Here is a 230,686-nt window from a genome sequence, read left to right as displayed (position 1 = left end):
GAGCGATCTCACCTCCGATCACCTCGGCTATCAAGGCTTTTGTCCCATGTCCGGCTCCCCGGAACTTAACGACATATTTAAACTCATCGTCCGCCTCCGCTAAAGCAGGCAATGATCCGCCTTCCCGCAGAGGCATGATATATCGGGTAACATTCGCAGTACGTAATTCCATAACCCTCACTTTAATTGAAGATAAAGATACGATTATATTTTAGAAATAAAAAGCCCCGCTATTCTTTCGAACAGCGAGGCCTTTTGGAAGCGAGCGGAAGACGGGACTCGAACCCGCGACCCTAACCTTGGCAAGGTTATGCTCTACCAACTGAGCTACTTCCGCAATTAAATTAGATCGTACTCGAAGCGGGACTTGAACCCGCACAGCCGCAATGGCCAAAGGATTTTAAGTCCTTCGTGTCTACCGATTCCACCATTCGAGCATCCACCTCTTCTCTAAGAGTTGAGCGGAAGACGGGACTCGAACCCGCGACCCTAACCTTGGCAAGGTTATGCTCTACCAACTGAGCTACTTCCGCATTGTTTGTTTCTCTTTTGCGAGTGCAAAGGTAGTACAAATATTTATACTACCAAACATTTTCGGTGAAAAATTTAATTATGGATGTAAATTTTATTACCGTTTGTATCGACGACATATTGTTTGAGGGCTTGTTTCTCCTCAGCGCAAGGTCCTTCCACCGGATTGCCGATACCGTTTAAAAGTTCAAATTTACTACCGCATTTCGGACAAATGGCGTATACGGCAGATTCGTCCACATCTACGATGACATTAGCGGATGCCTCATGAGGACAAGCGGCATCGAACGCAAAGAATGCCCCGGTTCCGTTACTGGACAATCCATGATAAACCAATACGCCTCCAAACCCTGTTTGCTCGCCAGCTTGGTCTACATCTTTAGAGGTGTAGATCTTATAAGCCTGTATTGCATTCAACGCTTTATCTTGATAAGTCAGATCTAGTTCCAGATAGACCGCACGATAGGGAATGCGAGTCTCTATCGTATCTGCGCAAGATAATAGCGTAAACAAGATCAAAAGTGGAAATATCCGTCTTATCTTATCCATGGATCAATTTCTTTTCAGCCTCGTTCATCCGTTCGAAAGAGAAAGAACCTATCACGCTACGCATCATGGTGGCGATTGGTTCGTTACATAGATTACCGATACTGCCTTCGTGTGTATGGTTAACGCTCTTCGAAGGAACGAATTTACCGGCCTCGATATCCAAACCTACTTGCTTATAAGCGTCACGGAAAGGCATTCCGGCCAAGACACGGCGGTTCACTTCTTCCACGCTAAACAATAGAGAATATTTATCATCGTCCAATATATGCTCGTTTACTTTCACCTCGCGCATCATATGAGTTACCATGCGTAAGCAATCCTTCAGCTCGTCGAAAGCCGGTAGGAAGACTTCCTTGATGATCTGGAGATCCCGGAAGTAACCGGAAGGAAGATTATTGCTGATCAAGATGATTTGCTGAGGCAAGCCTTGAAGCTTATTGCATTTGGCACGTGTCAACTCAAATACATCCGGATTCTTCTTATGCGGCATGATACTGGAGCCGGTCGTGAACTGATCCGGCAGTTTGATGAAGCCAAAGTTCTGGCTATTGAACATACAAGCGTCGAACGCTAACTTGGAGAGCGTAGCGGCGATACCCGCCATAGCGAAAGCTACGGTGCGTTCCATCTTGCCACGTCCCATCTGGGCGTATACCACATTGTAGTCCAGCGAGTCGAAACCTAATAAATCCGTAGTCATCTGGCGGTTTAGCGGGAAGGATGAACCATATCCGGCGGCGGAACCCAGCGGGTTACGGTTGCAAATACGGTATGCGGCTTGCATAAGTTGCAAATCATCTACCAAGCTCTCCGCATAAGCGCCGAACCAAAGTCCGAACGAAGAGGGCATAGCTACCTGTAGATGCGTATATCCGGGAAGCAGTACATCCTTGTACCGGTTACTCTGGGAGATCAAAACGTCGAACAAGCCGGAAACCAACTCAACCAATTCTTGTATTTGCGAACGGGTGAAAAGTTTCAGATCCAATAGAACCTGATCATTGCGGGAACGCCCGCTATGGATCTTCTTGCCCATATCGCCCAAACGGCGTGTAAGCATGAGTTCCACCTGCGAGTGCACATCCTCGATGCCTTCCTCGATGATGAATTCTCCACGATCCGCTACGGCGTATATATTCCGTAATTCTGCTAATAAGACGTTTAGTTCCTCTTTGGTCAACAAACCGATACTTTCCAGCATCGTGATATGCGCCATAGAGCCTAATACGTCATATTTAGCGAGGTAAAGATCCAGCTCACGGTCCTTACCTACCGTGAAGATATCTACTTCATGATCTACCTGTACATTTTTTTCCCAAAGTTTCTGAGCCATAATGAAAAAGGAATTAATAAGGCAAGGAGGCGATAACGGTCGAGATTTTATCGACAGCCTCTTGCAAAGGTTTCGATACCATTGGTTTCAAGAACGGATTCAGATCGGCACGAACCGTGATTTTTAACCGTGTGTCGTCCTCGGCCACCTGTTTCAATTGTATCCACAAGAAAAGGGGAACAGGAGAGTTGGTCGTCGTGAACTTGATTAATTTATTCGGCTCTCTTTCTACGATCTGGAAGGTAATCTTACCAACGGGATCGACAGCGAAACTACAGGTATCGCTGTCGAACTCAAAATTTTTTATTTTATCTTGCGGGATGCGATCCTTGATACGTTCCAAGTTGGAAAGATCGGACAACATCGTGAAGATACGTTCATCATTGTGTGGGATCTGTTTGACCTCACTCACAAATTCTTCAGTCATTGAGTGTTTTTTTGTTTATTACTTATTTCGGGTCCCAGTTAGCCGGATCTTTACGCCATTCCTGAAGAACCGCGATCTCAGACTCATCGATGTAATGCGTACGGACAGCTTCTTCCAAGACTGCGTCGTAGTTACTCAATGTAGTCAATGTCACTTTAGCGTCCTTGAAAGCGGCTTCCGCTACAGGGAATCCATAGGTAAAGATAGCTACCATACCTGCGACATCGCAACCAAAGTTACGTACGGCTTGTACGGCTTTCAAGCTACTACCTCCGGTAGATACCAAATCCTCGATGATCACTACTTTAGAACCCGGTTTCAATTCTCCCTCGATAAGGTTTTCCAATCCATGATCCTTTGGCGTAGAGCGGATGTATACGAATGGCAATCCTAATAAATCGGCTACTAAAGCACCTTGAGCGATCGCGCCTGTAGCAACACCGGCAATGGCATCTACGTTCTCGAATTTTTCACTAATCACACGAGCCAACTCCAATTTAATGAAGCTACGAACGACCGGATAAGAAAGAGTCTTTCGGTTGTCATTGTAGATCGGAGATTTCCAGCCGGATGCCCAAGTAAACGGATTGGCCGGTTGCAACTTTACGGCTTTAATCTTTAATAATTTTTCTGCTACTAAACTTTCCAGTGTTTTCATACAATCCTATATTTATATCAGTTTGCAAAAATAGATAAACTGAATGACATTACCTTGAATATCGTACGTTAATTTTTTATTAATATTTATGCGACAGATAGGGCTAAAATGCTGATGCGTATGCCCGGAATCCCTGATAAAGCCTTTGCGCAAGCGGAAATCGTGGCTCCGGTTGTGATCACGTCGTCTATGAGCAGGATATGTTTGTTTTTTAAGCTTTCCGGATGAATGACATTAAAAATAGAACATACATTTAACCAACGGTCGTAAATGGCCTTACGAGTTTGGGTGCTTGTGTGGGTGGTGCGGGCCAGACTTTGCGTATCGATGGGGATATCCCATATGGAACGGATGCCGGAGGCGATCCATTCGGACTGGTTGTAACCTCTTTGCCGTTTTTTGCGGGGATGCAGGGGAACGGGGATAAGGAGGTCTACGGTACATATCGGGCTGTGATCCGCTTGGAGCTCTCTCGCTATCTGCCGTCCGAGTAGATAGCCCAGCTCTTTATTATCATGGTATTTGAGCGAGTGGATCAGGCATTGTACTTTTCCACCTTTCTCGTATCGTAGATAAGCGGTGGCGTATTCGATCCGGTCCTTTCCGATAAAAAGTTGCTCGACGGGGTTGTTCACCTGTTGATGATATCCCGTGTGCGGCAGATCACATAGGCATTTCAGGCAAATTTGTTCTTCTCCCTCGACGAGTGGTCGTTTACATATTTTACATAAGTTTGGGAAAAACAGGTTGAGCAGATTATTCCATGTCGTCGGCATAATCCTCGCAGTCTATTTCTTTGAATAATTGACTTAGGCAATCCAACGTGATCCGGCTTTCGAAACCTCGTCCGGCGGCGAAACGGAGTAACTTGTTGAATAGGTCCCGCTCGTCTTTTCCTTTGGTCGATTTCTTTTTGCTTTTTAGTAAATCGAGTAAGATGGAGCGGTATTCTCCCTCGTCGATGGCGGCGAGCGATTCTTCCCGGATCGGGGAGGGGATGTTTTTCTTATAAAGCTCGTAGCCTATTTTTACCCGTCCCCATTTATTGAATCGTAGCTTATCGTTCACGAAGAAACGGGTGTAACGGGATTCGTCGATAAACCGCTCTTTCAGCAAGCGGGCGATGATACGCTCGGAGGCGTCGGGGGGAAGTCCGGCGGCATCGATCTTTTTCTGTACGTCTTGTATGCAGCGTTCGGCGGCGGAGCAATAGGCGGCTGCCCGGTGCAACATCTCGGGTTCGGTTATCTCTTTCATATTTTCGCTTTTACGATACGGTCTTTCCCGTATAGATCTTGTATTAATTCGACTTCGGTGTAATTCTCTTGACGTAGCATCGCTACGGTCTCTTTTCCGCAAAGGGCATTGATCTCGAAGTAAAGATGCCCGCCTTCCACCAAATGCCTTTGTCCGAAGCGGGCGATGGCCCGGTAGAAGAGAAGCGGATCGTCGTCGGGAACGAACAAGGCTAGATGAGGCTCGTTCTCCAGAACGTTCGCTTCCATGGTCGCTTTCTCTCTATACATTATATAAGGGGGATTACTGACGATGCAGTTTAAGTTTCCTATAAGAGACGCTTCGGTTTCCTCCGTATGGGATTTTAGTTTCACGTACGTGAAAATTTTGTTTCTCGTACATGAAAATCTAGTTTCACGTACGTGAAAATTTTGTTTCTCTTGCATGAAACTGGAATAACCTTCGGAAAGGATATCCAATTCATGGAAGGATACGGAAACTTGATTCATACGGGCGTTCTCCTCGGCCATGGCGAGCGCTTCGGGTGATATATCCACCGCCGCTACCTCTGCCTTCGGAAGATGTTTCGCCAAGGAAATAGCGATACAGCCGCTTCCCGTACCAATATCTAATATACGAGGGGCTTGGCCTTGGTAGTCCGTGATGATCCGCTCGACCAACTCGGCGGTTTCCGGGCGGGGAATCAATACGTCCGGCGTCACCTTAAACTCCATCCCGTAAAAATCCGCTATGCCTAATAAGTATTGTATGGGCTTGTATAAACGCAGTCCTTCTACAATCTCCTTGATTTTAAATTTCTCCGTATCAGATAATTCTTTACCTTTGCCTAACAGGAGTTGATGGGTAGAAAGACCGCAAACACGTTCCATGATGAGCCGGACGAGCGCTTGGGCTTCGCCGGGAGGATAAATATCTTTGAGGGAATTTCGGATGTAGGCGATGGTCTCAGTCATATCTTACTCTTGTTTTATCGCGAAAGTAGTGTAAAAACCGTTTATATGCAAAGATTATGGTAGAGGTTGAAGAGAAATACATGGCTCGTTGCATCGAGTTGGCCAAAGGAGGGAGGGGAAATGTCAGTCCGAATCCGATGGTTGGTGCGGTGGTTGTGCATAAGGGCCGTATTATCGGTGAGGGATTTCACAGGAAATGTGGGGAGGCGCATGCCGAGGTGAATGCTATCGCTTCCGTGAAAGACGAGTCTTTGTTGAAAGACAGTACGATTTATGTGAGTCTGGAGCCTTGCTCTCATTATGGGAAGACGCCTCCTTGCGCCGAGTTGATTATCCGGAAAGGGATTCCACGGGTGGTGGTCGGTTGCTTGGATCCTTTTCCCGAGGTGTCGGGGCGAGGCGTGCGGATGTTGCGTGAGGCTGGTGTCGAGGTCGTCACAGGCGTGATGGAGGAAGAAGCCCGTGCGTTGAACAAGGCGTTTATGACGCTACAAACGAAAGGCCGTCCTTATATTATCTTGAAATGGGCGCAGAGCGAGGATGGGTTTATCGATCGTTTGCGTACGGACGTGTCGGAGCCGGTCACGGTTTTGTCTTCTCCGGAGACTTCACGCTTGGTGCATAAACTTCGCTCGGAGGTGGCGGCTATCATGGTCGGTACACGGACCGCTTTATTGGATAATCCTTCATTGAACGTGCGCCATTGGTCCGGTAATTCTCCGGTTAGGGTCGTATTGGATCGCCGGCTCGTTATTCCCGATTCTTATCGGTTGCTGAATGGTTTCTCACGTACATTAATATTTACGGAGAAGGAAGTGGAAAACCGAGAGAACATGGAGTATATCCGGATAGATTTCGAGGGCCCGGTGATCCGGCAAGTGCTAGATCATCTTGCTGCCCGGAAGTTGGATTCCTTATTGGTGGAAGGTGGGGCCCAGTTGATTAATTCTTTCGTGGAAGCGGATGTGTGGGACGAGGCGAGGGTGGAAACAGCTCCGGTTCGCCTGTATCAAGGGGTGCATGCGCCGATGCTTGGAAAGGAGGCTGTTAGCGGCATCTCTAGACGTTCTGTTATGAGCATTAAAAATCATAACTATGAAATTTTAAATCATAACGATGAGTTCGAAAAATCATAACTATGAATTTTAAGGCTCATATAATCAACTAAAATATTATAAATATTAGCAGGTATTAGGGTGAAAGCAAAAAATGTTTCTACTTTTGTGCCTTTATATGCGACAAACTTATGTTTTTGATGAAAAATAAATTAGTACTATTTATAACAGGTTGTTTTGCGTTAGTGCTGTCTTCTTGTTTGAAGTCAGATGAAATCGTTGGTGTAGAAGCTATTAAGAATTGCCAGATACATACTTTTTCATTAAGTCATGATTCTGTGTCGGGGTTGGATACTGTGAAGTTTACGATAGACCAGCTAACGGGACGGATTTTTAATATAGACTCTTTACCTTTTGGTACGAAGATCGAGAAAGTGGTTTGTAAGATTGGGTTCGCTAATTCTTCAGTGATAGGTGGCGTGGAGGCTAGTCCCGAGGCTTATCCCGATTCCACTTATTATTTAAGTAGTTTGTCGGATTCCATCGATTTCTCCGCTCCGGTAAAGTTCGTGGTTCATGCGTATGACCAAGTCACGACAAAAGTCTATATGGCGCAGGTGAATATCCATCAAGTGGTTCCGGACTCTATGGTTTGGAGTATGTACGCGAATCCTATGATTGGCATTACCGTGAAGGATCAGAAGGTGGTAACCTACGATTATAATGGATCGGAGAATTACTTTATGTATGTGAAACCCGCCGAGTCCGGTAAACCTTACCAATTATATTACGCTTCGGTAAGTGCGCCTAAGGGCTGGCAGTCATTATCCTTGGCCGGTCTGCCTTCCGATGGGCTTTTGATCTCCCAGATTACTGAGTATAACAATGCTTTATATGTGCCGGCTACAAATGGCACATTATATAGATCCGAGGATGGCTTGACTTGGAGCGCTGTAGAGAACGCCCCTTCCGTGAAATACGTTTTGGGTAGCGTGAAGCAGGGCACGAAACAGCCTTCCGCCTTAGCTACGATCGTGGATCAGGAAGGAAAGCTAGCGTTCTATGCGATGAACGAATCCATGGAGTGGATCGCCGGAGATGCGGTGGCTAGCGGATTCCCTGTTACCGGATTTAGCAATCTCCAATATGCCGCAATGTATCATGAGTACTTGATGACCGCCGGCGGACGTACCGCGGACAACCAAGTGGTTAATACGACTTGGGCGACCATGGATGGTATCTCTTGGGCGTTGATGGCTTCCGGTGACGCAAACTTCACGAAGCGTGAGGGAGCGATGATCACGAATTATGACGATAAGTTTTTCTTGATCGGAGGTATCGACGCTTCGAACAAGGCATTGAAAGATATGTATCAATCGATAGATTATGGTATTTCTTGGTCGTTGATCGACTCGATGGTGGTGTTACCGACCGACTATGCGGCGAGAGGCTTTTCCTCAATTATTGTGGATAAAGAGAATTTCGTGAACATTTTCGGAGGAAAGACCAGCACTGGTTCCAATGACTTGAACCAACTTTGGAGAGGCCGTATCAATCGTTTGATCCCGAAGGAATAGAAAAGTTCGATAGGAGATGTATAATTTTATGAGGCTTTTAGCGTTAGAAAAAGAAGTGTGGTATATATAACAGCAAGGCTTATGACTTCAACTTTTTTTCAGCGGCTTCTCATAATCATCCTATTAGCGGGTACGGTCCCTACGCTTTGGGCGCAGGAATATAAGTACGAGATCGGTGGTATGGCTGGTGGCGCCTTTTATATGGGCGACGCCAACAAGAATACGATATTTAAAGGAATGAATCCGGCGGTGGGAGCCGTGTTCCGGTATAACATCAACTTTCGTTGGGCCTTGAAAGCCAACTTGATGTGGGGACAGGTTTCCGGTAAGACCGAAGGTATGGAGAACGTTTTTCCGAATAATGCCCAAACCTCTTTCAACCGTAGTATCATGGAGTTGGGGGGACAGGCAGAGTTCAATTTTTTCCCGTATAGCGATAAGTTCGACTATGCGGGGGCGAAGCGTTTCTCTCCTTATGTCTTGGTGGGCATAGGGCTGACGGTGGCTCCGGGTGGCGGGAAGACTTTCGCCAGCCCGAATATTCCTTTAGGCGTGGGCATGAAATATAAGATCAAGAACCGCCTTAATTTAGGGTGCGAGTTCTCGTTTCGTAAGTTATTTGGCGATGGCCTAGAGGGAAAGGACATGTTGGACGATCCGTATGGTGTTAAGGGTAGCGCTCTTAAGAATAAAGATTGGTACTCTTTCTTGTTGTTGTCTGTTACATGGGATTTCGGCCCGAGGTGTCGTACTTGTAACAATGCGAAAAATATAAGTGAATATTAGTAAGATAAAAAATGTCGTTGATTGAGAAAATAGACAAGAATCGCTTGCCACGGCACGTGGCAATTATTATGGACGGGAACGGACGTTGGGCCAAGGCGAAGGGGAAAGACCGTAGCTTCGGGCATCAGGAAGGCGTTGTTTCGGTCCGTAAGATTATGGATGCGGTCACTCAACTCGGATTGAAATATCTGACGTTGTACACTTTCTCTACCGAGAACTGGAATCGTCCGGAAGAAGAGGTCCAAGCGCTGATGAGCTTGCTGGTCTCTGCCATTCACCGGGAGACTCCGGACATGATGAAGAAAAACGTTCGCCTTACCGCCATAGGCGATCTTTCCCGTTTGCGTGAGGATGCTTATAATACATTGCAAGAATGTATCGATACGACTTCGGCGAATACGGGAACCACACTTGTTTTGGCGCTTAGTTATTCTTCCCGGTGGGAGATCACCAGAGCGGCTAGGCAACTCGCCCAAGAGGTCTTGGAACAGAAAATAAACCCCAATGATATAACCGAGGCTATGGTCTCGGACCACTTGACGACCAAAAATATCCCCGATCCCGATCTTTTGATACGGACCGGAGGAGAGAAACGCATCAGTAACTTCTTGCTATGGCAGTTGTCATATGCTGAATTCTTCTTTACGGATGTGTTTTGGCCGGATTTCAGAGAAGAAGAGTTGTATGAGGCTATATTGTATTACCAGCAACGTGAGCGTCGTTTCGGTAAGACAAGTGAGCAATTAATCTTATAAACAATAGCTGTTATATGTACAAAAGAATAGTGCTGTTTTTTATTTGCTTGGGTTTCGCTTGCGGTGCGTTTGCCCAAGAAATAGACACTACCCAAGTTGAGGCGCCGGCAGAAGTGCCGGTCATTTCGTACTCGTTAGCTCCGAAGAAATACAAGATTGCGGATATAAAGATTACGGGTATCAAGAATTATGATGATTTTGTGTTGATCGGCTTCTCGGGCTTGTCGGTAGGCGATGAGATTACCGTGCCGGGGGAAGAGATCACTACAGCAGTGAAACGTTTTTGGAAACATGGCTTGTTTTCGGATGTGAAGATCTTGGCGACGAAGATCGAGGGCGACCAGATTTGGCTGGAGATCCAGCTGAAGCAGCGTCCGCGTATCTCGCAAGTCAATTACCACGGTATCAAGAAAGGCGAGCGTGAGGACTTGGAGGCGAAGCTGGGCTTGAAGAAAGGTTTTCAGGTGACACCGAACGTCATGGACCGTGCCAAGATCGTGATCCAGAAGTTCTTCGATGGCAAAGGCTTTAAGAACGTGGATGTCGAGATCGAGCAAAAGGACGATCCCGCGAATGAAGGCGAGGTGATCGTGGATATCAATATCGATAAGAATGAAAAGACCAAGATCCATCGTATCTATTTTGAGGGTAACGAAAAACTGACCGCCCGGGAGTTGAAGAAGGCGATGAAGAAGACGAACGAGAAGTTCAGCTTGCCGAACGACTGGAAAACCAGTATCATGGAGATGTTCAGCACGAAGAAGTTCACGACTGAGGAATATGAGAACGATAAGAAAAATATAATCGCTAAATATAACGAGCATGGTTATCGCGACGCCGTATTGTTGTCCGATAGCGTAGCGAACTTTAACGAGAAGAAGGTAGATATCTTCTTGAAAGTGGATGAAGGTGAGAAATACTATTTGAAAGATATTCGCTTCGTGGGTAATACGCAATATTCTACGGACTATTTGATGGCCGTGCTGGGTATGAAACCGGGCGAGGTGTATAATCAAAAGAAATTGAACGAACGTTTGAGTACGGATGAGGATGCCGTTTCGAATGTCTATTTTAATAACGGTTATTTGTTCTTCAACGCCGATCCGGTAGAGGTGGATGTAGCGAATGACTCTATCTCGTTAGAGATCCGTATCCAAGAGGGTCCGCAAGCGACGATCAACCGTATTATCATTAATGGTAATGACCGTCTGTATGAGGATATCGTTCGCCGTGAGTTGCGTACGAAGCCGGGTATGTTGTTCAGCCGCGAGGATTTGATGCGTTCCGTTCGTGAGTTGGCCCAGATGGGACACTTCGACCCGGAAAACATGAATCCGGTGCCGCTGCCTGATCCTGAGAATGGAACCGTGGATATCGAGTATAACTTGGTTTCCAAGGCGAATGACCAGATCGAGTTCTCCGCAGGTTGGGGACAGACGGGTGTGATCGGTAAGTTAAGTTTGAAGTTTACGAACTTCTCTATGAAGAACTTCTTAAACCCGAAAACCTATAAGGGCATCATCCCGCAAGGTGAGGGACAGACATTGACCTTGAGCGGCCAGACGAATGGGCGTTACTATCAGGCTTACAGCATCTCCTTCATGGATCCTTGGTTCGGCGGTAAACGACCGAATACATTGTCTGTCAGCGCTTATTTCTCAAAGCAAACCGATATCAGTAGCAATTACTTGACCAATTCCGGTTATGGTTATGGCTATCCGGGCTATGGCTATGGTTATCCCGGTTATTATGGGGGCGGTTATGGCTATGGTAGCAACTATTACGGCAACTATGGTTACAATAATAGTTATGAGTATGCTTACGACCCGGATAAGTCTATCATGATGTTCGGTTTAGCGGCCGGTTATGGTAAACGTTTGAATTGGCCGGACGACTACTTCCAGTTCATGGCGACGTTGAACTATCAGTTGTATATGATGCATGATTGGGACTATTTCTTGGTTAATAACGGAAATTGCCATAATATCAACTTGGAGTTGATGTTGCAACGTAACTCGATCGATAACCCGTTGTATACTCGTAAGGGTTCACAATTCATGTTGTCTGTAGCTGCTACGCCTCCTTACTCTTTATTCGATGGTAAGGATTATGCGTCGATGTCAAGCTCAGACCCGGATAAGTATAAATTCATCGAGTATCATAAATGGAAGTTCAAAGCGAAGATCTTCTCTCCGTTGGCTCCGTTGACCGTGAAACGTACGCCGGTATTGATGACCCGTGTTGAGTATGGTTTCTTGGGTACTTATAATAAAAATAAGAAGTCTCCGTTCGAGACCTTCTATATGGGTGGTGACGGTATGAGTGGTTACTCCAGTACCTATGCTCAGGAAACGATCGGTTTGAGAGGTTATGAGAATGGTAGTATCGCCGGTAATGGTGGTTACAACTCTTATGGATACGCTTATTCTCGTTTGGCTATGGAGTTGAGATATCCGTTCTTGCTGGAGCCTTCCTCTACGATCTACGGATTGGTATTTGTGGAGGCTGGTAACGCTTGGACTGATTTGAAGAATTTTAATCCGTTTAACTTGAAACGCTCCGCCGGTGTCGGTGTCCGTATATTCTTGCCGATGATCGGTTTGATGGGACTCGACTGGGCTTATGGTTTCGACGAGCCGAATTATGGATCTAATGGTAAACGTAGCGGTAGTAACCTGCACTTTATCATCGGACAGGAATTCTAAAATATAGATCGGGTATAGCTTCGTATGTAGAGACGGGGCGTGTTCCGTATGTAGAGACGGGGCACGCCCCGTCTCTACATTTAAATAAATACTTTTAACGAATATTGGTAGGCTGTAAGTAAACCCTCTGTTATATTTGCAGTCATAAAGTAGAACTATAAATAAAGAGAGTATGAAAAAGATTATCACATTGAGCTGTCTGATGTTGCTTTGTTCTTTTGCCGGCATGGCACAGAAGTTCGCTTTAATCGACATGGAATATATATTGAAGAATATTCCGGCTTACGAAATGACCAATGAGCAGTTGAGCCAAGTTTCCAAGAAATGGCAAAATGAGGTGGAAGCGATTCAGCAAGAAGCTCAGAATATGTATAAGAATTATCAGAGCGATCTGGTATTCCTCTCTGCCGAGATGAAAACGAAACGTGAGGAAGAGATCGTGAAGAAAGAGCAAGAGGCGCAAGATCTGAAGCGTAAATATTTCGGTCCTGAGGGTGAGTTATATAAGAAACGCGAGAGTTTGATGAAACCGATTCAAGACGAGGTGTATAATGCGGTGAAAGAAATCTCGGAAGACAAGGGATATCAAATTGTTTGGGATCGAGCTTCAGCTATGAGCATTATTTTCGCTTCTCCGAAGATCGATATCAGTAATGAAGTGCTGATTAAGTTAGGATATTCAAAATAAATGCTTACATTTGTGCGCTTTATGCATGAAAAGTGTGAAAGCTTGATTAATAACAAAGTAATTATATAGTAAAAATGAAGAAACTTATTGTTTTATTGTTGATGATTCTCCCGTTGGGAGCTATCGCTCAGGAAGTTAAAATTGCGTTTGTAAAAACTCAAGAGGTGTTTATGGCTATGCCGGAGGTATCTGGTATGGAAAAACAAATGGCAGACTTGAATGAGAAATATAGAGTTGAATTGAAGCAAATGCAAGATGAATACCAAAAGAAATATTCAGACTTCGTAGCGCAGCAAGATTCATTGACAGAAAATATCAAGTTGAGAAGAATGCAAGAGATTCAAGATATCCAAGAACGTATGGATAACTTCGTTCAGGTAGCTCAGCAAGACGTACAAAAGAAACAACAGGAATTGTTGCAACCGATCCAACAGAAGTTGCACGAGGCTATCCAGAAGGTAGGCGAGGAGAAGGGATATACGTATATCATCGATCCGGCAGCTTTGCTTTATACGGGTACTAACGCAGTAGACGCAACTCCGTTTGTTCGTACGAAACTCGGTTTGTAATTAGCGAGAAAATTTATTCTATAGAATAAAAGAGGGGGTGTTTTCCGAAAGGATTGCACCCTTTGTACTTTATAAAAGAAGGTTTCTGATATGTTTCCACAAACTCCCGGTCCGATCGGTCTTTTTGATTCAGGTTATGGCGGACTTACGATTTTCGATAAGATTCATCAGTTGATGCCCGGTTATGATTACGTTTATCTGGGCGATAACGCACGTTCTCCTTATGGAACCCGTTCGTTCGAGGTCGTTTATCAATTTACCCGTCAGGCGGTATCGCGTCTGTTTGAGTCGGGTTGCCAATTGGTGATCTTGGCTTGTAATACGGCATCCGCGAAAGCGCTTCGTACGATCCAACAAAAAGACTTGCCTACATGGGACCCCAATCGTCGTGTATTGGGAGTCATCCGTCCTACAGTTGAGTTAGTGGATACGATCAGCCGTACCAAACATATCGGTATCGTAGGTACGAGCGGTACGATTACGTCCAATTCTTATACGATAGAGATCGGCAGGATGTACCCACATATCCAAGTGACAGGCGAGGCTTGCCCCATGTGGGTTCCTTTGGTAGAGAATAATGAGTTTAATTCCCCGGGAGCGGATTATTTCGTGAAAAAGCATATCGACCATATATTATCCGTAGATCCGCAAATCGATACGCTTATCTTGGGATGTACTCACTATCCCCTTTTGATGGATAAGATCCGTGCTTTTCTTCCTTCCGGCATCACTCTATTCTCGCAAGGCGAGCATGTAGCGGAGAGTTTGCGAGATTATTTAGGGCGTCACCCGGAAATGGATCGTAAACTCACGAAGGGAGGAAGTTGCCGTTTTCTTACCACGGAGTCGGCAGAGAAGTTTTCTGAGGCGGCCTCTATCTTCATGAATACTCCGGTTTCGGTTTCCCAGATCGAGCTATAACGCCCCTAGGCCCTATGAGGGAGATGTATATGAACGCTATTTATACTTCCCTCCTTCTTTATGAATACTTGAAAGATATCGGATGAATTCATTTGAATATCTAGTATAATTCTACAGATCACGCCGTGGTCTGTAGAGTTCACGGCGTGATTTGTATAGTTCACGTTGTGGTCTATACAGACCATGACGTGAATTAGAAAATAAAATAAGGAGCGAGAACGTATAAGTATAGAAAGAAATAGGTATAATACCCTATCCTATCTTAAATTCTTGCCAGATGTCTGTCTTCTACAGAAAAGTCAGACGTTCCCTTATTGGATGCTCTTTCCAAAAGGAGCCAAGGCTAAAGCTGCCATCTTAAAATGTTGCATGCCGAAAGGGATGCCGATGATCGTGATACATAGCAAAAGGCCGAATCCCAGATGCGTAAGGCAAATCCAAAAGCCTCCGACGAATATCCAGATAATGTTCATGATAAGTGACAAGCATCCTCCGGAATTGCCCTCGTCTACGACACGGCTGCCAAAAGGCCATAAAGCCAGTATCGCTAATTTTAAGGTCTGGAGGCCAAAAGGTATACCAATGATCGTTATCATTAGTATTAGGCTGGATATCAGATATTCTACACTTGTTATAATCCCTCCGAAGAGTAACCATATTATATTCCCCAAGAATTTCATACGCTAGTTATTTAAATGGTTGATACTATCTTTCTCATATATAACAGATGCTTTACTAACTGTGGCTACATGAAAGCTATCTATTTCCGCCAAGATTTGCTGCTTGACCAAAGCGAAGCTATCCCTGTAGGCCGGTTTCACCGGTTCAGAAGGGGGAGCTTCCATTTTTAGCGGATCGATAGGCTGCCCGTTTTTGTGGACACGGAAGTCTAGGTGCGGCCCGGTAGAGAGTCCGGTGGAGCCTACATAAGCGATTTCTTGGCCTTGTTGCACATGGCTGCCTACTTGGATTCCTTTGGCGAAGCGGCTTAAGTGCATATAAGTCGTGGTGTATACGGAGTTATGTTTCACTTTCAGGAAATTGCCCCCGCCGTTTTGATATCCCTTGGCGATAACCGTACCAGCTCCGATGCTGCGTACCGGTGTACCGGTCGGTGCTGCGTAATCAACCCCATGATGCGCCCGGTATCGTTTGAGGATCGGGTGGAAACGGGCGTTCGTAAAACGGGATGTGATCCGGAAAAAGTCTAATGGGGCTTTCAAGAACGCTTTGCGAAGGCTGTTCCCTTCCTCATCAAAGTATTCGAAGATACTGTCTTGGGTGAAAGGAATCGCTACAAACTCTTTGCCTTGATGCGTAAAGATCGCCCCCTCGATAGAGGCGATGCTCAAGGCGGTGGTATCGTCGATGTAAGCCTCATTGTATAGAACCTTGAATGAGTCTCCATCTTTGATATCGAAGAAATCGATTTGCCAAGCGTACACGTCCGATATCTTGATCGCCAGATACGGATCACCTCCGTTGGCCTTGATCACGTTCCATAGGGAAGAGTTTAATACTCCTTCCGTATATTTTTTCTTGAGGGTGATCGGCTTATTAAATTCATAGGCGTTGATCGTATCGCCGGTCAAGTCGATTACGGCATAATCGGTCAGCGACTTGGCGAAGGCGATATATCGGATCGTCTCCAAGGAATCTACCGTGGAAAATGTGTAATAATGCATGCCGGCTCGCAGTTTCGTCGGATCGAGGACATGGGTGGATGCCCTGCTGATACTGTCTGCTTTCAAGGCCGTGAAGCCCAGCCCGGAGAAGATGGAGGCGGGATTATCCCCGTTTTTCATCAAATACTCTTTTACGTCCAAGGAATCGATACAGATGCCGTATTGATACAGATGCTGTGAGCTATCCACCCACTGCGTATCCATGTCTGCGTCTTCCGTGGGCTGTTGGGGCTGTTTGCAGGAGAAACAACTCATCAACATGACTAATACGATACATATAGGTAGTTTCTTGTCCATTTGTCTTCGTTTGTTCATCAAAAATTATTCAACCGGATACAAACTTACGGAAAATAATAGAAATAGCGAAACCTATTTAGCGTAAAGCTTTGTACCTTCGCGGACTCGTAAAAAAGGTGTTTAGGTAGAAAGCAGATCAATGGACATGTATAGACTATTCCGTGCCCCGAGAGGGCTGAGAGGCAAATTATTTAAATTAACAGGGCCTATCTTTCTGGAAACCTTGCTGATGTTGACTTTAGGCGTGGTGGATACGCTTATGCTGAGCCATCATTCCGATAATGCGGTGGCAGCGGTAGGTGTGGTTAATCAATTGCTGAACATGGTATTTCTGCTGTTCAATATTACCACGACCGGAACGTCTGTCATGTGCGCCCTCTATTTTGGGGCGAAAGATAATAAGAGTTTTATTCAGGTGTTAGGAACCTCCTTGTTGTTTAACGCCGGCGTAGGTTGCTTGATCAGCTTGATGCTTTTCTTGTTCGGTAGGGAGATGTTGGTCCTGATGGATATCCGTCCGGATCTGATGCCGGACGCTGAGACTTATATGCACATTGTCGGAGGGTTCGGCTTCTTCCAAGCGGTTAGTTTTACGATATCGGCGGTGCTCCGTGCGGCGAACAAGCCGAATTACGCGATGCAGGTGACCTTGCTGATCAATGTATTGAATGTGTTTGGAAATTATGCATTGATATTTGGCCATTTCGGTTTTCCTGCCCTCGGTGTACAAGGAGCGGCTATCTCTACCTCTGTTTGCCGGGGAGTGGCGATGACACTTTTGTTTATCATGCTGTTCAAGCGGTTGGTGCCTCGTATCCCTTTGGCTTATTTCCGTCCGTTCCCGTTTCAGAAGTTGAGAGACGTGTTGAAGATCGGTTTGCCTTCGGCAGCGGAACAAATCTCGTATGATGCCTCGCAGGTGACGATTGTCTACTTTATCAATATGCTGGGTAATGAGTACTTGACAGCTCGTGTTTATGTGATGAATATCGTAATAATCGGCTATATCTTTTCTTTGTCGATCGCACAAGCTACTTCTATTTGTACCGGCAATTTGGTGGGCGCGAGGAAGAAGCAAGCCGCTTATTTATTGAGTTGGTATGCTTGGAGGAGGTCGTTGCTGATTACGTTAGTCGCTAGTACCGGGGTTTATCTGCTGGGACGTCCTTTATTGGGGATATTTACTGAGAATCAAGCAATCATAACGATCGCGATGGGAGCCTTGCTGGTAGATGTACTCTTGGAGCAAGGGCGGGCCACGGTACTGCTGTTCTTATTCTGCTTGCGTTCGGTAGGCGACGTCGTGGTCCCGGTAATTATCGAGTTATTCTGTATGTGGTTCTTTGCCGTGTTCTGCGGGTATATGTTCGGTATCGTGTTCGGATTAGGCTTAGCGGGGATGTGGTTCGCTTTTGCTTTGGACGAGTGTTCCAGGGGAGCGGTACTCTGTTTGCGGTGGCGAACGCAGAAGTGGAAAAAGAGGATGTTAATCAAGAATCCTGTTAATATAAGCTAAAACAGGGTGCTCTTGGGAACATTTTGCCTTCTATTTGCGTCTTACTAATTACAATAGATATTTTATAAAAGATTATGATGAAGATGAAAAAGGTATTGTTTTATGCGTTTTTGCTTCCCGCTTTCGTTGGGATGATGTTTTCTTGTTCAGACGTCAAGACAGATGTGAAGAAGTTGGAAGGTAAATGGAATGTGGTAGAAGTGAAAGGTGAGAAAGTCTTGGAAGAAGGCCTGCCACAGATGGACTTCAATATGGCTGAGAAGAAATTACATGGAAATACAGGCTGTAATTTATTCAATACGACGATCACGTTAGATCCGGAAGATGTATCTTCTATTACGATCGCTCCGGGCGCTACGACTATGATGGCTTGTCCGAATATGGATTTGGAGACGAGCGTGCTTCAATCGATGGATCAGGTTCGTTCCGTGAAGGCCGGAAAAGATGAGAATGAGATGTTGTTGGTAGACCAAGATGGTAATGTATTATTAGTATTGGAGAGAAATTAATGAGAAAAGGTCTTTTTTATATTTGCCTGCTTTTGGTAGGCGTCGGTTTGTTCGCCGGCTGTAAATCCAAGAAAGCGGTGGTAGCTTCTTTCTCGGATCTGGATGGTGAATGGGGTGTCGTGGAGATGAACGGTAAGACGTTGAATCCCGAGGAGACTCATCAGGTTTTGGTGTTCGACGTGGCTCGTCAAGGGCTTTCGGGAAATGCCGGTTGCAATCGGTTGATGGGGAAGATCGAATATAATGATGCTTATAAAAATATCATTAAGTTCCCACAGGTAGCGACTACCCGAATGGCTTGCCCGGATATGAGCGGCGAACGTGAGTTGCTGGAAGCGCTTAATAAGGTGGTGCGCTTTGAGGCACAGGGTGAGGCGGCTCCTGTTACGGAAATCGCTTTGTTCGGGACCAATAATGATAAGTTGTTGGTGATCAAAAAGCAAAAATAAAATCACCCAGTTGTAGAGACGGGGCACGCCCCGTCTCTACAACTGGGTATTAATATTTGAAACTATAACGGAATCCTGCCTTAAACCAAATACCCGGTTGGGGGATATTTCCCAGATCATAATAAGTGGAATTGAGCAGATTATTTAATTCCGCATATAGATTTAACCGCTGATATTCCCAATTTACTTTCATATCTACTAAGCAATAAGGAGAGTAAGGTTCCTCATAAGCCGGCTTAAGATTCTCGTATTTAGTATAACTACCTGCCCGGTCTTGCCAACGGACATACCAAGTGGCCGAAAAACCTTTCCAGATAGAATGGCTTAATTGAGCCGTGAACTTGTGCTTCAGATAATCTAACGCATAATTCGATATATACCCCTCACTATCCTTGTCTTGATGGATAAACGCATATCCCAGTTCTATTTTCCGGATAAAGAACCGTTCGTTGCCCAGTTCCCTCGGTAATAAACTCAGGTTAGTCTCGAAACCAAGGTTATCGACTTTTGTCAGATTTTGGCTTTCCCAGATATCTTCCGGTTTCTCTTTCACCCAATCGATCATGTTCTTGCCTTTTCGATAAAAGCCGGCTATATGAGCCCGGAGGAAGTAAGTGTTGTATTTCAGTCCGACCTCGAATGCTTCGCTTTCCTCCGGTTTTAGGTCCGGATTTCCTTTATTCGTCTTACCCTCATAATAAAGATCGGTGAAAGTCGGCATACGCAATGCCCGGTTCCAGCTCCCATACAGACGGAAATTGTCCCCGATACGGTAACTGGCATCTATTCCCGGATAGAAATGAATCCCTTCGTTTAAGGCCGAATTATAGTTTGCCAAGACCCCGACTGACAACGTGAAGCGGCGTAATAATACGTTATGCTCAAGAAAGTAGCTGATATTATTTCGGTTATCGCTTTTTAGATATTGCCCCTCTTTCTCGAAAGGAACATCCTGCGGTTCCTTCATCGGCTTGCCTAATACGTTACTCCTTACTCCCTCGTTCCGGAATTCCACGCCCATACTGGTTCTTCCTAGTTTCCACTGTGTCGTGGCGTTGAGGTTGGCTCCAAATACTTCCGTCTCATGGTAATTATGCCCGGTATACCAATCGGCGGGATCGCTACGGAACAACTCGTACCGGTCGAAATGTCGGGTCCAGTATACCTTGGGGGTGAACTTGATTTTGCCATGTGTTTCTCCTCCGGCGGAGAGGAAGAAGCGGCGAGTCTTGTCGTATTGATTGGGATAGGAAACGGAGTAGAAGCTATTCGCTCCATAACCTTTGTCGTTGTATCCGGCTTGGAATTGGAAATCGGCCTCCTCGCTTTTAAGTTCCGATTGCCAAAAAAGATTTAATTGTTTGAAGTCCGTATTGTCTATATACCCTCCGGACGAGGCATACCCTGCGGAAAGGCGCTGTCCGAAATGAGTGGTTGCGTGATTGATGGCAGCTTCCAGTTTCCATAGCTTATGCATTCCGGCGTAATTGTCGGTCGATATCCTGTTCTCTTTTCCTGTTTTCGTGATGATATTGATCGCTCCGGCGAAAGCGCTGGCCCCGAATATACGGGAAGAAGGGCCGGATACCACTTCGATGCGCTCTATGTCCGAGAGATTCACCGGGAGGTCAAAACTATAATGGCCGGTTTGTGGGTTGGAGAGGTTGACCCCGTTTAAGAGAACCGCTATTTGGTCGAACGTCCCTCCCCGGATGGAGATATCGGCTTGGGTGCCTCCTTCTCCTCGTTGCCGGACGTCTATTCCCGCGGCATATTCTAAAAGATCTTGGATACTGGTGACAGGTGCCGCCGTGATCTCACGGGCGGGAATGACTGTCACGATCTTGGTCGCTTGATTCCGTGCGATAGGCGCACGGGAGGCGGTAACTTCTACCTCTTCCAGCTCTACGGAAGCTTCCTCGCCGGTCCGGTTAGGCTCGATTGTCTTTTGAGCTTGCGCCGTGTCGGGCAGGGCGAATAGTAGCGTACTTGCTGTTACGACTCCAATGTTAATGACTTTGTGCATACTCCGGAATGCGGCGTAACGTTTCCGGTCGAATCGGCGGAAACGTACGGCGACTTGGGTATGCGATTCCCAATAATTCATTCGTTCTTATTTTTTATTTTGAGTAGGATAGTCCGGATAAAGTAAATACTTTTTACGCATGGCCTTGTATTGATCTAGCTCGGGTTTCCAACTTTCCCGGATCTCTTTCTCGGATAAGCCCCTTACGATCTGGTAGCGGAGCTGCTTCGTGCCTGCCAATAAATCGAACCAGTTCGGACGGGAGAAGAAAAAGGCTTGATCCTTTCCCGCTTTATTGTAGAAGTCGAGGAAGAATCGCAAGGTTAATCCTCCTTCGAACGGATATTCCCGCAGATCGATGCCGTAACATACTTTATCCTTTTGCAAGGGATTGGTATCGAATCCGGGCAAGGAGGTCGGGGTAAAAGTGAAATCCCCGTATTTAGGGTCCGGGAAACCTAGTACTTGAAACGGATAATAGGTTCCTCTTCCCACGCTAACGTTCGTAGCCTCAAAAAAGCAAAGCGACGGATACAGGCGGATAGACTGGTCATTCGGGAGGTTCGGAGAGGGCTTGACCGGCAACCAATAGGGATCTCCGTGTTTCCAATTCTCCATCTTTACGATCTTTAACCGGCAGGTATCGGGCGTACTTTTCAGCCAGCCTTCCTTATTGATCATCCATGCCAATTCCCCTACGGTCAAGCCGTGCAAGATCGGGAGCGGATCGACACCGACGAAAGACTCGAATCCTTTCTGGCGGATCGGTCCGTCTACGAAGTCATTCGGGTTCGGGCGGTCCAACACGATAAACTCTTTGTTGTTTTCGGCGCAGGCTTCCATCACGTAATGCATCGTACTGATATAGGTATAGAAACGGGCACCTACATCTTGTATATCGAAAACAATCACGTCGAGGTCGCCCAGTTGCCCGGCGGACGGTTTCTTGTTTTTCCCATAAATAGAGATGATGGGGATGCCTGTTTTCAAGTCCCGGCTATCTTTTATCTCCTCTCCGGCATCACCGGTTCCCCGGAATCCATGTTCCGGAGCGAACACCTTCTTAACGTCTATGCCTTCCGCTACTAGCGCATCTAATAAATGAATCTGCCGCTTTTCCAAAATGGAAGTCTGGTTGACCACTAATCCTACCCGCTTACCCTTCAGTAAACGAGTGACGACATCCATCCGCTCGGCACCTAGCTTTAACGGGGCGTTTTGTGAATAGACCGTTGGCGTCAGGCTAAAAAGTATGACTAGAAATATAAAGATCTGTTTCATTACATATATAATAACTGTATACTAACCGCAAAAGTACGAAATGTTTTTCACAGAAAGTTTATACTTTTGAGGCGAATAACAGACAATACTAGAATATGAATGTAAAAACACTTTTTTATGCGGTAGCCTTCTTGAGTTTATCATGGGTGCCTTTTACCTATGCGCAAGATGTCCTACCGGAATATACGCAAGCACGCCGTTTCGCCCCGTCGAATGCGGAACAGCTACTTTTCTCTTATACCCTTACCCCCAATTATTTTAATAATAGTGACAAGTTCTGGTATGAGTATAAGACGAGTGAGGGGACAAACTGGTATCTGGTGGACCCCAATTCGAGAAATAAACGATTATTATTCGATCGGGATGAGTTGGCGGCACAGATAAGCGAGATCGTGAGAGAGCCTTTTACCGGACAACAACTTCCTATCGAAGATTTACGCTTAAAGGAAGATGATCGCACGTTTACTTTCTCGATAAAGGGTACGAACGGGAACTATTTTTTCTCGTATGATTATCCGTCCTCCCGGTTGACTCGGATTACGAAAGACGAGATTCCTGCTAAAATCCGTTGGGCGAATATATCGCCGGATAAAAAGCGGGTCGTCTTCGCGAAAGATTTGAACCTGTATGTCATGAGTTATGAGGATTATGAGAAGGCCGTGAAGGACCCGGAGGATAAGACGATATCCGAGATCGCCTTGACTACGGATGGCGAAAAAGATTTTGGCTTTGGTATGCCCCGGACCTTCTTGAATACCGATACTTTATGTGACCATAAGCGGAAATATGTAATGGGGAACTGGTCTCCCGATGGTCGTTATTTCGCTGCGACTTTGTCGGATCAACGTGCGGTGCAAGATTTATGGGTGATTAACTCGATCGCCAAACCTCGTCCTACACTTGAGACCTATAAATATCAGATGCCGGGAGAGGCGGGTTCTCCAATCGTTCATTTATATCTCTTTGATTTGGAAAATACCGGGAAGCGGAAAGAAATCCGGGTGGATTGTTTTAAAGATCAAACAATCAATCTAGCCTCCAAGCCGGATAAGGAGCGTACGGGACTCACTCGGAACTCGATCTGGTTGGGAGATAACCAGACCTTCTATTTGACCCGTGTCAGCCGGGATATGAAACGGGTGGATATCTGTTCGTACACGATCGGGGAGGATTCGGTAAAAGCGATCATTGAGGAACGTCTAAATACTTCAATGGAAACCCGCCCGCTAGCGATGACCGATAATGGTAAGGAATTGATCCATTGGAGCGAACGGGATGGTTGGGCGCATCTGTATCTATATGATGCGCAAGGAAATTTGAAAAACCGTATCACCAAAGGGCCTTGGCATGTGGACGCCATCGTAGACGTGGACAGTAAGAATCGTGTCGTTTACTTCAAGGCGAATGCCCGGGAAAAGGGAGATACGACTCCTTATTACGAGCATTTGTATCGGGTGAATCTGGATGGTTCGGGCTTAAAGCTGATTACTCCGGGCGATTATTTCCACCTGGTCTCTATGGATAAATCCATGCGATATATCGTGGATAACTATTCTCGTGTCAATACGATCCCGGCTACGGCATTGTATGATAACCAAGGTAACCGATTGATGACCTTGGAGGAGAGTGACTTCTCCCAATTATTCATGGCAGGTTATAAATTCCCTGAGCCTTTTTCGGTAAAGGCGGCCGATGGGGTGACCGATTTGTATGGTGTCATGTATAAGCCTTTTGATTTTGATTCCACGAAAGTATATCCGGTCATTAACTATGTATACCCCGGACCGCAACAGGAGGGAACTTTCTTTCGCTACATTCCGTTGAATCCTCGTACGGATCGTTTGGCGCAAGCCGGATTTGTCGTGGTTTGCATGGGACACAGGGGAGGGCATCCCAGTCGCTCCAAGTGGTATCATAATTATGGATATGGAAATTTGCGTGATTATCCGATGGCGGATCATAAAGTGGCTATCGAGCAGTTGTGCGCTCGTTATAAATTCATGGATATCAACCGGGTCGGCATACACGGACACTCCGGTGGCGGTTTCATGTCTACAGCGGCTATGCTCCTTTATCCGGATTTCTTTAAGGTGGCGGTATCTTGTGCCGGTAATCATGACAATAACATTTATAACCGGTGGTGGGGAGAGAAACATCATGGGGTAAAGGAGATCACGGATGATATGGGAAATATCTCGTTCGATATTCGCATCCCGACCAATCAGGAATTGGCGAGGAATTTGAAAGGCCATCTGTTATTGATCCATGGCGATATCGATAATAATGTGCATCCGGCGAATACCATTGTTGTCGTGGACGAGTTGATCAAGGCAGGCAAACGCTTTGATATGTTGATCGTACCGGGAAAACGTCATCATTTTGATGACTATAATGAGTATTATTATTGGCGGATGGTCGATTACTTCTCTGAGTATTTGAGAGGCGAACGGGAAACAGGTGCGGATATAAAAGATTTGAAACTGGGCAATTGGTTTCAGGGGTATCAGTGATGAGAAGTAGTATATGTGAGAGAGATTGTTTATTTTTGTCTCGCAAAAAAAATAAATAGGATGAAACCTCTTGATATAATAAAGAAATATTATCCGGAAAGTTCGGATGCCTACCGGATTTTGGTGACTCATAGCCGCAGCGTGGCGGATAAGGCATTGGCATTGGCCCGTTTGCATCCGGAGATGAATCTGGATCTGACTTTTATTGAGGAAGCGGCGATGTTGCATGACATAGGGATCTTTTTGTGTAACGCACCGGATATCGATTGCCATGGGGAGGCCGATTATATCTGCCATGGCTATCTGGGAGCCGATTTAATGCGGAAAGAGGGGTATCCTCGCCACGCCTTAGTTTGCGAGAGGCATACGGGAACGGGGCTTTCGCTTGCCATGATCGAGGAACGGAACCTGCCTGTTCCACATCGGGATATGCGTCCCGTGTCATTGGAAGAACAATTGATCTGTTTCGCTGATAAATTCTTTAGCAAGACTAAATTGACGAAAGAGAAACCGGCTGATAAGATAAAACAGAGCTTATCCAAGTATGGAAATGAGACAGTTGAGCAGTTTGAACACTGGTGTAAACTCTTTTTAGGGGAATAAAAGCATAAGGGCTCGTTTATTTATTATACATTTGCACGCTGTAACACACTGCAAAGAACGAAGTAATGTTTTTGATATATAGAGTCCTAATCATTCTATTCGTTTTCCTCTTGGGAGGCTTGGGCGTGCAAGCGCAGGAGATTGTCGCTCCTGTCGATAGCTTGGCGCAGACTGATTCTCTCTTGGTGGCTCCTACGGATAGTACAACGTTAGCGGGAGATTCGATTCCAGAAAAGCAGACCGGGCTAGATGCTCCGGTCAGTTATCAAGCGACCGATTCTATCGTGATGACGGCTGGCAACTGGGCATATCTTTATGGGGAAGGCGATGTCAAATACCAGAATATCGAGCTGCAATCCGAATTGATCGAGATGAATATGGATAGTAGCATCGTGTTCGCTAAGTTTGGACTTGACTCTATCGGGCAGGAGTTTGGCTATCCGTTGTTTAAGGAGGGCGATCAGCAGTATGAGTCGAAGACGATGCGGTATAATTTTGGTACCAAGAAAGGATATATCACGGACGTGATTACCCAGCAGGGCGAAGGGTATGTTACCGCCGGGCGAACGAAAAAGATGGAAGGGGATATCTTGAACATGGTGGGTGGTAAGTATACGACCTGCGACGAGCATGAGCATCCTCACTTTTACATCCAGATGACGAAAGCGAAGGTGCGCCCGAAAAAGAATATCGTAACGGGTCCGGTCTATCTGGTCTTGGAGGACGTGCCGTTGTATCCGATCGGACTACCTTTCTGTTTCTTCCCGTTCTCGAGTACATATTCATCCGGTATTATTATGCCGACTTTCGGAGACGAGTCTACCAGAGGTTTCTTCTTGCGTGACGGTGGATATTATTTCGCCTTGAGCGATTATATGGACTTGGCTTTGTTGGGAGAGATTTATACCAAGGGATCTTGGGGATTGTCGGCCAAGTCGGCTTACCGCAAACGTTATAAATTCTCGGGCAGTTTTAATGCTTCTTATTTGGTGACGAAATTGGGAGATAAGGGATTACCCGACTATAATTTGTCTAAGGACTTCAAGGTAAACTGGACGCATACGCAAGACCCTAAGGCGAATCCTTATCTGTCTTTCTCGGCGAGCGTAAACTTCTCGACCTCTTCGTATGACCGCAATAATCAGAACAGTTTATACCCGAATGCGAATGGGTATGCCGATGTGAACCAGAATACGAAGAGTTCATCCATCAACGTAACGAAACGTTTCCCGAATAACCCGTTCACGATCTCTGGTACGATGAGTATAAACCAGACGACCCGGGATTCTTCTATCGCCGTGACCTTGCCTAGCATGACGGTTACGATGAGTCGTATCTTCCCTTTCAAGCGGAAACATCCGGTCGGGAAGGAGCGTTGGTACGAGAAGATCTCCATGAGTTATTCCGGTACGTTTAGTAATAGTATAACGACAAAAGAAAACTTATTATTCAAATCGAATTTGATCAAAGATTGGCAGAATGCTATGCAGCACTCGATTCCGGTAAGCGCTACATTCTCCGTGCTCAAGTACTTGAATATTTCTCCCTCTTTCAATTATAAGGAACGTTGGTACACCAGCAAGATCGAACAGGAATATGATACGCAGAAACAGGCTTTGGTAGCCCGCGACACTACGTATGGTTTTTATCGTATTTACGATTTTAACGCTTCTATCTCTGCGTCTACTACCTTGTATGGTTTTTATAAACCGTTGCCATTCTTGGGTAATAAGGTTGAGATGATCCGTCACCGTTTCGAGCCGTCTATTACGGTAAGCGCCCAGCCGGACTTCGCTTCTTCTCGTTTTGGTTTTTATGAGACTTATGTATATCAAGACGCAAATGGTGAGGATCGTGAATATACGTATTCTCCGTTCGCTCATAATATGTATGGCGTTCCGGGAACGGGAAAACAAGGAAATATCAGTTTTGACGTAAATAACAATATCGAGATGAAGGTGCGTTCGGATAAGGACTCTACTGGATTCAAGAAAATTAGTCTGATCGATAAGCTGTCGTTAGGCATGAGTTATAATATGGCGGCGGATTCATTTAAGTGGAGTGACTTGAGTGTCGGTTTACGTTTGAAATTATCCAAGAGTTATACGTTGAACTTGAATGGTCAGTTCGATACCTATACGTACGATGAGAATGGGCATCGTGTCGATATTCCCCGTTGGAAAGCAGGCAAGGGTATTGGCCGTTTGAGAGGGACTAGCACCAGTTTTTCTTATACATTTAATAATGATACGTTTAAGAAGTTGTTTGGAGGAGGTGATAGTTCATCGGATAAATCCGGGAATCAATCGGCTTCCACGGATCCGAATGCAGATCCGGATGGCTTGAACCCGGATGGAGAAGGAGAGGGCGAGAATAAGGAAAGTGGTGGCCGTCTGTTGGGCAAAAAGAAAGAGACCGGTGAGACAGATGCCGATGGCTATTTAATTTCCAAGATTCCTTGGAGCCTCTCGTTTAGTTATGGTTTGAGTTTGCGGTATGGTGATTTTAATCGTTCTAAACTGGAGTATGATTACGCCTTGACTCACTCTTTGAGCTTTAACGGAAATATCCAGCCGACAAAGAACTGGCGTTTTAACTTTAACGCTACTTATGATTTTGACGCTAAGAAGATCTCTTATATGACTTGTAACGTAACTCGTAACTTGCACTGCTGGCAAATGACGGCTAGTTTCGTTCCGGTTGGTCCTTATAAATCCTATACATTCAGTATCGCTGTAAGCTCTGCTTTATTGAAAGATTTGAAGTATGATAAGAGAAGTAATTATAGGGATGGACAGCAGTGGTATTAAGAACCGAAAATTGAGAATTGAAAATTATTGGATTGTATAGCTAATTTTCAATTCTCAATGATCTTACCATTCGATGGGAGTTTGCCCAGTTGCGATTAAATAATCATTGGCTTTGCTGAAATGCTTGTTTCCGAAGAATCCCCGGTAAGCGGAAAGTGGGGACGGATGGGCTGATTTAAGAACCAGGTTACGGGATGAATCGATGAAAGCACCTTTCTTTTGTGCGTAGGAACCCCATAATATGTAAACGATATGGCTTCTTTCAGCCGCCAGACGATGAATAACAGCATCGGTAAAGGTCTCCCAACCTCTATTTTGATGGGAACCGGCTTGATGCGCTCGTACTGTGAGCGTGGCGTTTAGCAGTAATACGCCTTGATCTGCCCAACGAATCAAGTTGCCGGTTGTTGGAACCGGATGCCCTAAATCATCTTGTATTTCTTTGAATATATTGATGAGGGAAGGGGGGAAAGGTACCCCATCCTGCACGGAGAAACAAAGTCCGTGCGCCTGTCCCGGCTCGTGATAAGGATCTTGGCCGAGGATAACGACCTTCACTTTATCGAACGGGCAGTGCTCAAAAGCATTGAACATATAAGGACCGGGAGGATAAACAGTACCTTGGCGGTATTCTTGTTTAACGAAATCGGTCAATTGCTTGAAATAATCTTTTTCAAACTCGTCGGCTAACCGTTTTTTCCAGCTTTCTTCAATCTTTACGTCCATAATATAATAGTTGGCTGTTAACTAAATAAGCATCATTCCAGCCGCACGTGCTTCCTTGCGCATCTCCTCCGGCCAGATACTTGCCTGTATCTCTCCGATATGGGCCTTACGAAGATAGAACATACACAACCGGCTTTGTCCGATACCACCGCCGATACTTTGCGGAAGTTCACCGCTCAAGAGGCGTTTGTGGAAATAGAGTTCTTTTTTCTCCCCGGCTTTGCAAATATCCAACTGGCGTAGCAAGGCTTCCTTATTGACGCGGATACCCATAGAGGATAGTTCCATAGAACGGTTTAGTACATCATCCCAAACCAATAAATCCCCGTTCAATCCGGTTTGTCCGTTCTCGGCGATCGTAGACCAATCATCGTAGTCCGGAGCACGTCCGTCATGCTTCTCTCCATTGCTTAGCGAGCATCCGATACCGATAATGAATACGGCCCTGTATTCCTTGGTAATAGCGTCTTCCCGCTCTTTCGGTGTAAAGGTAGGATATTTTTGTAACAAATCCTCTGAATGGATGAAATGAATCTGTTGGGGGAGCGTCGGGCGGATTTGAGGAAACATCTCGTAAACTAAATATTCGGTACGGACCATAGCGGCATATATGCGACGGACGATTTCCTTGAGGAAATCGATCTTACGTTCGCTTTCGCTCATTACACGTTCCCAGTCCCATTGATCCACGTATAAAGAGTGTAAATTACCTAGCTCCTCGTCTGAGCGGATGGCGTTCATGTCGGTGTAAATACCGTAACCTTCTTCAATGTGGTAATCGGCGAGTGTCAGTCGTTTCCATTTGGCGAGTGAATGTACGATTTCTGCTTTAGAGTCGTTTAAATCCTTGATAGGAAAAGTGACGGCTCGCTCGGTCCCGTTAAGATCATCATTGATACCCATGCCCTTAAGTACGAATAAAGGTGCGGTTACGCGTCTTAGGCGCAGCTCGGATGAGAGGTTTTGCTGGAAAAAGTCCTTGATCTTCTTGATTCCCATTTCAGTCTGGGATAAGTTAAGTAAGGCTTTATACCCTGCGGGTTTAATAAGATAGCTCATATACTTGTTGTACTTTGTGTTTGTGAAATATGTGCGGCAAAGATAATGATTAATGGCAAAATAACAAGAATGTGATCGCTTTTATTTGCAAAATGGCAGAATAAGCAGAATACTTATATGCAAAATATCAAAAATAAAATATTTCTCTCCTGTATTTGCTAAACTAAGATATTATATGTACTTTTGCGCAGTCTTTGGCTCGGTAGCTTAGTTGAATAGAGCGTCAGATTCCGGTTCTGAAGGTCGTGGGTTTGAGTCCCACCCGGGTCACAAGAAATCCTTGGTAATCATTAGATTTCCAAGGATTTTTTGTTTATGTGATTTTAAGGAAAACTATAACCGCATGTGTAAAATAGGATATTCTTTACCTTCTCCGTCCAAATCAGACCTTTTGTATGTGTTAAAGCCTATATGTTTATAAAAACCGACAGCTTGATTATTTTGCTCATTCACATCGACTTTTGTTACTTGCAAATTATCTATGGCATAAGTGATTAATTTTTTTCCTATTCCTATACCTCGATAATTATTGTCAATGAATAACATTTCAAGATTTCCTTTTGCGATTCCCATAAATCCTACTAAGATTCCCTCTTGTTCAAATCCGAATAGAGTGACATGTTGAAAATATACTGGAAGTTGTTCCTTATAGTATAGAAAATCTTCCTCTTTAAGAAAATCATGTGTATTTAATACTGAACTTTCCCAGATTTCCATCAAACGTGGATGATCTGTAACTTTAATTTTTTTAATCATAATTGTAATTACTATTTAAAGCTACAAAGTTCGGAACTTTTACATTTAAAGCACTGAATCTAAGTTAAAAAATACGTTTACGGATTCTGCTTAGTGCTTGTGGTGTGATACCCAAATAAGAAGCTATATCTTTTAGCGGTATATAGTTTAGTGTAATGCCATATTCTTCAATCATCTGTAGATAATACTGTTCAGGGGAATATTTAATCAAGTCGATATTTCTTTTCAAGAGTTTATTCAGCAATATAGCATTCAAATCTTCAAATACAGTTTTTACCTTAGGTATAGCGGTGTATAGTTCATTTTCTTGTTTCTTGTCTATTCGGTAAATAACGCTATCTACAATTGTTTGCACATTAAACGCAGACTTTGTTTGTAATGTAAAAGATATGTTCGACATTGAGAACGTACCCTCTTTACAAAACCAAAAGATTTGTTCTTCTCCTTTATGATTTAATAGCCAACAACGTAATATTCCATCAAAAACGAAATAACTATACCTCTCTATTTCTCCTTCCTTGACCAAAAATGTACCTTTACTAATCAATATTCGTTCAAAATATTGGTCAAATAACTTAGATTCCTTCAAATTGAAAGTACTGGTGCTATAATTAAATCCTTTAAGTAGTTTTTCTAAAAGCATAGTCTAAATGTAATAATTCGTAATATACTTACTCATTTGATATATTCACTGTTACTCCTGTTCTCCTTAATTTAATTTCTCATATTCAGTGAAATATATTTTCGACTACAAACTTACGAAAAAACCGAAAGTTTTTATGTACGTTTATGATGGAGTTATTTAAGTAATGAAAGAACACGGAAAACAAAGGTAATTAGCATGTTGTTAAATTGTTATTCTTTTGAAGATGTATTATTTCAAGTCGTTGTATTATAATAAGGTAAATAGTGTTATGATAGTAGTGGCAAACGTTTTGCAAGGCGAAAGATAAGCCGCTTGTCAATTCCCGGAGCTTTTGCTGAACTAACCTTACTTCGTTTTTGTTTTATTACCAGAAAGATGAATTGATAAGATAAAAAATAGGGGAATTATGTCAGCATTTTACAAATTTCTTTTTCCAATGAAGCCGGATGGTACAGCTATATCGTTACTGTTGTTGGCGCTTCGTTTGTTATTTGGAGGTCTATTGCTTTCGCATGGGATACAGAAGTGGACGAATTTTGAGAGCATGTCCGCCGCATTTCCGGACCCACTGGGAGTTGGACATTCGGTTTCTCTAGGCTTGGCCATTTTTGGGGAGCTTTTTTGTTCGATTGGCTTTATTCTCGGTGCGCTCTATCGGTTGGCAATGATCCCGATGATTTTTACCATGGGAGTGGCTTTCTTCGTGATTCACGGGAATGATCCGTTTTCTTTGAAAGAGTTGGCGTTCGTTTACTTGGTCATTTTTATCTTGATGTATATAGCAGGACCTGGTAAGTTCTCGTTAGATCGTCTGATCGCTGTCCTCTTGTCGCAGAAGAGATAGGGAATTGTAGGAAAGTTAACTTGCTTTGGAAAAGTTTCTGGAACCTCGGGTAAACTCTCTGGTTCCTAAATAAAAAAAGACTGTCTGGAAACCAAACAATCTTTTCTATTGTGGGCGTTGACGGATTCGAACCGCCGACCCTCTGCTTGTAAGGCAGATGCTCTGAACCAGCTGAGCTAAACGCCCGAAATTCTTTCGGTGAAAATAATAAATTTAAAAGTGGGCGTTGACGGATTCGAACCGCCGACCCTCTGCTTGTAAGGCAGATGCTCTGAACCAGCTGAGCTAAACGCCCGAAAATCTTTCGGTGAAATAATAAATTTAAAGGTGGGCGTTGACGGATTCGAACCGCCGACCCTCTGCTTGTAAGGCAGATGCTCTGAACCAGCTGAGCTAAACGCCCTTTAAACTTATTTTTTCGTTCGCTTTATCTCTCTAAAGCGCTGCAAAGATACGGCTTTTTTTATTACCACCAAACTTTTTGACGAAAAAATGTGGATGAATATGAATTTTGTTTGGATGTGGCTACGTAAGTGTCTGATGGTCCTAAAAACGGGGCATTTAGTTAAAAATAACGATTGCTTACCTTATTATTCAATGGAAAAGACTTAACTTTGCGACTCTATATTAATAATGTATATGGTATTATCGACACTGACTGCTATTTCGCCCGTGGATGGGCGATACAGGAATAAGGCTGAGAATCTGGCGGCTTATTTTTCAGAATACGCACTTATCAAGTATAGGGTGCGAGTTGAGATCGAGTATTTTATTACTCTATCTGAGTTTCTTCCGCAATTAAGCGAGTTAAATGCGGCGGAAGTAAAAAAGGGGCTCCGGAAAATTTATCAGGAGTTTACGGAGGAGGACGCTTTACGAGTGAAGGAGATCGAGAGCGTGACAAACCACGATGTGAAAGCGGTGGAGTACTTTATTAAGGAAAAAACAAATCATTTCCTTGCGGAGAAATACCACGAGTTTATTCATTTTGGATTGACTTCTCAGGATATTAATAACACATCTGTGCCTTTATCGATCAAGGACGCTTTGCAAGAGGTGTATTATCCGGGTTTGGAAGAGGTGATCGGCGCCTTGAAAAAATACGCCGAGGAATGGATGGATATTCCGATGTTGGCTAAGACACATGGGCAACCGGCATCTCCGACTCGTTTGGGTAAGGAGGTGATGGTCTTTGTTTACCGTTTGGAGCAACAGTTGGCATTGTTAAAGGCCGTTCCTATCTCCGCTAAATTCGGTGGGGCTACAGGAAACTTCAATGCGCATCATGTAGCGTATCCGGAATATGATTGGAGGGCATTCGGTAACAAGTTCGTTAGTGAGGTGTTAGGCTTGAAGCGTGAGGAGTGGACTACCCAGATCTCTAATTATGATAATCTGGCAGCGATCTTCGATGGCTTGAAGCGTATCAATACGATCTTGATCGACTTGAATCGTGACTTCTGGCAATATATCTCCATGGAGTATTTCAAGCAAAAGATCAAGGCGGGTGAGATCGGTTCGTCTGCTATGCCACATAAGGTGAACCCGATTGATTTCGAGAACGCTGAGGGTAATCTAGGGATCGCTAACGCTATTTTAGAGCATTTGGCTACGAAATTGCCGGTATCTCGTTTACAAAGAGACTTGACGGATTCTACCGTGTTGAGAAACGTAGGCGTGCCTTTGGCACATATAGAAATTGCCTTCAAGAGCTTAACAAAAGGCTTGGGTAAATTGTTATTGAACGAGAACGCCCTAAGTAGGGATTTGAATAATTGCTGGGCTGTGGTAGCCGAGGGTATCCAGACGGTCTTACGCCGTGAGGGTTATCCGAAGCCTTACGAGGCATTAAAAGCTTTGACACGTACGAACCAGACTGTTACGGAGCAATCTATCAAGGAGTTTATCGAAACCTTGAATGTTAGCGACCGGATTAAAGATGAATTAAGGGCTATAACGCCTCATAATTATACAGGAATTTAGTGATAATACAGGTAGCCGTGAGGCTACCAAGTTTTTAACCATTGTTTAATTTATAACAAATGAGTACAGAAGAAAGAGATGAATCTCAACCGCGTCCAAAAAAAGTGATACCAAGTATCAGACGGGAAAACACAGACCAAGAAGGTGAAAGAAGACCTTACAATCAGGGTTATAATAAACCTGAGGGTAGCTATGAACGTAGACCGTATCGGTCTTATGGAGAAAATAACCGTCCTTCATACGGGGATCGTCCGAGCCGTCCGCGTTCTTACGATAATAACCGTGAAGGCGGGTATGGCAACAACCGTGAGGGGGGCTATGGTAATAGTCGTCCATCTTATGGCAACAATCGCGATGGTGGGTATGGAAATAATCGCCCGTCTTATGGCAACAACCGTGAAGGTGGCTACAACAGCGGCCGCTCGTCTTATGGAAATAACCGCCCGTCATATGGGAATGGAGGAGGGCAATACAATCGTCCGTCTCGTCCTAATTATGATGGACCGGCAAAGGCTTATTCCGCTAGTCCTTCCGGAGAGGGAATGTCTGCGGATGGTATGAAGAAAAGAAGACCTAGAGTAGGTGATACCCGGGTTGATTACAATGATTCACGTTCAAGCGGCGGGGACGGTTACGCACCCAGACGTTCGTATGGTAACGATAACTCTTATGGCGGTAATCGTCAAGGGGGTGGTGGATATGGAAATAATCGCCGTCCTTCTTACAATAATAATCGCCGTTCCGGTGGAGGAGGTGGTTTCCAAAGACAGCAGGGTTACAACATGCGTCCGAAACAGATCAAGTATAAGGAAGTCTTGGCGGATCCGAACGAACCGATTCGTTTGAACAAATTCTTATCTAACGCTGGTGTTTGCTCTCGTCGTGAGGCGGATGAGTTTATCCAGAAAGGGGCTGTTAAGGTTAATGATGTCGTGGTAACGGAATTGGGTACTAAGATTACTCGTCAAGATGTTGTTACATTTAACGAGAAGCCGGTTCAGATCGAGAGCAAGGTGTATATCGTATTGAACAAGCCGAAGAATTGCGTAACGACTTCTGATGATCCTCAAGAACGCTTGACAGTAATGGATTTGGTGAAGAACGCTTGCCAAGAACGTATTTATCCGGTAGGCCGCTTGGACCGCAATACGACAGGTGTCTTGTTATTGACGAACGATGGTGATTTAGCTTCTAAATTGACTCACCCATCTTTCAAGAAGAAGAAGATCTACCATGTGTGGTTGGATAAGAACGTGGCTATCGAGGATATGGAGAAAATCGCCAACGGCCTTGAGCTTGAGGATGGGGAGATCCATGCGGACGCTATCAGCTATGCTAGCGAGGACGATAAGAGCCAAGTGGGTATCGAGATCCATTCCGGCCGTAACCGTATCGTGCGCCGTATTTTCGAATCGTTGGGATATCATGTGACGAAATTGGATCGTGTTTATTTCGCCGGTTTGACTAAGAAGAACTTAGGCCGCGGTAAATGGCGTTACTTAAATGAAAGGGAAGTGAACGCTCTTAGGATGGGAGCTTTCGAATAAAAAAAAAAGATACAGATGGAAACAATTAAACGAACAAAAATTGTAGACGTGCTGAAAAGCGAAGCTTTCGGTACTACCGTGAACGTGAAAGGATGGGTTCGCACCCGCCGTGGTAGCAAACAGGTGAATTTTATCGCCTTGAATGACGGTTCTACAATTAATAATGTTCAGATCGTTGTGGATGTAGATAAATTGGGTGATGAGTTCTTGAAACCGATTACCACGGGAGCTAGTATCAGCGTAAACGGTATCTTGACACAATCCCAAGGCAAGGGGCAAAGCGTGGAGATACAGGCTACCGAGATTGAGATCTTCGGTACGGCTGATCCAGCTACTTATCCGTTGCAGAAAAAGGGACACTCCATGGAGTTTTTACGTGAGATCGCTCACTTGCGTCCTCGTACGAATACATTTGGCGCGGTATTCCGTATTCGTCACAATATGGCTTACGCTATCCATAAGTTTTTCCATGATAGAGGCTTTTTCTATTTCCATACGCCGATCATCACGGCTTCCGACTGTGAGGGTGCCGGACAGATGTTCCAAGTTACTACCAAAAATTTGTACGACTTGAAAAAGGATGAGAATGGCTCTATCATTTATGAGGACGATTTCTTCGGCAAGCAGGCTAGCTTGACGGTTTCCGGACAGTTGGAGGGTGAGTTGGCAGCTACAGCCTTGGGACAGATTTATACGTTTGGCCCTACGTTCCGCGCTGAGAACTCAAATACGCCTCGTCATTTGGCGGAATTCTGGATGATTGAGCCGGAAGTCGCTTTTAATGATATCGCGGACAATATGGAGTTGGCCGAGGAGTTCATTAAATATTGCGTACAATGGGCGTTGGATAACTGTATGGAGGATATCAAGTTCTTGAACGATATGTTCGATAAGGAATTGATCGCTCGTCTGGAAGGGGTCTTGAAAGACTCATTCGTTCGCTTGCCGTACACTGAAGGAATCAAGATATTGGAAGAGGCTGTCGCTAAAGGACATAAATTTGAGTTCCCTGTTTATTGGGGTGTAGATTTGGCTTCCGAGCACGAACGTTTCTTAGTGGAGGATCACTTCAAACGTCCTGTAATTTTAACGGATTACCCGAAAGAGATCAAGGCTTTTTATATGAAGCAAAACGAGGATGGAAAGACGGTACGTGCGATGGACGTATTATTCCCGAAGATCGGAGAGATCATCGGCGGTTCCGAGCGTGAGGCTGACTATGATAAGCTAATGAGTCGTATTGACGAATTGGGCATCCCGATGAAGGATATGTGGTGGTACTTAGATACTCGCCGTTTTGGTACGGTGCCTCACTCTGGTTTCGGTTTGGGCTTTGAGCGTCTTTTGCTGTTCGTTACAGGCATGGCAAATATACGTGACGTGATACCTTTCCCGCGTACACCGAATAATGCTGAGTTCTAATAGCGCTTAGTGATCATGATAAAAAGGGCCCGTAACCGGTTTCAACCGAATTACGGACCCTTTTCTTATATTAGCTTCCTTTATTAATCGTCGTCCAGATCAATAGGAATTTGTCTTTTGAATGCCTCCTTAAAGGATATGAGCGATTCGGTGCGAGCCAAGCCCAATGGTTGAAGCTTGTTGTGGATGATGCTTAGCAAATGCTGGTTGTTCTTTGCGTATATTTTTATAAACAGGTCGTATTGCCCCGTTGTATAATGGCATTCCACGACTTCCGGTATCTGCAACAGCGCTTCTGTAACGCTTGGAAATTGTCCGGGAGACTTTAGGAATAACCCCATATATGCGCAAGTTTCATACCCAACTTTTGTGTTATCCACGATGAATTCTGAGCCTTTGATAACCCCTAAATTAGTCAGCTTTTGTATGCGTTGATGAATAGCCGCTCCGGATACGTTACATTCCCTCGCTACTTCCAAAAATGGCATACGCGCATTGCCGATGATTAGTTTAAGTATCTTCTCGTCCAGTTCATCTAGTTGATGATGTGCCATATATTCAGTATATTTGTATTACTGTTAGATTATATCTTTCATATTTAATACAAATATAATGATAATCTTATAATCACCTAAAGATTATGTTAGATTATTTTGATTTTGTAAGCATTCTTTATTCAATTATTAAGTATTTTTTTTATGAGCGAAGATCATGTAATAATTAGTAAGCCTGTCCGGGAGATAGCCGATCCTTTATTGGATCTAGTAGAGAAAACATATACTAGTTCTTTCCCCGAGGAAGAGCGTCGTGATTTCTCTTTGGTACGTAAGCTTTTGGAGGAAGATAGCCGTTTCGAGATGTATGCCTTGCTACGGGATGGTATTTATGTGGGTTTCATTACGGGATGGCAATTTGAGGGCTTTGTTTATGCGGAGCATTTCGCGATCGACGAGTCCGCTCGTAACGGAGGAATCGGAGCGAAAGCAATGACAAGTTTTTTAGCTCTCCACGAAGATCCGGTTGTCTTAGAGGTAGAGATGCCGACAGAGGAGATGAGTAAACGTAGAATCGGTTTTTATGAACGTCTGGGGTTTGTCTTGGATCACCATGTATATTTCCAACCTCCATATCGTAGAGGAGAGGCGTTATTAGAAATGCGTTTGATGACTCATGGGGAACTTGATCTGGAGCGATCTTTTAAGCGAGTTAAGACCATTATTCACCAAAATGTCTATGGAGTGAAATAAAAAAGGCGGGATTCTATTTCCCGCCTTTTTTAGATATTCTATTTGTAGATCATTATTCGTCGACACGTTGAGCGGCAGAATAACTAATCTTTAATGCGTATGCTTCACGAAGAGCCTGCTTGATGTCTGTAATCGTTCCCATCTTGGTCTCTTTATCAGCCTTGATAGAAACCGTCATAAACGGCTGGTCCTCTTCCTTCATACTGGACTTTTCCTGTGCGATATAATCCTGAATTTCCGAAGTTTCCGCAAAAGCGTCATTTAATTGGATACGAGTTTCAGAACCCATCTTCGCTCTCAAATCTCTAGTCGGCTTACCGACATAGATAAATGTTACCAAAGATTTCTTCTCCAATTTTTGAAGCTCTGTAGCTTGTGGAGCATGGAACTCTACTTTCAATGTTACCTCACGCATAGATGTTACCATCATGATGAAGAACAAGAAAGCGAACACCAAGTCAGGTAATGATGATGTATTCAATTCGGGCATTTCACGACCGCCCGCTTTACTAAACTTTCCCATTACTTTTTACCTCCATAATTTTTAGGTTCAGCTTCTGATATCTTTTGCGGATAAATCTGCTGTACAGCTTTTTGTTGTTCTTCGTCCAAATCAGCGAAATTCTTACCGAATTTTTCCTTAGAAACCTTATTTCTCAATTCGTTATAAGCAGCCGCAATTTCATTCTGCACATCGATATAAGCTTGGTATTCGGTACCACGGTCATTCTGTAAAGAAATTACGTGGTTCTTCGTTACCATCATCTTTCCGAAGAATGGAACATCAGCCTCTACACGCTCAGGCTTATGTTCGTCATTATAAGGATTATCAATGAACTCTTTGATTCTTTCTTTCAATTGCTTGATATCGACAAATTGATCACCGCAGAGAATCTGGTTATTACTGTTGATCAATACAACCAACAAGTTTCTCTTTTTGATGTCAACATCGGTATCGTTCTTCTGATCTTTAGGTACAGGGGGCGGCAAACGTCTTGCCAAACCTTTATCTGTATCCATTGATGTAGTAATAAGGAAGAAGATAAGCAACATGAAAGCGATATCGGCCGAAGAAGAACCATTGATACCCGGTGTCTTTCTTTTCTTACCCATTTCTTTCTTGTTTTATCAGTTCGTTATTACTATTATTTACCCATGATTCTCTTTACAGAACCCCAAACTACACATGCTACGATCAGAACCAAAAGTACGATTGTAGACATGATCCACATATCTGTGATCTTTAACCAACCCGGAGTGTTGTAAACTTGAGAGTCTGCGTTCAAACCTGTTAAAGGAGTTGCGTCACCCATCGTGTAAGTGATGAACAAAACGGCAACGAAGCAAACTAATACAACCAAAGACATAATCGCTGATTTAGCGTTTGTCTTCAACAACGTCAAAAATTGCCAAACGGCAAACAACATTGTACTGATGATTGTCACGAAGAACAATACAGAAGTCCAGTTAATCAATAACCCGGTATAGATGGGCTCTTTCATTTCAGCGGCAGGGTCAACGACTCCACCCGCATAAAACATACCCAGAACAATAATACTGATAATAGAACTTATCAGTAAAGTCCAACTGGATATTTTTCTTATTTTAGTAACTGCCATAATTCGTTATTATTTTTTGAATTTGACGTTGTATTTGATAACCAAGTCAAGCAAAGAGATAGAAGCATCTTCCATTTGATTCAAGATAGCCTCCAATTTGCTTAACAAATAGTTATAGAATACCTGAAGGATCAAAGCAACGATCAAACCACCTACAGTAGTAATCAAGGCCACTTTCATACCACCTGCTACAACCGTCGGGCTGATATCACCAACTTGCTCGATTTTATCGAACGCCATGATCATACCTACTACAGTACCCAAGAATCCTAAAGACGGAGCCATTGCGATAAACAATGTGATCCAAGACATATTCTTTTCCAAAAGACCTCCTTGAACACCACCATAAGAAACGATAGATTTTTCTACAACGTCGATACCTTGGTCAATTCTCATCAATCCTTGGTAAGCGATAGAAGCGATAGGGCCTCTTGTGTCACGAGCGATAGCTTTAGCGCCTTCAACATCACCTTTGTCTAAAGCATCTTCGATACCCTTCAACAATTTGCTGGAATTCGTTTCAGCTAAGTTCAAGTAGATAATTCTCTCTAAGCAGAAAGCCAAACCGAAAATCAAAGCGATAGCAACCAAACTCATGAAGTCGGCACCACCTTCGATAAACTTTGTTTTTAATGCTTGATACATACCTCCTTCAACAGCTGTAGCTGCGTCTGCAGCGTCCTGCGCGAATGCTACGGTAGAAGTTCCAAGGGCACATAAACCCAAGAATGCTTTTGCAAATAACTTTTTCATTGTGTGTTTAATTTTTAAGATTAATAATTCTCTTATTTGTTTTTATTTTATTGTTAATTAATTCATGGTATTCTCCACCGCGGAGAGAGCGGGATTCGAACCTGCGAAACCCTTTAGGGGTTTACACGCTTTCCAGGCGTGCCTCTTCAACCACTCGAGCATCTCTCCAATTATTCACCTAGCTTCTTCTAAAACGACCGCAAAATACGAAAAAATTCCCATATGCAATCTTTTCAGTGCACAAATCTATAGTTTTTGCTTGACATATACACAATATCCACGAAATAAATTTTGACTTCATTCGAAAAAAAGTGTCTATATGGGTTTATTTACGCTTTTAAACAATTCTAATGTGTTTTTTCGAGTAGCGTTTACGGTTTCCTCTAGCGTGAGGCCGAATGTTTCCGCCACTTTCTCGGCCGTCTTCCATATGTAAGTAGGCTCATTCCGTCTACCTCTGTAGGGGACTGGTGAAAGATAGGGTGCATCTGTTTCCAAGAGTATCTTTTTAAGATCCGTTTGCCGAATGACTTCGGACAGTTTTGAATTTTTAAAGGTAACAACTCCGTTTATCCCGATCTTGAAGGTGGGCAGTTTCTTTATTTCTTCTAGCTCTTCCGTTGTGCCGGTAAAACTATGAAATACGCCCTTAAGTCTTTCCGCTCCGACTTTATGTATGCATTCCAGAACTTCCGGATATGCGTCGCGGGTATGGATGGCTACGGGCAGGTTCAGATCGATGCTCCAACGCAATTGTTCCTCGAAAACGATTTGTTGCTCCTTTAAATAAGTCTTATCCCAATATAGATCGATCCCGATTTCACCGATACCGCAATAAGTACGTTTAGATAGATAGGATTCCGTTTGTTTTAGGATATCGATATAATTGCTATCCACACTGGTCGGATGCAATCCCATCATGGGGAAAGCGAACTCTGGGTATCGATCGCATAAATCGTGCATTCTGTCAATCGTCGTCAGGTCTACGTTTGGCAGAAGCAGGGTGTCGATACCTGAGTCTTTTGCTTTTTGAGCCAGTTCGTCTTGCTCCGGATCGAAATCCTCCAGATATAAATGGCAATGTGTGTCTATTAACCTCATGGATTAGGATTGTCTATGCATTAAATGATCACAAACCTCTTTTAGGATCGTTAATTTTTCGGGGGCGACTTGTAAAGCTTTTAAGTTCTCTACGGATGCGTCGTAATAGGCTTGGATTTTATTTTCTGTTAATTGTTTTAGCTGCAATTCGTTGTAGATAGAGGTGAATGCCTGTATCTTTTGAGCCGGGTCGAATTCTTTTTTATCCATCCAGCTACGGAGAGCTTCCGCTTGTTCTTTATTGGCCAGTCTGAGAGCGTTGATCAATAAGAATGTTTTCTTGTTGCAAAGGATATCGCCGCCAATGTTTTTCCCGAAAGTGGCGGTGTCACCATATACATCTAGTAAATCATCTTGCAGTTGAAACGCTAGACCTATATTGATACCAAACGCATATAAGTTGCCTGCGTCTTCCTGTGAGGCACCTCCGAGTAGGGCACCCGTCTTAAGGGAGCAGGCCAGTAGTACGGCTGTCTTTAGCCGGATCATCTCGATGTATTCTTCCTCGTTCACATCCATGCGAGACTCGAATTCCATGTCGAATTGTTGGCCGCCACATATTTCCGCCGCGGTTTGCGTAAATAAATCCAACACTTGTTTGAGGTGGCCGTGTTCCGTTGATCCGATTAATTGATAAGCCGCTATTAGCATTGCGTCTCCGGAAAGAATCGCCGTATTGGCATTCCATACCTTGTGTACGGTAGGTTTGTTCCTTCTTTTATCAGCTTCATCCATCAGGTCGTCGTGCAGCAAGGTGAAGTTATGGAAAACTTCCAGACCTAAAGCGGGCTTGATCGCATTCTCTATACTATTATTATATATATTACATGCCATCAACGTTAACGCCGGACGTATTCTTTTTCCTCCGAGGGACAAGATGTACTCTATCGGCTCGTATAAGCTCTTGGGAGGATTGGTGAATTGTAGTTGAGAGATCTCGCTTTCTATTCTTTGAAGTATATTCTCGAATGCTAACATAGCTGTATCAATTAATGGAGTTATGAAATAAAAAAAGGCTGCGAAAATAAAGCAGCCTTTTTGATATGTTTAATGTTATACTATTGCAATCTGAACGTGATAGGCACAGTATACTTAACACGTACTGGTTTACCTCTCTGCTTACCCGGAGTCCATTTAGGCATGGTACCGATCACACGAAGAGCCTCTTTATCCAATGAGGGGTCTACACCACGTAATACCTCAGCGTCTACTACTGATCCGTCTCGGTTAACCACGAATGCGCAGATTACACGACCTTGGATACCGTTTTCCTGTGCGATTACCGGATACTTGATTGATTTAGCGATAAACTTCAGCAACTCTGCGTCTCCACCCGGGAACTTCGGCATTTCCTCTACAACCGTAAAGATCTGCTGAGCGGATTCTTCTTCTTCCTCTACTACTGCAGGCGGTGTATAAACGGCTGTTTGAGCCTCTTGCTGATTATCCTCTGATGATAAGATATCTTGCTGTTCCAATTCAACGTCGTCTTCAACAACGTTCAAAACCTCGGTTACAACTGGTGCTGGAGGTGGTGGAGGTGGAGGAGGCGTATTCTCCGGTCTCGTGATTTCCACTTCTTCCTCGGCGATGATGTCTGCTACACCCTCGCTAGCCTGAACGACCATTACATCGCGGGTGCTCCATTCGAAGCCCACGAACAAGACAGCTAAGCCCACTACGAATCCCATCAGGATACTTAGAGACTTACCTCTCTCAAGGTCCGCTTTCGGTGATTTTTTAATTTCCATACGTTTATAATAATTTATAAGTGTTTTTCACTTCTGCAAAAATACAAATTATTTCATATATCAAACAAAAATGAGAGCGATAATATACCTTTTTGGCATTTTTCCCGTTTCTGTTAATGTGAAATCCGTATTTCTGAGATTTGCGGGTGTAAAGTAAAAACATTTTTCCGAATTAATGTATCTTTGAACGATTTTTTGCATGAAAATATGAGAAATAAACTATTTATACTGATTTTATTCGTTGTTACACTGTCTGTCTCAGCGCAAAACGGGAGTGAGGCGTATACTTTCTTACGTTTTCCGACCTCGACCCGGGCTAACGCCTTGGGTGGGCATACCGTGGCGTTGGTAGAAAGAGACCCTTCGCTTATCTTCCATAATCCGGCCTTGCTAGGTGCGGAGATGGATGGGATGATCAACTTGAATTATATGAATTACATCTCGGATATCAACGTAGGAAGTGCCTTGTTCACGAAAGCGCATGGCGAGAAAGGGGCTTGGGGCGTAGGCGCTACGTTTATAAGCTATGGCGATATCAAGGAGGTGTTACCGGATAACGTCGTGACCGGAGCGAGCCTGTCGGCGAAAGATATCAGCGTGAACGGTTTTTACTCCCGTGACTTGAATGAGCGTTGGCGGGGTGGATTATCGTTGAAGTTCTTGTATTCGGGGCTGGCTGATTATACCTCTATCGGTTTATGCGTGGATGCGGGATTGAGTTATTATAATTCGGATAAGGGCTTTTCCTTTGGTTTCGCCTTGAAGAATATCGGCGCGCAACTGAAAGCTTACGAGGATGAGCGACAAAAGATGCCTTGGGATATCCAGATGGGTATCACGCAGAAAATGGCGCATGCCCCGATTCGTTTTTCTTTGACGGCCCAATACTTGAACCGTTGGAAGTTCGATTATATCGATAATACGGATAAAGAGTATGACGGGGATTCTTTCGTTAAGACGTTGGCGAAGCATTTTATCATCGGCGTGGATTTTATCCCGTCCGAGAACTTTTGGGTGGGCGTAGGATTCAATCCGAAGGTCAATATGGATATGAAGTTGAAAGGCGGGGGAAGTTTCTCCGGCTTCTCGGCGGGCGCAGGTGTAAGGATCAAGATGTTTGACGTGGGCTTCTCGCTGGCGAAATATCATCCGTCCGCCATGTCGATGATGATTAGCGTATCTACGACCTTGGCCGATTTTAAGAAGGTGACAGAATAAACCTATACATTAATATATATATATATATATATGAAGAAAATAGTTATCGCTATAGACGGCCACTCTTCCAGTGGCAAAAGCACCATGGCTAAAGATCTTGCCAAGGAGATTGGATATACGTATATCGATACGGGTGCCATGTATCGGGCCGTGACTTTGTATTGCATCCAGCATGGATTTTTTGAGGGAGAGAAGATTAAGGAGGAAGAGCTGAAGGCTTCTATCCATGATATCGATATTTCATTTCGTTTGAACGCGGAGACCGGCCGGCCGGATACCTATTTGAACGGTGTGAATGTAGAGAAAGAGATCCGTGGTATGGAAGTGGCGGATAAAGTGAGTCCGGTAGCCACTCTAGGCTTTGTGCGCCGTGCGTTGGTCGCTAAGCAACAAGAGATGGGAAAGGCGAAAGGCATCGTGATGGATGGCCGTGATATCGGTACGGTCGTATTCCCGGATGCGGAGTTGAAGCTTTTCGTGACGGCCTCGCCGGAGGTACGTGCCAAGCGCCGGGTCGATGAGCTGGAGGCGAAAGGGATCCCCGCTTCTTACGAGGAAGTGCTGGAGAATGTGAAGAAGCGGGATTATATAGATTCAACCCGGGAGGAAAGTCCTTTGAGACAAGCTGATGATGCCTTGGTATTGGATAATTCCCATATGACCTTGGAAGAGCAAAAGGCTTGGTTGCTGGAACAATATCATAAAGCGATCGGTTCATAAACGAGTGCTTGGAGTTTCCTATAAAGAAAACTTTTGTCTCTTCGAATGAAAACTATAGTTTCGTTACTAGGAAACAAAAGTTTCTCTTAGGGAAAACTCTAGTTTTGTTATGAAGAAACTATAGTTTCTTGTGATTGAAAATTAAGAAAACTGTAAGTGCTTGTTTGTTAATGATATTATAGATATGATAGAAGTCGAGATAGATAAAGATTCCGGATTCTGTTTTGGGGTTGTCACCGCCATAGAGAGCGCTGAGCGGGAGCTGGGAAATACGGATACGCTGTATTGCCTAGGCGATATCGTTCATAACAGTTTGGAGGTGGAGCGGTTGGAGCATATGGGGCTGCATACGATCGACCATGAGGGACTTTCAAGGTTGAGAGACCGGAAGGTGTTGCTCCGGGCGCATGGCGAGCCACCTTCTACCTATGCTTTAGCGAAGCGAAACAATATCACGATTATAGACGCTACTTGCCCGGTTGTCTTGCGTTTGCAGCGCAAGATCCATAAATGTTATCAAGAGACCCGGGCGAATAACACCCAGTTGGTTATCTATGGGAAGAAAGGCCATGCGGAGGTGAATGGCTTGGTGGGGCAGACGGAGGGCACGGCGATTGTCATCGAGAAAATAGAAGACCTCGATCGTCTGGACTTTACCCGTGCGATCAGTCTGTTTTCCCAAACCACGAAGTCCTTGGATGGATTCAAGGCGGTAGTGGCGGAGATCAAGCAGCGGATGGCGGAAGGGGTGGAGTTTAATTATTACGATACGATTTGTCGTCAGGTGGCGAATCGTCTTCCGAATATAAAAGCGTTCGCCTCCAGCCACGATTGGGTCTATTTTGTGGCCGGTCGTAAGAGTTCCAACGGAAAGATGCTGTTCGAGGAGTGCCGGAAAGCGAACCCGAATACGCTCTTTATTTCCGAGGTATCAGAGATTACCGAGCCTTTGCCCGAGGGCGTGCGCCGGGTCGGGGTTTGCGGTGCTACATCCACTCCCAAGTGGTTGATGGAGGAAGTAGCGGTCCGGATCAAGGAATTGAACGCTTCGGAATGATATTTTGATTAAGATTACGTGAACTTTCCGGGAGAAAGACAGAAGGATAACTAAATATTTACTACTTTTGCCGGAGAACATTAAAATCAATGACGCTATGTCTACAGTAAAGTGTGTTGGTATTTTAACGTCCGGAGGTGATGCCCCGGGAATGAATGCCGCTATTCGTGCGGTAACACGTTCCGCTATTTATAACGGAATGAGAGTGAAAGGTATTTACCGTGGTTACAAAGGGTTGATCTTAGATGAGATTGAAGAGTTTAAGACACAAAATGTCAGTAATATAATTCAACGTGGTGGAACAATCCTTAAGACCGCCCGTTGCGTGGAGTTCAAGACTCCCGAGGGACGAAAACAGGCTTATGATAAGTTGCAAGAGCATGGGATCGATGCCTTGATCGCTATCGGTGGTGACGGAACGTTGACGGGAGCGCGTATTTTCGCTCAGGAGTTTAATTTCCCGATCGTAGGATTGCCGGGTACGATTGATAATGACTTGTATGGCACGGATACGACGATCGGTTATGATACAGCCTTGAACACGATCATGGAATGCGTGGATAAGATCCGTGATACGGCTACTTCGCATGATCGTCTATTTTTTGTGGAGGTTATGGGACGCGACGCCGGTTTCTTGGCGTTGAACGGAGCGATCGCTTCTGGCGCCGAAGCCGCTATTATCCCGGAAATCTCCTTGGAGAAAGACCAATTGGCCGAGATGATCGAGAATGGATTCCGTAAGTCCAAGAACAGTAGTATCGTATTGGTTGCCGAAAGTGAGGTAACCGGTGGCGCTATGGGTGTCGCTGAGCGTGTGAAGAAGGAATATCCGCAGTTCGACGTGCGTGTCTCTATTTTAGGTCACTTGCAGCGTGGTGGTTCTCCTACGGCACAAGACCGGATATTGGCGACTCGTATGGGTGTGGCCGCGATCGATGCCTTGTTGGATGACCAGCGTAACGTGATGATGGGTATCCAGAACGACCAGATCGTCTATGTACCGTTCTCTAAAGCGATCAAGAATGATAAGCCTATTAACCGGGATTTGTTGAACACGCTCCGTGTTTCTTCAATCTAAATAAGGCATATGTTTATACGAATAGGAACCCGGATGTAGCGATTGCGTACATCCGGGTTTTTATTTGAAGAACCTGATATCATGAAGAAGTATAGCGGCGTGGCCTTGCATGTAATCGTATTTGTCTTTCTGTTTATCTTCTTGAGGATATTCAGTGAGTACCATTTTTACTGTGTCGAGCAGAACCAGTTATTCCAGTTGACTCCCATTTTTATTATCGATAAGTTAATGCAACCGGGAGGTTTAGCGATGGTTCTCTCCGGTTGTTTGGTGCAGTTCTTCATTCTCCCGAATGTGGGAGCTATGATAACGGCGGCCCTGCTGACAAGCCTAGGGGCCTTGTTCTGGGCGATCTTGAAGCGGATCGATCCGCGAAGCCATGGTATTTTATGGGCTTGGCTTCCCGTCCTATCTTTGTTGTTTGTGCAATGGGATTTTAATTACAGGTTTCAAGGAACGGTCGCCTTCGGTATGATGCTGCTTGCTTTATATCTCGTTTTAGGGATAAGGAATTTCATACCTCGTTTGATAGCAAGTCTGTTTGCCTCCCTGTTACTCTTTGGGTTGGCCGGGCCGGTCTCTTTGTTGTTTGCCTTATCCATGGTCGGATATGAGGCCATGAGCCGGACGCCCCGTTGGTATTATTCTGCGATTTTACCGATGATCGTGTTGATCTTGGGTGGATTATGTGTGCGTTACTCGGTGATCGGAGAATACCGCTTTGTCTTTTTACCGGATAGTTATTATTATTTCCGTTTGGTGCCGGATAAGGTAATTTATTTCTCATGGATCGCTTTCTATGCGGCGTTGGTTGTAACCTGCCTCTGTAAAAACAAGGAATCATGGGCTGGTAAAAAGCGTCTAGCGCTGGGAATCTCCCAATTCATTATCTTAGGGCTTATCTTCTGGAAAGGCTTCGATCTATATGGCGAACAGAAATCATACCGTTTGAAGATGATGGACTATTTTACTCGGACAGAGCAATGGGACCGGATCTTGGTATCATGCAAGGAGCCGACCACTAATCAACTCTATTTATGTTACCAAAATATGGCTTTGGCCCGGAAAGGTATTCTGGCGGATGAGGCGTTTAAGTACACGCAGCACGGGCCTCGTGGATTAATGGTGGCATGGAATAAATCGACCACCATATCCGCCTTGTTGAGTGATGTTTATTTTACGATGGGAAATGTCGCCGCGGCTCAAGAGATGGCATTCGAGAGTAATATCGGCGCTTTATGTGATGGAAATCCCCGCATGACGCAACGTTTGGTGCAAACGAACTTGATTTATGGAGCCTATCCGGTCGCGGAGAAATATATCGCTGTCTTAGAGAATACTTTCTATTATAAGGATTGGGCCAAAGCGCAGCGGAAATTCCTGTATAATGATGAGGCGGTCGAGACAGATCCTCTATTGGGGAATATGCGCAGGAACCTGCTAGCTGAGAATCATCTGATCCAGATGGATGGATTCGACACGGACTTGATTCGCTTGGCGGAGCAGAATCCTTCCAATAAAGCCGCTTTCCACTATGCCGGCGTGTTCTATCTTTTAGCAAAAGATGTGATGCGCTTTAAGACGTTGGTGGAAACCTATTACGGAACGGATTTACTCCCTTCTTTACCGGTCTCTTTTCAAGAGGCGGTCATCATCCTATCGGAGAAAGATCCGGATTACTGGAAACGTTTCGGTGTCTCGGAATCTATCGTAGGGCGATTCACCGATTATAAGAGGCAAGTGCTCGCTGGGCGGAATAATAGTAATGCGCTGCCCGGTTTGATGTATCGCTCTTATGGCGATACCTATTGGTATTATTATATGTTTAAATAGGAGATGAGAAAAATGTATATAATAAGATGTATATGTCTGTGGATGATTCTGGGCTTGATGGCTTGTTCCGGTCCGGTACGTATACAGAAGAATCTGGAAGTCAAGCCGGAGATCTTTCCGGATTATGTGGATGTGACAATCCCGCCGAATATAGCTCCCTTGAATTTTAAGCTGAAAGATGCTTGCGTTGAGGCCCGTGCCATTCTCGAATGTGGCCCGGAGAAATTAGAGATCAAGACCGGGAAAGACGCTTGTTTCGTGATCCCGGCCTCCGGTTGGAAAAGGCTGTTGCGTGCCGCTTCCGGGAATCATCTGAATGTAACCGTACAAGCCTTCGTGAATGATGAATGGATCGCGTATGCCCCCTTCATCATCAAGGTGGCGAAGGAGCCGGTCGATGGTTGGTTGGCTTATCGTTTAATCGAACCGGGCTATGAGTTGTGGAACCGTATGGGTATCTATCAACGTAACTTGGAAAATTATACGGAGAACGCGATCATCGAAAATAAGATGAGCGGCAATAACTGTATGAACTGCCATTCTTTCTGTATGCAGAATCCGGAGAAAATGCTTTTCCATATGCGTGAGACCTATTCTTGTACCTTATTGATCGATGGAGATAAAGTGGAGAAGCTGAATACGAAGACCGATCAGACCCTTTCTCCACTGGTCTATCCTTCTTGGCATCCTTCCGGAAAATATGTCGCTTTCTCTGTGAATAAAACCAAGCAAGCGTTTCATATGAACGATAGGAATCGGGTGGAGGTATTCGACTCGGCCTCGGATGTGGTCGTCTATGATACGCAAAAGCATGAGATCGTGACTTCTCCGCTGCTGTCTTCAGAGGGAGCGTTCGAGACTTTCCCTACATTTTCCCCGGATGGAAATACGCTCTATTTCTGTTCGGCTAAAGCCCGTACGATGCCCAAGGAATACGATCAAGTGAGATACGATCTATGCTCAGTCTCGTTCGATCCCGCTACACGCCGTTTCGGGACGGTAGTCGATACTTTATATAAGGCATCGGAGATCGATAAAAGCGTTTCTTTTCCCCGGGTTTCCCCGGATGGAAAGTATTTGCTCTATACCTTGTCCGGTTATGGGAATTTCTCTATTTGGCATAAGGATGCCGATTTGTACATGATTGATTTATCGACTCTGCGAAGTTATCCATTGGAGGCGGCGAATAGCGACGATGTGGAAAGCTATCATTCATGGAGTAGCGATAGTCGTTGGATCGTGTTTAGCAGCCGTCGGATGGATGGTTTGTATACAAGGCTGTTCATCGCTTATATCGATGAGAAAGGACAGGCTTGCAAACCTTTCCTGTTACCCCAGAAGGATACGGATTTTTATTTTCGCTTTATGAAATCCTACAATATACCTGAATTCATCACAGGAGAGGTAAAGAGACAAGGGCGTGCGTTGGCCGTGAAAGCGAAAGAAGACAAAGGAGTCGATGTAAGGTTCAAGTAAAAAAGAGTGTAGCATGATCAGATCGTGCGACACTCTTATGCTTTTATACCTATTTCGTAGCGATATTATCCAAGAACAGATCGATCATCCGTTTGGCTGCCACGAAAGAGCTGATCTCGTTGTTCAAGACTTGCTTCTCCGTTTGTTCCAGCATGCCTTCTACCGCCGGGTTATGATAGAACTTATCCCGCAACGTGTCGTTGATGCTTTCGTACATCCAGTATTTAGCTTGCTCGTTACGTTTGTAATCGAAGTAGCCGTTCTTTTTGGTGAACTCCATGTACTCTCCGATCATATCCCATATTTCTTTGATACCTAGGTTGTAATAGCCGGAATAAGTCAATACTTTCGGGAACCAGCCCGATTCCGAAGGTGGGAAAAGATGTAAGGCGTTCCGGAATTGAGCGGCGGCGAGATTCGCCTTTTCGATATTGTCTCCATCCGCCTTATTGATAATAATACCGTCCGCCATTTCCATGATACCTCGTTTGATACCCTGCAACTCATCTCCGGTACCGGCCAATTGAATCAACAGGAAGAAGTCCACCATCGAATGTACGGCCGTCTCGCTTTGTCCGACACCCACGGTCTCTACGAATACGGTATCGAAACCGGCGGCCTCGCATAATACGATCGTCTCACGGGTCTTACGGGCGACCCCCCCTAAGGAGCCTGCGGATGGTGAAGGACGGATAAAGGCGTTTTTCTCTCTCGACAAGGCCTCCATACGAGTCTTATCTCCTAGGATACTACCTTTCGAGCGTTCGCTACTCGGGTCGATCGCTAGTACGGCAAGCTTACGCCCTTGGTTGATCAAGTGCATACCGAAAGAGTCGATAGAGGTACTCTTTCCCGCTCCGGGAACACCCGTAATACCGATACGAACCGATTTCCCGGCGAAAGGCAAACATTTCTCGATAATCTCCTGCGCCACCTGTTGGTGCTCATGCTTGGAGCTTTCCACCAAGGTAACTGCTTGACTGAGTATCGTGATATTCCCTTTTAAGATACCTTCCACGAATTCGGAAGGCGTATATACCTTGCGTTGGACACGCTTTTTTATATAAGGATTTACGGTAGGGACATCCGCAATGCCCTTATTCACTTTCAATCCCTTGTACTGATCATCGTTTTCTGGATGTTCCATATCAATCTATTATTTGTATGCCGTCACCTTGATCAAGCGGATAGGCCCGTTCGGGTCGTTGCATACGACATTAATAAGTGCTTCAAGTTTTGTCTTTATCTCTTTCGGTCGCAAGGTTACTTTGAAAGTAGCGGTCGCTCCCGGTTTAAGTTCTTTCTTGCCGCCGGACAAATCGACACGCTCATCATCACAAGTGACGCTGTAGATCGTGAGCGGAGTCTTTCCGGCATTCGTAATCTCAAACGTACCCGATACCTTACCACCGATCAACGGAACGATACTTTTCTTGTTCGGTAGCTTGCCGAATTCCAGTAAAGTGCCGGATAATTCCGCTATCGGGGCTTGGGCTTTATCCGCAGCGGATAGTTTGCTGAAATTATCGGTCACGTTGGCGGAGATCTGGATCTCTCCGGATACTTCCTTCTTTCCGGCGCTCTGTATCATGATCGGCAAAAGCGTAGAGACTCGTCCTTTCCGCTTCAGGACCTTGGCATCCATAAGGATCGTAATGGCACCGACCTCGTCCGGTTGAAGGGTAGCCGGGTTCACCTGTACGTTAAGGTAGTGAGGTACTTTACCCAGATGAATCGTAGCCGAGGTCTTTCCCTCGTTCTTAATGTTGATCTTCTCGCCCAACGTTTCCTCCGGACGGATACTGCTGAATAGAACAGTCTTCGTATGCAGCTTCAGATCACCGATAGAATAAGGATACGTAAAGACCGGCTGCGAAGGTTTCGGGGTGACATTTCCCTTAATGGCTAGGCTGTAACTCCCTTTCTTCCCATTGCTGAATATCGATACGGTTTTATAAAACGGGCCGGGGCGTCCTTTCGGATTATACGTTATCTTAACTTCACCGGTCTTACCGGGAGCGATCGGCGACTTAGTCCATTCCGGCCGTGTACAACCGCATGACGCGGTAACACGGGTGATGACCAAAGGGGCGTCTCCCGTATTCTTTATCGTGAAAGTATGACTGGCGAATCCATCGGCCTCGGCTATTGTCCCGAAATTATAAGTCAACTCGTCCGACAAGATTTGGGCGCCTTGTTGTGCCCAAGCTGTCGTTATAGATATAATTGCTGTAAGAGCAAGGATCAACCTTTTTATATTCAGCATTCCAATTGGGGGTTTTTTACGTATTTCTTATTCAACCTCTCCCCGGATGTTCATGATGAAGCTTCCGGTTTTTCCGTTACTGTATACGGAAATGGTCTTCGTGAAAGGACCCGGACGTCCTGCCGGATCGAAAGTAACCTTGATCTGGGCTTTCTTACCCGGAGCTACCGGTTCTTTCGGCCATTCCGGGGTCGTACATCCGCAAGACGCGATTACACGTGTAATGACCAGAGGCATATCGCCCGTATTGGATACTTCAAACGTATGGGATACTTTTCCGTCTGCTTCCTTGATGGTACCGAAGTCGAAACTGGTTGTTTCCGCGGAAATAACTGCTTTCTTCTGAGCCGAAGCCATTCCTGTCGCTAACAGGATCGCCATGAAAATAAAAACTATTTGTTTCATCTTATCGTTTAGTTTTAATTCGAATTACAAAGATAGTCATTTCAATTGAAAGTTGAGAATTGAAAACTGAAAATTAGAGGAAGATAACGCTTCTTGCGATGCCTATTCTTACCTTCTTACGGTGCCCATTCTAACCTCCTTATACTGGGCATTGTAAGGAGGTTAGAACGGGCATTGTAAGAAAAGGCTTGTTTAGGGCATGATCCGCAAGCTTTCTCCGGCGGTGTGCGACACGAATTCCGGGGCGTACATACATTGAATCGTACTGATACCTCCGGCGTATTCGCCGCTACGGGATACGTAGACCGGATATTCCAAGACGAACGTACCTTCCGGCAGACGATTGATGAAGAAATTCTCGGATACGTCTTTCGGGGATCTGTAATACCAGATACCGTCTCTTGATTCCGGGCCGGAAAGTTGATCGGCCGGTTCGAAGCAGCCCGCACGTAGATCTTTCAAGAATACGTAATTCATTTCACGGTCTGTCCGGATCGTTAGCCGAACGATTACCTTGTCTCCGATGCGGAGCGGTTGCTCCGGTGTTACGGGACGGATTTGGCGGTTGGTACCGTTATTGGTCTCGACGAATAATTTCTTCTCGACACTCAACACCCCTTTTTGTCCTTTTACCTTGTCGATCTCTTGGAAGTATTGCTCGAAAACAGCTCCCCATGCCGGCGTGTTTCCTTCCTTGCGGATCGAGAGCACGGGGTTGGCGGAATTATTTGCCGGCTCGTTCGGAAGTATCGTTTTGAGGTAACCGGTGGCGATTTCCCCTTCCGCGGTACTATAGATCTTGCCGTCCCATGTCGCTACACAAGTGTTTTGCGTGTTCAGCCAATCGCTACCCGTGAGTAGCAAGGCGTAAATGGCGTTTACCGTGGCGGGTACGGATTCCCAGTTTTGTGTACGTTTCTGGTTTAGCAACCATTGTTTCATCCGGTTTGTATTCTGGGTATCCGGCGCGATCTCGTTAAAGACGGACATTAATAAGCAATGCGTGTCGATCGGTGAGGTGAAATAATCACTCCCCCTGCGGTTGTTTGCCCAATACATACCTTTCTCCTCGGAGATCGTAGCGGTCTTCTTTAGTCCTGTCAGGATCGCTGTCGCCACCTCCTTTTTACCGTTTCGATGCATTAACAAGGCGATTTCGCCCTTACTGATTAAGGAATATTGATTCCAGTGCTTCTCCGCTTGGTTCGTATAGAAACGGATCGCTTCCCGGGCGTCTCCCAGTTCCGGGATATCCCGGTAGGAACTGCGGACGAATAAGAACTCTACCTGCTCCGGCGAGGGCCATGCGTTTTGCCATTTCTTATCGTATTTCAGCAAGTTCTCATAATCCGTTTGCATACTTTTGTCCAAGAACTTGAGGGCCTTCATTTGCATCTCTTTCTCCGCTTGCCCATATTGGATCGCGTTTAGCTGTACAAGCTGTGACATACCTTTCAGGATAGAAAGAGTGATCGCACGGCTTGCGGGGAAACCTTTGAACCAGCTCCATCCACCCTCTTCGTTCTGTTGTTGGATCAGTTGTTGCAAGGCCGCTTCCCGTAATCCGTCCGCACGGTTTAGGTCGAACAATAAAGACAAGCGTTGTTTTTGCTCTGTCTCGTTATCGGCGGCTAGTACCCAGGGCGTCTCCTCCAAGAGTATGTTCTTCAGCTCTTGGTTCTTTTCCAAGTTTGAATAGAGAGTAGAGGCATTCCCTCCTTGAGCGGTCCATTGGTTGATCACTTTCTGGATGCGGGGATGGGCTTGGGCGATATAGGAAGCCAACGTATTGCTGTAATAAGCGGCAAACCAAGATAAGATATTATCATTGTTCGGCTGTGTGATCGTCGGTAATGCCTGTACCGCGTACCAAATCGGATTCCCGGTCATCTCCAGCGTGAGACGGAATGGTGTCGCTCCCTCCGAGTTCCCGGAGATACGGATTTGTTTCTCTCCTTCCTTGAGCAAATAGAACGGGGTACTTTCCGTGATGAGCAATTGATTGGAAAGAACAGGTACGATCTGCTGCTCCCCGTCGCTTCCCTTTTCAGAGTCGGCTAGGATACGTACGCCCAGTAGGTTGATCTGTTTGGGGACCGGGATCATCCAGCTTACAGTAGCGATGCTATCCGGTTGCAACTCAAACGGACGTTGTGACTTGCTCAAGCAGATAATCGGTTGGTCTGTAGCGGGATCGAATAGTTCGATGCGTACACGGCCGGATACCGCTTCCTCGGAATTGTTGATGACTTGCGTGCTGATGCTGACCTCATCCCCTTGGCGGACGAAACGAGGCAGATTCGGTAGAACCATCAAGGGTTTGCTGCTAATGACCTCTTTCGTAAGCAGACCGTATTTTAGGTCTTGGGTGTTGGCCAATAGCTGTAGTTTCCAAGTCGTATTACTTTCCGGCAGGGTGAAATTTACGAATACGTCTCCTTCCTCGTTCGTTTGTAAGGTCGGGTAGAAGAAGGCGGTTTCCGCGAAGTTCTGCCGGATTTGCTCCGGACTTACCGGCTGGCTGCTCTCTTTGGCGAAAGGATCGGATAGGTTGAACACGGGTTCCCCTTCCGTAGATTCCACGCTAGACTCTTCTAACACGGCGCTGTCTTCCATGATGTTCATGGATTCCGTCACTACTGGGGCTGCCGCGGATTTCAGCATGATACCACCCGTGGCGAAAGCCCGGTTGCTGGAGCCGTATCCTCGTATGACAATCTCATTGAATAGACCGAACCAATTTAAACGGTCATACTGATATTGAGGTACTTTTATATACTTGGCCTCTGTCTGGTCATATTGATAACTACGCTGGAATCCGGCTCCGGTTGAGAAACGGGGAGCTTGTAGCAGGATCGTTCGCTGCGGGGAGAAATACCAATTGAATGGTATGATTTTATCTAGCGAGGCATCATACATGCTGGTCAGTACCTCGGCGGATACGATCGTGGAGTCCGCGTCGGTGATACGGAATTTCCAGCTCTCTTTACTTCCCGGAAGTAAACGATCCCGGAAGGTTATCGGCTTGATGGTCAACTGCCGGTTGGGTAGCTGAAGCTCTACGGGTACTTGGGTAATATATAGTTCACCTTCTTTTACGAACGTAAAGGATACGATGATTCCCTCTCCATATTCCGGCTTGAACGGGATCTTAAACCGATGGTTCGCGTCACTTAGCTTAATCAACTCATGATGGATGCGGTTATTTCCGGCAAACCATTCATAGAGTACGTAGGCGTCCTTGTCGGAGGTGCCGAATACGATTTCCGCTTCCTCCCCGGGTAAACAAGTTGTCTTCTCTTTCAGCAGCCAAGTATGGGTAAATACGGGAGGACGCTTGTCGTTCTTTCCGTATAGGATGAAATCGGACTGGTTCTTACTCTGCCGTCCTTGGCTATCTTTGGCTTCTACTAAAATACGGTAACGCCCGGAGGGCAATGGGTTGAAAATAGCCGGACTGATTTCTTTGCCACTGGTAAAGCTACCGGAAGCTACTTGCTTGCCTTCTTGATAGCTCTCTCCGCTATTCTTATCGGATCGGTTTGCGATCAGTTCTACGATCTTGAAAGTACCGGAGGTGGAAACCATCTCCCCATTGATTGTCCGGGCTTCGACTACGGCTTTTACCGAGTCTTTCTCGATTTGTGGCGGTAGGTTGGTGAATAAGACGATACTGGATTCTCCTACCGAGAAGGTGTAATTCGCCTCTTGGGTCTCTCCCTTGCTATCGGTTACGGTAGCCGATACCTCGTAGGTCTGGTATGCGGAAGCGTATGGATTCGGATCTTCCTCTTTTTGGGGACGGAAAGATACGTGGAATGTCCCATCGCCGGAAAGAGTGGCGCTACCTTCCGCTACCTGTGTCGGAGCGCTCGGACGGAAATACTTCCACAACAGGAAGGGCCTGCGTGTAATACGCCAAGTGACATCGCCGCTGGGCAGTGACACGCCGGAAAATGTAGCCGCCTTGCCTTGTATGGTAACGGAATCGCCGAAAGCGATATCGCCCTTGATCGGGAGGAAGTACGCTTGGAAAGTCGGGCGTTTGTATTCCTCTACATGAATATATACGCTCATCTGTCCGGTACTTAACCGGAAGACGCCGCTTAGGGTCTGTTTGGGGATGGAGAACTCGCCGTTAAAAGAACCGAAGTCATTAGTCGTGAATTTCTTCTGGGCTAGCTCTTTCCCGTTAGCGTCATACAAAGTCACCGTAAAAGTCTGTCCGGCCACGGCATGCGGGTCGTTCGAGTCTTTTACGTAGGCGAGACCTTTGAAGAAAATGGTTTGTCCCGGACGGTAAAGTCCACGGTCCGTAAAGATCGAGACTTCTACCGGGTTCTTTTCCGGTCTGCGGCCGGAACCCATCGGGTAGATATTTGTCAGCATAGCGTTGGTATCTCCCGGTCTGCTGGCTTGGAACGCCAATACTTGACTGTTCGCCGGAAGCGTGGCCAAGCCTTCCCGGTCTGTCTTGACGGTACCCAGTTCTTGCAAGCTACGACGCTGACCTCCGTAATAGGTAACGATAGCCCCATCAACAGGCTTCCCGCTAAGATAGTCGGTAACCATGACCTCTTGTTTATTACCGGAAAGATTACGATAGATCGCGGCCAATCGGGTTACGCTAACCGTATTGATCGTCTTTAGCTGTTGTCCGGGTACGGTTACGACACATTCATACAATCCCGGTTGATCCATAGATATATGTAAGGTCGTATCTTGCTGCGAATAGGTGTCGGGCAGCCGCAAGGAGAATGTCTTCTCATTTACGAGTTGTCCCAAGGTGCTGCTACTTGATTTTTTTGCGGATGTATGGGCTGCCGCTTGTAAAGGTGTTTTCGAGCTTCGATAGATTTGTACGATGACTTTCTGTACATTCTTATATTCCAGCTTGATCCCCAGTTGCTGTCCCGGATAAACCGTATTGTTTGTAGATACGGATAAAGTAGGTTGTTCCAATTGTGCCAAGCGATTCTTTAAGATAGCCGTGCGAGGGTAACCGGAATACCGCTTGATACCCTCCTCGCATAGTTTCACCTCTTCCGCTTTGATAGAATCCCATTGGGTAGAGACGTAACGAAACATACTGCCGCTAACCAAATCCAATTTGGCGATTAAGATCTCGGCTGCATAGTTTTGAGAAGCTAAGTTCCTGTAAAGCTCATCCAATGCGTTCATGTAAGCCACGAAAGACTCTTTATCCCTTTTATCCCCGTAAAGGAATCGTAGGTAATCCAATTCCGTAAGGAGGACCGATTTCATATTCGGCTCCTTATTTTGAAAGGCGATCAAGTCTTTATAGATCTGTACGGTCGGTTGGATGTCCAGTGCCCGGAAGGCAAGGAACTCATAGAGGGTCGGACGCAGGGTTTGCGAGTCCTTTCCGATCTCCAGAATATCCTTGAACTTGCTGACAGGCGTATTTTGCAATAAAGCCGTAGGTCGCAATGATAAATCGATCTCTTCCTTGATCTTATCCGTGAATAAGTTGGAAGTCCATACCCGGATATCCTCCGGGATATAACCGCTTAATTGGGTTCTTTGGTTGATGGTCCACTGGTTCCGTTGGAAGTAGTTCTGATACATCTCCGCCAGCATGGAATGTAATACCGCCACGGAAGCCGAGTCGGCGCAACTGTTGGTGTAATTCTCCACCTCCTTGATCAGTTCCGGGAACTGATCATCGTTTACCTCCATCTGTTCTTTCATTTTAAGGATAAGATTCTTGATCACCATAGGGGTATTCTTATCGTTTATAGCTTGCGTGATAACAGAACTTTTTTGTTGAGGCTGGGCGGCCCGGCTATACATAATAACCGCCGAGATGCCGCAAAGTATCAGGGCAGATAAAATAATTGCTCTTATCTTCATATCTTTTGGGTTTTATAAGTTTAACAATAAACCTTTCCTATATAGATACAAAGAAAGAGCAAAAAGTTGTAAAACGTACGTTAATGTTTATTTTTTGCGCACGTAGGTGATGTAGGTGTAGGGGTAAGGGTTCTTCTCGTCTGCGGGATACTCCTCACGTTCAGTCTCTTCCCAAAGGTCCCAGTTTACGACGGGAAAGAACGAGGTAGCGTCGGGAAACTCATGATGGATGCGGGTAATATACATTTTGTCGGCTATTCTCAAGGCCTGTCTGTAGACCAACGCACCGCCAATGATGAATATCTCGTCCTCTTTCTCACATAAATCCAGAGCGGCCCCCATAGACTCGCAAGCGAAACAATTCACGAAACCAGCCTCGGGCATAGTCGTCAATACGACATTCTTCCGATTGGGCAGTGGCGCTACAGGGAGAGACTCGAATGTCTTACGTCCCATGATTACCGCATGTCCCGTGGTTAATTCCTTGAAACGCTTCATGTCTGAAGGCATGTGACATAATAATTGCTGATTCTTTCCGATCGCGCTTTTATCTGCGATTGCTGCGATGATAGAAATTGTACTCATAGACTTATTGATTTATGATTTGTAATTTATGATTTATGAATTAACTGTCAACCGTCCATCGTCAACTGCCAATTCTCAGACGGCCACTTCTCCCTTGATGTGGGGATGTGGGTCGTATCCGGTCAAATTGAAATCCTCGAACTTAAAATCGAAGATGCTCTTTACGTCCGGGTTGATCTCCATACGGGGCAACGCACGTGGCTCACGTGTCAATTGTAACTTAACTTGCTCCAAATGGTTGCTGTAGATATGGGCGTCTCCCAACGTATGAACAAAATCTCCCGCTTTAAGGCCGGTAGCTTGTGCCATCATTTGTAATAACAAGGCATAGGAGGCAATGTTGAACGGAACGCCAAGGAAAATATCCGCGCTACGTTGATACAATTGTAGGCTCAACCGTCCGTTCGCCACGTAAAACTGGAAGAAAGCGTGGCAAGGAGGCAGGTTCATGTTGTCTAAGTCCGCCACGTTCCATGCGCTTACAATGATTCGTCGTGAATCCGGGTTATGCTTGATCGTCTCCACGGCCTCGGTGATCTGGTCGATAGATCCTCCTTTATAATCCGGCCATGACCGCCATTGGTAACCGTATATATGCCCAAGGCTACCATCCGCATCGGCCCACTCATTCCAGATGCGTACGCCATGATCTTGCAGATATTTTACGTTGGTATCTCCATTCAGGAACCATAACAATTCGTAGATGATAGACTTCAGATGCAGCTTCTTGGTAGTGAGTAGCGGGAATCCCTCTTCCAGATTGAACCGCATCTGATGACCGAATACGCTGATCGTTCCCGTACCCGTCCGGTCTTCTTTTCTAACTCCCTCGGTAAGCACTCTATTGAGCAGCTCTAAATATTGTTTCATTACTCACTTATTACAATAGTGTGCAAATGTACAAAAGTGAATCGTATTATACTAGAATAACGGGTCAAAATATGAAATCGGTTGAGGATTCAAACGGTTTCTTCATGTATCCTTGGCTGTTTCTTCGGGAGGTATTAGGGGATTTGTATGAAGGTCTAGCTTATTTATCAGCTGTTGGATGATCATCTAACAGCTGTTGCATGATCTTCCAACGGCTGTTGCATGATCATCTACCAATTGGTGGATGATTAAGATGTCAAGAGGAATGGTGTAGTACTTCGAGTAGAAATCGGTAAGGATTCCCGAGAAAATGCGTAAGGATATTGGACCTCATGTGGATAGAATGCGTATCTTTGCCCGAAGAATAACATTTATTAATTTTAAAGGTAAGAGATGAAAAAACTTTGTTTTGCGGTCATGGCAATGTGTATGTTATTGTCATGCGGAGGTAAGAATGAGAAGGGGGCGGCTACGGAAGAGGCCACTCTCTCTGGTTTGATGAAGTCGGATTTTGTATCTGAGGTAGATGGTAAGCCGACTGCTTTGTATGTGTTGAAGAATAAGAAAGGGGCTGAGGCTTGCGTAACGAATTGGGGCGGACGCTTGGTTTCCGTGATGGTGCCTGATAAGAACGGTAAGATGACGGATGTTGTGCTTGGGTATGATAATATCGCTCAGTATGTAGCTTTTCCGGATAATAACTATGGTGGTTTGATCGGACGTTATGGCAACCGTATTGCGAATGGTAAGTTTACGTTGGACGGAACGGAGTATCAACTTCCACAGAATAATAACGGGCATTGCTTGCATGGAGGTCCGAAAGGATATCACGCGGTAGTTTGGGACGCGAAACAGATCGATGACCAAACCTTGGAGTTGACTTATCTATCGAAAGACGGTGAGGCAGGTTTCCCCGGTAATCTGGATATCAAGGTGATCTATAAGTTGACGGATGATAACGCCGTTGATATTAAATACGAGGCGACGACGGATAAACCTACTGTCGTGAATTTGACGAACCATAGTTATTTTAATCTTTCCGGTGTTCCCGGCTCGCAAATCATGGATCATACGATCATGATCGACGCGGATACATATAACCCGGTGGACGAGACTTTGATCCCGACCGGTATCGAACCCGTGGAAGGCACGCCGATGGATCTTCGCAAACCGGTAGTGGTAGGCGCTGATATCGACAATCCGTTTACGCAATTGGTTTACGGTGGTGGTTACGATCATAACTGGATATTGAACGCCGCCGGCGATATCAATAAGGTAGCCGCTAAAGTTGTATCTCCGACAAGCGGTATCGTTATGGAAGTTTACACCAATGAGCCGGGTCTTCAATTCTATGCCGGCAACTCAATGACGAAAGCGGGTGATAAAGGCAAGTTAGGTGTGGTTTACCCACATCGTGGCGCCCTATGTCTGGAGACTCAACATTACCCGGATAGCCCGAACCAACCGGCATTCCCGAGTGTAGTGCTTCGTCCGGGCGAGAAATATGCGAGTGAGTGTATTTATAAGTTCTCGGTAGAGTAAATAAGGAAGAAAGTTCCGGATTTGGAAATATCCAAATAATGGTGGAGGCGCATATACATTGAATAGTATGTATATGCGCTTCTCTTTTTTACTCACGGAAGCATCTTGTTTATAGTGGAAGAATTTATCGCTAGAGAGTATACGCTATCTTTTCCCAATAGATTTTAAAAGAGAAAAATAAATCCATATGATGTATGAGAAAAAGCGTTATATTTGTATCGATAAAGTAAACTCTTGTGGAAATTCAAGGGTTTATGAATCAAAGTGTGATTACGATAAGCGTTTAAGATATTATCTTTGGAACTGAAAATCGCCAAGTTTCAAGTCGGACAGAGATAATAGGCAACTAAACGCTCACGCTTGTTATATATACTGCCTAATAGTATACGTAATAAGGCGTGGGCTGTTGTTTATTATTTGTCCGATGGGTGTTTGGCGATGCCTCAGTTTCGAATAGTAGATTAACAGTTCCCACGCTTCTTTTTTGTAGCATATAGAAATACCGAACAAGGTGAACGGTCCGGTTTGAGGGAAACGTATATGGAGGTAATTAAAAAGCAACGTTTGGCTGTCTGTCGTATATTATTGGATGTAGTGGAAGGTGCGTGTGAGGTCCGTGATCCGGATCTGATCATGCGGACTCGTCATTATCCGGCACTTCAAAGGGAGATGTGTTTTGCGGATCGGGATTGGGAAGAAGCGAGAGATTTGAGTGTACTTGCCTGCTTGGTACTATCCAAGGAATTGCATTATAAGGTTAAGATGATGATCGGTTTGGTAGCTCATGACTTGTATTCAAGGGAGTCCTCGGTCTCTTATCAGCAACGCCTGTCCTTCGATGTGCTGATGAGTGCGATCGATTGGCCAGTCTCTTTTAAGGAGATCACGCTCTTTGCTCCCTCAAAATAAGTTATAGTTTGTACGTAAGACCTTGAATTCCGTTCTGCGGTTGATCTGGTCGGCGATCTCTTGCTGTTCCGGCGGCAGGGCAAGGATGAATTCCTCGGTAAGCACATCGCCTTCTTTCAAGAAATCGAATTGTTTAGCCATCTTCTTGTTGATCGTCTTGGGAACGCTTTCTCCATATCCTTTCGCTTCCAGACGAGCCGCCTCGATACCTCCCGCTATTAGGTAATCCACGACCGATTGCGCACGGCGTTGAGCCAAACGCTCGTTATACTGGTCCGTACCTTTCCGGTCCGTGTGGGCACCCAGTTCGATCGTTACGTTCGGGTTATCGTTCAGCATCTTGATCATCTCGTCCAAAGCTTTCTTGGATTCCGGACGAAGGGTCGCTTTATCGAAATCGTAGAAAATGTTATCGATAACAACCGGCTTGCTGATCGGAGAGAGGAAGAAATCCACGATATATGTCTCGTTTTTCTCCTCGGGGCCGGTATGCAATTCATAATTCTGGTTGAGGTAACCACGGGCGCTGGCCATCATGACATAACGGATGTCCCGTTCCAACTCGACACGATAGGTACCGTCTTTCTTGACCGGGACTTTCACGTTCAGTCCGTCTTTTCCGACGATGCGTACGGTAGCGTCCTCGATCGGATATTCATCGACATCGTTTACGATTCCTTCGATGAAGATGGTGATCGTAGGCCGTTCAAAGGAATATATATGGTCATAGCCCCGTGCGTCGTTGCGGTTGGAGCAGAAGAAGCCCCGTTCCTCTTTTCCGGCGAAGGTGATACCGAAATCGTCTGCCATAGAGTTGATGGGAGCGCCTAGGTTCTCGACCTTCCACTTCCCTGTACTGTCTTGCGTGGCCTTGAACAGATCGAGACCACCCATTCCCGGATGTCCGTTGGACGCGAAATAAAGGGTGACGGAATCCCGGACATACGGGAACATCTCGTCTCCCGGGGTGTTGATCTCTTCTCCTAGGTTCTCCATCGGGCCGAAATCGTTTCCCGCTACCCGGGCACGGAAAATATCCTTGCCACCGAAACCGCCCACGGCGTCGGATACGAAATACAAGTATTTGCCGTCCGGCGAGATGGAAGGATGGCCGAGGGCGGTAACCGAGTCTTTTACGATCGTCGCACGGGTTCCTTTTCCCCATTTGGCGCTGCTTCGGGTAGATATGTAAATCTCGGCGGTACGAGGGCCTTCCGGATCTTGGGCGCAATAGGTATAATACATCGTGTTTCCATCGGGGGAGAAAGAGGGGGTTCCTTCGTCGTATTCCGTATTCACCTCGTCTTCAAGCTCTACGGGAGCTAGCCAAGCCCCTTTCTCGTCTTGCTTGACAAGGAAGAGGTTATTGTTATTTTGCCCGGTGATGGCGCTAACTTTTGCGTCTTTGTCTTTCGAGCGGGAAGAAGCGAAGTATAGTTGGTCGTATTTATCTCCGGCCAGCATCGGACTGAATTCTCCCCGGCGGGAATTGAATTTATCCATGCGTCTTACCTCGTAGCGGGTAGGGTTCTTTTTCCATCCGGGAGCTAACTCGCATCCTTGTATGCCGTTGATGGCTAATAAATTGCTAGGATCGTTCTCCATATAGATATCGTAGTTCTTGATCGCTTCCGGATAACGTCCGGTCTTCTGTAACATCTGTCCCATGCGTAGGTAGACGGTGCTATCGGGGTAATCATAGCGGATGGCGTTCATATAGGCGCTAGTCGCTTTCCCCGTATTATTGATCAACCGGTTACATTCGGCCATACGGTAAGCGATATAGCCGCGCAAATCCCTTTTCTTCGGGGATGTTTTCGTGTAAACCTTACGATAAATGGCGGCTGCCTCATAGTATTCTCCGATACGCTGCTTCTCCTCGGCATCGCTCAACTTCGCCGATTTGCAGGAATACAAGGAAGATACGATAAGCAAAAATAAAACATATATAGTAAAATGTGCTTTCATTCAATCTAGAATATATTCATGCAAATATAACGAATTGTATGGGATCTTATTGTATGTTGAAAGAAAACAGTTACCTTTGTAGAAAACGAAACCTATTCAGATGAATCTATTAAGTAAGTCAAAAGTTGCTATGGCTATGGAAGGATTACCGGAGCATTTTTCTATGGACCAGCTTGTCGATAAGATGTCTTTTGTCGATAAGGTCTGTATTGGAATAAAAGAATCAGAAGAAGGAAAAGTGTTAACCAAATTGGAATGCCGGAATAAATTAGCGAAATGGTTGAAGTAAAATGGACTGATTTTGCGATCCAAAACCTTAATGAAATTGGAGATTATATTGAGAAGAAGAGTTATACCTCGTATGCCTCCCGAGTTGTAAGTGGATTGTTTGCGGCGGTAGATGTTTTAGAACGTTTTCCTTTGGCCGGGCGTATGGTTCCGGAGTTTCAAGATACGACTATAAGAGAGCTTATCCGGATGAATCATTACCGGATTGTTTACAGAGTGGTTAATGAGAGCCGAATAGATATTTTAACTGTTCACCATTCGGCTCGTATTTTACATGCATCTATATTAACAAGGAACTATCCCCATAACTTAGAAACCTGAAATCGTGCTCTAAGGCATACTCATAGATGGATTTCCAGTTTCCTTTTACGAAAGCGGAGATCAGCAAGAGCAAGGTGCTTTTGGGCTGGTGGAAGTTGGTGACGATTCCTTTTACGATCTTGAACTCATAGCCCGGGGCGATGATGATTTGTGTAGCCGTTACCAGCGTATCCGCATCATGCTTATCCAGATAATCGAGGATGTTTTGAAGGGAACGCTCCGCTGTCAGCCGGTTGTTATTCATGTCGTAAGGCATCCATTGTTTTACGACGAGATCTTCGGAAGTCGCTTCGGGGTTATTATCTAGGATCACGCCCATGTAATAGAGACTTTCCAAGGTCCGTACGGAAGTCGTTCCTACGGCGATGATATTTCCAAGGTTGCTTTTGATACGTTCGATGGAACTGCGGCGGACGGAGATAAATTCCGTGTGCATCTCGTGCCCTTCGATCGTGTCGCTTTTTACCGGTTTAAAGGTACCCGCTCCGACATGCAAGGTGACTTCTTCCCGCCCGATGCCCCGAGCATCTATATCGGCAAGTACTTCCGAAGTGAAATGAAGTCCGGCGGTCGGTGCGGCGACGGAGCCTTTTATCTTAGAATAAACCGTTTGATAGGTCTGTAGGTCGCTCTTCTCTGTTTCTCTGTGTAAATAAGGAGGAATCGGCAAGACCCCGGCGGCATCCAAGATATCGGCGAATGTATAAGTCTCGTTATCCCATGTGAATTCGATCAAATGTGTGTCACCATGAGACTTTTTCTTATCCGCTGTCAGCACGACCGGTTGATCCTTAATGAAGATCGTTTTGGATAAAGTGCCTTCTTTCCATTTCTTAAGGTTGCCAACCAAGCAAGTCCAGCTACAGCGTCGGGTCTCTTGAAAAATCAAGGCGTAATCATGAGGCTCGATGGGCTCTAAGCAGAAAATCTCGATGCGTGCGCCGGTCTCTTTCTGGAAAAGTAGGCGGGCTTGTATGACCCGGGTATTATTGAATACCATCAAGCTGTTTTGGGGAAGATAATCCGTGATATGCTTAAAGATACTTTCGCTTATTTCCCCGTTACGGTAGAGTAAAAGTTTGGACTCATCCCTTTTAGGCAATGGAAACTTCGCGATTCGTTCGTCCGGTAACGAATAGTTATAATCTTCGATACGTATTTCTTGTGTCTTCATTACTTCTTCTGTCCTGTTAAAAAAAACATCCGTTTGTACGGATTCCGAGTGCAAAAGTAGTAAATAGGTTTCGGATTCGCGGATTATTCCCTAATTTTGTGCGCATAATATAATAAGGTATAGAATATGAGTATTCAAATAGGTGATAAAGTTCGCTTCCTGAATAGTGTGGGAGGTGGAGTCGTACGTGGATTCCGTGGAAAGGACCAAGTGTTGGTTGAGGATGAGGATGGGTTTGAGGTTCCTGCCTTGATCAAGGAATGTGTCGTGGTTGGGGGCAATGATATGCAAGTGCATAGCTCGAATCGCCCGAAAGTACAGGCTCCGGTAGAGACTCCTTCCCCAAAGAAGCCTGAACCCAAAGAGGAAAAGGTCGAGGAGACACCGGAGGGAGAGCGTCTGAATGTGTATCTGGCTTATCTCCCGGTCGATCCGAAGGCGTTTCAGCAATGTGGCTATGAGACGTATTTCGTGAATGATAGCAATTACTATTTGTTCTTCAATTATATGAACCGAACGAATAATAGCTGGACAAGTCGTTATAACGGGATTATTGAGCCGAATACGAAAATATTCCTAGAGGAGTTCGGTAAGCCGGAGTTGAATGATCTGGAAAGGATCTGCGTGCAACTGATCGCTTTCAAGAAGGATAAACCCTATTCGTTGAAAAACGCCGTATCTGTAGAGTTGCGCTTGGATACGGTTAAGTTCTACAAGCTTCACTGCTTTATGGAGAATGATTTCTTTGAGGAGGATGCCTTGATTTATCCGATTATCCGCAATGACTTGCCCGAGAGAGAACTATTGGTCTCTGCGGCGGAGTTGAAGGAAGCTATGCAGCAAAAGGTTCGTGAGGAACGTAGGGTTCCCCGGCAAATCGTGAAAAAGAAGCCGACGAATAGCGCTATCCTTGAGATCGATTTGCATATAACCGAATTGTTGGATAATACGAATGGATTGAGCAATGCGGATATGCTGACGTACCAGTTGGGAAAATTCCGTGAGGTGATGGATCAGTACGCTCTTAATAACGGACAGAAGATTGTCTTTATCCATGGAAAAGGCGATGGTGTACTGCGTAAGGCGATCGAGAAGGATTTGAAGACCCATTATAAGCAACATTATTTTCAAGACGCTTCTTTCCGCGAATATGGCTTTGGTGCGACGATGGTAACGATTAAGGCTGATACCTCGAAACATGGCCATTGAGATAGAACGGAAATTCTTGGTCTCCGGTGATTTCTTACCGGAGGCTGTTAGCTCCACCCGTATCGTGCAGGGATATATTTGCTCACAGCCCGGACGTACGGTTCGTATTCGTATCCGGGGAGAGGAGGGATTCCTAACGATCAAAGGCGCTTCGGATGAGAAAGGCTTGAGCCGTTATGAGTTCGAACAAAAGATTCCTCTGGTGGATGCCGAGCGGTTGTTGGAACTTTGCGAGCCGGGTGCGATCGACAAGGTTCGTTATCTGGTTCCCAGAGGCAGCCATACGTGGGAAGTCGATGTTTTCCACGGAGCGAATGAAGGGTTGATCCTTGCGGAGATCGAGTTATCGTCTGAGGACGAGCCTTTTGAGAAACCGGCTTGGCTTGGTAAGGAGGTAAGTGGAGATCGCCGTTATTATAATTCAATGTTGACAAAACATCCTTTTAATAGTTCAAATACATGAAGAAACTCTTTTTATCTGTAGCGGCCGCTATATTGGCGTTTCCGGTCTTGGCCGATGAGGGCATGTGGCTGCTCCCTTTATTGAAGCAACAAAAGTTTGCGGAGATGCAGGCCCTTGGTCTGCGATTAAGCGATCAGGAAGTGTATAGCGCCGAGGCTCCTTCCTTGAAAGACGCCGTGGTTCGTTTTGGCGGTGGTTGTACGGGCGAGATGATCTCTCCGGACGGGTTGGTGCTGACGAATCATCATTGTGGTTATAGTAGCATCCAACGGCATAGTACCTTGGAACATGATTATCTGACGGACGGCTTTTGGGCGATGTCTCGTGATAAGGAGCTTCCGAATCCGGGATTGACGGTTACTTTTATCGATAAGATCGACGACGTGACGGATTATGTGAGGACGGAACTGAAAAAGATCACGGATCCGAACAGCATGGAATTCTTGTCCGCTAAGTACTTGAATGGCCTCGCTAAAGCGAAAGTAGGTGAGAAGTTCTTACAGGATAACCCCGGTACGGAAGTCGAGATCAAGGCTTTTTATGGAGGTAATAAGTACTATATGTTTACCAAGAAGATCTATTCGGATGTCCGTTTAGTCGGTGCTCCCCCTTCCTCTATCGGTAAGTTCGGGGCGGATACGGATAACTGGATGTGGCCTCGCCATACCGGAGACTTCTCTCTTTTCCGTGTGTATGCCGACGCGAACGGAAATCCGGCACCTTATTCGGAAACCAATGTCCCGCTTCGTCCGAAACGTTGGCTAAAGCTTTCTTTAAAAGGTGTGGAGGAGAACGATTATGCCATGATCATGGGGTTCCCCGGCCGTACCAATAAATACTATACCTCATGGGAGGTAGCTGAACGTCGGGATATAGATAATGCGGTACGTATTAATATCCGTAATCTCCGTCAAGAGGCGATGCTGGAAGAAATGTTGAAAGATCCGCAAGTTCGGATTCAATACGCTAGTAAGTATGCAGGTTCTACGAACGCTTATAAGAATGCGATCGGTAGTAACTGGGCGATCAACAAACGTAATTTTGAGCAGGTGAAAAACGATGAGCAGGATCGTTTGATCGCTTGGTCGAAGAAGATGTGTGAGCCTGCTTATCCGGAAGCGCTTCTGACATTGGAGCAGATCGTTAATGATCGTAAGGATTTGCGTTTCCGTAGTTGGATGTTGGATGAGGCATTGAGCCGTGGCATCGAGTTCTCCAAAGTTCCGACCGATATCGAGACTGTTTGTGAGGCTTTGGAGGGGAAAGATCGTTCCGAGCAGCAAAAACAGGTCACTCAATTGGAGAGGGCTTTCCACCGTTTTGCTGATAAGGATTATGCGCCGATGGTTGATAAGAAGATAGCGAAAGTCATGTTAAAGGAATATAGGCGTTTGGTCGCTCCGAAGTCGCAGCCGGCTTATTTTTCCGTAATCGATAGCAAGTTTAAGGGGGATGTGGATAAATTCGTAGATTATCTGTTTGATAAATCGATCTATGGTAGCGAGAAGAACTTTAATGCGTTCAAGGAGCACCCGTCTGTCAAAACTTTGAGAGAAGATCCGATGATTCTGTTCGCGCAATCCGTAAAGGATGAGAAAAAGGCGTTAGATAAGGCTTTGGCTGATTTTGATGCCGGATATGCGATCGCCCATCGTGCGTATGTGAAAGGACTTTTAGCGATGTATGGAGACTTGGCTAGTTTTCCGGACGCGAACTCTACGCTTCGTCTGACTTATGGGCAGGTGAAAGGTTACAGTCCTCGTGATTGCGATTATTATGGTCATCAAACCACTTTAGACGGCGTCATGGAGAAGGAGGATTCTACGAATTGGGAATTTGTGGTTTCTGCTCGTTTGAAGGAATTATATCAAGCAGGAGACTTTGGCCCTTATAAGATGCCTAACGGTAAAATGCCGGTTGCCTTCTGTGCTACGACCCATACAACGGGAGGGAACTCCGGTAGTCCGGTATTGAATGGACAAGGAGAGTTAATCGGTATCAATTTCGACCGTAACTGGGAAGGAGTAGGAGGGGATATCCAATATCTGCCCGATTATCAACGCAGTATTATCGTAGATATCCGTTATGTCCTATTCGTAATCGATAAATATGCCGGAGCCGGTTATTTATTGAACGAGATGGAATTCTCAAGATAGAGAAGTAAGTTAACTTCGTGGGCGAAGTATGTTAACTGAAATGCCGAAGTATGTTAACATACTTCGCCCATGAACCTAAGTTCCTTTTTCTATAAAGCCAAAAAGAGGAGACATATCCCTGAAAGATACGTCTCCTCTTTTTGTATATGTATATCTATAACTTAATAAATCTTGTCAAGATCAACAGCTTTGACTCTGAAGATATGACCGTTACGAGAGAATACCAACTCTCCGTCTTCCTTCTTCTTCTGATTCACCAAACGCTGAAAAGCTATATTTGCACCTTTTACTATATTCTCTTCGAATTCTCTAACTTCTTGCTCATTCATGATGTTCAAGTTTTGTAAAAATATCTAGATTATACACTTCCCTTTTATCATTCTTGAATCCCTTGGCGATCACTTCCATGGGAGACATCGAATTATCAGTTATCATCCAATAGTCACTAATAGGAAGGTATAGCTCAAATAAATTGTGGATACCGGCCTCATACCGACGCCGTATCGTTGCTTCCGGAATATTGTGACCTCCGGCGGCTACCCTCATTTTTACACGTTCCACGGCTAGATCCGGCGTATTCAGCCAGAAGTAAAGCAATGTAACATAATAACCTTCCCTTTGTGCTTCCCGTATCAGGTTTGCGACTGAACGGGTGGCCAGCGTAGTTTCCATTGCGAAAGTCTCACCAGCACCGATGAGTTCCTTTATCCGCTTATACATAATACGACTAGCTTCAACGGCGACGGCTATACTGTCTGCATTAAAAGGGGAAAGTCCCTTGGCTATCTCGTCTGAGTTAACAAACTCCCTACATTTTAGCATTTCTGGTAAAATCGTGAAGGAAGCTGTTGTTTTTCCTGCTCCGTTGCAACCTGATATTATATACAAATATGGCACTGTTTGCTGTTTTTGATGCTGCAAATATATGTAATAGTTTTTTAATATGCGTCGTTTTATTTCTCAAAAATCGTGAAAATGTGCAGGAAATGTACTTTTAACTAACAGGTTTGTTGGCGAAAGTGGTGGTTTTGTTAATTTTTATACCCAAAGTAGATCACTCATGATTCCGTCGGAAACGAAGATTCCTGACTTGGATAAAATCAATTTGTCATCGGTTTGTAATAAGAGACCTTGGTTGATATGGGGTTGAGCTTGCTTTTGACAATAAGAAAGGAGCTTCCTGCCAAATTTTGTCTGGATATCAGCGAAAGAGACTCCCCACATGGTTCGAAGGCCGGTGATGATGAAGTCGTTGTACCGGGTGCATAGGTCTAAATCCTCGGATTCTATTGTCGGATGCCCATTTTCTATACCGTCTATATATATAGGTAGAGAAGATGGATTCCATTCCCGGTCTATTCCGTTATAAGAATGGGCGGAAGGACCGAGCCCCAGATATTTCTTTCCGGTCCAGTAGGAGCTATTGTGCTTGGAGAAGAACCCGGGACGGGTGAAATTAGATATCTCGTAATGCAAATAGCCTGCTTCTGCCAACCGATCTATTAATGTGGAAAAGAACGAGACGCTTAACTCCTCGTTTATGGGGGTCACTTTTCCCGCTTCCAGCAATTTGTAAAGTGCGGTACCTTCCTCGTAAATGAGGTGGTAGGCGGAAAGATGGGGAACATCCAACCGGATCGCTTGTCGCAAATTCTCTTCCCATGCTTGCTGCGTTTGGTTGGGGAGTCCGTAGATCAAATCGATACTGATATTTGTAATCCCATATTCCTTGCATAGTTCTACTGCTTTAATCGCTTGTTGCCGGTCATGGCGACGATTCAGAAAACGCAAATCTTCCGGATGAAAACTCTGTACACCCATACTGACCCGGTTAAAAGGATAATTACGGAGAAGCGATACATATTCTCGTTTCATGTCATCCGGATTCGCCTCTAAGGTAATCTCCATTTGCTCGGCTACATCAAAATGACGATAGATAGCCTCGAATATCTTGCCAAAATCCTTCTCGTCTAATTGAGAGGGGGTGCCTCCCCCGAAGTAAATGGTTTCTAATGCTTCGTTTCCTATATATCCCTTCCGCAATTCCATCTCTTTTATAAGTGCGTTTATATACGGCTCTTTATACTTCATCTCCGTATTGGAAAAAAAGTCACAGTATAAACACCGCTTGGCGCAAAAAGGAACGTGGATGTATAAACCTGCCATCTGTATGGACACAATTATATCTTTACACAAAGATATAATTTAAATTTCAAAAAACCTTGCTGCTGCACAACATAGTTCTCAAACACCGGGCGATAATTGCTTTTTTCCTTTACAATCTCTAATTTGCGCCCTCGTGAAAGTGATTCACGCCAAATAAACGTATTGTTAAACTCAAATAAATCCTGATATCATGAAAGTATACCAAACAAATGAAATTAAGAACATCTCTATCTTGGGAAGTTCGGGCTCTGGGAAAACCACTCTCGCTGAAGCTATGCTTTACGAGGGTGGAGTTATAAAACGCCGCGGCTCCGTTGAGGCAGGAAATACGGTGTCCGATTATTTCCCGGTTGAGAAAGAGTATGGATACTCAGTTTTCTCAACCGTTTTCAGTGTTGAGTGGCAGGATCGGAAGCTGAATTTCATCGATTGTCCGGGTTCTGATGATTTCGTTGGAGGAGCTGTTTCCGCTCTGAATGTCACGGATACGGCACTGATGGTATTGAATGCCCAGTACGGTGTTGAGGTTGGAACCATTAACCAGTTCCGGTATACTGAACAATTTCATAAACCGGTGATTTTTGTTGTCAATCAGCTTGATAATGATAAAGCCGACTATGAGGGAACCATCGCCCAGTTGAAAGACCGTTGGGGCAGTAAGATCGTTCCGATCCAATATCCGATTAGCTGCGGCTCTTCTTTCAATGCCGTGGTGGATGTATTAAAAATGAAGATGTATCGTTGGAAACCGGAAGGTGGAGTTCCTGATGTATTGGAAATCCCCGCCGAGGAAATGGATAAGGCGATGGAGTTGCATCAAGCCTTGGTGGAAGCCGCCGCTGAGAACGATGATACTTTGATGGAGAAATTCTTTGAGGAAGGTGCCTTGAGCGAGGATGATATGCGTGCCGGTATCCGTGCGGGCTTGGTTACTCGCGGTATGTTCCCGGTATTCTGCGTATGTGCCGGTCGTGATATGTGTGTTCGTCGTACGTTGGAGTTCTTGGGTAACGTGGTTCCTTGTACCGACAAGATGCCTCGTCTGATTACTACGGAAGGCGTAGAGGTGACTCCGGACTCGAATGGTCCTACTAGCTTGTTCTTCTTCAAGACTACCGTGGAACCTCATATTGGTCAGGTTTCCTATTTTAAAGTGATATCAGGAAAAGTAAAAGAAGGTGACGATTTGATGAATGCCGATCGTGGTTCCAAGGAGCGTATCGCACAGTTATTTGCGGTAGCCGGACAAACTCGTACCCCGGTTACGGAAATGGTGGCGGGTGATATTGGAGCGACCGTTAAGTTAAAGGATGTTCGCCGTGGTAATACATTGAACGGAAAGGGTTGTGATTATCGTTTCGACTTCATTAAATATCCGGATCCGAAATATCGTCGTGCTATCAAGCCGGTGAATGAGGCTGACGCCGAGAAGATGATGGAAATCTTGATACGTATGCGCGAGGAAGACCCGACATGGGTAATCGAGCAGTCCAAGGAATTGAAGCAGACAATCGTTTCCGGTCAAGGTGAGTTCCATCTTCGTACATTGAAATGGAGAATCGAGAATAATGATAAATTGCCGATCGAATATCTGGAGCCGAAGATCCCGTATCGTGAGACGATTACGAAAGCGGCCCGTGCGGATTACCGCCATAAGAAACAATCTGGTGGCGCAGGCCAGTTCGGTGAAGTTCACTTGATTATCGAGCCTTATTATGAAGGTATGCCTGCTCCGGATACCTACCGTTTCGGCGGACAGGAGTATAAGATGAATGTTCGTGATACTCAAATAATCGATTTGGATTGGGGTGGTAAAGTCGTGTTCGTAAACTGTATCGTTGGTGGTGCTATCGACGCTCGTTTCTTGCCGGCTATCCTAAAAGGTATCATGGCTCGTATGGAGCAAGGGCCGTTGACGGGTTCGTATGCTCGCGACGTGCGTATTTGCGTATACGATGGTAAGATGCACCCGGTAGACAGTAATGAGATCTCTTTCATGCTTGCCGGACGTAATGCTTTCAGTACTTCCTTCAAGGAGGCTGGCCCTAAGATCTTGGAGCCTGTTTACGATGTCGAGGTTTCCGTTCCTGCCGATTATCTGGGAGATGTGATGAGTGACTTGCAAGGACGCCGTGCCTTGATTATGGGTATGAATAGCGAGAAGGGATTTGAGAAACTATTGGCGAAAGTTCCTTTGAAAGAGATGTCTAACTATTCTACTTCACTAAGCTCCATTACGGGCGGACGTGCTTCGTTTACGATGAAGTTCGCTAGTTACGAGTTAGTTCCTGCCGATGTACAAGAGAAGTTGTTAAAGGCTTACGAGGCTACTCAATCAGAAGAATAGGTAAAGTAAAATGTCATCATAATTTTTTAATATTTAAAGTTAAACGAGAAAAGGCCGGCTTTGTGAAGAGCTGGCCTTTTTGTTATGTCTTTTTCATTAGGTTGTCGTGAACTTGTAATACCGAAAGTGTTCTTTTGTATCATCTTAAATAAGGAAAAGATGATATTAAGAAAGTACTATCCGACTATTGTCCTCTCTGACATCCATTTGGGATCGGAACATTCCCGGACGGAGGAGGTCACCCGTTTTCTCAAGCACGTAGATTGCGATCGATTGATTTTGAATGGTGATATCATCGATGGCTGGCAATTGAAGAAATCCGGTAAACGCTGGAAACACAAGCATACCGATTTCTTTAAGGTATTGATGAAGATGATGGAGAAAAGGGGTACGGAGATTATCTATGTAGTGGGGAACCATGATGATTTTCTCGATAGCTTGGCTCCTTTTAAGTTCTCCAATATATCGATCGTAAAGGATTATTTACTGAAGACGAGACAAGGAAAACGCTATTTCGTGACACATGGCGATATTTTCGATACGGTTACGACCCATATGCGTTGGCTTGCCATGCTCGGGGATGTGGGATATACTTTTTTATTGTGGTTGAATAAGGTTTACAATCATCGTAGAGAGCGGCAAGGAAAACCTTATTTCTCTTTATCCCAAGAGGTGAAACACCGGGTGAAAAGTGCGGTCTCTTATATCTCGGAGTTTGAGAAAGAGCTGGTACGCTTAGCGGAGGCCAAGCATTTGGATGGGATTATTTGCGGTCATATTCATCAAGCGGCGAACGTATGGTATGGTAATGTGCATTATCTAAATTCCGGCGATTGGGTGGAAAGCATGACCGCTCTCGTGGAGGATGAACAAGGAGAGTGGGATATTGTTACATATAATAATAATGTACAACTATATGCGGATGCCGTATGAAAATTCTGTTTATCATACAAGGTGAGGGACGTGGGCACTTGACCCAAGCGTTATCCTTACGCCAGAAATTGATGGCCGAAGGACATGAGATCGTTGGTGTGTTGGTAGGAAAAAGCCCGGCCCGCCGTTTGCCGGATTTCTTCTTGAATAAGATACAATCGCCGGTATATCCGTTTGAGAGTCCGAATTTTTTACCGACGGCTAAGAATAAACAAGTGAGTTTGATGCGTAGCGTATTATATAATGTATTGCGTCTGCATAAATACATGGGAAGTATCCGTTATATCGACCGGATGATTCGGCAGACGGATGCGGATGTTGTCGTGAATTTCTACGAGCTATTGACGGGGCTGACTTACTTGATTCTCCGTCCGAAAGCGACGATGGTATGTATCGCCCATCAATATCTATTCTTGCATCCGGACTTCGTTTTCCCGAAGCAGAGCACATTGTCGTTGGCATCGCTACGATTTTTTACGAGATTAACGGCGATAGGCTCCGTCAAAAAATTAGCCTTGTCTTTCCGGAAGATGCGCGAGGCGCCGTTGGGAGGAATAGTCGTGGTTCCTCCTTTATTAAGGCAAGAAGTCTTGGATGCGGTTCCCTCGAACGGCAGTTATTTGCATGGTTATTTGTTGAATAGCGGGTTTAGTGAGGAGATCCGTTCTTGGCATTCCCGTCATCCTTCGGTTCCGATGCATTTCTTTTGGGATAAGAAAGATCAGCGAGCCGAGGTGAAAATAGACGATTGCCTTTCTTTCCATCAGCTGGATGATACGTTGTTTCTACGTTATATGTCGGGGGCGAAGGCTTATGCTACGACCGCCGGATTCGAATCCGTATGTGAGGCGATGTATCTGAATAAACCTGTATTGATGGTTCCTACACATATTGAGCAAGCTTGCAATGCTTACGATGCCTCTTTGTCTGGCGCAGGCGTTGTCGCTGATTGTTTTGATCTGGACGTGTTATTATCCATTTCGGAAAGTCATGTGGAGAATCCGCTCTTCCGGCATTGGGTGAAACAGGCGGATTGGCTTATTCTTCGTGAGTTCCGTGAGGATTTGTTGCGTGAGGAACATCCGGTAACGAGCCTAGGGAGGATTACGACAAATTGGGTGGTGCGTCTGGGGAGATTCCTGCCTATCTAGGAACTTATAGCAGTACCGTGCTGTAGATGCAGGTGTGCCATGCTGATGGCACAAGCGTTTCATCAGCATGGCACAGATGTCTTATTTATTGAGCGCTTGCTCAATATCGGCGATGATATCATCGGCGTTCTCGATACCTACAGAGAAGCGGATCAAGTCCGGAGCCACGCCAGCCTCTATCAATTGCTCGTCGCTCAACTGGCGGTGCGTATGACTGGCCGGGTGAAGCACGCAAGTACGGGCATCCGCTACGTGAGTTACGATAGCGGCGAGTTTCAAGCTATCCATAAACTTGATCGCCACCTCACGTCCACCTTTCAATCCGAAGGATAATACACCGCAAGAGCCATTCGGTAGATACTTCTTGGCGAGCTCATGGTACGGATTGCCTTCCAATTCCGGATAATGAACCCAAGCTACCTTATCACATTTCTGTAGCCACTGCGCTACCGCCAAGGCGTTTTTGCAATGCTGCGGTACACGAAGATGCAAGGTCTCCAATCCCAGATTCAATAGGAATGCGTTTTGCGGGGATTGGATCGCTCCGAGGTCACGCATCAGTTGGCTAGTCGCTTTCGTGATGAACGCTAATTTCCCGAATGCCTTGGTATAGGTCAATCCGTGGTAAGAAGGGTCCGGTTGGCAAAGTCCCGGGAACTTCTCGGCATGCGCTTCCCAATCGAAATTGCCGCTGTCCACGATACAACCACCCACGCTCGTGGCATGGCCATCCATATATTTAGTCGTGGAGTGCGTAACGATATCCGCTCCCCATTCGAACGGACGGCAATTGATCGGCGTGGCGAACGTATTATCGACGATCAAGGGTACGCCATGATTATGGGCGATGCGGGCAAACTTCTCCACATCCAATACCATAACGCCCGGATTGGAGATCATCTCGCCGAACATCGCCTTCGTATTCGGGCGGAAAGCCTTGGAGATCTCTTCCTCGCTCGCGTCTTGATCTACGAACGTGCATTCGATTCCCAGCTTCTTCAAGGTAACGGCCAGTAGATTATAAGTACCTCCATAAATGCTGGTAGCGCTTACGATATGATCGCCAGCCTCGCAAATATTGAAGAAAGCGAAAAAGCTAGCGGCCTGCCCGGATGAGGTCAGCATAGCGGCCACGCCACCTTCCAACGCCGCGATCTTGGCGGCTACAGCCTCGTTTGTCGGGTTTTGAAGGCGGGTATAGAAATAGCCGCTTTCCTCCAAATCGAACAATTTAGCCATCTGCTCGCTCGTCTCATACTTGAATGTCGTGCTTTGATAGATCGGGAGGACACGGGGTTCTCCTTTCTTGGGTTGCCAACCGGCCTGTACGCACAGGGTTTCCGGTTTGAATTTGTTATCCATATAGGTTGTTTTTTTAATTGAATGTCATTTTAATCGCGAATGTACGGAAAATCGGTAAGAATTGTTCCGCTTACAAGATCTTCTTCTGTAAGATACTGAACCAAATGAAAGCGACGACACCTTTTAGCATGCTGGAAAGGCTGATCGCCCACCAAACACCCGTAATACCCAGTCCCGCTGCCGCTAGCCCGATGGCCAAAGGTATGCGTAAGGTGTTACACGAGATGCTGATGATCGCCGGCGGAACCGTTCGGCCGGTACCGTAGAACATGCCTTGCGTGGTAATCTCCAGCATCATGAAGATCATCGAATATCCGTCGATCCGGAGAAATATACCACCGGCCTCATAAGCGGCTTGCTCCGGCACGATCAGCGAGAAGACCTCGCTACCGTAAAAGACGAATAACAACGTGCAGAGTACACCGATGATCGAAGTCATTTTAAGCGTCGTATGATAAGCGGTCAAGATACGTTCTTTCTTGCGTGCGGCGTAGTTCTGTGCGGTGAAAGCGGAGAGGGCCGTACTGAAGCCTTGTGAGGTGTTCCATGCGATCGCCTCCATTTGTCCGCCTGCCGTAAGCGTCATCAAACCGATATGCCCTCCGTAGGTGGAAGCTGTACGAGCCATAAAAAGATTGATGATCGCGAAGAATGTATTTAATAACGCTACCGGCAGGCCCAATTGGAAGATCCGCTTGGTGTAACGTTCTTTTAAACGGACAAAGAAAGGGAATCCCCCGAACAATTTATTGCGGCATTTTAGCTGATAGACGAATAGTCCGCAAACCACCGCTTGGGAGATCCACGTAGCCCAAGCTGCGCCCGCCGTGCCCAAATGGAAGCCGAGTATAAATAAAGGATCTAGCACCATATTCAGTAAAAGACCTGTTCCGCTGATATAAAATGGAATCTTACTCAATCCCGCCGCATTATGAATCCCGGTAAACGCCGCTGAGAGGAAGATAAATGGGAATGCGGAAGCGACGATTCTCAAATATTCCACGGCGTTCAACGCGATCGGTTCCTCCAGTTTGTAGAAGCCGATAATCGGATGAGCGAGGACGAATAGCAAGAATCCCCAACAAAGCGAGAGGATCAAGGCGATCGTTAGGTTATGGGAAGCGAATCCTCGGGCATCTTCCACGTTTTGCGCCCCGATACTTTGCCCGACACTCACCTCCGAGCCTACTTTATTCAAGTAAGAGATCGAGTTCGTCATCCAAGTAAGGATACCAACGGCGCCGATAGCGGCTACGGCCTCGCTTCCCAATCGGCCTACCCAAGCCATGTCGGTGATGCTATAGGCCATTTGGATAAATGAGGTACCCATGATCGGCATCGCCAGATTGAATAGTTGCCGGGAGATGACCCCTTCGGTCAGATTTTTTGTTCCTTGCATGATCGTTTGTTTAAATGTGCGCGAAAGTAGAAATAATTTTGCTACCTTTAGCGACGTTAATCTTAAAGAATAGTATGATGATAACGAGACGGAATTTTTTGAAAGCGGGTGCCGCTGTGGCTGCGCTGAGTGTAGTACCGAATGGCTTTGCCTCTATCTTGGCTAAGAAAGAGAAAGCGATAGGTGTACAGTTGTATAGTGTCCGGGACGACTTGAAGACGGATTTTGACGGTACGATGAAGGCTTTGGTGGATATCGGTTATAAACGGATGGAAGCCGCCGGTTACCGGGATGGCAAATTCTACGGGAAATCCCCGGCCGAGATGAAGAAATATCTGGCGGATCTGGGTGCCCGTATGGTAGGTTCCCATACCGGAAGCGGTTTGCTGGCGGAGGGTGATACCAAGGGATGGGACTTCTGGAAAAAGAATGCCGCCGATACGGCAGAGGTAGGCTGTAAATGGATTGTTCAGGCGGGTTATCCCTCCAAAGATATCAAGAGTCTTTCGGACGTGAAGCGTTTAGCGGATCAATTTAATAAATGTGGTGAGATCGCGAAGGCGAACGGGTTGCGTTTCGCTTTCCATAACCATGTGGATGAATTCCATGAGTTGGAAGGAAAGATCCCGTTCGACGTGATGATCGAGAATACGGACAAAGGGCTGGTTACTTTCCAGATCGATACGGCTCAATTAGTGTATGGCGGTTTTAAATGTCATGATTACGTGAACCGTTATCCCGGTCGTTTCGCCAACTGGCACTTGAAAGACGCGAATGCGGATGGAAAGGGCAGCACGGAGATGGGCGCCGGAATCGTAGACTTCAAATCCTTATTCGCTGTGGCGGAGAAAGCCGGATTAGAGGATTACTTCATTGAGCAAGAGCGTTATAATATGACACCGCTGCAAGCGATGAAACATGATTATGACTTCTTGATGAATGCCTCTTATGTGAAGTGGTAAACGGGAGTATAGGCGTAGCCTTATGCCAGTATCGGTGTAAGGCTGCGCCTATATCAGCGTGAGGCTATGCCGATACTGGCGCAAGGCAACGCCAGTACTGGTGTTTTTTATCGGATAAACAGGAGTTCCCTATACTTCGGCAACGGCCACATCTGGTTGTCCACCATCAGCTCCAGATCATCGATATGGTCACGGATCTCATCCAAATAAGGGGCCACCGAGTCGTGGTAAGCGATCGCCTTTTCCCGCATATCGGTCAAGCGGTTCGCTTTCTTGCGGGCCTCTACCATCTCATCCACTTTCTTGGTCACGGCACAGATATGTCCGGCTATCTTACGAACCAAGCGACGGGGCTCTTCCGACATATCGCAGAATTCCGGGTCGTCGCCGAATGTCTCTTTCAACTTCGCTATATTATCCAGCAATACGCTCTGGTAACGAACGGCTACCGGGATGATATGATTCAAGGATAAATCCCCTAATACCCGGGCCTCGATCTGTACCTTTTTGATATAGACTTCCCATTTTACTTCATTACGCGCTTCCAATTCTTTCTGGGTAAGTACGCCGGTAGACGTGAACATCTCGATCGACTCCGGTTTAAGATAAGCGTCATATTGCAAGGGAACACTATTTTGGCAATCCAGACCTCGCTTGGCGGCTTCCTCTTTCCATTCGTCCGAATAACCGTTCCCATCGAAGCGGATCGGCTTAGATTCCTTGATATAGGCTTTCAGCACCTTGAAGATCGCTACTTCCTTGCTTTTTCCTTCCGCTTGCAAAGCCTCTACGTCCTTCTTGAATTGTTGCAATTGATAGGCTACGGCGGAGTTCAACGCTAACATGGCCGATCCGCAGTTCACGGAAGAGCCCGGGGCGCGGAACTCAAAACGGTTGCCGGTGAAGGCGAAAGGAGAGGTACGGTTACGATCCGTATTGTCCAACAGCAGTTCGGGGATCTGCCCGAAGCCAAGATGCAAGCCCTTTTTATCGTCTACCTCGATAGCGTCCTCGATAGAGCTATTCTCAAACTTATCCAAGATCTCGCTGATTTGCGTTCCGAGGAAAGTGGAGATGATAGCGGGAGGTGCCTCGTTCGCACCTAGGCGGTGTGCGTTCGTGGCGGAAGCGATACTCGCTTTTAATAAAGCGTTGTATTTATAAACGGCCATGATAGTGTTCACCACGAAGGTGATGAAGCGTAGGTTGTCCTCACGGTCTTTACCCGGAGAGAATAAGTTTACCCCCTTGTCTGTTCCCATAGACCAGTTACAGTGTTTACCGGAACCGTTTACCCCGTTAAATGGCTTCTCGTGCAATAATACACGGAAATTATGACGGCGGGAGACACGTTTCATGACCGACATCAATAATTGGTTATGGTCGTTGGCCAGGTTACATTCCTCGTAAATAGGAGCTAGCTCGAACTGGTTGGGGGCTACCTCGTTATGGCGGGTCTTTACCGGGATACCTAGTTTATAGCATTCGGTTTCCAAGTCTTTCATGAATTCTTGTACACGAGAGGGGATAGCGCCAAAATAATGGTCGTCTAATTGTTGGTTCTTCGCGCTCTCATGTCCGAGCAAGGTACGCTCGGTGAGTGAGAGGTCCGGACGGGCGGAATACAAGTCCTCGTCAACAAGGAAATATTCCTGTTCCCAACCTAGGTAAGTAATTATCTTATTGACATCCTCATCGAAATATCTATATACGTCCTTGGCGGCTTCTCCCAATACTTCGATAGAGCGGATCAGTGGGGTCTTATAATCCAGTGCTTCGCCGGTATAAGCGATAAATACGGTTGGGATACAAAGTGTGTCATCTACGATAAAAGCGGGAGAGGAGGGGTCCCAAGCGGAGTAGCCGCGGGCCTCGAAGGTATTACGAAGTCCACCGTTCGGGAAACTGGAAGCGTCCGGTTCTTGCTGGACAAGCAATTTGCCGCTGAACTCCTCGATCATGCCACCGTTACCATCGTGTTCCACGAAAGCGTCGTGCTTCTCGGCGGTGCCATCGGTAAGCGGTTGAAACCAGTGGGTATAATGAGTGACTCCTTTTTCCAGTGCCCACATACGCATGCCGGCTGCCACATGATTGGCGATTTCCCGGTCGATAGGTGTGCCATTGTCAATGGCGTGGGTCAAGGCTTTGTACGTTTCCTTGGAGAGATATTTTTGCATCGCCTTCCGGTTGAAGACATTCTCGCCATAGTACTCAGATACTTTGTGTTCGGGAGTAACGGCTTCCACGGCCTTTCGGTTGGATGCCTTCTCCACAGCATTAAAGCGTGAGATTGACATTGTTGAATTGTTTTATGTTTTTACGACGCAAAAATACAAAACAGTTGACAATTGACAGTCAATGATTGACAATTATTTAGTTTTCTCTATTAAATTGTCGATTTACTTCTCTAACTGTCAATTGCCAACTACTAACGGTCAACTATTAAAACAAACTCCAAGCCACCGTCAATCCCGCCATCACGATCGCTACCATGCTCATCAACTTGATAAGGATATTCAAACTCGGGCCGGAAGTGTCTTTGAACGGATCGCCAACCGTATCGCCGACAACGGTTGCCTTATGCGCCTCGCTACCCTTGCCGCCGTGGTTTCCTTCCTCGATGAATTTCTTTGCGTTATCCCATGCTCCTCCGGCGTTCGCCATGAATACGGCTAATACGAAGCCCGTGCTTAATCCACCGATCAATAGTCCGACAACGCCTGTCACACCAAATATGAGTCCCGTTAAGATGGGGGCGATAATAGCTAAAACGGAGGGAAGTACCATTTCGTGTTGCGCTCCCTTCGTCGAGATCTCAACGCAACGGGCATAATCCGGTTGTGCCTCTCCAGTCAGAATACCCTTGATTTCCTTGAACTGACGGCGAACTTCCTCCACCATGTGCCCGGCCGCACGTCCTACAGCGTTCATCGTAAGGCCACAGAACATGAATGCCATCATGGAACCTAGGAACATTCCGGCTAAAACCTTAGGATTCATTAAGGTAACATCATAATATACCATAAAGTCCGAGAATGAGGCTTTAGATATTTCGATACTCCTGCCATCGGTAAAGTTCAGGACGGTCTCTCCTAAACGGAGCAAACCGATCTTGATCTCTTCTACATAAGAGGCCAACAGAGCCAAGCCGGTTAACGCAGCGGAACCGATAGCGAAACCTTTACCTGTAGCGGCAGTCGTATTTCCTAATGAATCCAATGCGTCTGTACGCTTGCGGACTTCTTTCCCTAGGTTACACATCTCGGCGTTGCCTCCGGCATTATCCGCTATGGGACCGTAAGCGTCTGTAGCCAACGTAATACCTAAGGTCGATAGCATACCTACGGCAGCTATACCGATTCCGTATAATCCCATGCCCACGTTCGTGAAGTCGAATCCGGAGGCGAACAAGAAGGAACAAATAATACCGACCACGACGGCAAGTACCGGGATGGCCGTAGAGAGCATCCCTAGTCCGAGACCGGAGATAATAACCGTTGCCGGGCCTGTCAGCCCCGATTCGGAAACCAGCCGGGTCGGCTTATAGGACTGGGAGGTATAATACTCCGTCGCTTGCCCGATCACGATTCCGACTAGCAGACCTACGATCACGGAACAACCGATCCAGAACCAATTCTCCATGCCTAATACATAAAGAATCCCGAACGTGGAGATAGCGATCAATACGGAACTCAAGTTCGTTCCTATGGCTAAGGCTTTCAGTAGTTGCTTGATCGTCGCGTTCTCATTCGTACGGACGGCGAAAATACCAATAATAGATAAAATGATACCGACAGCGGCGATAAGCATTGGGGCGACAACCGCCTTATATTGTAATTCTACGCTTCCGGAAGAAACGAATGCGGCGGCTCCCAATGCGGCGGTCGCTAGGATGGAACCGCAATAAGATTCATATAGGTCGGCTCCCATACCGGCGACGTCACCTACATTGTCGCCTACGTTATCGGCGATTGTCGCCGGGTTACGAGGATCGTCCTCCGGGATCCCAGCCTCAACTTTACCTACTAAATCCGCTCCGACATCGGCGGCTTTCGTATAGATTCCTCCTCCCACACGTGCGAACAAGGCTTGCGTGGAGGCACCCATTCCGAATGTAAGCATGGTTGTCGTGATAATGGTGAGTTTATGGGTCGGGTCCAAAGCCTCGTCTGGGATGAAAGCATTTAACAGGATATACCAGAATGAGATATCCAGCAATCCAAGCCCAACGACTACTAAGCCCATGACCGCCCCGCTTCGGAAAGCCACTTGTAAACCTTTATTCAAGGAAGTGCGGGCTGCGTTCGCTGTACGGGCCGAGGCATAAGTCGCTGTTTTCATGCCTAAGAAACCCGCTAATCCTGAAAAGAAACCTCCTGTCAGGAAGGCGATCGGAACCCATTCGTTTTGAACATGGAAGCCATAGGCCATAATAGAGAATAAGATTACTAGGACAACGAAAACCGAGGCGACTACTTTGTATTGCTGTTTCAGATACGACATCGCCCCTTCACGTACAAAGGAGGCGATCTTTTTCATCAACTCAGTTCCTTCACTCTCTTTCATCATTTGCCTGAAGAAGAACCAGGCGAATGCTAGCGCTAGGACAGACGCTAACGGGATAATCCAGAAGATACTCGTAATCATAACATGGTAGATTTAATGTTATACTTAAGAAAACAATGTGACAACACCTTTGCTTTCCGTGTAAATGTAGCAAAAATAAAAGAGGATGGAAACTTTTTCCCTAATAATAATGTTTCTAATTAAAAAAAACAGCATATTTGTTACCAGATTAAGAGACAAGAAATAAATGGCAGAAGAGACAAACCATAAACCCTATAGGTTGGGCTTGGCGCTTAGCGGAGGCGGAGCGAAAGGTTTTGCGCATATCGGCGTATTTCGAATGATGGAAGAATGTGCGCTAAGACCGGATATTATAGTCGGTACCAGCGCGGGAGCTTTAATGGGCGCTTTGTTTGCCGATGGTTATTCGGCGGCGGAGATCCAAGAGCTTTTTACCGGACGTGAGTTCTCGGAATTCGCCCAGTTGCAGATTCCTAAGGCGGGTTTGTTCGATAGTAAGCGCTTTCGTTATTTCTTGAGGCGACACTTGCGGACCAAGAACATCGAGGACTTGCAAATTCCTCTGGTGGTTGTCGCGACTGATTTGGATAATGGCGAAAGCCATGAATTTAGGAGTGGTCCTATTGTTGAGGCGGTGACAGCTTCTTGTAGTATCCCGATTATTTTCAGTCCTGTAGTCATCAATGGCGTTCATTATGTGGATGGAGGATTATTTCACAACTTTCCGGTCTCCATCATCCGTGAGGAATGTGAGCGTATTATTGGGGTGAACGTAAGCCCGTTGATCCCGCAAAAATATAAGCAGACCATATTCCATATCGCCGAGCGCTCTTATCATTATATGTTCCGGGCAAATACGCTGGAGGATCGAGAGATGTGTGATGTCTTAATAGAAGCGGAGGAGTTTGGCTTATATAAGACATTCGATCTTGAGAATGTAGACGTGATTTGTAATATTGGCTATTCCGCCGCTGCCCGTTGCTTTGAGAAAGTGTTGTATGAGAATAAATATGAAACCTTGGTGAAAGCGATCGCGGCAAGAAAGAAAGGCCTGATGCCGTGACAAATCGTCTGTCTGGACAAAGCGCTTTCCCACAAAAACTTTATATATAGATGAACGCAATGGAACAAAAAAACAAGATGGTAATTTATCAGGTATTCCCGCGTTGGTTTGGGAATCTGCGACCATCTCCTGTAATGAATGGTAGTTTAGCCGAGAATGGAGTGGGTAAGTTTTCGGCTTTTACTCCTTTGGCTTTATCCAAAATCAAAGAACTAGGTGTTACTCATGTATGGTATACAGGGGTGATAGAGCACGCTACAAAAACCGATTACACCATGTTTGGCATCCGGAAAGACCATTCTGCCGTAGTAAAAGGTAAGGCCGGATCTCCATATGCTATAAAAGATTACTATGATATAGATCCGGATTTGGCGGATAATATCCAGAACCGTATGAGTGAGTTCGAGGATTTGGTGAAACGTACGCATGAGGCTGGGATGAAGGTTATTATCGATTTTGTACCCAACCATGTAGCACGTCAATATTTCTCGGACGCACGGGAACCTTTCGTGGAGGACTTAGGTCAAACGGATAATGTGTCCAAGGCTTTTGATGTGAATAATAACTTTTATTATCTTCCGGGGCAAACCTTGACGCTTCGTTTTGATCCGCAGCGTGAGGAGGATTTTGCCTATAGTGAGTTTCCGGCGAAGGTGACCGGTAACAATCATTTCGATGCCTATCCAAGCCAGAACGATTGGTATGAGACGGTGAAGCTGAACTACGGCGTGGATTATATGCACGGTGGTGCTTGCCATTTCAATACCATTCCCAATACGTGGGAGAAAATGTTGGAGATCTTGTTGTTCTGGGCTGATAAGGGGGTGGATGGTTTTCGTTGTGATATGGCTGAGATGGTCCCGGTAGAGTTTTGGAACTGGGTGATTCCTCAGGTGAAGAAGGTGCGTGATGTGATCTTTATAGCGGAGGTGTATAATCCGGATGAGTATAGGAATTATATTTATACGGGACACTTTGATTATTTGTATGACAAGGTTGGTCTTTATGATACGGTTCGTGCGGTGATGTGCGGACAGGCTCCGGCTAGTAATATATCGCATTGTTGGCAATCGTTGGAGGGAATCCAGAAAAATATGTTAAATTTCTTGGAGAATCACGATGAACAGCGTGTCGCTTCTGATTTCTTTGCGGGGGATGCTCGTCCGGGTATTCCGGGCATGATTGTCTCCGCTGCCATGAATACAAATCCGGTTATGATCTATAGTGGTCAGGAACTTGGCGAAAGAGGAATGGATGCGGAAGGTTTCAGTGGACGTGATGGCCGTACGACCATCTTCGATTATTGGAGCGTCGAGAGTTTGCGAAACTGGAATAATAATGGACTCTTTGATGGGGCTAAATTAACGCCGGCAGAACGCTCGTTGCGTGAGATGTACGCTAAGTTATTGAATGTGGTACGATCCGAGCCGGTTATTGTCGAGGGAGCGTTTTATGATTTGATGTACGCGAACTCCGGTAATCCTTATTTCAATCCGAACCGTCAGTATGCGTTCTTGCGCAAATGGAAGAACGAGGTACTTCTGGTTGTCGTGAATTTCGACCGTGCCGACCAATGTGTATGGGTAAATATCCCGGTCGAGGCATTCAAGGCTCTTGATTTTGAGGATAACAAACCGGCTGAATTGACCGACTTGTTAACCGGGGAAACGACTATCAGTACGCTAACAGACGCTTATCCTTATCAAGTGAAACTCCCTGCTTATTCCGGTAAGATGCTAAAGTTCTCTTTTCTCCATAAATAAGAGCTTTCTTGAAAAGTTTAGGTGTGCTGTATAGATAATTCGTTGGTGGAGTTAGGTGGTTGATACGGGACATCTAGCTTCATCGGGCAAGTAACTTAAGTGAAATGGCAAAGTAACTTAACATACTTGCCCGATGAAGCTAGATGACTTTTTTCTTTGATTTAAATGAAAAGAAGGGAAGCCATATAATAAATGCCAGCTGCTAAAAGCCCACTTACCGGGATCGTAAGAACCCATGCGGTCATCAAGCTTTGAGTTACTCCCCAACGAACGGCTGAAAGACGTTTGGTCGCACCAACTCCGATAATAGCCCCTGTAATTGTATGCGTGGTACTGACTGGGATCTTCAGAAACTCCGTAAGGTACAAAGTGAAGGCACCGGCTGTCTCAGCGATAACCCCTTCCAAGGGGGTTACCTTCGTGATTTTAGTACCCATTGTCTTTACTATTTTCCAGCCACCGGACATGGTTCCAAGTGAGATAGCGGTGAAACAAGAGAACGCTACCCAGTCGGGTAAATCGGAAATACTATTTATCCCCATTCCCAATCCCTCGGAGTGGGCTGCGATTAGGGCCGCGGCGATAATACCCATCACTTTTTGGGAATCATTCAATCCATGCCCGATACTGAATAAGGCGGAAGATACGAGTTGGAGTTTCTTGAACCATACCTCTGCCGTATGAGGGTGCACTCTTTTGCACATATGAAGCACTAATAAGGTAAACCCGAAAGCGACAATCATGCCTATGAAGGGAGCAAGGAAAATGAAAGCCGCTATTTTTAGGATAATGTTCAATTGGATCGCTTCAAAGCCGTGTGCCATGATAGCCGCTCCGGCGAATCCTCCGATAAGGGTGTGGGAAGAAGAGGAAGGAATACCTTTCCACCAAGTGAACAGGTTCCATGCGATAGCGGCGATTACCCCGGACAGGATAATCGGTAATGTGATATACTGCTCTACTACGGTTTTTGATACGGTATTGGCGATACCGAATCCCCCGATTATATACTTAGCGATGAAAAATGCGACGAAATTAAAGAATGCTGCCCATATTACAGCCTGAAAAGGGGTAAGGACCTTGGTCGATACAATGGTCGCTATCGAATTTGCCGCATCATGAAAGCCATTGATATAATCGAATATCAGAGACAGAATGATGATAATCACTAATAATTCCATAATATAGCCCTGTTTTATGCGTACTTTACGATCAAGTTCCTTAATATTTTACCGACATGTTCGGCGGCATCCGTTGTCTTTTCCAACTCATGCATGATTTCTTTGATTTTGATAAGCTCTATACTATCTTTTTCTTCCTCGAAAAGCTTCGTGATAAAAAGCTCATATACGTCGTCCGCTTGGTTTTCTATGTCATGTAGCTTGGTACAGTAATCACGTAACGTAGTCGGTTTCTTGCGAAAAGTCTCGAGTTCATCCATCGCTTTGCTGATATAGTGCGCCTCTTGTTGAATGAGTAAACTCAATTCTTTTCCGCTATCAGAGATGGGGCGTGGGTTATAGATGGTAATACGTTTGGCGGAACTGTTTATTCCATCAATAACATCATCTATGGATGAGGCTAAGTCGTGAATGTCTTCCCGATCGAAGGGGGTTATAAATGTCGTTCCTAGTTCATCAAAGATCAGATGGGTCAGTTTGTCCCCCTCCCGTTCCTTATCCTTGATTAGCTTATAATAATTAGCTCTTTCCGTAGGAGAATCATGTCGTAAGCTTTCTACCAGAATGCTGGAAGAGGCGGATAATATTTCAGACAATTGCTTTAAGAGTGGAAAGAACTTGGGTTCTTTGGGGGTGAATCGACTAAAAAAAGAATTTTTCATACATGTATATATTAAATCGTTTTTAAATACTTGGTTGTTGAATGAAAGTTTGTTATCTCTGTTTCCGTGCTTTTAGTTTTGCCCGTACTACCTCTATTACGGCAGGAAGTATGGATATGAATATAATTGCTATGATCAATAGCTTGAGGTTCTGCTGTACGAAAGGAAGATCTCCGAAAAAGTATCCTGCATAGCAGAAAAGCAGTACCCAGAAAGCGCCGCCTATCAGGTTGTAGATCATGAAATAGTAATAGTGCATTTTACCCATTCCGGCTACAAAGGGAGCGAAAGTACGGACAATCGGTACGAATCGGGCGATGATTATGGTTTTGCCTCCATATTTTTTGTAGAACTCATGCGTTTTGTCCAAATGGCTTTTCTTGAATATCTTGGAGTTGGGATTGTTAAATAGTTTACGACCAAAAAAATGACCTATCATATAATTACAGGAGTCTCCCAATACTGCCGCCGCGAATAATATCAAGGCTAAAAGATTTATCTCTAAAGGCATACCGGGTAACGCTGTTATCGCTCCGGCGACGAACAAGAGGGAATCCCCGGGCAAGAATGGGGTGGCTACCAATCCCGTTTCACAAAAAATGATTAGGAATAATATCGCGTAGGCCCAAGTATGATATTCTTGTACGATCTCGATCATATGCTGATCGATATGTAAGATGAAGTCTAATAAAAATTCCATTTTAGATTGATTATTAATTGATAAGAACTATCCTATATGACCCAATAAGAAAACAAAATAGATGTTTATTCTATTCCCTTTGAGAAATCTAGAAAATAAGAATAGTGAGAATGCAGACATTAAAGTGCTATCTTCTACTTTTTTGATGGAAATAAGGGGGAAAGAGAGTTTAAATGAGAATACGTCTTAGAGTATAGATATAGTACCCATAGGAGAACTTAAGGGGATTTATACAAAATGAAATGAATGTTTGTCTTTCTTTAGGATATTGAGTTTTTATAAACCGTACGATCCTTTCCGCGGATGAGGATAGGTTTGTCCTTGAGTTTTTTGATGTGGAGATGTTGCGGAATAGTGAAGCCCTGATATAGCCATCTTCCATCTTATAGCTTTGTTTTCCGTTGTATAGCTCTTTTTCGTATCGTTCGATATCTGCTTGGGGGATATTGTATTCCGTCTTGTCTTCATTCGGAGAGTACATGGTGTAAATATCGTTGTATTTCTGTTGGTTCTCGGGAGTTGATGAAGAACCCGAAGTCAGAAATACACTTACCAATACGAAGAAATAGAGTAAATACTTCATCATTGCGGTTGCAAATATAGAAAGTTTTCCAAATATAAAGAGGTTATTGTAAATAAGTTTTGTACTTTTGCGGCACAATTTAAATCTATTCACTTTAAGATAAATATTCGGAATAATGAGTGCACAAACTCCTTTCTTGGTGTTTTCGGGAACGAACTCCCGGTATCTTGCAGAGAAAATTTGCAACAGTTTAGGTTGTCCTCTGGGACAGATGAATATCCAGCACTTTGCCGATGGTGAGTTCTCTGTTTCTTATGAAGAGTCTATCCGCGGTAGAGATGTATTCTTAGTACAATCTACATTCCCTAATTCAGACAATCTGATGGAGTTGCTTCTGATGATTGACGCGGCTAAACGTGCTTCCGCACATTCAATCATCGCTGTAGTCCCTTACTTCGGTTGGGCTCGTCAGGATAGAAAGGATAAGCCTCGTGTTTCTATTGGCGCTAAGTTGATCGCTGATATGTTGAGTACGGCAGGTATCAATCGTTTGATTACGATGGACCTTCATGCGGATCAGATCCAAGGATTCTTTAATGTTCCGGTGGATCACTTATATGCTTCTTCCGTATTCTTGGATTATATCAAGACGTCTTTGCCTTTGGATAACTTGTGTATCGCGACTCCAGATGTTGGTGGTACGAAACGTGCCAGCAGCTATTCTAAGTATTTAGGCTTGCCGATGGTCATTTGCCACAAATCTCGTTTGCGTGCCAATGAGGTGGCCGAGATGCGTATTATCGGTGATGTGACGGGCTTGGATGTCCTTTTGGTTGATGACATGGTGGATACGGCCGGAACAATTACGAAAGCCGCGAACTTGATGTTGGAGAATGGCGCTAAGTCTGTTCGTGCTATCGCCAGCCACGCTGTGATGTCTGATCCGGCTTCTACTCGTGTAGATCAGTCCGCTTTAGCGGAAATGATCTTTACGGATTCTATTCCTTACGCTAAGAAATGCGAGAAAGTAAAGGTATTATCTGTCGCTGACATGTTCGCTGAGGCGATCCGTCGTGTATGTAGTGGAGAGTCTATCAGCTCTTTGTATGCTATTTAATAGAATAAGATAGAAAAATAAAAACGGTCGCTTCCTTTTGAGGCGACCGTTTTTTATTTAGAATAAATCTGAATATGCGTTACTTGGTCTCATCAATAATCATGCCGCTGCCCAGACATAAGTGATGGTCTTTGTCGTAGATTACACTGTATTGGCCGGGAGCGATACCTTGAATCTTTTCGTCGGATTCTACACGATATAGATCTCCGATACGACGGATGTAGCCATGCGTAAATTCCGGGGTATGACGGATCTTGAAAGTGATTTCTTTCTCACCCTCAAATTCTCCCCATGGATCTTCCGTGATGAAATCGAAACCTTGCATATTAATCACCTTGCCATATTGCGTTTCCGGGTCGTAGCCGTTGGAGACATAAATGATATTTCGCTTAATGTCTTTTTGGATAACGAACCAAGGGCCGCCACTTAATCCCAATCCCTTACGTTGGCCGATCGTATGGAACCAATATCCATTGTGTTTACCCAAGACCTTACCCGTCTCTAGTTCCACGATTTTTCCCGGGCGTTTCCCTAAATAACGCTCTATAAAGTCGTTGTAGTTAATCTTGCCTAAGAAGCAAATGCCTTGGCTATCTTTACGCTTGGCGCTCGGCAATTTCTGGGCCTCGGCGATGGCACGTACCTCACTTTTCATTAAATGCCCGATCGGAAACATGAGTTTCTGTATCTGTAGGCGGGTGATTTGCCCTAAGAAATCAGTCTGATCTTTTACCGGGTCCTTGGCGGTAGAAAGCCATATCTTGCCGTCTATCTCCGTGGTCGTGGCATAATGACCGGTAGCGATCTTATCGAAATCCTTGCCCCATTTTTCCTCGAAACAACCGAACTTGATATATTTATTACACATCATATCCGGGTTAGGGGTAAGACCGCGTTTGACAGATTCGATCGTATAGCTTACCACCCGATCCCAATACTCGTCGTGTAGGGAGACGATCTCGAACCGGCATCCATACTTGCGGGCGATATATGAGGTGATCTCGATATCCTCTTCCGCCGGGCAATCGATATAGCCATCCTTGTCTTCCATACCGATACGGATATAGAAGATGGTCGGATCGTATCCTGCCTCTTTGAGTTGATGCACTACGACAGAGCTGTCTACTCCTCCTGAAACTAATGCCGCTATTTCCATTCTCTTTTTTGTCTTTGCTTTTGAACTTACAAAAGTAGAGAAAAAATCTCAAACCTTTGATATTGACTGTATATTCTCTATCTTTGCGGTTGGCCCTTATTGGAATGCGGGCCTTCAAACTATGTACTTTAGATGTAATATATTATAGGAAAAGCAAATCGTAGTAAGTATGAAAAAAATAATGTTATCGCTTATGACAGCTATGGTTATGACGGCTTGTACAGGCCAACAGTCGGATACGGCATCTCAAAATTCCGATAAGGAGTTCAATTATGTAGTGGATCAGTTCGCTGATCTGGAGATTCTTCGCTATAAAGTTCCGGGTTTTGAGTCCCTGTCCTTGCAACAAAAGCAACTATTATATCATCTTTCCGAAGCGGCCTTGATGGGACGTGATATATTCTTCGATCAGAATGGACGCTATAATCTGGCGATCCGCAGGACACTGGAGGCTATTTATACGAATTATAAGGGAGATCGGGAGGACCCTCAATTCAAGGCTTTGGAAACCTATTTGAAACGGGTGTGGTTCTCCAGTGGTATCCATCATCATTATGCGTTGGACAAGTTTGCCCCGGGGTTTTCTCCTGAGTTCTTGATGGATTGTATTCACCAAATCGACGCTAAGAAGTTACCTCTTCGTGAGAATCAAAACGTGGATCAGTTCATGATCGAGATCGCTCCGGTAATCTTTGATCCGGGCGTTATGCCAAAGCGTAGCGTACAAAGCGGTGACGGTGATCTGATCAAAGCTTCTTCTAATAATTATTACGGGGGAGGCATCAGTCAAAAAGAGGTAGAGGACTTCTATGCGCAAATGAAAATGGGAAAGGATACCATTTCCCCGATTTCTTACGGGTTGAATAGCCGTTTGGTAAAAGAGAACGGTACGGTCGTTGAAAAGGTTTGGAAAGTAGGAGGGCTTTATTCCGCCGCGATAGAAAAAATCGTAGATCAATTGCGACAAGCCTTGCCTTTCGCCGAGAATGATATGCAGAAAGCGATCATCGGGAAATTGATCGAATATTATCAAACGGGCGATTTGAAGACTTTCGATGCTTATTCGATCCTTTGGGTAGAGGATACAGCTTCGGAGGTGGATTTTGTGAATGGCTTTATCGAGACTTATGGGGATCCGTTAGGAATGAAAGCAAGCTGGGAGTCTACCGTGAATTTTACGAATAAGGAGGCGACTAAGCGTACAAAAATCATCAGTGATAATGCGCAATGGTTTGAGGATCATTCTCCGGTAGATAAGCGTTTCAAGAAAGAGAAGGTGAAAGGAGTTAGCGCTAAGGTAATCACGGTATCTATGTTGGGAGGTGATTGCTATCCGGCTACCCCGATCGGTATCAATTTGCCAAATGCGGATTGGATTCGTAGGGATCATGGCTCGAAGTCTGTTACGATAGAGAATATCACGGAGGCTTATGATAAGGCGTCTCAAGGAAATGGCTTTAGCGAAGAGTTTGTTTGGAGTGACGTGGAGCGGAACGGTATGAGGCAGTACGGTTTCTTAACGGATAATCTACATACGGATTTACATGAGTGTCTGGGACATGGTTCCGGTAAATTGCTGGAAAATACGGACCCGGATGCGCTGAAAGCCTATAGCTCTACACTGGAGGAAACCCGTGCGGATTTGTTTGGCCTGTATTATTTGGCAGATCCAAAGCTGGTGGAACTGGGATTGCTTCCGGACGGCGAGGCTTATAAATCGGAATACTATAAATATATAATGAATGGCTTGATGACCCAGTTGGTTCGCATCGAGCTAGGCAAGAATGTAGAAGAGGCGCATATGCGTAACCGTCAGTTGATCGCTAAGTGGGCTTACGAGAAAGGGAAGGAAGCGAATGTGATCGAACTGAAAAAACGGGATGGCAAGACCTATGTGGTTGTGAATGACTATCCGAGGTTACGTGAGTTGTTTGGGACATTGCTTGCTGAGATTCAACGTATCAAGAGTGAGGGTGACTATGCGGCCGGAAAGAATCTTGTTGAAGGATACGGCGTGAAAGTAGATCCGGAGCTGCATGCGGAGGTCTTGGAGCGCTATGCTAAGTTAAACTTGGCTCCCTATAAAGGTTTTGTCAATCCTGTGATGAAAGAGGTAAAGAACTCTAACGGTGAGGTTACTGATATTGTCTTGGACTACACGGAAGGTTATACAGATCAGATGCTTCGTTATGGCCGTGATTATTCTTTCTTGCCGACTTATAATAATTAATAGATGGAAAGTTTACAAGACGAGATAAGGGAGATCCGTAAGGAACTTCGTTTGGCGATGAACGGGGTGATTTCTACGAGTATGCGTGAGAAAGGTATCGTATATAAGTTAAATTTCGGGGTTCCGTACCCCGAAATAAAGGGAATCGCCCGTAAGCATAAACCGAATGGAGAGCTAGCGGCGGCTTTATGGAAAGAAGACATCCGTGAGTTTAAGATATTGGCGACCTTTCTCCAACCCGCCGAGACGTTGCCTTTGGATGAGGCGAAACGTTGGGTCAAGGAGATTCCTTATTTAGAGATCGCGGAGCATTGTTGCCGGAACTTGTTCGTTCATCTGCCTTATATGGAGGACTTCACGTCTGATCTGGTTGCTGATAAGAAAAATGAGTTCGCTCGCACGGTCGCCTTTCTTACTTGGGCCGAGAATTTCAAGCGAGGTGGCAGCTTATCTTCTGTGGTTTTAGGATCTTTCTTGGCAGAAACCTTAAGTAGTCTAGCGGAGACTAAGGATTTTAAATCTACGCTGAAAGAGAAACAAGCGTCTATTCAAGCCATGAAGTTTTATGGGCGTCAATCCGAGGGGAATGCGGAAAGGATCCTAGACGGTTTCAAGGAATTTCAGGAGGCTGCGGGAAACACGCCGGAATTACAAGAAATCTATAATGAATTAAAATTCGAGTTTGAATATTATCGGTAAGGCTTTGCGTTTAAAATAAATGCGCTAACTTTGTCGTTTGTGCGGTCTTTAGGAGATGGAAGCGAAAGTTTATACGGAAATACGTGCGTTGTTTACCGAATATCTAACGGAGAAGAAACTGCGGAAAACCGAGGAGAGATATGCTATATTCAAGGAGATATGTGCTTTTCCCGGTCATTTTGATGTGTGTATGCTTTCGGATCGGTTGGAGCAAGACAACTTCCATGTCAGTAAGGCAACACTCTATAATACGTTGGATGTACTGGTTGATGCCGGTTTGGTGGTGCGTCATCAAATAACCGTCCAGTCGGTGCAATATGAGTTGAGGATTTATGCTGATACGCATTTGCATTTGGTTTGTACGAGATGCGGGACCATGCGGGAGCTGCGAAATAGTGCGTTGAAAGCGGATATGAGAAACTTGAAAGTCTCTCGTTTTACGCCGGAGTATTATTGTTTGTACATTTATGGCCTGTGCAGTAAATGCAAGTTTAAGCAGCAAAGGTCAGTTAAATAAGAATATTAATAGCCTATAATAAATATAGAAAAGATGAAAGTAGACGTTTTGTTAGGATTGCAATGGGGCGACGAGGGCAAAGGCAAGGTTGTCGATGTGCTGACTCCGAATTACGATGTGGTAACTCGTTTTCAAGGAGGCCCTAATGCCGGACATACATTGGAGTTTAACGGGGAAAAGTATGTGTTACGTTCGATTCCTTCCGGTATTTTCCAAGGTGGAAAAATAAACGTAATCGGTAACGGTGTCGTTCTGGACCCGTTATTGTTCAAGCAGGAAGCGGAATCATTGGCAGCGAGTGGTCACGATATCACCAAGCAGCTTTATATCTCTAAGAAAGCTCACCTAATTTTACCTACTCACCGGATCTTGGATGCCGCTTACGAGGCCGCAAAAGGTTCCGGAAAGATCGGTACGACTGGAAAGGGTATCGGCCCGACTTATACGGATAAGATTAGCCGTAACGGTGTTCGTGTGGGCGATTTATTGCATAACTTCGAAGAGAAATATGCGGCCGCTAAAGCAAAACATGAAGCGATCTTGCGTTCATTGAACTATGAATATGATATAACCGAGATGGAGGCTCAATGGATGGAGGCCTTGAACTATCTCAAACAATTCAAATTGATTGATAGCGAGCATGTCATCAATAACTATTTGAAGGAAGGTAAGTCGGTCTTGGCGGAAGGCGCTCAAGGTACGATGCTGGATATAGACTTCGGTTCTTATCCATTCGTGACTTCCTCTAACACGATCTGTGCCGGATGTTGTACGGGACTGGGTGTTTCTCCCCGGAATATCGGTGAGGTATATGGAATCTTCAAGGCTTATTGTACACGTGTAGGTAGCGGTCCGTTCCCGACCGAGTTGTTTGATGAGGTGGGAGATAAGATCGGTCAATTAGGCCATGAGTTCGGTGCGGTTACGGGACGTAAACGCCGTTGTGGCTGGATTGATTTGGTTGCCTTGAAATATGCCGTGATGATCAACGGTGTAAGCCAATTGATCATGATGAAGAGTGATGTGTTGGATACCTTCGATACGATCAAGGCTTGCGTGGCTTATAAGATGAATGGTGTCGAGACTAATGAGTTCCCGTATGAGATCGATGATACGATCGAACCTGTATACGTGGAGTTACCGGGTTGGAAGATGGACATGACGAAGATGCAGAGCGAGGACGAGTTCCCGGAGGAGTTCAACGCTTACCTTTCTTTCTTGGAGGAAGAACTGGGTGTGCCTGTGAAGATCGTTTCCGTAGGACCGGATCGTGAGCAGACGATTGTCAGATATACAGAAGAATAAACTCGTTATAAATCGTACAAAATGGCAGAAGACCACATTCCTCAAGGGGTGTCTCCTGCCATTTTTGTCTTTGGCAAACTTTTTGTCGTTGTTTTATAAAACTAAATAAGATAGAAATTTATGAGTATGTATTGGATTATATTTATTGGATTTGCGCTATTGAGTTGGCTGGTGTCATCCCGCCTTCAGGGCAAGTTTGAGAAGTATTCGAAAATCCCTATGCCGAATGGCATGACAGGAAAAGATGTCGCTGAGAAGATGTTGCATGACAATGGTATCTATGATGTAAAGGTGATTTCTACACCCGGACATCTGACGGACCATTACAATCCCGCTAACCAGACGGTGAACTTGAGTGAGTCGGTTTATTATAGCAATAGTATCGCCGCCGCTGCGGTTGCCGCCCATGAGTGCGGTCACGCTGTGCAGCATGCTACCGCTTACGCTCCGTTGAGAATGCGTTCGGCTTTGGTTCCGGTTGTTAGTTTCGCCTCTAATATCATGACATGGGTGTTGCTGGGTGGTATGTTATTATTGCATACGTTTCCTCAGCTATTGTTATTCGGTATAATCTTGTTCGCTACGACTACGCTATTTAGCTTTATCACGCTTCCGGTCGAGATCAATGCCAGCCAACGTGCTTTAGCGTGGTTGAGCAATGCCGGTATAACAAATGCTTATACGCATGATAAGGCAGAGGACGCTTTACGTTCCGCCGCTTATACGTACGTGGTCGCCGCGTTAGGTTCGCTTGCTACATTATTATATTATATAATGATATTCTTGGGGGGAAGAAGCCGGGATTGATAAGCCTCGGAAGAGGCTTTCCATGGATGCCCATTGTAAGGATGTTAGAATGCCCATTGTAAGATGCTTATGACTGCGATTGTAAGCTCCTTACAGTGGGCATTGTTATTTTCTTATTTATTTCGAGCAAAAACATTACCTTTGCGGCCAGAATAATCATTTAAAACATAAGATCATGCAAAAACCTTCCATACCCAAAGGTACCCGAGACTTTTCGCCGGAGGAAATGGCGAAACGTAATTATATATTCAACACGATCCGTGAAGTATTTCACTTGTATGGCTTCCAGCAAATAGAGACTCCTGCCATGGAAAACCTTTCTACATTGATGGGTAAATATGGCGAGGAAGGGGATAAGCTCCTTTTCAAGATATTGAATTCCGGAGATTGTTTCGCTGGTATCTCGGATGAGGAGTTAATGGAAAAGAACCCGTTAAGATTTGCTGCTAAGGCTTGTGAGAAAGGCTTGCGTTATGATTTGACCGTTCCGTTCGCCCGTTACGTGGTACAACATCGTAATGAGATCAGTTTTCCGTTCAAACGTTACCAGATCCAACCGGTTTGGCGTGCAGATCGTCCGCAAAAGGGACGTTACCGGGAGTTCTACCAATGTGATGGCGACGTTGTGGGGTCTGATTCCTTGATCAATGAGGTGGAGCTGATCCAGATTATGGACGAGGTGTTCCATCGCTTTGGCATTCGTGTGTGTATCAAGATGAACAATCGTAAGATCCTTTCCGGTATTGCCGAAATCATAGGCGAGGCGGATAAGATCGTAGACATTACGGTCGCTATCGACAAGCTGGATAAGATTGGCTTGGACAACGTGAATGAAGAGCTTCGTTCCAAGGGTTTACCCGAGGAGGCGATCGAGCGTTTGCAGCCGATCATTATGCTGCAGGGTTCAAATCAAGAAAAGATCGCTACCTTGAAAGAGGTATTATCTGCGTCTGAGACTGGTTTGAAAGGTGTAGCTGAATTGGATTTTATCTTGGAGCGCATCTCTCATACGCCAATCCGTGCGGAATTAGAGCTTGATCTGACATTGGCTCGTGGCTTAAACTATTATACAGGTGCGATTTTCGAGGTGAAAGCCTTGGACGTACAGATCGGTAGTATCACGGGTGGTGGTCGCTATGACAACCTGACAGGGGTATTTGGCATGGAAGGCGTATCTGGTGTCGGTTTCTCTTTCGGCGCTGATCGTATCTTTGATGTATTGAACCAATTGGATTTATATCCGGAAGGCTCTTTGAAGACTACACAGCTTCTATTCGTGAACTTCGGACAGAAAGAGGAGATTTATTTATTGCCACTGATCGCTAAGGTTCGTAAGGCGGGGATTCGTACAGAGCTATATCCTGAGTCTACTAAGATGAAAAAGCAAATGGGATATGCGGACGCTAAGAAAATCCCGTTCGTCGCGATAGTCGGAGAGAATGAGATGGCCGAGAATAAAATCAACTTAAAGAATATGCTCACGGGTGAGCAAACCCTTGTGACTATCGAGGAGCTGATAGAACGCTTTTAGAGAATAGTGGATTATGGAACACGGACTACACGGATGACACGGTATTAGTATTTATCCGTGTGTTCCGTGTCATCCGTGTAGTCCGTGTTTAAATGGTTCTAAACTTATAAATTAATGAAACGACCATGAAAATACCTGTTTTTATACTCTCAATATCTTTATACCTTTCTTCCTGCTCTTTCACCCCCCGGGCCGAGTGGGTAACGACAACCGAGAATACCCCTTGGGCTGAGCAACCCGATCTGATCTCCGCCCTTGCGGATACGATACCTAATATTGATATAACAATTCTAACAGAAAAGCATCAACAACAAATTGATGGTTTCGGAGCCTGTTTTAATGAATTAGGTTGGCTTTCCTTGAGTAAGCTGGAGCCAAGTGTACGTGAGGAAATCATGGAAGAGCTTTTTTTCCCCGGAGTCGGAGCCAACTTCACGATTTGCCGGATGCCTGTAGGAGCAAATGATTTCTCCCGTGATTGGTATTCGTATGACGAGGTAGACGGTGATTTCACAATGGAACATTTTACCATCGCCAATGACCAACAAACGTTGATTCCTTTTATCAAGAACGCTCGGAAGTATCAGCCAGACTTACGCTTGTGGGCTTCCCCGTGGTGCCCTCCCGCTTGGATGAAATATAACAAACACTATGCCTCTGCCTATACGGGTGAGAATTATGACGAGAAGTATCGAAATGGTTTGTCGGCCGATAAGGTCGGCCATGAAGGTACGGATATGTTTATCCAAGACTCTCTTTACCTGAAAGCCTATGCCCTCTATTTCTCTAAATTTATCGAGGCCTATAAGAAACACGGAATTCCAATCTTTGCCATAATGCCCCAGAACGAGTTCAACTCTGCGCAAATATTCCCGAGTTGTTGTTGGACATCGGCTTCTTTGGCTAATTTTATCGGTAATTATCTCGGGCCGGCCATGCAGGTTCAAGGAGTGGATATTATGTTCGGCACGATGGAACGTGCGAATGAGTCGCTTGTTGATACGGTATTGACAGATCCCGCTAGTGGTAAATATGTAAAAGGTGTCGGTTTCCAATGGGCGGGTAAGGGAGCTATCGCCGGAATCCACAAACGTTATCCCGGGTTGAAGCTTTACCAAACCGAGCAAGAATGTGGAGATGGCAAGAACGATTGGAAGGGTGCCATGTATTCTTGGGGGTTGATGCGACATTTTCTGGATAATGGCGTTTCTGCCTATATGTATTGGAATATATCTTTGGAAAATGGAGGGATCAGTCGTTGGGGATGGGCGCAAAACTCATTGGTTGTCGTAGATCCGCAAACCAAGAGCTATCGATATACTCCGGAATACTACGTGATGAAACATGTCAGCCATTATGTCCAGCCCGGTGCATATAAATTAGAAACGGAAGGAGCCTATACGAATCTGCTGGCATTCCGTAACCCGGATAACAGTATCGCCTTGATTATCGCCAATGAGACCAGTGATGATCGTTCCCTTTCCATCCGCATAGGCGATCGAGTCTATACTCCGATCGTAAAAGCATATTCCATGAATACGCTGCTGGTCGATTGATAATCCTTTTGAGAGATGCAAAAAGACAAGTTGTCAGTTATCTCTTCGGATATTTGTCTATTTCGTCCGAAATATTGTCAGTCGAACTCGGGTGAATACGTTTGGCACACTATTCGCATAGACTTAGGCGTGAACACAAAGTTCATAAACTAAAAACGTAATATTATTAACATTTAAAATACCAAGAAAATGAACATTAGACCATTAGCAGACCGCGTGCTGATTAAGCCGGCCGCTGCGGAAGAGAAAACATTAGGTGGAATTATTATTCCTGACTCAGCAAAGGAAAAGCCTTTAAAGGGTGAGATTGTAGCCGTAGGTAACGGAACGAAAGACGAGGAGATGGTTGTAAAGGTTGGTGATAACGTATTGTATGGTAAGTATGCAGGTACGGAAATCGAACTAGACGGTGAGAAATACTTGATCATGCGCCAAGCAGACGTTTTAGCTATTATCTAATTCATTTTTATAAACAACAATATTAAAAAGAGATACAATCATGGCAAAAGAGATTAAATACGATATGGATGCCCGCGACCTTTTGAAGAAAGGTGTGGATGAGTTGGCTAATGCTGTTAAGGTAACATTAGGCCCGAAAGGTCGTAACGTAATTATCGAGAAGAAATTCGGAGCTCCTCACATCACGAAAGATGGTGTAACGGTTGCTAAAGAAGTTGAGTTGACTTGCCCGTTCGAGAACATGGGTGCTCAATTAGTTAAGGAAGTGGCTTCCAAGACAAACGATAACGCCGGTGACGGTACGACTACAGCTACGGTTTTGGCTCAGTCTATCATTGGTGTCGGTTTAAAGAACGTTACTGCCGGAGCGAACCCGATGGATTTGAAACGTGGTATCGACAAGGCTGTCGCTAAGGTTGTAGAGAGCATCGCTAACCAAGCTGAGGCTGTAGGTGATAAGTTCGAGAAGATCGAGCATGTAGCGAAGATCTCCGCAAATGGTGACGAGGCTATCGGTAAGTTGATCGCGGAGGCTATGCAACGTGTGAAGACTGAAGGTGTTATCACGGTTGAGGAAGCTAAAGGTACTGAAACTACAGTTGACGTAGTTGAGGGTATGCAGTTCGACCGCGGTTATATCTCTCCGTACTTCGTAACGGATACAGAGAAGATGGAGTGCCAGATGGAGAATCCGTATATCTTGATCTATGACAAGAAGATCTCCGTATTAAAAGACCTTCTTCCTATCCTTGAGCCGACCGTACAGAGCGGACGTCCTCTTTTGATCATCGCTGAGGATATCGACAGCGAGGCTTTGGCTACATTGGTAGTGAATCGTCTGCGTGGTTCCTTGAAGATCTGCGCTGTTAAGGCTCCGGGCTTCGGCGACCGTCGTAAGGCTATGTTGGAAGATATCGCTGTATTGACAGGCGGTACGGTTATCTCTGAGGAGAAAGGTTTGAAATTGGAAGGTGCTACAATGGATATGCTAGGTACCGCTGAGAAGATCACGGTAGACAAAGATACCACTACCATTGTAAATGGTGCTGGTGACAAGGAGGCTATCCAAGCTCGTATCGGCCAGATCAAGATCCAGATGGAGAATACGACATCTGATTATGATAAAGAGAAATTGCAAGAGCGTTTGGCTAAGATGGCCGGCGGTGTAGCTGTTCTTTACGTAGGTGCTCCTTCTGAGGTTGAGATGAAAGAGAAGAAAGACCGTGTGGATGACGCATTACACGCAACTCGTGCCGCTATCGAAGAAGGTACGGTGCCCGGTGGTGGTGTTGCCTATATCCGTGCTATCGATGCATTGGAAGGTATGAAGGGCGACAACGAGGACGAGACTACAGGTATCGAGATCGTTAAGCGCGCTATCGAGGAGCCGCTTCGCCAGATCGTAGCTAACGCTGGTAAGGAAGGTGCCGTTATCGTTCAGAAAGTGAAGGAAGGCAAGGGCGACTTCGGTTACAACGCTCGTAAGGACTGTTTCGAGAATTTGTGCGAGGCTGGTGTAATCGACCCAGCTAAGGTAACTCGCGTAGCATTGGAGAACGCTGCTTCTATCGCAGGTATGTTCTTGACTACTGAGTGCGTGATCGCTGAGAAAAAAGAAGAGACTCCGGCTATGCCTCCGATGAACCCGGGTATGGGTGGCGGAATGGGCGGTATGATGTAATCGACTCCCGTGATTAATGATATGGGCGGCCGTTCCGGAAGGGACGGTCGCTTTTTTTATTTTCATTTGCTTGCTAATTGGAAAAAACGATTACCTTTGTATGCGCAATACCGATAGGTTGCGCTTCAGAATGATTAAAAAAAGCCCAGGTGGCGGAATTGGTAGACGCGCTCGTTTCAGGTGCGAGTGGTTTTGCGATCGTGCAGGTTCGAGTCCTGTTCTGGGCACTTCCCAAAATAGAAAAAATGCAATCCTATACAGAAGACGAAATTGTAGTACAGCTTCGGGACCCGGCCCGACAACGTGAGGCCTTCGCCAAGGTCGTAAGCTTGTATGGCGAGAAGTTGTATTGGCATATACGAAAGATGGTACTGGATCATGAGGATGCGAACGACTTACTCCAAAATACATTTTTGAAAGCTTGGACGAACATCGAGCTTTTTCGCGGTGAGGCCAAATTATCTACATGGCTTTATAAGATCGCAATCAACGAATGCATTACTTTCCTAAATAAACAGCGAAATATGAATAACGTATCTATCGACGATGCGGATACCTTTTTGCTGGAACGTTTGAAAGGGGATGAATACTTCGATGGTGACGAGATACAGGTAAGATTGCAAAACGCTATTCTTACCTTGCCGGAGAAACAACGCTTGGTTTTCAATATGAAGTATAACGAGGAGATGAAGTACGAGGAGATGTCCGAGATACTAGGTACCTCTGTCGGGGCTTTGAAGGCCTCGTATCATCATGCGGTGAAAAAAATCGAGGAGTTTTTAACAAAAGAGGTTTAAACCTTTTGCCCGAATCGCTGTCAAAGCAATATAAAAAGAGAAAAAGTATGAAAAAAGAAGAAAACAACCTAGATCGCTTGAAAGGAACTAATCCTTTCACTGTACCGGAAGGGTATATGGAAGGGCTTACGGAGCGGATCATGAGTCAGCTCCCCGAGAAGCCGGAGGAGAGGGCGAAACGGATTTCCTTGATGGATCGTGTTCGTCCGTGGTTGTACATGGCTGCGGTATTCGCTGGTCTTGGTTTGTTTTTCAAGGCTATCGTGGGAATAAACGGTTCCGATGGTAGTACTGCGTCTGATTCTTTACTGGTCCGGACGGAAGTCCCGACAACGGCTTTAGACGCTATTGAAGCGGAAGAAGATGAGGAGTATTTGGAGTATTTGGAAGCTCAGTACGCCAATTATCTCTTAGATGAGGAACTTTCCTATTCTGAATAAAGTTTAAAATAGTAATTTTATCGAAGATTTTTGTAATAATACTTGTATGAATAAAATATTTTTTATTACATTTGTGGCGATTTCGGTTCTGCTCTCTTTCAATGCTACGGCACAAGAGAAGAAAGAGCAAAGACATTTTGATAGAGAAGCATTCGAAGCAAGGCGGAATGCTTTTATTACGGCTGAAGTTGGCCTTACACCTGAGGAAGCTGCACAATTTATTCCTTTATGCAATGAGTTGCGACAGAAAAAATTTGAGGTAGGTCGTGAATATCGTAAGTTATCAAAAGAAATTCGACATAAGGAGAATCCGACAGATGCTGATTACAACAAGGTGATAGACGAATGTCTGGATGTTGAGATAAAAGAGGCACAGTTGGAAAAAGAGTATTTTGAGAGATTCAAGAAGATACTTTCTCCCGAAAAGGTCTATAAGTACCGAAATGCGGAATATAAGTTTGTCCGGAATTTCATGAAGAGTGGTCGGGACAATAAAAAGGAAGAAAAACAGAAAAAGTAAAATATTATCATTATTTGTGTTTTTTGTTTAGATTTAGTTTTGGCGTTTAAGTTAAGGGAGGGGTGGCGACGTGATGTCGGTTCCCCTTTTGTTTTGCCCTTATCCTTGCTTTATAAGCCTTTGGCCTTGGCCTCATTCCATAGTTGGTCCATTTCCTCCAATGTCATTTCTTTCAAGGAACGACCTTCTTGGATCGTATGTTCCTCCAGATAATTAAAGCGGCGGATAAACTTCTGGTTCGTGCGTTCCAATGCGTTGTTCGGGTTTATTTTGTATAGGCGGGCAGCGTTGATCAAGCTAAAGAAGAGATCTCCGAACTCAGCTTCCATCTTGTCTGCGTCCATCCTGTCTATCTCGGTTTTCAACTCATTAAATTCCTCCTGTACCTTATCCCATACTTGATCACGTTGTTCCCAGTCGAAACCTACGTTACGGGCCTTATCTTGGATGCGATGCGCTTTTACTACGGAAGGTAGGGAAGCGGGAACACCTTCCAGCACGGTTTTGTTACCCCCCTTTTCTTTCAACTTAAGCTGCTCCCAGCTTTGCTCTACCTTTTGAACGGTATCGGCGGAGGTATCTCCGAATACGTGTGGATGGCGGTAAATCAGTTTCTGGCAAAGGCTGTCGCAGACATCCTTGATATCAAAAGCTTCTTTTTCCTCGCCGATCTTGGAGTAAAAGACGATGTGCAATAATAGGTCTCCTAATTCTTTTTTTATGTTTGTGTTATCCTCACGCATCAAGGCCTCGCATAGTTCATAGGTTTCCTCGATCGTATTCGTGCGGAGGCTCTCGTTTGTCTGTTTACGATCCCAAGGGCATTTTACCCGTAATTCATCCAGAATGTCGAGTAATTGCCCGAAGGCTTCCATCTTCTCTTCTCTAGTTGCCATATTATTTACTTATTCTATAATGATTGTAAAAGAAAGAGGGCAGGGTAGAACCCGGCCCTCTGTTTGTTTTATTGTTGTTCTTTCTTGAATTCTTTCAATCCGTTTTGAAGGAACTGGATGTATTTGGAAACATCCTCATTGAATGCGTATGAAGGTCCGAGCGGCTGTCCCTCGTCATTCAATAAGATGTAGAATGGCTGGGCATTAGAACCGAACTTGCTTCGTTGCAAATAACTCCATTTATCACCGATCGTCTTCAGCTTACGAGTCTTTCCGTTCTCTTGGATCTCGATGGGTTGCGGGAGTTTCGTCTTATCGTCTACCATGAGAGTGATTAGCACGTAATCATTTTCTAGCATTTGCTTCACCTTAGGATCCGTCCAAACGGAAGCCTCCATCTTACGGCAGTTTACGCAACCGAAACCGGAGAAGTCGATCATGACGGGTTTATTTACCTTCTTGGCATAAGCCATACCGGATTCATAATCGTCGAACGCGGCGTGTACCTCGTTTTTGTATAGATTGAAATCTTGTGTATACAACGGAGGAGCGAACGCGCTGATCGCCTTTAACGGAGCGCCCCAAAGTCCCGGAACCATGTAAATGGCGAAAGCGAAAGAGATAATCGCCATGAACAGACGAGGAACAGATACATATTTTACTTCGCTATCATGGCTAAACTTGATCTTTCCTAATAAATAAACACCCAATAAGCTGAAGATCACGATCCAAAGCACGATAAAAGCCTCACGGTCTAGTAAACGCCAACCATACGCTAAATCCGCTACGGAAAGGAACTTCAAAGCCAATGCCAACTCCAAGAAGCCCAATACGACCTTCACGGAATTCAACCATCCGCCGGATTTCGGCATACTTTGCAGCATATTCGGGAAGATGGCGAAGACACTGAACGGGATGGATAACGCCAAGGCGAAACCAAACATACCGATAGCCGGTCCTACCGCCGTACCCATAGAAGCAGCCTGTACCAACAAGGTTCCGATAATCGGGCCCGTACAAGAGAAAGATACCAATACCAACGTAAACGACATAAAGAAAATACTCAATACGCCGGTCGTCGAATCGGCCTTGCTATCCAATTTGCTAGTCCATGACGCAGGTAATACCAGCTCGAAGGCTCCGAAGAAGGAGACTGCGAATACTACCAACAGCAAGAAGAACAGGATATTAAAGATCGCGTTCGTTGATAAATCATTCAATGCGCTCGCTCCGAAGATACCGGTGATCAACAAGCCCATCACCAAATAGATTACGATAATAGATAACCCATAGGTGATAGCGTCGCGAATCGCTTTCTTACGATCTTTCGTACGTTTCAGGAAGAAGCTAACCGTCATAGGGATCATCGGCCAAACGCAAGGAGTCAATAAGGCGATCAAACCACCTAAGAAACCTGCGAAGAAGATGAATAACCAAGAGGTATCTGCCGCAGATACCGTAGAGTCGCCGAACGATTTCAATTGGTCGATCACCGGAGACCAAAGATTCGGGCTGTCGGTTAAGCTGTCGGACGCTTTAGGAGATGTCGTAGCCGGTGTCTCTTTAGCGGCAGGGTCCGGAGTGTTCAACTCGCTGGCCTCTTCCGCTACGACTTGCGTATCCGGCTGTATGGCCGTGGCGTCCTCTTTATCCACCTCTGTAGTCGAGCTGTTAGCTGCCAGAGCTGGATCTACATGGATACTTTTCTTATCGAAAGAGAAAGGTATTTGATCCGGGGGAAGACAAGTCTCGTCATTACAAGCCATAAATTCCACCTCGCCCTCCGCCTTGAATTTAGCGGGATCGGTAACCTTTAGTTTTTGGGTGAACGATACCGTACCCGGATACCAACGAAGATTCATGGCAAATTGCTCGTCGTAAACCGTGGTCGGCTTTACCGAAGGAACCGGTTGACCGATCAGTTCAGCTCCATTCAATGTCTCGAATGTGAAAGATGTAGAAACAGGACCTCCTTCCGGCAGGTTCATGTCATACAGGTGCCAACCTTTGTCCGCCGTGGCGGTAAAGACGATCTCTTTCTCGGGTGCGCCGCCCTTGTCGTCTAGTTTAATTTTCCACTTGACAGGCGTAAGTATTTGCGCCTGCGCTACCAGCGCTATTAGCGCCAGCATGATCGAACTGATGAGTTTCTTCATTTTTTGTCCTTTATTGATAGATTACTTTGCTGTCGATGTGAATTTCTCCGGGATCCGTGTCTCGAAGCGCATCTCCTCGCCTGTTACCGGATGGATGAAACAGAGCCTGCGGGCATGGAGCATCAAGCGTCCGGCAGGATTTGTCTCCGCCCCGTATTTAGAGTCTCCGGCTATCGGATGGCCGATGGATTGCATCTGCGCACGGATTTGGTTCTTGCGTCCCGTCTCCAGATCGAGTTCCACGAGCGAATAGCGATTGTTCGTTTGCAGGAGTCGGTAGCGTGTGATCGCTTCCTTCCCGTCACCATCTTGTGTCACGTACACTTGCATATGCTTGTTCTCCACGAGGTTGGATACGATCAAATCCGTGTCTTTCTCCGGTCGTCCCTCTATCACGGCCACGTAGGTCCGTTGCGTGATAGCCTCGCTCCAGTTGGACTGTAGTTGCTCTTTTACCTTCTGGTTCTTGGCGAACATCATGATACCCGATGTGTCTCGGTCCAGACGGTGCAAGACGAATATCTTGTTGCGAGGGTCGCATTCTTTCAAGTAATCGCTCAGTATACGGTAGGCCGTACGCTCTTTGATACGATCGGTAGATACGGATAGCAAACCTTCCCGCTTGTTGATCACGATGAGGTCATCATCTTCCCAAACAATTCTAAGTAACGGATTGTTGAATTCCACCTTCCCTCTTCCATAGTTGATCCCGACCGTATCGTTAGGGTTCAGCGGGGCATCGAACTGCCGGGTGACTTTCCCGTTTACCGAGATCTGTCCCCTGCTCAATAATCCTTTCACGGATGAACGGCTTTGTTCTTTTAATAACTCGAACAGGAAAGGTAGCAAAGTGTTACTTTCACCCACCGTTACCTGTCGTTCTTTAGAGGGTTTACGTCGATTATCCCCTCCTTTATACTCAGATCGCTTTCTCATATCTATTTTTTATAGTACGCGAAGATACAGGCATTTACGCGAAACTGCAATAGTGCGGAATAGAAAAACCGTTATAAATAGTTTGCTTGTTATAGGAATAAACCTTCAAATCCCCGGATGTAAAAGTAATTGCCATTCACTCTATTTTCAAAATAGCGGCGTGGTCCTTATAAATCACGTCGTGATCTATATAATCTACGACTTGGTCTTTACAAACCATGCCGTGGTTTATAGAATAGTGGTTTGTCCGAGAGAGAATGCCTATTGTCTCGGCCGACTATATTTCCCGATACTCAGCGTTTTTTGTCTATATTTTTTGTACTTTCGCGGATCGAGAAATGTGTAAAGACTAATTAGTTATAAAAATATGGAAATCGCTAGTAAGTACAATCCCGCTGAAGTAGAGGGGAAGTGGTATCAGTATTGGTTGGATAACGGCTTCTTTAAGTCAAAGCCAGACGGCCGTGAGCCGTATACGATTGTAATCCCGCCCCCTAACGTCACCGGCGTATTGCACATGGGACATATGCTTAACAATACGATCCAAGATATCTTGGTTCGCCGTGCCCGTATGATGGGTAAGAACGCTTGTTGGGTACCGGGTACGGACCATGCCTCGATCGCTACGGAGGCGAAGGTAGTGAATCGTTTGGCCGGGCAAGGAATCAAGAAAACCGATCTGACTCGCGACGAGTTCTTGCGGCACGCTTGGGAATGGAAAGAAGAGCATGGCGGTATCATCTTGAAGCAGCTTCGTAAATTGGGGGCTTCCTGCGATTGGGATCGTACGGCGTTCACGATGGACGAGAAACGTTCGGAAAGTGTCATCAAGGTTTTTGTCGATCTATATAAGAAGGGCTTGATCTACCGGGGCGTGCGTATGGTGAATTGGGACCCTAAGGCGCTGACGGCCCTGTCCGATGAGGAGGTTATCTATAAGGAAGAGCATAGCAAGCTGTACTATCTTCGCTATAAGATCGTAGGCGAGGAGGGATACGCTGTTGTCGCTACTACCCGTCCGGAGACGATTATGGGAGATACGGCGATGTGTATCAACCCGAACGACCCGAAGAACCAACATCTGAGAGGAAAGAAAGTGATCGTTCCGCTGGTAGGCCGTGAGATTCCGGTGATCGAGGATGATTACGTGGATATAGAGTTTGGTACGGGCTGTTTGAAAGTGACCCCGGCACACGATGTAAACGACTATATGCTGGGCGAGAAATATAATTTGCCTTCTATCGATATATTTAACGATAACGGTACGTTGAGCGAGGCTGCCGGCCTGTATGTGGGCATGGATCGTTTCGATGTCCGCAAGCAGATCGAGGAAGACTTGCGTAACGCCGGTCTTTTGGAGAAGGTAGAGGCTTACGAGAACAAGGTGGGTTTCTCGGAGCGTACGAACGTGCCTATCGAACCGAAATTGTCTATGCAATGGTTCTTGAAGATGGAACATCTAGCCCAGATCGCCTTGGAGCCGGTCATGAAGGACGATATCAAGTTCTATCCGCCGAAGTTCAAGAACACCTACCGCCATTGGATGGAGAATATCAAGGACTGGTGTATCAGCCGTCAGCTTTGGTGGGGACACCGTATCCCGGCTTACTTCTTGCCGGAAGGTGGTTACGTGGTAGCCGAGACGGAAGAGAAAGCTTTGGAACTGGCGAAAGAGAAATGTGGTAACCCGAATCTGACCATGTCTGATTTGCGTCAGGACGAGGACGTATTGGATACTTGGTTCTCCTCTTGGTTGTGGCCGATCTCCCTGTTCGACGGTATCAATAACCCGGATAACGAGGAAATCAATTATTACTATCCGACCAGTGATTTGGTAACCGGACCGGATATCATCTTCTTCTGGGTAGCCCGTATGATTATGGCCGGCTATGAGTACAGAGGGAAAATGCCGTTCAAGAGCGTCTACTTTACGGGTATCGTTCGCGATAAGCTGGGACGTAAGATGTCCAAATCTTTAGGAAACTCTCCCGATCCGTTGCAATTGATCGAGCAATACGGTGCGGACGGCGTGCGTATGGGCTTGATGCTTGCGGCTCCTGCCGGAAATGATATTCCTTTCGATGATGCTTTGTGTGAGCAAGGACGTAACTTCAATAATAAGATATGGAATGCTTTCCGCTTGGTGAAGGGCTGGACGGTAGACGATACGATCGCTCAGCCGGAGGCTTCCGCTATCGCCGTGAAATGGTTCAAGATGCAGCTGGATAAGACGATTGCCGAGGTAGACGACTCTTTCAGTAAATATCGTCTGAGCGAAGCGATGATGGCTGTCTATAAATTGTTCTGGGATGAGTTCTCCTCATGGTATCTGGAGATGGTAAAACCGGGGTATCAGCAGCCGATCGACAAGGCTACTTATGAGGCTACGTTAGGTTTCTTCGATGCCTTGCTTCGTTTGCTTCATCCTTTCATGCCGTTTATTACCGAGGAATTATGGCAAGCCCTTGAGCCTCGCAAGGAAGGTGAGAGCTTGATGGTTGCCCAAATGCCGGAAATAGCGGTTATAGATAGCGCTTATTTGGATGCTTTCGAGATCGTGAAAGAGATCGTTGGCGGTGTCCGTACCATTCGTTTGCAAAAGAATATACCGAATAAGGACGCGTTGGAATTACAGATCGTGGGTGAGCACAATGAGGCGTTCAACGCCGTAATCGCTAAGATGTGCAATCTCTCTTCCATCTCCAAGGTAGAGGAGAAAGCGGCCGGTGCTGTATCGTTCTTGGTCCGTACGACTGAATATGCCGTACCTTTAGGCAATCTGATCAATGTGGAGGAAGAGTTGGCTAAGCTTCAAGAAGAATTGAAATACCAAAAAGGTTTCTTGGCTTCTGTCATGAAGAAATTAGGCAATGAGAACTTCGTGAGCAAAGCCCCGGCGAAAGTAATCGAGATGGAGAAGAAAAAGCAAGCCGATGCCGAATCGAAGATTAAGTCTATCGAGGAAAGTATCGCTGCCTTGACAAAATAAATAGAACGGCCGTTTCTTTGAAATAAGAGCCTATATCAATCTTTTTTTGGTTGATATAGGCTTTTTGTTGTATAAGTTGAAAATGTGATATTAAACTTGTTTATGTTGATGTCTTGGCATTTAAATTTTTATTAACTTGCCGGGCATTGAATAATGGATAGTCGTGCTAACTTTTCAAGGTATATATGAAGAGATTGTTTTTTATTGGTTGTTGGACGTTGATTCTAACTTTGCTTATTCCGGATAGGGCGAAAGGTGACACGTTTGTCGATAGCTTACGAAGAGAAATCAAGGTTTTGCCGGATAGTAGTAAACTAATACGCTTGAACGAATTACTTTATGCCAATACGCATAACAAAGTATATAAAGTATATGCGGATTTGCTATTAGAAGAGGCACAGAGGCAACGTAACGATTATTACAAAGGAAATGCCTTACTATTCTTGATGCGTTATTACTATATGCAAGATCCGGATAGCTTGCGAATATATTTGAAAATAGCGGAACCCCTTTTCATCGCGACAAACCGGATCGAGGAATTATGTAGGGCGAAAGGATGGAATATCTATTCTTTAGCGAATGAGGGGATGCAGGGATTGGTAATCCGGGAGGTGGATAGCTTGAGGAATCTTGCGACCTATTTTAATTATCCGGATGGGGTGGATATGGCAAACCAAGCTTTAGCGAATTTCTATTTTAATATAGGATTGGATGAGGAGGGTATTCAATTAAGCCGGGAGATCTTATCTCGCATGGAAGAACGTAATGCCTCTAGGATGCGTTGGTATTACGTGTTACGGCTGTTGCTTACGAAGGATTTGCGATTGGAGTATTTGAATAAATTGGATTCTTGCATACAAGAGTGCGAGAAAGAGGACATTACTCAATTGGATGCGGAACATACTGTCGCTTTTTTAAAAGATCGCTATCATTATTACTCGGCCCAGTATTACGTGGCGGAAAAAGAGCCTTCCTTGGTTTATCAGCACTTGAGGATGATGGAGGATATCGAAAAGAAGAATAATATGAATGCCGAGCAAATCCTGCCTCAATTCCTTTGGATGAATTATTACGCTTTAGCGGGGAAATATGAGAAGGCCATTGATTTGGCGAACAAATTGGAACTAATGCTCTTGGATAAGAAACGCTTTAGTGATTGGGTCTCAGTGGAGGATTTTAAGGCGGATCTCTATTATAAGCTTGGAAGAGGGATGGAAGCGGCTAGGGCTTACAGAGATTCTAAAGAAGTGCACGACTCGATTATGCGGGTAAAATATTACGAGGATTTAGCGAAGTTGAAAACCCAACGAGAGGTGGAAAAACTAGAGATACAAAGTAAGAAACTGGAGCTAGAGGCGGAAAAGTCGCGTGTCCGTATCTTGATGCTTCGAGGAGGATTTGTCTTGGTGTTGTTACTATGTGCGGGCTTGGGTATAGTCGCCTATGCCCGTCATCGTGCGGGGATACGATTAAAGATCGCAAAAGAGAAAGCGGAGGAGGCGGATCACCTGAAATCTGCGTTCTTGGCAAACATGAATCATGAGATCAGGACGCCATTGAACGCCATCGTCGGATTCTCGCAGGTGATCGCCGATGAGGAAGATGCGGAAACTCGTCATGAACTCTCCAATATTATACAAAGTAATAATGAATTGTTGCAACGCTTGATAGAAGACGTATTGGATATATCGAAAATCGAGTCGAATACGTTGACTTTCGTTTTGGCGAATCATGAAATGAAGGCTTTAATGAAAGATATCTATAGTATCATTTTATTACGTATGCCCGAAAATGTAGAACTTCGATTGGATGATTGCCAACCTTTTACGCTTTATACCGATCGGAGTAGATTAACGCAAGTCCTCACTAATTTATTGACGAATGCTATCAAGCACACGAAAAAAGGTTATATTTGCTTCGGGTATGACGTGACGGAGCAGGAAATCCGCTTTTATGTGACGGATACAGGCGAGGGAATCCCGGACGACCAATTGGAACGGGTTTTCGATCGTTTTGTCAAGTTGACGCAATGGACCAATGGAGTCGGCTTGGGATTGGCTATCTCCAAGGCTTTGGTCACAAAGCTCGGCGGTCGTATAGAAGTGACTTCCCAGCAAGGGGTAGGCTCTACCTTTAGCGTTATTTTCCCAAGATAAACAGTATACATTATATATAATATTGTAATAGACCATGAAACACTCAAGACGTACATTTTTTAAACAAGGATTGGCGGGTGCCCTTTTATTAGGTACCTCCACGATCGCCCGGGCCGCTTTGCCGGACCCTGTAAAGCCAAAAGCCCCGAAGGCCGTAAACCCGTTCCATCTGGGAATGGCGGGATATACTTTCGTTAATTTTGATTTAGATACGACGTTGAAGACGTTGGAACGATTAGATATCCATTATCTTTGCATCAAGGATTTCCATTTGCCGTTGAATAGTACGGATGAGCAGATTAGGGCTTTTCATGATAAATGCGCTGCCCATAAAGTGACGGGATATGCCGTAGGTCCTATTTATATGAAGAGTGAGGAAGAGATAGATCGTGCGTTTGATTATGCGAAGCGGGTAGGAGTGAAGTTAATCGTCGGTGTCCCGAATTACGAGCTTTTACCCTATGTGGATAAAAAAGTGAAGGAGTATGATTTTCATTACGCTATCCACTTGCACGGTCCTGATATTAAGACGTATCCCGATGCTACGGACGTTTGGGAGCATACGAAGGATTTAGACCCCCGTATCGGTATGTGTCTGGATGTCGGGCATGACTTGCGAAACGGCTGTGATCCTGTCGCCGACTTGAAGAAATACCATACCCGGGTATTCGATATGCACATCAAGGACGTGACGGATTCTTCGAAGGCGGGAGTCGGGATCGAGATCGGTCGTGGAAAGATCGACTTTCCTGCGCTGATCCGTATGATGCGGGAAGTTAATTACACGGGAATGTGTAGCTTGGAATACGAGAAAGACATGAAAGACCCCTTCTTGGGGATCGCGGAGTCTATCGGCTATTTCAAGGCTGTGAGTGATTTGACATAATGTGGGGGCGTAAATCGCCCCCTTTTAAATAGATGAAGATGAGAAGCATTCTTTTTATAGGCATAGCGGGTTTGTTGTCCGCTTGTAGCACGATTAATTATGTAGGTATCGAGACGTATAATCCTGCGGAGGTGACGTTTCCTGAGAATGTCGCCAAGGTACTTATCGTAAACAATGCCGTCCCCCAACCGGAGGATGCGGGTTACGAATACACCTTGCAGGGAGAGAGGCAAGATACTTGCAAAGCGAAAGCGGATAGTGCGCTGTTTGACGCTTGCCGTACTTTAGGGGAGGCTATCGTGGAGGCTTCTTATTTTAACGACGTATTGCTTTACCATGATGCGGTTCGAAAAGATAATCAGGCGTTTCTGGATACGAAACTTACCCAAGGGCAAGTAGCGTCGCTATGCGATGAGACCGGTGCCGATGCGGTTATCTCCATCGACCGCTTGCTGTTCGATATGAAGAAAAGCGTAGGTACCTTGGGCGAAGGGTATGTAATGGGAATGATCGACGTGCAGATGGCTGGCGTGATACGCAGTTACGTTCCCGATCGTGAGGCTCCACTGGCGACGGTACATATGAAAGATAGTATTTATTGGGCGGAAAGTGCGGATTATATGCCGATCTTGGATAAGGTATTGCCCTCTCCGGAGAATGCTTTGCGTGGGGCCGGTAAATATTTCGGGGCGAAGGTCTACGCTAATTTTGTTCCTCATTGGGAGAAGGAGACTCGTTGGTACTTTACCGGAATGGGTTCACGTTGGAAAGAGGCTTCCGCTTATGCGGCTAATGAGAAATGGGATATGGCGGAAGATCGTTGGTCCGGGCTTTACCGGGGTACGGAAAACTGGAAAAGCCGGGCGAAGGCGGCCTCTAATCTGGCCCTATGCCATGAGATGAGAGGAGCTTTAAAAGAAGCCTATGAGTGGGCTCATAAATCATACGATTTATTCAAGCGTAATAATGGTGATAATGATAAGAGTACCAAATTATTGGAACTCTATGTACAGGCGTTGGCCGAACGAATTCGTTCCGATAAGAAACTAAATGTGCAATTTGGTGAGGATTAACGGCGTTATTCGGTGAATTATTATTACTTTTGACGCATATTCGAATAAAGGAGAATTAATATATGAACGCAAATATGGCAAAGGTTCAATCCCTCATCGAGAACGCTTTTACGTCGGCTGTTGAAAAGCTGGCCAAGGATGAGTCCGGTAATTTTATAAGCGACTTATATGTGCAGGCTGATGCGGAAAGCGGGGAACTGCAAATTTATGATGATGAGGAGCATTTGATCGAAAAGATCGTTATCTTCGATTGGGTGAACTCGAACGAGGAGGAGAACGCATTCAATAAGCGGGTTGCCGCTTCGGTGAAGGCGGTTCTTACGATCTTGTCTACCAAGAATATTTTTGACGTCCCCCGATTCATGAAGCCTCTTTCTGTTAGCTTGACCGATGAGGATTTTGTTGTAATAGAGGAACTTCTCTTCATCGATGATGATATGCTTCGTCTGGACGATCCTCTATTAAAAGATTTAGATGCAGATTTAGATGATTTTTTAGCGAATCTTCTTGCAGATGTCAAATAAACCCTGTATCTTTGCGCCCGAAATAAAGAAACAAATGTTGCCGAAATAGCTCAGCTGGTAGAGCAACGCATTCGTAATGCGTAGGTCGCCGGTTCAAGTCCGGCTTTCGGCTCACAAAATTAGGCAGTTATCTTTTTAGGTAACTGCCTAATTTTGTTTGATAAGGCTGCGGTTCTAGCGAGGTTTGGGAGGTAAGGTTAAACTGGGTGTTAAACCGGAAATGCAATGAACGCAACAGCGTTATTATTTGCGTCAAATTTGCGTCACCAAATGCAACAAAACGCCAAAACAAAACGATTTTTATCAATAAAAAAAGCGGCTACTTGTTTTGTAACCGCTTAATTTATTATTGGTGGAGCATATCGGACTCGAACCGATCACCTACAGACTGCCAGTCTGTCGCTCTAGCCAGATGAGCTAATGCCCCGTCTTGTTAATTCATGTGCAAATATAAGGCTTTTCTTGATATATGCGCTATCTTTGTATAAGAAATTTCAAGAGAAAGGAAAGAAGATGATAATTTATAATACGACTTTTCATATCCATAAGGATATCGTGGATGAGTGTCTGGAATATTTGAAGAATAGTTATATACCGAAAGCCTCCGAGAGCGGTATCCTTTATAGTCCTTATTTGAGACGGATCTTGGATTCGCGGAATGAGGAAGGTGAAAGTTTTTCCGTACAGTTTCATACGAGGGATATCGATTCGTTGAATGAGTGGGTGCGTAAGGAAGGCGGAGCCTTGCAGCAAGATTTGATAGGACGTTATAAAGAGAAAATCGCAGGATTCTCTACCCTGTTGGAAGATATAGAGCTACCTAAATGATCAAGGACCGTATTATATTAGGCATAGACCCCGGTACGATCGTGATGGGATACGGAATCTTGAAGATCGAGGGGAATAAACCGAAGCTGGAAGCTATGGGAATCCTGCAATTGAATAAATATGAGGATCATTATCTCCGTCTGCGTAAGATATTCGAACGGGTCTTGGCCTTGATCGATCAATACCATCCGGATGAGTTGGCTATCGAGGCGCCTTTCTTCGGGAAGAACGTACAGAGTATGTTGAAACTCGGAAGGGCGCAAGGGGTAGCGATGGCTGCGGCCTTGGAGCGGGATATCCCGATCTTCGAGTACGCCCCTCTAAAAATCAAGCTCTCGATCACGGGGAATGGAAATGCGGCGAAAGAACAAGTGGCCGGCATGCTACAACGCTATCTGAAGATACCGGATGAGTCCATGCTTCCGCAATTGGACGCTACGGATGGGTTGGCGGCGGCTGTTTGTCATTATTTCCAAACCAATAATCCGATCTCGGAAAAGAAGTATACGGGATGGAAGGATTTTATCGCTAAGAACCCCGGGAAAGTCCGCTGATATGAGCTTAAAAAACATAGTTATGAAATTCTCAAACCATAACTAAGGTTCAAAGAATTCATAACTATGTTTTTATTTAGCCTAAACTGACCTTATTCTTATACGATACCTTGTGCCATCATAGCTTTCGCTACTTTCATGAAGCCTGCGATATTCGCACCTTTTACATAATTGATATATTCGCCATCTTTACCGTGAGCTACGCATTGTTCGTGGATTGCGCTCATGATCTGATGTAATTTAGCGTCTACCTCGGCGGCAGTCCATGAGATATGCATAGCGTTCTGAGTCATCTCTAATCCGGAAGTAGCTACACCACCGGCGTTGACAGCCTTACCCGGAGCGAATAATTGCTTATGCTCGATGAACAAGTCTACAGCCTCAGCCGTACAACCCATGTTAGAAACCTCAGCTACGCACAAAGTCTTGTTCTCGATCAACTTACGAGCGTCAGCCTCGTTCAACTCATTCTGGGTAGCGCATGGCAAGGCTATATCTACTTTTTGTTCCCAAGGTTTCTTGCCGGGATAGAAGGTAGAGCCCGGGAATTCGTCTGCGTAAGGAGCTACGATATCATTTCCGGAATTACGCAATTCCAACATATAGTCGATCTTCTCGCCGGAGATACCCGCCGGATCATAGATATATCCGTCAGGACCGGAGATAGTAACCACTTTAGCGCCCAACTCGGTTGCCTTTGTAGCGGCACCCCAAGCCACGTTGCCGAAACCGGAGATGGCGACCGTCTTACCCTTGATATCGATTCCGTGAGTCTCCAACATTTGATGTACGAAGTAAAGAGCGCCGAAGCCGGTAGCTTCCGGACGAAGGATAGAGCCTCCGAACTCCATGCCCTTACCCGTGAACGTACCCGTATTCTCGCGAGCCAATTTCTTGTACATACCGTACATATAACCGACCTCACGGCCACCTACGCCTATATCGCCAGCCGGAACATCCCTGTCCGGACCAAGATTACGCCATAATTCAAGAATAAACGCTTGGCAGAAACGCATGATCTCGGCGTCGCTCTTTCCTCTCGGAGCGAAATCGGAACCACCTTTGCCACCACCCATCGGAAGGGTTGTCAAAGCGTTTTTAAATGTTTGCTCGAATCCTAAGAATTTCAAGATAGACAAGTTAACGGACGGGTGGAAACGGATGCCTCCCTTGTACGGGCCGATTGCGTTGTTGAACTGAACACGGTATCCCAAGTTAACTTGTATCTCACCTTTATCATCTACCCAAGGCACACGGAAAGTGAAAATACGTTCCGGCTCAACTAGGCGTTCAATGATTTTCGCTTTCTCAAATTCCGGATGTTGGTTGTACACTTCCTCAATTGATAAAAGCACTTCTTTTACTGCTTGCAAATACTCCTTTTCTCCCGGATGTTTTGCCTCTAGCGCTGATAAAATAACTTCAGTCTTCATAGCATTTATATTCTTTAAAAGGATAACATTCTGTTGGCAAATGTAGGTAATTCTTTGGAATGACCAAGAGTTTCGCTTACTTTTTATCAGTGAAAACCTAAAAATCTTCAGTTAGAGTCAGAATGCGTACTTTCATGTTTCAATAGTTATTATTTTTCCTTACATTTGACTCGAATAATTCTATCAGAATCTATTATGAGCGGTATACCGAACTTAAAAGACTTGGTGTTCAGAGACACCCCGTTTGCCAATCTAATGAATAAGCGTATATATAATGTATTGCTTATCGCTACGAAATATGATTCCTTCATGCTGGAAGATGACGGGCGTGTAGATGAGCAGATATTTAACGAATATACTTCCTTAAGCCTCCGTTACCCACCCCGGTTTACGCAGGTGACTACCGAGGAAGAGGCTTTGAATGAGTTGAAGAACCGGAACTTCGAATTGATCATTTGCATGCCGAATATGGATAACCGGGATATATTCGCTGCGGCGAGCGAGATAAAGGTGCATTATCCGAATATTCCGATCGTTGTATTGACTCCTTTCTCGAAAGAGGTGTCTAAGCGGATCGCCAACGAGGATCTGAGTGCTATCGATTATGTGTTCAGCTGGTTGGGTAACTCGGAGTTGTTACTGGCGATTATCAAGTTGATCGAGGATAAGATGAACGCTCCGGACGATACGGCCAGCGTGGGGGTACAGATCATCTTGTTGGTGGAGGATTCCATTCGTTTCTATTCGTCCGCTTTGCCTCATTTATATAAGTTTGTGCTGGAGCAGAGCCAGATGTTCGCGAAGGAGGCGTTGAACGATCACCAGCGTACGTTGCGTATGCGGGGCCGTCCGAAGATCAAATTGGCCCGGAATTACGAGGAGGCGGTACGTATCTTTGATCAGTATCGGGATAATATGTTGGGTATTATCTCGGACATGAGTTTTATGCACAATGGCGTGAAAGATCCGTATGCCGGTTATAAGTTCGGACAGTATGTACGGAAAACGGGTTTGATCATTCCTTTCGTGTTGGAGTCTTCGGAGGCCAGCAACCATATATATGCGAAGGAACTGAACGCCTCGTTTATCGATAAGAATTCCAAGAGTTATCCGCAGGATTTGAAAAAGAAGATCATGCAGCGTTTCGGTTTCGGCGATTTCGTGATCTTGAATCCGCATACGAAAGAGGAGATTATGCGCATCAAGGATTTGAAAGACCTTCAAAAGAAAGTCTTCCAGATTCCCGACGATTCGTTGGTTTACCATCTCTCCCGGAATCATTTCTCCCGTTTCTTTTATTCCCGTGCCATGTTTCCGCCCGCCGAGGTTTTGAAGCATGTGGACGTGAGTGACTATAAGGATATGGATGAGGCCCGGAAATTGATTTTCGACTTGATCGTGCAATATCGCCGGATGAAGAACACGGGTGTCGTGGCGGTTTATCAGAAGGATCGTTTTGATGAGTATAGTAATTTTGCCCGTATCGGCGACGGTTCGCTGGGAGGTAAGGGTAGAGGTCTTGCCTTTATCGGTGCGATGGTGAAGCGATACCCTAAGCTGGAGAGTGATAATTTTGCCGTGAATATCCCGAAGACGGTCGTGATCTGTACCGACATCTTCGACGAGTTCATGGAGACGAACGAGTTGTATCCGGTAGCGCTGGGCGATGCGGACGACGAGACGATCCTCCGGTATTTCTTGCGGGCCAGCTTGCCCTCCCGTTTAATCGAGGACTTGATGGCTTTCTTCGATGTGGTGAAAAGCCCGATCGCCGTGCGTTCCTCCAGCCTGCTGGAAGATTCGCATTATCAACCTTTCGCCGGGATCTATTCTACGTATATGGTACCTAAGATCGAGGAGAAATACGATATGCTCCGTACGGTGAGCGACGCTATCAAGGCGGTGTATGCCTCTGTCTTTTATAAGGACAGTAAGGCGTATATGACGGCTACCTCGAACTTGATCGATCAGGAGAAGATGGCTATCGTCTTGCAAGAAGTGGTGGGCTCCCGTTATAATGATCATTTCTATCCGACGATGTCGGGCGTGGCCCGTTCCTTGAATTTCTATCCGATCGGTAACGAGAAGGCGGAAGATGGGATCGCGAATATCGCCTTGGGATTGGGTAAGTATATCGTCGATGGCGGGCAAACCTTGCGTTTCTCTCCCCGACATCCCCATAGCATCTTGCAGATGAGTACGATGGATTTCGCTCTTAGGGAGACTCAGACTCGTTTCTATGCCTTGGATTTGAAGAATATGGCGGAAGCCTTCTCGGTAGATGATGCCTTTAACTTGGTGAAGCTGGGCTTGAAGGACGCTGACGCTGAAGGCTCCTTGAAATATATTGTCTCTACATACGATCCGTACGATCAGATTATCCGTGACGGTTATTACCCGGGCGGTCGTAAGATCCTTTCTTTCGTGAATATCCTACAGCATGACGTATTCCCGCTGGCGGATACGTTGGATCAGATCTTACGGATCGGGCAGCAGGAAATGGGTCGTCCGGTAGAGATTGAGTTCGCTGTCAACATGGACCCTTCGGATCATACAAGGGCGACTTTCTATCTGTTGCAAATCCGTCCGATCGTAGATAATAAAGAGATTATGGACGAGGATCTGAGCTTGGTGAAGAACGAGGAAACCATCCTTTCTTCTACCAGTGTTTTGGGGCATGGTATCGTTGGCGACGTACAGGATATTATCTATGTGAAGACGGGCGCTTTTAATTCATCCAATAATCAGTTGATCGCTTATGAGATCGAGAAGATGAACCGTTCGTTCACCGATCAGGAGAAAGGATACGTATTAGTCGGCCCCGGCCGATGGGGGAGCAGCGACTCTTGGTTGGGTATTCCGGTGAAATGGCCGCATATCAGTAACGCACGGGTGATCGTGGAGTGCGGATTGGAGAATTATCGGGTAGACCCGAGTCAAGGTACCCATTTCTTCCAGAACCTGACTTCGTTCGGAGTGGGCTATTTTACGGTTAATCCATTTAAGGGAGATGGTTGGTTCGATGAGGCGTTCTTGAATGCGCAACCTGCCGTAGAGGAGACGGAATATCTTCGTCATGTACGTTTTGATGCTCCGATTACGATTAAGATGGATGGGAAGAAAAGTCTTGGCGTGGTATTGAAACCATAAAAAGATAGCGTTTCAAGAGAAGATAGTTGTTTGTGGATTTGCGAGACGAGCCGGTAAGACGGGTCTCGCGAATCCATTTTTTATTTCAAGTGGAAAGTGGCAAGAACCGCTTTGTGGTCGGTAGGCCAGATTCCAAGGGGAGTCATGATCGGGTCGGAGGTCTCTTCCGTCTCTCTTTGCCCACGGAGGATGTCACCTTTCGGACCGATGATACATACATCTGTAAGCGTTAATCCCTCGAATGGAGCGTAATGGATGAAATCGATGCGATCTCTATCGTCCGCTTTCGGCGACCAAACCAATTTCTCTAAAGCGATATCCTTACAGTCCGCCGGGCAGGTAAGTCCCGGATGAGTTACAGGGTTCGGGAAGATCTCACGGTACGTATCTTTGAAGCCGTCTTTCTCCAGCATGACGGATACGTGCCAAGGAACAACCAATCCTTGGTGGTCTCTCATATCTTTGGTCGCCTCGGTCCAGTCCAGATGGGAAGGCTCGTTAAAGTCTCCTCCGAGGATAACGATCCGTCCGGCTTCCCGATCCTTTTTCGCCTCTTTTAGGAAGCAAGCGATAGCGTCGTCACGGACAGATTGCTCGTTCAACCATAGGAGTGTGTCCAGATTGGTGACAGGAGGTTCCTCGTCCCATGTATTTCCGTCGTATCCACGGGCATCGTAATAAGCGCAATTGCGATAATCCAGATGGGCGGTGTAAAGAGCTACCTCGGCATCGCCGATGTGGGTAATGGCCTTGTACATACTACCCCTGTCATCGTTCAAGGGATAGACGGTCGTGCTATCCGTGATCGGGTAGCGGCTTAACAGACCGGAATCCTCGGTGTAGAAAGAATAGTACGTTTGTCCTCTTTGCCGCAACGCTTCCACGATCCGGTCGCAAAAACGGGTCTGATGATAATTACGTACCTCGCTTAACGTAACGAAATCGGCGTTACTTCTTACGATCTCGTCAGCGATAGCGTCAAAGCCTCCTTTTACGACAGCGCCTTCCTGCCAGATGTTGAATTGAAGAACCTTGAAAGTCTTCTCTTGCTGGCAAGAGCTGAGGCCCAATGCGATCAACAAGAGTAAGTAGATAAAACTAGTTTTTTTCATGTGTGAAATATTTTGTTAGATGTTTTGTCGTAGCCATTCCTCGGCGGCGGCCAAGGTTTCCGGCTTGCCGATATCCAATAGTTTTAGGTTATCCGCCATATAAGCCCTGATATCGGTTTTGGCGCAAATAGCCAGATAGAAGTTAATGATAGAGAACTTTCCGGTCCATTCTTCCATCAGCTCCAATATCTTGGGCGAGAGTACGTGGATTCCGCTAAAGGCGTACTCGTTGTGTTGATCCGGGTCAAAATAGGGATAGTAAGATTTTACCTCGCCGGTCTCATGATTACGCCAACCACACAGTCTATTCTCCTTATTAAATAATAGATAACGTGAGGTATTGCGCTGGCTGACGAGTAAGGTAGCCAACGGGTTCGTTTGTACATGGGTATCGTATAGTTTCTTGAGATCCACGTTCGATAAGATATCGACATTATGTATCAAGAAAGGCTCGTTCCCGCATAAAAGAGAAGTGGCCTTCTTGATTCCTCCTCCCGTGTCCAGCAGATAATCGCTCTCGTCCGAGATTTCGATCCGGACACCGAAGTTGTTGTTCGCCTCCAGAAAATCCACGATCTGGTTGCCTAAATGGTGGATATTGATCACGATCTGGTCGAAACCGGAGGATTTCAGTTTCAGTATGACGTGTTCTAGCATCGGTTTGCCCCCGATAGGTATAAGCGCTTTTGGCGTGTGATCGGTTAACGGCTTCAGTCTGGAACCAGTACCGGCCGCGAAAATCATAGCTTTCATAATGTAGGGTTAAAGAGTTGTTCTATATTTTGTTCTCTATGTACTAAATGTACTTTTACTCCGAACTTGGTGTTAAGATGTTTCGCCAGATGTTGTGCGGAATAGACCGAACGGTGCTGTCCTCCCGTACATCCGAAACAAATCATCAAATTGGTGAATCCACGATCCATATATCGTTTTACCGAGGCGTCTACGATATGGTAGACATGCTCGAGGAAATTCGTGATCTCCCCGTCATCCTCCAAGAACTGGATCACTGGCTCATCCAAACCGGTGAAATGGTTGTAACGCTCGTATTTACCGGGGTTATTTATCGCACGGCAATCGAATACGAATCCACCTCCGTTCCCGCTAGGGTCGTTCGGGATTCCTTTTTTATAGGCGAAGCTCATGACCTTTACTTCCAGCATATGTTTCTGGATATCATCCGTGAATTGTTTCAACCCGGTAAGCTCACGAAGGACGGAGCATAAATAGGGATATTCCGGATAGTCATTCTTCAATAACTGCCGCAGGTTCTCGATCGCGAACGGGACGCTTTGGATGAAATGAGGCTTTTTCTCGAAATACCCCCGGAAACCATAAGCCCCCAATACCTGCAAGGTCCTAAACAGGACGAAATGGCGCAGCTGGCTATGGAAGTAAGCCTCGTCTACCGGGATATATTTACGTAGGGCCGTGATATAATCCGATAGTAATTCATTCCTCAGATCCTCCGGATATTTCGCTTTCGCCTGCCAAAGGAAGGAAGCCACGTCGTAATAAACCGGGCCTTTTCGTCCACCTTGAAAATCAATGAACCAAGGCTCTCCGTCCTTTACCATAACATTGCGTGACTGGAAATCACGGTATAGGAACGTGGCGGAGGAACTGCGTAACAATACGTCGCTCATCTTCAAGAAATCATCCTCCAGACGATTTTCCTGAAACTCCATCCCGGTAGCCTTTAGGAAACAGTACTTGAAATAATTCAAGTCCCAAAGGATAGACCGTTGGTTGAACTCGGCTTGCGGATGGCAATACGAGAAATCGAAACCGTCGGACCCCAAGAACTGGATGTCGGGGAGTTTGGTGATCGTCTTGTGTAATAAACGGCGTTCCTCCTCGTCGAATACACTGCTTTTACGGCCTTTCTCGATGGCGTTGAAAAGAAGCGTATCTCCTAAATCTTCTTGGATATAAAATGAATGGTCGTCCGAGCTGGCATATACTTGCGGTACGGGTAAGCCCTTCCCCCGGAAATGTTTTGCCATATAGATAAAAGCCTCGTTCTCCTCAATAGAAGTGCCACTAACTCCAATCAACGTCTCAGGACCTTTTATCCTGAAATACCGGCGGTTAGAGCCGGATGACGGTAACTCCGTTATTTCCTCTGCCGGTGATCCGGTATATGATTGGTATAGCTTCCTAAGTTCTTCTGTTATCATACTTATCGATTTACGGCACTAAGATACCGCTTTTTAATTGAAAATTAAGAATTGAAAATTGAAAATTGGGACTTCGTCGGAAATAAGAAAGGGGAATAGCCTCTCAAAGCCTATCCCCCTCGCTTATATGATCATCAATCTCTCCTCTCTAACTAATTTTCAATTCTCAATTTTCAATTACCTAGAGTATTCCTTGTGCCATCATAGCCTTAGCTACCTTCATGAAGCCGGCTACGTTGGCGCCTTTCACGTAGTTTACGTAACCATCCTCTTGCTTTCCGTATTTTACGCATTGCTCGTGGATGTTTTCCATGATGCTCTGAAGTTTCTGGTCTACTTCCTCGCTGCTCCAGCTTAACTTCTGTGCGTTCTGAGTCATCTCAAGACCGGAAACGGATACACCACCTGCGTTAGCGGCCTTACCCGGAGCGTAAAGGATCTTGGCCTCAAGGAATGCGTCGATAGCTTCTGGCGTAGAAGGCATGTTAGCGCCTTCGGATACGGCGAAGCAACCGTTGGCCAATAAAGTCTTGGCATCGTCGCCGTTCAACTCATTCTGGGTTGCGCTCGGCATAGCGATGTCGCATTTCTCTCCCCAAGGACGAGCGCCTTGTACATATTTGCATCCGTATTGCTCCGCGTATTCACGGATACGGCCACGATACAAGTTCTTCAACTCCATGATATAATCCAGTTTCTCACGGTCGATACCATCCGGATCATAGATATAACCGTCGGAATCAGACATCGTGACAACTTTCGCTCCAAGACTGATTAATTTCTCTACCGTATATTGAGCCACGTTTCCGGAACCTGATACACAAACTACCTTGTCCTTGATATCAATGTTGCGGGTTTTCAGCATCTGCAACAAGAAATATACGTTTCCGTAACCTGTAGCTTCCGGACGGATCAAGGAACCTCCGAACTCGATACCCTTACCCGTGAATGTACCCGTATTCTCACGAGCCAATTTCTTGTACATTCCATACATATAAGCCACCTCACGTCCGCCTACACCGATATCGCCGGCGGGAACATCCGTGTCCGGACCGATATGGCGCCATAACTCAAGGATGAAGGCTTGGCAGAAACGCATGATCTCAGCGTTTGACTTTCCTCTCGGGCTAAAGTCGGAACCTCCTTTACCACCACCCATCGGCAATGTAGTCAGTGAATTTTTAAACGTTTGCTCAAAAGCCAAGAACTTAAGGATCGATTGGTTTACGGAAGCGTGGAAACGGATACCGCCTTTGTACGGGCCGATAGCGTTGTTGTGCTGGATACGGTAACCCATGTTCGTCTGGATTTGTCCCTTATCGTCCATCCAAGTTACACGGAAAGAGAAAATGCGATCGGGGATACAAAGGCGCTCGATCAAGTTGCTTTTCTCAAATTCCGGATGCTCGTTGTAAGCTTCCTCGATAGTCCCTAAAACCTCTGATACTGCTTGATGATATTCCGGTTCGTTCGGAAATCTTCTTTTCAAGTTGTCTAAAACTTCACTTGCCTTCATGACTGAATTTTATATTTAGAATGTTATACCATTTTGTTATCCGTACGCCGTTTGTTTAACGACGTGGCAAAGGTAAGCTAATTTTTGACACTAGCAAATAATTGAAAGAGAAAATGCGTAAAAAATATCATTTAGATATATTAAGTTTGAAAAAACGACGAAATGTTATTCATTTCTATGCTTGAAATTCTTATAGATCGGAACGAACACAATGATAGCGGAGGCTACAAGGGCAAATATGACGTCGAAATTGATTGTTTCGCTGTATACAAGCAGCATGTAGCATAAGACACCCCATAGTAAGGTGATACATACGGCTTGACTATTTGTTATCTTTCTGCGTGCCATTGATTACATTTGTTTAGTTTGAGGAAATAAGCGATCCGAAGTAAATCACCAAAGCCAAAAAGACAGCTATGATGACGAATAGGATCATGATTTGTTTCTCTAAGGGATATTTTCGTAGAAAAGGGATATGACGTGCGAATCCGGCGACTTGTTCTACCGGTTCCGCTTGCTCGTCTTCCCGGGGCAGGTCGTAACCGCCTTCCTCCATGATCTTCATGGCTCGGGGAACGTCGCTTTCCAGAATCTCCACCCGTGCGCCGCCTACGTCTACGTAACCGGCCATGATCTGGCTGCTTAACTCATTGCGGAGATAACATTCTATCCCTTCCGACCTCAACAGGGCCATCAGCGGTTGGGCATCCGCCGGATAGGTGAACCGGGCTATTTCTACGATCTTGTCCATGGTATTTGTTTTTCTGCAAATGTAAGTAGACAATCACGAATTAACCGTGTTTTTTATTGTAATTTACTTTTTTTATACGTGAAAATATGAAACAGTATGATTTAGCGGAGGGTATGCGGATGTATATAGCCCGATTGAGAGAGCAAGGACGTTATTCGTCCGCCAAGAGTTATCAAGATGCCTTGAATTCATTCCTGCGTTTTTGTGGGCAGGAGGTGATTCCTTATACCCGTATCGACCGGGAAATGCTTTTGAGGTATCAAGACTATTTGCGGGACCGGGAATGCTCGTGGAATACGGTGTCTACTTATATGCGTAGGATTCGCCGTGTGTATGGGTTGGCGATGGAGAATGGGGAGGCTCCTTTTTCCCGTTATTTGTTCAAGGGAATTTTCATGGGAGTGAAAAGCAAACAGAAGAAGGCGTTGCCTATGGAATCCTTGCGTTTGTTGATGACCGCTCCGTTGGATGATTCGGGGCTGCGGAAAACACAGCGGGCATTGTGTTTGATGTTCTTGTTTTGCGGTATGGCGTTTGTCGATTTCGCTCATTTGAAAAAGAGTGATATCCGGAATGGTGTCTTGAGGTATAACCGCCAGAAGACGGGTACACCGATGTTGGTCGAGATACAGCCTGTGGCCAAGGAGTTGTTGGCTGCGTTAATGACCGACACGCTTAGGGATTCTCCTTATCTATTCACTTTCTTGAGTGGGACGAAAACGGGTGAAGAGGCCTTCCGGGAATATACCTCTGCCTTGGCTGATTTCAACAGTTCCTTGAAGGAACTGGCAAATGCCTGTGGTGTGACGGAAATGGTTACCTCGTACTCAATCCGTCACTCTTTCGCCACGACCTTGAAGGAACAGGGTGTACCGATCGAGATGATCAGCGAATTGCTGGGACACCAATCGATCAAGACGACGCAAATCTATTTGAAGAGCTTCTCTTTGGATAAGATGTCTGCGGTGAACAAGGCTTGCTTCGAGAGCATATATAATAATGTATCAAAGGTGGGGTAGGCGATCGGCTACTTGGGAAGTAGCGTAATCTTCCACGCCGCAAATGTAGTAAAAAATAACTAAACACAAACAGTTATTGGCCTATTGTTAGCCTTATCGGTATGATTCTCCTAAGATTTTCGTTTCTGTCCCAGATGTATGGACGTGACAATAGAGACGAACTGACCCCGTATTCCCGAAATCTTCCCATCACACCTTGATAAATCGTATAAAAGAAAATTTTTACTCGCAGATGACGCGGATGACGCAGATCGCACCGCTGGTGCATATTCAACGAATTCCTGTCCGGAGGACATCTGCGTCATCTTGCGTCATCTGCGGGCAAAAAATAATTGTTATAAACATTTACGCTACTTCCCAAGTAGCCGATCTTCCACGTCCCGATAGAAGAGATATTGACATGGTTTCTATTGCTTTAAAATTTTCGGGAATAGAAAAGAATGTTTGATTTAAGTATTAGATTATCAGTGTATTAATAGAATGCGCTGATATGGCATTGAAGTATCTATGGGTCATGATCTTCCCCCTTTACCATTGCGTGATGTCCACACCGTAAGATGGTATGTGTTATCTCTTCCCGCTTGTCACAAAGGTCCAGCCAAGGGTTTGGAGAAGGAGTTAGATCGCAGGGTGCGTTTGGGCGAGCCTACGTTCGATTTTTTCGCCCCCTCTTTCGTGGAGATGCATCGCCGTGAGGGGCGTTTGGTGGAGACTCACCGTCCGTTGCTCTACAATTATGTGTTTATCCGCTCTTCTGTGTATGAGATCTTCCGTTTGAAACGAGATTTTCCCTTGTATAATTTCCTGCCTAGCGTGGATGGCCGTGGCTCGTATCCTTTTGTCTCCGATCGTGAGATGGAAAACTTGCGTTGGGTGGCTCGTTCTTATTCGGATGAGCTTCCGGTGTATGTGCCGGAAGCGGGTTATTTGCGTAAAGGTGACCGGATACGCATCACGGATGGTCGTTTCAAAGGTGTTGAGGCAAGTGTAGTAATACAGCCCGGTGTTGGCGAGCGGGAGGTAATGGTATGCGTGGACAACTGGATGTGGGTTCCTTTATTGCGTGTTCAGCCGGGCGAGTATGAGGTGATCAGCTTGGCCGAGGAAGGCAAGCATGTATATACCCGTTTGGACAATTCCCGGATACAAAATGGTCTTCATGAGGCGTTGGGCCGTCATTGGGGGGATGGTGGCGTTACGGCTATAGACCGTGAGCTGGCGACGGAGACCTTGCGTGCCTATGGGGAGTTGCAGCTGGATTCTGCCGTGATGCGGTGCAAGCTCTATTCTCTCTTGTTGCCCGCCTATACGATACTAGGGGACGAGGAGCGGCAAAAGTCGTTGATCGGAACGATCGTCTCGTTCTTACCCTTGATCCGTGCGGAGCAGTCGTTGGCATTATTACTACTTACGCTTTATGGTTGTACGGATAGCAGTATCTATTATTATCGTGCGCACGAGTTGATTGATCCGTGGAGTCGGGAATCCTCCCCGAAGAAGAGTAAATTATCCTTGATCCGTCGGTTAGCCGACTACGACCGCTGGCTAAAACACGTGGGTATTGAAAATTAAAAATTCAAAACATGCCTTCTCTTCCTTCTGGCATACGCTTGGTTACGTTACTAAACGAGCATCTGAGCGAGATCATGGATCGTGAGCGCACGAACCGTACCTCGATCCATTTATATTGTACGGGTCCTTATTGGGTGGCTTTCGAGCGTTCTGCCTATCAGTTGTGTCTCACCTTCCCGGATAGCGAGATCACGCCGCTGCGCCTGTTCGCCTACCCGTTCCCGATCGTGATGGTGTCCGTGACGGATCGCTCGTTGCGTTCGTACGCCCGTAAACATATTTTGAGGCGGGACGAGACGGATTACGTGGTGCTGACCGTCCCCGAATCCTCCTTGACTGACTACCGAAGATGGCATGCTGGTGAGGTGGAGGGCTTGCCCCAGCTGACATGAACCCAAAATTTTATTCATGATGAACCTTTTTTCTAAACTCTCAACGTGGTATTTCTCAAGGAAAGCGTTGCCGTATTGGAGCATTATCCTGTTGGATTGCTTGGTGATCCTGTTTTCAGGCTTGCTGGTATATGCCTTGAATAACGGGATCTTCGCCACGATGGGCATCTTTTGGCACCTGTCGCTCACGTGGGGTGTTTGCCTAGTGCCTTATCTGGTGGGCTTTAGGCTGTTCCGTACGTATTCGGGCATCATTCGTTACTCTTCCTTCGTGGATTTGCAACGGGTGGGCTTCGCCGTGCTGTTCGGTGTGGTTTGCGTGGTGACCTTCCAAGAGTTTACGGATTTTTCGCCTTACTTGGTGTATATCCGTAAACGAGACCTTGTGCTATCCTCCCTGCTGGCGATGAGCTTGATGTGGGCAATGCGTGTGTTCGTGAAGTATTTCTACGTGACGACCTTTCGCCAATCGAAGGCTGAACGTGCCTTTATCTTCGGCGTGAAGCAGGGCGGTATCAGTCTGGCGAAGAGCATCCAGAACCAAGATCCCGCACAGTACGTGTTGGCAGGCTTCGTCTCGGAGGCCGGGAACATGCAGAATCGTATATTGATGGGAGTGCGTGTGTATCCTTTCGATGAGGAGCTGATTGATGCCATGCGCCGGGAGCGGGCGACGATCCTTTTCGTCTCCCCCTTGAAGAGCGACTCCATCCGGGAACAGCCGGATATGGTGGCCCGTTTGGCGGAGGCGGGGATCAAGATCTACGTGACCCCGGCGGCGCAAGAATGGGATGGAAGGAGCGATTTGACGCATACACAACTCCGGAAGGTTGAGATCGAGGATCTGCTTCCCCGGGAAAAGATAGAGATAGACATGGAGGCGGTGGGCCGCTTGCTTCGTGGTCAACGCATCCTGATAACGGGAGCCGCCGGTAGCATCGGTGGCGAGATGGTGCGCCAGATCGCCTCGTTCGCTCCGGATCGCTTGATCTTGGTAGATCAGGCGGAAACTCCCTTGCACGACATCCGCTTGATGATGGCGAGGGATTGGCGGGATATCAACGCCTATACCTTGGTGGCGGACATCGCTAACAAGTCTCGCATGGAGGAGATCTTCTCGGAGCATCGCCCCGCCTATGTATTCCATGCGGCGGCTTATAAGCACGTTCCGATGATGGAGGATAATCCTTGTGAGAGTGTGGGTAACAACGTGGACGGTACCCGTGTGATCGCCGACTTGGCCGTGAAGTATGGCACGAGGAAGTTCGTGATGATCTCCACGGACAAGGCGGTGAATCCTACGAATGTGATGGGTTGCTCGAAGCGCATCTGCGAGATTTACGTACAGAGCCTAGACAAAGCGATCAAGGAGGGCCATGTGGAAGGCGTGACGCAGTTCGTTACGACCCGCTTCGGCAACGTGCTGGGTTCTAACGGTTCCGTGATCCCATTGTTCCGTGAACAGATTGCCAAGGGCGGTCCCGTGACAGTGACGCATCCGGATATCATCCGTTTCTTCATGCTGATCCCGGAGGCCTGCCGGTTGGTATTGGAGGCGGGTACGATGGGTAACGGTGGGGAGATCTTCGTCTTCGACATGGGCAAGCCCGTGCGTATCATCGACTTGGCGAAACGTATGATTCAGCTTTCGGGCGCCAAGAACGTAGAGATCCGTTTCACGGGTCTTCGTGCCGGTGAGAAACTGTACGAGGAGGTACTGAACGACGAGGAGATCACGCTGCCTACCTTCCATCCGAAGATCAAGATCGCCAAGGTACGGGAGTACGATTATGATACGGTTTGCCAAGATATAGATGAACTCGTCGGCCTAGGCCGCTCGAGGGACGATATGGCTATCGTAGGCAAGATGAAGGCGATCGTCCCCGAGTTCAAAAGCCGGCACTCCAAGTACGAGGTGTTGGATAAATAGGGAACCGGATATTGATGTGTGGGATAGAAAATAACTAAGTTATCAAAAATACTGACTTTTAAAAGGAGATATACTGACTAGCTCTGAGAAGATATACTGACTTGCCTTGAGGAGATATACTGATTAGGACAAGTCAGTATATCTTCTTCGAAAAGCGAAAAGCGAACTTTTGTGCTTTGAGTATTATGGTACGATAAGCCAAAATAGAGGGCTGAAAATTGATCATTTAGGGAAATAGCGTTATATTTGTCTTGACGAACCAATAAACAGAGACGAAGATGGAAGGGCGGCGATTATACCCGATAGGGATACAGACATTCTCCAAATTGAGAGAGGGGAACTATGTGTATGTAGATAAGACTGAATTGGTCTATCGAATGACACACGGTGCGTCTGGTTATATATTCTTGAGCCGTCCCCGCCGTTTCGGGAAGTCGTTGCTTACTTCTACGCTCCATAGTTATTTCGAGGGGCGAGAGGATTTGTTTGAGGGTTTGGCTATCGAGTGTCTGGAGAAGGAGTGGACATGCTATCCGGTGCTTCATTTCGACATGAGCACGGCGAAGCATATGGACAAGGATCGGCTTCTGAGTGAGCTGGAGAGGAAATTGTATGGTTACGAGCAGATATACGGACGTGATGAGAGCGCTATTTATACGAACCAACGTCTGGAAAGTCTCATCAAACGTGCCTACGCCCAGACCGGTCAAAAGGTGGTTGTCTTGATCGACGAGTACGACGCTCCCTTGCTGGACGTGGTGCATGAGGAGAAGGAGCTGCCGAGGCTTCGCGACGTGATGCGTAACTTCTATAGTCCGCTGAAAGCCTGCGATCCTTATTTGCGTTTCGTATTCTTGACAGGTATCACGAAGTTCTCTCAATTGAGCATCTTCAGCGAGTTGAACAATATCAAGAATATCAGCATGCTCCCGGAGTACGCCGCCCTCTGTGGCATCACGGAGGAGGAGATGCGTGAGCATATGGGTGAGGGTATCGGTCGTTTGGCCGACAACCTCGGCGTTTCTCCGGAGGGTGCCTTGGGTGCCTTGAAATCGAATTATGACGGTTACCATTTCACGTGGCCGTCGCCCGATATATACAACCCGTTCAGCCTGTTGAACGCCTTGGCCGACAGTAAACTAAATTCCTATTGGTTCGGTAGCGGTACGCCCACTTATTTGATCGAGATGCTGAACAAGTATCACGTGAAACCCCAGCAAATAGGCGCACGCAAGGTTTTGGCAGAGTCGTTTGACGCCCCCACGGAACGGATGGTCGATATTACGCCATTGCTCTATCAGAGTGGTTACATCACGATAAAGGATTATTCCTCGCTCACGAATTTGTACACGCTCGACATCCCAAACAAGGAGGTACGTATGGGATTGATGAAGAGTTTATTGCCCAATTATTTGCATCAATACACAGCGGATGGACTTACTACGGTAGCCCTTCTTTTCGAGGCGATCGCTGGAGAGCGGATGGACGATGCCCTGCGTTTATTGCAGACCTTCCTGTCCACCATCCCCCAATGTGACAATACGGATTACGAGGGCCATTATCAGTCCTTGCTTTACACGATCTTCAGCCTGCTAGGAATGTATGTGGACGTGGAAGTCCGTACCCCGAAAGGCCGTGTGGATATGGTGATGCGCACACCGACAACACTCTATGTCGTGGAATTGAAGTTAAACAAGACCGCGGATATAGCCCTCGAGCAAATCAATTTGCGCAATTACCCGGAGCGCTTCGCTCTTTGTGGGTTGCCGATCGTAAAGGTTGGGATTAATTTTGATAGTGGGCGGCATACGCTGGGGGATTGGGTTATCGATAGTAATTTGTCTAAGTAATTATAAAAAACAAACGTTTTAGGTTCGTAACGGGTTTGAGGTGATTACTTCTTTTACCGGAAAAAGCTTGTGTTATAAGAAAAAATAAGTTATGCTCGTGATCGAATCGTAAGAGGAAAGATATGAATTCAGTTGTAGCATTCGGAAATATCTCTATGATATCCAATAATCCGTTTTATCCATTGAGGAATATTTTGGGGAGGAAAGGGATTTTATTGCTTACGAGTAAAATAAGTTGTTGCGTTGGGTAGTAGAACGTGAACTGGAGATTATAGGGGAAGCCACCAATCATTTTTTGGATATAGATCCGGATATATAAATTGATAATGGGAGGAGGGTCGTTGGTCTGAGGGACTTTGTTATACATGGTTATGATAAGGAAGATAATGTGATTATCTGAGGTGTTATCAGTAAGGACTTACCAAAACTTAAACAGCAAGTAGACTATCTTCATACGTTCATTTGAACCTGCAAGTCTTATGACCTACAACTAAAGAGTTGGATGAGTAGTGTCATCCGTGAAATGATATATGGCAATAATTATTATGAAGGTCTCCTAAATGGAGTTTATTGCAAGTAATACAAACAGAAATCACTTAATATAAAAAAACTATTATTCTATCTTGCTGGTAAATAGTAAGATGGGATAATTGAGTGCTAACATTGAAGGTGAAGAGAAATTCTAATTGTAGATAAACATGAACATTTTAGCAATTATTCCTGCAAGAGCAGGATCTAAAGGAGTTCCCAATAAAAATATCCGATTGCTTGGGCAGCATCCTTTAGTATATTACTCAATTAAAAATGCATTGCAGTCAAAGTATATTACCGATGTGATTATTTCGACTGATTCTAACCCTGTACGTATCATTGCGCAGCAAATGGGAGCGAAGGTGCATTGGCGTGATGCGGAGCTTGCTGGCGATGAGGTAACTCTCGATGCGGTTATCTATGACGCTATTCCGACGGATAAGCAGTGGGATTATGTCATCACTATGCAGCCCACTTCGCCAACTCTCACTGTTGGTACATTAGATAGTGCCATTGAATACGCAATAAAAAGCAAACTCGACACTCTTATCTCTGCAATCAATGCACCTCACCTCTCTTGGGGAGAAAAGGATGGAAAGAAGATACCGAACTATGAAAAGCGTCTTAACCGTCAGTATCTTCCACCATGTTACATGGAGACGGGTGCTTTTGTTATCTCAAAGGCAGATATCGTAACAGAGAGTACTCGTATTGGTGTAAATGTTGATGTTTACGAGATTCCAGAGCGAGAGTCGCAGGATATTGATACCTTCGCTGATCTCTGTAGTGCAGCTGCTTTACTTGAGGCTCAGAAGATAGCTATCTATGTGAATGGTAATAACAAGCGTGGTATTGGACACATCTATCGTGCTCTTGAAATCGCTGATGAATTCTATGTTAAGCCAGATGTCTACTACGATGTAAACCAGACAGATGTTAAGGTTTTTGGTAACACTACTCATAATCTTATCCCTGTCAATGGCATTGCGGAACTCTACGAGATCTGTAAACGTGAGCAGTACAGCTTATTTGTCAACGATATCCTCACTACGTCCATTGACTATATGATTGGTTTGCGTTCAGTTTTGCCAAACGCTAAACTTATCAACTTTGAGGATGATGGTGAAGGAATTCTTAAAGCTGACCTTGTTTTCAATGCACTTTATAGTGAGCATGCATTGCCTAATGTTTATGGCGGGGAGAAATACTATATCTGTGGTAAGATCTTTATGTTCTACGAACCAATCAAGATAAAGGAAGATGTTAATCGTGTATTCATTGCTTTTGGTGGTGCTGACCCGCAGAACTACACAGACCGTTTGCTTGACATCATCTCTAAAGATGAGTATAAGAAATATGAGTTTGTTGTAGTTGTTGGGCGTGCTAAGTACAATGTTGATGCTTTACTTGAGTATAATAAGTATGAACATATTCAGGTTCTTTATGATGTTAGCAATATGCCTGAACTCATGTCTTCCTGTGATATTGCTATTACTTCTCGTGGACGCACAGGTTACGAGCTTGCACTCCTTGGCATTCCTTCAATCGCAATGGCACAAAATCAGCGTGAGGAGAAGCATGGCTTTGTTTGCAATGAGAATGGTTTCTCGTACATTGGTCTTAACCCAAGCGATGAAATTATCGAAGGTATTCTCAAAATGTATATGAATCTTTCCAAGGAAGCACGAGAGAAGTTACATGGAAAACTTCTCTCGCACAACCTTCGTGATGGCCGTAAGCGTGTGATGTCGCTTATTCGTGGATTATAAACAACATACTCATTTGTATTATGAAACCTTATGTAATAGCAGAAATGGGTGTCAATTTCTATGATACCGCTAAGAAACTCAACATCAATCCGCTCGAAGCAGCAAAGATGTATATCGATGCTGCAGCTGAAGCTGGTATTGATTGTGCTAAATTTCAATCATATAAAGCTGGCACTATCGTATCTAAGAATTCGCCAGCTTATTGGGACTTGACAAAGGAGCCGACAAAGACCCAATATGAGTTGTTTTTAAAGCATGACTCTTTTGGTGAATGTGAGTACCGTGAGCTTTGTAAATACACTCATGACAAGGGAATGGATTTTACATCTACTCCTTTCGACTATGCTTCAGCTGACTATCTTTATGACATGGTAGATTTCTATAAAATCTCATCATCCGATCTTTCTAATTTGCCATTTATTCATCATATAGGAGCAAAAGGTAAGCCTGTTTTTGTGTCTGTAGGAGCAGCTTATCTTTCGGAATGTGATGAAGCTATTCGTGCGTTACAAGAGTCAGGATGTAAAGATATCGTTGTTTTTCACTGTGTGTTATCATATCCTACTAATCCTAAAGATGCAAATCTTCGTGTAATTGATACATTGAAGAAGACATTTCCATCCGTTCGTGTTGGATTTAGTGATCATGTGGCCCCTGATGACAATATGATGACTCTTGCTGCAGCTTATTTATTGGGAGCAGAGGTTATCGAGAAGCACTTCACTCTCGACAAGACTCTTCCTGGCAACGACCACTATCATGCGGGTGATCCAGAGGATTTCAAAAAGGCTATTGCCAACTTCCAATGGATTGACAAAATTCTAGGTAATCCAGAGAAGGTTGTTCTCGATTGTGAGCAGGTTCCTCGTCGCGAGGCTCGTCGCTCATTGGTGCTTACTCGTTGCATGAAAGCAGGCGAGATTATCAAAAAGGAAGACCTTATGCCAAAGCGTCCGGGCACTGGTATCGCTCCACGTTTTGAAGATATTGTTATAGGTCGTAAAGTACTTGCAGATCTAACAGAAGATACCATCCTTACATGGGATATGATTTAATATTTTGCAACAGAAGGTTCTATTCTTTTTGTTTCAACTGATAAATCTAGATTATATAAATCTATAAGATTGTTTTAGGAAGGAGATAGTTTCCTCAAAATAGCCTTCATGATAGTAACGAACGTGGAATGAAAATGCCTACTTTATTCTACATATTAATTGAATCAGGTAAGGGGTATAATATACACTAGAATAGCATAGTGGAAACAATTGAGTGCTTACATTAGAAATAATATTAATTGATATGGGAAAATTATTATTTACCAATAATCAGGATTGGGAAAATATTCTTAGAGGTATTTATTCCAAAAATGAATTAAATAAAAATTATAGTTCAAATGGACTAACTTGTTATGCGAAGCGATATGTAGACAGTGAAAATTGTTACTTTGATAATGACGGGGTAGTTGCGATTATAGGTACTTGGGCGTATTTAAATGATGATAATCCCTTTAATTTGAATGTAATCTATCAAGATCTCAAGTCAGAAGATAAAGGTGTTGATTATGTAAGAAAACATTTGATAGGTTCTTATGCTTTAGCTTATATTCAAGATAATAAACTTAGAATATTTGTGGATGAGTGCCATACATACGCTCTTTATTATTATATAGGTAGAGAAGGTGTGGTTGTTACTAATACATATTATCACGTAGAAAAAGTTTCAAAACAAGAATTCGACGAAACTGTTTTTGCTACAATGCTTGCGAGTGTTGGACTGTGTAGCAATAGAACTCCTTTCAAAAATATATATAGGTTACTAGAAAATGAATATATCGAATACGATTTTGCTATCCATCAGGCAATTATAAAAAAGTGTGACGTTCATACTACATCCTATTCCTTTGGCTCAATGGAGGAGGCCTTGAAGGTGTTAAAGGATGAAATAGAATTGCAGACTACAGTCCTTAATAAAAGAGTGCATAAAAAATTTCTCTTTGCTACGGGAGGATTGGATTCTAGAGTAAAACTAGCTTTAGATCTATTCCATAGTAAGGAAGTTATGATTGGATATTGGAAGGGTGAAGATTCAATTACAAATGGAACTTTACAAGATGCGAAAATTAATGAACTTTTAGCTTCTGAGTTTTCTTTAAAAACTAAAATATTCGATGTAAGTCAGCATTTTAGAGAGTGTTTGAGAACTATAGATGAAGATGAATTGGATCGATATGGTGAATACATTAGCATTTATGCGCATAATCAAAAATGGTTGACTTTGTTTGATGATTTACACAAAGAGAATATCGATGAAGTAGAATTTGGAATGGATACAGATCTTTTAAGAGAAATAGGAAGTCTGGATGATTCATTTGATGAAGATTATGATAATTCGAAATTTGCAATTAAAGGCTGCTTGAGAGGAGGCTTATTTAATTATGTTTTTGATTTACCTAATGTGTGCAAATTGATCTGTGATGAAATTAAATTGGTAAACTTAGATTTACAGAATGATCTAAAAACTAAATATGCTAATATTTTTAATTATTTTAGACATGATATGGGATGCTATTTTTCAAATATGTTGAATGAAAGTTTCTTCTCATATCCTCTTTTGCACAGTAAAAGAATATGGGATATAATCTATAATATTCCATATGATTATCGAGAAGATAGTAAACTTTCATTGCGTCTAATAAATAGTTGGTGCCCTATGCTGTTGAATATACCAGTGTTTACTCATCATCATTATGGTATATATAATCGTCAGAAGGGGGTGTTGAAGAAGAATTGGAGATATTCATTGCTATTGAGAATTAAGCCCTATGTCTTAAGATCAAAGCTTTATGATATTTTATATGTAAAACTTATAGAACCGGTTTATCGTCCGCAGAATAAAAATAATGAGATCTTGTTTCAAACGAGTGTTGCATCGCTTCAGAGTTCTGAATCCTTTATAAAGAGTGGAGTTCGTTTTAGAAAAAATTTAATTGGTAAAGGATTTGATATGGCTGCTTTATGTACCATAGTGGCGAAGTGCAAGTTTGTTGATCAAGTTCTTAATGTGGTGAGAAAGTAAAGTTCTGCAATGGGTACTAGATATAATATATTAGGTCTGTTACGTTCTCCTTCATCCGTATATGTAATCTTTCGATATGGGACGTATATAGTTCAATTCTTGAATTCCATATTATTGGCAAAAGCTCTAGGTGATATCAAATATGGAATATATAGCTTTGTCTTTTTGATTATGCAATATATGTCGTATTCAAATCTGGGAATTAATGAGTCCTTGAATACGGAATATGCGGTAAGTAAAGATGGTGATAGATGTAAAATATGGAATACGTCATGGGCATTGAATTTATTGATAAATACTTTTCTGTTCATGGTGTTTGCTTTTTTAATTTCAATAGTTTCGCTATTTAGTCGCTATGAGTTCGATTCATATGGTATGTTATTGCTAATGACATGTATCGTAATTAATCTGTCTCGAATTTATATAACATATTATAAACTACATGGAAAGCTGATTAAATTGAATATCCAACAGTTCCTTCCTCATTTTGTACTACTTGTATTGGTGTTAATTATGTGGAATAAACTTACTGTTAGACAGATTGTTGTTTCTTATTTTGTGAGTAATGTGATAGCATTGATCATTTTTAGGGTGGATTTGCCCAATCCTCCTTCCTTTCAAATTGATCGATCGATCGCATCTGTTTTGTTACGTAGGGGTATTACTCTATTACTCTATAATTTGAGTTTTTATCTTCTTACGTTAGTGGCATCATCTTTAGTAAGTTCTTATTTTTCTTTAGAAGAGTTTGGGTGTTACTCATTTGTTAATACCTTGATTCATGGTATAATTATGGCTTGTGGAGCATTTTTGTTCATATTCTATCCTAAAATATTGAACAGACTCTATAGTTGTGATGAAGATAAGGCTTATGAGTTGATAAGCAGGATAAGAGGTGTTTATATTCTATTTATAGATTTGGTGTCTTTATTGTCTATATTTGTTGCGGTTGTTTTGTCCTATTTGTTACCTCAATATAGAAATGATATCACTATTATATTCCCTATTCTTATTTTGGGGCAAATAATTATGAGTTCTACTACTGGGCATTCAGCTTATCTGCTGTCAAAAAAGAAAGAATTCAGATTAGTTGTTTTTGGTTTCGAATCTGTTGTGTTGACGCTGGTTTTGGGAATCTTATGTGGTGAATATTTCAATTCATTATATGCTTTGTCGTTGGTTGTTCCTATTAGTTCTTTGTTTTATACATTCATGACGACTCGAGAATCTTTAGCAACCATGAATAAGAATCATGCGATAGCTGATGTGTTGAAGGAGATATTTGCGCTGAAAAAATGGTTTCCTTGTGTACTTGTCTTGATTTATGCTTTTGTTATTAACCAGTGGCATGTTATTTTGATTGGAGTAGGTATATATCTTTTTATTAATTATAAAAATCTAAGGATTTCAATCAAGGAAGGTGTAAGGATAATTTCTGATAGAAATTCTCTTCTGGTTTAGGAACTAACAATTTCTTTGTGAAATATAAGTATGTTGATAAATAAAAGTAAATTTCAGGGTGATATTTTGGTGTATGCTTACATGATCTTGTTAATTATGACAAGAATACTTCCGAATATTTCATCAATTAATGCTATAGTGTATGCCTTGTTTTGTTGTTTGTACTTTTTTTTACTGAAACATTCATTCTCTTTCTGTTTGAAAATATTGCCTATTTTGTTGATAATTTCTATTTTTTCTTATGCTAATGGGAGTGGTATGTTGTATATTCTTATTGATGTTTCAATTGCTTATTTCATTCTTGCATCTATTCTGGTATATGATAGCACAACTCTTGTTTGTCAGAATTTGAAATTGCTTAATAAATTGTCTTTTATCGTATTCATATTGAGTTTATTTGCAATGCTGTTTCCTGCTAACTATATTGACATAGGTGGAGATATTCGTTTTATTGGTTTTTTTAAATATGGTAATCTTTCTGCAAGTATAGTCTCTATATTGTGTGTGTTATATTGGGAAACCTTTAATTTGCTGTATAAAAATGCAAAAAGAAAGACAGTCGTTCTATTCTTTTTAATATGCTTTTTTGTTTCTTACATATTTGTATGTAAAACCCGATCGTTACTATTCTTTTTGCCTTATTGGATTTATCAAATATATCTCTTTTGTGGAAAAAGGATTTTCTTTGCTATGTCAGTTTTTTGTGTTGCGCTTGTTTCTTTTTCAATGTTCGATGAGTTGAAAGTTGTTTTGCGCATAAATGAAGATGCCTCTTTTTTAACAAGAGAATCTTTGTCTATATTTTTATTGGATGGAATACGAGAAAATTATTTCATTTTTCCTCATGGAGCTCGTAAGTCTACTGATTTCTTTCAAACTTTTTTTAATGATGAATCATTAACCCCTCATAATGATTTCCTGCGTTATTATTATGATTGGGGATTTGCTTTTTTATTATTGATTCTATTTATGTTCAATGATTTAAAAAAGAGAAAATGTTTTGATTTTGGATTTATTTTTATATCATTAGGATACTGCTCTTTTGCTTTGCATAATATGCTGTTTTTGCCTTATTTGCTTCTTCCTTATTTGTTTATATTGATTATAAAAAAACAACCAATAATTAGATTATGAATAATTCGTCAGATAAAATACTGGTAGTGGCACGAAAATATAATGATATTTTTTATGCCATTTCTACTAGTGAATGGAGTCAATGTTCAAAGCATTACCTATTAATGATTACAGATCGCTTAGATCAGAATGAGTATCCTATGCAACATTTGTTTGATAAGGTCTGGTCTGTTCATGCAGAGTTGTCGCATGTAGCAATTCTTAAGCAGGTTTTTATATTGAGTAGGATTTTAAATCAGCTAGACTATAATCTCGTTACTATTTCAAATATAGTTACTGTTGCCAATTTGTATATTTTGAATCATACTAAAACAGCAAAGATCATCATGCTTGAAGATGGGTTTATGAATTATTACAATTTTGTCCCTTCAAATAATCGTATAAAGCGATTGCTTATGAAGCTGTTATTTATTAATGTTGATCGAGTCTATAAGAAAATAGGAAGTTGTTATTTGTTAGAACCTAATCGTGCAAAATATTATTTTGGATTAAAAAAGCAGTTACGTATAGATGCAGATCACATTCTCAAATCAGTTCCCTTAAGTATGAATTTAGAAGGGAAGTCTATATTTGTGGGACAGCCATTGTATTTAATGAATAATATGAGTGTGGATGAATATTCTACTATAGTCAATAATTGTATATCACAATATGCAATTGATTATTACTTGTCTCATACCATGTCTTCGAAGAAAGAGAATGTTGTTTGTGAGCATATTGATATGTCCAGTTTACAATTAACACTTGAGGTTTTATCTTCTATATATAATATGAAAATATACTCATTCTCTTCTTCTGTTTTATTTACAACAAAACTGATTAATCACAAAACGGAAACATTTGCAGTTACTCATCCAAAAGTTGATACTATAAAATCAGACAATATGATTTATGATTATGTTAACGGATTTGTTTCTGTGAATTAACTGATTATTTATAAGCGTATGTTAGATGTTACTGTAGTTATACTTACGAAAAACGAAGAGGTGAATTTACCTGACTGTTTGGAATCTGTTAAAGATTTTGCCACCAGATGTGTTGTAATAGATAGTGGTAGCATTGATAAAACTAAAGAAATAGCAGCGAAATTCTCTGCGGATTTTTACGAGCATCCGTTTGAGAACTATGCTCGCCAGTTTAATTGGGCATTAGATAATACAAATATAACAACAAAATGGACTTTTAGGCTAGACGCAGATGAAAGACTTACTTCTGAACTAAAGATTGAACTGTCCGGACTTGTACAAAAATATGAATCAGATGATGAAGTTAATGGTTTTACTATGGAAGCTTGGTTATATTTTCTTGGTCATAAAATTAAACACGGTTGCCATACCAAGCGAAAATTGATGATGTTTAAGACAGGAATAGGTCGCATTGAAGATAGAAAAATGGATGAACACACAATTTTATCACATGGTAGATCTGTTTTTTGCAAACATCGATTTATTCATTATGATTTTAAAGATATGACCCATTGGGTAAATAAAATGAATTGGTATGCAACCCGTGAGATGCAAGATTATTTTGAATATATTCAGTCTAGAAACACAAATAAAAATCAAATCTCAAAAGATCAAACAATAGGAAATACACGAAGATTGAAATTTGGACTTTATTACAAATTACCTATTTTTCTTCGAAGTTGGATTCTTTTTTTCTATTATTATATCATTAAGCTAGGTTTTCTTGATGGTAAGGAAGGGTATGTTATGCATTACATGTATCATCTTTGGTATAGATCTTTGGTTGATTCTAAAATATTAGAACAGATGATTTATAATAAACCTTTTGAAGAAACTGGTGCTTTAAATAATTAATATTATTTTTATGCGTACAGTAACATTAAAGACAACTGATTTAACAGATTGTGAAATCGGTAAGTTTCTTGGTGCTTTCAGAGAGGTATATAATCAAGAGAGGTCTATCACTTATTTTAAAAACGAATATACTTCTACTTGTTTAGAGCATTCTTTTCATACGCTATTATATAATGAATTTGATGAAATATGTGGTAGTTACTCATTAATTCCATTTATCTATTCTGTTAAAGGAGAAGAAGTTCTTGTAGGGTTGGGATCTGATTTATTTATCAAAGATAGTTATCGGGATAATGTAAGTAATTTGTTGAGTGTCTTGAATGCTGCTATTAAAAATGCAGAAGAAGTAGGAATGGTTGCCTGTTTTGGTTTTCCTAATGATAATTCTGAAATGGTTAGCCGTGCATTTTTGAAAGAAAAGAGAATAGGTTTGCTTGATACCTATATCTTGCCGTATAAGATTGGTGATTATAAAGCATCGATGAAGCTTTTGAATCCATTCTCGATACTTTTCTCAAACTGTTTATTAGGATTGTCGCATTTGTCATCATCTAACAATATTGCCGACACAATCATCAGGAAAGTTAGGCCTCAGTTTGAGCAGACCCGTTTCAAATGGTTCAACCCTACTGATTATCATCTGTATCAAAATAATGAAATGCAGTGCGTGTGGAAAATTTCTGCATTTGAGGGAGTCAAGGCTTGCTTTCTGATGGATGTATATCCGCTTACTGCAAGGAATTTCGATAAAGCTGTTAGAAAAATGGTGAGCGATGTTAAGAAAGAGTGTGGATTGTTTCTTTATGTTGGTCATCTCCATTTCACTCCGCTATCAATGGTTAAGATCCCAAGAAGATTTGAACCTAAAGCCTTCCGCTTTGATTGCAGAATTTTGGATAAAGAAAAATTATCAAAGGTAGATGTTTTCAATATTGACAATTGGGAGGTTGATCTGTCTTCGTATGATTTATTATAAATGTATAACTTGTTAAAAGTAAAGTAGTATGGAAAAGAAAGTTTTTGATATAATTAATGAGATTAGAGCTGCTAAAGATATGAATACAGTAGCTGAACTTACGGCAGAAACAAGACTTCGCGAAGATCTTGCTTTTACTTCATTTGATCTTGCAGAATTAACTGTTAAGATTGAGGATGAGTTTGACATTGACATCTTCGAGGATGGACTAGTTAATACGATTGGTGAAATCTATGCGAAACTCTCTTAATTGCAGATGAAAAGATTCCTTTTGAATAATGGCTCTGAGTACAGCTATGAGCAGTTGCTTGCTTCGCTCAACGAGAGCGACAAGTACTACCTTCTGTACAAACAGCTAGATTTGTATCTCTTCTTCGTTAATCTTATCAAGGCATTGGCTAACAATGCTCCGTTAGTGTTACTTGACGCTGACCTAAACGAGACAGAAATCGATGGTGTAAACGTAGCTGAAATAAATGTGCCAACAAAAATTGTTTCCACTACGTTTGTTAACATGGAGGCTGTTGTAGAGGCGGTTAAGAACTCTACATCTGAAATCACGATCTTTACTTCTGGAACGACCGGTCAACCTAAGAAAGTGGTACATTGCGTGCAGACTCTTATGCGGGCGGTACGTTTTGGCGAAAAATATATAAATCAGGTTTGGGCGTATGCATATAATCCAACTCATATGGCAGGCTTGCAGGTGTTCTTCCAGGCGTTTATGAATCTGAACTTCTTGGTGAATGTGTTTAATAAGAGCCGTACTGAGGTTTATTCGCTAATTGAGACAAATCGCGTTACTCATATGTCTGCTACGCCCACTTTCTATCGCTTGCTATTGCCTTTCGAAAAAGTTTATCAGACCGTACAGCGTGTAACACTTGGGGGAGAGAAATCTGATAAGAAGCTTTATGAGTCAATAGGGATGATTTTTCCTAACGCTAAAATAAATAATGTGTATGCTTCCACGGAAGCTGGAACTTTATTTGCCGCTAAAGGCGATAGCTTCCAGATTCCAGCTGCTATTCGGGACAAATTCTTGATTCAAGAGGAGGAGTTGCTTATTCACAAGTCGCTGCTTGGTCAGTCGGATAGCTTTAAGTTCGATGGTGATTACTATCATTCAGGTGACTTGATTGAATGGGTGAACGAAGCCAATGGTTTATTCCGCTTCAGGAGTCGCAAAAATGAACTCATCAATGTGGGCGGCTATAAGGTTAACCCTGGCGAAACTGAAAAAGTAATCCTTGAAATCGAAGGAGTACAGCAGGCTTTGGTTTATGGTAAGGCTAACTCTATTTTGGGTAATGTGCTTTGTGCGGAAGTGCAATTAGTTGAAGGCTCAACCCTTACGGAATTGGAGATTCGTAACTATTTGAAAGAACAGTTGCAGGACTTTAAGATTCCTCGTCGAATTAAGTTTGTGGATTCTTTCTCATTAACAAGAACTGGTAAAATTAAACGATCATGAACGTATTGGTAACAGGTTGCTCACGTGGTGTGGGCTTGGAAATTTGTAGAGTGTTGCTGGAGCAGGGTAATACTGTGTATGGTGTCGCTCGTAGTTATACGGATGAGTTTAAAGCATTGGAAGCTGAATATGCGGGCAAACTCTTCTTCAAGAGTATTGATCTTAGCGATAGCGAGAGTATAAGAAAGTCGGTTTTTAAAGAATTTGTGGGAAATAAAGTCGTACTTGACGTTTACGTGAACAATGCTGCGATGGCTTATGATGATATAGTGACAAATCTAAACTTGGATCGACTGAAGGCGATGTATGCGGTCAATGTATTTACTCCGATGATGATGACAAAATACGCAATACGTAATATGCTTCTTCACCATACCCGTGGTTCTATAGTGCATATTTCAAGTATTAGTGCGCATACGGGTTACAAAGGGCTTGCTATGTATGCTTCTTCAAAGGGTGCACTCGAAGCATTTTCAAAGGATACGGCTCGTGAATGGGGGGGGATGGGCATTCGCTCCAATGTGGTAGTGCCTGGATTTATGGAGACAGCCATGAGCTCAACTCTTACAGACGACCAAAAAGATAGGATATACAAACGTACTTCTATGAAGGCGGCTACCAGTGTTCGTTCTGTAGCGGAAACTGTTTCCTTTCTTGTTAGTGAGAAAGCATGTAGTATCACTGGACAGAATATACATGTAGATAATGGAACAATCTAGTATGAACTATTTAGTCGTAGTAGCTCATCCTGACGATGAGGTGTTGGGTGCTGGTGCAACAATTAAAAAACTTACAAGGGATGGCCATTCAGTAGACATCTGCATTATGTGTTCAGAGGCTAAAGCACGTGCTTTTCGCCCTGACGACAATGAACTGAACGATGATTTAGATGCTAGCTCAAAGATGCTTGGCATACGTAATAAGTATGCGGGGAACTTCCCTAATATAGAGATGAATAATGCTACGCATCTTAGTTTGGTACAGTTTATAGAGAAGGCGATCATCGCATCGAATTGTGACGTGGTTATCACGCATCACCCTTCTGACACAAATAATGATCATATGCATACCTCTATGGCTTGTCAAGCTGCTATCCGTCTGTTTCAACGCCGTGCGGAGGTGAAACCTTTAAAGGAGTTCCTGTTTATGGAGGTACTCTCTTCTACTGAATGGTCAGTTAATACATCCATGAACCGATTTCAGCCAAATACATTCGTGGAGGTTGGTGAGAACTGCTTAGAGGTTAAAATAAATGCTTTAGCTACCTATCGGGGTGTAATGCGGCCTTTTCCTCATCCTCGCTCTGCGGAAGCGATCAAGGGGTTAGCGGCTTATCGGGGCGCTCAAAGTGGAACGAATTATGCGGAGGCATTTGAGTGTACTTTAAGAAGACTTTGATTGTATGTATCAGTTTGTAAAAAGAGCTTTTTGTGTGATAGCTTGTGGTGGTGCGTTGATCGTTTTATTGCCTGTGTTCTTGATAGCTATTATTGGTATTCTTATCTCTGATTGGGGACCTGTTTTTTATTGTGCGAATCGTATTGGAAAAGATAACAAGTCTTTTAGGATGTATAAGTTCCGAAGCATGACGATCGCCAAAGATGCGGATGAGAAGAGTTTCAAGGCGGATACGAACCGTATCTTCAAGTGGGGTGCCATTATGCGCGCTACAAAGATTGATGAATTGCCTCAGTTGCTGAATTGTGTATTGGGGGATATGGCGATAGTGGGACCTCGTCCAGCCGCACAAGATCAAGTGGTGATTATGCGTGAGGGTAAATATGGTATAGCTGCCCGAGTGCGTCCGGGGTTGACAGGTCCAGCCGCATTATATGATTATTTATACGGTGACACTGTAGAAGATCCTGCAGAGTATATGGAAAAAGTGTTGCCTACCCGTAGGGAATTAGAGGCGTTTTATGTTCATCACGTGAATGTCGGTTTTGACTTAAAAATGATCGTTTGGACGTTTTTGTGCATTTTAGGTAGGGTGGCTGGTAAACCGCAGAATTGGATACTTGAAAAATTAAAAGGATATGTCGAATAAAACAATACTGGTAACAGGCTCAGCTGGGATGATTGGCTGCTATCTGGTGAAAGATCTGATAGCTAAAGGTTGCACTGTAGTGGGTGTTGACCGCAGGGTATCAGATTGGACGCATGAGCATTTGAAACAAGTGGTTCTTGACCTTGCTGACAAAAATGCGTTGGAGGCGTTATTGGATGCGGAGAAGGTGGATAGATGCATTCATTTGGCCGCATTGGCACATGCTGGAGGTGGTGAAACTGACTTTAGTTTTGAGAGGTTCAAGTTTCTGAATGTGACTTGTGCTGAGAATGTGTTTGAAGCTTGTGTTAGCCATAATGTGTCTGTGTTGTTTATCAGTACTGTGGATGCCATTGGCATGGTGAAGGGGTTAATAAATTCAGGCACAGAGCTGAATCCTATCTCGAACTATGGAAAGAGCAAGGCAATGGCTGAAGGCAGGCTTAAAGAGATTTGCCCAAAGTGGAATATATATAGATTCTCCCCTGTCTATACCGCTACGCAGAAGCGTGATATTGAGAAGCGCTATTATCTGAAATATCCTAACTGGGCATATAAGATAGGTAATGGTGGTAAATTTGAGGTGCTAGAGATGAGTGGTGCTGTTAAAGCCATGGTAGATTGGGTTGATAAAGAGGTTGATAATACAATTCATATCATCAAGAATCCCGAGCTGCTGGACATCAATAACCTCATTAAGGTTGAAAAGGCGGAAGGCAGAGCCAAGCATGTGTTATATTTCCCTGAGTGGATGGTAATAGCTGGATTTTATTGCATCAATTTGATGTTTGGTAAGAGCAATACAACTTATTTGGTATTCAAGGCTCTCTGGCCTTTTAGAACGGTATAGCTTATGTTGATTAATCAAGAATTATTGGATGATTTGTTGGCTAAAACGGCAGATAGCCCTCGTTTGCGTGTGAACTTGGATTTGCGGAATAGTTCCGAGGATACTTCCCAGCGGATGCTGAACGCCTTGCAGTCGGGATCGTTAGTGGATATCCATCGTCATTCGAATACGTCTGAGACGGTCGCTATCTTGCGGGGGGCGGTCACGGAGATCTTCTATGATGAGAAGGGGGTGGAGTGCGGCCGTTATGAGTTGTCGCCTGCCATTGGGAATATGGTTCTACAGATTCCTGCCGGGCAGTGGCATATGCTGATCCCTCGGGAACCTTCAGTTATCTTAGAGGCAAAGGATGGGGGGATGAGCCTATTCTGGGAACTGACATTTGGACGAGGGAATAGGTGTAGATTGTATTAATGTAGATATGTCTTGCGGAAGATGCTTCCTTACAGGAGGCAAAAGAAGCGCAAGAGAAAGCAATGGTAGAAGGTATGGAGAATGGCCGTTTATCAGAGAAATATGCTATCGCTCGAAACCTGAAAGAGGCGGGAGTGTCTAAATCTTTGATTGTTCAATGCATCGGTTTATCGGAAGAGAAGATCGAGCGGTTATAGTTTTTTTCCTGAAAACTGTCGAAGGCAGAGATGTCAGAATAATATTATCGGGAGAGTCGGTGTAAGAACCGGCTCTCCCGATTTCGTTATATTGTGGCTCCATTGGTTTATGTTGAAAAGAATTGAACGCTTGCGCTTTATTCTTTGATAAAAATTCCGTATGTTTGCGGTGTAGAATAAACAATAGGTTTAACTAAAAATAATTAGCTATGGGAAAGTTCGTGAATCCGTTTACGGATATTGGTTTTAAGATTATTTTCGGTCAGCCGGCTAGCAAGCCGTTCTTGATCACGTTATTGAACGAGTTGTTGGCGGGTGAGCATCGGATTGAGGATCTGGTGTTTCTCGACAAGGAGGATCATGCGGAGCATGTACGTGACAAGGGGATTATTTACGACCTCTATTGCCGTACCTCCACGGGAGAATATATCATCGTGGAGATGCAGAACCGCAAGCATCTGGATTTCGTGGACCGAACATTATATTATATGTGTCGTGCGGTGAGCCGTCAGATTGAGGCCCCGCTAGCGGTGGAAGTACACTCACCGGATGACGGGGAGGAAGGGCTGGAGGTGCGGGAACCTTCGATGTCGTATGGCGCAATCTATAAGCTACATACGGTGTATGGTGTTTTTTTCATGAATTTCAAGGAGCCGGATTTACCGGATCGTTTCCGTGTGGATTCTGGAATTCTGGATCTAGAAAGTCATGAGACGCTGAACCCTCATTTCCGGCAGATCTATTTGCAGTTCCCTTATTTTACGAAGGAACTGGATGAGTGCGAAACTTTATTAGAAAGACTTTTTTATGCGTTAAAGAATATGGAACATTGGATTCGAATGCCGGATGCCTTGAAAGAACAGGTGTTCGCTCATCTATCTCGTTTGGCCGCCGTGGCGAATCTCTCTCCGGAGAATCGTCTCGCCTATGACCGTGCCGTGGATCGCTACAATGTCAACCGTCTTGCGGAAGAGACTTTCTTGCAGGAAGTAGAGGAAGCAAAAGAGAAAGCGATAGCGGAAGCAAAGGCGAATGGGATGAAGGAAGGCCTGGAGGAAGGCTTGAGGGAGGGTCTGGAGAAAGGTCGCCTATCAGAGAAATATGCTATCGCCAAGAATTTAAAAGAGTCGGGGGTATCTAAATCTTTGATTGCCCAGAGCACCGGTTTACCGGAAGAGGAGATCGAAGGATTATAGTTTTTGAAGTAAGTTACCGAATATAGGAAAGTCGGAATAAAGTAATCGGGAGAGTTGGTATAAGAACCGGCTCTCCCGTTTTTTATTTCTATTGAATGCTTGCGCTTAAAAGGCGATCGCCACCTCCGCACCAATCTGGAAGGGCTTACCCAGTTGGATAAACGGATTCCCGAATGACTCGAAATAAAATGCAGAGTAATGGGTGTTCGTTATATTACGGCTCCATAGGTTTACGTTGACGATACCTTTGCGTACGCCTACCTTTGCGTTCACCGTTCCGTAGAATTTCTGGTAGATGTCGTTTCGCTCGGTCCAGAAGATCTTTCCGACACCGCTGAATTGGGCGGAGGCGGAGAATTGGTCTATCCATGCGTTACGGAACAGGCGGGTGTATTGCAGTCCGACGTTGAGGGTATGACGTGGGGTATATGGGATGAAGTTGTTCTTGAAATCCTCTTTCCCGTTGTTGTAATCCCGGAACGTAGCATGGGTGAAACCGTAATTAACGTCGGCGGTTAGCCCATCGATGATGCGGGCACGCAAGGAGGCCTCTATACCGTAGCTTTTTGCTTTCCCGGCGTTGGTGAGGATACGGCCGTTTCCGCTATTTACGAATTTGGTCAGCTGCACGTCTTTAATGTCCATATAGAAACCTGTCAATTCTGCGCTTAGGCGTTGGAATAGCAACTCGCTACGGATACCGATCTCGTAGTTCCAGCTTTTCTCCGGTTTGTAGGCGGCTACTTCCTCGATGGGGGTAGGTTCTTTGACCTCGATCGGCATCATGTCCTTGAAAGCGCTCATCATATCGTATTGCATCTGGCTTTGCATCACGTCTGCCGACATTTGTACGTTGTAGCCCCCGGTCTTATAACCTTTCGCTACCGATACGTAAGTGAACGTGTTTGGTGAGCATTCGTACTTTAAAGATATTTTCGGAAGTACTTGCCAGAAGTCTTGGGAGACACTGGCGTCCATCACGGTGGTTGGGATCGGGAAAAGTTTCTCTATGTCGATAACCGGTCCGTTTTCTACGAAGCCGAACCCCATTCTCATCTTAGCCTCAGAATTGTAATCCATCTTTTGCTTCTCGTAATCCAAGCGGATACCGGCGGTAATTGACAGGCCTTCCGTGAACAGATTGTTATAAGTGGATTGGTGATACAAAGCAAGGCCATAAGAAGGGGTGTCGAAAGAACCCGGAATATAAAGATGATCGTCCAGTATTTTTAGATAGGGCATCTTAGGGTGATCTTTCTTCAATTGATCGAATACGGGCTGGAGGACGGTCTTAATTCCGTCTTCCTTGAAATCGACCGGGCCGTCTGTATGTAGATCATCGTAGAAACCGTAGAGTCCGAAGGACCATTGGTAATTATTTCTCGTGTTGCTCTTGATCGCCAATTCCTCGCTGAAAGCGTTTTGCTTTTGCTTTTGGTTGAGGGTGAAGATCGAGAGAGGGGAGAAGTCTTGATCCATCTTCATGTCATCCTTGAAATATTGATGACCGGTGATGCTGCTCAGTATCACGTGCTCATTCCGGTATTCGAGGGACAGGTTATTGGCGATGACCGTCCGTTTATAAGAGCTGGGATCGTTGATATTGATAGGATTTACATACTTGTGATCGGTATTTCCGGTTCCGATGAACATGCCATATGGAAACGCTCCTTGATCCGTATAATCTACGGAAAGGGAGTAGGAGGCACGGAAGTTCGGATTGAAGCGACCTTCCAACTTGAAGCGACCGCCAACGTTGTCTTCCTTATCGATCTTTTTCCCATCGTAGGCATTGGTGTAGAAGCCGTCGCTATGGTCATAGTAAGCGGCGGCGGTAAATCCGATGGTCTCGCTCAACTTAGCATAATGGGAGGCCTTGACTTTATATTGCCCGTAGCTTCCGGCCGATAGGGAGAGTTTCTTTCCTTGGTAATCGAACGGGGAGATGGTATAGATATTTACGATGCCCCCCATGGCGTTACGACCATACAAGGTTCCTTGCGGCCCTCGTAATACCTCGATGCGCTGGATATCGGTCAGCTCGAAATCGAAGGTGCTTTTATCCAGATAAGGCACGTTGTCTACATATAAGCCTACGGATTGTCCGCTACTTCTGGCTCCGATACCGCGGATATAGATGGCCGAGGTTAGTTTTGCCCCATAATCCGGCATGTATAGGTTCGGGACGAAAGAACTTATATCCTTTAATGCGTCGATCTGCCTGCCGGAGATCATTTGTGGGGAAAGGATCGATACGGAACCGGGTAACGTACGGAGGTTATTCGTCTCCTTCGTGGATGAGGTCACGATTACCTCACCCATGTTATAGGTTTTTATCGTGTCGTTCTCGTTAGCCTTGATGTCCTCGGCGTATACATTTTGCAGCCCCAACGCACCTAGGGCGATGATACCTAAGTAGTGTCTCTTCATCGAATTTCTTTTGTTAGTATATTTTTTCAATCGCGAAGAAACGGTAAAGAAACAGGATGGTCAATCACTAGATGTAGTGATTTTGAAAGCTGGTTTGTTGGTTTCGCTATAGTTCGATATCGTCGCCGGAGATGATCCCGTTCATGATGGCGTAGAAGGTGAGGCCGGATACGGTCTTGATGCCCAGCTTGGCGGTGATGTTCTTACGATGGGTGAGGACGGTGTTCAAGCTGATGTTCAGCTTATCGGCGATCTCTTTATTCGTGATGCCTTTTACGATCAGTTGAAGTACGTCTACCTCACGGCTGGATAGGTCCTTGTTGTTTTCGGTAGTGGTGTTGCCGGAGCTGTCGCTCGTAAATAATTGTTGCAATTGCTCGATAATGGTCTCTTGGGAGGAACGTAACGTGATACGGTTCGTAGACGAGAGTGCCCCGTGTTCTTCGGTGCTGTCGATGAGGAGGGCGGTCTTGTTTCTTCTCGGGAGGAAGAAATCCGCATTGAGCACAAGGGTATCTGAATCGGTGAAATAGTAATCGTAGGTGTCGCTTCCTGTGGAGGAAAGCATCTCGAAATTTGGAAAATAGCAAACCTCTACCGGGGGGAAGTAGTCGGTCAGCAAGCTTTGCAGCCCAATACTTCTTAGGGTATCAGACAGTATGATCGCTATTTGTTTGTTTCGATGCATTTCAGATCGTTAGATACATAATTTTTCCATGGCCGAGACCATGGGGGTAAGGATTCGATACCGGATCCGGTTGTGTTGTTTGATATCTTTCTCCAGACTACAGATGGAGAAGAGGACGGCATAACATAAATTCTCGTCGTAATCTCCCGAAAGATGCTTGACCATGATACTTTTTAAGTCGGCTAAAAGGGCCTCGATGGTATCTTCCGTACGTTGCTCGGAGGTGATTTGCAATCCATCGATCGTTCCCGCCGGTTCTTTTCCCAGCTTTTTACTTAACGACATGCAGTAGGGAAACCATATCTTATCATCTTTCTCAATGCGGGCGATGAGTTCTTCCTTGAACGAGGAGAAGAAGCGTCCTATCAATCCAAGAGTAGGATTGCCGGGCGTACTCATCGAGATAAAGGAACCTAGATGGCGTTCTATATTGGGGAGCTGATAACGTAAATAGTATTGGTTCGTCTTTGTCAGGTAATCAATAATCTGCGATGTATGGAAAGTTTGTAACTTCTTCTCCGGAAAATACTCCTCGTTGAGGAAGGTATTGATCACTGTCAATAAAAAGTCCGTATCCAGCGAATGTTCTTCACAGAGCGTCTTCACCGATTTGTCGCCAAGCCCGAGACGAATCCCAAACCGGTTGATTACGGGAATGAGTGAGGGGTGTTCTTCCACCACCTCACTCAATTGCATATTTGGATATACTAAAGGCATCTTATCAAGCTTGTTCCCATTGTTCACGTAATAACTTGACGGCGGCGGGGACTACCACGTTACGGTCTCCCTGACATCCGCACTCGAAGCTTACGTAGTTGTTATAACCAATCATTTTCAATCCCTTGAAGCCATTGATATAGTTATCGGCATCTCCATCCTCACCCGGCATGCTGCGACGTTTGCGGCTGGCCACGTGTACGTGTTGGAGATACTCTCCACCGGAGATAAAGGCTCCCATATCAGAGGTCTCTTCCCATGTCATATGCCAGAAGTCGCCCATGCAACGTACACCCGGATTATTGATATCCCGGCATAAAGAGGCGGCGTCGGCTACTTGACGTAGATAAAAACACTCTTTTCGGTTCAAAGGTTCAAAGATGACGCTAGTCCCATGCTGGGCGGCGAAAGTTCCCATCTCGTTGAATTGCTCGCAAAGGAAATCCCGTGTCTCCATCGTATGAGGCAAGGCGGGGACTTGACCATTAAAGGCAGGAACGATAATCACGCCCGTAGAACCTAATTCACCGGCTGCGGCGATGATCTCTTTCATCGTGTCCATGCATTCCTTGCGGATGGCTGGATCGGTAGAAAGAATAAAGCCTTTGAAGCCGGCGCAAATGGCACTCACTTTGATATTACGTCCGTTTAAGGCCTGCTTGATCTCGTTTACCCGGCCGGCTAATCCTCCGCCACCCGGCTCAAAACCTACAACGCCCAACTTCTCCATAAAATCAAGTTTCTCGTTCAAACTTTCACCCGGGGCGATTCCCTCTTGGAAAGAAAGTTTTAATTCAAGGTCCTTGCCGGTCTTGTCGCTCCCTTTTTCTCCTTCGGCAGTCTTTGCCGGCTTGGAAGAGCAGGAAGTCAAGGCCGTACTTCCTACCGCTAAAGCAGCGCCGGATAAGGAGGTTCTTAAAAAGTTTCTTCTATTTAATGTCATAAACAGTCTGGATTATTTCTTGTCGATTGGTTTACCCGGAACAGGAACGACGAAGCCGCTCATATCCATCTTTCCTAAGTTCAAATCTTTCGGAGTATAATCCAATGCAGAGGCAGTCATGGCATCCCAAGTGGTCTCGGCACCCGTGTAAGCGGACTCACGACCCATGATTGCGGCCATATTGGAGATAGCAGTCTCAGAAGCTTGCTCGATTTGTTTACCACCACGGATGCAGTTGATCCAGTTTACATGCTCTAATGTATACGGGTCAGTTTGCTTGAAGTTCGCTTTTTCGGCCTCGCTATCATATTTCCAGATAACGTTTCCTGCCAAATCCTTGATCTCCATCGTGTCACTGCTCCATGATCCCTTGGTTCCTTGGATGAATTCGCTTACATTATTTGCACAACCATCTATCTGGCGGCACATACTATGCATATGGATACCATTTTCCATTGTGAAATCAACGCTGAAGTTATCATATTGGTCGCCAGTGATACGACGGTGGCGAGAACCGAAACCTACAGCCTTGACTGGTTTCAATCCGCTGAACCAAGTGAATACATCTATATTATGTACGTGTTGCTCTACGATATGGTCGCCGGAAAGCCATTTCCAGTTTACCCAGTCCTTGATCATATATTCGCAATCGTTCCATCCCGGTTGACGATCCCGATACCAAAGCATATTCTGGTTCCAGTAAACCGTACCGCCCGTGATCTCACCGATCAATCCTTCCATGATCTTCTTGTAAGACTCGACATAACTGCGTTGGTGATGGCGTTGAGTACCGGTTACGACACATAAGTTCTTTGCCGCAGCTTGTTTTGCGGTAGCCATAATGGTACGGTAACCAACCGGATCAACACAGATAGGTTTCTCTAAGAAGGAATGTTTGCCCTTTTCTGTGGCGTATTGGAAATGAACTGGACGGAATACGGGAGGAGTGGCGACGATCACTACATCTACACCGCTATCAATCACTTGTTTGTACGCATCCAAGCCGACGAAACGTTTATCAGCCGGTACATCAATTCCTTTCTCATCTTTTAATTTCTTTGCCAAATCATCGACACGTTCTTGGAACGTATCGCCTAAAGCCACGATCGTAACGCCGTTCGCAGCGTTCAAGAAGTTAAAAGCGGCTCCGGAACCACGTCCGCCACAACCGATTACACCAGCTTTTAGTTCTTTTCCATCAGTCGCCAAATCTGGTAATTCGGGCACGTAATAAGTACCGGGTTCTTTCAAAGGCTTTATTGCGTTCGCACTTTCACCTCCACCACAAGAAGTTAATACACCAACTGTACTACCTGTTCCAATTGCTCCAAGCGCACCCGCTAGGGCTGAACTTTTCAGAAATGATCTTCTGCTAATGCTGTTCTCTTTTTTCATGATATTATTTTTTTAGATACTATTTATTAGGTTCACATACAACACGGAAACCGATTCCTCTGATGTCGGAGTACCACCAGATACTCTTCGGCTGTTGCGGATCGGTTTTTAACCAAGCTTCATGTTTGGTATAATCACGGGAAGCGCAGCGAAGATCTGCCGCATCGGAGGTGTAATTACCGCCTCTCACTACCCATTCTGTACCTTCAGTAACCAATGGATCTGTGGCGCTACTTCCGCTTTTAGCGTAAGCTTCAGGATCATACTTGTCGGCACAATATTCCATTACATTACCCAACATATTCTTTAAACCAAAGGGATTGGCTTTTACTAAATCCGGTTCTTGCGTCTTGTTTTTGCTGTTCTTGCTATAAATCACATAAGAACCTATACTATCAGTCTTAGCGTCGAAAAATTTACGCCAGAAGCCTTGATCGGAGAAGTCTTTTGGATTACCCGTAAAGAAATAAGGCGTTTCCGTGCCGCCACGTGCCGCATATTCCCATTCCGCCTCGGTCGGTAAACGATAAGTCTTTCCTGTTTTCTTGGATAACCATTGGCAGAAAGTCTCGGCCGCATAATGAGTCATTGTAATAGCCGGGCGATCTCCGCCACCCCAGCCTTGATCAGGGAAACCGAACGGAGGTGTCGGACCGGAGATGGCATCGACATTCGGATTACTGTTATTTGCGTACACGGTCTCTGGCGGGGTACGGCCCTCACTCATCGTATTCCCATAGAAAGCCCAGTATTGATCCCAAGTCACCTCGACCTCAGCCATGAAGAATGGACTAACGGTTACGTTGTGTACAGGTGACTCATCTGCTTTATGAAACGCCTCTTTTTCCTCACTACCCATTTTGAATGAACCTCCGGGAATGGCAATCATCTTGAATGAGACCATTGTTCCGGGAATTTGTTCTACATAATCGGTAAAAGAGGTTACTGTAGTTGGTTCCTTAAAAAACAGGCTGGTATCTATTGAGGTTGCCCCGGATGTGTTTTGTCCCGGTATGCCAACCATCTTAGAGTGATTGTAGTTCGGATTGTAATGTCCTGCATCCAAATGGCAACTAATACATTGTAGATCTAGCTTTTTCTCATTCTCATCATAATATAAATGTGCTGTTACACCATCATCGGTAATTCCTTCGGGGAATAAGTTCTGATGGCACTCCTTACAAGATTCATTGGGGATATATTTAACGGCGTGTTCCAACTCGGACTTAGTTTCCCAATTGAAATCCGCACTGTCTTTAGTCAAGTATGACCAAACATCTTTCATACCCAATTTAGCTTTTGCGCTATAATGTTTCCAAGTATTTGTTTGAGGTGGGAGGTGACAAGCTACGCAATGTGTCTTAACGCCACTTCCATTATTTACATGCTTGGAAAGTTTCCAACTGTTTTCTACGTGAGGATGCACGTGGCACATCATACAAGATTCATCTGTCGAGAAATATACAGATGTTTTATAAAGGGCGATCATAATCCCAGCTCCCAAAAATAATCCGAGGAACAGGATAAACGCCTTACTTTTGAAAAAATACTTTTTCCTCTCAGACGAGTATCGATTTGAAAATTTGTTAGTTGTCATCTGTTTCTATGGTATACGATTTACACTAAGTCTCAATTAGATTTAAAATCGGCAATAAAAGTAGTATATTCCTTTATATATTGAAAGAAAAAATAGTCTCTTTAACGAAAAATGTTGTCTTATTTACGCTTTTTTATCGCAATGGGAAGAGAAGGAGAATAATAAAAAAGCGGCAACACATATTCATAGTGTTGCCGCTCACGCACGGAAGGAGAGGCTCGAACTCCCGACACCTGGTTTTGGAGACCAGTGCTCTACCGACTGAGCTACTTCCGTATTGCGGGTGCAAAAGTAGTTTAATAATTTGAATATGCAAGTAAAATATGAGAAAAAATAGTCCGCTTTTTAAAAAGGCATTTAGATTATATTTAGTATGTTTGCCAAATCAAAGAAAAAGGAGTGGGAGTTTTTGTGCGAGATATCAAAGGGTTGCTTGAATCTGTGTCGGTAGATAACAGGGGAGCTTTCGAACGTTTTTATAATTTATATTATGATCAGGTTTTTCGCTTCGCTTATTATTGTTTAGGCGAGAAGGAGGCATGCCGTGAAGTTGTGACAGATGTTTTTTTCTCGGTCTGGCAATCCCGGAAACGATTAAAGGATATTGATAATATAGATACCTATTTATATATTTCCGTACGTAACGAGTCTTTTCGTTTTCAAGCAAGGAATAAAGACTTGAATAGGGTTTCTTTAAATGAGTTGTTGCCATTAATGGAAGAGGAAGATGAGGGTTCTCCGGAGGAGCATTTGGAGTTAAAAGAGATGAGAGAGATGCTTGATAAAGCGATTGACGAACTTCCTGAGAAATGCCGTCTTGTGTTTTTGATGTCTCGTGAGGAGGGATTGAAAACGAAGGAGATCGCAGAAATATTATCGGTTCAAGAGAGTACGGTTCGTGTACAGATGAAGATCGCTATAGAAAAATTGGTAGCCCGGTTGAAGCCGAGCTTCCCAAATATTTCATTCTCTTTATTGCTGATGTTTATTTTTAATGTGATTTATAGATCTGCTTAAGCTTTCTATATGGGGATATTCCCTGTTAGAAGGAAAGATGATAGTTCTTTTATATCAGTAACGATTTTGTTTGCTCCGGCATTCGCTAGTTCTTCTTCATCCCCGTAGCCGTAAAGGACTCCTATTGAATCTATGTTATTCGCTTTGGCCCCTTCTATATCATATTTACGATCACCGATCATGACTACGTCAGACCGTGTTTTTATATCGGTGCTGTCTAATACATATTGTATTACATTCGCTTTTTCGGAACGGTTTCCGTCGAATGTGCTTCCTCCAACAAATGTAAAATAAGATTCTAAGTGGAAATATTCTAGAATTTGTTGAGCGAAGGGCTGCGGCTTTGAGGTGGCTAAGTAGATTTTCATTTCGTTTTCGGTAAGCAAACGGAGTAATTCATCAATACCTTGATACAGGGTATTCTCGAAAATACCTTGTTTTGAAAAATATTCCCGGTATTTAGCAATGGCTACATCTGCTTGCTCATCTGTAAACTGATAGAAGTCCTTAAAGGATGTTTTTAATGGTGGCCCGATGAAAGGGCATAAAGATCGTAAATCTTCTACTTCTATATTGAAATAGGAGAGGGCGTACTTTACAGAACTGGTAATGCCAATCATAGGATCGGTTAATGTACCGTCCAGATCGAACAATATATGTTGATACCTTTTGTTATTCATTAGATATTAATAGGATTGAAAAAAGAAAGGCAAGATCTCTTTCAAGATTCTTGCCTTTTTGATGAGTCGGGATGAGAAGACTCGAACTTCCGACCTCCACGTCCCGAACGTGGCGCGCTAGCCAACTGTGCTACATCCCGTTTTTTTGTATCGTTGTCTCGATTACGGGTGCAAAGGTACACATTGTTTTTGAACCTGCAAGAGAAAAGTGGATTTTTTTGTAGGAAAAATAGATAATTTACTGTCCTGTGAATTTTTCTTTCAAAACATTTGCTGGATTAAAAATAATACCTACCTTTGCACCCGTAATCGAAACAACGATATACAAAACGACATGATGGTGCCATAGCTCAGTTGGTAGAGCAAAGGACTGAAAATCCTTGTGTCCCCGGTTCGATTCCTGGTGGCACCACCAAAAAGCTTTTCAATTTTAGAAAACCCTTGAATTAGAGATAGTTCAAGGGTTCTTTTTTTACCCTCGCTACGCATTTCATTACATATTTGTGAAGTTGGATTTCGCCAATTCAGTGGCTTTTTTTATGGCTTTTGAAAAAGCCATAAATATGTATCATACTTCATTGTTTTTCAACTATTTGACAATTTCAATCTCCGGTGTGAAAAAGTAATTTTGCACACATGACCGGATGGAGTCAGAAATGTGAAAGAAATTTAAAAATTCGGTATTTCCCATCGGGATAAAAAAAGGAATCGAACCCGGGATACAAAAGGCAATTCGAATCTGATAAAAATGGGATTTTTATGGCTATTCCACAAGTCCCTCAAAAAAGCCACTGAATTTAACATTTCGTTTCACGTCCTCATGTCATCCGGTTTTGACGAAACAATTGGATGTAACACCTCTAAAAAACAAAAGTGATGAAACAAGGAACAATGAACATTCTTTTTTTCGTGCTCAAAACGAAATTGTTGAAAAACGGTGAGGCCCCCGTACTGATGCGGATAACCATCAACGGGAGCTACGACGATGCCCGTATCCAAAGAAGCGTGCCTCTGAACTTATGGAATGCGGCCAAAGGATGCAGCAAGGGCAGGGACAGGGCATCCATCGCATTGAATACCTATATTGCTGAGTTACACGCACGTGCCCTCGAGAAACACAAGGAACTGGTATTGGAACAGGCCCTGATTACCCCGAAACTGATCCTGAAACGTGTTTTCGGGAAAGACATCGAAATGCGTACATTGCTCGGTACCATGCAGGATGGCATCAAGGAAATGGAAACACTGGCAGGCATAGACTACTCTCCCGTTACGATCAACCGGTACAAGAACGTGGTGAAGAAATTGCAGCAGCTTATCCCCTCTTATTACGGCAAGGAGGATATCACCTTCCATGAGCTGACACCGGAGTTCATCCGCGCGTTTGACATTTACCTGAAAACGGAGGGGGGACTGTGCCGTAACACGATAGTCCGCTACATGAAATGTTTCAAGAAATTCACCAACATGGCATTGGCAAAGGAATGGATGCGTAAGAATCCCTTTTACGGTTACAAGATGGAACAGGACGAGACCGATCCGGTATTCCTGACCTACGACGAGTTGCAGGCCGTCATGAAAAAGAAATTCACCATCCCACGGCTCGAGCTGGTCAGGGACATATTTGTCTTCGCGTGCTTCACTGGTCTGGCGTTCTCCGATGTCGCCACTCTGAGTGGTGAAAACCTGGTACAGGACAATCTCGGTGACTGGTGGATAAGGAAGGGAAGGGTCAAGTTGGAACACCGCAGAAAAGCGTCTTCCATCAGCAACATCCCACTGCTGCCTGTTCCACTGGCCATATTGGAGAAATACAGGGAACATCCGATCTGCGTAAAGAAAGGATGCTGCCTGCCTGTCATGTGCAACCAGAAAATGAACAGCTACCTCAAGGAAATCGCCGATTTCTGCGGCATAAAGAAAAATCTGACCACGCACGTTGCCAGGCACACTTTCGGGACCACCGTCACGCTCGCCAACAATGTACCCTTGCAGGACGTGTCCGTCATGCTCGGACATGCTTCCACACGCATGACGCAGCATTATGCGCGGGTCATGAACAGCAGCCTGAAAGAGGCGATGAACAATGTGAAGGAACGTCTGGAATGGTAAATATGCAACCGGCCCGTCATTGAAGGTATCTGAAAAGGCAGCCTTCTTTTTTTGTTATGCAGCCCGTTTATTATCCATTTTTATATTTAAAATATCTTTGGTCTTCTCAATTATTACTTTTCGAGAAGTCATCCTACAGAAATAAGTAAAAAACAAAAGGAAACTGACTTTTTTAGCCAGTTTCCTGAGATTATGTGCAATAGCAACCAGGGTAAATTCTGTTTTTACCTTCTCCAACCCTCTTAATCTAAACCGGTTCCACGCCGAGTTATGCTTTATCTGTGCAAAGACAGCTTCCGGTTCTATACATCGTCTGCCCCGATGATAAATACCTTCCTCACTCATGAGTCTTTCCCGTGCTTTTTGTTTATACCTGTTAAGGTTATAGTTAACTTCTATGATCCGGTTGGCCTTTGATTTATGGCATTGAGATTTCAGCGGGCACCCCTCACAATTTTGTGCCTGATAACGCTTCAGTATGGATACATATCCCAAATCGGATTTACTTTTCTTTTGACCTTTATACTCCATATGTTGTCCCATCGGGCATACGTAATAATCCCTTTCCCGGTTGTAGTAAAGGTTCTGTATGGCAAAAGCATCCTTCTTCCAGGCACGCTTTTGCTCTTTGTGGAAATAATTGTACTTGACAAAAGCCTCTATACCCGCATTCTCCATAAACTCGTAGTTTTGTTCACTTCCATAACCGGCATCGGCCACTACTATAGAGGATTGCCTATGATAAGTCTCTCGAAAATCTTTCAAAAAAGAAATTAAAGTTCCCGTATCTCCGGCTCGCCTGTAAATTCCCAGATTGGTAATAAATTGATTCTCTGTGGCAATCTGTATGTTATAGGCGGGTTTCAATTGCCCGTTTTTCATATGATCCTCTTTCATACGCATGAAGGTCGCATCCTCATCAGTCTTACTGAAAGAATTACGATCCCCTAATTTCTCTAATTGCGATTCGTATTTGGCAAGGCGGGGCAGATATTCTTCCTGTAACTTTTTGATTTGTTTCTGCTCAGCATTGTTCATCCCGGAGAGCCGTTTGTTTAAAGCGCTCACTTTTTCCCGCAAACCACAGGAATCCATATCCGGTAAGCAATCTGGTGTCCTTTCCTGTTTATCCTGCTCGATATGTTTGTCAACTTCACTAAGGATTGACTGTATTTTCGACTCCAGTTTTACCTTGTTCTTTTCCACGCTACCACGCCAGACAAAGGTGTAGCGATTGGATGCTGATTCCACTTTGGTACCATCGATATACTGTACATCCAAACTGACATAGCCGGATTCCTGTAACAGCAGAACAATGGCTGAAAACAACGATTTTATGTGTTCTTTTAAACGTTTGCCACGGAAATCATTGATCGTGCGGAAATCGGGAGTACTATTACCAGACAACCACATGAAGTGAATATTCTCCTGCAAGGCCTTTTCTATTTTGCGACAAGAATAGATATTGTTCAGGTATGCATAAAACAGAACTTTGAGCATCATACGGGGATGGTAGCTGCTGGTACCTCCTCCTTTATATGCCCAGAGCAGACAACTAATATCCAAGGCGTCTACAACACTGTTTACAACACGAACGGGATGATTGGGAGCTATCTTTTCCGATAAGCTGACCGGAAAAAGTACATTTTGGTTGGATGTTAACTCTTTAAATACTATCTTAGCCATTGCTATAATGTTTGGTTTTTGCAACGGTAAGATAATACTTTTTACCGAAATAAACAATAGCAAAAGGGACTATCCGACTTTTTGGACAGCCCCTTTTTGTTATACTGTCTGTTATCCATTTTCTCTGGAAAACATCTTTGGTCTTCATAATCATCCTGTACTGGCGAAATAATTCATCATGGACACTACATATCCAAGTAACGGTATCAGTACACCGATTACATATACCATAGCGTACCCCAAAAGGACGAGAGGTAATATTTTACGGTAAAGACCGGCGATGACAAGAAATATAAACAAAAAGCAAGAACCATAAACTCCTATTTGAAAACCGGGTATCAATTCATAAACGGGTACGGGCTCGGGGTTAAGCATGGCTCCGGCCACAATGGAATAAAGACTTGCCAACAATATAAACAATGTATACAGGCAGCTCTTAAAAATCCCGGGATCGTTTCTTTTACAATAGAGAATTGTTTGGATATCACTCCTAAGAAACTCAATACCCAGCAAGAGAGCTACCATGACACCCGTATCAAAAGCAGAGAATGTATTCATTTCAATCAATCACCTTTGACGCGAAGATATGTATTTATTCCGGAATGCCACGCCTTCGCTTGTTTTACGATATGATATTGATATCCGATAGTTTGGAAAATATTTGAAAAACCTTCGTTGTATGCTTTTAAATTTGCTCATTACACTTATTACATGTTGTATCCGACAAATTGAAAATCCCAGCCATTCTTTCAATTTCTTACCTGCAAATATAGCCCTTTGCCGGGTTGATTGCGCAAGGCGGCCCCTTTCAGGGGCTGGTTGGCTAAAAGAAAATCATCCTCGCTTCGCTGCGGTATTTTCTTTTGCCAAGCCTTGCGCAATCCCCGGCAAAGGACAGTCCGGCAAGTAAGAAACCGAAAAACCGGCTCCACGGAGCCGATCATGTCAAACAAACTAAAAGAATGAAGGTATGAACAGAGAGACAACAAGCAAAGTCCACAAAGGACAGCAGGGTGCCAATCCGAAAATGAGAATGTTGGTTTATCGGGAAAGGAGCTATCCCGCACGGAAGGTGCAAGGCAGGGACGGAAGCTATACGGTTGCCGCAGACAGCCTGGTGCCGGAACTGCTGGACGGCCTCAGAAGCCTTGACCCGGCAGCTTTCAAGCTGGACGAGGAAATCGCCTGCTATTGCTCGGACGAGGAAATCCAAAAACTGGCGGACGAAGAACTGGTAGAAATAATTTATGAATGGCAACGGTTATGACTGAAACAACAACAGCAAAGGTCCGGGAAGAACAAGTAACGGGCCTTACCGCAGAGAATGCGCACCGGGTCACGATGATCCGGGAAAAGGGTACGGACCATCCACCCGTACCGTTCCATTTCAGAAAGGAGCATCATGGAACGGGCAACTATGTACACCTGTACGGAAATCCGGAAGATCGGAATGAATTGCATTCCAGGGACTTCAAAGATTGGGAAGCCGTAGCGTTCAAACATCCTGGCTATCTGGAGGATATGTGGAAACAGGCTTGCGACGCATACGCCTGGAGTTCCTTCGACCCGGAGATTCGTGGCGAGACGGACATCATGATTTACGGGGAGGAGCTGCACAACGACCTGCAACTCATGCAGGAAGAGGAACGGGATACATACATCGCCGCCTACCGGAAAAAGCTATCCGCCCAGCTCTCGGCCCTCTCACGCTGTGCCAACCCGATGGTGACGGGACGGGGCGGATTTGATTACCACAGGCAGGAGAATACGAACAGAAGCTATCAGAACCGCTACGAGGAGTTCCGCAATTGGCGGCAAAAGGTTCTTGAAGCCGTCAGACGGAAAAAGGAAGCCGCACGACCGGAGGAAGAAAAACTGGAAAAGGCATGGCAGACGCTCAAACGCGACATCAAGAGCAGCGCCGACACCATCCACGGGATTGACACCGGACAATGCCGGGGTTATAACCGTGCCCTGTTCGTCAGCAGCATCCTGAACAAGGTATCCACCTTCGCCAATCACGGGGAAGTGGAAATCGTCCGCAGGGCCGTGGACTTCATTTCCGAATATAACGCAAGGGTAAGGAAACCCGTCATCACCCCGAGAAACAAATTCTTCCAATTGCCGGAACTTGCGGAACGGATGCGCAAAAGGCTGAAAGCGGTGCAAAGCCGGGAAAACAAGGAAGTGCCGTTCGAGGGCGGGACACTTGTATGGAACTATGGAGAAGACCGCCTTCAGATCCTGTTTGACAGGATTCCCGAAGACAACAGACGAAAGGAACTGAAATCCTCCGGATTCCGCTGGTCACCCAGAAACAAAGCATGGCAACGGCAGCTCACCTCCAATGCCCTCAGTGCCGCCAAGAGAGTGTTGAACCTTCAAAACATCTGAACCATGAATAACAACAAACTGAAATTCGTAGTCGATTCACGCAGTTTTGACGGCAGCTGCGTGACCACCATGTCTGACGGAATACACGGCGACTACCATCATGAGACACTGGAGGAACTGAGGGACAGGGAAAAGAACCCGTACCTCATAGCCGTGTCCGGAAATACCGTCCGCAAGATGATACGCATCTACTTGCAATCCCTCTGCGCCCCGTTCAGTGAGATTACGGAAGAAAGATATTTCGACTACATGGATGTCTTGCCCCCCATCCGCCATACCCGGAATTTCTTTTTCCTGGGAGAGCCTTATCATGCGGACATCTACCGGTTCTGCTTCCGGGCGGGCGGACGCTACTTCACGGGACTCCGCTCCGTTACCACGCCAAGAAAGGAACTGGAACGGCAGATGGACAACCATTACCGGAACATTACCTTCAAAGGAGACATCCTGAAAGAAAAGCCGATGGTCATCTCTGACCACGCACGGCATGCCTCTATAATTATAGTTCCTTATCTGTTTCTTGACATAAATGGCGAGAAGAAGTTCATCTGCAACCTGATGAGAGGAACGGACGAATCGTCAGGCAGGGATGTAAGGCTGGAAACCGCCAAAATCCTGCAAAGCCTGCGCCGTCATCATTTCCTCTACTTCTCCGGCTATGAGGAAAACGACGATATGGACAAGTTCCTAGGCGAAGTGATGAAGAAAAAGCACACCCTGCTGGCAAATGGTAACTTCCTCCAATATCCCGTGAACCGGGAGTCCGTGTCGTTTACCGGAACGGTCAGGGAAACAGGCGAGCCGTTCTTCTTCCGGATTTACGACAGGGAGCTGTTCCTGCACCTGTTGTACGTCCTGAGAGGCATCACAAGGGAAAAAGCTAAAATATAACGTGACACATAACGACGGTATGGTGACTGTCTTTCCGACCCGTCACCATACAAAAAAAACAATGAGATCATGAGAACTGTGACCGAAGAATCGTTGCGACGCAGGCTGGCCCGTCTGGAGTCGGCCCTGGAAAGCGAAAAGGCACGCCTGAGAAAAGTATGCGGCGGCATCCCCTGGGGAGCCGGGATGAGGCGTACCAAATGTACCCCCTCATTCCGAAGGGAGGACGAACTGATCGGGAAAATCAAGGCGGTGAGACGGCAACTCTCCCAAATGTCCGCAGGCGGTGACAATCACACGTTTAAAGAAACAGGCAGGTGAATGCCGGCCAATTAACTTGCAAGTCAATAATTTTAAAACCAGTTACGAATATGAACACCCAATTGGCTATAATCCGTTCAGAGGGAAAAGAACATCTCTGTTACCGGGAAGAGGAATATTTTGTCGATGTATCCTATCCGATGGTGACATTTACCAAAGGGGAGGATGATTTTGAAATTGTCAAATGCGACCATCCGTCCATGGAAGAGACTTTCCTGTATCAGGAAAGCCGTCTCTCAATCGTGATTGAAATGTACCATAACGGCTGGCCGGCATTGTCTCTGAAAGATCCCGTGACCCATGAGATATACACGGTCCTGACGGTCAACTTAGAGGATAAGGCGGCATTCTCACTGCCTGACAGGGCATTCGTGGACATCAACAACAATCCTGATGCCATGGAGTTCCTTCTGTCCAACAAATTGGCTGAGGATACAGGTTATAGACGTCAGAGCGGCTGGGTAAGCTACCCGATGGTCACACTTAACCTTCCGACGTTTTACAGGCTTGACCCACATGCCTTTAGCGCAATATTGAATATCCGGTAATCCTTCCGGGCAATGAATCTGGTATCAACAATCAAATGGAAAGAATCATGAAAAGATATGACATAAGAGTAAGGTATTCCTTCGAGGGCACTTACACGGTAGCGGCAGAAGACCGCGATGAAGCAAAAAGAATGGTAAATGACGATTGCGGTCTTGTTTTGGGCGGCGATATCCACACGACACGCGATGACGATGAAGTGTTGGACTGGGATTTCTGTATCCATCCCGACACGCGGATTCTCTCCTTGCAGGAAAGAGGCGGAAAAGGAAGTTTACCGTCAGAAGCCGTTGATTTCAGCGGCAGGATCAAGGAACTGCGGGGGGACATCATCGACGCGATACGGCAGTTGCTCCATGCTCACTGCATGAAAGAAATTCGTCTTCCGGAAGAGGATTATGATCCGGTCTGGGTGATATGGTTTAGCAAGAACGGAGAACCATATGAATGCAGGGTGACAGGACTCCGGGTAACGGCGGACAGCCTGACCGTCCTTGCCGAAGAGAAAGAAAGCGGTGACGAGGTGCAGTGTCACAGCCCGTTTGAACTCGGCGCAAAGAACATAGACTGGCTTCATGAGATGTATGAGGCTGTGTGGTATCAACTGAGAGAAACAAACAATGTAGAATCACAAATAGAAGAACCATGAAATATCAAGCGGAAAATACCGTCTCCAGTTTCTTCTACTACATGTGGAACGCCTGGAGCGAGGAGGAATGCAAAGCCGTGTATGGCGGCATGTACCCGCATTTCTGGGAAAAATGGTGCGTGGCGACAGACAAGGGCACATTCGGCGCGGCGGAACGGTTCTACCTGGAACTCTCGGAAGACAACCGCAGGATTCTGGTGGAACGGGCCGTCTCGATATATGACGGACGACACTTCAGAAAAAGGAACAGTAACCCCAAAAATCAAACAGTATGCGAGGAAACATTATCAGTCTGATCGGCAGCTCATGCAGTTGCAGTCAAACGGAAGCACAGGAATACCTGGACTCCGAAATCCGGTACCTGCGCGAATTGCAGGAGGTGGACGACTTGAGAGAAGATGACATGGAAACGGCCTGTCTCAACCTCGGTCTTGACCTTGACTACCGGGAATATTTTATCAACCGCCTCGCAGGGGCATAAAAAACTTATGGCTATGACTTATTTTCAGAACATACACTCTCTGGCGGACTTGAAGAAAGAATACCGCCGGCTGGCATTGGAGCACCACCCGGACAAGGGTGGCGACACTGCAATCATGCAACAGGTGAACACCGGGTTTGGAAGGCTTTTTGAGGCTTGGAAAGACAAACCAGATGTCTTTGCGACTTCAACCGGATATGAATATGACTATCCGGGAGCCACGGCAAAGGAATACACTGAGTACGTGTATAACGAATACCGCTGGAAAGGCCGCAATTACAAGGGACAGCACGCACCGGAAATCGTGGAACTGATACGGGCATGGTTCAGGGAGACCTATCCGGGATACAAGTTCTCTGTCAGACGGGAGAATTGCCACTCCATCCATATCCGGTTGATGAAAGCGGATTTCGAGGCGTTCACCAAAGAGTCCGGAAAAGTTCAAGGCGATGTCAACCACCATCATATCGCTTCAGACAAATCATTGACGGACAGGGCAAAGGATGTAATGATGAATATCTACGATTTCATCATGTCGTACAATTTCGATGACAGCGACCCCATGACGGACTATTTTCATACCAACTTTTACCTGACGCTCGGAATTGGAAGTTACAAACAGCCGTACAAGGTGGAACCGCCCAAACTCGGCAGCAAAGACAAGCCGGAGGTATTCAAGCATCCGGAAGGTCCGGCACACAAGGCAATGCTGCGGGCATTGGGCAAAGCGCGTTTCGGCTTCATCGAAAGCCGGAAGTATGCCGGGGAAATAATTCTAGGGGAAGACTGTTTCGGCTCACGGGGCGAAGTCTATTTTTGGCCGAAGGAATATTCAAGCGCAAAAATGGCCCAAAAACGCATCGACAAACTGGAGGAAGCCGGAATAAAGTGCGAACTCACCGGCTATAACGGAGGATACATCCGCCTGCTCGGGTACACCCCTGAGATGAGAGATTCCCTGGAGCGGGAACGTCAGGAGTACGCCGCCGCATATCAGGCATGGCACTCAAAACAGGGTTTGAAAACAATCTGATTCAGAAATTATGGATACAAACAATTTGGACAAGTGGTGGCACGGACTTCCGGAAAACACCAGACAGGCTATAGGAGACGATGGGATATGGGAAAAACTGGACATGCCATCCCGTTCGGCACTACACCGGTATTCCCTGCTTAGAATTTACGGAACGGCAAAAGACAGGGACGAGGAACGCACGCTGCTCAATGAAATCGCGTGCGGACTGGGCGACCTTGCCCTTGTCTGTAAAAACGGCATCGCGTTGGAAGAAATGTGCAACGGGAACGGGGAATTTTACGATGAATACCAGGATCAGTTCAATATATTATATGACAATTACGGACACATACTAGAAAATATAAGCTGGCCGGACTGGATCGGACATACAATTCCGACAAACAGGGAACTGGTCCGGTTATTGGAACATCACGGTTACAAGCGTATGGAAATCGATACCGACAGAAGAATCCCGAAAACTTTCTATGTTTTCCGTCGTGGGTTGCACATCAACGCAAGCGAGGACTTGTCTTACCACATCGTACCGCAACAGGACAGTTTCGGACTGGGGCGTTTTGCGGTATGCGCTACCAAAGAGGGTGAAAGCTCCCAGCTGGGAACTGACTGTGCCCGGCTCTTTTTGAGGCGCTTCCTTGCCTTCCTGAAGGGTGAAAGAAGCGGAAAAGAGATTATAGATGTAATATGCAACAACCAACAAACTGAACGATAGTATGAAAGCAAAAGTATTCAAGTACAAGTCTGACGGGAATACCGTCGTGGCTCCTTATATGGAACTGGAGCCGTACGCAGAGAATGTATATCTCTCCCTGTCGAGAAAGAACGAATATGGGAATGAGGACGATGACTGTTTCCATGTGGTCTGCCGGATTGAAAACGTTTATTTTTCCAGCGGGCAGTATTCACGCCGGTTCCTCAAAGGAGAAGGCCGCAGGGAGGAAGCCGCCGCCTATTGCAGGAACTGGATTGCGGATACGCTTCAGGGCGCGGAAAGAGGAGCCTTCGTCAGATTGATCTCCATCCGTGTGTTCAATGCCCTCGGACTCGACACCGCACCCTTGCTGCAAGCCCGTGAGGCATACAAAAGGAAGCAGGAACATAAACGCAGGGAACAGGAGGAGAAAGAGGCGGAAGAGCGCAGAGCGCGGGAAGAGCAACATCAGCTGCTGCTCGATGAACAGAAACAGAAATTCCTGGACGGGGAACGGATCACGGGAGGAATGTTCCTTGAAATCACCGGAAGGGATGGTTTTGACATCCATATCAGAACCAAAGGGACATTCAACAGGCATGTAAGAGGCATTGACAGGAACGGAACCATCAGTTTCCGGAAAATCAAGGGCCGCCGGACACCGAACTTTACCGGATGCCATAAGGCCGTGCCCGCCTATCTTGCGTTCATAACAGAAAAAGAGGGCAAACAATAAAATCCGGGACGGTAACGGCTTGTTCCATGCGGCTGTTACCGCTACCATCTTCCGACCTCACAACTCACGGTTCAGCGCCATTGCCAGCGGAAACATAAACTGGTTATAGGCTTTAAGCTTTTGTAGGTTCAGCACATATCCGGCATAAGGGTTGGTCAAATCGGTGTAGAAGAATACATCGGTAAATCCTGCATGTTCTTCCACAATTTCACCCTCCAACGGAATTTCCTCCACATTGAACCGCTCCAGAGGCAGCTCTTCCAGACGGGCATGCTCCACATTGCCCAATACGTTCAGGTTGCGGTTAAACAGCACGAACCCTTTCTTCCTGTAATCCACACGCATACCATACGGACGCTCCACAAGGAAAGCATCCGCCGCTTTCTTTAGATAGTTTTCCATAATCCTGAAATTAGAAATTGCAAAAATACAGCATTTGTCCGGCAATGGCGAACAAATCAGGAAGATTATCTAAGGAATCCACACAAAATCCCACAACAAAAAACAACCGTATATTTTATTTCCCACCCTGCAAAGATAGTCCCGCGTCCTGTGTACCCGTACAAGGTCAGGCCCCTTCGGGGTTGGCTGAAAGAAAATCATCCTCGCTTCGCTGCGGTATTTTCTTTCGCCAAACCTTGCGGGTACGGCCACGGGACTGTCAGGCAGGCGAGAAATAAAAATACCGGCTCCCGGAGCCGGACGTGTTTAACAGATAAAAATACAATGAATCATGAAAATCCTGAATGAAGAACATTTCGAGAATGTAAAGCGCTATGCCGAATCCATCGGTGACACCTCACTTCAAAAGTGCTTGGAACGGTTGAAGAGTTGGGAGGGGAATCCTGACTATCCCAGTGAGATTTCACTCTACTATGACCATGCCCCATACTCGTTCGGCTTTACCCAGCATTATGCTGATGGAAGAATAGGTATCGTAGGAGGTCTGCTCTATCATGGAATACCTGACAGATCGTTTGCCGTAACATTGCAGCCGTTCCACGGATGGCAGATACATACCTGAAAAACATGAAACTTGACAATGGACGAAAAGCAGACTTCAGAACAGAGAATCCGAGGTCTGCTTTTTCATTTCTTGCTGTAAAGATAGCCGTTTTCCGGGCTGATTGTGCAAGGCGGCCCCTTTCAGGGGCTGGGTTGGCTGAAAGAAAATCATCCTCGCTTCGCTGCGGTATTTTCTTTCGCCAAGCCTTGCCGCAATCCCCGGAAAACAGACTGGAAAGACATCAAGAAATAAAAATGCCTACCCATGTAGGCCGATGTTTTACTTAAAAAAGAACAGATATGGAAACACTGGATTATAACCGGCTGCTGCTTGTCTCTCTCTGGCAATACAACCACCATGGGGATGAAGGGCTGACTCACGCACTTTTCGAGGAAACGTTCGGAAAGATCTATGGAAGTCACTGTTACGAAAAATGGACCGGCTGCTTCAAGCAGAATCTCTGGGACATGATTGCCTATTTCAGAAGTGAGAAGGAGAACGGACAGAAGTTCTGCGACATGGTTGCCCGTCAGGTCAAATTGTACCAACAAAAACGATCTCAATATGAAGTACGCTAATTTTTATGACCTGGAAAGTCTGACTCTGCTCAACAGGCATGAAGGGTGTGCCTGCTCCATAAAGGAGTGTGATGTGGAGAAGGTGAACCGGCTGATTTCAAGGATGCGGCAGGACAGGGAAAGAGTCAGTTTACCGACCGCAGGAGATGTCGTCACTTATATCACCCGTGGCGGTGACTATTATCCGCAGGCACACATTGAAAGGGGCGATGACCGGGAAGTCCATATTTGCCTTCTCCCACAGACACCTTTCTGCCATGAAAATGAAAAGTGTACCGGTTACAATACGGAAGGAGGCCCTTGGGTTATAACCGGTCCGGAATTGCTGCTTCCCGATGGCATACGCAGCAAACAGTTCCGGATGTGGGGGCATACCGGAAGGCACAAGAACGGTGCCGTCCTCTTCCACACATTCGTCAGGGCTTGGAAATACACGGAACCCGATCCTCTGTACGGAAAGTACACCACAAAAGAATGGACGAGATACATCATCGAGTGTCAGCCGGATATTGAACCGGCTGATGCCTTTGTCTATCGGAATGAGGCATTCACCCTTTACTCGAAGGAAGAACTGGAGCGGCTGGTCGGGATTCTGCACGGAAAGCTTTTCAACGGATTCCGTCCCGGTCTGTTCATACTCTGGGCATACCGTATGGAATGGAAGGAACTTCCCGCATGGGAATGGAACATGCTGAAAGCGGACACCCATCTCTCTTTCCTTGGCATTTCTCCCGTCAGGATACAGACTGACCATAAAAGACATATAGTAACAATCTATAAAAAATCAGAGTAATATGGCACCATACAACACACCGCAGACGATACGTCTGCTTGAGAAAATGATCTGTGATTTCGCCTATTCGAACGGCTACGATCCGATATCCGTTTTCAACGATTTCCTGCGTTATGTCATTCACGGGTTCTCTCCCGGCGCACCGCCTCTTATGGATTGGAAATACAAACGGCAGCAGAACAGGCATTTTATGGAGATGCTTACCGGATGGATACGGCTCATGCAGCGGGAATTGCAATCCGGCGGATGGTTTGATGCGTTCGGTGACCTCTTCATGGCAATATCTTCCAAAATCGGTCGTCAGGTGAACGGACAGTTCTTTACCCCGCCGGATATCTGCGACCTGATGGTCTTATGTACCGATTCGGGGGAGACAGCGACAGGAAAACGTATCTGTGACCCGACATGCGGAAGCGGAAGGCTACTGCTGGCATATCATGTACGCCACCTGGGTAATTATCTGGTTGCAGAAGATGTCAACCGTACCTGTTGCCTGATGACCGTTTGCAACATGCTCGTACATGGCTGCATAGGTGAGGTCATCCACCATGACAGCCTCTTCCCCGAAAACTTCATGGACGGCTGGATGGTAAACCATACACTGACTCAGACGGGCATTCCTTCCATTCGCCGGATGAGCGAGGAGGAATATCGGACAAGCAGGAACATGTCCGTTGACCTGCTCAGAAAGCGGAAAGAGAAATTGTGCCAAATGCAGCCGGACAAGAAACAATTGCCATATAAACATAGCAGAATTTATAAACAATAAACCGAATGATGTATGAAACTGAATGTTAGCAATGAATTGAAATCCCGCCTGATGCATGCGGCGGAAAACGGAAGTGTGATAGCCAAAGACATCCTTTTGGAAGTAAAAAAGAACGTACCGGTGGAAGAGATCATACGCGGTACCTACAACTGCTTCTCCACCAAGCGCAAGCGGACGGAAGCGGGTACATTCAAGAAAATCCGGATCGTGTTCACGGCCTGCAGCAAGGATCTGGCCCATCCCAGTTTCCCGGACCGGAACAACCCGCAGGCACCCTGGTTCCCGGAGAACCGGACAGTTCTGGAACCCTCCACGTTTGTTGAACTGTTCAAGAACCTGCCCAAGTACTCACCCTACGAAATCAATTATTTCTGTAGCGCCCTCTCATTGGACAGCAAAGTCACGGTCAGGCTGCATGAAAGCATGAACGACTTCATGGAAGCCTATCTGGAAAGCAACTACAGCCCCATCGCCGACAGTGACACATCCAGCCTGCACAGTTCCTGTATGAGGTATGAGGACAAGGCACGCAACGCCGCTGACTTCTATACCAACTTCGCCGGCGCTAAAATCCTTGTGGCAAGGGACGAGAGCAACAACATACTCGGACGGGCTGTCGTATGGAACGAGGTAATATTGTGGAAATCAATAAACACACCGATTGCCGCCTCCCTGCTGGACCGCATCTATTCCTCACACGCATTCGTCGCCGAACTGATCCGCAAGCAGGCGCAGGAGGCAGGCATCCTGTTGCGACGCAGATACAACGATTATACACATACAACGGATTTCACCGTACTGAATCCCATTGAGGGGCAGGAATGGGCGGTCGGAGACAATATACAGGTTTCATTGACGGTGAAAGTGCCCGCCTGCAGGTGGCACAAGAAAGGGGTGCCTTACCTCGACACGTTCTACAGTCTTCATCTGACGGAAGGCAATCTGGAACTGAGAAATACGGAGGGCGACACGAGCATAGCCTCCTGCCGGAGCACGGAAGGGTGCGCAAACAGGAGAAAATATGTATGTCCCAAATGCGGAAAGATACATCCCTTTCCGGATATGGCATTCTGCAAGAATTGTCAGGACATGTTCTATATATCCACCGTATTCGGAAAAGTATTGAAAGGCACGTCGGTGGAATACAAGGGAAAGAAATATCCGTCCTTCCTCTTCAAGAAGGGACGTCCCGTACCGGAGTTCAGACGGTACCTGCAAATCGAAAAGTTGTTCATCTCCTAAAAAGTCAGTATCATGGAAAAATTAATGGCTCTTTACAACATCTCCTCCCCCTCCGGTAAGGAGGGGAAGATAGCCGGGTTCATCATCGGGGAACTCAGGCGGATGGGGATTCCTTTCCGGCAAGACCGGTACGGAAACATCTACGCGGTCAAAGGCAACCGGGAAAGCTACCCCTGTGCCGTGGCGCACATGGACGAGGTACACCGGCGCAAGACAGGCTCCTATGCGGCCCATCTTGTGGCGGACTCTATGATTGTGGGTTATGATCACAAGCGTAAACGGATGACCGGAATCGGCGCGGATGACAAGAACGGCATCTGGATCTGCCTGAAATGCCTGGAGGATTTCAAGGCGGTGAAATGCGCCTTCTTCGTACAGGAGGAGGTAGGATGCATAGGCAGCGGCCATGCCGATATGTCCTTCTTTTCCGATTGCCGTTTCGTCATCCAGTGTGACCGGAAAGGGAACGGGGATATGGTAACACAAATCAACGGAATGAAGCTCTGCTCCAATGACTTCATTTCAGCTATCGATTTCCGGAGGTACGGCTACAAGCCTGCACAGGGGCTAGCTACGGATGTGGCGGCATTGAAAAGGAACGGGCTGGAAGTATCCTGCGTCAATCTCTCCTGCGGATATTATGAACCTCATACGGACAACGAGTACACCATCCTGGCGGATCTTTGCAAGTGCTACAGGTTTGTCCGGCACATCATCTGTTGCCATAAGGAAACCAGCACGCATATACCGGAAACGGAAAGAAAGCCCTTCCCCGGATATTATGAACTGTTCGGACCGGCCGGATATAGCGAAAAGGATTATATCCGTCTGTCAAAAGAGTACAGATCTGAATTTACTAAAACAAGCAAGACAAGCCATAAGAACAAATTGTAATTTATCAACTTTAAAAACAAAAAATATGGAAGCAACAGTCATGCCGGCCACTGCACCGGTACAGAAACAGCAGGGACTCAACCAGGTAGTCATCAACAAGGTACGGAGAATGATAGAAGACAGGCAGGGGGATGTCATGGACACCATCAACCGTCTGCTCAGCGAGGGACGGATCGCGCAGGATTTCATCGCTCCCATCGGGGTAAGCCAACGTAGCAAGGAACGCCCCGTTATCTCTTTCAAAGCGGAAGGAAGGGTACAGATGGCAATGCCCGAAGGGAACTTCAACCTGCACGGCAACGCCATAAGCCAGATTTCGGAGAAGATGGGCATTCCCGCCAAATACCTGCGCGAGCTTTCCGCCGGGGATGTTTGGCAGAAACAGTTGTGCGCCACCATCCTGAACGAGCATTCGGGATGGACCGAGCGTACACGGGTACTGATACGGGCGGTAGGAATGGAAGTCCGGGGCGTATTGTCGGACTCCTACCGTCGGCTGAACTCAGTGGATATCCTGACCGCTTTCATCCGTGAGGCGGGAGGACAGGGAGCGGTCGTGTCCGATGCCTATATGAACGACACGAAAGTATGGTGTGAGACAATCCTGCCCACTCCGATAGAGATACCCACCCGTAAGAACGGAACGGTCATCATCTTCGCAGGAGCACGCTTCTCCACATCCGACTATGGCAACGGATCGGTCGATATGCGGTCGTTCCTGCTCAACGGGGCGTGCCTGAACGGGATGGTCAGGGAGTCCGTCATGCGGCAAATACACCTTGGAGGCCGACTGCCGGAATCCCTGTCCCTCTCCCAAAAGACCTACGAACTGGACACGCAGACCACCGTATCGGCTGTTTCCGACCTGACCAAAGGACTGTACAGCAAAGACACCATCATGCAGAAGGCCATCGAAATTCAAGGAGCATCGGAAATAGACGTGGATTTCGACAAGGAACTGAAGAATCTGGTGCAGAAAGGTGCCTTGTTGAAAAACGAGGGACGTGAGGTCGAGAAACTGCTAATGAACAACAATCCTGACGACGGAGTTACAGGCGGGGCCACGCTATGGAAACTGACACAGGGAATCACCGCCTTTGCAAGGGAACAGCAGCCGGAACGCTGCCGGGAACTGCATGAAATTTCGGGACAGCTGATGAACCGGGTAAAGATAAATTAAGAGTGGCTAAGACTAAAGCCGTGAACGACGATGGCCAGCATCCGTTCACGGCTTTGCATAATTTCAATCTAAGGTATATAGAACAGTTCAAACTCCTCTTTTCTTCTCCTCTCTATGCTTGGAATGACTTTCCCCTGATAACAGCGGAACGATATATATTCCCTGTAAATATCCCGGTCGCCACTTTCCAGTTTTTGAATCAGTCTGCTTTTGGGTATCTTCCCGTTTCCAATCAGACGGTAACAGCCCACATTAAAACCTAACAGACTTAAAAGAAGCGAGTCTTTTCCATATTTACGGAATACCTTCAGGCACCGTTCAAGGTCGCATCTCAAAAGTGAGTCCGCCTGCGCCTCGCTCAGGTTCTCGGTCAGCTTCTCATGGGGGAGCAGGCGGTGTCCAAAACCGATGTAAGGCATTTTCCCCCGATGCCAGCCTTCCCACCGTTTGATGTTGGAAACCGCCTTTTCCAGCATGGAGGGCGGATCTTCGGCACGAACATTCAAAGTGAACGGCAGTACCATCAGAATAAACAAAAGTTTCCTCATTCCGTTCAATTCCTTACCTCCACATCCAACGTGCAATACGTATGTCCATCCCCGTAGCTCCACCTTCTTCCCGTTACGGTCACCACACTTTCCGCCAGGTATTCCGCAAGGGACTGCCGTTCCGTTTCCGCATTCTTTTCAAAGCAGTGACAGGCCGGTGTCGTTTCCAACAGGTTGCGGGAGGACTTGTCGAGCCGTACCGCGTCAATTTCGAGCCGGTCCCCCATATTGGGAATCCGGTCGGCCGATTCCGACAGCTGTACCTCATGGGCCATTCCCGGTATGTACAAATACAGGTATGTCATGGTTGTACCTCCTTTCCATGCGTATCATCCTTTTCAGCCGGAGGGGTGTCATCTGCGTTGAAGTCATAACTCAACCTCTGCAAATTCCCCCAGTTATCCTCAAAATAAAGGTCGATGGTCTGTGACGCATCCGCACTCTGCGAGGTATAGTACAACCGGAACCTCAGTTCATTTAACAGGTAGCGGTCATTGGGTTTCAACACCGTACCGTCCTCCATCTTTAAGCTGCCTTTACCGTCCGGTTGGAAATATCTCAATGTATAGACTGTTCCGGAGAAATTTCCCTCCGCTTTAATTTCCAGACGGATTTCCACCGTCTCACCATCAGCGATCTTACCGACTACCGGCATCGACTCCACCGTAAACGGGTATTCCTGCTGAACGTCCAGTTCGCTGTCACAAGAAGCAAGAGAAAGACAGGAAACTGCCAGGCAGCATATAAACGTCATAAAGTCAACGATTTTTCTTTTCATGGGTATATGGGTTTAAAAATTAGAGAATGTATTTGATACCGATTCCATACTGGAAGTGGGCATGCGTGGAAGCGCTGCCCCAAAGGATACGTTCACGAAGCCGGAGCAGCAGCACTAAACGGTCAGACAGGTAGGTCTCTGCCTCCAACGTTATCGCACCACCATAGATAAAGGATTCGCATTGTCCCAGCGTGGCACCGTCATACAGCAGTCTTTTCCCCCCGTTCACCGATTCATAGCCCAGCATCGCCGAACCGCCAATGCTTAAGAATACCGTTTTATTAGGGGAGGAAAAGATATTATAATAATATCCGCCTTCACCGGTATATTGCACTAAAGGGATAGAACCGTCACGATAAGGCGTATTGCGCTTCAGTACCTCGCCGCCCAGCACCCACTGGTTTCTCTTTTTTGCATAAGTGGAAACCGCCAGCCCGAAAGAGAAACCGGCATCCGGCTTATTCGCCTTGCAGTAAAAGCCGTCCGTCATTCCTGCCGTGAGACTGACGCCCTTCATTTTTGGAAGACGGCGTTGTGCTCCCGCCTGCCCTGCCAGAAGTACCAGCAGCGCAAAGGTGATATATAAATACCTCTTCATCGCACTTGCAGCTCATTGATAGTTTCCGCACGCACCAGATCCTCGTTGTCCACCTCAAAGATCTGATGACGGCCGCCTTGTTTCTCATACATTTCCACTACCAGTTTCTTATCGTCGGGAATGGTGAACTTGGGCAGGGCAAACACGGTACGCTCGTCCTTCTTTCCCTCCACACGAATGACATAGTTGAACGCACGCAGCGGATAAATCACCTGTTCCTGCATGGCGGTACGCCTCACTATCTTCTTGTCCACTATCTTGAAAGTCACGAAATCCACGTCAAACGGCACATGGGTGGCATTTCTCACCTCGGTATGGAAATAGAGCAGGTCTCCATGCGTATAAAGTCCTTTGAGCAGGAACCGTACCCCGAAGCGCTTGCAGCCGATGTGTTTGATCCAGTGCTTGTCCTGCTTGTGTACGGATTTCATGATCAGACGTACCAGACGCGGTGACTCACTGCCCAGCTCCTGCAAATAAATTTCCATCGCGTTGTTCGGGCGGTTCACCGTCTCCCCGTCATGAATAAAATCACACATCTCCACATTAAGCAGCAACGGTTCATCGGCATACTTGACATTGAAGGTGTAAAAATTTCCGTCTTCCGTGATCACGCTCATATTCGTCTCATTACGAAAATGCTTTCTGGCCGCTTTCACACGGATCACATTTTCCGCGCCGTCCGCCTTGCCGGCAATCAGGTTGGTGGAACCGAGGTCCACATACTTGATGGGAGAGGGGAAAATCACATGTACGGTCTTGTCGTAAGTGATTTCCAGACCATGCGGAGGTATCATCCGGCTGAAGCCTATCTTGCGGCTCAGCCCCTCGAAATAATCTCCGCCACTCTGCTGCGCGTACGCAGCCATGAAGCCCGTCAGTAGGGCAAACATCATCAGAATCTTTCTCATGTCCGATTATTGTTGGTTGTTTGTTGAATAATTGGTTTCTGTTTTCTCGTCTGTATACCGTTTCATTGTTTCGGAGAGTGAAGCAGCAGCCTGTGTCCGGCTTTCAGCGTGACCTTGACCGTGCGCATCTTCTTGGTGATGTACTGTGACACGCCCTGTATGACGCCTTTACCCAGATCCGAGGCTGTCTGCGCTCCCGCGTCGGTGGAGATGCTGATGCTGCTTCCCATCGAACCGCCCATGCCCGCCGCTATTTCACGCACGGCATCATACTCCAGTGAGTTGGGTATCAATATTCCTTGCTGACCGTCCGCATCATACACTTCCAGTTCCACCGGAATGACGGTTCCTTGATATTCCACATTGGTGATGACAATATCCATGCGTTCTCCCTGGATCCGTGTTCCGCCTGTCAATACCGTTCCTTTGGGTATGAGGCGGTCGTCCACTGCCATCGCTTCCAGCAGGCGGACACGCAGGGCTTGTCCGTCCGATACGGTCTGCGTGCCGTGCACACAGGCGGCAATGGTATTACGGTCCGATACCGGTGTCCTGCCCACCGGCGTATGGAAACCGGTGTTCCTTTCTTCGGACACTCCGGCTATGAAGTCCCCGTCATTCACCGGTTGCACCAGGGAAGATACCACTTCTTGTCGTATCCGCTTAACCGGCTTGACCGATGTCCTGTCTTTCCGGTCATCCGTAGGGATAACGGACGGTGTCTGTTTGCCGTTGTACCGGGCCGCCAGTTCGTATGACTTTTCCATCAGGGCCATCTTTTCCTCCAATGACTGTTCCTGGGACGGTTCCATGTTCTGTCTTTTTTCCAGTTCCTCGATACGCCGGAGCAGTTCCTCCTCCCGGGAGGTTTCCCGTGGCGTGTAAATGGTCGTAAGCGAGCGGTTCATGTCATGGTAGGCAGAGGTGGAGGAACGTACCGGATTATGCGTCTGTACGGTTTCCGGTACGGATGGCAGTTCAAGGTTCACTCCGCTGTCCACTGACGGTACGGTGTCTTTCCGGTCCTTGTTCCGGTTGAACAGTTCCGACATTTCCAGGAAAGTGTCTTTCCGTCCTCTCTCTTTCTTCGACAAGGCTTCCCGCTCGTAGGCGCTGACCTTGTTGCCTTCCATACGGCTCTCTTCGGGAGACGGGATCTCGGTATTGAATCCCCTCTCTTTCTCCGCCTCCGCTTTTTCCTTTTCGGTCGGACTGTATATCAACAGGACAATCCCCGCGAATATCAGGAAGAAGAGCGGATAGACGGCGAACTTCATATACCGGCGCTTCTCTTGGAGAGTCAACGGCCGGTCGCTTGGAAATCCCAGCTGTTTTTTAATCTTCTGGATATCTATTTTCATCGGATGGGGTGTTTAAATTGATTGTACTTTTTTCCGGTCGCAAGTCAAGCGGCCGGACATATTCTATTTTCATCTTTCCCCTAGGCTCTCCCAAGCCGGATAGCGAAGCGAGGATGGCATGGAGGCAGGCCGTCAGAAACAAGAGGAATGCCGTGGTTGTCACGATCTTCCGCTGTTTCCTTGTCAGGCGGTGGCAGAACAGCCGGATACAGCAGTCCATACGTCTCAGGTGTTTTTTTTCTTTTCTCATCGTTCCGTGCTTCTGATATCCCTGTTCTCTAGAATGGTAAACTGTTCGATGATGAACCCATTCGGATTGTCGTCCGAACGTCCCGTATTCTGGAGTGAGCAGGTGGTGACCAAACTGCGCTCGGTCACGTTGCTCTCACGAATTATCATCTGACGGGCATACGTCCTCGCCTTGTAAGGGTAACGGGCAAAATCACACACCACGCTGTCCACATGCACCACCTGATTGATGTTGCCCGATATCAGGCGGTTGTAATATCCCTTCTCGGCAAAATCCACATAATAGTGGTAGGCGCTCTTGTCCGCCAGTTGCAGGGCACGGTCGATGTTGTGGCTGATGGCCTCTTTCTGTGGAGAGAGCGAGAAGAACAGCTCGTGAAAGCGTCTTACGTGTTCCCTCGCCTCGGCAGGACGATTTTGCGAAAGATCCTGCGAAAGGGCCATCATCAGCGACTTACCCCCGTCCAGTACATAGATTTTCTCACGCTGCCTTTCGGCGAAGCGGTACGAGCTCCAAAGCGCGTAGCCGGTGACAAGAGTGCAGCAGCAGATAAAAACGGCCGCCATCATACGGATGCGGCGGAAGCTGCTCTCAATGTTGGTCAAAGACTTGAATTCCATTTCTCGAATGATTGGTTTGAATGAATAAACAAATATTTCCGGCAAGGCTTATTTGCCTCTCAACCGTCCTCCGATATTTCCCAATACGGCACCGCCCACTCCTGCCGCAAAACTGCCGGTTTTCGTGGCGGTACGGTTCAGGTTGCGGCTGAAATTCCCGGCTCCTCCCGCCTGCACGATCCAGCCCGCCACCGTCGGAACGGTAAAATACCCGATAATCCCGATAAGCATAAAGATGATATAGACACTGTTCGAGTTGTCTATCGAGTAGTCAGGATTGTTCTGCAATTCCTGGATGTCGTTCTGGAGCATCAGCACCTGGAGTTTGGCGAGCAGGGTGCTGAACAGATCGCTGACCGGAAGCCACAGATAGACGGAGATATACCTCGTGAACCACTGTCCGAGTGTGGACTGGAAACCGTCCCATACGCTGAAGGCGAACGCTACCGGTCCCAGAATGGAGAGCACGACCAGAAAAAAGGTCCTCACGGTATCTATCAGCAGCGACGCCGCGGCGAATATCAGTTCCAGCAGGCTGCGGAACGTGTCACGGATCTTCTTCTCCAGGTTATACATGCCCACCTCCACGTACATACCCAGCCGGGAGGCGGTATCCACGGTTGACCAGCCTAACTCGTCTAGCTGCCGGTCGAACTCCTCGTCACTCACCAGATAGGCGGTTTCAGGATTCCGCAGCATGGCCTCCTTTTCCAGCTCCTCCTTCTGCGCCCTGTATCGCTCCATGTCCAGCGTTTGCCCCTCAAGCATCTTGTGCGTACCCTGCACAATAGGACTGAGCACGGTGTTCAGCGTGCCAAGTACCAGTGTGGGAAAAAGCAGGATACAGATGCCGATAGCGAAGGGGCGCAGCAGGGGATACACGTCTATCGGCTCGGCACGTGCCATCGACTGCCATATGCGTACGGCGACATAAAAGAGGGCGCCCAGCCCGGCAAGCCCCTTGCCCACGTCCATCATGTCCTTGCAGAGGGGGAGCATATCTTCATACAGGGTTCCCAGTATGGTATGCAGGTTGGCAAAATCTATCGTCAAAGGTACCATGGGCTACCAGTATTTGGAGGTTTCATTTCCATAGAGCCGCATCACACGTTCCATATCGTTCTTTTTCCTGGCACGGAGATAGCTCACGGCTATGTTCTTGTTAGTATAATAGCTCACCAGATTGCGGTAACGGCGCATTTCGTAATAACAGTTGTCCACCACATCCATACGGTCCTTGTCGGTCATGGAGAGCGTGCTCACGTTGATGACCTGTTTGAGGTCCTGCAACACGCCGTTGCTCTCCTCCAGCAGGCGGGTGTAACCGAAGGCGATGGCGTCCAGCTCGCGGGACGAGAAGTTGTCGTCGTTCATCATCTTTTTGAAGTTCGTCACATAGATGTCGGACACATCGCCTACCATCAGGATGATGTCACGCACCTTGCGGGCGTCCTGTATCAGGTTGTTCACCGCCTTTAACTGGTCGTAGTACTTCTTGGCCTGCTCGTAGATCTTTACCGTCTCCGCAAAATTGTCGGCCGTATTGACCGCCGTCTTGGAGGTATGGGCGATGTTGTCCGACATGTTGATGATACTTTGGGCCAGATTTCCGGGATCGGTCACCACCCATTGCGCCCGGGCCATGTTCCCGCCCAGCACAAGCATTATCCCGATCAGGAATGTCCTCGCTCTCATGGGCGTTCCTCCTTCCGTACATAATCCCCGTTGGGTGAGAAAGTCAGGATATCCGTCTCCTCGTTGTAGGATACATCGATACGGTACCCCGTATTGATAAAGAGGTTGCCGTTCTCTTCCACCAACAGGTAGGTCTGCGGCCTGAGGCGGCGTGTCTTGCCACTACGGGCGAATACCGTCACCTTGTAGGCCTCTCCTTCCTTATATACCAACACGTCCGGTTTGCCGTCCACACTGGTCCACGATCCGCAGAGTCTGTCACAGTCGGTACCACCGTCCGCACAACTTTGCAATACCAGGGCGGCCATGCCGATCAGGCATACCGCCAGTCTCATAAGGGGTTTGTTTCTCATAATCGTTTTCATTTTAGGGTTGATCTTTGTCCTTGTTCCTCTCGCATTTTCTCTGCCAGATGGCGGACGGCAAGTTCCAGGTTGCCATCCAATCTTTCTGCCAGCCGCTGTACTTCCATCTTTTCGGACTCCTCGGTCGTGAACGTGTAATATTCCTCCCCGCTCACTTCCGTGGCATATACTGCCGAGTGGGTTCCGCCAAGCCCGATCCACACTTCCCGGTAGAACCGCCCGGGATGGTTCGCCTGATTGATGGAGAGTATCTGCCCTTTTTCTTTCTCTGTCAGGCCGAGAAGCCGCTGGATGTGCTCGAACTTGTTCATGTATTTTCGTTGGTCAAGCAGGATTTTACAGTCGGAATTGTTGATGATGGCCTCCTTCACGATAGGGGAACTGATGATGTCATCCACCTCCTGGGTTACCACTACGGCCTCGCCGAAATACTTTCTGACCGTCTTGAAAAGGTATTTGATGTACTCACTCATATTGGCGGACATCAGGGCCTTCCAACATTCCTCTATTAAAATCATCTTGCGGATCCCCTTGAGCCTGCGCATCTTGGCGATGAAGGTCTCCATGATGATCAGCGTCACCACGGGAAGCAGTACCTTGTTGCCACTGATGTTGTCCAGCTCGAACACGATGAACCGTTTGCCTGTCAGGTCCAGCTCCTTGTCGGAATTCAGCAGGAAGTCATAGTCTCCGCCCTTGTAAAAAGGTGCCAGCACGTTCAGGAAACCGTCAATGTCAAAATCCTTCTCACGCACCTTTTTCTCCTCAATCATTCTCCTGTAGTCATCGGCGACAAACTCGTAGAAACCGTTGAAATCCGGTTTGATACCCTGGTTCTCCGAAATCATCCGGATATAGGCGTTCACCGCCCCGGAAAGGGCCACCTCCTCCGAACGTTTCGGTGCCTCGTCCTCCCGTTTCCACAAGGTCAGGATCAATGTCTTGATGCTTTCCCGTTTCTCCACGTCAAACAGTCCGCAATCCGTATAGAACGGATTGAAGGCTATCGGGTTGTCCTCCTCGTACGTAATGTAGATCCCGTCCTCCCCACGGGTGCGGTCGTGAATCATGCGGCACAATCCCTGATAGCTGTTGCCCGTATCTACCAGCAGGATATGTGTGCCCTGCTCGTAATATTGCCGGACCAGATGGTTGGTGAAGAAGGACTTCCCGCTGCCTGAAGGACCGAGGATGAACTTGTTCCTGTTGGTGATGATTCCCCGTTTCATGGGAAGGTCGGAAATGTCCACATGTACCGGAATCCCGTTCTGACGGTCCGCCATACGGATACCGAAAGGACTGGGTGAGTTTCTGTAATTGGTCTCTCCGGAAAAGAGGCATACCGCCTGTTCCAGGAAGGTGTAAAACGACTCCTCGGCTGGAAAATCACCTGCGTTGCCGGGAATACCCGCCCAATAGAGGACCGGCATGTCAATAGTGTTATACCTTGGCGTGCATTCCATCATGGCCAGCTGGCTGCCCGTGTCGTTCCTGACGCGACGGAACTCATCCGCATCCTCGGCCCAGGCGATGACGTTGCAATGGCATCTGACGGGAAGCAGCCCTTTGGTATGTGCCTCGTCCAGATACATTTCCGTCCATTCCTGGTTTACGGCGTTGCTCCGGCTGTATCTTGACAGCGAGAGCATGTTACGTGAGTTCTTCTCCATCATCTGCAGGATTTCCTGTGCGTTGTCAATGAACACGTACTGTGAATAGATGTGGTTGCACGGCAGCAGCAGTCCCACCGGCGCTGCGAAGGAGAGGCGGCAGTCGCTGCGGTCCGTGGACATCCTCTCGTAACGCATGTCGGTGGAGAGCTTGCCGGGCAGGTCCTCCGTATCCGAGAGGGTATGCAGGCAAAGCCGCTTGTCTCCGATACGCATCCGTCCGGGCTTGAGGCAGATGTCTTGCAATACGGCACTCTCATCCTCCAGCGAGAGCGAGAGGTATTTCTCCACCAGTCCGGGACGTTCCTTCGTGCCAGTAATCTCGTCCGTTTCCAGACGCCGCAGCCTTATATGCCCGGAATCGTTCATGATGCGTTCGAACTGTTCCACCGACTCCAGAAAACGGGCAGCCGTGTCTTTGTCGGTTATCTCCCTGGGCAGCAGGAATCCCCGGCAGAGGGTGCTGAAATCGCTCCGTTGGCGGCTACGCTCTCGGGTCGTCTTTGTCAAGAACAGGTAGCATCTGTGGTTTAGGTACGGTCTTTCATTGAAATGCAGTTCATAGCTGCGTGTAAGAAAGCTTTGTTCCTCACCATCACTTTTAGAACGGTATGTTTCTTGGATGAACCAATCCTGCTTACAGACGATGCTATGCTCCGGCAGCACCTTCATGGCCTTTATCCAGGAAGAGTGCATAGTCTCATACTCGTCCTCCGTCACCGTGTACAACTCGGGCAGCTCCACCTCGAAAGCCACGGTCAGGTCGGCGTCCTTGCTCACGATGCAGCCGTTCTCTACTGAGAGAAGGGGGAATCTGCGTTCCAGCGTTTCCGCCTTTAAAACATTTCTCATGATTTTTGTTTTTTTCTTTTCGTGAATAATCTGAAGACTCTCTTGCGGTGAATCAGGTAGCGCGGATGGCGTTTTTCGGCCAGCAGCTTCATCAGTCCGTGTTCACCGTAGCGGGCGTTTAACCGAAAAGTCACCCATACCAGTAGGCCGCCGGATATGCTCCCGAAGGGGATGCATATCCATTGGTCCACACCCGCCAGATAGAGGATGACCACCGCAAGGAGCACCATCGCAAGCCCACCAGCGAAAACGAACAGGTATTGAGACTTGAGCCCCTTGAACTCGACGGGATTGCCCGCGCCTTTGTTTACCGGATACCTCATGCCTCTAGAGGAAGAAGGAACGCAGGATGGTGGCGGCCACGATCAGGAAGATACACGCGAAGAACCAGCTGGCGGCTGTCTTCGAGGTATCAGGATCGCCACTGGAGAACTTGCCGTAGGTCTTGATACCGCCCACCAGCCCCAGGACGGCCCCGATGGCGTAGCACAACTTTGTGGCGGGATCGAAATACGAGGTCATGAGACTGGTCGCCGCGTTGATACCGGCAAGGCCCTGACCTTGGCCCTGCGCAAAAACACTGGCGGCAATAACCGCACACATCACAGAAAAAAGGATTCTTCTTTTCATTGTCGAATCATTTAGGTGAGACATAAATTTGAATTCGACAGCGAATGTAAAATGGAATAACGTACTGTAATTCAGTGTTGTCATCAGATGTCATCAAATGTCATCAGATGTCCTAAATGACCATAATAATCTAGTATTGCTATAATTTTTAGACAAAAATTGCTTTTTGTCTTTTTTATACCTATGTTTGCGAATATAACCGTATTTATCAACAAAAAGCTTTGTAAAAATATGAGACAATTTAAAGTTTTGCTATTGTTCATAGCCATTTCTTGTTCCATGTTTGCGCAAGATCGGCTATCATTGTTTATTGGCAGGGCAAATAAATATGCCTCTGTGGAACTTTCGGATTACCGAAAACGTTTGTGTATAGAATATAATACCCCCAACAACTTATTGGATGATTATTATAGGCAATGTGGAAGAGATTGGGGGAATGTAGGTTTGGCCCTTGAAATAGCCAAAACATCTGGCAGGCACATGCGTGATGTATGTGATTATTATAAACGTTACCATAGGCACGGCTGGGATCGTGTTTTGATAGAGATAGGTATAAGGCCGGGATCGGTATATTACAATCCTTTCTATGACAGGGTAAATTATCATAGTAATTGTTGGCATGAACATTATTGTTCATACTGTGACCATCACCGAAAACATCATCACAAACATTATAAAAAACACAAGAAGCATAAACACAACAAACATTATAGGTGGGATGATGATGACGATGATGATTGGGATGACGATGATGATTGGGATGACGATTAACACTTATAGGTATAAAAGTATATTGAAATGAGAAAGATTTTAATTTTTTTAGGATTGTTGTTTGTTATGTTGAGTGGCGTTTATGCTCAAAAAGGTAGACAAGCTATTGGATTCGGACTGAGTTATGGGACGGAAATTGAGAGTATTGGCCTTGGGTTGAAATATCAATACAATATAACCAACCCCATACGTCTTGAGCCGTCTTTGAATTACTTTATAGAAAACGACAATGTTAGTATGTTGGACATAAATATGAATCTCCATTATTTATGTCCCGTAGGCAGAAGCGTAAAGTTATATCCCCTATTCGGTTTTACATTTTCTAATTGGATGTTTGACCTAGGAGATGGTTTTGATATTGATGTGGACGGAGACCATATTCATATAGACAAAGATGATGACAATCATAACGAATGCAGGGTAGGAGTGAATATCGGTGGTGGAGCCGACTTCGCATTGACAAGTAGTTGGATTATGAATTTCGAGTTACGCTACCAACTGGTCAGTGATTTTGATCAGGCTGTATTCAATTTGGGATTCGCTTATCGTTTTTAATTTATTCTATAATAAAACAATATCAGCCCTTTACTGAAAATTGCTTCAGTAAAGGGCTGATATATAGAATTGAGCAAGAAGCGTATTGGAGTTTTAGAAATGAGTGCTTACAACCACATTTTTGTCTAAGAAGAATACAAAAAGAGTGTTCTTTTTTGTATTTCTGAAAAGGATAGTGTGACAATTAAGTAAAACAGATCCATGCGTATAAAGAGATATTCTATCGTAATCTTGTTTCTATTCGTCTCTTTGTATATAAAGGCGACGGGACAGTCTTGTGATGTCATTTACATCAATGGTGAGCAATGGTGGCTGATGGCCAGACCAATAGACAAGGATTCCGCCCTATATACACGGTTAAGGGACTTTCTTCCGGAAAATCATTGTATGTCAACCGCCAACTGGGATGGTTATACGGCCTTTTGGAAAATAGAGGACAGCTGTCTTTACCTGCAACGTATGGAAATATGCGTATATGACAAGGCAAGTCGGAAAGATTCCACTTTGATTTACCACACAGACGCTCTGAAAACACTTTTTGCCTCTTATTATGAGAACGGAAGGATTCCTGCCCGCTGGTTCAGCGGTGAACTACGGGCCGGCAAAGGTGATTTGGTACATTATGTCCACTCCGGTTTCGACCGTAATATGGAAGCCGAACAGGTAATTCTACTCAGGCAAGGCAGGATACAAAGTGTACGGACATACCATAATTTCAAACAACCTGGAATAAAGATTTTAGAATCACAAGATGAAATCATCCGGCGATTCCCCTGGCATCGTTTTCCGAAGTACAAAGGACAGCGGCTGATATTCAGTATACGTAATATCCAATGTACCCCGGATGGCCATCTCCTGGACTTTGATGTCCGAACTTTGTTCATACGTCCCAAAGGAGAAAACATTGAAGACCGGAACCACCCATTAGTGAAAGCTTTCAAAGAGACACTGAAAAGTATTTATCCATGGGAGAGACTATTCATCAACGGGAAATATACCATGGAACCTCTAAACTGCGTATTAGGTATTTGGGAGAAAAATGATTTACCATCCAAAGCAGATAACGATACAACCGGATATTCCATTATAGGTAAAGTTTATGGGGAAGAAGTGCGACAGATTCCGCCCTATGATGTTATAAAAAGGCCGTTGACCGGTTCCAATCTGAGAGTAGAGGGATTGCCTTTTCAAGGTTGGCTGACTGATTCTACAGGAACTTTCAGAATAAAACATTTAAAAAAAGGACAATGTCTTTTGCGGGCAGAATTTATTGGCTTGAATCCTTGTGACACACTCGTCACCGTGTCCGGAACAACATGCACGGACACCTTACAACTGGTATTGACATTGCCTTATGACTATATCGAAGAATATGTATGTTCACCGAAATTGTCACGTGAATATATCAATAAAGGGCACCCGAATCTAAAACTGGTCATACCCATTGAACAAGACAAAAAAGTACGGGAACATATCTTTTGGAAAAAGTATGGAGTCAAATATTATAGCTATTATCCCCTGAAAGAAAACGGAAAGATGGATTGCTATTTAAACACGCCCAATCGTCTGTTGACAGCCTACAACCGGGAAGTGTTCCGCTATCTGGATAAAAAATACGGGAAAACATGGCGCGAGGAAGTACCTCCCGGCATCTTCGGACTGGATAAATCATTGGATGAGCTACGGGATGAAAGCTGGCTTATCAAGACATTGAGCCGACGATGTAAATACCCGATAGTCTGGCAGAAGAAGAACAAAGGCTGTGTCTTGCGAGTTGCTTACGAAGTGAATCAGGATGGTTACATCACCACGGCCACTATTCTTGGTAAAACGCCCCGTTCATTTCGAAAATCAGTACTGGATGTTTTACAATCGTTTAGAAATGAACCTACTGTCTTATGCCCTGGAAAGGATACGCTATGCATTCAATACAGACTGGATACCATGCCACTCCTTCCGAAGGCGGATGTGGTTATTACCGGTTATTCCACCTGCGACCAACCCGTCTTGATGAGATATGATGCCACCTTGATTGCCCATACCCCTGAACCTCGTTTGGAAGCGGGTGTTCCGGTCTGTTATCTGAATGAGCGTGGAGATACCATTGTGCCATACGGCAGATATAAATTCTGTCAAACCGATACCATCAAAGGTATAGGCTTTGTATACGAAGACAAGCCAAGAGATGCCAGGATAGTCTGCATTAACGATGCAGGCAAGAAACTTTTTTATGTAGTCGAATGTGATAACGGACCTGATTATGTCAAGGAAGGGTTGTTCCGAATCATGGATGAGAAAGGCCTGATGGGTTTTGCCGATTCGTCGGGACACATAATCATTACTCCCCAATTCAAGTTTGCATACCCTTTTGAGGGAGGAAAGGCTAAGGTTACATTTACGGGAAAACAAAAAGTCGTATCCGGGTCTGACGGCGAAAAACATTATTGGGATAGTGAAGAATGGAGATATATAAACAGAAGATGTAAGTTTGTACAACCTTAAAGTCAAAACGTATGAAAAAAATAGCGTACTTGTTATCAGTTTATTTATTCTGCTTGTTACCCAAATTGCAAGCGCAGGATATCGATTTTCCGCTGTCACTGTCGGAAATAGAAAAGTATGAGAGCCGCATCCGCATACAAAGGCTTCCCGCTGTCACCATCACCCATGCGGACGCCTACAAAATCAGGACACGACAACCAGTATATTCTCCTCGGACAAAAGAGATTGTGCTTGATATAATCAATATGGATGGCCCTACAGCCGAGCTTGAATATCATAATCTCAAACAGATGGTAAATGGCAAATGGCTCGGTTTCCCCTTTATAGACAATCTTGTATTCGCCATTGGAGGAAGAGATTTATCCAAAGGCGATACGCTACCCGAACATATCCGTATGTCCGAGTTTAAATATCCGTTAAAGCCCAACAGGTACCAGGCTAATTTTTATGTGTTTGCCAACATCCATACCTATTGCAATCTGACAGGTAAAAGTATTGTTTCCATAAAGGAGACGGAAATGGACGGTGCCTTTGCTTTCAAGGTATTACCATCCAATAATGATTCCATACGTATTTTATTTGAAAACCATACAAACCTGGAGGTACAACCGGTCTTTTTCCCTAGTATAAGTACAGACGAGCGATATATGGTACATCCCTTTGCCCGTTCCGGTTGGATAGGAGAAGCGAATTATATGAAAAGCCGTGCCCGTTTGAAAGGTGGAGAAGCGATACTGTTTACCATTCCTGTCTCATGGGATGTCAACCGGATAACAGACAGAAACGACAAGAAACGATTCCAAGCAGGCAGGTTACTTTCAGGAAAATACCGAATAGGACTGCAACTCGAAATTTATATGGATACGGAATTTGAAGTAAAATAAATACAACCGCTTATGATAACAAGACTATTATTATTGGCAATGCTCCTGCCGCTAGCCGGCCTGTCACAGGTGCAGGCGCAGGCAGACGGACGCTACATTGAAGTGACCGGGACATCCGAGATTGAGATCGTGCCGGACAGGATTCACTACATTATCGAAATCCGTGAATACTTCGAGGAGGAGTTTGATGGCAGGTCCAAACCGGAGGAATATCGTACAAAGATCTCTTTGGACCGGATCGAACAGGGACTGCGGGAAGTGCTGCATGACGCGGGTATCTCTCCGAATGCCGTCCGTACGCAGGAGATCGGTGATTATTGGCGTAAGCAAGGGCAGGACTTTCTGGTGGCCAAGACCTTCGATATTACGTTACTGGATTTCAAACAGATTGATGAAATCCTCAAACGTATGGATACCAAAGGTATCCATACCATGCGCATCGGTGAACTGGAAAACAAGGACATGTTGTCCTACCATCAAAAAGGAAAAATCGCGGCCTTGAAAGCGGCGCAGAGGAAAGCGTCCTATCTGGTGGAGGCATTGGGTAAAAAATTGGGACCGGTAATACGTATTGTAGAAGACGAAGCAGGTAGCAGCCTTCCTTTCTCACAGAGTAACGTGCTGTCCTCCAATGTCGTTTCATTTGATAGTTTCCGTACAATTAAAAAGAAATACTCTATGCTTGTGCGGTTTGAGATTGCGGATTGAAAGGAATCGTAACTGCCTGAATATAAGGAATAATGTCGTATACTGCCATTGCCTTCAATAACTTGGTATGAAATTCGAGGAGGATCTTGAATCTAAATTCCAATGTTCTACCATATCGGATATTCATAAATAAACAAGCCAACCTATTCTACCACATAAAGTAACAAGTTGGCTTGTTCTAAATTAATAACATAAATAAAGCCAAGGCATTATTGTCATCATTAACAGCATCAATAACAAAACATAAAGCAATATCCGTAGTGTATGGTTCGGGCATTTCTTTGTAACAAAAGCCGATACCATCTTTATGTGTAACAAGATATGAATGGCAAGCAGAGTGACCAATACAACTCCCGCCCACAAATGAATATTACCCCAATCATGCCTTCCCAAGCCCAGCAAATGTGAACACCATGGGGTAGCGTCTTGGAATCTTACAGCATGGCGGGAAGGAATTACTATTTCCAATATGAAGCCACTTATACTTACCAAAGCCATTGCCATCAGCATGACAAAGTCTATGATAATATTAAGCGGCATCTTATTCTTTCCGGACATCATTCTTTATGGCTATGTCCATGACATTCATGATGATGTTCATGGGATGAACAGCCCACTCCCGAATCTGTAAGTTTCCCGCTTAAATAATCAGCGGCAACTTCCAATAGATTACCCGAACAGCCTCTTATGACTTTGATATGGTGGGACGTAAGTACATTCAAGGCACCTTGCCCCATATTTCCTGCCAGCATAACGCTGACTCCCATGTTTTCCAATTCTCCTGCGATATTGGATTTACATCCGCATCCTTGCGGAGAAGGAATAGTCTCGCTACTTAGAATCTGGTTGTCTTGTCCTACTGTCAGGATTGTGTAATACTCACAATGACCGAAATGGTTATCGACTACATTGTCTCTGGTCGGAATAGCAATTTTCATCATAATCTCATTTTTATTAATGTTAATATTACTTGCGCTTAAGTCATCGGAGTGGCATACCGGACATTCCATCTTGCGGATTTTAAGCGTGGGATTGATATTGTTGAATAAGAAACCGCATGCTCCGCAACGGAACCATTCACTGTCAGTGTACGCTGCTCCGCCTTCTATCATTATGGTAACACCACGAACCAATGCCTTGGCAATCTTTCGCCTTGCGCTGACATATATCCGACTTAGTGTCGGACGTGATACTCCCATTGAAACAGACGCTTCCTGTTGGGTTTTCATTTCATAATCGCATAACCGTATCGCCTCATACTCTTCAAAATGCAAGAATATGGTATTCTTACAACAACCGTTCAGACCTATCGGCTTGAATCCTGCGGTAACGGGCATGTCATTAACTTTACGGATGTTCTTGGGACGTGGTGACATTATATATATTGTTTTTGCTTGCAAATATAATGAGCAAATGCTCAAAATAAAAATAATAGTTTCTCTTTTTTATAGAATAAATCTCTTCCGAAATAAAGCCACATGCCGAACGACATATAAATGGAAGCCGCCTTTCTGTAAAATATAGAATTCCGCCTATGTTCGCAGGCGGAATCCCATTCCCCGGAAGTGTTCTCTCTTACACCAACTCTCGCCAGTCAACTCCGCCATTGTTCCTTTTCCCTTCTTTTTTCAAAGGTCGCGGGTTTCCATCTTCATCCAGGTTCTCTTCCAGCAGTTTATTCACGGCTTCCTCATTCCCTACCTGGGAAATGAAAAGATCGAACAGACTGGTATTGCGGATAGCGAACAGCGTCCGTGCGGCACTGCTCCTTTTGTCCGCATCCTGGTCCGCCCCGTTCACCCTCATCAGCACATCCCCGACAAGGCTGAACTCCTCCAGTGTAACCGCCTGCGTAATCACTTCCGTTTCCGGTAATGCGTTGTCCAGTTCTTCCTGCTCCTTTCGAAGGAGTTCCATCTCCTCCAGCGGAAGCAGACATTCCACATCCTCTTCCCGGATTTCCTCATCCTCACCGATATAGTCCGTCCCCTGTTCCAGCGGCTGACTCATATAGGGGGCCACCGTCTTCCCAGCATTCTCGTCAAGATAGACGAAGCGTGTCTTTCCCATCACTTCTTTCTCATCCGCCGGCTCCGGTGACATCGATATCATTTGCTCTTTTTTCACCGGCGTGTACAGCAGGTCACACAGCTCATGTACTTTTTTCTTTTGTCCCCATACCTTATATAACAGGTAAGCAGCACAGCCGACCCTCACCGACAGATAGACGAGTCCTTCCATACCATCATTTCTTTAAATTTTCGATGACACGTCTCATCAATGATATCCCGGTACTTCTCCATATGCTCCGCCAACACATTGTTCACGAACGTGGGTACAGATATTCCCGGCGCAATGACAGGAAGAATCCCGGTCAATGTCTCATACAAGGATTCATCAATATAGGTTTGTCTCCTGGCTCCGGTCATTTTCCGGGTCAGGAACATTTCTCTGTAAACACTCGCATTTTCCATGCCTTTCAATAAATCTTTGTTTTCCATATCTTCTTCTTGCTTGAATTGTTTCAAAACCGGACCGGCTTGCAGACCGGTCGTTTCCTCTACAGAAGTCTCGATAGCGTCCGGTTCCGGAATCCCGTTATTGGACAAGGCTTCAATCAGGATCTCCCCTAAATTTTCCGGAATATCCATCTTTGCGAAATCAGGAAAGAAATCCGCATCGTCAGGGTGTTCTTTGAATTCTGCCGGAAATACGGTTTCCATATAAGTCGTATCACGGACTGACTTCCTCATATCCGTTTGCATCGGGGGGAGAGCCCCGCCTTTCCTCAACCAGTTCCTGCCTGCTTTCATTTTGAGAACCTTGTACAGCAAATATGTTACAAACAGCAGGACTGGATAAATAAACAGATGTTCCATAATCTAATGCGAATTTTGGGTACTCAAGCGAACCATTTCATCCAGTTCTTTTTCATACACTTCCAAATGATGGTCAAGCACGTTGTCCAGAAAAGCGGGAACAGTCATGCCGTCACTGAGCAACGGCAGAATCCGTGCAAGCCTACGGTAGGTGTCATAACAGATATAAGTCTGCTTTCGATGGACAGCAATCTTACGGTTGAGAAAATTTTTTCGGTACTCTTGTATCTTCTCCGGAAGTGAGGTTCCGCTTCCGGCCGGTTCGCAGGAAACAGGAAGCGGTTTGTCCGCATCTTCCCGTACGGACGGGAAAATATCGGTTTCCCTTGTGGTCTTTTCTTCCGCAAAAGGAGTCTTAGGAGTGCCCTCGGCATCCGTACCGTTGGCCATGAACTCTTTCAACCGTTCCTCATTGACATTGAATATGCCCCTTTTTTTCATGTCTTGTCGGATTTAAGATGGATAATCCGTTCGATCTCCCCGGCCAGTACATCCATATTGCTCCCTTTCAACAACTTTTCCGAAGGTGGAAAGTAGGTGCTTCTGAAAAATGTCTGCCCGCCGGAGGAGGTCTCTTTGTTATAACGTTCCATGTCCGGCATGACCGTCGAGAGCGTCTTCAGACCGATCTTCTCAAAAATCTCGTTATAGTGACGGTAAACCTCTCTGGAGACACGTCCGTCAATCTTGTTCCAGAACAGTAGGATCTCTTTTAACGGTGCTTCAGGATATTGCCGGATGAAATCCCGGAGCGTCGCCACGAAAGACAGGCTGCTCTGCATGACCATCCGGTCCTGCACGACTGGCGTAAACACATAGTCCATGTTGATGATGGCCTCAAGGATTCCCGGAGTATTCACCGTTCCGGGCAAATCAAAGAAAAGGATATCACTGTTCCCCGACAACCGGTCTGCTGTTTCCAGTACCTTGCCGGGCCCGGAGGTAAGGACCGGATAGGCTTTCTTCCCCGTCCGTTCATACTGCCTGCACAACAACTGTTGGAGGAACTCGCTTCTCTCGACGTTTTTCATGTCACGGGAACGTAGCGCCTGGATGCTGAACTGGGGATAGTCGCAATCTATAACCGCGACATTCTTTCCCTTCACATAGTGGAAATAACTGGCAAGCAGCACCGTCATGGTGGACTTGCCCACACCGCCCTTCTGGTTGCTCAAGGCGATGAATGTGCATCGTTTGCTCATAAGCTTTCGAATTGTGGGTTAATAATCGTTTTAATGTTCTCGCTGTTTCTTCTTTTCAACGGCTTGTCGGGTTCATGGGACATGGCACGGTACGGATGGCATATTCCGGCCTTGTTATCACTACAGAATAACATCCTCATAAGATATGAGGGGCTTGTCTCCCTACCGGATGATGGCACAATATTACCGTCATACTTGAAAAACGGAAGATTGTCATATAGGTACAGGCTGTCATGCCTGTACCCTCCCGGCATATTGTCGCCAAATGGCCGTATCATTGTATTTTCTCTTTTCATGGTTATCATTCCGTTTTTTTCTCTTGACACAATAACATAATATTTTAAAAACATGCCGTGGACAGAGGATGACCTGCCGGTAACACGGGTATATTTTATCAGCACATCGGAAGATAGTTTCCCTGTCACAATCCAAAAGTAATGGCTATTTCCAAGACTTCCGCCAATATTGCCTAGCTCTGACATCAGATGTCGTCAGATGTCATCAAATGTCATACTGGGGTCTGTTTTACAGCTTGTTGCATCCCTCTATTTTTGCAAAGTCAGAATCACGCAATGAAGGAAGAAGGAGTTCACGGACCACGGCACGCCGCAAGCGTCGCGCTGCAATCCGACCATAGGAGGATTCTCTGTTCAAACGAACAGAGCAAGTTGTGTCCTTGTCCGACAAAAAGTCTTTTGTCCGACAAGAACCAACTTGCCCGCCCAGAGGGGCGGGGGAATCCGCTCCAAAGTCGCGGATTCTGGAAGAGAAAAAAGTACAAACCAAAAATCTCATGTGTATGGAGAAAACAACAGGGACAAGGACGGGCAGAAAGCCTAAAAATGATCCGACGGACCACAAGTACAGTTTCCGCCTGAACGCCGAGGAGAACACAAGATTTGAACAGTTGCTGGCGGATTCAGGAGCCGGCAACCTCACGCTGTTCATCAAGAAATCCATCTTCTCGGGACAGATAAAGGTCGTGAAAATAGACAAGGCGACGATGGACTATTACATCAGGCTGACAGAATTCCACAAACAGTTCCAGGCTGTAGGCAACAACTACAACCAGGTGGTACGTGCCTTGAAGAACAATTTCGGGGAGAAACGGGCGAGAGCGTTGCTCTATAAACTGGAAAGATTGAGTCTTGAGCTGATGCTCGTCTGTAAAAAGGTCATGGCGCTAACCCAGGAATACGAGCGGAAATGGTTGCAAAAATAAGTCATGGCATGAGTCTTTACGGAGCACTTGCATATAACTATGAGAAGGTAGCGGCTGGTACGGCTGAGATTCTTTCCGGTAACCGTATGATTTCCGACCGGCTCGGATTGCCAAGCGAGGATATACGCCTGGCATTGCTCTCTTTTGAGAATTACCTGCTGGCAAACCGCAATACGGAGAAGCCCGTCCTGCACATTTCCCTTTCCCCAGCACCGGAAGACCAGCTGACCGACGGGCGGCTGGCAGAACTGGCGGAACGTTATATGCAGAAGATGGGGTATGGGAACCAGCCTTACATCACCTACAAACATACCGATACCCACAATACCCATATCCATATTGTCAGTGTCTGTGTGGATGAACAGGGGAAAAAGATCAGCGATGCCTACGAGCATCGGCGTTCCATGACCGCCTGTCGGGAACTGGAAGTGGATTTCGGTCTGCGAAACGGAGCGGATGCGGAAAGGCGGAATCCAAAAGCGGAACTAAGAAAGGTGGACGCCCCCTTGGGAGATGTCCGCCATCAGGTAGGCAATACCCTTAAAGCCGTATTGGAAAGCTATCGTTTCCAAACCTTCGGGGAATACAATGCGCTGCTTTCCACGCTCAACATCGAGGCGAAACAGATCAGGGGAGAATACAACGGTACACCATATACCGGTATTGTCTATTCGGTCACGGATGATACCGGCAAGGTGGTCAGCCCACCGTTCAAGAGTTCCCGATTTGGGAAACGCTTCGGAAATGAACAGTTGGAAAAGCGGATGCTGATGAATCTGAAAGCTCTCAAAGACGAGAAATGGGCCCCCTCCATACAGGCGGACATCGTTCGTGCCTTGCGGCAGGCGGATTCACGGAAACGGTTTGTGGAACTGCTCAGGCAAAGGCGTATTGATGTGGTCTTCCGCGAGAATGAGCGGGGACGTATCTATGGTGTCACCTTTATTGATCACAACCATCGGGAGGTATTCAACGGCTCACGCATGGGCAAGGAGTTTTCTGCCAATGTGTTCAACGACTATTTCAAATGGTTGGAAAACATACCTGAAAAGGAACGGGGCGGACATTCCGCTACAGAACTTTGGCAGCATCACCGTCACGAATCCTCTAGCACGCTCGAACTGGCGGCAGGCATTCTCTCCTTGGAAACCAATCCGCGGGATTACGAGGAGGAAGCCTTTGCACGCCGCATGAAGAAAAAAAAGAAGACCGGACGCAAGCGTGGCATTTAGACAAAACAAGTATCAACCCGTTTATTCACAATTTTTATGCAACAGGAAGACGATTTGAGGGCTCTCGCCAAGATAATGGAGTTCGGAAGGGCCGTGAGTATTTTTCTTTTGGTGGTACACGTTTATGTGTACTGCTATCCAAGTATCACCGCATGGCATCTGAACCTTGAGGTGATAGACCGGATTCTGATAAACTTCAACAACACGACCGGAATTTTCAACTGTATTCTCTGGAGCAAACTGTCGGCTGTGCTTCTGTTGGCCGTTTCCTGTCTGGGTACGCACGGGGTCAAAGGTGAAAAGATAACCTGGCCTAAAATTTATGCGGCATTGGTGGCAGGATGCGCATTGTTTTTTCTGAACTGGTGGCTTCTTGAACTGCCATTGCCACACATGGCAAATACCGCATTCTATATTTTTACTCTTACGGCAGGCTATCTCGCCCTGTTGATGTCGGGGTTATGGATGAGTCGCATTTACAGGCACAACCTCATGGAAGATGTGTTCAATATGGAAAATGAGAGTTTCATGCAGGAAACCCGACTGATGGAGAATGAATATTCGGTAAACCTCCCGACGAGATTCTATTATAAAAAACGCTGGAATAACGGATTTGTCAATATTGTCAATATTTTCCGTGCCTGCATGGTTATCGGGACACCGGGCAGCGGCAAATCCTATGCGATAGTCAACAGTTACATACGTCAGCTTATAGCCAAAGGCTTTGCGATTTACATCTACGATTACAAGTTTGATGACCTGTCCACCATCGCCTATAATTCTTTGTTGAAAAATATGGACAAGTACGAGATCAAGCCCCGGTTCTATGTCATCAATTTTGACGATCCGCGCAGGTCTCACCGGTGCAATCCCATCAATCCGGAATTCATGACGGACATTTCCGATGCGTACGAGGCGAGCTATACGATAATGCTCAACCTCAATCGCACCTGGATCGAAAAACAGGGGGACTTCTTCGTGGAGTCCCCTATTATTCTGCTTGCGGCAATAATCTGGTATTTAAAGATTTACAAGAGCGGTATTTACTGTACGTTTCCCCATGCGGTGGAACTGCTCAACAAACCCTACTCAGACCTGTTCACCATCCTGACCTCTTATCCGGAGCTGGAAAACTACCTTTCCCCCTTCATGGACGCATGGAAGGGAAATGCCCAGGACCAGCTCCAAGGCCAGATAGCCTCGGCTAAAATACCCCTTACGCGCATGATCTCCCCACAACTCTACTGGGTGATGACCGGTAATGATTTTTCATTGGATATCAACAATCCGAAAGAACCCAAACTGCTCTGCGTGGGCAACAATCCGGACAGGCAGAACATTTATTCGGCAGCGCTCGGATTATATAATTCCCGTATCGTCAAGCTTATCAACAAGAAAAAACAGCTTAAATGCGCCGTTATCATTGACGAGCTTCCCACCATCTATTTCCGTGGGCTTGACAACCTGATCGCGACGGCGAGAAGCAACAAGGTGGGCGTGCTTCTGGGTTTTCAGGATTTCAGTCAATTGACACGTGACTACGGAGAAAAAGAATCCAAGGTCATCCAGAACACGGTGGGGAATATTTTCAGCGGACAGGTGGTCGGTGAAACCGCAAAAACGCTTTCAGAGCGCTTCGGCAAGGTGCTTCAGCAACGTCAGTCCGTATCCATCAACCGTCAGGATGTATCCACATCCATCAACACGCAGCTAGACTCGCTCATTCCCGCATCAAAGATCGCCAACCTCTCACAAGGCACGTTTGTCGGGGCTGTGGCGGATAATTTTGATGAGAGGATAGAGCAAAAAATATTTCATGCCGAAATTGTCGTGGACCATACCAAGATCAGCGCGGAAGAAAAGGCTTATCAGAAAATCCCGGTCATCAACGACTTCAAGGACAGGAACGGTAACGACATCATGATGCAACAGATACAACGCAATTACGACCAGATCAAGGCGGATGCTCAGGTTATTATCAATGAGGAGATGCGGCGTATCAAAAATGACCCTGAACTCCGTAAACGACTAGGTCTGGAAGATGAAAAAGGAAAGGACCCCGACAAATCATGACAAGTGGAGGGGTAATTGAAGAATTTATACCCCGCCTGATCGGATTATTGAAAAAGATGCCGTATATTTGAAACTTGAAATAGAGAAATAAGGCCGGTCTCGACAATTGGGACCGCCATTATTATACATAAGTCGCAAGACGTCTCGAACAGGAATCTGACAAATTCAAAAACACAGAGGCTATTGCGTGAGGCTTATGCTATACCTTATAGCATGAGCCCATGCGGGTTTCTGTGTTGGGCTTTGTCAGAGCCTCTGTTCGAAATAAGCATGGGTTTCATGCTTTTTTAACAAGAGGTATGGCAAAAATTCAAGTTATCATGGCACTCACTCTGGACGGGTTCCTTCCGCATGAAGACGAGATGCTTATGCGATGGGTGAGGGAAAACAAACGGTATGGTTTCCCACGCTGGCAGCGACAGGCCACATTCCACATCTACCCCCATTACGGTTTGATGGACTTGCTGAATGTAAAGGAAAAGCATGACAAGGATTGTATTTATCTGGCAGGAGTGGGAGATGGAGGAAGTGCGGAATATGCCGATGGACTTTTTCGGTATAATCTGGTGGATGAGACAGAACTTTTTCTGCTGCCCCTTTCTTATGGTGGTGGAATCCCCTTGACGGGAGAATTCCGGTCTGCCCGCTGGAAACTTCTTGGCTGCAAAACTTTCTCCAACGGAATCTGCCGGCTTATGTATAAACGAAACGGATGAAGATGCTATCTCAACCCATACCTTTCCATTTTCTTGTATAGCGTCGGACGGCTCATTCCCAACATTCTCGCCACACGACTGATCTTACCTCCACATTCTTCCAGAATCTTCCTTATTAGTTCTTTCTCTTCTGCTTCTTCCATCAAGCCTTTTTTACATTTTTCGCCTGTCCTACAGATGGTCGCATTAAGATTCAGATCTTTATGGGTTAACAATGGAGATACCGCCAACAGGACAGCACGTCTTATCCGGTTGTCAAGTTCACGCACATTGCCCGGCCATGAGTGGGAAAGCATGGAGATTTTGGCTTGTTCGGTAAAACCGGAGGTCTCCACACGTATCTCTTCTGAATGTTGCTCACGAAAGAAGTCAGCCAGTGGTAATATATCTTCCGGGCATTCGGAGAGAGAGGGCTGGCGTATCTCAAACTCGGCGAGACGGTAGTACAGGTCCTCCCGGAAACGTCCCTCCCGTATGGCACGCTCCATATCCTCGTTGGTGGCCGACAATATCCGTACATCGGCTTCAAGTTCTTTGCGGCTGCCTACTGGACAATACACTCTTTCCTGTAATACCCTGAGCAGCAGTGTCTGCATTTCGGGAGGCATGTTTCCGATCTCGTCAAGGAAGAGCGTACCGCCCTTGGCCGTCTCAAAATAGCCGGCAGTATCCTTTTTCGCATCGGTAAATGCCCCCTGCACGTGGCCGAAGAACTCAGATGCGGCAAGTTCCCCCCGGATACAACCACAGTTCACCGCCACAAAAGGCTTGTCCTTACGCCCGCTATGCTGTTGGATCAGCTGTGCGACAGATTCTTTTCCGCTACCGTTCGGTCCAAGGATCATGACGGAACAATTCAAAGGAGCCACACGACAAGCTATCCGCTCGGTCTCCCGGACCGCCCCGCTAAGCCTTTTCATTAATGATTTCTTCGGGGGAACGGAAACTGGCAGGCCGATCAATCCCCGTAACAGTTCCATCAGTAACTCCTCGTGGACAGGCTTGGGCAAGTAGTCCTTTGCGCCCAATTTGACGGCACGCACCGCATCTGCAATGGAGGCATGTTCGGTCATCACCACAAAAGGGATATGTAACCCTTGGGAGATGCTCCATTCCAGTAAGCTGATGCCATCCCCTTCGGGAAGGCGAACATCTGTCAGTACCAGCGCCACGTTATTCCCCTTGATTTTCCGGCGTGCCGAAGGCTCATCTATGGCCGTCAATACCCCGTAACCGGCTTTCTGTAGCCATCTCTCAAGAATATCGCAAAGAATCAGGTTGTCCTCCACGATCAATAAAGTTTTTTTCATCCCCATCATTTTTCTTTCTTAATTCATTATTTACTTCGTCTATCAGTAACCGTATCTGTTTCATAATTCTCATCGTGTACTCTCTGACCGTCTCGTCGCTCGAGATCCTGTCATGCAGGAGCATCCGATAACCGGACAGCACATCGTTGGCCCCTAACAACTCCCAGACCGGAGCCATCCGGTGTACGATCCTCCGCATGGCTTCCCGGTCGGTTTTTCTCAAAGCCTCCTCCAGTTCGGCAATATCCTTTTCCGACTCTTTTGCGACAAGACCGAACATATGACGACGGTCGTCCGTACTTTCCATCAGACGGGAATAGTCGAACGGGGACATGCCGGCGCTTCTACCCTCCGTAACGGAGGAGATAAAGGCCAGTAGTCCTTTTGAAGAGAAAGGCTTGTGTATGCAACCGCAAAAACCGGACTTCATATACACGCCCGAGTCCCCGTCCCCCCGTGCCGTCATGACAGCGACCGGAACGGTACGGGAATTTCCGATATCCGAGTTACGCAGTAATCTCAACAAGCCGAAACCATCGGTCACGGGCATCTGTATATCTGTCAATACCAAATCATAATCCAAGCGGTTGAGTGCTAGAATGGCTTCTTTTGCATTTTGACAGGTCGTGCATTCCACCCCGTTGCGCCCGAGCATGTCTTCCGTTATTTTCAGAAGGATGCTGTCATCGTCCACTACCAGTACATGTTTGGGAAGTATCGTCGCAGATTGTACCGGAAGCTCCTCTGTTTCCGGTTCTTCTGTCGTTTCCGAAAGGGGAAACGACAGGCGGAATGTTGTACCTTTACCTGGTCGGCTCTCTACTTCAATGCTTCCGTCCAGTACCTTTACAAGAGCTTTCGTGATAAAAAGCCCAAGACCGAAACCTTCCGAGTTTATCTCCTGCGCCGCACGCTCGAACGGACGGAAGACACGTTCCAATGTCTCCTCATCCATACCGATACCGGTATCACCGACCTCCACATATAATCTTCCCGCCATATACTCGGTATGGAAACGGATCGTACCCGACAGGGTGAACTTGATGGCGTTTGTCAGCAGATTGTCCAATATTTGTTCCAATTTGTCCGCATCTCCTCTCACTGTAATATCGCCGACATTCTTATGCCGGTGCTCGAACAGCAAGGCCCGGCCACCCGCCTTGCGGGCATATTCCTTCGATATGTTGTCAAGCAAGTTGTTTAGACGGAAAGGAACCTCGTTACGGGTATCCTTGGTCTCATTGATCTTATAAACATCCATCAGGTTGTTCACCAGATTCAGTATATGGCGGCAGGAATGGCGGATGTTCTCCAGATAGCCTTCCCGTTTTTTCTTTTCACGGGTTTCCGAGGCCAGCTCCACGCAGTTGTTGATATTACCCAATGGTCCCCGTATATCGTGAGAGATGGTCAGGATGATCTGTTTACGCATACCGAGCAGTTCCTCGTTCTCACGGTTTATCCTTTGGAGCTGTGCCCGCCCTTCCCTTTCTTTCCTGATGTCATGCCGTATGATCAGGAACGAGATGAATAGCAAGGAGGAAGCGGAGACGATTACCAAGACAAACAGCTTGAAAGAAAAATCTCCGGCTTCCGTGATTTTTTCCTCACGACTGATGAACGCCGCCTGCGCTTGTCCGTCAAGATGGGTGATGAGTATTTGCAACTTCCGGTTCAAGGCCTTATTCTGTATGCGCAGACTGTCGGTATAAATGTCTATCCGGCGTTCACGTTCCTCTTGCATGGCGATCAGCTTCTCATTCAAATCTTGCAGTCCTTTCGATGGCTCGAAGACCTGTACGCTCCTTTTTCCACCGAACCAACCGGCAATCCCTTTTTTCTTTTGAGTGACTGTCCGGGTACGAACCGCTTCCCTGATAACAACAGGCAGACGATTTGCGAGTAGACTGTCCGCTTCCCCCTGTCTGGTAATGGTCTCCATAATGCGGAGCAGGTGTACCTCCTTGGCTTCCAATAAATGGCATAGGGAGTCTATCTGCTTTGGCAGGACGAACGTGCCACAACTCACTTTCAATATTTGTAACAAGCTGTCCGTTTGCAAGCGTTTTCTGCGATACTCACGAAAATCGGTATCCTCCCAGACTATGACGGACTCTCCATAGGTGGCAAGCTCCGTGATATAGCGATGCGCCGTACTGATGTCATGGCGTATCCTGCGTATCTCCGATGTTTCCGTTTTTATTTCACGCATGCGGCTCCGTTCGTATAACAAGATGGAAACCATACCGCAAACAGCCATGATCAATATCATATACCCTAAAAGAACCTTATGCTGTAATGAAGCTTTCCTTGCTACCATAAATAGATTTTTATTTTTTTTAATACGCAAATAGATTTTATCAGTTTTTAATATTCACAAGATCATTCGTCACAAAAAATAAAGGCAACGTCTACTTTCCCAAGCAGGCCGTTGCCTCGTAAATTCCCTATCTTTTGATAGAGAATTTACTTATGACCTGATTTTACGTGTACATAAAAGTTCAGATCATGTATAGGGTCATTCTTCATCTCTTAAAGCCTCTCAATTTTTTCGCTTGGAAATATATCAATTACTATCATCACTCTTATCCAAGGGTAAATAAACATCACCATCCCAATTGGGATTGACGGTTACCTGAAGTACGTACTCCATTGTTGTCAATTTTTCATAATCGCCAAGTATCTTATAGTACTGATTCCGCTTAAAACAGATTTGAAACGGGTTCTTGCCCGAGTCCGGATTTTCGGGATCCACTGGTGTCTCCTCACCTCCCGGGATAATCCCGGTCCCATTCCCGGCATCACCCGGGATGGAGCGTAATTGAGCGTTTGCACTGCCTCCTGTACCTCCATTCTCGTCTGTGTCAACATCGCCATCTTCCTTTTTCTCTCTTACTTGTAAACGGCAAACGACTTGTTCCTCTTTTCCATCCTTGTCTATCGTTATGCGCAAACTAAGGGAGGTGCATACCGCCAATAGATTCGAGCCTATTATTTGTATATTATTATTCTTCACATCCGCGATATTCCTTTCCCATGAACCGATTACAAAATGTTCAAAACGTCCATTCCTTTTCATATCATAAGCCGAACGGAAATCATCGTACAGCCGTGCCTTTACCCGGGTATTAATGGAATCAGCAAGCAGATCAATTCGTTTGACTTCAGGCGCTACATTCTCTAAGTTCAGTTCTATCCCGGCAACCCCTCGATACAACCAACCGGTCAATTTCTTTGGGTTCTTGCTATCATAACGAAAGACGGTATCCGTATCCTGATAAACGACATTACCAAAAAACAGTTCCGGGGTTTTATATTCATCTTTGTCTAGCAACGTTATTTCCGCATGATTAAAATAGGAGTCGTTCAACTCAAACAACCGCTTTTCTCCTTGTTCTTCCGAATAAGCCACGGCCGTCATTCTGTATTCATACTCACTCTCCAAGGGAATTTTTCCTGTCGCCGTGAAACGAGGTTGTCCATCAGCGCCTGCATTCCCGGTCCGATGGGCAGGTAATACCAACTCATTGGCTCTTAAAAAGCCCTCCCTGTCAGTCTCGTATGTTTGGTCGGCCGGACGCTGATAAATATATACTTTTACTCGATCCACGTAAATCGGGCGGGTATTGGTTTCACCGGGGTTCCCCGGCCCTACCGGATTCGTTCGGGTGGTCAGTTCGTTACCACTGGAAGTAAAGTTAAACTCCACCGGCACCTCAACGGTTCTCTTTTCCTCCTCCCCCGGTTGTTCTTCCGAATCGCAACCTGTACTTAACAAGCCTAAACATAAAAGACTTATCATATATAATATCCGCTTCATCGTATCTTAATTTTACTGGTTCAAAATACCTTTACAACAGCACTGGTTCCATCCCGCAAATAGACCTTTACCACATAAGCCCCTTTAGCGATCGGCAGACGGTATTCGGCTGACTCCGATTGTACCCGGCCGGACATCCTTCCATCAATCGTAAAAACATCACAGCGCCGCATAAGCCCCTCGGTCGAACGCACAATAACCTGACCGCCGCTTTCATCCCGATAACAGAATACTTTTGGTTGTGTCGCGGCAATTACTCCGTTACTTGTCGCGATCGATTCTCCTTTCAAACAAAAACGCCCTATGTTGGTTGTCAGCCGTCCCAGCTCAATCTTATTTTCTTTTCCGGCAAGCAAGGGATGAATCCGGTTGTTGTCCAAATCTTTCAAGATCCAACCGGAATAGCTTTCGGGAATCGTTATCGACAAGTTGACATCCGCTGGCTTGGCTAAATATATACCGAGAGGTATCTCTCCGCCATTCGCACGTTGCTGAATATCCAGCGCACGTTGCTCTGCTATGGTAAACAAGGCGATTGTCGGGTTTATCTCATTTTCCAACAGGACTTCCGCATCCTCGTTCTCCCGGTAATGATCATTCGCTTTTTGGGAAAAATACACCAAAGCGCCGGATTGGCAGTTATCGGCTGATGCCATCAAGCGTACCGACCGGCTTGCCACGGAAGCGCTTTGTTTCCTCGACAACCGATTTGCCTGTTGCAGTTCCGGTTGTGTCTCTAACATGTCTTCAGTAAAGGTAATGGTACACGACTCCACCATCCGCTCTTCGCAAGTCACAAAAAAAGACTGCGTCGGGGCGATAGCCCGTAAGCCATCACCACCATTACCCGGCCTTGCTTCCAAGATACCATCACCATCCAAGTTATGGATCAGCGAGTTGGCTGTTCCATTTTGTCCATCATATATTTTAACGGAAGCAATATGCTCATTCCGCTCCAAGAATTTCTTTACATCGATATGAGTCATGAACGGATTGCCGACCAAGAACGTATTGTTATTAAAAGAGCCATTCTTAAATCGCATGACAACCGGGAAGGTGGCTTTCCCGTCTTCCTGCTCATAGATAAAACGTCCGGAATTATTCCTGTCATTTATCCGCACGCCTACGCTTAATTGAGTTCCCTTCTCATCATAATAATGATATTCCGTATGCTCCTTCGGGAAACGGAAAGTATACGTTTGGCCGTTATCACCTTCTTCCTTCTCGGATGGCTTCAACGGATGTACCCACACCGACAAGGCATTGAAATCAAATTCTTGCCCATCCAACGTATTCTTGTCATAGGGTGTAGCCAGCCAATTGAAAGGTTTAGTCCAGCCGGTCACGGCTATATCTACTTTATCTCCCGGTTTTACAAACGGGCGATTGCTTGAATTGATCAACTGCTCCATGTAAGCCGCATCCCAGATACGTTGATAAATAGTAGGCGTGACCCGGTTTTCTGGATAGTTATTCGCAGTCAACGAGGTGAATGTGTCCGGCAGTTGTATTCCATTGGCAGCGACAAACCAGTCTCCCGAATAGATTCTTTTCAACGGAGCTGCCACCATATAATATCGGTTGGGAGACAGTTCAATATCCACCCATGCCTTTTTATAATCCAGATGATGTGTGTTTTTCACCTCAGCGTTCGGTTCAAAATGAATATAGTTACAGCCGTTTGACGCATCCGCTTCCAGAATCGGATAAGCTTGTGCGGATTCAGGAATAATCACATTGGTACATGTCCAAGGCGAGCCCTTCGACCAATTTTCCCAGGCATTCCAGTCAGTGCCAGTCACATTTTCTAACCAAGTTGTTTCAAGCGGATGGACAGTAAAGTACAATTCAGACAATACGAACTCTGCATTTTCATCATCCTTGTCATAAATGATTAGTTTATACTCTCCGGCCTCTGTTGCCTCCCATATTTCTTGTTGGAAAATCCCTTTATGGATGGTAAAAGTTTTAGAAAATACCGGTTCTGCCGTATGAATATCATCCGCTTTCTTAAAGATGGACATCTTATAGTCCTTTTCCTCTTCTTCCTCAAATTTCGCTTGCCCATACAGCACGACCTTTTCCCCTTCGCAAATATGCGGAGTCGTTCGCAAATTCGCCAAACCACCCGCGCAACTTTCCGGATCCATACAATCAGGCAGCCCGTCGCCATCTATGTCGCTACGGAAAAAGAGGCCGTACAGATTATACCCTTCCAATGCGCTTACAACGGCCGCAAAAGCAATACGTACCTCATCATAAGGCAATGTCGGTTGCGAGATAAGATATCGCCTGTCACCATAGCCTATCACGTCCAACCCGACAGTATTCCAGTCCGAGAACTTCTCCCCGGTCTCTTGGCCGTTCAGATAAGTCGAAACCGTTATCCAGGAACCGACACCGGCTCCAAGCACAAACGTCTTGCTATCCAAGGCAAGCCCCAGTTGCTGGGTCTTATCCATGGTACGTCCTAATTTCACGCATAAGACAAGACCTGTCCCTACACCAACGGCAGGCGTATAGGTCAACGCAGTATTCATATCACCATCCAACAAAAGATCACCATTGACCAATGTCCCGGCAACGGAAACAGTTTGAAACGGTATTTGTAAAGACAGGGAAGCATTCGTCTCCTCCGTAGAAACGGCCAGGGCACAACCATTCTTTAGCGGGTCCGAACAATCATCATCGGCCGATTCCATAAAGCCATAATAAATACGCAACGTGTTCAAACCCAAATTCAACACGCCGGAAGTCCACAATTGGAATTCATCAAAATCCACACTCGCAGGAACCTTTACGCTATACCGTATCTTTTGAGATTGCTCGCTGCCTATCAAGCCAACCCCGACCACGTTGGACTCGTCGATTACATTCTCATACACGACCTCGCCATTCCTGAATAGCCGTATTCGCAAGAACTGCAAGACATCGGCATCCAAAAAAGTAGAGGCATTCTCTACGATAAAACCGACACGTTTATCACCCTCAATTCCTAAATCGAACGATTCTCCACCTACCGTCTTTATACCTATGATACCCAAGTTGCTTGCCACGCTCAAACCACTCACATAGGATGCGTAATTATCAAAATTCCCATCCAATATATTGGTCTTATCCTTGATATCGCTAATACTGATCAGGCCTCCGGTTACACCATACGTACTTGTCGAAAGCTCATATTTCTCATTTCCATCTGCGTTAAAAACAGGGGTTCCACAAGACGAACTAGGCGGACGGACTCCTTTTGTCAAAGTGACAGTTTCCGAACATGGGGGTTCAGCGGTACAATCTACCGCCGTAGCCTTGAATGTGTACACGCCCTCGACGGTTAATCCCGTTACTTTGGTAACGCCATTTGCCGTTTCTCCGATCTGAACGTTATTCATCACCTCTTGAGGATCGCGCGGATCTTCTCCTGAGAAAAACTCAAAATTCGTCAATTTCCACTTCACCTTCACATCCGGGTTGCTCCTCAATTCGTAAGTCGTTACGTTATCGCAAACCGTAGCGCTCAGACTGGGCTGGATCGGGCAGTGATGGTCTATTTCCGGTTTCTCCCTGACAAAACCATAATAGATACCCACCCCGCCTAGGTTCACACTTAACGCACCGGCTCCAACAGTCAGCCGGGCAGAATAAAAAGGAACCTTGGATGTGATGGCTGATGTGATCTCTCCCGTAGTGACAACTCCTAACTTCAATATGCCGGCCGATAAAGTTTCCGTTTGAACCTCTTTGTTGTTCTTATCATATAATGTAATGGTCACAAAACTTCCGAGTGACAAATCCAGGAGTCCTTTATTAAAATATTTAAACCCCACTTCCGTACCGGCAGGAAACTCGTAAGTTGTACCAATCTGCGCATGAAACCATTCTCCAATAGCCAACCCTCCTGTCCCCAAATAGTTGGTTGTATCTGAATCGAACAGTTTGTCATGAAAAGTATCCTCCCTTAGGGGTTTGTCTTTTACCGGCCAAGGCATGCCGTCGCACTTGTCATAGTCGATTTGTATGCCTTTTTCACCTAACCCTAATTCTATCCCGTATGTTTCTACTCCATCATAAGTCAAAAGCACTTCTTTCGGATCCCCGACAAACGCATACCTGATGCTTAGCTGATTAATAGCCTCTACATGTAAGCCTCCTTGCATCAAATAAATCTCATCAAAGTCTTTCGTCGTTTTTACACAGACATCTACAGAGACAGCATCAGAACCCGGAATCTTTATCAAGTCCAAACCGACCCCACCGGAAGACGCTCCTCCCACCGCTATGGTCTCCTGTTCTTTGCCATTTAAATAAGTCGTAATAGAAAACAACTGGATCACCTCCAGCGACAAAAGTCCTCCACTCTCAGTCGACGCCAAGCTGAAACCGGCAGTCGTTCCCCCCTTGTATGTGTTTTTCGTATCCTTAACACTCAAAACAGGCGATAGCAGCGCATCGACCTTAATACCGGTTATCGAAGCATAGTTGTTCAAGTCCGAATCGGTTATATACTCCAAATGACTATAGTTGGTCGCCACATTGGCTACTGACGAGATTCGGTTCACCATGCAATAAGGGCCTACCAACGCCCTACGCTTGGTAACCTTAACCGGTTGATTTCCGGTTTGCCCTTGTATATTCACAAACGATACCAACAGGAAAAGCAGGAAAACACCTCTTTTTATATATCGACTAATCGTGCGCATAGACTTTTTATTATTTACTTATTTCCCATATCTCTTTAATCTCCAACACCTCGCTTTTGGATATATCCGGATAAGTTATTACCAAAGACATCTCTTTCAGCGAACCGGAATAGTCTTTTATTTTGTCTTCAGACAAAAGTTTTTTAATATCGGTAATCAGTTCCACATCTTCTTCCTTAAAAGGCAATGCCTTTTCCAAATCACAGACGATTGTTGTCGTTTTAACTTGCTTCTCCCAATCGGTTTTCAAATTCAGTTCGTTCATCGGGCGATAGAACACGGAATATTTCTCATTCACTCCCTGTCCGGTCGAAATAGACGGGTTAAGGGTAAGCGAGAAGTCCGAATTCGTAGCTTCAGCCGTAGGATACCAACTGACCCCGGAAATCTTATTCTTTTCCGGATCCGCCAATCCGACCCAATTGAAAGCAAGATAAGAAACGCTCTTCCGCATCACGGTCGTATCCGCTTTCATACGCAGGCTTTCTGTCAGACCTGCCTCCGGAGCCTTTCCTGACAAATAATATTTATCCACTCCGGATTGTCCCTCGTAAACAATCGTTGCCCATGTTCCCGATTTTCTTTTTGCAGATTGGTCAAACAGACTACGGACGGTTGTATTATGTTCAAGTTTATTCAACAGCGTATTAACCAAATGGGTTTGGAAGTTTGATAAAACACCGCCTTCAGCCATGTCCGAATTGATTTGATCTAAAAAGTCGGATTTGCCTTCGCCCTGAATTTGCCCTTCTATTTCAGATAAACGCCCAATATATTTTGTGTATTTATCTTTCAAATCCGGATTCAGAATCTGTTCGGAAAAATACCGCTTCAAAGCATCCAAAAAGTCAACCGTCTTATCAACCACCGGCTGGCTTAACTCATCTTTATATTTCGACAAGACAAAAGCATAGAAATCCGATTGAAAATAGTTCTTTATATCTTCCGGTAACAAGCAGGTAGCCGGATAACCGGATATTTCCGTATCCCCCCCCTCTGTCTTTTCTTCCCAATCAGGAAGTTTCTCAAACCAGAAGTCGGTACGGGTCACCGCACGCCGCAACACGACCGGACAATTGTAAGGATTCTCCCGATCGGCACCTTGATCCGTCGACAAGATGTCCCGCGTGAAAACATAAAACATATTCCGGTCATTGAACGGCTGGAAGGGCATTTGCAAATAAACCGTCTCGTACGTCCCGGTCTCTCGCAGGGGAGACCACGGCTGACCGTCCGCACCTGTCCACCCGCAAACGGCGGAATCGATATTGGCCACAAAGACCGCATGATAGGTCTCACCCTGCGACAAGGTGTCTTTCAAAGCCTCCCGTTGCTCCCACGACATATTCTCGCGTCTCAACGGCCAACTCTCCCCGTCGGTATCCAACCCGGGGATTTCCCTCCGCTTCTCCAACGTCCCCTCCTCACTATACAGCAGGTAAGTAAGCGAGTTGATACGTACCCCTTTCGGCTGGTTTTCATGGATCACACGCGTGGCGGCACCAGCCGCGGTCGTGTAATCCACCACGAACTTACCAGCCGAAACCACCGATGCCGTAGGCTCCGGTATCTCATTTTCGCATCCGGCACAAAGGCATAAGCCGGCTAACAACCCCACAACCTTTTTCATATATACGATTCCATTCATTATTCACATTCATACTCCATCCCATGCGTCATCGTCGACATCCACCGTCGCATCGTTTCCATCGGCAAAACCGGCGTAACGCACCTCGAACGTTTCTTTATCCTTACCGTTAAACAAGACAATCGTCCGTGTATTCTTCTTGATTTCGATAGCATCCATCGGTACATCTTCTTCGGCACGTCCACGCAAGGCGTATTCTACCGAGGTATCATTCGCAAAAGAGACCGTCACCTTGGCGTCTGACAGTTCCCCCGGAAGCAGGGCGATCGGTAAGAGCTGTTCTTCCAACTGTCCTTCCACGCTTACGGTCCAATGAAATTTCCGCTGTTCACGCTCGATAACAAGCACCGAGTCACACGACTCGTCGCGGATATAGCAATTCCGGGCCGTTTTCATGCTGACCGTAATATCCGTCACCGCCCCATTCGTTGCCGTATCGAACTGGTCGGCCGGCTTTCCCATATTCAGGACGAATTGCCCGGTGACGCGTCTCATCAGCACTCTTTCGTTGGTCGGCATGTCGGTATCGACCCAGCGGTCGATGATTTTACGGTAAATCGCCAAGTCTTCCTTGCTCGCCTCATTCAACGCGACTTGATAGTCCAATACCGGTCGGTAGTCGATCGCGAAATCGTAAAGGTCCTTATATGTCAAAAACGTATTTTGAGTCGGAAACATCCCGCTTCCCATCCCTTGGCTTATATCCGGCACGCACACGAAAGCAAACTTATGCCAAACTCCGGGCAAATTCTCGACATGATAGGTTTGTCCCTCCAGGTCATAATATTTGTCGCAATACAAGACCACATTATACCGATCCCAATATTGATCCGAAGGATCGGTAGCCTCGGGTTTCCCGCTTTCCGGCCTGCGTTCCGCCACATAGAGCCGTACAAACTGCTGATCTGTTATCTCCCTCTCGGCGGTATTGTCCGCGGCGCGTGTAGCCACATGGAATGAGGCGACCGCCGTTTGCCCTTCTTGCGGAACCTCATTCGAGCATCCGGCAAGGCAAACCACCGCCCAGGCGCATATATATTTTCCTATCGTCTTATTCATCGCGTCTAATCCTTTTTTTCCACTATTTTTTATCCATGATCTCTTCCTCGTCCTCATTCCAGTCCTCGTCCGTATCGATCTCGCCGTCTACCGTTCCCGTATCGGGCCCTCGCCAACCGTTATAGCGGCGGGCGCAAATCACGTTGTAGAAACGCGAGCGCATCTCGACCCTCGCCTTGCCGTTCTTTTGCGCATTGGGCGAAAACTGCACGGCCCAACTGAACCCGGCAGTAATTCCGGCCGCATCGCTAGACGAGGGCGTGGAGGAAAAGAAGGAATAAGGTTCCATCTTCCAGTCTACATCCACAGTACGTGAGTATTCCCCGGGATAAGACCTCGACCCTCCGCTGATATGCCCGGCTATCGCCTGCAATTCGGTGTAAGCCGGCAAATACCACAAAATCTCGTTATAGTCGATCTTCCCGTTGCCGTTACGGTCGCGGTTCTTGCCCAAGGCATATCCCAACGCGATGTTCGATGGAATATTGCCGTCCGGATAAGCCGGATCGATGCCCCATTTGTCGCCGTTCAAAGCGATGTCATACAACACACGGGTATTGGTCAACCCATTCTTTTTCGAGTTTAGGTCGTCTGCCAGGATCTCATCCATCTTCAGACACCAATAATGCTGGAATCCCCATTGCATATTTTTCTTTTCCAAGATACGTTCCACGTAGAGCGTATCCAGTACCTTCTTCGCGAGATCCGTGGCAAACCTCTCGCGTATCACCATCTGGGCCGCGTACTGCTTGATCTCTACCTCTTTCACGTTTCCCGCCTGGTTCGAGAACAGGAGCTTGCCTGTACGGGGGGCTTTGAAGTAACGATCGTTACCGTGCGGATCCTTGATTGGCGGGATATACTCGTCCGTATGGATATAGAAGTAGTGCAACCCCGCCTCTCCGTCCAGACGGAAAGCGGCTTGATCGCAGCTAGCCTCCGCTCCCAGCTTACGGGGCTTATAGGATGGCGAGGCGGAAACCTCCAGCCAGGGGGTCTGGTCCGGATCGGCCACCCGCACCGTCCAGTTACTGGGCGAGTAGAGAAGTACCTGCGTCACGTTGGGATGGGCATCCAGCACGTCCTCGAAGTTCCCGTAGATAGTCAGCCCGCCGATCGGATTGGCATCCACGCGGGTGTCGGTCTTGTCCGCGTCGAAGATACGGATCCGGTAGTTATAGACATGGTTACGGCAGACGTTGAAGTCTTTGTAATTGTCCGAACCGAGGTAGATATAGTAGGTCACGTTGCTCGGATCCTCGCCCCCCACCGGATTCTTCTTGGTGTAGACACCGCGGATCATCAGGTAGGTGGCATACTTGAAGCCTCGCTCTTCCGCATTAACCGTATACTTACCGTTATTTATGCCTTCGTTTCTTTTGAATATCTTTTCGGCATCATCCGGATTCCGGCTTGTCCCGGCAAGCCCCCGCTTGTTGATTTGCTGATAATAGCGATACAAATCCTCATAACCATACTTTCCGGCAGTCTCGGGATCTTTTCCGATCAATCCTTTCAGGTTCTCCCAGTTCTTCTCTTGGTCGTACACCCTTCCTTGCCGGTTCTCGAACATCTTGAAAGAGGCGGTATAGGTATCATTCGTTCCAACCGCTCCTTTTACGATCTCGAAGTCCAATCTTTTTCCCTCTTGGTAAAATTGTGCCGAACGGTCTGCCTTGGCAGCATTACCGGCCACGACATACGAATAATCGCCTGCGCAAATATCCAGCGAATCCGACAATGCGTTGTCGGGATGACGATATCCCCAACTACCCACGTCATCAACCGACCCGCCGCCATCCAGCAGCATGCTGCCCTTCGGAATATTGTAAAGAAACATTTCCCCGACCGCGAATTTATCTTCCGGATCGTACGGTTCGAAAGAGACATTAAAATTGACTTGCGCCGTCAGACGCTTAACCGGGATGATGTATTCCTTTTTCAACTGGCCGGTCGTGGTCAGTTCCAACGGGAGGGAGCCGGTCATGATGTGTTTGCCGCCATAAGCTCCTTCCGGAGTTCGGATCGTGGTATATTTCGCCTTCAACCCAGTCAAAGTGACCGGAGAGTTGTTGATCAAATCTTCCGTCTCGTCTCCTTCCGGCAAATTGCACAAGGCATAGATGGATTGATCCTCCACGGCGGTCAGGTAGATATTGACCGAATGGTTATCGATCGTCAATTGCTGGTAAGCTTTATTGACCAATTTCCCATCTTTGTCAAACACCATGACCAACACATTTTCCAAAGACTCCTGCTGCCCGGTCTCACCGACCCGGGTAACAATCACCGGTGCCTCCTCGGTAGAAAAGCGGAAAGTGATCATCCCTTCCGTTACCCCCTCGCCCGGGTTTGAGCCGCCCTTGTCGAAGTCGTCTTCGCAACCGGACAACAAGGCGATCAGCATGATCCATATCCAAGTATATCGTTTCATATCGCTATATTTATTGTGCGTGACAGGCTTGACGGGCATAATACGCATTTTCCTTATTTTCTCTATAATAATCATCATCAACATTGCCTGAACGGTCAATCTTTGTCGCTAATGCGTTTTTATAATAACTGGCAGAATTAGAACTCCAATAAAATTTTCCTCGCTCTATATTCGCATCCGCGTTATCCTTATATTGCTTCAAGAAACATCTCAATGCGACTATCGATGGCAAGAACCAAAAAGGTTCTTCAGACTTCGCTTCTTCATAATCTATCTCAAGTTCTTTTCCCGCTTCTCCCAGAGCACAAACCTGTATGGCAGAGCCTTTAAAATCATCTATCCATGTTTTATTTATAAATTCCCGATAATTGGCCTTACCATCTGCCCAATGCTCTGTCACAACAAGAGAGCTCCAATACCCCCATCCGAGTGTCTGTCCGGCAGCCACGATATCCCCTGTAACCGCGTTTCGTTTCGTCCCAAAATCGAAACGACTGAAGCCACGATATCCGTCACTATCATCTTCCATTTTCACAATCAACGCATTGTATTGCTCCACGTACAAATCAGAGGAGGCACCGCTCACCACAGAACCGTTTTCATCAAGGGCCTCCAGTAGTAATCGGATCTTCCGTGTCTCTCGCTTATTTACCCAATCCGGGACACTCGCGTAATCAGCCATCCGAATGTAAATATCCTTTCCTCCAGTACCAGTCAATTCAGTGACATAACCGCTTGTCGTTTCGTCCCAAAACTGAATCCAAGGCGTATCCGAAGCATCACCGCCCGGTACCGCTGTCAGTTTCCAATTCTCATAAAGAATCGATGCGCTTATCTCCAAATGGTTCGTTCGCGAACCGATGCAATCGAAGATATAATATTTCTCACCGGCCTCTTCCGGCTCAGTTTTATACTTATTGCCATCCTTGTCCCGCAGAGACATCAAGGGAACAATAGGCACACTGGGAAATTCCACCGGAATATCCACTTCCTGCCAAGGTCCGGCCTCCACGGTCACCTTGGTTCCCGCCAGGCTTTCCGGATAGTCGCCTTCCGTATTATCTCCTTCCAGCTTATGCCCGATATGGTAAATCATATTCGGATGCAGGGAGTAGATCTCCGGGGTACTCTCCTTGCCTTCGTAAATGGCAGGGAAAGATTTGATCCGGGTCAATTCGCTTCCCGCAACAATCTGATCATCACTACCCGGCGCATCATTATATTTATACCCCCACAGTTCTACCTTCAGCGTGGCATCGAGGGTATTATTTTGAATGGGCAGCGCATACGCCCCCATCAAGATGGTATTCTCCCGTTGTTTCCGTCCTTCCAGATGATCGGTCGGTATACTGTACAAAAGATCACCGCTTCTGGTTTGCTCCGGTCGCGGTTTGAAACTCATCAGATCGAACTTACAAAGCGTTTGGCAAACCGGTTTCCCGTCAACCGATCCACCGAAATCCTGTAGGGACGGCTTGCCCTCCCGCGTCATCCCCCGTGTCAGGCCGATCCGCGCGTTTTGCTTCTGAAAGAGATTCAGGCGTACCTCTGTTACCCGATAGGGGGTATTACCTATATTCAGTTTATAAGGGATGTCCGAGAGGTAGCAAAGCACTCCGGCCACGCGGCGGCGCAGTTCCACTTCCACGACATTCAAATTGTCGGGCATGAAGTCGAACGCCTGCCAACCGGCGAAAAGCTCCGAATGCGCTATGTCGGGATGGCCGTAAGCGATTAATTCTTTATCTTGTTTTTTGTCAGTCGCAGCGGTTGTCGGGTCTTTCTCATAAGGCATAGGTTCGCCTGGGGCTTCTTTCGCAAGAACCGCTTGTGCCGCCGACAGTTTAGCTCCCGGTTTGGCGAATTCCGGCTGTTTATTGGCGGCATCAGCACCATAGGTCAGGCCATACGTATCGCCCGAGGCGTCGTCTAAGCCGACACATAATATCATATATTTGCCGGGGACCATGGCGATCTGGTCTTGCGGCAACAGAAGTTCAAACGTTTCGGTTTGCGGCTGTCCTTGCCCATAGCCCTCCTCTACCGAGGGATCCCAAGGGGTGCCGTTTTTCATCAGTAGCTGGGAAGCTACGACCTTGGTTTTTTTCGGGTCAATATCGTCCGCGGTCATATCACCGCAATAATAAAGGATGGCGTAGATTTGAGTCACGTGATGCAAGCTAGCCTGGCTGTACAGGTGTGTCTTGGTATCCAACTGCCCGGTAGTCAACCTAACGACGATACCCTTCTCGGGAAGACCCTCCGGAGAATCTATCGGTTCGTCAGCGCAACCCGCGAAGAGACAGGCAAGGAATATCAGGATTAAGATGCTCACATGTTTCATCATATCAGAAACTTTTCTTAAATTACTCGTTCTTGTTTTGTATAAATAGACATTATAACCGGCCCGTGTGCTTCCTTACATATAAAAAGGGGGGGGTGCCGGGGTGCTTATAGTTTCCTGTCTAGGAAACTGAATAGAGGAGCCGTGCCTTGTCGGCACAGCTCCCGTATAAAAGTGATTGTCCCTTATCAATCGGGAAGTCCGATGCGGGCGGACATTAGTCGATCTCCAGGTCGTGGATGAATTCCCACTGGTCGTTGATCTTGATTACCAACTCTTGGGATTTATCCAGCGGCTGTGGTTTATCCGGGTCAACGCCTGGTTTGTCGGGATCGTCGCCACCGCCACGCTTACCGATTTGGTACAGGTGGTTACGGTAGATGCTGTAATGATATTCCGTATCTTTCAGGGTAGCGTCGATAGAGGCGTCATCCAACTTAACAGACCAGGTCTGAAGGATGTATTCTTGGTCATTATCGTCAGTAGCGAAGCCTTTGCCTTGATCATTTCCTTTCTTCTTACCGACCAACTGAAGCTCGAAAGTATTCAAGGTCTCATCCTTGTCGAACGGGATGACGAATTCGCCGGCCAATACGGCGCCATCGGCTACGGTTACGGCGGCGTTGGTACCCTCATACGGGTTCTTCCATTTGGAGGTCTCACCGAGGTACTTCTTACCATCAACATCCATCGCAACACCTGTCCAGTCTCCATCATTGCCAAAGCTGAACCACTTCGTCAAGTCGATCTCATAAACGGTGTAGGCGTTATCTGTTCCTTCTTTGAATTCTGCGTCTTTAGTCAAAGCGCTGTCACTGAAACCATTGACAATATTCTCCTTGCCTACCTCGGTAGCGTCGTCGTTCTGCTTGTTCAGCTGGATGGTCATATCCAGACGGTCGTTACGGTTGGAAGCGACCAAACGCAATTTGGTAGACCAACATGCTGTTGTACCATCAGATAAAGCATTTCCATCCGCCGGGATATTCGAGAAGTAACCCAGCACACCGGCAACCTGACGCTTCAGCAACACGGTCCAAGAGACACTTTCCTTCGGTTCTAATGTCACCGGTTTGGATTGACCGGAGAATACCTCGCCGACAGCCCTGCTGGCGAATTTCGTATCTTTAGAATACTCAACAGACTTTGTTAACAGGTAAGGGAAGCCGGAACCCGGAGTGGTGGCGAAGTTGTGGGTGATGCCTCCCTTAATGTCATCCTCAGTAAGGTAAAGCCCCGGGATATTTTTCCAGTTATCATCATCCGGAGCAGTTTGCGCACCTTGGAACTTGAACGGAGCCGGATTGCCTTCCACCTCTGTCTCGTTCTGGCCTACGGCGTAGATCGTATAAGTCGAACCAGCCTGCAACTTATCCTTCCCTTCCAGCTTAATGGTTCTCTTACGGCCATATTTATATTCCTCGCAAGTATTGTCCCAGTTGTCCACATGGATGGTCTTAATCAACTTCTGTGTTCCAGTCTCCTCTTTGAAGATATACAGCATCACGTCCGTCACATCCTCGGATCCCCTGTTGTCCGTACTATACAAGGGACGAGACTTCGTGCTGAGCACGTCCGTATCTTGCATATCCAACACGATTACCTGTTCACCGGTGGCAACCTCGTTACCCGGTCCGTCCAAGATAGGATCGTCATCGTTGCCACAAGAAGTGAACGCTAACAGACCGCACAAAGCGACCGCGCCAAAGAAATAATTCTTTTTCATTTGCTTCTTCTTTTAAATGTTAAACTTCGGTTTTATCTATAAATAACGTTATTCCACATCCATGATATGCAGGGTCTCCCAGTTGTCGTTTATCAAGATGAAGATCTTGAAACGGCAGCAGCAGGGGTCGTACTCGTAGCGCAAGATGGTCAGCTCGTTGCGGCTCATCGTCACGCAGACCGGCTCCGGGGCGATCCAGTTGCCGCCCTCCGAGGGCCTGTCGCCCACGTGGTAGCGCAGATCAACCTGCGACGCGCCCCGTTTCCGGGAGGGGGCCAACAGGCTCTTCGCCACCATGGCCGGCTCCTCGCGCTCCCAGCTACGGTCGAAGGCCAACGTCGTCGGCTCGCGATAGCCCCCCTCGGCACTGAAACGGCTCATGATATCCGATACCTTCCACTCGCTGAAGGCATACGCCTCGGGCATCCTCTCGGTAGCCAGGATCAACTTGCCCTTCAAGCGCCTCATGCCGCACGAGAAACGCTCGCTATCCAAGGCATATACCAGCGTATCGCGGGTGAAATAGGCGTCGCTACCCTCCGCGCCGCCGGGATGCAGCCCCAGCGAAGCGAGATCGCTGTCGAAAGCCGCGGTATCGCCCAGGTTGCCCCAGGCTGTCAGCACGTAAGAGCCGTAGGGAAGGTCGGCCGGTAGGGGCACCTCCACGCTTCCCGCGTCGCCTTCCACGGGTGACAGCGCGCGCTCGGCCACGACACGGCCCGTCTCCAAATCGCTCACCCGATAGGCCAAGTCCGACACATACTCCCTGAAGGGAAGATCCTCCGGACGCTCCTCCTCGTAACCCAGGCGAGCCGCCGCCGCGCTGTTGACATAATTCTTATCCGCCACCTCCAGCGAGAGACGCAACGGCGGACAAGGCTCCAGCTCGTTGCGGATGCAGCCGCACAGCAGCGCCATAGCCAATCCACCCAACAGGGTTATTCCATGCAAATGTTTTCTTTCCATCATTTTACGCCTCCTTTCCGGCTGTTCGTCATCTGCCATTCATGCTCGAGCACGGCCAAGTTGTTCTTCCCGACCTCCGAAGCCGGATAATAAGCAAGCAACTTACGGTACGCCTCGATCTTTTCGGCCAACGAAGGCATCAGTTCCGCCACGCGAAAAAACTCCTCCTCGCTGAACGCGTCCGGCCGGGTGGCATACATCCGCAACAGTTCCTCGTCGGAAGTGAAACTCTTCAGCGTGTAGGTGTAACGGTACTCCACCTTGCGGTCGCGTTGCAGATAGTTCGTGCGGATACGTTCCCAGCAGGACAGACGACGGATCTCGCGCTCCTGCACATCATCGTTGTTGCCGTCGGCGGGATAACGCTCCAGGATAGCCTCCACATCGGCTGCATCCGGGTCACCGGCTTGCCGCATGGCTTCCAACACCGGCTCCCAACCTTCGGGACGGACATCGGCAAGGATACGCTCCTTCATCTCCGGGGCTATCGCCATCCTGTCTTGCAGCCAGCGACCGGCGGCCACCGCCCGTTGGTACGCAAGGTTCGTGTTGAACCCGAACGGGCCATCGGCAGATGCCATCCCGATGATGTGTATGGAGTGTACGCTCGCCAACGAATCTTCCAAAATCGGGCGTAACGTCTTCGCCATTTTCTCCAGTTCCGCCCGGTTGTCACCCAGCGAGCCGTCTATGTCCGAACGATTGATGGTAAACTGCAAGACGGCGATCCCTTTTCCCTCCATCACTTTCGGGCGCTTCGCCAGCGTGGGGCGGATCCATTGGAGCGAGAAGGTATCCACAGGCTCCGATTGCCGAAGCTTAGCCACAAACAAGGTATCTATAATTCCGCATGACGCACATCCCTCGACGGAGACCAACGCGTCTATATAGGCATCATCCCAGCCTTCAGGAACCGCGACCCGCGTCTCGTAAGGTATCTCCATCAACTCAGACCAACGGTCGGCACGGACAACCTGCCCGGGCAGGGAGTCAACATACCCTTCCAGCACCTTTTTCCTATATATTTTCTTCGCATAAACCGGCGCGTCAACGGCTACCGGCTCATACATATCCGCCACCTTGCCATCGGGTGCCACCAAACGGGGCGTAATAAGCAAACGTCCCCTTTTCGACAAATAATCCACCGGCACCTGAAACTTCATTTTCACCGTTCCCTTGCTTGAGGGATCAAGCATCACCTCACCCAACCTCGGAGACACGGAGACACCAACGGGTGTCTTGACCGGCGAGCAACTCCCGAATATCCCCAAGGAAAAAAGAGCGACCAACAATTTTTGTGAATGAAATCTCATACCGTTAGAATATATAAATCAATGACAGGGCAGCTTTGGTAGGCCCGAAATAGTTCTTATGTTTGTCTTCTCCGCACTTCTCGCAATAGACGCGGGGGCTCTCCTCATACCACAGGCGGGCATAGCCGATACCGATGGCGGCCTCCAGGTTCCAATGCGGCGAGAGAATCCAGTCGTACCCGTAAGTGAAACCTCCTCCGGCCAGATAGCCATCGTAGCGTTTCTTCTTGAATCCCCCGAAGTACTGCGCCCCATGCAAGTGCATACCGACAAAGTGCCCCTCGGACTTCTCGCAGAACCAATATTTCAACTCAGGTTGTACCAGCCAGAAACGCATCTTCTTGTCGTCCTTGAATGTCCAAGGATTGTAGGATCCGGACAGTTCCAGCGTATATCTCGGGCTAAGAGCTACTTCCAATCCTAGATTCGGCGTAGTGGTCGTCCACATCAAGGTATTGGTCTTCAATGCCACGTCTTGCGACTTGGCTGTTTGCGCAACCCACAAAACCAATAGAAAAAATAATAAAACCTTATATCTCATCATTTATTATTTGTTTTTTGTCCGCCTTCCGGCACATGACACTCTTTCGCTATCAGGCGACTGACATATCGGCAGTGGCATACAGAACAACGCTTCTTCGTTCTTACGAAATGCGGCCTCCCGCCGTATCTGTGCATACTTCTCTGTTTCCAGTTACCCTTTCTGAGCCTTCCTTCTAGCCATACACACAAAAACTTAAAAGTTCTTCCTCTTACAAAGAGGAGGAACTTTTGTTGAAAAACGAACTTTGTTATTGATATATAGTGTATTATAATAATACGCTCATCAGTTCCAATGATAAAAAAGCGATCCCTGTTCTATTTTTTAGGTAATAATTATAATTAAAGAAAAACAATGAAATCGAGACGGAACATATCCAATGATCTGAAGTATACAAAAGAGCACTTTGTCTGTGAAAATTATATTTCTGATGAACGATCCATCTTGGAGCCTATAGAGGTAAAGGGCGGCGAATATCTGATACGGGAAGAAGTGGAACGTTTCACGCTTGGATTTATTCTTTCCGGGGAGATGGATATATCGACTGCCGGATCTGTATGCCAACGGGTGGGTGAAAAACAGATGTTTCTCATAGCTGCCGGTGACAATTTTCATGGAAGAGCGATTACGGATATCTCCCTGATGCGTTGTTCGTTCACTAGAGATATGTCCTTATGCAATCGTTTCTCCATTGAACAGTTACAAAAATATATCCCGCTAGGTTTCCAACAAGAAAAATGCGGGATTACCTTACTTCCCATCCATGAATTGTTATTCAAGGAACTTGAAGTGACACGGGAGATCATGCGAACAGGAATGTCATGCATTCATTATCAGCGCATCAAAAAAGAGATGTTATTTATTGAATTGCGCGGATTTTATCAGAAAGAGGATTTGGCTAGATTCTTCGCGCCAATCCTGGGCACGGATAATGATTTCAAGGAAAATGTATTACGAATATATCCACAGGTAGAAACCGCTCAGGAATTGATTGACAGGTTAAATATGTCTCCTAGTGCATTCAAACGAAAATTCCGGGAGACTTTCGGTATATCGGCTCGCCAATGGCTAATTCGTAAAAAAGAACAAAAATTAATCAGGGACATTTTGATGACCAATATATCCATAGCAGAACTCGCTGAAAAATACAAATTTACGGCCAACTATATGACCACGTTTTGTCGGAAACGTTTTGGCAAATCACCGACAGAGCTGCGCTTGGAACACAAGAAGTAAACCTTTTTATAGCCTATACACTATAGTACTGTCTCTTTATTATATGTAGAGGGACAAGATTTTCATGTATCTTCACATCCATCACTACCACTCATCTTATCATGGTCTATTTTTGTAGTTTTAAGGACTACTTTTGTTGCTGCCTATATTTCAATTATATCTACTTTTGCGGTCGAAATAAAAGTTCTTTATAAAACGTTCCCCCTCTTTGTAAGAGGAAGCACTTTTATTCGAGACAAAAATATAATTTCCCAACGAATTACTCAAATCAGAAATCCTCAAATATCCAATTTTCATGGCTTCCCATCAGGGGATACGCTTTCTGAACAGCGAGGTTATCACCCGTTGATTGGCCATGGCAACCATACCGATATCCAACGAGGCTAGGTAGATAGTTGTCACCCCTACGTGACTATGCCCCATCGCCTCGCTGATTACCGTATCACTTGTCCCGCATTGTCGGGCAAGCGAGGCCCAAGTATGGCGGGCCACGTACGATGTTAACGGCTCGTCCAGTTCCAACAAGGAGGAAAGGCTGTCCAGACGCTTGTTATAGACACGCAAGGCACTCGAATACTCCCGTTCTGTCTTTTTTTCCGGATCATACAGGATAGGGAACAAATAGGGGCAGCCCGGATCGGATACCATGTACCGATCTATGATAATCTGCGCCTGCGGGTGTATCTTGACCCTCAACTGACGATTGGTTTTCCTGCGCTGGTAAGTGATACATCCGTTCCTTACTTGTTCCTTTTTGAGATAAGCCATGTCAATAAAGGGCATTCCCTGCATATAGATACTGAACAAAAACAGGTCTCGGGCAAATCCGAGCATCTCCTTGTCAATAAGGGAGAGAATCGCCAGACGTTTGACAACCCCGCCGTCAACGGCTCGCTTGCGAGTTTTTTCCTGCCCGGTGAACGATTTGCGGAAAGGACGCTTGTCCATCTGTATGATCTCCTCGTCTAACGCATAATTGTAAACGGCCCGGAGTTCCCTGTTGTACAGCGAAATGGTATTCATCCTCAGTCCCTCGCCGATTAAATATGATTGGAAATCCTTCATCTGTCCGACAGTCAGATCTTCAATAGCGATGTCCTGATCCCCCCTGAACCGTTTGAAATGCTTAAAGGCGCAAATGTAATTACTCGCCGTCTTCTTCTTGTCCAGCCTTTCGAAATACAAGATTCTTTGTTCAATAAGGTTGAAAAAGCTTAACTTCTTCTCTTTTCTTTGTTGTTTTCCTTTTTTTCTCTCCATACTTTACGTTTTTAATTTAACCAAACATTATATAATACCGTCAACAGCGAGAACGGTAATT

210 protein-coding genes, 14 tRNA genes and 1 pseudogene (1 of these 225 running past the window's edge) are annotated in these 230,686 nt (G+C 45.7%); 115 read left to right on the top strand and 110 right to left on the bottom strand.

Features of this window, described 5'->3' with window-relative positions:
• The 11 genes from NBH07_RS06290 to NBH07_RS06240 form a co-directional block, all read right to left on the bottom strand.
• On the bottom strand, positions 1-172 hold the beginning of the coding sequence (locus NBH07_RS06290) for a HipA family kinase (protein WP_009016976.1). 611 nt of this gene lie to the left of the window's left edge; 172 of the gene's 783 nt are visible here — the first part of the coding sequence; it begins with the start codon at positions 170-172; its stop codon lies beyond the left edge, outside the window.
• 92 nt (positions 173-264) lie between these two features.
• Positions 265-337, bottom strand: a tRNA-Gly gene (locus NBH07_RS06285).
• A gap of 15 nt (positions 338-352) precedes the next feature.
• Positions 353-437, bottom strand: a tRNA-Leu gene (locus NBH07_RS06280).
• A 23-nt stretch (positions 438-460) separates the two neighbouring features.
• Positions 461-533 (bottom strand) — tRNA-Gly (locus tag NBH07_RS06275).
• A gap of 73 nt (positions 534-606) precedes the next feature.
• On the bottom strand, positions 607-1,080 hold the full coding sequence (locus tag NBH07_RS06270; RefSeq protein ID WP_005867883.1) for a Rieske (2Fe-2S) protein: 474 nt from the start codon (positions 1,078-1,080) through the stop codon (positions 607-609).
• The gene (gene argH, locus NBH07_RS06265; protein WP_009016977.1) at positions 1,073-2,413 is read right to left on the bottom strand and encodes an argininosuccinate lyase; all 1,341 of its coding nucleotides are present in this window, start codon (positions 2,411-2,413) and stop codon (positions 1,073-1,075) included. Before argH ends, NBH07_RS06270 begins: the two co-directional genes overlap by 8 nt.
• A gap of 13 nt (positions 2,414-2,426) precedes the next feature.
• Positions 2,427-2,840, bottom strand: coding sequence for an SRPBCC family protein (locus NBH07_RS06260; RefSeq protein ID WP_005858994.1), 414 nt, complete (start codon positions 2,838-2,840; stop codon positions 2,427-2,429).
• A gap of 22 nt (positions 2,841-2,862) precedes the next feature.
• The gene (gene pyrE / locus NBH07_RS06255; protein WP_005858992.1) at positions 2,863-3,498 is read right to left on the bottom strand and encodes an orotate phosphoribosyltransferase; all 636 of its coding nucleotides are present in this window, start codon (positions 3,496-3,498) and stop codon (positions 2,863-2,865) included.
• Between the two features lie 86 nt (positions 3,499-3,584).
• The gene (locus tag NBH07_RS06250) at positions 3,585-4,274 is read right to left on the bottom strand and encodes a ComF family protein (protein ID WP_009016978.1); all 690 of its coding nucleotides are present in this window, start codon (positions 4,272-4,274) and stop codon (positions 3,585-3,587) included.
• Complete coding sequence (locus tag NBH07_RS06245; RefSeq protein WP_009016979.1) at positions 4,255-4,755, bottom strand: regulatory protein RecX; 501 nt, start codon at positions 4,753-4,755, stop codon at positions 4,255-4,257. The genes NBH07_RS06250 and NBH07_RS06245 overlap by 20 nt, the downstream gene beginning before the upstream one ends.
• Positions 4,752-5,708: a N5-glutamine methyltransferase family protein gene (locus tag NBH07_RS06240; protein WP_009016980.1), complete on the bottom strand. Its 957-nt coding sequence runs from the start codon at positions 5,706-5,708 to the stop codon at positions 4,752-4,754. The genes NBH07_RS06245 and NBH07_RS06240 overlap by 4 nt, the downstream gene beginning before the upstream one ends.
• 56 nt (positions 5,709-5,764) lie before the next feature.
• Here NBH07_RS06240 and ribD point away from each other — a divergent pair, with 56 nt between their 5' ends.
• The 8 genes from ribD (at position 5,765) to murI (ending at position 14,764) form a co-directional block, all read left to right on the top strand.
• Entirely contained in the window at positions 5,765-6,844 is a 1,080-nt protein-coding gene (gene ribD, locus NBH07_RS06235; RefSeq protein ID WP_005867892.1) for a bifunctional diaminohydroxyphosphoribosylaminopyrimidine deaminase/5-amino-6-(5-phosphoribosylamino)uracil reductase RibD, read from the top strand.
• 119 nt (positions 6,845-6,963) lie between these two features.
• Entirely contained in the window at positions 6,964-8,340 is a 1,377-nt protein-coding gene (gene bamI / locus NBH07_RS06230) for a BamI family beta-barrel-assembly machinery protein (protein WP_005867894.1), read from the top strand.
• 81 nt (positions 8,341-8,421) lie between these two features.
• The gene (gene porG, locus NBH07_RS06225) at positions 8,422-9,126 is read left to right on the top strand and encodes a type IX secretion system protein PorG (RefSeq protein WP_008772658.1); all 705 of its coding nucleotides are present in this window, start codon (positions 8,422-8,424) and stop codon (positions 9,124-9,126) included.
• Between the two features lie 11 nt (positions 9,127-9,137).
• On the top strand, positions 9,138-9,881 hold the full coding sequence (uppS, locus tag NBH07_RS06220) for an undecaprenyl pyrophosphate synthase (RefSeq protein WP_005858978.1): 744 nt from the start codon (positions 9,138-9,140) through the stop codon (positions 9,879-9,881).
• 14 nt (positions 9,882-9,895) lie between these two features.
• Complete coding sequence (gene bamA, locus NBH07_RS06215) at positions 9,896-12,586, top strand: outer membrane protein assembly factor BamA (RefSeq protein ID WP_009016982.1); 2,691 nt, start codon at positions 9,896-9,898, stop codon at positions 12,584-12,586.
• Between the two features lie 172 nt (positions 12,587-12,758).
• Positions 12,759-13,274, top strand: coding sequence for an OmpH/Skp family outer membrane protein (locus tag NBH07_RS06210; RefSeq protein WP_005858974.1), 516 nt, complete (start codon positions 12,759-12,761; stop codon positions 13,272-13,274).
• A gap of 74 nt (positions 13,275-13,348) precedes the next feature.
• Positions 13,349-13,843: an OmpH/Skp family outer membrane protein gene (locus NBH07_RS06205; protein WP_005858972.1), complete on the top strand. Its 495-nt coding sequence runs from the start codon at positions 13,349-13,351 to the stop codon at positions 13,841-13,843.
• A 90-nt stretch (positions 13,844-13,933) separates the two neighbouring features.
• On the top strand, positions 13,934-14,764 hold the full coding sequence (murI, locus tag NBH07_RS06200; RefSeq protein WP_008772655.1) for a glutamate racemase: 831 nt from the start codon (positions 13,934-13,936) through the stop codon (positions 14,762-14,764).
• 311 nt (positions 14,765-15,075) lie between these two features.
• Here the strand turns inward: murI and NBH07_RS06195 are convergent, their stop codons facing one another.
• Together NBH07_RS06195 and NBH07_RS06190 are read right to left on the bottom strand one after the other, a co-directional pair.
• On the bottom strand, positions 15,076-15,444 hold the full coding sequence (locus NBH07_RS06195; protein WP_005867901.1) for a YccF domain-containing protein: 369 nt from the start codon (positions 15,442-15,444) through the stop codon (positions 15,076-15,078).
• A 3-nt stretch (positions 15,445-15,447) separates the two neighbouring features.
• The gene (locus NBH07_RS06190) at positions 15,448-16,746 is read right to left on the bottom strand and encodes a M23 family metallopeptidase (RefSeq protein ID WP_156682701.1); all 1,299 of its coding nucleotides are present in this window, start codon (positions 16,744-16,746) and stop codon (positions 15,448-15,450) included.
• A 145-nt stretch (positions 16,747-16,891) separates the two neighbouring features.
• On the opposite strand from NBH07_RS06190, the gene NBH07_RS06185 reads away from it, so the two are divergent.
• The 3 genes from NBH07_RS06185 to NBH07_RS06175 all read left to right on the top strand — a co-directional run bounded on the left by NBH07_RS06185 (position 16,892) and on the right by NBH07_RS06175 (position 19,220).
• Positions 16,892-18,262, top strand: coding sequence for an MATE family efflux transporter (locus NBH07_RS06185; RefSeq protein WP_041525630.1), 1,371 nt, complete (start codon positions 16,892-16,894; stop codon positions 18,260-18,262).
• Positions 18,263-18,345: 83 nt separating this feature from the next.
• Positions 18,346-18,771, top strand: a complete 426-nt coding sequence (locus tag NBH07_RS06180; RefSeq protein WP_005858961.1) for an META domain-containing protein — start codon at positions 18,346-18,348, stop codon at positions 18,769-18,771.
• Positions 18,771-19,220 (top strand): META domain-containing protein, encoded by a 450-nt coding sequence (locus tag NBH07_RS06175; RefSeq protein ID WP_005858959.1) that lies wholly within the window; start codon positions 18,771-18,773, stop codon positions 19,218-19,220. Before NBH07_RS06180 ends, NBH07_RS06175 begins: the two co-directional genes overlap by 1 nt.
• A gap of 49 nt (positions 19,221-19,269) precedes the next feature.
• Here NBH07_RS06175 and NBH07_RS06170 read toward each other — a convergent pair whose 3' ends face one another.
• Together NBH07_RS06170 and NBH07_RS06165 are read right to left on the bottom strand one after the other, a co-directional pair.
• Positions 19,270-21,327: a TonB-dependent receptor plug domain-containing protein gene (locus NBH07_RS06170; protein ID WP_009016985.1), complete on the bottom strand. Its 2,058-nt coding sequence runs from the start codon at positions 21,325-21,327 to the stop codon at positions 19,270-19,272.
• Positions 21,328-21,333: 6 nt separating this feature from the next.
• Positions 21,334-22,527 (bottom strand): exo-beta-N-acetylmuramidase NamZ family protein, encoded by a 1,194-nt coding sequence (locus NBH07_RS06165; protein ID WP_156682700.1) that lies wholly within the window; start codon positions 22,525-22,527, stop codon positions 21,334-21,336.
• 95 nt (positions 22,528-22,622) lie between these two features.
• On the opposite strand from NBH07_RS06165, the gene NBH07_RS06160 reads away from it, so the two are divergent.
• The 3 genes from NBH07_RS06160 to NBH07_RS06150 all read left to right on the top strand — a co-directional run bounded on the left by NBH07_RS06160 (position 22,623) and on the right by NBH07_RS06150 (position 28,450).
• Entirely contained in the window at positions 22,623-25,037 is a 2,415-nt protein-coding gene (locus NBH07_RS06160; protein ID WP_156682699.1) for a S9 family peptidase, read from the top strand.
• Positions 25,038-25,097: 60 nt separating this feature from the next.
• Entirely contained in the window at positions 25,098-25,640 is a 543-nt protein-coding gene (locus NBH07_RS06155) for an HDIG domain-containing metalloprotein (protein WP_005867908.1), read from the top strand.
• A gap of 65 nt (positions 25,641-25,705) precedes the next feature.
• The gene (locus NBH07_RS06150) at positions 25,706-28,450 is read left to right on the top strand and encodes a putative LPS assembly protein LptD (RefSeq protein WP_009016988.1); all 2,745 of its coding nucleotides are present in this window, start codon (positions 25,706-25,708) and stop codon (positions 28,448-28,450) included.
• Between the two features lie 63 nt (positions 28,451-28,513).
• Here the strand turns inward: NBH07_RS06150 and ung are convergent, their stop codons facing one another.
• Both ung and asnA read right to left on the bottom strand, forming a co-directional pair.
• Positions 28,514-29,176 carry a uracil-DNA glycosylase gene (gene ung, locus NBH07_RS06145; RefSeq protein ID WP_005858947.1) on the bottom strand — a complete coding sequence of 221 codons (663 nt, stop codon included), beginning with the start codon at positions 29,174-29,176 and terminating at the stop codon, positions 28,514-28,516.
• A gap of 21 nt (positions 29,177-29,197) precedes the next feature.
• A complete protein-coding gene (gene asnA / locus NBH07_RS06140) occupies positions 29,198-30,235 on the bottom strand; it encodes an aspartate--ammonia ligase (RefSeq protein ID WP_009016989.1) in 1,038 nt (345 codons plus the stop codon).
• 196 nt (positions 30,236-30,431) lie between these two features.
• Here asnA and NBH07_RS06135 point away from each other — a divergent pair.
• Positions 30,432-30,505 (top strand) — tRNA-Arg (locus NBH07_RS06135).
• A gap of 63 nt (positions 30,506-30,568) precedes the next feature.
• Here NBH07_RS06135 and NBH07_RS06130 read toward each other — a convergent pair.
• Entirely contained in the window at positions 30,569-30,991 is a 423-nt protein-coding gene (locus NBH07_RS06130; RefSeq protein WP_005858943.1) for a GNAT family N-acetyltransferase, read from the bottom strand.
• Positions 30,992-31,055: 64 nt separating this feature from the next.
• Positions 31,056-31,634 (bottom strand): Crp/Fnr family transcriptional regulator, encoded by a 579-nt coding sequence (locus NBH07_RS06125; protein ID WP_005858942.1) that lies wholly within the window; start codon positions 31,632-31,634, stop codon positions 31,056-31,058.
• Positions 31,635-32,043: 409 nt separating this feature from the next.
• Between NBH07_RS06125 and NBH07_RS06120 the strand changes: the two genes are divergently transcribed.
• Positions 32,044-32,481, top strand: coding sequence for a DoxX family protein (locus NBH07_RS06120; RefSeq protein WP_005858940.1), 438 nt, complete (start codon positions 32,044-32,046; stop codon positions 32,479-32,481).
• Between the two features lie 111 nt (positions 32,482-32,592).
• Here NBH07_RS06120 and NBH07_RS06115 read toward each other — a convergent pair.
• The 3 genes from NBH07_RS06115 to NBH07_RS06105 all read right to left on the bottom strand — a co-directional run bounded on the left by NBH07_RS06115 (position 32,593) and on the right by NBH07_RS06105 (position 32,884).
• Positions 32,593-32,667, bottom strand: a tRNA-Val gene (locus tag NBH07_RS06115).
• A gap of 34 nt (positions 32,668-32,701) precedes the next feature.
• Positions 32,702-32,776 (bottom strand) — tRNA-Val (locus NBH07_RS06110).
• 33 nt (positions 32,777-32,809) lie between these two features.
• A tRNA-Val gene (locus tag NBH07_RS06105) sits at positions 32,810-32,884 on the bottom strand.
• 236 nt (positions 32,885-33,120) lie between these two features.
• Between NBH07_RS06105 and purB the strand changes: the two genes are divergently transcribed.
• From purB to asnS, 3 genes are read left to right on the top strand one after another with little or no spacing between them, the layout of a single operon-like run.
• On the top strand, positions 33,121-34,464 hold the full coding sequence (gene purB, locus NBH07_RS06100) for an adenylosuccinate lyase (RefSeq protein WP_005858936.1): 1,344 nt from the start codon (positions 33,121-33,123) through the stop codon (positions 34,462-34,464).
• Between the two features lie 59 nt (positions 34,465-34,523).
• Positions 34,524-36,011, top strand: coding sequence for a pseudouridine synthase (locus NBH07_RS06095; protein ID WP_005858934.1), 1,488 nt, complete (start codon positions 34,524-34,526; stop codon positions 36,009-36,011).
• Positions 36,012-36,026: 15 nt separating this feature from the next.
• On the top strand, positions 36,027-37,433 hold the full coding sequence (gene asnS / locus NBH07_RS06090) for an asparagine--tRNA ligase (RefSeq protein WP_156682697.1): 1,407 nt from the start codon (positions 36,027-36,029) through the stop codon (positions 37,431-37,433).
• Positions 37,434-37,516: 83 nt separating this feature from the next.
• Here asnS and NBH07_RS06085 read toward each other — a convergent pair whose 3' ends face one another.
• A complete protein-coding gene (locus NBH07_RS06085) occupies positions 37,517-37,987 on the bottom strand; it encodes an Lrp/AsnC family transcriptional regulator (protein ID WP_005858930.1) in 471 nt (156 codons plus the stop codon).
• 144 nt (positions 37,988-38,131) lie between these two features.
• Here NBH07_RS06085 and NBH07_RS06080 point away from each other — a divergent pair, with 144 nt between their 5' ends.
• Positions 38,132-38,680: a GNAT family N-acetyltransferase gene (locus NBH07_RS06080; RefSeq protein ID WP_005858928.1), complete on the top strand. Its 549-nt coding sequence runs from the start codon at positions 38,132-38,134 to the stop codon at positions 38,678-38,680.
• A 52-nt stretch (positions 38,681-38,732) separates the two neighbouring features.
• Here NBH07_RS06080 and NBH07_RS06075 read toward each other — a convergent pair whose 3' ends face one another.
• The 8 genes from NBH07_RS06075 to NBH07_RS06040 all read right to left on the bottom strand — a co-directional run bounded on the left by NBH07_RS06075 (position 38,733) and on the right by NBH07_RS06040 (position 43,904).
• The gene (locus NBH07_RS06075) at positions 38,733-39,203 is read right to left on the bottom strand and encodes an ExbD/TolR family protein (RefSeq protein WP_005858926.1); all 471 of its coding nucleotides are present in this window, start codon (positions 39,201-39,203) and stop codon (positions 38,733-38,735) included.
• On the bottom strand, positions 39,203-39,793 hold the full coding sequence (locus tag NBH07_RS06070; protein ID WP_005858924.1) for an ExbD/TolR family protein: 591 nt from the start codon (positions 39,791-39,793) through the stop codon (positions 39,203-39,205). Before NBH07_RS06070 ends, NBH07_RS06075 begins: the two co-directional genes overlap by 1 nt.
• Positions 39,794-39,825: 32 nt before the next feature.
• The gene (locus NBH07_RS06065; RefSeq protein WP_005858922.1) at positions 39,826-40,299 is read right to left on the bottom strand and encodes a hypothetical protein; all 474 of its coding nucleotides are present in this window, start codon (positions 40,297-40,299) and stop codon (positions 39,826-39,828) included.
• 9 nt (positions 40,300-40,308) lie between these two features.
• Positions 40,309-41,052 (bottom strand): MotA/TolQ/ExbB proton channel family protein, encoded by a 744-nt coding sequence (locus tag NBH07_RS06060; protein WP_008772636.1) that lies wholly within the window; start codon positions 41,050-41,052, stop codon positions 40,309-40,311.
• Between the two features lie 80 nt (positions 41,053-41,132).
• Positions 41,133-41,220 (bottom strand) — tRNA-Ser (locus NBH07_RS06055).
• Between the two features lie 147 nt (positions 41,221-41,367).
• Entirely contained in the window at positions 41,368-42,153 is a 786-nt protein-coding gene (locus NBH07_RS06050) for a TatD family hydrolase (protein ID WP_005858918.1), read from the bottom strand.
• A gap of 3 nt (positions 42,154-42,156) precedes the next feature.
• Positions 42,157-43,131 (bottom strand): polyprenyl synthetase family protein, encoded by a 975-nt coding sequence (locus NBH07_RS06045; protein WP_009017009.1) that lies wholly within the window; start codon positions 43,129-43,131, stop codon positions 42,157-42,159.
• Positions 43,132-43,211: 80 nt separating this feature from the next.
• Positions 43,212-43,904, bottom strand: a complete 693-nt coding sequence (locus NBH07_RS06040; protein WP_005858914.1) for an energy transducer TonB — start codon at positions 43,902-43,904, stop codon at positions 43,212-43,214.
• 207 nt (positions 43,905-44,111) lie between these two features.
• Here NBH07_RS06040 and porQ point away from each other — a divergent pair, with 207 nt between their 5' ends.
• From porQ to NBH07_RS06010, 6 genes are all read left to right on the top strand, one after another.
• Positions 44,112-45,122 (top strand): type IX secretion system protein PorQ, encoded by a 1,011-nt coding sequence (gene porQ / locus NBH07_RS06035; RefSeq protein ID WP_005858911.1) that lies wholly within the window; start codon positions 44,112-44,114, stop codon positions 45,120-45,122.
• Positions 45,123-45,152: 30 nt separating this feature from the next.
• Complete coding sequence (gene cmk, locus NBH07_RS06030; RefSeq protein WP_005858908.1) at positions 45,153-45,842, top strand: (d)CMP kinase; 690 nt, start codon at positions 45,153-45,155, stop codon at positions 45,840-45,842.
• Between the two features lie 184 nt (positions 45,843-46,026).
• Positions 46,027-46,899: a 4-hydroxy-3-methylbut-2-enyl diphosphate reductase gene (locus NBH07_RS06025; protein WP_009276154.1), complete on the top strand. Its 873-nt coding sequence runs from the start codon at positions 46,027-46,029 to the stop codon at positions 46,897-46,899.
• Positions 46,900-46,996: 97 nt separating this feature from the next.
• The gene (gene pfkA, locus NBH07_RS06020) at positions 46,997-47,977 is read left to right on the top strand and encodes a 6-phosphofructokinase (protein WP_005858904.1); all 981 of its coding nucleotides are present in this window, start codon (positions 46,997-46,999) and stop codon (positions 47,975-47,977) included.
• A gap of 81 nt (positions 47,978-48,058) precedes the next feature.
• Positions 48,059-49,810 (top strand): DUF6057 family protein, encoded by a 1,752-nt coding sequence (locus NBH07_RS06015; protein WP_154397112.1) that lies wholly within the window; start codon positions 48,059-48,061, stop codon positions 49,808-49,810.
• Positions 49,811-49,813: 3 nt separating this feature from the next.
• Entirely contained in the window at positions 49,814-51,286 is a 1,473-nt protein-coding gene (locus NBH07_RS06010) for a TolB family protein (RefSeq protein ID WP_009017012.1), read from the top strand.
• Positions 51,287-51,335: 49 nt separating this feature from the next.
• Here the strand turns inward: NBH07_RS06010 and meaB are convergent, their stop codons facing one another.
• The 6 genes from meaB to NBH07_RS05980 form a co-directional block, all read right to left on the bottom strand.
• Positions 51,336-52,433, bottom strand: a complete 1,098-nt coding sequence (gene meaB, locus NBH07_RS06005; RefSeq protein WP_009017013.1) for a methylmalonyl Co-A mutase-associated GTPase MeaB — start codon at positions 52,431-52,433, stop codon at positions 51,336-51,338.
• Between the two features lie 9 nt (positions 52,434-52,442).
• Positions 52,443-53,552, bottom strand: a complete 1,110-nt coding sequence (locus NBH07_RS06000; protein WP_009017014.1) for a DUF1573 domain-containing protein — start codon at positions 53,550-53,552, stop codon at positions 52,443-52,445.
• Positions 53,553-53,579: 27 nt separating this feature from the next.
• The gene (locus NBH07_RS05995) at positions 53,580-53,957 is read right to left on the bottom strand and encodes a DUF1573 domain-containing protein (protein WP_005858893.1); all 378 of its coding nucleotides are present in this window, start codon (positions 53,955-53,957) and stop codon (positions 53,580-53,582) included.
• 192 nt (positions 53,958-54,149) lie between these two features.
• The gene (locus NBH07_RS05990; RefSeq protein ID WP_156682696.1) at positions 54,150-59,831 is read right to left on the bottom strand and encodes an alpha-2-macroglobulin family protein; all 5,682 of its coding nucleotides are present in this window, start codon (positions 59,829-59,831) and stop codon (positions 54,150-54,152) included.
• 87 nt (positions 59,832-59,918) lie between these two features.
• Positions 59,919-60,416: a dihydrofolate reductase gene (locus NBH07_RS05985; protein ID WP_005858889.1), complete on the bottom strand. Its 498-nt coding sequence runs from the start codon at positions 60,414-60,416 to the stop codon at positions 59,919-59,921.
• A gap of 75 nt (positions 60,417-60,491) precedes the next feature.
• A complete protein-coding gene (locus NBH07_RS05980) occupies positions 60,492-61,286 on the bottom strand; it encodes a thymidylate synthase (RefSeq protein ID WP_005858887.1) in 795 nt (264 codons plus the stop codon).
• 393 nt (positions 61,287-61,679) lie between these two features.
• Here NBH07_RS05980 and NBH07_RS05975 point away from each other — a divergent pair, with 393 nt between their 5' ends.
• Together NBH07_RS05975 and NBH07_RS05970 are read left to right on the top strand one after the other, a co-directional pair.
• Positions 61,680-62,828 (top strand): aldose epimerase family protein, encoded by a 1,149-nt coding sequence (locus NBH07_RS05975; RefSeq protein WP_156682695.1) that lies wholly within the window; start codon positions 61,680-61,682, stop codon positions 62,826-62,828.
• Positions 62,829-63,368: 540 nt separating this feature from the next.
• Positions 63,369-63,737 carry a hypothetical protein gene (locus tag NBH07_RS05970; RefSeq protein ID WP_005858880.1) on the top strand — a complete coding sequence of 123 codons (369 nt, stop codon included), beginning with the start codon at positions 63,369-63,371 and terminating at the stop codon, positions 63,735-63,737.
• Here the strand turns inward: NBH07_RS05970 and porE are convergent.
• Positions 63,729-65,705 (bottom strand): PorE family type IX secretion system protein, encoded by a 1,977-nt coding sequence (porE, locus tag NBH07_RS05965; RefSeq protein WP_005858878.1) that lies wholly within the window; start codon positions 65,703-65,705, stop codon positions 63,729-63,731. The genes NBH07_RS05970 and porE overlap by 9 nt on opposite strands.
• 100 nt (positions 65,706-65,805) lie before the next feature.
• Between porE and NBH07_RS05960 the strand changes: the two genes are divergently transcribed.
• Both NBH07_RS05960 and NBH07_RS05955 read left to right on the top strand, forming a co-directional pair.
• On the top strand, positions 65,806-65,994 hold the full coding sequence (locus NBH07_RS05960; protein ID WP_005858876.1) for a hypothetical protein: 189 nt from the start codon (positions 65,806-65,808) through the stop codon (positions 65,992-65,994).
• On the top strand, positions 65,982-66,314 hold the full coding sequence (locus NBH07_RS05955; RefSeq protein ID WP_005858874.1) for a type II toxin-antitoxin system RelE/ParE family toxin: 333 nt from the start codon (positions 65,982-65,984) through the stop codon (positions 66,312-66,314). Before NBH07_RS05960 ends, NBH07_RS05955 begins: the two co-directional genes overlap by 13 nt.
• Here NBH07_RS05955 and NBH07_RS05950 read toward each other — a convergent pair.
• The gene (locus NBH07_RS05950) at positions 66,274-67,488 is read right to left on the bottom strand and encodes an S-adenosylmethionine:tRNA ribosyltransferase-isomerase (RefSeq protein WP_008779359.1); all 1,215 of its coding nucleotides are present in this window, start codon (positions 67,486-67,488) and stop codon (positions 66,274-66,276) included. The two genes, NBH07_RS05955 and NBH07_RS05950, sit on opposite strands and share 41 nt — an antisense overlap.
• A gap of 126 nt (positions 67,489-67,614) precedes the next feature.
• On the opposite strand from NBH07_RS05950, the gene NBH07_RS05945 reads away from it, so the two are divergent.
• The 3 genes from NBH07_RS05945 to NBH07_RS05935 are packed head-to-tail and all read left to right on the top strand — an operon-like array spanning position 67,615 to position 71,316.
• The gene (locus NBH07_RS05945; protein WP_005858870.1) at positions 67,615-68,697 is read left to right on the top strand and encodes a DUF2027 domain-containing protein; all 1,083 of its coding nucleotides are present in this window, start codon (positions 67,615-67,617) and stop codon (positions 68,695-68,697) included.
• Positions 68,687-69,160, top strand: a complete 474-nt coding sequence (locus NBH07_RS05940) for a CYTH domain-containing protein (RefSeq protein ID WP_005858868.1) — start codon at positions 68,687-68,689, stop codon at positions 69,158-69,160. Before NBH07_RS05945 ends, NBH07_RS05940 begins: the two co-directional genes overlap by 11 nt.
• On the top strand, positions 69,157-71,316 hold the full coding sequence (locus NBH07_RS05935) for a S46 family peptidase (protein ID WP_005858866.1): 2,160 nt from the start codon (positions 69,157-69,159) through the stop codon (positions 71,314-71,316). The genes NBH07_RS05940 and NBH07_RS05935 overlap by 4 nt, the downstream gene beginning before the upstream one ends.
• Before the next feature lie 161 nt (positions 71,317-71,477).
• Here NBH07_RS05935 and NBH07_RS05930 read toward each other — a convergent pair whose 3' ends face one another.
• The 3 genes from NBH07_RS05930 to hemW form a co-directional block, all read right to left on the bottom strand.
• The gene (locus NBH07_RS05930) at positions 71,478-71,645 is read right to left on the bottom strand and encodes a DUF8506 family protein (RefSeq protein WP_005858864.1); all 168 of its coding nucleotides are present in this window, start codon (positions 71,643-71,645) and stop codon (positions 71,478-71,480) included.
• A complete protein-coding gene (locus NBH07_RS05925) occupies positions 71,638-72,237 on the bottom strand; it encodes an ATPase (protein WP_005858862.1) in 600 nt (199 codons plus the stop codon). Before NBH07_RS05925 ends, NBH07_RS05930 begins: the two co-directional genes overlap by 8 nt.
• A gap of 117 nt (positions 72,238-72,354) precedes the next feature.
• Positions 72,355-73,482 carry a radical SAM family heme chaperone HemW gene (gene hemW / locus NBH07_RS05920; RefSeq protein WP_008779361.1) on the bottom strand — a complete coding sequence of 376 codons (1,128 nt, stop codon included), beginning with the start codon at positions 73,480-73,482 and terminating at the stop codon, positions 72,355-72,357.
• Positions 73,483-73,672: 190 nt separating this feature from the next.
• Here hemW and fusA2 point away from each other — a divergent pair, with 190 nt between their 5' ends.
• The 3 genes from fusA2 (at position 73,673) to NBH07_RS05905 (ending at position 77,913) form a co-directional block, all read left to right on the top strand.
• Positions 73,673-75,829, top strand: coding sequence for an elongation factor G2 (gene fusA2, locus NBH07_RS05915; protein ID WP_005858833.1), 2,157 nt, complete (start codon positions 73,673-73,675; stop codon positions 75,827-75,829).
• Between the two features lie 159 nt (positions 75,830-75,988).
• Positions 75,989-76,762 (top strand): UDP-2,3-diacylglucosamine diphosphatase, encoded by a 774-nt coding sequence (locus NBH07_RS05910; RefSeq protein WP_039848579.1) that lies wholly within the window; start codon positions 75,989-75,991, stop codon positions 76,760-76,762.
• Positions 76,759-77,913, top strand: coding sequence for a glycosyltransferase family protein (locus tag NBH07_RS05905; protein ID WP_009017020.1), 1,155 nt, complete (start codon positions 76,759-76,761; stop codon positions 77,911-77,913). Before NBH07_RS05910 ends, NBH07_RS05905 begins: the two co-directional genes overlap by 4 nt.
• Before the next feature lie 81 nt (positions 77,914-77,994).
• On the opposite strand, the gene NBH07_RS05900 is transcribed toward NBH07_RS05905, so the two are convergent.
• Both NBH07_RS05900 and NBH07_RS05895 read right to left on the bottom strand, forming a co-directional pair.
• On the bottom strand, positions 77,995-79,275 hold the full coding sequence (locus tag NBH07_RS05900; RefSeq protein ID WP_008779363.1) for an O-acetylhomoserine aminocarboxypropyltransferase/cysteine synthase family protein: 1,281 nt from the start codon (positions 79,273-79,275) through the stop codon (positions 77,995-77,997).
• Positions 79,276-79,345: 70 nt separating this feature from the next.
• A complete protein-coding gene (locus NBH07_RS05895; protein ID WP_005868477.1) occupies positions 79,346-80,674 on the bottom strand; it encodes an MATE family efflux transporter in 1,329 nt (442 codons plus the stop codon).
• A 74-nt stretch (positions 80,675-80,748) separates the two neighbouring features.
• On the opposite strand from NBH07_RS05895, the gene NBH07_RS05890 reads away from it, so the two are divergent.
• The gene (locus NBH07_RS05890; protein ID WP_008772604.1) at positions 80,749-81,636 is read left to right on the top strand and encodes a TIM barrel protein; all 888 of its coding nucleotides are present in this window, start codon (positions 80,749-80,751) and stop codon (positions 81,634-81,636) included.
• A 107-nt stretch (positions 81,637-81,743) separates the two neighbouring features.
• Here the strand turns inward: NBH07_RS05890 and NBH07_RS05885 are convergent, their stop codons facing one another.
• Together NBH07_RS05885 and NBH07_RS05880 are read right to left on the bottom strand one after the other, a co-directional pair.
• Positions 81,744-83,936 carry a glutamine synthetase III family protein gene (locus tag NBH07_RS05885; RefSeq protein WP_008772603.1) on the bottom strand — a complete coding sequence of 731 codons (2,193 nt, stop codon included), beginning with the start codon at positions 83,934-83,936 and terminating at the stop codon, positions 81,744-81,746.
• Positions 83,937-84,081: 145 nt separating this feature from the next.
• Positions 84,082-86,286: a sodium-translocating pyrophosphatase gene (locus tag NBH07_RS05880; RefSeq protein ID WP_005858819.1), complete on the bottom strand. Its 2,205-nt coding sequence runs from the start codon at positions 86,284-86,286 to the stop codon at positions 84,082-84,084.
• Positions 86,287-86,452: 166 nt separating this feature from the next.
• Here NBH07_RS05880 and NBH07_RS05875 point away from each other — a divergent pair, with 166 nt between their 5' ends.
• Together NBH07_RS05875 and NBH07_RS05870 are read left to right on the top strand one after the other, a co-directional pair.
• Positions 86,453-87,289 (top strand): patatin-like phospholipase family protein, encoded by an 837-nt coding sequence (locus tag NBH07_RS05875; RefSeq protein WP_009017022.1) that lies wholly within the window; start codon positions 86,453-86,455, stop codon positions 87,287-87,289.
• 59 nt (positions 87,290-87,348) lie between these two features.
• The gene (locus tag NBH07_RS05870) at positions 87,349-89,052 is read left to right on the top strand and encodes an alpha-amylase family glycosyl hydrolase (RefSeq protein ID WP_008777935.1); all 1,704 of its coding nucleotides are present in this window, start codon (positions 87,349-87,351) and stop codon (positions 89,050-89,052) included.
• A 161-nt stretch (positions 89,053-89,213) separates the two neighbouring features.
• On the opposite strand, the gene NBH07_RS05865 is transcribed toward NBH07_RS05870, so the two are convergent.
• From NBH07_RS05865 to NBH07_RS22750, 4 genes are all read right to left on the bottom strand, one after another.
• Complete coding sequence (locus tag NBH07_RS05865; protein WP_005868484.1) at positions 89,214-90,233, bottom strand: inorganic phosphate transporter; 1,020 nt, start codon at positions 90,231-90,233, stop codon at positions 89,214-89,216.
• Positions 90,234-90,247: 14 nt separating this feature from the next.
• On the bottom strand, positions 90,248-90,895 hold the full coding sequence (locus NBH07_RS05860) for a DUF47 domain-containing protein (RefSeq protein ID WP_005868485.1): 648 nt from the start codon (positions 90,893-90,895) through the stop codon (positions 90,248-90,250).
• Positions 90,896-90,947: 52 nt separating this feature from the next.
• Positions 90,948-91,595, bottom strand: a complete 648-nt coding sequence (locus NBH07_RS05855; protein WP_005868486.1) for a DedA family protein — start codon at positions 91,593-91,595, stop codon at positions 90,948-90,950.
• 169 nt (positions 91,596-91,764) lie between these two features.
• A complete protein-coding gene (locus NBH07_RS22750) occupies positions 91,765-92,178 on the bottom strand; it encodes a DUF8440 family protein (RefSeq protein WP_488199320.1) in 414 nt (137 codons plus the stop codon).
• A 115-nt stretch (positions 92,179-92,293) separates the two neighbouring features.
• Here NBH07_RS22750 and NBH07_RS05850 point away from each other — a divergent pair, with 115 nt between their 5' ends.
• Complete coding sequence (locus NBH07_RS05850; RefSeq protein WP_005858805.1) at positions 92,294-93,235, top strand: ribose-phosphate pyrophosphokinase; 942 nt, start codon at positions 92,294-92,296, stop codon at positions 93,233-93,235.
• Positions 93,236-93,314: 79 nt separating this feature from the next.
• Here NBH07_RS05850 and mnmA read toward each other — a convergent pair whose 3' ends face one another.
• The gene (mnmA, locus tag NBH07_RS05845; RefSeq protein WP_005868490.1) at positions 93,315-94,391 is read right to left on the bottom strand and encodes a tRNA 2-thiouridine(34) synthase MnmA; all 1,077 of its coding nucleotides are present in this window, start codon (positions 94,389-94,391) and stop codon (positions 93,315-93,317) included.
• Between the two features lie 169 nt (positions 94,392-94,560).
• Here mnmA and NBH07_RS05840 point away from each other — a divergent pair, with 169 nt between their 5' ends.
• The 13 genes from NBH07_RS05840 (at position 94,561) to NBH07_RS05780 (ending at position 106,933) form a co-directional block, all read left to right on the top strand.
• Complete coding sequence (locus NBH07_RS05840) at positions 94,561-96,621, top strand: dipeptidyl-peptidase 3 family protein (RefSeq protein ID WP_250833485.1); 2,061 nt, start codon at positions 94,561-94,563, stop codon at positions 96,619-96,621.
• Between the two features lie 3 nt (positions 96,622-96,624).
• Entirely contained in the window at positions 96,625-97,320 is a 696-nt protein-coding gene (locus NBH07_RS05835) for a DNA alkylation repair protein (protein ID WP_005858799.1), read from the top strand.
• A gap of 55 nt (positions 97,321-97,375) precedes the next feature.
• On the top strand, positions 97,376-97,837 hold the full coding sequence (locus tag NBH07_RS05830) for a Fur family transcriptional regulator (RefSeq protein WP_005858797.1): 462 nt from the start codon (positions 97,376-97,378) through the stop codon (positions 97,835-97,837).
• A 33-nt stretch (positions 97,838-97,870) separates the two neighbouring features.
• Complete coding sequence (locus tag NBH07_RS05825) at positions 97,871-99,142, top strand: adenylosuccinate synthase (RefSeq protein ID WP_009017027.1); 1,272 nt, start codon at positions 97,871-97,873, stop codon at positions 99,140-99,142.
• A 120-nt stretch (positions 99,143-99,262) separates the two neighbouring features.
• Entirely contained in the window at positions 99,263-99,949 is a 687-nt protein-coding gene (locus NBH07_RS05820) for a zinc metallopeptidase (protein ID WP_005868492.1), read from the top strand.
• A gap of 175 nt (positions 99,950-100,124) precedes the next feature.
• The gene (gene hisS, locus NBH07_RS05815; protein WP_009017028.1) at positions 100,125-101,480 is read left to right on the top strand and encodes a histidine--tRNA ligase; all 1,356 of its coding nucleotides are present in this window, start codon (positions 100,125-100,127) and stop codon (positions 101,478-101,480) included.
• A gap of 125 nt (positions 101,481-101,605) precedes the next feature.
• Positions 101,606-103,036 carry a glycoside hydrolase family 30 protein gene (locus NBH07_RS05810; RefSeq protein ID WP_009017029.1) on the top strand — a complete coding sequence of 477 codons (1,431 nt, stop codon included), beginning with the start codon at positions 101,606-101,608 and terminating at the stop codon, positions 103,034-103,036.
• A 189-nt stretch (positions 103,037-103,225) separates the two neighbouring features.
• Entirely contained in the window at positions 103,226-103,495 is a 270-nt protein-coding gene (locus tag NBH07_RS05805; protein WP_005858788.1) for a co-chaperone GroES, read from the top strand.
• A gap of 40 nt (positions 103,496-103,535) precedes the next feature.
• The gene (gene groL / locus NBH07_RS05800) at positions 103,536-105,176 is read left to right on the top strand and encodes a chaperonin GroEL (RefSeq protein WP_005858786.1); all 1,641 of its coding nucleotides are present in this window, start codon (positions 103,536-103,538) and stop codon (positions 105,174-105,176) included.
• Positions 105,177-105,319: 143 nt separating this feature from the next.
• Positions 105,320-105,403: transfer RNA gene (locus NBH07_RS05795), tRNA-Leu, on the top strand.
• A gap of 18 nt (positions 105,404-105,421) precedes the next feature.
• On the top strand, positions 105,422-105,973 hold the full coding sequence (locus NBH07_RS05790) for an RNA polymerase sigma factor (protein WP_008772592.1): 552 nt from the start codon (positions 105,422-105,424) through the stop codon (positions 105,971-105,973).
• A 47-nt stretch (positions 105,974-106,020) separates the two neighbouring features.
• On the top strand, positions 106,021-106,413 hold the full coding sequence (locus NBH07_RS05785) for a hypothetical protein (protein ID WP_009017030.1): 393 nt from the start codon (positions 106,021-106,023) through the stop codon (positions 106,411-106,413).
• A 46-nt stretch (positions 106,414-106,459) separates the two neighbouring features.
• Positions 106,460-106,933 carry a hypothetical protein gene (locus NBH07_RS05780; RefSeq protein ID WP_156682694.1) on the top strand — a complete coding sequence of 158 codons (474 nt, stop codon included), beginning with the start codon at positions 106,460-106,462 and terminating at the stop codon, positions 106,931-106,933.
• 110 nt (positions 106,934-107,043) lie between these two features.
• Here the strand turns inward: NBH07_RS05780 and mazG are convergent, their stop codons facing one another.
• The 3 genes from mazG to NBH07_RS05765 all read right to left on the bottom strand — a co-directional run bounded on the left by mazG (position 107,044) and on the right by NBH07_RS05765 (position 110,921).
• Positions 107,044-107,829 (bottom strand): nucleoside triphosphate pyrophosphohydrolase, encoded by a 786-nt coding sequence (gene mazG / locus NBH07_RS05775; RefSeq protein ID WP_156682693.1) that lies wholly within the window; start codon positions 107,827-107,829, stop codon positions 107,044-107,046.
• Between the two features lie 68 nt (positions 107,830-107,897).
• Positions 107,898-109,985 carry a protein-disulfide reductase DsbD family protein gene (locus NBH07_RS05770; protein ID WP_005858779.1) on the bottom strand — a complete coding sequence of 696 codons (2,088 nt, stop codon included), beginning with the start codon at positions 109,983-109,985 and terminating at the stop codon, positions 107,898-107,900.
• 21 nt (positions 109,986-110,006) lie between these two features.
• Positions 110,007-110,921, bottom strand: coding sequence for an RluA family pseudouridine synthase (locus NBH07_RS05765; protein ID WP_005858777.1), 915 nt, complete (start codon positions 110,919-110,921; stop codon positions 110,007-110,009).
• 367 nt (positions 110,922-111,288) lie between these two features.
• Between NBH07_RS05765 and NBH07_RS05760 the strand changes: the two genes are divergently transcribed.
• The 6 genes from NBH07_RS05760 to NBH07_RS05735 all read left to right on the top strand — a co-directional run bounded on the left by NBH07_RS05760 (position 111,289) and on the right by NBH07_RS05735 (position 118,661).
• Positions 111,289-113,910, top strand: a complete 2,622-nt coding sequence (locus NBH07_RS05760) for a valine--tRNA ligase (protein WP_009017033.1) — start codon at positions 111,289-111,291, stop codon at positions 113,908-113,910.
• Positions 113,911-114,095: 185 nt separating this feature from the next.
• Complete coding sequence (locus NBH07_RS05755) at positions 114,096-116,066, top strand: sensor histidine kinase (RefSeq protein WP_005858773.1); 1,971 nt, start codon at positions 114,096-114,098, stop codon at positions 116,064-116,066.
• Positions 116,067-116,100: 34 nt separating this feature from the next.
• Positions 116,101-116,952 carry a sugar phosphate isomerase/epimerase family protein gene (locus tag NBH07_RS05750; protein ID WP_005858771.1) on the top strand — a complete coding sequence of 284 codons (852 nt, stop codon included), beginning with the start codon at positions 116,101-116,103 and terminating at the stop codon, positions 116,950-116,952.
• Between the two features lie 38 nt (positions 116,953-116,990).
• Complete coding sequence (locus NBH07_RS05745) at positions 116,991-118,025, top strand: DUF6340 family protein (RefSeq protein ID WP_005858770.1); 1,035 nt, start codon at positions 116,991-116,993, stop codon at positions 118,023-118,025.
• 62 nt (positions 118,026-118,087) lie between these two features.
• The gene (locus NBH07_RS05740) at positions 118,088-118,549 is read left to right on the top strand and encodes a hypothetical protein (RefSeq protein WP_005858768.1); all 462 of its coding nucleotides are present in this window, start codon (positions 118,088-118,090) and stop codon (positions 118,547-118,549) included.
• A gap of 39 nt (positions 118,550-118,588) precedes the next feature.
• Positions 118,589-118,661 (top strand) — tRNA-Thr (locus tag NBH07_RS05735).
• 238 nt (positions 118,662-118,899) lie between these two features.
• Here the strand turns inward: NBH07_RS05735 and NBH07_RS05730 are convergent.
• A tRNA-Ala gene (locus NBH07_RS05730) sits at positions 118,900-118,976 on the bottom strand.
• Positions 118,977-119,062: 86 nt separating this feature from the next.
• On the opposite strand from NBH07_RS05730, the gene NBH07_RS05725 reads away from it, so the two are divergent.
• Together NBH07_RS05725 and ruvC are read left to right on the top strand one after the other, a co-directional pair.
• The gene (locus NBH07_RS05725; protein WP_005858766.1) at positions 119,063-119,377 is read left to right on the top strand and encodes a DUF4286 family protein; all 315 of its coding nucleotides are present in this window, start codon (positions 119,063-119,065) and stop codon (positions 119,375-119,377) included.
• Positions 119,374-119,931 carry a crossover junction endodeoxyribonuclease RuvC gene (ruvC, locus tag NBH07_RS05720; protein ID WP_005858764.1) on the top strand — a complete coding sequence of 186 codons (558 nt, stop codon included), beginning with the start codon at positions 119,374-119,376 and terminating at the stop codon, positions 119,929-119,931. The genes NBH07_RS05725 and ruvC overlap by 4 nt, the downstream gene beginning before the upstream one ends.
• 98 nt (positions 119,932-120,029) lie before the next feature.
• Here the strand turns inward: ruvC and gdhA are convergent, their stop codons facing one another.
• Positions 120,030-121,364: an NADP-specific glutamate dehydrogenase gene (gdhA, locus tag NBH07_RS05715; RefSeq protein ID WP_009017035.1), complete on the bottom strand. Its 1,335-nt coding sequence runs from the start codon at positions 121,362-121,364 to the stop codon at positions 120,030-120,032.
• Between the two features lie 195 nt (positions 121,365-121,559).
• Here gdhA and NBH07_RS05710 point away from each other — a divergent pair, with 195 nt between their 5' ends.
• Positions 121,560-124,514 (top strand): PEP/pyruvate-binding domain-containing protein, encoded by a 2,955-nt coding sequence (locus NBH07_RS05710; RefSeq protein WP_039848548.1) that lies wholly within the window; start codon positions 121,560-121,562, stop codon positions 124,512-124,514.
• An 80-nt stretch (positions 124,515-124,594) separates the two neighbouring features.
• On the opposite strand, the gene NBH07_RS05705 is transcribed toward NBH07_RS05710, so the two are convergent.
• The 6 genes from NBH07_RS05705 to NBH07_RS05685 all read right to left on the bottom strand — a co-directional run bounded on the left by NBH07_RS05705 (position 124,595) and on the right by NBH07_RS05685 (position 130,073).
• Positions 124,595-125,626, bottom strand: a complete 1,032-nt coding sequence (locus NBH07_RS05705; RefSeq protein WP_009017037.1) for an endonuclease/exonuclease/phosphatase family protein — start codon at positions 125,624-125,626, stop codon at positions 124,595-124,597.
• 15 nt (positions 125,627-125,641) lie between these two features.
• On the bottom strand, positions 125,642-126,379 hold the full coding sequence (locus tag NBH07_RS05700; RefSeq protein ID WP_005858756.1) for a nucleotidyltransferase family protein: 738 nt from the start codon (positions 126,377-126,379) through the stop codon (positions 125,642-125,644).
• A complete protein-coding gene (locus NBH07_RS05695; RefSeq protein WP_009017038.1) occupies positions 126,376-127,806 on the bottom strand; it encodes a RapZ C-terminal domain-containing protein in 1,431 nt (476 codons plus the stop codon). The genes NBH07_RS05700 and NBH07_RS05695 overlap by 4 nt, the downstream gene beginning before the upstream one ends.
• A 181-nt stretch (positions 127,807-127,987) precedes the next feature.
• The gene (locus NBH07_RS05690; protein ID WP_009017039.1) at positions 127,988-129,322 is read right to left on the bottom strand and encodes an NADP-specific glutamate dehydrogenase; all 1,335 of its coding nucleotides are present in this window, start codon (positions 129,320-129,322) and stop codon (positions 127,988-127,990) included.
• 165 nt (positions 129,323-129,487) lie between these two features.
• A complete protein-coding gene (locus NBH07_RS22570) occupies positions 129,488-129,670 on the bottom strand; it encodes a hypothetical protein (RefSeq protein WP_009017040.1) in 183 nt (60 codons plus the stop codon).
• Positions 129,671-129,683: 13 nt separating this feature from the next.
• A complete protein-coding gene (locus NBH07_RS05685; protein WP_005858748.1) occupies positions 129,684-130,073 on the bottom strand; it encodes a putative signal transducing protein in 390 nt (129 codons plus the stop codon).
• Positions 130,074-130,159: 86 nt separating this feature from the next.
• On the opposite strand from NBH07_RS05685, the gene NBH07_RS05680 reads away from it, so the two are divergent.
• The 22 genes from NBH07_RS05680 (at position 130,160) to NBH07_RS05580 (ending at position 153,780) form a co-directional block, all read left to right on the top strand.
• A complete protein-coding gene (locus tag NBH07_RS05680; RefSeq protein WP_009017041.1) occupies positions 130,160-131,092 on the top strand; it encodes a tyrosine-type recombinase/integrase in 933 nt (310 codons plus the stop codon).
• A 507-nt stretch (positions 131,093-131,599) separates the two neighbouring features.
• A complete protein-coding gene (gene nusG, locus NBH07_RS05675) occupies positions 131,600-132,664 on the top strand; it encodes a transcription termination/antitermination protein NusG (RefSeq protein WP_009017042.1) in 1,065 nt (354 codons plus the stop codon).
• Positions 132,665-132,675: 11 nt separating this feature from the next.
• Positions 132,676-133,056, top strand: a complete 381-nt coding sequence (locus NBH07_RS05670; RefSeq protein WP_009017043.1) for a hypothetical protein — start codon at positions 132,676-132,678, stop codon at positions 133,054-133,056.
• Positions 133,057-133,072: 16 nt separating this feature from the next.
• Positions 133,073-134,986 (top strand): polysaccharide biosynthesis protein, encoded by a 1,914-nt coding sequence (locus tag NBH07_RS05665; RefSeq protein WP_156682692.1) that lies wholly within the window; start codon positions 133,073-133,075, stop codon positions 134,984-134,986.
• 278 nt (positions 134,987-135,264) lie between these two features.
• Positions 135,265-136,836, top strand: coding sequence for a PD-(D/E)XK nuclease domain-containing ATP-binding protein (locus tag NBH07_RS05660; RefSeq protein WP_009017045.1), 1,572 nt, complete (start codon positions 135,265-135,267; stop codon positions 136,834-136,836).
• Positions 136,837-137,534: 698 nt separating this feature from the next.
• Positions 137,535-139,136, top strand: coding sequence for a cytidylyltransferase domain-containing protein (locus tag NBH07_RS05655; protein ID WP_009017046.1), 1,602 nt, complete (start codon positions 137,535-137,537; stop codon positions 139,134-139,136).
• 20 nt (positions 139,137-139,156) lie between these two features.
• Positions 139,157-140,191, top strand: a complete 1,035-nt coding sequence (locus NBH07_RS05650) for an N-acetylneuraminate synthase family protein (RefSeq protein ID WP_009017047.1) — start codon at positions 139,157-139,159, stop codon at positions 140,189-140,191.
• A 244-nt stretch (positions 140,192-140,435) separates the two neighbouring features.
• Positions 140,436-142,211, top strand: coding sequence for a hypothetical protein (locus NBH07_RS05645; protein WP_039848549.1), 1,776 nt, complete (start codon positions 140,436-140,438; stop codon positions 142,209-142,211).
• 9 nt (positions 142,212-142,220) lie between these two features.
• A complete protein-coding gene (locus NBH07_RS05640; protein WP_009017049.1) occupies positions 142,221-143,672 on the top strand; it encodes a lipopolysaccharide biosynthesis protein in 1,452 nt (483 codons plus the stop codon).
• Positions 143,673-143,768: 96 nt separating this feature from the next.
• Entirely contained in the window at positions 143,769-144,806 is a 1,038-nt protein-coding gene (locus NBH07_RS05635; RefSeq protein ID WP_156682691.1) for a hypothetical protein, read from the top strand.
• Positions 144,807-144,832: 26 nt separating this feature from the next.
• Positions 144,833-145,732 (top strand): polysialyltransferase family glycosyltransferase, encoded by a 900-nt coding sequence (locus tag NBH07_RS05630; RefSeq protein ID WP_156682690.1) that lies wholly within the window; start codon positions 144,833-144,835, stop codon positions 145,730-145,732.
• A gap of 18 nt (positions 145,733-145,750) precedes the next feature.
• Positions 145,751-146,626, top strand: a complete 876-nt coding sequence (locus NBH07_RS05625; protein WP_009017052.1) for a glycosyltransferase family 2 protein — start codon at positions 145,751-145,753, stop codon at positions 146,624-146,626.
• 10 nt (positions 146,627-146,636) lie between these two features.
• The gene (locus tag NBH07_RS05620; RefSeq protein ID WP_009017053.1) at positions 146,637-147,602 is read left to right on the top strand and encodes a hypothetical protein; all 966 of its coding nucleotides are present in this window, start codon (positions 146,637-146,639) and stop codon (positions 147,600-147,602) included.
• Between the two features lie 28 nt (positions 147,603-147,630).
• The gene (locus NBH07_RS05615; RefSeq protein WP_009017054.1) at positions 147,631-147,852 is read left to right on the top strand and encodes a phosphopantetheine-binding protein; all 222 of its coding nucleotides are present in this window, start codon (positions 147,631-147,633) and stop codon (positions 147,850-147,852) included.
• A gap of 6 nt (positions 147,853-147,858) precedes the next feature.
• Positions 147,859-149,076: an ANL family adenylate-forming protein gene (locus NBH07_RS05610; RefSeq protein WP_009017055.1), complete on the top strand. Its 1,218-nt coding sequence runs from the start codon at positions 147,859-147,861 to the stop codon at positions 149,074-149,076.
• Complete coding sequence (locus tag NBH07_RS05605) at positions 149,073-149,795, top strand: SDR family oxidoreductase (RefSeq protein ID WP_009017056.1); 723 nt, start codon at positions 149,073-149,075, stop codon at positions 149,793-149,795. Before NBH07_RS05610 ends, NBH07_RS05605 begins: the two co-directional genes overlap by 4 nt.
• Position 149,796: 1 nt before the next feature.
• Positions 149,797-150,474 (top strand): PIG-L deacetylase family protein, encoded by a 678-nt coding sequence (locus NBH07_RS05600; protein WP_009017057.1) that lies wholly within the window; start codon positions 149,797-149,799, stop codon positions 150,472-150,474.
• Positions 150,475-150,478: 4 nt separating this feature from the next.
• The gene (locus tag NBH07_RS05595) at positions 150,479-151,123 is read left to right on the top strand and encodes a sugar transferase (RefSeq protein ID WP_009017058.1); all 645 of its coding nucleotides are present in this window, start codon (positions 150,479-150,481) and stop codon (positions 151,121-151,123) included.
• Positions 151,113-151,973, top strand: a complete 861-nt coding sequence (locus NBH07_RS05590; RefSeq protein ID WP_009017059.1) for an NAD-dependent epimerase/dehydratase family protein — start codon at positions 151,113-151,115, stop codon at positions 151,971-151,973. The genes NBH07_RS05595 and NBH07_RS05590 overlap by 11 nt, the downstream gene beginning before the upstream one ends.
• Before the next feature lie 3 nt (positions 151,974-151,976).
• Positions 151,977-152,387: a WbuC family cupin fold metalloprotein gene (locus NBH07_RS05585; RefSeq protein WP_009017060.1), complete on the top strand. Its 411-nt coding sequence runs from the start codon at positions 151,977-151,979 to the stop codon at positions 152,385-152,387.
• A gap of 62 nt (positions 152,388-152,449) precedes the next feature.
• Entirely contained in the window at positions 152,450-152,584 is a 135-nt protein-coding gene (locus NBH07_RS22455; protein ID WP_255223108.1) for a hypothetical protein, read from the top strand.
• Between the two features lie 209 nt (positions 152,585-152,793).
• The gene (locus tag NBH07_RS05580; protein ID WP_156682517.1) at positions 152,794-153,780 is read left to right on the top strand and encodes a PD-(D/E)XK nuclease family transposase; all 987 of its coding nucleotides are present in this window, start codon (positions 152,794-152,796) and stop codon (positions 153,778-153,780) included.
• Positions 153,781-153,885: 105 nt separating this feature from the next.
• On the opposite strand, the gene NBH07_RS05575 is transcribed toward NBH07_RS05580, so the two are convergent.
• The 7 genes from NBH07_RS05575 to NBH07_RS05545 form a co-directional block, all read right to left on the bottom strand.
• Positions 153,886-156,210 carry a TonB-dependent receptor gene (locus tag NBH07_RS05575; protein ID WP_009017062.1) on the bottom strand — a complete coding sequence of 775 codons (2,325 nt, stop codon included), beginning with the start codon at positions 156,208-156,210 and terminating at the stop codon, positions 153,886-153,888.
• Positions 156,211-156,316: 106 nt separating this feature from the next.
• Positions 156,317-156,898: a helix-turn-helix transcriptional regulator gene (locus NBH07_RS05570; protein ID WP_005868594.1), complete on the bottom strand. Its 582-nt coding sequence runs from the start codon at positions 156,896-156,898 to the stop codon at positions 156,317-156,319.
• A 9-nt stretch (positions 156,899-156,907) separates the two neighbouring features.
• On the bottom strand, positions 156,908-157,594 hold the full coding sequence (locus NBH07_RS05565) for a LuxR family transcriptional regulator (RefSeq protein WP_005858717.1): 687 nt from the start codon (positions 157,592-157,594) through the stop codon (positions 156,908-156,910).
• Between the two features lie 25 nt (positions 157,595-157,619).
• On the bottom strand, positions 157,620-158,558 hold the full coding sequence (locus tag NBH07_RS05560; RefSeq protein WP_009017064.1) for a sugar phosphate isomerase/epimerase family protein: 939 nt from the start codon (positions 158,556-158,558) through the stop codon (positions 157,620-157,622).
• A 12-nt stretch (positions 158,559-158,570) separates the two neighbouring features.
• The gene (locus NBH07_RS05555) at positions 158,571-159,953 is read right to left on the bottom strand and encodes a Gfo/Idh/MocA family oxidoreductase (protein ID WP_005858713.1); all 1,383 of its coding nucleotides are present in this window, start codon (positions 159,951-159,953) and stop codon (positions 158,571-158,573) included.
• 19 nt (positions 159,954-159,972) lie between these two features.
• A complete protein-coding gene (locus NBH07_RS05550; RefSeq protein ID WP_008779407.1) occupies positions 159,973-161,550 on the bottom strand; it encodes an SUMF1/EgtB/PvdO family nonheme iron enzyme in 1,578 nt (525 codons plus the stop codon).
• Between the two features lie 203 nt (positions 161,551-161,753).
• A tRNA-Trp gene (locus NBH07_RS05545) sits at positions 161,754-161,826 on the bottom strand.
• Positions 161,827-161,961: 135 nt separating this feature from the next.
• Here NBH07_RS05545 and NBH07_RS05540 point away from each other — a divergent pair.
• On the top strand, positions 161,962-162,567 hold the full coding sequence (locus NBH07_RS05540) for an RNA polymerase sigma-70 factor (RefSeq protein WP_005858709.1): 606 nt from the start codon (positions 161,962-161,964) through the stop codon (positions 162,565-162,567).
• 5 nt (positions 162,568-162,572) lie between these two features.
• Here the strand turns inward: NBH07_RS05540 and NBH07_RS22745 are convergent, their stop codons facing one another.
• The 3 genes and pseudogenes from NBH07_RS22745 to NBH07_RS05530 all read right to left on the bottom strand — a co-directional run bounded on the left by NBH07_RS22745 (position 162,573) and on the right by NBH07_RS05530 (position 163,387).
• Positions 162,573-162,749 (bottom strand): HAD hydrolase-like protein, encoded by a 177-nt coding sequence (locus tag NBH07_RS22745; RefSeq protein WP_010181984.1) that lies wholly within the window; start codon positions 162,747-162,749, stop codon positions 162,573-162,575.
• Positions 162,744-163,178: pseudogene (locus NBH07_RS22740) on the bottom strand (HAD hydrolase-like protein); the annotation flags it as partial. The gene NBH07_RS22745 and the pseudogene NBH07_RS22740, both read right to left, overlap by 6 nt.
• Positions 163,179-163,313: 135 nt before the next feature.
• Positions 163,314-163,387: transfer RNA gene (locus tag NBH07_RS05530), tRNA-Pro, on the bottom strand.
• 199 nt (positions 163,388-163,586) lie between these two features.
• Between NBH07_RS05530 and NBH07_RS05525 the strand changes: the two genes are divergently transcribed.
• Positions 163,587-163,662: transfer RNA gene (locus NBH07_RS05525), tRNA-Phe, on the top strand.
• A gap of 461 nt (positions 163,663-164,123) precedes the next feature.
• A complete protein-coding gene (locus NBH07_RS05520) occupies positions 164,124-165,359 on the top strand; it encodes a site-specific integrase (RefSeq protein WP_034527703.1) in 1,236 nt (411 codons plus the stop codon).
• A 54-nt stretch (positions 165,360-165,413) separates the two neighbouring features.
• On the opposite strand, the gene NBH07_RS05515 is transcribed toward NBH07_RS05520, so the two are convergent.
• The 3 genes from NBH07_RS05515 to NBH07_RS22735 all read right to left on the bottom strand — a co-directional run bounded on the left by NBH07_RS05515 (position 165,414) and on the right by NBH07_RS22735 (position 167,989).
• On the bottom strand, positions 165,414-167,045 hold the full coding sequence (locus tag NBH07_RS05515) for an IS1182 family transposase (protein WP_094582479.1): 1,632 nt from the start codon (positions 167,043-167,045) through the stop codon (positions 165,414-165,416).
• A 150-nt stretch (positions 167,046-167,195) separates the two neighbouring features.
• Positions 167,196-167,603 carry a hypothetical protein gene (locus tag NBH07_RS05510; protein WP_008778233.1) on the bottom strand — a complete coding sequence of 136 codons (408 nt, stop codon included), beginning with the start codon at positions 167,601-167,603 and terminating at the stop codon, positions 167,196-167,198.
• 191 nt (positions 167,604-167,794) lie between these two features.
• Positions 167,795-167,989, bottom strand: coding sequence for a hypothetical protein (locus tag NBH07_RS22735; RefSeq protein ID WP_005634939.1), 195 nt, complete (start codon positions 167,987-167,989; stop codon positions 167,795-167,797).
• 26 nt (positions 167,990-168,015) lie between these two features.
• On the opposite strand from NBH07_RS22735, the gene NBH07_RS05500 reads away from it, so the two are divergent.
• The 11 genes from NBH07_RS05500 (at position 168,016) to NBH07_RS05450 (ending at position 174,787) form a co-directional block, all read left to right on the top strand.
• Positions 168,016-168,312, top strand: coding sequence for a hypothetical protein (locus tag NBH07_RS05500; protein ID WP_008778531.1), 297 nt, complete (start codon positions 168,016-168,018; stop codon positions 168,310-168,312).
• A complete protein-coding gene (locus NBH07_RS05495) occupies positions 168,297-169,439 on the top strand; it encodes a hypothetical protein (protein ID WP_094582481.1) in 1,143 nt (380 codons plus the stop codon). The genes NBH07_RS05500 and NBH07_RS05495 overlap by 16 nt, the downstream gene beginning before the upstream one ends.
• Positions 169,440-169,442: 3 nt before the next feature.
• Entirely contained in the window at positions 169,443-170,330 is an 888-nt protein-coding gene (locus NBH07_RS05490; RefSeq protein WP_008778532.1) for a hypothetical protein, read from the top strand.
• 69 nt (positions 170,331-170,399) lie between these two features.
• A complete protein-coding gene (locus NBH07_RS05485) occupies positions 170,400-170,651 on the top strand; it encodes a hypothetical protein (RefSeq protein ID WP_008778833.1) in 252 nt (83 codons plus the stop codon).
• A gap of 50 nt (positions 170,652-170,701) precedes the next feature.
• Positions 170,702-171,199 (top strand): DUF4313 domain-containing protein, encoded by a 498-nt coding sequence (locus NBH07_RS05480; RefSeq protein WP_094582483.1) that lies wholly within the window; start codon positions 170,702-170,704, stop codon positions 171,197-171,199.
• A gap of 47 nt (positions 171,200-171,246) precedes the next feature.
• Positions 171,247-171,846 (top strand): hypothetical protein, encoded by a 600-nt coding sequence (locus NBH07_RS05475; RefSeq protein WP_094582485.1) that lies wholly within the window; start codon positions 171,247-171,249, stop codon positions 171,844-171,846.
• Complete coding sequence (locus NBH07_RS05470) at positions 171,843-172,142, top strand: hypothetical protein (RefSeq protein WP_032934309.1); 300 nt, start codon at positions 171,843-171,845, stop codon at positions 172,140-172,142. Before NBH07_RS05475 ends, NBH07_RS05470 begins: the two co-directional genes overlap by 4 nt.
• Positions 172,118-172,327 (top strand): hypothetical protein, encoded by a 210-nt coding sequence (locus tag NBH07_RS05465; protein ID WP_034530589.1) that lies wholly within the window; start codon positions 172,118-172,120, stop codon positions 172,325-172,327. Before NBH07_RS05470 ends, NBH07_RS05465 begins: the two co-directional genes overlap by 25 nt.
• A 13-nt stretch (positions 172,328-172,340) precedes the next feature.
• A complete protein-coding gene (locus NBH07_RS05460; protein ID WP_250833484.1) occupies positions 172,341-173,360 on the top strand; it encodes an LPD29 domain-containing protein in 1,020 nt (339 codons plus the stop codon).
• 10 nt (positions 173,361-173,370) lie between these two features.
• Entirely contained in the window at positions 173,371-174,072 is a 702-nt protein-coding gene (locus tag NBH07_RS05455) for a hypothetical protein (protein WP_008778537.1), read from the top strand.
• 1 nt (position 174,073) lies between these two features.
• Positions 174,074-174,787, top strand: coding sequence for a hypothetical protein (locus tag NBH07_RS05450; protein WP_008778538.1), 714 nt, complete (start codon positions 174,074-174,076; stop codon positions 174,785-174,787).
• A gap of 57 nt (positions 174,788-174,844) precedes the next feature.
• Here the strand turns inward: NBH07_RS05450 and NBH07_RS05445 are convergent, their stop codons facing one another.
• The gene (locus tag NBH07_RS05445; protein WP_008675239.1) at positions 174,845-175,189 is read right to left on the bottom strand and encodes a hypothetical protein; all 345 of its coding nucleotides are present in this window, start codon (positions 175,187-175,189) and stop codon (positions 174,845-174,847) included.
• Between the two features lie 331 nt (positions 175,190-175,520).
• Here NBH07_RS05445 and NBH07_RS05440 point away from each other — a divergent pair, with 331 nt between their 5' ends.
• From NBH07_RS05440 to NBH07_RS05410, 7 genes are all read left to right on the top strand, one after another.
• On the top strand, positions 175,521-175,811 hold the full coding sequence (locus tag NBH07_RS05440; protein WP_007838816.1) for a DUF4120 family protein: 291 nt from the start codon (positions 175,521-175,523) through the stop codon (positions 175,809-175,811).
• Between the two features lie 281 nt (positions 175,812-176,092).
• Complete coding sequence (locus NBH07_RS05435) at positions 176,093-176,371, top strand: hypothetical protein (protein ID WP_008675235.1); 279 nt, start codon at positions 176,093-176,095, stop codon at positions 176,369-176,371.
• On the top strand, positions 176,358-177,164 hold the full coding sequence (locus NBH07_RS05430) for a DUF4121 family protein (protein ID WP_008778542.1): 807 nt from the start codon (positions 176,358-176,360) through the stop codon (positions 177,162-177,164). The genes NBH07_RS05435 and NBH07_RS05430 overlap by 14 nt, the downstream gene beginning before the upstream one ends.
• 1 nt (position 177,165) lies before the next feature.
• Positions 177,166-177,933 carry an N-6 DNA methylase gene (locus NBH07_RS05425; protein ID WP_250833483.1) on the top strand — a complete coding sequence of 256 codons (768 nt, stop codon included), beginning with the start codon at positions 177,166-177,168 and terminating at the stop codon, positions 177,931-177,933.
• 12 nt (positions 177,934-177,945) lie between these two features.
• A complete protein-coding gene (locus NBH07_RS05420) occupies positions 177,946-179,175 on the top strand; it encodes a hypothetical protein (protein ID WP_008778544.1) in 1,230 nt (409 codons plus the stop codon).
• A gap of 12 nt (positions 179,176-179,187) precedes the next feature.
• Positions 179,188-180,069 carry a hypothetical protein gene (locus NBH07_RS05415; protein WP_008778545.1) on the top strand — a complete coding sequence of 294 codons (882 nt, stop codon included), beginning with the start codon at positions 179,188-179,190 and terminating at the stop codon, positions 180,067-180,069.
• A gap of 25 nt (positions 180,070-180,094) precedes the next feature.
• Positions 180,095-181,249, top strand: coding sequence for a hypothetical protein (locus NBH07_RS05410; RefSeq protein ID WP_008675228.1), 1,155 nt, complete (start codon positions 180,095-180,097; stop codon positions 181,247-181,249).
• A 68-nt stretch (positions 181,250-181,317) separates the two neighbouring features.
• On the opposite strand, the gene NBH07_RS05405 is transcribed toward NBH07_RS05410, so the two are convergent.
• The 14 genes from NBH07_RS05405 to NBH07_RS05340 all read right to left on the bottom strand — a co-directional run bounded on the left by NBH07_RS05405 (position 181,318) and on the right by NBH07_RS05340 (position 191,527).
• Positions 181,318-181,797: a glycoside hydrolase family protein gene (locus NBH07_RS05405; protein ID WP_008675225.1), complete on the bottom strand. Its 480-nt coding sequence runs from the start codon at positions 181,795-181,797 to the stop codon at positions 181,318-181,320.
• 5 nt (positions 181,798-181,802) lie between these two features.
• Positions 181,803-182,102, bottom strand: a complete 300-nt coding sequence (locus tag NBH07_RS05400) for a hypothetical protein (RefSeq protein ID WP_008675223.1) — start codon at positions 182,100-182,102, stop codon at positions 181,803-181,805.
• Complete coding sequence (locus NBH07_RS05395) at positions 182,099-182,575, bottom strand: DUF3872 domain-containing protein (protein ID WP_008778547.1); 477 nt, start codon at positions 182,573-182,575, stop codon at positions 182,099-182,101. The genes NBH07_RS05400 and NBH07_RS05395 overlap by 4 nt, the downstream gene beginning before the upstream one ends.
• A 19-nt stretch (positions 182,576-182,594) precedes the next feature.
• Positions 182,595-183,173: a conjugal transfer protein TraO gene (locus NBH07_RS05390; protein WP_008675220.1), complete on the bottom strand. Its 579-nt coding sequence runs from the start codon at positions 183,171-183,173 to the stop codon at positions 182,595-182,597.
• A complete protein-coding gene (gene traN / locus NBH07_RS05385; protein ID WP_008675218.1) occupies positions 183,170-184,084 on the bottom strand; it encodes a conjugative transposon protein TraN in 915 nt (304 codons plus the stop codon). Before traN ends, NBH07_RS05390 begins: the two co-directional genes overlap by 4 nt.
• A 62-nt stretch (positions 184,085-184,146) precedes the next feature.
• The gene (traM, locus tag NBH07_RS05380) at positions 184,147-185,445 is read right to left on the bottom strand and encodes a conjugative transposon protein TraM (protein ID WP_008778548.1); all 1,299 of its coding nucleotides are present in this window, start codon (positions 185,443-185,445) and stop codon (positions 184,147-184,149) included.
• The gene (locus NBH07_RS05375) at positions 185,420-185,695 is read right to left on the bottom strand and encodes a hypothetical protein (RefSeq protein WP_008778549.1); all 276 of its coding nucleotides are present in this window, start codon (positions 185,693-185,695) and stop codon (positions 185,420-185,422) included. The genes traM and NBH07_RS05375 overlap by 26 nt, the downstream gene beginning before the upstream one ends.
• Complete coding sequence (traK, locus tag NBH07_RS05370) at positions 185,692-186,315, bottom strand: conjugative transposon protein TraK (RefSeq protein ID WP_008675212.1); 624 nt, start codon at positions 186,313-186,315, stop codon at positions 185,692-185,694. Before traK ends, NBH07_RS05375 begins: the two co-directional genes overlap by 4 nt.
• Before the next feature lie 48 nt (positions 186,316-186,363).
• Positions 186,364-187,377 (bottom strand): conjugative transposon protein TraJ, encoded by a 1,014-nt coding sequence (gene traJ, locus NBH07_RS05365; RefSeq protein ID WP_008675211.1) that lies wholly within the window; start codon positions 187,375-187,377, stop codon positions 186,364-186,366.
• A gap of 3 nt (positions 187,378-187,380) precedes the next feature.
• Positions 187,381-188,010: a DUF4141 domain-containing protein gene (locus tag NBH07_RS05360; protein ID WP_008778550.1), complete on the bottom strand. Its 630-nt coding sequence runs from the start codon at positions 188,008-188,010 to the stop codon at positions 187,381-187,383.
• Positions 188,007-188,363, bottom strand: coding sequence for a DUF3876 domain-containing protein (locus NBH07_RS05355; RefSeq protein WP_034530620.1), 357 nt, complete (start codon positions 188,361-188,363; stop codon positions 188,007-188,009). The genes NBH07_RS05360 and NBH07_RS05355 overlap by 4 nt, the downstream gene beginning before the upstream one ends.
• An 8-nt stretch (positions 188,364-188,371) precedes the next feature.
• Positions 188,372-190,897: a TraG family conjugative transposon ATPase gene (locus tag NBH07_RS05350; RefSeq protein ID WP_008675208.1), complete on the bottom strand. Its 2,526-nt coding sequence runs from the start codon at positions 190,895-190,897 to the stop codon at positions 188,372-188,374.
• The gene (locus NBH07_RS05345) at positions 190,894-191,220 is read right to left on the bottom strand and encodes a DUF4133 domain-containing protein (RefSeq protein WP_008780752.1); all 327 of its coding nucleotides are present in this window, start codon (positions 191,218-191,220) and stop codon (positions 190,894-190,896) included. The genes NBH07_RS05350 and NBH07_RS05345 overlap by 4 nt, the downstream gene beginning before the upstream one ends.
• A gap of 4 nt (positions 191,221-191,224) precedes the next feature.
• A complete protein-coding gene (locus NBH07_RS05340) occupies positions 191,225-191,527 on the bottom strand; it encodes a DUF4134 domain-containing protein (RefSeq protein WP_227211379.1) in 303 nt (100 codons plus the stop codon).
• Positions 191,528-191,758: 231 nt separating this feature from the next.
• Between NBH07_RS05340 and NBH07_RS05335 the strand changes: the two genes are divergently transcribed.
• From NBH07_RS05335 to NBH07_RS05315, 5 genes are all read left to right on the top strand, one after another.
• Positions 191,759-192,298, top strand: a complete 540-nt coding sequence (locus NBH07_RS05335) for a hypothetical protein (RefSeq protein ID WP_008780754.1) — start codon at positions 191,759-191,761, stop codon at positions 192,296-192,298.
• Between the two features lie 27 nt (positions 192,299-192,325).
• Positions 192,326-192,853, top strand: a complete 528-nt coding sequence (locus tag NBH07_RS05330) for an outer membrane beta-barrel protein (RefSeq protein WP_008675194.1) — start codon at positions 192,326-192,328, stop codon at positions 192,851-192,853.
• Positions 192,854-193,054: 201 nt separating this feature from the next.
• On the top strand, positions 193,055-195,355 hold the full coding sequence (locus NBH07_RS05325; protein ID WP_008675189.1) for an FEKKY domain-containing protein: 2,301 nt from the start codon (positions 193,055-193,057) through the stop codon (positions 195,353-195,355).
• An 11-nt stretch (positions 195,356-195,366) separates the two neighbouring features.
• On the top strand, positions 195,367-196,239 hold the full coding sequence (locus tag NBH07_RS05320; protein ID WP_008778555.1) for a hypothetical protein: 873 nt from the start codon (positions 195,367-195,369) through the stop codon (positions 196,237-196,239).
• A gap of 12 nt (positions 196,240-196,251) precedes the next feature.
• Positions 196,252-196,947: an SIMPL domain-containing protein gene (locus NBH07_RS05315; RefSeq protein ID WP_008778556.1), complete on the top strand. Its 696-nt coding sequence runs from the start codon at positions 196,252-196,254 to the stop codon at positions 196,945-196,947.
• 183 nt (positions 196,948-197,130) lie between these two features.
• Here NBH07_RS05315 and NBH07_RS05310 read toward each other — a convergent pair whose 3' ends face one another.
• From NBH07_RS05310 to NBH07_RS05280, 7 genes are all read right to left on the bottom strand, one after another.
• On the bottom strand, positions 197,131-197,508 hold the full coding sequence (locus tag NBH07_RS05310) for a DUF4405 domain-containing protein (protein ID WP_008778557.1): 378 nt from the start codon (positions 197,506-197,508) through the stop codon (positions 197,131-197,133).
• Positions 197,505-198,323: a DUF134 domain-containing protein gene (locus NBH07_RS05305; protein ID WP_008778558.1), complete on the bottom strand. Its 819-nt coding sequence runs from the start codon at positions 198,321-198,323 to the stop codon at positions 197,505-197,507. Before NBH07_RS05305 ends, NBH07_RS05310 begins: the two co-directional genes overlap by 4 nt.
• Before the next feature lie 199 nt (positions 198,324-198,522).
• The gene (locus NBH07_RS05300) at positions 198,523-199,188 is read right to left on the bottom strand and encodes a DUF4122 family protein (protein WP_034530597.1); all 666 of its coding nucleotides are present in this window, start codon (positions 199,186-199,188) and stop codon (positions 198,523-198,525) included.
• Complete coding sequence (locus tag NBH07_RS05295) at positions 199,161-199,826, bottom strand: DUF3408 domain-containing protein (RefSeq protein WP_229038712.1); 666 nt, start codon at positions 199,824-199,826, stop codon at positions 199,161-199,163. The genes NBH07_RS05300 and NBH07_RS05295 overlap by 28 nt, the downstream gene beginning before the upstream one ends.
• A gap of 3 nt (positions 199,827-199,829) precedes the next feature.
• Positions 199,830-200,267 carry a DUF3408 domain-containing protein gene (locus NBH07_RS05290; RefSeq protein ID WP_008778561.1) on the bottom strand — a complete coding sequence of 146 codons (438 nt, stop codon included), beginning with the start codon at positions 200,265-200,267 and terminating at the stop codon, positions 199,830-199,832.
• Positions 200,264-201,028, bottom strand: coding sequence for a ParA family protein (locus NBH07_RS05285; RefSeq protein ID WP_008778562.1), 765 nt, complete (start codon positions 201,026-201,028; stop codon positions 200,264-200,266). The genes NBH07_RS05290 and NBH07_RS05285 overlap by 4 nt, the downstream gene beginning before the upstream one ends.
• On the bottom strand, positions 201,025-201,510 hold the full coding sequence (locus NBH07_RS05280; RefSeq protein WP_128616953.1) for a hypothetical protein: 486 nt from the start codon (positions 201,508-201,510) through the stop codon (positions 201,025-201,027). The genes NBH07_RS05285 and NBH07_RS05280 overlap by 4 nt, the downstream gene beginning before the upstream one ends.
• Before the next feature lie 317 nt (positions 201,511-201,827).
• Between NBH07_RS05280 and mobA the strand changes: the two genes are divergently transcribed.
• From mobA to NBH07_RS05260, 4 genes are all read left to right on the top strand, one after another.
• A complete protein-coding gene (mobA, locus tag NBH07_RS05275; protein WP_008778563.1) occupies positions 201,828-202,250 on the top strand; it encodes a conjugal transfer protein MobA in 423 nt (140 codons plus the stop codon).
• Positions 202,235-203,482: a conjugal transfer protein MobB gene (gene mobB / locus NBH07_RS05270; RefSeq protein WP_008778564.1), complete on the top strand. Its 1,248-nt coding sequence runs from the start codon at positions 202,235-202,237 to the stop codon at positions 203,480-203,482. The genes mobA and mobB overlap by 16 nt, the downstream gene beginning before the upstream one ends.
• Before the next feature lie 36 nt (positions 203,483-203,518).
• Positions 203,519-205,555, top strand: a complete 2,037-nt coding sequence (gene mobC / locus NBH07_RS05265; RefSeq protein WP_008778565.1) for a conjugal transfer protein MobC — start codon at positions 203,519-203,521, stop codon at positions 205,553-205,555.
• Positions 205,556-205,875: 320 nt separating this feature from the next.
• Complete coding sequence (locus NBH07_RS05260) at positions 205,876-206,271, top strand: dihydrofolate reductase family protein (protein ID WP_052647254.1); 396 nt, start codon at positions 205,876-205,878, stop codon at positions 206,269-206,271.
• 5 nt (positions 206,272-206,276) lie between these two features.
• Here the strand turns inward: NBH07_RS05260 and NBH07_RS05255 are convergent, their stop codons facing one another.
• From NBH07_RS05255 to NBH07_RS05200, 12 genes are all read right to left on the bottom strand, one after another.
• Complete coding sequence (locus tag NBH07_RS05255; protein ID WP_034528045.1) at positions 206,277-207,581, bottom strand: sigma-54-dependent transcriptional regulator; 1,305 nt, start codon at positions 207,579-207,581, stop codon at positions 206,277-206,279.
• Positions 207,526-209,901 (bottom strand): hybrid sensor histidine kinase/response regulator, encoded by a 2,376-nt coding sequence (locus NBH07_RS05250; protein WP_250833482.1) that lies wholly within the window; start codon positions 209,899-209,901, stop codon positions 207,526-207,528. The genes NBH07_RS05255 and NBH07_RS05250 overlap by 56 nt, the downstream gene beginning before the upstream one ends.
• Positions 209,902-210,147: 246 nt before the next feature.
• Positions 210,148-211,401: a hypothetical protein gene (locus tag NBH07_RS05245; protein WP_008778569.1), complete on the bottom strand. Its 1,254-nt coding sequence runs from the start codon at positions 211,399-211,401 to the stop codon at positions 210,148-210,150.
• A 20-nt stretch (positions 211,402-211,421) separates the two neighbouring features.
• On the bottom strand, positions 211,422-216,098 hold the full coding sequence (locus tag NBH07_RS05240; RefSeq protein ID WP_008781093.1) for a DUF8693 domain-containing protein: 4,677 nt from the start codon (positions 216,096-216,098) through the stop codon (positions 211,422-211,424).
• 10 nt (positions 216,099-216,108) lie between these two features.
• On the bottom strand, positions 216,109-217,728 hold the full coding sequence (locus NBH07_RS05235) for a hypothetical protein (RefSeq protein WP_227211402.1): 1,620 nt from the start codon (positions 217,726-217,728) through the stop codon (positions 216,109-216,111).
• A gap of 27 nt (positions 217,729-217,755) precedes the next feature.
• A complete protein-coding gene (locus NBH07_RS05230) occupies positions 217,756-218,805 on the bottom strand; it encodes a hypothetical protein (protein WP_227211400.1) in 1,050 nt (349 codons plus the stop codon).
• A 22-nt stretch (positions 218,806-218,827) separates the two neighbouring features.
• Positions 218,828-221,239: a DUF4906 domain-containing protein gene (locus tag NBH07_RS05225; protein ID WP_227211398.1), complete on the bottom strand. Its 2,412-nt coding sequence runs from the start codon at positions 221,237-221,239 to the stop codon at positions 218,828-218,830.
• A gap of 10 nt (positions 221,240-221,249) precedes the next feature.
• The gene (locus NBH07_RS05220; RefSeq protein ID WP_122141066.1) at positions 221,250-223,586 is read right to left on the bottom strand and encodes a hypothetical protein; all 2,337 of its coding nucleotides are present in this window, start codon (positions 223,584-223,586) and stop codon (positions 221,250-221,252) included.
• Between the two features lie 214 nt (positions 223,587-223,800).
• Complete coding sequence (locus NBH07_RS05215; RefSeq protein WP_250833481.1) at positions 223,801-225,309, bottom strand: hypothetical protein; 1,509 nt, start codon at positions 225,307-225,309, stop codon at positions 223,801-223,803.
• Positions 225,310-225,357: 48 nt separating this feature from the next.
• Positions 225,358-226,278, bottom strand: a complete 921-nt coding sequence (locus tag NBH07_RS05210) for a hypothetical protein (protein WP_250833480.1) — start codon at positions 226,276-226,278, stop codon at positions 225,358-225,360.
• Complete coding sequence (locus NBH07_RS05205; protein WP_008778577.1) at positions 226,275-227,588, bottom strand: hypothetical protein; 1,314 nt, start codon at positions 227,586-227,588, stop codon at positions 226,275-226,277. The genes NBH07_RS05210 and NBH07_RS05205 overlap by 4 nt, the downstream gene beginning before the upstream one ends.
• Positions 227,589-227,592: 4 nt before the next feature.
• Entirely contained in the window at positions 227,593-228,132 is a 540-nt protein-coding gene (locus NBH07_RS05200; protein ID WP_502921453.1) for a DUF3575 domain-containing protein, read from the bottom strand.
• Positions 228,133-228,573: 441 nt separating this feature from the next.
• Between NBH07_RS05200 and NBH07_RS05195 the strand changes: the two genes are divergently transcribed.
• A complete protein-coding gene (locus NBH07_RS05195) occupies positions 228,574-229,365 on the top strand; it encodes a helix-turn-helix transcriptional regulator (protein WP_227211392.1) in 792 nt (263 codons plus the stop codon).
• 306 nt (positions 229,366-229,671) lie between these two features.
• Here NBH07_RS05195 and NBH07_RS05190 read toward each other — a convergent pair whose 3' ends face one another.
• The gene (locus tag NBH07_RS05190; protein ID WP_008778580.1) at positions 229,672-230,625 is read right to left on the bottom strand and encodes a tyrosine-type recombinase/integrase; all 954 of its coding nucleotides are present in this window, start codon (positions 230,623-230,625) and stop codon (positions 229,672-229,674) included.
• Between the last annotated feature and the right edge of the window lie 61 nt (positions 230,626-230,686).

It is taken from the genome of Parabacteroides sp. B2-S-102, from assembly GCF_023656665.1.
In the GTDB taxonomy this organism is placed as follows: domain Bacteria; phylum Bacteroidota; class Bacteroidia; order Bacteroidales; family Tannerellaceae; genus Parabacteroides; species Parabacteroides distasonis.
Note: the sequence above shows the minus strand (reverse complement) of the source record. Positions and strands in the feature narration are given on the sequence as shown.

Coding starts and splice junctions, on each gene's coding strand:
- argH (WP_009016977.1), bottom strand. CDS start 2,413: ATGGCTCAGAAACTTTGGGAAAAAAATGTACAGGTAGATCATGAAGTA.
- NBH07_RS05495 (WP_094582481.1), top strand. CDS start 168,297: ATGGCAACGGTTATGACTGAAACAACAACAGCAAAGGTCCGGGAAGAA.
- NBH07_RS05190 (WP_008778580.1), bottom strand. CDS start 230,625: ATGGAGAGAAAAAAAGGAAAACAACAAAGAAAAGAGAAGAAGTTAAGC.
- NBH07_RS06155 (WP_005867908.1), top strand. CDS start 25,098: ATGAAACCTCTTGATATAATAAAGAAATATTATCCGGAAAGTTCGGAT.
- bamI (WP_005867894.1), top strand. CDS start 6,964: ATGAAAAATAAATTAGTACTATTTATAACAGGTTGTTTTGCGTTAGTG.
- NBH07_RS05410 (WP_008675228.1), top strand. CDS start 180,095: ATGGAAGCAACAGTCATGCCGGCCACTGCACCGGTACAGAAACAGCAG.
- NBH07_RS06170 (WP_009016985.1), bottom strand. CDS start 21,327: ATGAATTATTGGGAATCGCATACCCAAGTCGCCGTACGTTTCCGCCGA.
- NBH07_RS05755 (WP_005858773.1), top strand. CDS start 114,096: ATGAAGAGATTGTTTTTTATTGGTTGTTGGACGTTGATTCTAACTTTG.
- NBH07_RS05770 (WP_005858779.1), bottom strand. CDS start 109,985: ATGAAGAAACTCATCAGTTCGATCATGCTGGCGCTAATAGCGCTGGTA.
- NBH07_RS05320 (WP_008778555.1), top strand. CDS start 195,367: ATGAAAAAAATAGCGTACTTGTTATCAGTTTATTTATTCTGCTTGTTA.
- NBH07_RS22455 (WP_255223108.1), top strand. CDS start 152,450: ATGGTAGAAGGTATGGAGAATGGCCGTTTATCAGAGAAATATGCTATC.
- NBH07_RS05695 (WP_009017038.1), bottom strand. CDS start 127,806: ATGATAACAGAAGAACTTAGGAAGCTATACCAATCATATACCGGATCA.
- nusG (WP_009017042.1), top strand. CDS start 131,600: ATGGGTCATGATCTTCCCCCTTTACCATTGCGTGATGTCCACACCGTA.
- NBH07_RS05235 (WP_227211402.1), bottom strand. CDS start 217,728: ATGAAAAAGGTTGTGGGGTTGTTAGCCGGCTTATGCCTTTGTGCCGGA.
- NBH07_RS05685 (WP_005858748.1), bottom strand. CDS start 130,073: ATGGACAAGATCGTAGAAATAGCCCGGTTCACCTATCCGGCGGATGCC.
- meaB (WP_009017013.1), bottom strand. CDS start 52,433: ATGGAACATCCAGAAAACGATGATCAGTACAAGGGATTGAAAGTGAAT.
- NBH07_RS05215 (WP_250833481.1), bottom strand. CDS start 225,309: ATGAAAAAGAATTATTTCTTTGGCGCGGTCGCTTTGTGCGGTCTGTTA.
- NBH07_RS05680 (WP_009017041.1), top strand. CDS start 130,160: ATGAAACAGTATGATTTAGCGGAGGGTATGCGGATGTATATAGCCCGA.
- groL (WP_005858786.1), top strand. CDS start 103,536: ATGGCAAAAGAGATTAAATACGATATGGATGCCCGCGACCTTTTGAAG.
- NBH07_RS05350 (WP_008675208.1), bottom strand. CDS start 190,897: ATGAGAAATGTTTTAAAGGCGGAAACGCTGGAACGCAGATTCCCCCTT.
- mobC (WP_008778565.1), top strand. CDS start 203,519: ATGCAACAGGAAGACGATTTGAGGGCTCTCGCCAAGATAATGGAGTTC.
- uppS (WP_005858978.1), top strand. CDS start 9,138: ATGTCGTTGATTGAGAAAATAGACAAGAATCGCTTGCCACGGCACGTG.
- traN (WP_008675218.1), bottom strand. CDS start 184,084: ATGAGAAAGATTCTGATGATGTTTGCCCTACTGACGGGCTTCATGGCT.
- NBH07_RS05420 (WP_008778544.1), top strand. CDS start 177,946: ATGAAACTGAATGTTAGCAATGAATTGAAATCCCGCCTGATGCATGCG.
- ribD (WP_005867892.1), top strand. CDS start 5,765: ATGGTAGAGGTTGAAGAGAAATACATGGCTCGTTGCATCGAGTTGGCC.
- NBH07_RS06085 (WP_005858930.1), bottom strand. CDS start 37,987: ATGGCACATCATCAACTAGATGAACTGGACGAGAAGATACTTAAACTA.
- porG (WP_008772658.1), top strand. CDS start 8,422: ATGACTTCAACTTTTTTTCAGCGGCTTCTCATAATCATCCTATTAGCG.
- NBH07_RS05290 (WP_008778561.1), bottom strand. CDS start 200,267: ATGAAAAAAAGGGGCATATTCAATGTCAATGAGGAACGGTTGAAAGAG.
- NBH07_RS05670 (WP_009017043.1), top strand. CDS start 132,676: ATGCCTTCTCTTCCTTCTGGCATACGCTTGGTTACGTTACTAAACGAG.
- NBH07_RS06045 (WP_009017009.1), bottom strand. CDS start 43,131: ATGTTAGCATTCGAGAATATACTTCAAAGAATAGAAAGCGAGATCTCT.
- NBH07_RS05585 (WP_009017060.1), top strand. CDS start 151,977: ATGTTGATTAATCAAGAATTATTGGATGATTTGTTGGCTAAAACGGCA.
- NBH07_RS06125 (WP_005858942.1), bottom strand. CDS start 31,634: ATGCTTTTAGAAAAACTACTTAAAGGATTTAATTATAGCACCAGTACT.
- NBH07_RS05345 (WP_008780752.1), bottom strand. CDS start 191,220: ATGAGGTATCCGGTAAACAAAGGCGCGGGCAATCCCGTCGAGTTCAAG.
- NBH07_RS06195 (WP_005867901.1), bottom strand. CDS start 15,444: ATGAAATTCTTGGGGAATATAATATGGTTACTCTTCGGAGGGATTATA.
- NBH07_RS05785 (WP_009017030.1), top strand. CDS start 106,021: ATGAAAAAAGAAGAAAACAACCTAGATCGCTTGAAAGGAACTAATCCT.
- NBH07_RS05880 (WP_005858819.1), bottom strand. CDS start 86,286: ATGATTACGAGTATCTTCTGGATTATCCCGTTAGCGTCTGTCCTAGCG.
- pfkA (WP_005858904.1), top strand. CDS start 46,997: ATGTCTACAGTAAAGTGTGTTGGTATTTTAACGTCCGGAGGTGATGCC.
- NBH07_RS05340 (WP_227211379.1), bottom strand. CDS start 191,527: ATGAAAAGAAGAATCCTTTTTTCTGTGATGTGTGCGGTTATTGCCGCC.
- cmk (WP_005858908.1), top strand. CDS start 45,153: ATGAAGAAAATAGTTATCGCTATAGACGGCCACTCTTCCAGTGGCAAA.
- NBH07_RS05860 (WP_005868485.1), bottom strand. CDS start 90,895: ATGAAAAATTCTTTTTTTAGTCGATTCACCCCCAAAGAACCCAAGTTC.
- NBH07_RS05390 (WP_008675220.1), bottom strand. CDS start 183,173: ATGAAGAGGTATTTATATATCACCTTTGCGCTGCTGGTACTTCTGGCA.
- ruvC (WP_005858764.1), top strand. CDS start 119,374: ATGATCAAGGACCGTATTATATTAGGCATAGACCCCGGTACGATCGTG.
- NBH07_RS06040 (WP_005858914.1), bottom strand. CDS start 43,904: ATGGAAATTAAAAAATCACCGAAAGCGGACCTTGAGAGAGGTAAGTCT.
- NBH07_RS06160 (WP_156682699.1), top strand. CDS start 22,623: ATGAATGTAAAAACACTTTTTTATGCGGTAGCCTTCTTGAGTTTATCA.
- NBH07_RS05355 (WP_034530620.1), bottom strand. CDS start 188,363: ATGAGAAACAAACCCCTTATGAGACTGGCGGTATGCCTGATCGGCATG.
- NBH07_RS06180 (WP_005858961.1), top strand. CDS start 18,346: ATGAAAAAGGTATTGTTTTATGCGTTTTTGCTTCCCGCTTTCGTTGGG.
- NBH07_RS05615 (WP_009017054.1), top strand. CDS start 147,631: ATGGAAAAGAAAGTTTTTGATATAATTAATGAGATTAGAGCTGCTAAA.
- NBH07_RS05650 (WP_009017047.1), top strand. CDS start 139,157: ATGAAACCTTATGTAATAGCAGAAATGGGTGTCAATTTCTATGATACC.
- NBH07_RS05220 (WP_122141066.1), bottom strand. CDS start 223,586: ATGATGAAACATGTGAGCATCTTAATCCTGATATTCCTTGCCTGTCTC.
- NBH07_RS05935 (WP_005858866.1), top strand. CDS start 69,157: ATGAAGAAACTCTTTTTATCTGTAGCGGCCGCTATATTGGCGTTTCCG.
- NBH07_RS06120 (WP_005858940.1), top strand. CDS start 32,044: ATGTCAGCATTTTACAAATTTCTTTTTCCAATGAAGCCGGATGGTACA.
- NBH07_RS05435 (WP_008675235.1), top strand. CDS start 176,093: ATGGAAACACTGGATTATAACCGGCTGCTGCTTGTCTCTCTCTGGCAA.
- NBH07_RS05655 (WP_009017046.1), top strand. CDS start 137,535: ATGAACATTTTAGCAATTATTCCTGCAAGAGCAGGATCTAAAGGAGTT.
- hemW (WP_008779361.1), bottom strand. CDS start 73,482: ATGGCAGGTTTATACATCCACGTTCCTTTTTGCGCCAAGCGGTGTTTA.
- NBH07_RS05640 (WP_009017049.1), top strand. CDS start 142,221: ATGGGTACTAGATATAATATATTAGGTCTGTTACGTTCTCCTTCATCC.
- NBH07_RS05995 (WP_005858893.1), bottom strand. CDS start 53,957: ATGAAACAAATAGTTTTTATTTTCATGGCGATCCTGTTAGCGACAGGA.
- NBH07_RS05595 (WP_009017058.1), top strand. CDS start 150,479: ATGTATCAGTTTGTAAAAAGAGCTTTTTGTGTGATAGCTTGTGGTGGT.
- NBH07_RS05310 (WP_008778557.1), bottom strand. CDS start 197,508: ATGATGTCCGGAAAGAATAAGATGCCGCTTAATATTATCATAGACTTT.
- NBH07_RS05590 (WP_009017059.1), top strand. CDS start 151,113: ATGTCGAATAAAACAATACTGGTAACAGGCTCAGCTGGGATGATTGGC.
- NBH07_RS05790 (WP_008772592.1), top strand. CDS start 105,422: ATGCAATCCTATACAGAAGACGAAATTGTAGTACAGCTTCGGGACCCG.
- NBH07_RS22745 (WP_010181984.1), bottom strand. CDS start 162,749: ATGATCGGTGATCGTAAATATGATATAGAAGGGGCCAAAGCGAATAAC.
- NBH07_RS05230 (WP_227211400.1), bottom strand. CDS start 218,805: ATGAATAAGACGATAGGAAAATATATATGCGCCTGGGCGGTGGTTTGC.
- NBH07_RS05900 (WP_008779363.1), bottom strand. CDS start 79,275: ATGGATAACAAATTCAAACCGGAAACCCTGTGCGTACAGGCCGGTTGG.
- NBH07_RS05465 (WP_034530589.1), top strand. CDS start 172,118: ATGCGAGGAAACATTATCAGTCTGATCGGCAGCTCATGCAGTTGCAGT.
- NBH07_RS05550 (WP_008779407.1), bottom strand. CDS start 161,550: ATGACAACTAACAAATTTTCAAATCGATACTCGTCTGAGAGGAAAAAG.
- NBH07_RS05820 (WP_005868492.1), top strand. CDS start 99,263: ATGAGTATGTATTGGATTATATTTATTGGATTTGCGCTATTGAGTTGG.
- NBH07_RS05660 (WP_009017045.1), top strand. CDS start 135,265: ATGGAAGGGCGGCGATTATACCCGATAGGGATACAGACATTCTCCAAA.
- NBH07_RS05450 (WP_008778538.1), top strand. CDS start 174,074: ATGAAAGCAAAAGTATTCAAGTACAAGTCTGACGGGAATACCGTCGTG.
- NBH07_RS05980 (WP_005858887.1), bottom strand. CDS start 61,286: ATGAAACAATATTTAGAGCTGCTCAATAGAGTGCTTACCGAGGGAGTT.
- NBH07_RS05625 (WP_009017052.1), top strand. CDS start 145,751: ATGTTAGATGTTACTGTAGTTATACTTACGAAAAACGAAGAGGTGAAT.
- NBH07_RS22750 (WP_488199320.1), bottom strand. CDS start 92,178: ATGAAGTATTTACTCTATTTCTTCGTATTGGTAAGTGTATTTCTGACT.
- NBH07_RS05810 (WP_009017029.1), top strand. CDS start 101,606: ATGAAAATACCTGTTTTTATACTCTCAATATCTTTATACCTTTCTTCC.
- NBH07_RS06270 (WP_005867883.1), bottom strand. CDS start 1,080: ATGGATAAGATAAGACGGATATTTCCACTTTTGATCTTGTTTACGCTA.
- NBH07_RS05970 (WP_005858880.1), top strand. CDS start 63,369: ATGGAGGTAATTAAAAAGCAACGTTTGGCTGTCTGTCGTATATTATTG.
- NBH07_RS05875 (WP_009017022.1), top strand. CDS start 86,453: ATGGCAGAAGAGACAAACCATAAACCCTATAGGTTGGGCTTGGCGCTT.
- NBH07_RS05835 (WP_005858799.1), top strand. CDS start 96,625: ATGGAAAGTTTACAAGACGAGATAAGGGAGATCCGTAAGGAACTTCGT.
- NBH07_RS05745 (WP_005858770.1), top strand. CDS start 116,991: ATGAGAAGCATTCTTTTTATAGGCATAGCGGGTTTGTTGTCCGCTTGT.
- NBH07_RS06165 (WP_156682700.1), bottom strand. CDS start 22,527: ATGAAACAGATCTTTATATTTCTAGTCATACTTTTTAGCCTGACGCCA.
- mobA (WP_008778563.1), top strand. CDS start 201,828: ATGGAGAAAACAACAGGGACAAGGACGGGCAGAAAGCCTAAAAATGAT.
- NBH07_RS06060 (WP_008772636.1), bottom strand. CDS start 41,052: ATGAAAAAGTTATTTGCAAAAGCATTCTTGGGTTTATGTGCCCTTGGA.
- NBH07_RS05240 (WP_008781093.1), bottom strand. CDS start 216,098: ATGCGCACGATTAGTCGATATATAAAAAGAGGTGTTTTCCTGCTTTTC.
- NBH07_RS05455 (WP_008778537.1), top strand. CDS start 173,371: ATGGATACAAACAATTTGGACAAGTGGTGGCACGGACTTCCGGAAAAC.
- NBH07_RS05565 (WP_005858717.1), bottom strand. CDS start 157,594: ATGCAATTGAGTGAGGTGGTGGAAGAACACCCCTCACTCATTCCCGTA.
- NBH07_RS05485 (WP_008778833.1), top strand. CDS start 170,400: ATGAGAACTGTGACCGAAGAATCGTTGCGACGCAGGCTGGCCCGTCTG.
- NBH07_RS06250 (WP_009016978.1), bottom strand. CDS start 4,274: ATGCCGACGACATGGAATAATCTGCTCAACCTGTTTTTCCCAAACTTA.
- NBH07_RS05870 (WP_008777935.1), top strand. CDS start 87,349: ATGGAACAAAAAAACAAGATGGTAATTTATCAGGTATTCCCGCGTTGG.
- mnmA (WP_005868490.1), bottom strand. CDS start 94,391: ATGGAAATAGCGGCATTAGTTTCAGGAGGAGTAGACAGCTCTGTCGTA.
- NBH07_RS05510 (WP_008778233.1), bottom strand. CDS start 167,603: ATGAATACATTCTCTGCTTTTGATACGGGTGTCATGGTAGCTCTCTTG.
- bamA (WP_009016982.1), top strand. CDS start 9,896: ATGTACAAAAGAATAGTGCTGTTTTTTATTTGCTTGGGTTTCGCTTGC.
- NBH07_RS05405 (WP_008675225.1), bottom strand. CDS start 181,797: ATGAGGAAACTTTTGTTTATTCTGATGGTACTGCCGTTCACTTTGAAT.
- NBH07_RS05295 (WP_229038712.1), bottom strand. CDS start 199,826: ATGGAACATCTGTTTATTTATCCAGTCCTGCTGTTTGTAACATATTTG.
- murI (WP_008772655.1), top strand. CDS start 13,934: ATGTTTCCACAAACTCCCGGTCCGATCGGTCTTTTTGATTCAGGTTAT.
- NBH07_RS05930 (WP_005858864.1), bottom strand. CDS start 71,645: ATGAATGAGCAAGAAGTTAGAGAATTCGAAGAGAATATAGTAAAAGGT.
- NBH07_RS06080 (WP_005858928.1), top strand. CDS start 38,132: ATGAGCGAAGATCATGTAATAATTAGTAAGCCTGTCCGGGAGATAGCC.
- NBH07_RS05335 (WP_008780754.1), top strand. CDS start 191,759: ATGAGACAATTTAAAGTTTTGCTATTGTTCATAGCCATTTCTTGTTCC.
- NBH07_RS06185 (WP_041525630.1), top strand. CDS start 16,892: ATGTATAGACTATTCCGTGCCCCGAGAGGGCTGAGAGGCAAATTATTT.
- NBH07_RS05910 (WP_039848579.1), top strand. CDS start 75,989: ATGATATTAAGAAAGTACTATCCGACTATTGTCCTCTCTGACATCCAT.
- NBH07_RS05305 (WP_008778558.1), bottom strand. CDS start 198,323: ATGTCACCACGTCCCAAGAACATCCGTAAAGTTAATGACATGCCCGTT.
- NBH07_RS05400 (WP_008675223.1), bottom strand. CDS start 182,102: ATGACATACCTGTATTTGTACATACCGGGAATGGCCCATGAGGTACAG.
- NBH07_RS06015 (WP_154397112.1), top strand. CDS start 48,059: ATGAAGAAGTATAGCGGCGTGGCCTTGCATGTAATCGTATTTGTCTTT.
- NBH07_RS05705 (WP_009017037.1), bottom strand. CDS start 125,626: ATGAAAAAAACTAGTTTTATCTACTTACTCTTGTTGATCGCATTGGGC.
- NBH07_RS05895 (WP_005868477.1), bottom strand. CDS start 80,674: ATGCAAGGAACAAAAAATCTGACCGAAGGGGTCATCTCCCGGCAACTA.
- mobB (WP_008778564.1), top strand. CDS start 202,235: ATGGTTGCAAAAATAAGTCATGGCATGAGTCTTTACGGAGCACTTGCA.
- NBH07_RS05395 (WP_008778547.1), bottom strand. CDS start 182,575: ATGAAAAGAAAAATCGTTGACTTTATGACGTTTATATGCTGCCTGGCA.
- NBH07_RS05255 (WP_034528045.1), bottom strand. CDS start 207,581: ATGAAAAAAACTTTATTGATCGTGGAGGACAACCTGATTCTTTGCGAT.
- NBH07_RS05555 (WP_005858713.1), bottom strand. CDS start 159,953: ATGAAAAAAGAGAACAGCATTAGCAGAAGATCATTTCTGAAAAGTTCA.
- NBH07_RS05300 (WP_034530597.1), bottom strand. CDS start 199,188: ATGGAAGGACTCGTCTATCTGTCGGTGAGGGTCGGCTGTGCTGCTTAC.
- NBH07_RS05580 (WP_156682517.1), top strand. CDS start 152,794: ATGGGAAAGTTCGTGAATCCGTTTACGGATATTGGTTTTAAGATTATT.
- NBH07_RS05760 (WP_009017033.1), top strand. CDS start 111,289: ATGGAAATCGCTAGTAAGTACAATCCCGCTGAAGTAGAGGGGAAGTGG.
- NBH07_RS05280 (WP_128616953.1), bottom strand. CDS start 201,510: ATGTCAGAGCTAGGCAATATTGGCGGAAGTCTTGGAAATAGCCATTAC.
- NBH07_RS06190 (WP_156682701.1), bottom strand. CDS start 16,746: ATGGACAAGAAACTACCTATATGTATCGTATTAGTCATGTTGATGAGT.
- NBH07_RS05210 (WP_250833480.1), bottom strand. CDS start 226,278: ATGATGGAAAGAAAACATTTGCATGGAATAACCCTGTTGGGTGGATTG.
- NBH07_RS06260 (WP_005858994.1), bottom strand. CDS start 2,840: ATGACTGAAGAATTTGTGAGTGAGGTCAAACAGATCCCACACAATGAT.
- NBH07_RS05250 (WP_250833482.1), bottom strand. CDS start 209,901: ATGGTAGCAAGGAAAGCTTCATTACAGCATAAGGTTCTTTTAGGGTAT.
- NBH07_RS06010 (WP_009017012.1), top strand. CDS start 49,814: ATGAGAAAAATGTATATAATAAGATGTATATGTCTGTGGATGATTCTG.
- NBH07_RS06130 (WP_005858943.1), bottom strand. CDS start 30,991: ATGATTAAAAAAATTAAAGTTACAGATCATCCACGTTTGATGGAAATC.
- NBH07_RS05445 (WP_008675239.1), bottom strand. CDS start 175,189: ATGGAAAACTATCTAAAGAAAGCGGCGGATGCTTTCCTTGTGGAGCGT.
- NBH07_RS05840 (WP_250833485.1), top strand. CDS start 94,561: ATGAAAAAAATAATGTTATCGCTTATGACAGCTATGGTTATGACGGCT.
- NBH07_RS05690 (WP_009017039.1), bottom strand. CDS start 129,322: ATGAAGGCAAGTGAAGTTTTAGACAACTTGAAAAGAAGATTTCCGAAC.
- NBH07_RS05990 (WP_156682696.1), bottom strand. CDS start 59,831: ATGAAGATAAGAGCAATTATTTTATCTGCCCTGATACTTTGCGGCATC.
- fusA2 (WP_005858833.1), top strand. CDS start 73,673: ATGAAAGTATACCAAACAAATGAAATTAAGAACATCTCTATCTTGGGA.
- NBH07_RS05440 (WP_007838816.1), top strand. CDS start 175,521: ATGAAAATCCTGAATGAAGAACATTTCGAGAATGTAAAGCGCTATGCC.
- NBH07_RS05330 (WP_008675194.1), top strand. CDS start 192,326: ATGAGAAAGATTTTAATTTTTTTAGGATTGTTGTTTGTTATGTTGAGT.
- NBH07_RS06065 (WP_005858922.1), bottom strand. CDS start 40,299: ATGGCAGTTACTAAAATAAGAAAAATATCCAGTTGGACTTTACTGATA.
- NBH07_RS05830 (WP_005858797.1), top strand. CDS start 97,376: ATGGAAGCGAAAGTTTATACGGAAATACGTGCGTTGTTTACCGAATAT.
- NBH07_RS05560 (WP_009017064.1), bottom strand. CDS start 158,558: ATGACATTAAATAGAAGAAACTTTTTAAGAACCTCCTTATCCGGCGCT.
- NBH07_RS05480 (WP_094582483.1), top strand. CDS start 170,702: ATGAACACCCAATTGGCTATAATCCGTTCAGAGGGAAAAGAACATCTC.
- NBH07_RS05955 (WP_005858874.1), top strand. CDS start 65,982: ATGGTTGAAGTAAAATGGACTGATTTTGCGATCCAAAACCTTAATGAA.
- asnS (WP_156682697.1), top strand. CDS start 36,027: ATGGAAACAATTAAACGAACAAAAATTGTAGACGTGCTGAAAAGCGAA.
- NBH07_RS05500 (WP_008778531.1), top strand. CDS start 168,016: ATGAACAGAGAGACAACAAGCAAAGTCCACAAAGGACAGCAGGGTGCC.
- NBH07_RS05850 (WP_005858805.1), top strand. CDS start 92,294: ATGAGTGCACAAACTCCTTTCTTGGTGTTTTCGGGAACGAACTCCCGG.
- NBH07_RS05825 (WP_009017027.1), top strand. CDS start 97,871: ATGAAAGTAGACGTTTTGTTAGGATTGCAATGGGGCGACGAGGGCAAA.
- NBH07_RS05885 (WP_008772603.1), bottom strand. CDS start 83,936: ATGTCAATCTCACGCTTTAATGCTGTGGAGAAGGCATCCAACCGAAAG.
- NBH07_RS06150 (WP_009016988.1), top strand. CDS start 25,706: ATGTTTTTGATATATAGAGTCCTAATCATTCTATTCGTTTTCCTCTTG.
- NBH07_RS05805 (WP_005858788.1), top strand. CDS start 103,226: ATGAACATTAGACCATTAGCAGACCGCGTGCTGATTAAGCCGGCCGCT.
- mazG (WP_156682693.1), bottom strand. CDS start 107,829: ATGGCAACTAGAGAAGAGAAGATGGAAGCCTTCGGGCAATTACTCGAC.
- NBH07_RS06205 (WP_005858972.1), top strand. CDS start 13,349: ATGAAGAAACTTATTGTTTTATTGTTGATGATTCTCCCGTTGGGAGCT.
- NBH07_RS05605 (WP_009017056.1), top strand. CDS start 149,073: ATGAACGTATTGGTAACAGGTTGCTCACGTGGTGTGGGCTTGGAAATT.
- NBH07_RS05285 (WP_008778562.1), bottom strand. CDS start 201,028: ATGAGCAAACGATGCACATTCATCGCCTTGAGCAACCAGAAGGGCGGT.
- NBH07_RS05475 (WP_094582485.1), top strand. CDS start 171,247: ATGAAAAGATATGACATAAGAGTAAGGTATTCCTTCGAGGGCACTTAC.
- NBH07_RS22570 (WP_009017040.1), bottom strand. CDS start 129,670: ATGGCACGCAGAAAGATAACAAATAGTCAAGCCGTATGTATCACCTTA.
- NBH07_RS06245 (WP_009016979.1), bottom strand. CDS start 4,755: ATGAAAGAGATAACCGAACCCGAGATGTTGCACCGGGCAGCCGCCTAT.
- ung (WP_005858947.1), bottom strand. CDS start 29,176: ATGGACGTAAAGATTGAAGAAAGCTGGAAAAAACGGTTAGCCGACGAG.
- NBH07_RS06050 (WP_005858918.1), bottom strand. CDS start 42,153: ATGAGGTTAATAGACACACATTGCCATTTATATCTGGAGGATTTCGAT.
- traJ (WP_008675211.1), bottom strand. CDS start 187,377: ATGGTACCTTTGACGATAGATTTTGCCAACCTGCATACCATACTGGGA.
- NBH07_RS05710 (WP_039848548.1), top strand. CDS start 121,560: ATGAGCGGTATACCGAACTTAAAAGACTTGGTGTTCAGAGACACCCCG.
- porQ (WP_005858911.1), top strand. CDS start 44,112: ATGAGAAATAAACTATTTATACTGATTTTATTCGTTGTTACACTGTCT.
- NBH07_RS05960 (WP_005858876.1), top strand. CDS start 65,806: ATGAATCTATTAAGTAAGTCAAAAGTTGCTATGGCTATGGAAGGATTA.
- NBH07_RS05855 (WP_005868486.1), bottom strand. CDS start 91,595: ATGGAATTTTTATTAGACTTCATCTTACATATCGATCAGCATATGATC.
- NBH07_RS05490 (WP_008778532.1), top strand. CDS start 169,443: ATGAATAACAACAAACTGAAATTCGTAGTCGATTCACGCAGTTTTGAC.
- NBH07_RS05765 (WP_005858777.1), bottom strand. CDS start 110,921: ATGAGAAAGCGATCTGAGTATAAAGGAGGGGATAATCGACGTAAACCC.
- NBH07_RS05260 (WP_052647254.1), top strand. CDS start 205,876: ATGGCACTCACTCTGGACGGGTTCCTTCCGCATGAAGACGAGATGCTT.
- NBH07_RS05245 (WP_008778569.1), bottom strand. CDS start 211,401: ATGAAGCGGATATTATATATGATAAGTCTTTTATGTTTAGGCTTGTTA.
- NBH07_RS05620 (WP_009017053.1), top strand. CDS start 146,637: ATGCGTACAGTAACATTAAAGACAACTGATTTAACAGATTGTGAAATC.
- NBH07_RS05780 (WP_156682694.1), top strand. CDS start 106,460: ATGAATAAAATATTTTTTATTACATTTGTGGCGATTTCGGTTCTGCTC.
- NBH07_RS05415 (WP_008778545.1), top strand. CDS start 179,188: ATGGAAAAATTAATGGCTCTTTACAACATCTCCTCCCCCTCCGGTAAG.
- NBH07_RS06075 (WP_005858926.1), bottom strand. CDS start 39,203: ATGGGAAAGTTTAGTAAAGCGGGCGGTCGTGAAATGCCCGAATTGAAT.
- NBH07_RS05200 (WP_502921453.1), bottom strand. CDS start 228,132: ATGATGAGATATAAGGTTTTATTATTTTTTCTATTGGTTTTGTGGGTT.
- NBH07_RS05360 (WP_008778550.1), bottom strand. CDS start 188,010: ATGAGAGCGAGGACATTCCTGATCGGGATAATGCTTGTGCTGGGCGGG.
- NBH07_RS05225 (WP_227211398.1), bottom strand. CDS start 221,239: ATGAAACGATATACTTGGATATGGATCATGCTGATCGCCTTGTTGTCC.
- NBH07_RS05515 (WP_094582479.1), bottom strand. CDS start 167,045: ATGGCTAAGATAGTATTTAAAGAGTTAACATCCAACCAAAATGTACTT.
- NBH07_RS05520 (WP_034527703.1), top strand. CDS start 164,124: ATGAAACAAGGAACAATGAACATTCTTTTTTTCGTGCTCAAAACGAAA.
- NBH07_RS05205 (WP_008778577.1), bottom strand. CDS start 227,588: ATGAGATTTCATTCACAAAAATTGTTGGTCGCTCTTTTTTCCTTGGGG.
- NBH07_RS06175 (WP_005858959.1), top strand. CDS start 18,771: ATGAGAAAAGGTCTTTTTTATATTTGCCTGCTTTTGGTAGGCGTCGGT.
- NBH07_RS05700 (WP_005858756.1), bottom strand. CDS start 126,379: ATGAAAGCTATGATTTTCGCGGCCGGTACTGGTTCCAGACTGAAGCCG.
- NBH07_RS05740 (WP_005858768.1), top strand. CDS start 118,088: ATGAACGCAAATATGGCAAAGGTTCAATCCCTCATCGAGAACGCTTTT.
- pyrE (WP_005858992.1), bottom strand. CDS start 3,498: ATGAAAACACTGGAAAGTTTAGTAGCAGAAAAATTATTAAAGATTAAA.
- traK (WP_008675212.1), bottom strand. CDS start 186,315: ATGGAATTCAAGTCTTTGACCAACATTGAGAGCAGCTTCCGCCGCATC.
- NBH07_RS05725 (WP_005858766.1), top strand. CDS start 119,063: ATGATAATTTATAATACGACTTTTCATATCCATAAGGATATCGTGGAT.
- NBH07_RS05985 (WP_005858889.1), bottom strand. CDS start 60,416: ATGAGTACAATTTCTATCATCGCAGCAATCGCAGATAAAAGCGCGATC.
- gdhA (WP_009017035.1), bottom strand. CDS start 121,364: ATGAAGACTGAAGTTATTTTATCAGCGCTAGAGGCAAAACATCCGGGA.
- NBH07_RS05570 (WP_005868594.1), bottom strand. CDS start 156,898: ATGCATCGAAACAAACAAATAGCGATCATACTGTCTGATACCCTAAGA.
- NBH07_RS06025 (WP_009276154.1), top strand. CDS start 46,027: ATGATAGAAGTCGAGATAGATAAAGATTCCGGATTCTGTTTTGGGGTT.
- NBH07_RS06240 (WP_009016980.1), bottom strand. CDS start 5,708: ATGACTGAGACCATCGCCTACATCCGAAATTCCCTCAAAGATATTTAT.
- NBH07_RS05905 (WP_009017020.1), top strand. CDS start 76,759: ATGAAAATTCTGTTTATCATACAAGGTGAGGGACGTGGGCACTTGACC.
- NBH07_RS05940 (WP_005858868.1), top strand. CDS start 68,687: ATGGCCATTGAGATAGAACGGAAATTCTTGGTCTCCGGTGATTTCTTA.
- NBH07_RS05470 (WP_032934309.1), top strand. CDS start 171,843: ATGAAATATCAAGCGGAAAATACCGTCTCCAGTTTCTTCTACTACATG.
- NBH07_RS05600 (WP_009017057.1), top strand. CDS start 149,797: ATGAACTATTTAGTCGTAGTAGCTCATCCTGACGATGAGGTGTTGGGT.
- NBH07_RS05665 (WP_156682692.1), top strand. CDS start 133,073: ATGATGAACCTTTTTTCTAAACTCTCAACGTGGTATTTCTCAAGGAAA.
- NBH07_RS06070 (WP_005858924.1), bottom strand. CDS start 39,793: ATGGGTAAGAAAAGAAAGACACCGGGTATCAATGGTTCTTCTTCGGCC.
- NBH07_RS05610 (WP_009017055.1), top strand. CDS start 147,859: ATGAAAAGATTCCTTTTGAATAATGGCTCTGAGTACAGCTATGAGCAG.
- NBH07_RS05975 (WP_156682695.1), top strand. CDS start 61,680: ATGAAAAAACTTTGTTTTGCGGTCATGGCAATGTGTATGTTATTGTCA.
- NBH07_RS05325 (WP_008675189.1), top strand. CDS start 193,055: ATGCGTATAAAGAGATATTCTATCGTAATCTTGTTTCTATTCGTCTCT.
- NBH07_RS05375 (WP_008778549.1), bottom strand. CDS start 185,695: ATGAGAAAAGAAAAAAAACACCTGAGACGTATGGACTGCTGTATCCGG.
- NBH07_RS05890 (WP_008772604.1), top strand. CDS start 80,749: ATGATGATAACGAGACGGAATTTTTTGAAAGCGGGTGCCGCTGTGGCT.
- NBH07_RS05750 (WP_005858771.1), top strand. CDS start 116,101: ATGAAACACTCAAGACGTACATTTTTTAAACAAGGATTGGCGGGTGCC.
- NBH07_RS05460 (WP_250833484.1), top strand. CDS start 172,341: ATGACTTATTTTCAGAACATACACTCTCTGGCGGACTTGAAGAAAGAA.
- NBH07_RS05635 (WP_156682691.1), top strand. CDS start 143,769: ATGACAAGAATACTTCCGAATATTTCATCAATTAATGCTATAGTGTAT.
- NBH07_RS06000 (WP_009017014.1), bottom strand. CDS start 53,552: ATGCTGAATATAAAAAGGTTGATCCTTGCTCTTACAGCAATTATATCT.
- NBH07_RS05315 (WP_008778556.1), top strand. CDS start 196,252: ATGATAACAAGACTATTATTATTGGCAATGCTCCTGCCGCTAGCCGGC.
- NBH07_RS05865 (WP_005868484.1), bottom strand. CDS start 90,233: ATGGAATTATTAGTGATTATCATCATTCTGTCTCTGATATTCGATTAT.
- porE (WP_005858878.1), bottom strand. CDS start 65,705: ATGAAAGCACATTTTACTATATATGTTTTATTTTTGCTTATCGTATCT.
- NBH07_RS05425 (WP_250833483.1), top strand. CDS start 177,166: ATGGCACCATACAACACACCGCAGACGATACGTCTGCTTGAGAAAATG.
- NBH07_RS06210 (WP_005858974.1), top strand. CDS start 12,759: ATGAAAAAGATTATCACATTGAGCTGTCTGATGTTGCTTTGTTCTTTT.
- hisS (WP_009017028.1), top strand. CDS start 100,125: ATGCAAAAACCTTCCATACCCAAAGGTACCCGAGACTTTTCGCCGGAG.
- NBH07_RS06095 (WP_005858934.1), top strand. CDS start 34,524: ATGAGTACAGAAGAAAGAGATGAATCTCAACCGCGTCCAAAAAAAGTG.
- NBH07_RS05945 (WP_005858870.1), top strand. CDS start 67,615: ATGAGTATTCAAATAGGTGATAAAGTTCGCTTCCTGAATAGTGTGGGA.
- purB (WP_005858936.1), top strand. CDS start 33,121: ATGGTATTATCGACACTGACTGCTATTTCGCCCGTGGATGGGCGATAC.
- NBH07_RS05430 (WP_008778542.1), top strand. CDS start 176,358: ATGAAGTACGCTAATTTTTATGACCTGGAAAGTCTGACTCTGCTCAAC.
- asnA (WP_009016989.1), bottom strand. CDS start 30,235: ATGAGCTATCTTATTAAACCCGCAGGGTATAAAGCCTTACTTAACTTA.
- traM (WP_008778548.1), bottom strand. CDS start 185,445: ATGAAAATAGATATCCAGAAGATTAAAAAACAGCTGGGATTTCCAAGC.
- NBH07_RS22735 (WP_005634939.1), bottom strand. CDS start 167,989: ATGATCGGCTCCGTGGAGCCGGTTTTTCGGTTTCTTACTTGCCGGACT.
- NBH07_RS05645 (WP_039848549.1), top strand. CDS start 140,436: ATGGGAAAATTATTATTTACCAATAATCAGGATTGGGAAAATATTCTT.
- NBH07_RS05575 (WP_009017062.1), bottom strand. CDS start 156,210: ATGAAGAGACACTACTTAGGTATCATCGCCCTAGGTGCGTTGGGGCTG.
- NBH07_RS05950 (WP_008779359.1), bottom strand. CDS start 67,488: ATGAAGACACAAGAAATACGTATCGAAGATTATAACTATTCGTTACCG.